This is a genomic window from Zooshikella sp. RANM57, assembly GCF_050749885.1.
Taxonomy (GTDB): Bacteria; Pseudomonadota; Gammaproteobacteria; order Pseudomonadales; family Zooshikellaceae; genus Zooshikella.
This window is the reverse complement of the sequence record NZ_JBOIUB010000004.1, coordinates 115343-346028: the sequence shown is the minus strand read 5'-3', so window position 1 is coordinate 346028 and position 230686 is coordinate 115343. Positions and strand designations below refer to the sequence as shown.

173 protein-coding genes and 3 tRNA genes (2 of these 176 cut by a window edge) are annotated in these 230686 nt (G+C 40.2%); 53 read left to right on the top strand and 123 right to left on the bottom strand.

Going from position 1 to position 230686, the window contains the following annotated elements; translation table 11 throughout:
• A protein-coding gene (locus ACQ96U_RS11175; RefSeq protein ID WP_431721331.1) for a phosphoheptose isomerase crosses the window boundary here: on the top strand, positions 1 to 52 show its 3' portion. It extends 533 nt beyond the left edge of the window; the window shows 52 of its 585 coding nt (coding positions 534–585); the start codon falls outside the window, past its left edge; its stop codon occupies positions 50 to 52.
• 20 nt (positions 53 to 72) lie between these two features.
• A complete protein-coding gene (locus ACQ96U_RS11170) occupies positions 73 to 651 on the top strand; it encodes a BON domain-containing protein (RefSeq protein ID WP_431721330.1) in 579 nt (192 codons plus the stop codon).
• Between the two features lie 50 nt (positions 652 to 701).
• On the opposite strand, the gene ACQ96U_RS11165 is transcribed toward ACQ96U_RS11170, so the two are convergent.
• The 7 genes from ACQ96U_RS11165 to rplM form a co-directional block, all read right to left on the bottom strand.
• On the bottom strand, positions 702 to 1115 hold the full coding sequence (locus tag ACQ96U_RS11165) for a ClpXP protease specificity-enhancing factor (protein ID WP_431721329.1): 414 nt from the start codon (positions 1113 to 1115) through the stop codon (positions 702 to 704).
• Between the two features lie 99 nt (positions 1116 to 1214).
• Complete coding sequence (locus ACQ96U_RS11160; RefSeq protein WP_431721328.1) at positions 1215 to 1844, bottom strand: glutathione S-transferase N-terminal domain-containing protein; 630 nt, start codon at positions 1842 to 1844, stop codon at positions 1215 to 1217.
• Between the two features lie 107 nt (positions 1845 to 1951).
• Entirely contained in the window at positions 1952 to 2707 is a 756-nt protein-coding gene (locus ACQ96U_RS11155; RefSeq protein ID WP_431721327.1) for a cytochrome c1, read from the bottom strand.
• The gene (locus ACQ96U_RS11150) at positions 2707 to 3918 is read right to left on the bottom strand and encodes a cytochrome b (protein WP_431721459.1); all 1212 of its coding nucleotides are present in this window, start codon (positions 3916 to 3918) and stop codon (positions 2707 to 2709) included. The genes ACQ96U_RS11155 and ACQ96U_RS11150 overlap by 1 nt, the downstream gene beginning before the upstream one ends.
• Positions 3919 to 3928: 10 nt before the next feature.
• Entirely contained in the window at positions 3929 to 4522 is a 594-nt protein-coding gene (petA, locus tag ACQ96U_RS11145; protein ID WP_431721326.1) for a ubiquinol-cytochrome c reductase iron-sulfur subunit, read from the bottom strand.
• Between the two features lie 251 nt (positions 4523 to 4773).
• Complete coding sequence (gene rpsI / locus ACQ96U_RS11140) at positions 4774 to 5166, bottom strand: 30S ribosomal protein S9 (RefSeq protein ID WP_431721325.1); 393 nt, start codon at positions 5164 to 5166, stop codon at positions 4774 to 4776.
• 14 nt (positions 5167 to 5180) lie between these two features.
• On the bottom strand, positions 5181 to 5609 hold the full coding sequence (gene rplM, locus ACQ96U_RS11135) for a 50S ribosomal protein L13 (RefSeq protein ID WP_431721324.1): 429 nt from the start codon (positions 5607 to 5609) through the stop codon (positions 5181 to 5183).
• A gap of 365 nt (positions 5610 to 5974) precedes the next feature.
• On the opposite strand from rplM, the gene ACQ96U_RS11130 reads away from it, so the two are divergent.
• Complete coding sequence (locus ACQ96U_RS11130) at positions 5975 to 7018, top strand: NADP(H)-dependent aldo-keto reductase (protein WP_431721323.1); 1044 nt, start codon at positions 5975 to 5977, stop codon at positions 7016 to 7018.
• A 13-nt stretch (positions 7019 to 7031) separates the two neighbouring features.
• On the opposite strand, the gene zapE is transcribed toward ACQ96U_RS11130, so the two are convergent.
• A complete protein-coding gene (gene zapE, locus ACQ96U_RS11125; protein WP_431721322.1) occupies positions 7032 to 8126 on the bottom strand; it encodes a cell division protein ZapE in 1095 nt (364 codons plus the stop codon).
• A 294-nt stretch (positions 8127 to 8420) separates the two neighbouring features.
• On the opposite strand from zapE, the gene ACQ96U_RS11120 reads away from it, so the two are divergent.
• Positions 8421 to 8894, top strand: coding sequence for a YhcB family protein (locus tag ACQ96U_RS11120; protein WP_431721321.1), 474 nt, complete (start codon positions 8421 to 8423; stop codon positions 8892 to 8894).
• On the opposite strand, the gene ACQ96U_RS11115 is transcribed toward ACQ96U_RS11120, so the two are convergent.
• The 5 genes from ACQ96U_RS11115 to ACQ96U_RS11095 all read right to left on the bottom strand — a co-directional run bounded on the left by ACQ96U_RS11115 (position 8887) and on the right by ACQ96U_RS11095 (position 14755).
• Positions 8887 to 10950 (bottom strand): flavohemoglobin expression-modulating QEGLA motif protein, encoded by a 2064-nt coding sequence (locus ACQ96U_RS11115; protein WP_431721320.1) that lies wholly within the window; start codon positions 10948 to 10950, stop codon positions 8887 to 8889. The genes ACQ96U_RS11120 and ACQ96U_RS11115 overlap by 8 nt on opposite strands.
• Positions 10934 to 11971 carry a glutathione synthase gene (gene gshB / locus ACQ96U_RS11110; protein WP_431721319.1) on the bottom strand — a complete coding sequence of 346 codons (1038 nt, stop codon included), beginning with the start codon at positions 11969 to 11971 and terminating at the stop codon, positions 10934 to 10936. The genes ACQ96U_RS11115 and gshB overlap by 17 nt, the downstream gene beginning before the upstream one ends.
• A gap of 345 nt (positions 11972 to 12316) precedes the next feature.
• The gene (locus ACQ96U_RS11105) at positions 12317 to 13099 is read right to left on the bottom strand and encodes a hypothetical protein (protein ID WP_431721318.1); all 783 of its coding nucleotides are present in this window, start codon (positions 13097 to 13099) and stop codon (positions 12317 to 12319) included.
• Between the two features lie 222 nt (positions 13100 to 13321).
• Positions 13322 to 14278 (bottom strand): thioredoxin-disulfide reductase, encoded by a 957-nt coding sequence (gene trxB / locus ACQ96U_RS11100; RefSeq protein WP_431721317.1) that lies wholly within the window; start codon positions 14276 to 14278, stop codon positions 13322 to 13324.
• A 279-nt stretch (positions 14279 to 14557) separates the two neighbouring features.
• On the bottom strand, positions 14558 to 14755 hold the full coding sequence (locus tag ACQ96U_RS11095) for a hypothetical protein (protein WP_431721316.1): 198 nt from the start codon (positions 14753 to 14755) through the stop codon (positions 14558 to 14560).
• Positions 14756 to 14846: 91 nt separating this feature from the next.
• Between ACQ96U_RS11095 and cysZ the strand changes: the two genes are divergently transcribed.
• Positions 14847 to 15593, top strand: a complete 747-nt coding sequence (gene cysZ, locus ACQ96U_RS11090) for a sulfate transporter CysZ (protein WP_431721315.1) — start codon at positions 14847 to 14849, stop codon at positions 15591 to 15593.
• Between the two features lie 78 nt (positions 15594 to 15671).
• Positions 15672 to 16847 (top strand): glycosyltransferase, encoded by a 1176-nt coding sequence (locus ACQ96U_RS11085; RefSeq protein ID WP_431721314.1) that lies wholly within the window; start codon positions 15672 to 15674, stop codon positions 16845 to 16847.
• Between the two features lie 8 nt (positions 16848 to 16855).
• Here the strand turns inward: ACQ96U_RS11085 and ACQ96U_RS11080 are convergent, their stop codons facing one another.
• The 3 genes from ACQ96U_RS11080 to ACQ96U_RS11070 form a co-directional block, all read right to left on the bottom strand.
• A complete protein-coding gene (locus ACQ96U_RS11080) occupies positions 16856 to 17458 on the bottom strand; it encodes a Yip1 family protein (protein ID WP_431721313.1) in 603 nt (200 codons plus the stop codon).
• Positions 17459 to 17783: 325 nt separating this feature from the next.
• Positions 17784 to 20279, bottom strand: coding sequence for an ABC transporter permease (locus ACQ96U_RS11075; protein ID WP_431721312.1), 2496 nt, complete (start codon positions 20277 to 20279; stop codon positions 17784 to 17786).
• A complete protein-coding gene (locus ACQ96U_RS11070) occupies positions 20276 to 20956 on the bottom strand; it encodes an ABC transporter ATP-binding protein (RefSeq protein ID WP_431721311.1) in 681 nt (226 codons plus the stop codon). Before ACQ96U_RS11070 ends, ACQ96U_RS11075 begins: the two co-directional genes overlap by 4 nt.
• Between ACQ96U_RS11070 and ACQ96U_RS11065 the strand changes: the two genes are divergently transcribed.
• The 4 genes from ACQ96U_RS11065 (at position 20955) to ACQ96U_RS11050 (ending at position 26863) form a co-directional block, all read left to right on the top strand.
• A complete protein-coding gene (locus ACQ96U_RS11065) occupies positions 20955 to 21632 on the top strand; it encodes an arylesterase (RefSeq protein ID WP_431721310.1) in 678 nt (225 codons plus the stop codon). The two genes, ACQ96U_RS11070 and ACQ96U_RS11065, sit on opposite strands and share 2 nt — an antisense overlap.
• Positions 21633 to 22204: 572 nt before the next feature.
• Positions 22205 to 23395 carry an acetate kinase gene (locus ACQ96U_RS11060; protein WP_431721309.1) on the top strand — a complete coding sequence of 397 codons (1191 nt, stop codon included), beginning with the start codon at positions 22205 to 22207 and terminating at the stop codon, positions 23393 to 23395.
• A gap of 109 nt (positions 23396 to 23504) precedes the next feature.
• Positions 23505 to 25637 carry a phosphate acetyltransferase gene (gene pta, locus ACQ96U_RS11055; protein WP_431721308.1) on the top strand — a complete coding sequence of 711 codons (2133 nt, stop codon included), beginning with the start codon at positions 23505 to 23507 and terminating at the stop codon, positions 25635 to 25637.
• A gap of 305 nt (positions 25638 to 25942) precedes the next feature.
• Positions 25943 to 26863 carry an acyltransferase gene (locus ACQ96U_RS11050; protein WP_431721307.1) on the top strand — a complete coding sequence of 307 codons (921 nt, stop codon included), beginning with the start codon at positions 25943 to 25945 and terminating at the stop codon, positions 26861 to 26863.
• A 54-nt stretch (positions 26864 to 26917) separates the two neighbouring features.
• Here the strand turns inward: ACQ96U_RS11050 and ACQ96U_RS11045 are convergent, their stop codons facing one another.
• From ACQ96U_RS11045 to ACQ96U_RS11035, 3 genes are all read right to left on the bottom strand, one after another.
• Entirely contained in the window at positions 26918 to 27514 is a 597-nt protein-coding gene (locus ACQ96U_RS11045) for an OmpA family protein (protein WP_431721306.1), read from the bottom strand.
• A 114-nt stretch (positions 27515 to 27628) separates the two neighbouring features.
• On the bottom strand, positions 27629 to 28813 hold the full coding sequence (locus ACQ96U_RS11040) for a hypothetical protein (RefSeq protein WP_431721305.1): 1185 nt from the start codon (positions 28811 to 28813) through the stop codon (positions 27629 to 27631).
• A gap of 44 nt (positions 28814 to 28857) precedes the next feature.
• Positions 28858 to 30504 (bottom strand): fatty acid--CoA ligase, encoded by a 1647-nt coding sequence (locus ACQ96U_RS11035; RefSeq protein WP_431721304.1) that lies wholly within the window; start codon positions 30502 to 30504, stop codon positions 28858 to 28860.
• Positions 30505 to 30923: 419 nt separating this feature from the next.
• On the opposite strand from ACQ96U_RS11035, the gene ACQ96U_RS11030 reads away from it, so the two are divergent.
• The gene (locus ACQ96U_RS11030) at positions 30924 to 32111 is read left to right on the top strand and encodes a thiolase family protein (protein WP_431721303.1); all 1188 of its coding nucleotides are present in this window, start codon (positions 30924 to 30926) and stop codon (positions 32109 to 32111) included.
• Between the two features lie 106 nt (positions 32112 to 32217).
• Positions 32218 to 32457, top strand: a complete 240-nt coding sequence (locus ACQ96U_RS11025) for a DUF3094 family protein (RefSeq protein ID WP_431721302.1) — start codon at positions 32218 to 32220, stop codon at positions 32455 to 32457.
• Positions 32458 to 32506: 49 nt separating this feature from the next.
• Here the strand turns inward: ACQ96U_RS11025 and ACQ96U_RS11020 are convergent.
• From ACQ96U_RS11020 to ACQ96U_RS11010, 3 genes are all read right to left on the bottom strand, one after another.
• Positions 32507 to 32582: transfer RNA gene (locus tag ACQ96U_RS11020), tRNA-Lys, on the bottom strand.
• Between the two features lie 5 nt (positions 32583 to 32587).
• A tRNA-Pro gene (locus ACQ96U_RS11015) sits at positions 32588 to 32664 on the bottom strand.
• A 5-nt stretch (positions 32665 to 32669) separates the two neighbouring features.
• Positions 32670 to 32745, bottom strand: a tRNA-Asn gene (locus ACQ96U_RS11010).
• Between the two features lie 415 nt (positions 32746 to 33160).
• On the opposite strand from ACQ96U_RS11010, the gene ACQ96U_RS11005 reads away from it, so the two are divergent.
• Together ACQ96U_RS11005 and ACQ96U_RS11000 are read left to right on the top strand one after the other, a co-directional pair.
• Positions 33161 to 35665: a DUF1631 domain-containing protein gene (locus tag ACQ96U_RS11005; RefSeq protein WP_431721301.1), complete on the top strand. Its 2505-nt coding sequence runs from the start codon at positions 33161 to 33163 to the stop codon at positions 35663 to 35665.
• A gap of 15 nt (positions 35666 to 35680) precedes the next feature.
• Positions 35681 to 36046 carry a PilZ domain-containing protein gene (locus ACQ96U_RS11000; RefSeq protein WP_431721300.1) on the top strand — a complete coding sequence of 122 codons (366 nt, stop codon included), beginning with the start codon at positions 35681 to 35683 and terminating at the stop codon, positions 36044 to 36046.
• Positions 36047 to 36081: 35 nt separating this feature from the next.
• On the opposite strand, the gene clpB is transcribed toward ACQ96U_RS11000, so the two are convergent.
• The 3 genes from clpB to rluD form a co-directional block, all read right to left on the bottom strand.
• Positions 36082 to 38655 (bottom strand): ATP-dependent chaperone ClpB, encoded by a 2574-nt coding sequence (gene clpB, locus ACQ96U_RS10995; protein WP_431721299.1) that lies wholly within the window; start codon positions 38653 to 38655, stop codon positions 36082 to 36084.
• Positions 38656 to 39000: 345 nt separating this feature from the next.
• Complete coding sequence (gene pgeF, locus ACQ96U_RS10990; protein ID WP_431721298.1) at positions 39001 to 39765, bottom strand: peptidoglycan editing factor PgeF; 765 nt, start codon at positions 39763 to 39765, stop codon at positions 39001 to 39003.
• Positions 39766 to 39797: 32 nt separating this feature from the next.
• On the bottom strand, positions 39798 to 40760 hold the full coding sequence (rluD, locus tag ACQ96U_RS10985; RefSeq protein WP_431721297.1) for a 23S rRNA pseudouridine(1911/1915/1917) synthase RluD: 963 nt from the start codon (positions 40758 to 40760) through the stop codon (positions 39798 to 39800).
• 371 nt (positions 40761 to 41131) lie between these two features.
• On the opposite strand from rluD, the gene ACQ96U_RS10980 reads away from it, so the two are divergent.
• A complete protein-coding gene (locus ACQ96U_RS10980) occupies positions 41132 to 42160 on the top strand; it encodes an outer membrane protein assembly factor BamD (RefSeq protein WP_431721296.1) in 1029 nt (342 codons plus the stop codon).
• Positions 42161 to 42263: 103 nt separating this feature from the next.
• Here the strand turns inward: ACQ96U_RS10980 and ACQ96U_RS10975 are convergent, their stop codons facing one another.
• Positions 42264 to 43874 carry an NAD+ synthase gene (locus ACQ96U_RS10975; protein ID WP_431721295.1) on the bottom strand — a complete coding sequence of 537 codons (1611 nt, stop codon included), beginning with the start codon at positions 43872 to 43874 and terminating at the stop codon, positions 42264 to 42266.
• Between the two features lie 245 nt (positions 43875 to 44119).
• Between ACQ96U_RS10975 and ACQ96U_RS10970 the strand changes: the two genes are divergently transcribed.
• The 3 genes from ACQ96U_RS10970 to ACQ96U_RS10960 all read left to right on the top strand — a co-directional run bounded on the left by ACQ96U_RS10970 (position 44120) and on the right by ACQ96U_RS10960 (position 48077).
• Positions 44120 to 45730 (top strand): sensor histidine kinase, encoded by a 1611-nt coding sequence (locus ACQ96U_RS10970; RefSeq protein ID WP_431721294.1) that lies wholly within the window; start codon positions 44120 to 44122, stop codon positions 45728 to 45730.
• Entirely contained in the window at positions 45723 to 47105 is a 1383-nt protein-coding gene (locus ACQ96U_RS10965) for a sigma-54-dependent transcriptional regulator (protein WP_431721293.1), read from the top strand. Before ACQ96U_RS10970 ends, ACQ96U_RS10965 begins: the two co-directional genes overlap by 8 nt.
• Positions 47106 to 47444: 339 nt before the next feature.
• Positions 47445 to 48077, top strand: a complete 633-nt coding sequence (locus ACQ96U_RS10960; protein ID WP_431721292.1) for a GspH/FimT family pseudopilin — start codon at positions 47445 to 47447, stop codon at positions 48075 to 48077.
• A 22-nt stretch (positions 48078 to 48099) separates the two neighbouring features.
• Here ACQ96U_RS10960 and ACQ96U_RS10955 read toward each other — a convergent pair whose 3' ends face one another.
• Positions 48100 to 48324 (bottom strand): DUF2835 domain-containing protein, encoded by a 225-nt coding sequence (locus ACQ96U_RS10955; protein WP_431721291.1) that lies wholly within the window; start codon positions 48322 to 48324, stop codon positions 48100 to 48102.
• A gap of 355 nt (positions 48325 to 48679) precedes the next feature.
• Here ACQ96U_RS10955 and ACQ96U_RS10950 point away from each other — a divergent pair, with 355 nt between their 5' ends.
• Positions 48680 to 49294, top strand: a complete 615-nt coding sequence (locus ACQ96U_RS10950) for a carbohydrate binding domain-containing protein (protein WP_431721290.1) — start codon at positions 48680 to 48682, stop codon at positions 49292 to 49294.
• A 53-nt stretch (positions 49295 to 49347) separates the two neighbouring features.
• Here the strand turns inward: ACQ96U_RS10950 and ACQ96U_RS10945 are convergent, their stop codons facing one another.
• Both ACQ96U_RS10945 and ACQ96U_RS10940 read right to left on the bottom strand, forming a co-directional pair.
• Positions 49348 to 50091 carry a substrate-binding periplasmic protein gene (locus ACQ96U_RS10945; protein ID WP_431721289.1) on the bottom strand — a complete coding sequence of 248 codons (744 nt, stop codon included), beginning with the start codon at positions 50089 to 50091 and terminating at the stop codon, positions 49348 to 49350.
• Positions 50092 to 50410: 319 nt separating this feature from the next.
• Positions 50411 to 50908: a hypothetical protein gene (locus tag ACQ96U_RS10940; protein ID WP_431721288.1), complete on the bottom strand. Its 498-nt coding sequence runs from the start codon at positions 50906 to 50908 to the stop codon at positions 50411 to 50413.
• A gap of 391 nt (positions 50909 to 51299) precedes the next feature.
• Here ACQ96U_RS10940 and ACQ96U_RS10935 point away from each other — a divergent pair, with 391 nt between their 5' ends.
• Together ACQ96U_RS10935 and ACQ96U_RS10930 are read left to right on the top strand one after the other, a co-directional pair.
• Complete coding sequence (locus ACQ96U_RS10935) at positions 51300 to 52475, top strand: efflux RND transporter periplasmic adaptor subunit (RefSeq protein ID WP_431721287.1); 1176 nt, start codon at positions 51300 to 51302, stop codon at positions 52473 to 52475.
• A gap of 14 nt (positions 52476 to 52489) precedes the next feature.
• Complete coding sequence (locus ACQ96U_RS10930) at positions 52490 to 55603, top strand: efflux RND transporter permease subunit (RefSeq protein WP_431721286.1); 3114 nt, start codon at positions 52490 to 52492, stop codon at positions 55601 to 55603.
• A 64-nt stretch (positions 55604 to 55667) separates the two neighbouring features.
• Here the strand turns inward: ACQ96U_RS10930 and ACQ96U_RS10925 are convergent, their stop codons facing one another.
• Together ACQ96U_RS10925 and ACQ96U_RS10920 are read right to left on the bottom strand one after the other, a co-directional pair.
• The gene (locus ACQ96U_RS10925) at positions 55668 to 55934 is read right to left on the bottom strand and encodes a hypothetical protein (protein WP_431721285.1); all 267 of its coding nucleotides are present in this window, start codon (positions 55932 to 55934) and stop codon (positions 55668 to 55670) included.
• Between the two features lie 173 nt (positions 55935 to 56107).
• Positions 56108 to 56986, bottom strand: a complete 879-nt coding sequence (locus ACQ96U_RS10920; protein WP_431721284.1) for a tetratricopeptide repeat protein — start codon at positions 56984 to 56986, stop codon at positions 56108 to 56110.
• Between the two features lie 684 nt (positions 56987 to 57670).
• On the opposite strand from ACQ96U_RS10920, the gene ACQ96U_RS10915 reads away from it, so the two are divergent.
• Positions 57671 to 58963 carry a hypothetical protein gene (locus ACQ96U_RS10915; protein WP_431721283.1) on the top strand — a complete coding sequence of 431 codons (1293 nt, stop codon included), beginning with the start codon at positions 57671 to 57673 and terminating at the stop codon, positions 58961 to 58963.
• Positions 58964 to 59105: 142 nt separating this feature from the next.
• Here ACQ96U_RS10915 and ACQ96U_RS10910 read toward each other — a convergent pair whose 3' ends face one another.
• The 5 genes from ACQ96U_RS10910 to pdsR form a co-directional block, all read right to left on the bottom strand.
• Positions 59106 to 59519 (bottom strand): hypothetical protein, encoded by a 414-nt coding sequence (locus ACQ96U_RS10910; RefSeq protein ID WP_431721282.1) that lies wholly within the window; start codon positions 59517 to 59519, stop codon positions 59106 to 59108.
• Positions 59520 to 59986: 467 nt separating this feature from the next.
• Entirely contained in the window at positions 59987 to 60430 is a 444-nt protein-coding gene (locus ACQ96U_RS10905; protein WP_431721281.1) for a TM2 domain-containing protein, read from the bottom strand.
• 293 nt (positions 60431 to 60723) lie between these two features.
• A complete protein-coding gene (locus tag ACQ96U_RS10900; protein WP_431721280.1) occupies positions 60724 to 61134 on the bottom strand; it encodes a hypothetical protein in 411 nt (136 codons plus the stop codon).
• Positions 61135 to 61198: 64 nt separating this feature from the next.
• The gene (locus tag ACQ96U_RS10895) at positions 61199 to 63301 is read right to left on the bottom strand and encodes an ATP-binding protein (RefSeq protein WP_431721279.1); all 2103 of its coding nucleotides are present in this window, start codon (positions 63299 to 63301) and stop codon (positions 61199 to 61201) included.
• 8 nt (positions 63302 to 63309) lie between these two features.
• Positions 63310 to 64011, bottom strand: a complete 702-nt coding sequence (gene pdsR / locus ACQ96U_RS10890) for a proteobacterial dedicated sortase system response regulator (RefSeq protein WP_431721278.1) — start codon at positions 64009 to 64011, stop codon at positions 63310 to 63312.
• 306 nt (positions 64012 to 64317) lie between these two features.
• Between pdsR and ACQ96U_RS10885 the strand changes: the two genes are divergently transcribed.
• From ACQ96U_RS10885 to ACQ96U_RS10875, 3 genes are all read left to right on the top strand, one after another.
• A complete protein-coding gene (locus ACQ96U_RS10885) occupies positions 64318 to 64767 on the top strand; it encodes a transposase (protein ID WP_215818327.1) in 450 nt (149 codons plus the stop codon).
• A gap of 449 nt (positions 64768 to 65216) precedes the next feature.
• Entirely contained in the window at positions 65217 to 66464 is a 1248-nt protein-coding gene (locus ACQ96U_RS10880) for an efflux RND transporter periplasmic adaptor subunit (RefSeq protein ID WP_431721277.1), read from the top strand.
• A 102-nt stretch (positions 66465 to 66566) separates the two neighbouring features.
• Entirely contained in the window at positions 66567 to 69701 is a 3135-nt protein-coding gene (locus ACQ96U_RS10875) for an efflux RND transporter permease subunit (protein ID WP_431721276.1), read from the top strand.
• Between the two features lie 191 nt (positions 69702 to 69892).
• Here the strand turns inward: ACQ96U_RS10875 and ACQ96U_RS10870 are convergent, their stop codons facing one another.
• The gene (locus tag ACQ96U_RS10870) at positions 69893 to 70294 is read right to left on the bottom strand and encodes a VanZ family protein (RefSeq protein ID WP_431721275.1); all 402 of its coding nucleotides are present in this window, start codon (positions 70292 to 70294) and stop codon (positions 69893 to 69895) included.
• Positions 70295 to 70503: 209 nt separating this feature from the next.
• Here ACQ96U_RS10870 and ACQ96U_RS10865 point away from each other — a divergent pair, with 209 nt between their 5' ends.
• The 6 genes from ACQ96U_RS10865 to ACQ96U_RS10840 all read left to right on the top strand — a co-directional run bounded on the left by ACQ96U_RS10865 (position 70504) and on the right by ACQ96U_RS10840 (position 78369).
• Positions 70504 to 72543: a marine proteobacterial sortase target protein gene (locus ACQ96U_RS10865; RefSeq protein ID WP_431721274.1), complete on the top strand. Its 2040-nt coding sequence runs from the start codon at positions 70504 to 70506 to the stop codon at positions 72541 to 72543.
• Positions 72533 to 73147, top strand: a complete 615-nt coding sequence (locus ACQ96U_RS10860; RefSeq protein WP_431721273.1) for a class GN sortase — start codon at positions 72533 to 72535, stop codon at positions 73145 to 73147. Before ACQ96U_RS10865 ends, ACQ96U_RS10860 begins: the two co-directional genes overlap by 11 nt.
• Before the next feature lie 59 nt (positions 73148 to 73206).
• On the top strand, positions 73207 to 73650 hold the full coding sequence (locus ACQ96U_RS10855) for a hypothetical protein (RefSeq protein ID WP_431721272.1): 444 nt from the start codon (positions 73207 to 73209) through the stop codon (positions 73648 to 73650).
• Between the two features lie 512 nt (positions 73651 to 74162).
• On the top strand, positions 74163 to 75623 hold the full coding sequence (rhlB, locus tag ACQ96U_RS10850; protein ID WP_431721271.1) for an ATP-dependent RNA helicase RhlB: 1461 nt from the start codon (positions 74163 to 74165) through the stop codon (positions 75621 to 75623).
• A gap of 594 nt (positions 75624 to 76217) precedes the next feature.
• Positions 76218 to 77618 (top strand): PhoH family protein, encoded by a 1401-nt coding sequence (locus tag ACQ96U_RS10845; RefSeq protein WP_431721270.1) that lies wholly within the window; start codon positions 76218 to 76220, stop codon positions 77616 to 77618.
• A gap of 340 nt (positions 77619 to 77958) precedes the next feature.
• Positions 77959 to 78369, top strand: coding sequence for a type IV pilin protein (locus ACQ96U_RS10840; RefSeq protein ID WP_431721269.1), 411 nt, complete (start codon positions 77959 to 77961; stop codon positions 78367 to 78369).
• 45 nt (positions 78370 to 78414) lie between these two features.
• Here the strand turns inward: ACQ96U_RS10840 and ACQ96U_RS10835 are convergent, their stop codons facing one another.
• The 19 genes from ACQ96U_RS10835 to murJ all read right to left on the bottom strand — a co-directional run bounded on the left by ACQ96U_RS10835 (position 78415) and on the right by murJ (position 103086).
• Positions 78415 to 83031: a hypothetical protein gene (locus tag ACQ96U_RS10835; RefSeq protein ID WP_431721268.1), complete on the bottom strand. Its 4617-nt coding sequence runs from the start codon at positions 83029 to 83031 to the stop codon at positions 78415 to 78417.
• A gap of 13 nt (positions 83032 to 83044) precedes the next feature.
• A complete protein-coding gene (locus ACQ96U_RS10830) occupies positions 83045 to 83614 on the bottom strand; it encodes a hypothetical protein (protein WP_431721267.1) in 570 nt (189 codons plus the stop codon).
• A gap of 14 nt (positions 83615 to 83628) precedes the next feature.
• Positions 83629 to 84450, bottom strand: coding sequence for a prepilin-type N-terminal cleavage/methylation domain-containing protein (locus tag ACQ96U_RS10825; protein ID WP_431721266.1), 822 nt, complete (start codon positions 84448 to 84450; stop codon positions 83629 to 83631).
• 11 nt (positions 84451 to 84461) lie between these two features.
• Positions 84462 to 84860, bottom strand: coding sequence for a type IV pilus modification protein PilV (gene pilV / locus ACQ96U_RS10820; RefSeq protein WP_431721265.1), 399 nt, complete (start codon positions 84858 to 84860; stop codon positions 84462 to 84464).
• 12 nt (positions 84861 to 84872) lie between these two features.
• Positions 84873 to 85304 carry a pilus assembly FimT family protein gene (locus ACQ96U_RS10815; RefSeq protein WP_431721264.1) on the bottom strand — a complete coding sequence of 144 codons (432 nt, stop codon included), beginning with the start codon at positions 85302 to 85304 and terminating at the stop codon, positions 84873 to 84875.
• Between the two features lie 469 nt (positions 85305 to 85773).
• A complete protein-coding gene (selD, locus tag ACQ96U_RS10810; RefSeq protein WP_431721263.1) occupies positions 85774 to 87969 on the bottom strand; it encodes a selenide, water dikinase SelD in 2196 nt (731 codons plus the stop codon).
• Positions 87966 to 89069, bottom strand: a complete 1104-nt coding sequence (mnmH, locus tag ACQ96U_RS10805) for a tRNA 2-selenouridine(34) synthase MnmH (protein ID WP_431721262.1) — start codon at positions 89067 to 89069, stop codon at positions 87966 to 87968. The genes selD and mnmH overlap by 4 nt, the downstream gene beginning before the upstream one ends.
• 76 nt (positions 89070 to 89145) lie before the next feature.
• Positions 89146 to 92307, bottom strand: coding sequence for a pilus assembly protein (locus ACQ96U_RS10800; RefSeq protein ID WP_431721261.1), 3162 nt, complete (start codon positions 92305 to 92307; stop codon positions 89146 to 89148).
• A 13-nt stretch (positions 92308 to 92320) separates the two neighbouring features.
• Positions 92321 to 92638 carry a hypothetical protein gene (locus tag ACQ96U_RS10795; RefSeq protein WP_431721260.1) on the bottom strand — a complete coding sequence of 106 codons (318 nt, stop codon included), beginning with the start codon at positions 92636 to 92638 and terminating at the stop codon, positions 92321 to 92323.
• Positions 92616 to 93074 (bottom strand): pilus assembly PilX family protein, encoded by a 459-nt coding sequence (locus ACQ96U_RS10790; RefSeq protein WP_431721259.1) that lies wholly within the window; start codon positions 93072 to 93074, stop codon positions 92616 to 92618. The genes ACQ96U_RS10795 and ACQ96U_RS10790 overlap by 23 nt, the downstream gene beginning before the upstream one ends.
• A 1-nt stretch (position 93075) precedes the next feature.
• Positions 93076 to 93858, bottom strand: coding sequence for a PilW family protein (locus ACQ96U_RS10785; protein WP_431721258.1), 783 nt, complete (start codon positions 93856 to 93858; stop codon positions 93076 to 93078).
• 3 nt (positions 93859 to 93861) lie between these two features.
• A complete protein-coding gene (pilV, locus tag ACQ96U_RS10780; RefSeq protein WP_431721257.1) occupies positions 93862 to 94455 on the bottom strand; it encodes a type IV pilus modification protein PilV in 594 nt (197 codons plus the stop codon).
• 13 nt (positions 94456 to 94468) lie between these two features.
• Positions 94469 to 94987, bottom strand: a complete 519-nt coding sequence (locus tag ACQ96U_RS10775; protein WP_431721256.1) for a GspH/FimT family pseudopilin — start codon at positions 94985 to 94987, stop codon at positions 94469 to 94471.
• A 541-nt stretch (positions 94988 to 95528) separates the two neighbouring features.
• Entirely contained in the window at positions 95529 to 96488 is a 960-nt protein-coding gene (gene ispH / locus ACQ96U_RS10770; RefSeq protein ID WP_431721255.1) for a 4-hydroxy-3-methylbut-2-enyl diphosphate reductase, read from the bottom strand.
• A gap of 2 nt (positions 96489 to 96490) precedes the next feature.
• Positions 96491 to 96997, bottom strand: coding sequence for an FKBP-type peptidyl-prolyl cis-trans isomerase (locus ACQ96U_RS10765; protein WP_431721254.1), 507 nt, complete (start codon positions 96995 to 96997; stop codon positions 96491 to 96493).
• A gap of 14 nt (positions 96998 to 97011) precedes the next feature.
• Positions 97012 to 97506 carry a signal peptidase II gene (lspA, locus tag ACQ96U_RS10760; RefSeq protein ID WP_431721253.1) on the bottom strand — a complete coding sequence of 165 codons (495 nt, stop codon included), beginning with the start codon at positions 97504 to 97506 and terminating at the stop codon, positions 97012 to 97014.
• A gap of 101 nt (positions 97507 to 97607) precedes the next feature.
• Positions 97608 to 100430 carry an isoleucine--tRNA ligase gene (ileS, locus tag ACQ96U_RS10755; protein ID WP_431721252.1) on the bottom strand — a complete coding sequence of 941 codons (2823 nt, stop codon included), beginning with the start codon at positions 100428 to 100430 and terminating at the stop codon, positions 97608 to 97610.
• 45 nt (positions 100431 to 100475) lie between these two features.
• Positions 100476 to 101411: a bifunctional riboflavin kinase/FAD synthetase gene (gene ribF, locus ACQ96U_RS10750; protein ID WP_431721251.1), complete on the bottom strand. Its 936-nt coding sequence runs from the start codon at positions 101409 to 101411 to the stop codon at positions 100476 to 100478.
• 94 nt (positions 101412 to 101505) lie between these two features.
• Positions 101506 to 103086 (bottom strand): murein biosynthesis integral membrane protein MurJ, encoded by a 1581-nt coding sequence (murJ, locus tag ACQ96U_RS10745; RefSeq protein ID WP_431721250.1) that lies wholly within the window; start codon positions 103084 to 103086, stop codon positions 101506 to 101508.
• 359 nt (positions 103087 to 103445) lie between these two features.
• On the opposite strand from murJ, the gene rpsT reads away from it, so the two are divergent.
• The gene (gene rpsT / locus ACQ96U_RS10740; protein WP_431721249.1) at positions 103446 to 103715 is read left to right on the top strand and encodes a 30S ribosomal protein S20; all 270 of its coding nucleotides are present in this window, start codon (positions 103446 to 103448) and stop codon (positions 103713 to 103715) included.
• Between the two features lie 97 nt (positions 103716 to 103812).
• On the opposite strand, the gene proB is transcribed toward rpsT, so the two are convergent.
• The 4 genes from proB to rplU all read right to left on the bottom strand — a co-directional run bounded on the left by proB (position 103813) and on the right by rplU (position 107165).
• The gene (proB, locus tag ACQ96U_RS10735; protein WP_431721248.1) at positions 103813 to 104955 is read right to left on the bottom strand and encodes a glutamate 5-kinase; all 1143 of its coding nucleotides are present in this window, start codon (positions 104953 to 104955) and stop codon (positions 103813 to 103815) included.
• A 142-nt stretch (positions 104956 to 105097) separates the two neighbouring features.
• Complete coding sequence (gene cgtA, locus ACQ96U_RS10730) at positions 105098 to 106294, bottom strand: Obg family GTPase CgtA (protein WP_431721247.1); 1197 nt, start codon at positions 106292 to 106294, stop codon at positions 105098 to 105100.
• Positions 106295 to 106571: 277 nt separating this feature from the next.
• Positions 106572 to 106829, bottom strand: coding sequence for a 50S ribosomal protein L27 (gene rpmA, locus ACQ96U_RS10725; protein WP_027707084.1), 258 nt, complete (start codon positions 106827 to 106829; stop codon positions 106572 to 106574).
• A 21-nt stretch (positions 106830 to 106850) separates the two neighbouring features.
• Positions 106851 to 107165 carry a 50S ribosomal protein L21 gene (rplU, locus tag ACQ96U_RS10720; RefSeq protein ID WP_431721246.1) on the bottom strand — a complete coding sequence of 105 codons (315 nt, stop codon included), beginning with the start codon at positions 107163 to 107165 and terminating at the stop codon, positions 106851 to 106853.
• 564 nt (positions 107166 to 107729) lie between these two features.
• Between rplU and ACQ96U_RS10715 the strand changes: the two genes are divergently transcribed.
• The 3 genes from ACQ96U_RS10715 (at position 107730) to ACQ96U_RS10705 (ending at position 110619) form a co-directional block, all read left to right on the top strand.
• Positions 107730 to 108710, top strand: coding sequence for a polyprenyl synthetase family protein (locus tag ACQ96U_RS10715; protein WP_431721245.1), 981 nt, complete (start codon positions 107730 to 107732; stop codon positions 108708 to 108710).
• A gap of 347 nt (positions 108711 to 109057) precedes the next feature.
• The gene (locus tag ACQ96U_RS10710; protein ID WP_431721244.1) at positions 109058 to 110140 is read left to right on the top strand and encodes a GIY-YIG nuclease family protein; all 1083 of its coding nucleotides are present in this window, start codon (positions 109058 to 109060) and stop codon (positions 110138 to 110140) included.
• A gap of 236 nt (positions 110141 to 110376) precedes the next feature.
• Positions 110377 to 110619, top strand: a complete 243-nt coding sequence (locus ACQ96U_RS10705; RefSeq protein ID WP_431721243.1) for a hypothetical protein — start codon at positions 110377 to 110379, stop codon at positions 110617 to 110619.
• Here the strand turns inward: ACQ96U_RS10705 and ACQ96U_RS10700 are convergent.
• The 3 genes from ACQ96U_RS10700 to gorA all read right to left on the bottom strand — a co-directional run bounded on the left by ACQ96U_RS10700 (position 110581) and on the right by gorA (position 116768).
• Positions 110581 to 111906, bottom strand: a complete 1326-nt coding sequence (locus ACQ96U_RS10700; protein WP_431721242.1) for a Na+/H+ antiporter family protein — start codon at positions 111904 to 111906, stop codon at positions 110581 to 110583. The genes ACQ96U_RS10705 and ACQ96U_RS10700 overlap by 39 nt on opposite strands.
• Before the next feature lie 465 nt (positions 111907 to 112371).
• Positions 112372 to 115125, bottom strand: a complete 2754-nt coding sequence (locus ACQ96U_RS10695; protein WP_431721241.1) for a response regulator — start codon at positions 115123 to 115125, stop codon at positions 112372 to 112374.
• Between the two features lie 275 nt (positions 115126 to 115400).
• A complete protein-coding gene (gorA, locus tag ACQ96U_RS10690) occupies positions 115401 to 116768 on the bottom strand; it encodes a glutathione-disulfide reductase (protein ID WP_431721240.1) in 1368 nt (455 codons plus the stop codon).
• A 137-nt stretch (positions 116769 to 116905) separates the two neighbouring features.
• Between gorA and ACQ96U_RS10685 the strand changes: the two genes are divergently transcribed.
• Entirely contained in the window at positions 116906 to 118042 is a 1137-nt protein-coding gene (locus ACQ96U_RS10685) for a methyltransferase (protein WP_431721239.1), read from the top strand.
• Between the two features lie 67 nt (positions 118043 to 118109).
• Here the strand turns inward: ACQ96U_RS10685 and ACQ96U_RS10680 are convergent, their stop codons facing one another.
• The 10 genes from ACQ96U_RS10680 to ACQ96U_RS10635 all read right to left on the bottom strand — a co-directional run bounded on the left by ACQ96U_RS10680 (position 118110) and on the right by ACQ96U_RS10635 (position 137535).
• A complete protein-coding gene (locus ACQ96U_RS10680; protein ID WP_431721238.1) occupies positions 118110 to 119642 on the bottom strand; it encodes a TolC family protein in 1533 nt (510 codons plus the stop codon).
• Between the two features lie 254 nt (positions 119643 to 119896).
• On the bottom strand, positions 119897 to 129352 hold the full coding sequence (locus ACQ96U_RS10675; RefSeq protein WP_431721237.1) for a DUF4347 domain-containing protein: 9456 nt from the start codon (positions 129350 to 129352) through the stop codon (positions 119897 to 119899).
• 549 nt (positions 129353 to 129901) lie between these two features.
• Positions 129902 to 130228: a DUF6916 family protein gene (locus ACQ96U_RS10670; protein ID WP_431721236.1), complete on the bottom strand. Its 327-nt coding sequence runs from the start codon at positions 130226 to 130228 to the stop codon at positions 129902 to 129904.
• A gap of 357 nt (positions 130229 to 130585) precedes the next feature.
• Complete coding sequence (locus tag ACQ96U_RS10665; protein ID WP_431721235.1) at positions 130586 to 131131, bottom strand: phage tail protein; 546 nt, start codon at positions 131129 to 131131, stop codon at positions 130586 to 130588.
• Positions 131132 to 131194: 63 nt separating this feature from the next.
• Positions 131195 to 131710, bottom strand: a complete 516-nt coding sequence (locus ACQ96U_RS10660; RefSeq protein WP_431721234.1) for a phage tail protein — start codon at positions 131708 to 131710, stop codon at positions 131195 to 131197.
• Between the two features lie 36 nt (positions 131711 to 131746).
• On the bottom strand, positions 131747 to 132250 hold the full coding sequence (locus ACQ96U_RS10655) for a phage tail protein (protein ID WP_431721233.1): 504 nt from the start codon (positions 132248 to 132250) through the stop codon (positions 131747 to 131749).
• Between the two features lie 68 nt (positions 132251 to 132318).
• The gene (locus tag ACQ96U_RS10650) at positions 132319 to 132837 is read right to left on the bottom strand and encodes a GNAT family N-acetyltransferase (protein ID WP_431721232.1); all 519 of its coding nucleotides are present in this window, start codon (positions 132835 to 132837) and stop codon (positions 132319 to 132321) included.
• Between the two features lie 286 nt (positions 132838 to 133123).
• Positions 133124 to 135253 carry an HlyD family efflux transporter periplasmic adaptor subunit gene (locus ACQ96U_RS10645; RefSeq protein WP_431721231.1) on the bottom strand — a complete coding sequence of 710 codons (2130 nt, stop codon included), beginning with the start codon at positions 135251 to 135253 and terminating at the stop codon, positions 133124 to 133126.
• Positions 135253 to 136686, bottom strand: a complete 1434-nt coding sequence (locus tag ACQ96U_RS10640; protein WP_431721230.1) for an efflux RND transporter periplasmic adaptor subunit — start codon at positions 136684 to 136686, stop codon at positions 135253 to 135255. The genes ACQ96U_RS10645 and ACQ96U_RS10640 overlap by 1 nt, the downstream gene beginning before the upstream one ends.
• Positions 136687 to 136752: 66 nt before the next feature.
• Complete coding sequence (locus ACQ96U_RS10635; RefSeq protein WP_431721229.1) at positions 136753 to 137535, bottom strand: efflux RND transporter periplasmic adaptor subunit; 783 nt, start codon at positions 137533 to 137535, stop codon at positions 136753 to 136755.
• A gap of 602 nt (positions 137536 to 138137) precedes the next feature.
• Between ACQ96U_RS10635 and gbpA the strand changes: the two genes are divergently transcribed.
• Positions 138138 to 139598: an N-acetylglucosamine-binding protein GbpA gene (gene gbpA, locus ACQ96U_RS10630; protein ID WP_431721228.1), complete on the top strand. Its 1461-nt coding sequence runs from the start codon at positions 138138 to 138140 to the stop codon at positions 139596 to 139598.
• 87 nt (positions 139599 to 139685) lie between these two features.
• On the opposite strand, the gene ACQ96U_RS10625 is transcribed toward gbpA, so the two are convergent.
• Complete coding sequence (locus ACQ96U_RS10625; RefSeq protein ID WP_431721227.1) at positions 139686 to 141761, bottom strand: leukocidin family pore-forming toxin; 2076 nt, start codon at positions 141759 to 141761, stop codon at positions 139686 to 139688.
• Between the two features lie 989 nt (positions 141762 to 142750).
• On the opposite strand from ACQ96U_RS10625, the gene ACQ96U_RS10620 reads away from it, so the two are divergent.
• A complete protein-coding gene (locus ACQ96U_RS10620) occupies positions 142751 to 143470 on the top strand; it encodes a hypothetical protein (RefSeq protein WP_431721226.1) in 720 nt (239 codons plus the stop codon).
• A 99-nt stretch (positions 143471 to 143569) separates the two neighbouring features.
• Here the strand turns inward: ACQ96U_RS10620 and ACQ96U_RS10615 are convergent, their stop codons facing one another.
• The 12 genes from ACQ96U_RS10615 to hutI all read right to left on the bottom strand — a co-directional run bounded on the left by ACQ96U_RS10615 (position 143570) and on the right by hutI (position 156671).
• Positions 143570 to 144556 carry an LPP20 family lipoprotein gene (locus ACQ96U_RS10615; protein ID WP_431721225.1) on the bottom strand — a complete coding sequence of 329 codons (987 nt, stop codon included), beginning with the start codon at positions 144554 to 144556 and terminating at the stop codon, positions 143570 to 143572.
• A gap of 48 nt (positions 144557 to 144604) precedes the next feature.
• Positions 144605 to 145912: a hypothetical protein gene (locus tag ACQ96U_RS10610; RefSeq protein WP_431721224.1), complete on the bottom strand. Its 1308-nt coding sequence runs from the start codon at positions 145910 to 145912 to the stop codon at positions 144605 to 144607.
• A gap of 123 nt (positions 145913 to 146035) precedes the next feature.
• Positions 146036 to 146638 (bottom strand): penicillin-binding protein activator LpoB, encoded by a 603-nt coding sequence (locus tag ACQ96U_RS10605; protein ID WP_431721223.1) that lies wholly within the window; start codon positions 146636 to 146638, stop codon positions 146036 to 146038.
• Positions 146638 to 147189 (bottom strand): LPP20 family lipoprotein, encoded by a 552-nt coding sequence (locus ACQ96U_RS10600; protein WP_431721222.1) that lies wholly within the window; start codon positions 147187 to 147189, stop codon positions 146638 to 146640. The genes ACQ96U_RS10605 and ACQ96U_RS10600 overlap by 1 nt, the downstream gene beginning before the upstream one ends.
• A 323-nt stretch (positions 147190 to 147512) precedes the next feature.
• The gene (locus tag ACQ96U_RS10595; RefSeq protein WP_431721221.1) at positions 147513 to 148064 is read right to left on the bottom strand and encodes a GNAT family N-acetyltransferase; all 552 of its coding nucleotides are present in this window, start codon (positions 148062 to 148064) and stop codon (positions 147513 to 147515) included.
• A gap of 70 nt (positions 148065 to 148134) precedes the next feature.
• Positions 148135 to 148383 (bottom strand): PAAR domain-containing protein, encoded by a 249-nt coding sequence (locus ACQ96U_RS10590; protein WP_431721220.1) that lies wholly within the window; start codon positions 148381 to 148383, stop codon positions 148135 to 148137.
• 74 nt (positions 148384 to 148457) lie between these two features.
• Complete coding sequence (locus ACQ96U_RS10585) at positions 148458 to 149042, bottom strand: hypothetical protein (protein WP_431721219.1); 585 nt, start codon at positions 149040 to 149042, stop codon at positions 148458 to 148460.
• Between the two features lie 83 nt (positions 149043 to 149125).
• Positions 149126 to 150679, bottom strand: coding sequence for a GNAT family N-acetyltransferase (locus ACQ96U_RS10580; RefSeq protein WP_431721218.1), 1554 nt, complete (start codon positions 150677 to 150679; stop codon positions 149126 to 149128).
• 160 nt (positions 150680 to 150839) lie between these two features.
• Positions 150840 to 152372: a histidine ammonia-lyase gene (gene hutH / locus ACQ96U_RS10575; protein ID WP_431721217.1), complete on the bottom strand. Its 1533-nt coding sequence runs from the start codon at positions 152370 to 152372 to the stop codon at positions 150840 to 150842.
• Between the two features lie 173 nt (positions 152373 to 152545).
• On the bottom strand, positions 152546 to 154213 hold the full coding sequence (gene hutU, locus ACQ96U_RS10570; protein ID WP_431721216.1) for a urocanate hydratase: 1668 nt from the start codon (positions 154211 to 154213) through the stop codon (positions 152546 to 152548).
• 63 nt (positions 154214 to 154276) lie between these two features.
• On the bottom strand, positions 154277 to 155347 hold the full coding sequence (hutG, locus tag ACQ96U_RS10565; protein ID WP_431721215.1) for a formimidoylglutamase: 1071 nt from the start codon (positions 155345 to 155347) through the stop codon (positions 154277 to 154279).
• An 85-nt stretch (positions 155348 to 155432) separates the two neighbouring features.
• Positions 155433 to 156671: an imidazolonepropionase gene (gene hutI, locus ACQ96U_RS10560; RefSeq protein ID WP_431721214.1), complete on the bottom strand. Its 1239-nt coding sequence runs from the start codon at positions 156669 to 156671 to the stop codon at positions 155433 to 155435.
• 143 nt (positions 156672 to 156814) lie between these two features.
• Between hutI and ACQ96U_RS10555 the strand changes: the two genes are divergently transcribed.
• Positions 156815 to 157024 (top strand): hypothetical protein, encoded by a 210-nt coding sequence (locus tag ACQ96U_RS10555; protein ID WP_431721213.1) that lies wholly within the window; start codon positions 156815 to 156817, stop codon positions 157022 to 157024.
• A gap of 51 nt (positions 157025 to 157075) precedes the next feature.
• On the opposite strand, the gene ACQ96U_RS10550 is transcribed toward ACQ96U_RS10555, so the two are convergent.
• Positions 157076 to 157729, bottom strand: coding sequence for a hypothetical protein (locus tag ACQ96U_RS10550; protein WP_431721212.1), 654 nt, complete (start codon positions 157727 to 157729; stop codon positions 157076 to 157078).
• A 231-nt stretch (positions 157730 to 157960) separates the two neighbouring features.
• The gene (gene manA / locus ACQ96U_RS10545; protein ID WP_431721211.1) at positions 157961 to 159148 is read right to left on the bottom strand and encodes a mannose-6-phosphate isomerase, class I; all 1188 of its coding nucleotides are present in this window, start codon (positions 159146 to 159148) and stop codon (positions 157961 to 157963) included.
• Between the two features lie 270 nt (positions 159149 to 159418).
• On the opposite strand from manA, the gene ACQ96U_RS10540 reads away from it, so the two are divergent.
• On the top strand, positions 159419 to 160279 hold the full coding sequence (locus ACQ96U_RS10540) for a helix-turn-helix domain-containing protein (RefSeq protein ID WP_431721210.1): 861 nt from the start codon (positions 159419 to 159421) through the stop codon (positions 160277 to 160279).
• Positions 160280 to 160335: 56 nt separating this feature from the next.
• On the opposite strand, the gene ACQ96U_RS10535 is transcribed toward ACQ96U_RS10540, so the two are convergent.
• From ACQ96U_RS10535 to ACQ96U_RS10515, 5 genes are all read right to left on the bottom strand, one after another.
• A complete protein-coding gene (locus ACQ96U_RS10535; protein WP_431721209.1) occupies positions 160336 to 160686 on the bottom strand; it encodes a fructose PTS transporter subunit IIB in 351 nt (116 codons plus the stop codon).
• Between the two features lie 96 nt (positions 160687 to 160782).
• Positions 160783 to 161628 carry a [formate-C-acetyltransferase]-activating enzyme gene (locus tag ACQ96U_RS10530; protein WP_431721208.1) on the bottom strand — a complete coding sequence of 282 codons (846 nt, stop codon included), beginning with the start codon at positions 161626 to 161628 and terminating at the stop codon, positions 160783 to 160785.
• 4 nt (positions 161629 to 161632) lie between these two features.
• Positions 161633 to 163933: a formate C-acetyltransferase gene (locus tag ACQ96U_RS10525; protein ID WP_431721207.1), complete on the bottom strand. Its 2301-nt coding sequence runs from the start codon at positions 163931 to 163933 to the stop codon at positions 161633 to 161635.
• Between the two features lie 235 nt (positions 163934 to 164168).
• Positions 164169 to 164492 carry a PTS fructose-like transporter subunit IIB gene (locus ACQ96U_RS10520; RefSeq protein WP_431721206.1) on the bottom strand — a complete coding sequence of 108 codons (324 nt, stop codon included), beginning with the start codon at positions 164490 to 164492 and terminating at the stop codon, positions 164169 to 164171.
• A gap of 93 nt (positions 164493 to 164585) precedes the next feature.
• Positions 164586 to 165656: a PTS fructose transporter subunit EIIC gene (locus ACQ96U_RS10515; RefSeq protein ID WP_431721205.1), complete on the bottom strand. Its 1071-nt coding sequence runs from the start codon at positions 165654 to 165656 to the stop codon at positions 164586 to 164588.
• 557 nt (positions 165657 to 166213) lie between these two features.
• Between ACQ96U_RS10515 and ptsP the strand changes: the two genes are divergently transcribed.
• Together ptsP and ACQ96U_RS10505 are read left to right on the top strand one after the other, a co-directional pair.
• On the top strand, positions 166214 to 168724 hold the full coding sequence (ptsP, locus tag ACQ96U_RS10510; protein WP_431721204.1) for a phosphoenolpyruvate--protein phosphotransferase: 2511 nt from the start codon (positions 166214 to 166216) through the stop codon (positions 168722 to 168724).
• Positions 168725 to 168902: 178 nt separating this feature from the next.
• The gene (locus tag ACQ96U_RS10505; protein WP_431721203.1) at positions 168903 to 169097 is read left to right on the top strand and encodes a cold-shock protein; all 195 of its coding nucleotides are present in this window, start codon (positions 168903 to 168905) and stop codon (positions 169095 to 169097) included.
• Positions 169098 to 169939: 842 nt separating this feature from the next.
• Here the strand turns inward: ACQ96U_RS10505 and ACQ96U_RS10500 are convergent.
• From ACQ96U_RS10500 to ACQ96U_RS10455, 10 genes are all read right to left on the bottom strand, one after another.
• Entirely contained in the window at positions 169940 to 170341 is a 402-nt protein-coding gene (locus tag ACQ96U_RS10500; RefSeq protein WP_431721202.1) for a low molecular weight protein tyrosine phosphatase family protein, read from the bottom strand.
• On the bottom strand, positions 170334 to 170549 hold the full coding sequence (locus tag ACQ96U_RS10495) for a hypothetical protein (RefSeq protein ID WP_431721201.1): 216 nt from the start codon (positions 170547 to 170549) through the stop codon (positions 170334 to 170336). Before ACQ96U_RS10495 ends, ACQ96U_RS10500 begins: the two co-directional genes overlap by 8 nt.
• Positions 170550 to 170695: 146 nt before the next feature.
• The gene (xdhC, locus tag ACQ96U_RS10490) at positions 170696 to 171553 is read right to left on the bottom strand and encodes a xanthine dehydrogenase accessory protein XdhC (RefSeq protein WP_431721200.1); all 858 of its coding nucleotides are present in this window, start codon (positions 171551 to 171553) and stop codon (positions 170696 to 170698) included.
• Complete coding sequence (gene xdhB / locus ACQ96U_RS10485; protein WP_431721199.1) at positions 171550 to 173913, bottom strand: xanthine dehydrogenase molybdopterin binding subunit; 2364 nt, start codon at positions 173911 to 173913, stop codon at positions 171550 to 171552. The genes xdhC and xdhB overlap by 4 nt, the downstream gene beginning before the upstream one ends.
• The gene (gene xdhA / locus ACQ96U_RS10480; protein WP_431721198.1) at positions 173906 to 175363 is read right to left on the bottom strand and encodes a xanthine dehydrogenase small subunit; all 1458 of its coding nucleotides are present in this window, start codon (positions 175361 to 175363) and stop codon (positions 173906 to 173908) included. The genes xdhB and xdhA overlap by 8 nt, the downstream gene beginning before the upstream one ends.
• Positions 175364 to 175366: 3 nt before the next feature.
• Entirely contained in the window at positions 175367 to 176350 is a 984-nt protein-coding gene (locus ACQ96U_RS10475; RefSeq protein ID WP_431721197.1) for a DMT family transporter, read from the bottom strand.
• Positions 176351 to 176354: 4 nt separating this feature from the next.
• Entirely contained in the window at positions 176355 to 177575 is a 1221-nt protein-coding gene (locus tag ACQ96U_RS10470) for a urate hydroxylase PuuD (protein ID WP_431721196.1), read from the bottom strand.
• A gap of 335 nt (positions 177576 to 177910) precedes the next feature.
• Positions 177911 to 179074 carry a quaternary amine ABC transporter ATP-binding protein gene (locus ACQ96U_RS10465; protein WP_431721195.1) on the bottom strand — a complete coding sequence of 388 codons (1164 nt, stop codon included), beginning with the start codon at positions 179072 to 179074 and terminating at the stop codon, positions 177911 to 177913.
• Positions 179071 to 179931 carry an ABC transporter permease gene (locus ACQ96U_RS10460; protein WP_431721194.1) on the bottom strand — a complete coding sequence of 287 codons (861 nt, stop codon included), beginning with the start codon at positions 179929 to 179931 and terminating at the stop codon, positions 179071 to 179073. Before ACQ96U_RS10460 ends, ACQ96U_RS10465 begins: the two co-directional genes overlap by 4 nt.
• A gap of 10 nt (positions 179932 to 179941) precedes the next feature.
• Positions 179942 to 180919: an ABC transporter substrate-binding protein gene (locus ACQ96U_RS10455; RefSeq protein WP_431721193.1), complete on the bottom strand. Its 978-nt coding sequence runs from the start codon at positions 180917 to 180919 to the stop codon at positions 179942 to 179944.
• Between the two features lie 1354 nt (positions 180920 to 182273).
• Between ACQ96U_RS10455 and ACQ96U_RS10450 the strand changes: the two genes are divergently transcribed.
• Positions 182274 to 183644, top strand: a complete 1371-nt coding sequence (locus ACQ96U_RS10450; RefSeq protein ID WP_431721192.1) for an SDR family NAD(P)-dependent oxidoreductase — start codon at positions 182274 to 182276, stop codon at positions 183642 to 183644.
• A gap of 81 nt (positions 183645 to 183725) precedes the next feature.
• Here the strand turns inward: ACQ96U_RS10450 and hutC are convergent, their stop codons facing one another.
• Positions 183726 to 184436, bottom strand: a complete 711-nt coding sequence (hutC, locus tag ACQ96U_RS10445) for a histidine utilization repressor (protein WP_431721191.1) — start codon at positions 184434 to 184436, stop codon at positions 183726 to 183728.
• 859 nt (positions 184437 to 185295) lie between these two features.
• Between hutC and ACQ96U_RS10440 the strand changes: the two genes are divergently transcribed.
• Together ACQ96U_RS10440 and trmA are read left to right on the top strand one after the other, a co-directional pair.
• Entirely contained in the window at positions 185296 to 186588 is a 1293-nt protein-coding gene (locus ACQ96U_RS10440) for an NCS2 family permease (protein WP_431721190.1), read from the top strand.
• 17 nt (positions 186589 to 186605) lie between these two features.
• A complete protein-coding gene (gene trmA / locus ACQ96U_RS10435; RefSeq protein ID WP_431721189.1) occupies positions 186606 to 187697 on the top strand; it encodes a tRNA (uridine(54)-C5)-methyltransferase TrmA in 1092 nt (363 codons plus the stop codon).
• Positions 187698 to 187740: 43 nt separating this feature from the next.
• On the opposite strand, the gene ACQ96U_RS10430 is transcribed toward trmA, so the two are convergent.
• The 3 genes from ACQ96U_RS10430 to ACQ96U_RS10420 form a co-directional block, all read right to left on the bottom strand.
• Positions 187741 to 188292 carry a DUF805 domain-containing protein gene (locus ACQ96U_RS10430; protein WP_431721188.1) on the bottom strand — a complete coding sequence of 184 codons (552 nt, stop codon included), beginning with the start codon at positions 188290 to 188292 and terminating at the stop codon, positions 187741 to 187743.
• Positions 188293 to 189175: 883 nt separating this feature from the next.
• Positions 189176 to 189304, bottom strand: a complete 129-nt coding sequence (locus tag ACQ96U_RS10425) for a hypothetical protein (RefSeq protein ID WP_431721187.1) — start codon at positions 189302 to 189304, stop codon at positions 189176 to 189178.
• Between the two features lie 517 nt (positions 189305 to 189821).
• Positions 189822 to 190016, bottom strand: coding sequence for a hypothetical protein (locus ACQ96U_RS10420; protein WP_431721186.1), 195 nt, complete (start codon positions 190014 to 190016; stop codon positions 189822 to 189824).
• A 74-nt stretch (positions 190017 to 190090) separates the two neighbouring features.
• Between ACQ96U_RS10420 and ACQ96U_RS10415 the strand changes: the two genes are divergently transcribed.
• Together ACQ96U_RS10415 and ACQ96U_RS10410 are read left to right on the top strand one after the other, a co-directional pair.
• Complete coding sequence (locus ACQ96U_RS10415) at positions 190091 to 190522, top strand: globin domain-containing protein (RefSeq protein WP_431721185.1); 432 nt, start codon at positions 190091 to 190093, stop codon at positions 190520 to 190522.
• A 118-nt stretch (positions 190523 to 190640) separates the two neighbouring features.
• On the top strand, positions 190641 to 193115 hold the full coding sequence (locus tag ACQ96U_RS10410) for a Lon protease family protein (protein ID WP_431721184.1): 2475 nt from the start codon (positions 190641 to 190643) through the stop codon (positions 193113 to 193115).
• Here the strand turns inward: ACQ96U_RS10410 and ACQ96U_RS10405 are convergent.
• From ACQ96U_RS10405 to ACQ96U_RS10395, 3 genes are read right to left on the bottom strand one after another with little or no spacing between them, the layout of a single operon-like run.
• Entirely contained in the window at positions 193069 to 195540 is a 2472-nt protein-coding gene (locus ACQ96U_RS10405; protein ID WP_431721183.1) for a xylulose 5-phosphate 3-epimerase, read from the bottom strand. The genes ACQ96U_RS10410 and ACQ96U_RS10405 overlap by 47 nt on opposite strands.
• Entirely contained in the window at positions 195533 to 196435 is a 903-nt protein-coding gene (locus ACQ96U_RS10400) for a ribose-phosphate diphosphokinase (protein ID WP_431721182.1), read from the bottom strand. The genes ACQ96U_RS10405 and ACQ96U_RS10400 overlap by 8 nt, the downstream gene beginning before the upstream one ends.
• Positions 196432 to 197946, bottom strand: coding sequence for a thymidine phosphorylase family protein (locus ACQ96U_RS10395; protein ID WP_431721181.1), 1515 nt, complete (start codon positions 197944 to 197946; stop codon positions 196432 to 196434). The genes ACQ96U_RS10400 and ACQ96U_RS10395 overlap by 4 nt, the downstream gene beginning before the upstream one ends.
• Positions 197947 to 198247: 301 nt before the next feature.
• Here ACQ96U_RS10395 and ACQ96U_RS10390 point away from each other — a divergent pair, with 301 nt between their 5' ends.
• Together ACQ96U_RS10390 and ACQ96U_RS10385 are read left to right on the top strand one after the other, a co-directional pair.
• Positions 198248 to 199612: an MBL fold metallo-hydrolase RNA specificity domain-containing protein gene (locus ACQ96U_RS10390; protein WP_431721180.1), complete on the top strand. Its 1365-nt coding sequence runs from the start codon at positions 198248 to 198250 to the stop codon at positions 199610 to 199612.
• Between the two features lie 361 nt (positions 199613 to 199973).
• Positions 199974 to 201749: a hydrogenase maturation protein gene (locus tag ACQ96U_RS10385; RefSeq protein WP_431721179.1), complete on the top strand. Its 1776-nt coding sequence runs from the start codon at positions 199974 to 199976 to the stop codon at positions 201747 to 201749.
• A gap of 49 nt (positions 201750 to 201798) precedes the next feature.
• Here the strand turns inward: ACQ96U_RS10385 and ACQ96U_RS10380 are convergent, their stop codons facing one another.
• From ACQ96U_RS10380 to ACQ96U_RS10370, 3 genes are all read right to left on the bottom strand, one after another.
• Positions 201799 to 202164, bottom strand: a complete 366-nt coding sequence (locus ACQ96U_RS10380; RefSeq protein ID WP_431721178.1) for a hypothetical protein — start codon at positions 202162 to 202164, stop codon at positions 201799 to 201801.
• Positions 202165 to 202484: 320 nt separating this feature from the next.
• Positions 202485 to 202793, bottom strand: coding sequence for a hypothetical protein (locus ACQ96U_RS10375; protein ID WP_431721177.1), 309 nt, complete (start codon positions 202791 to 202793; stop codon positions 202485 to 202487).
• A gap of 463 nt (positions 202794 to 203256) precedes the next feature.
• On the bottom strand, positions 203257 to 206592 hold the full coding sequence (locus ACQ96U_RS10370) for a S41 family peptidase (protein ID WP_431721176.1): 3336 nt from the start codon (positions 206590 to 206592) through the stop codon (positions 203257 to 203259).
• Between the two features lie 301 nt (positions 206593 to 206893).
• Between ACQ96U_RS10370 and ACQ96U_RS10365 the strand changes: the two genes are divergently transcribed.
• Positions 206894 to 207346 carry a hypothetical protein gene (locus ACQ96U_RS10365; RefSeq protein ID WP_431721175.1) on the top strand — a complete coding sequence of 151 codons (453 nt, stop codon included), beginning with the start codon at positions 206894 to 206896 and terminating at the stop codon, positions 207344 to 207346.
• Between the two features lie 51 nt (positions 207347 to 207397).
• Here ACQ96U_RS10365 and amrS read toward each other — a convergent pair whose 3' ends face one another.
• The gene (gene amrS, locus ACQ96U_RS10360; protein WP_431721174.1) at positions 207398 to 208498 is read right to left on the bottom strand and encodes an AmmeMemoRadiSam system radical SAM enzyme; all 1101 of its coding nucleotides are present in this window, start codon (positions 208496 to 208498) and stop codon (positions 207398 to 207400) included.
• Positions 208499 to 208676: 178 nt separating this feature from the next.
• On the opposite strand from amrS, the gene amrB reads away from it, so the two are divergent.
• From amrB to ACQ96U_RS10345, 3 genes are all read left to right on the top strand, one after another.
• The gene (gene amrB / locus ACQ96U_RS10355) at positions 208677 to 209465 is read left to right on the top strand and encodes an AmmeMemoRadiSam system protein B (protein WP_431721173.1); all 789 of its coding nucleotides are present in this window, start codon (positions 208677 to 208679) and stop codon (positions 209463 to 209465) included.
• Positions 209452 to 210042 carry an AmmeMemoRadiSam system protein A gene (gene amrA, locus ACQ96U_RS10350; protein ID WP_431721172.1) on the top strand — a complete coding sequence of 197 codons (591 nt, stop codon included), beginning with the start codon at positions 209452 to 209454 and terminating at the stop codon, positions 210040 to 210042. The genes amrB and amrA overlap by 14 nt, the downstream gene beginning before the upstream one ends.
• Positions 210043 to 210513: 471 nt before the next feature.
• Positions 210514 to 210861 carry a hypothetical protein gene (locus tag ACQ96U_RS10345; RefSeq protein WP_431721171.1) on the top strand — a complete coding sequence of 116 codons (348 nt, stop codon included), beginning with the start codon at positions 210514 to 210516 and terminating at the stop codon, positions 210859 to 210861.
• Positions 210862 to 210989: 128 nt separating this feature from the next.
• On the opposite strand, the gene ACQ96U_RS10340 is transcribed toward ACQ96U_RS10345, so the two are convergent.
• The 9 genes from ACQ96U_RS10340 to ACQ96U_RS10300 all read right to left on the bottom strand — a co-directional run.
• The gene (locus ACQ96U_RS10340; RefSeq protein ID WP_431721170.1) at positions 210990 to 212939 is read right to left on the bottom strand and encodes a ribonuclease R family protein; all 1950 of its coding nucleotides are present in this window, start codon (positions 212937 to 212939) and stop codon (positions 210990 to 210992) included.
• 109 nt (positions 212940 to 213048) lie between these two features.
• A complete protein-coding gene (locus ACQ96U_RS10335; RefSeq protein ID WP_431721169.1) occupies positions 213049 to 213963 on the bottom strand; it encodes an AAA family ATPase in 915 nt (304 codons plus the stop codon).
• A gap of 14 nt (positions 213964 to 213977) precedes the next feature.
• Positions 213978 to 216167, bottom strand: coding sequence for a hemopexin repeat-containing protein (locus ACQ96U_RS10330; protein WP_431721168.1), 2190 nt, complete (start codon positions 216165 to 216167; stop codon positions 213978 to 213980).
• A 462-nt stretch (positions 216168 to 216629) separates the two neighbouring features.
• Positions 216630 to 217154, bottom strand: a complete 525-nt coding sequence (locus ACQ96U_RS10325) for a hypothetical protein (protein WP_431721167.1) — start codon at positions 217152 to 217154, stop codon at positions 216630 to 216632.
• An 88-nt stretch (positions 217155 to 217242) separates the two neighbouring features.
• Positions 217243 to 217953, bottom strand: a complete 711-nt coding sequence (locus tag ACQ96U_RS10320) for a hypothetical protein (protein WP_431721166.1) — start codon at positions 217951 to 217953, stop codon at positions 217243 to 217245.
• A 95-nt stretch (positions 217954 to 218048) separates the two neighbouring features.
• Entirely contained in the window at positions 218049 to 220289 is a 2241-nt protein-coding gene (locus ACQ96U_RS10315) for a hypothetical protein (protein ID WP_431721165.1), read from the bottom strand.
• A gap of 29 nt (positions 220290 to 220318) precedes the next feature.
• Entirely contained in the window at positions 220319 to 221062 is a 744-nt protein-coding gene (locus ACQ96U_RS10310; protein WP_431721164.1) for a hypothetical protein, read from the bottom strand.
• Positions 221063 to 221142: 80 nt separating this feature from the next.
• Positions 221143 to 222171, bottom strand: a complete 1029-nt coding sequence (locus tag ACQ96U_RS10305; RefSeq protein ID WP_431721163.1) for a hypothetical protein — start codon at positions 222169 to 222171, stop codon at positions 221143 to 221145.
• Between the two features lie 56 nt (positions 222172 to 222227).
• Positions 222228 to 230686, bottom strand: the 3' portion of a protein-coding gene (locus ACQ96U_RS10300) for a thrombospondin type 3 repeat-containing protein (protein WP_431721162.1). It continues 454 nt past the right edge of the window; the window shows 8459 of its 8913 coding nt (coding positions 455–8913); its start codon lies beyond the right edge, outside the window — the gene reads right to left on this strand; it ends in the stop codon at positions 222228 to 222230.

The window sequence follows — 230686 nt, the reverse complement described above, 5'->3', positions numbered from 1 at the left end:
CATACACTGTTTATGTGATTTAATTGACGAGTTTTTGTTTGGCGGCATTTAACTTTGGTGGAGCTTAACGAAATGAAAAATCCTATCTTATGGTTCCTTTTAATCAATCTGATTACTTTCTCCTCGGCATGTACTCCAATCCTAAAAGCGACCAATGATGGTCCTATTCAGCAAGACAAAAGTACACGCACAATGGGTGATTGGGTCGATGACAACACCATTGAAACGGTTACCCAGGTCAATATAGCCAAAGCGGACCCGGCTCTGGAACAATCATCGCATATTGTCGTAACCAGCTACGAGGGTATTGTTTTATTAACAGGGCAAGTCGCGAATGAACGACTTCGTAGCCTCGCTGGTGATGTTGCTCGTAATGTAAAAAAAGTACGACGCGTCTACAATGAGCTAGAAATTGGCCCAGCTACCACATTCTTAATTCGCAGTAATGACAGTTGGCTAACCTCAAAAATCAAAACCAAAATGCTTGCTGAAAAGAACTTTCCTGCGGGCAAAATAAAAATCGTGACAGAAAACGGTATTGTTTACCTTATGGGAAAAGTCAGTCAGTCTGTCGCTCGCCATGCAGTAGACATCAGTCGTACAGCTTATGGTGTACAAAAAATAGTTAAGATTTTTGATTACACTGATTAAAAAAATAGCAAGCCTCTGCTTGCTATTTTGTCTTATCTCGTTAACAACCTTTACTTAACCACTTTCAAACTTGGCTTACCACTAGGACGGGTACCAGATTGTCCATCAGTACCAGGGGAGGTTGGTGTTGGTTCAGGGTCAGTAGGTGTTTGCTCAACCTCAAAGACCATGCCTTGTCCATTTTCCTTTGCGTAGATAGCCATTACTGCACCTGTTGGCACATAGACATGCATGGGGGATCCACCAAATCGCCCATTAAATTCAATTTGCTCATTACTCATCAACAAGTCCCGCACCGCTACAGGAGAAATATTGAGTACGATCTGATCATCCTTAATGTATTCTTGCGGTACCACCACACCAGCTTGTGCAGTATTAACTAATACATAAGGGGTACAGTTGTTGTCGACTATCCACTCATATAACGCTCTCATGATATATGGGCGGCTACTGCTCATTGACATCAATTGTCTCCTTTCTTTGGCGAGTATCTTATTTCACAGCAAATAAGAGGGCAAACTAGCCCTCTTATTGCATAGAGAAACACACGGCATATGCCCTGTTTAGATACGCATTTCCTTTTCGGCTTCTGATAGGCTTTCTTTAAATGATTCCCTTGCGAATAGCCGCTCAGAATACTCAACCAAAGGTCGAGCCTGTTTTGGTAGCTCGATACCCATTACTGGTAGCCGCCACAAAATTGGAGCAACACAACAGTCAACCAGCGTAAACTCTTCGCTCATGAAGAAAGGTTTCTCCATAAAAATTGGCGTGGTTGATACCAAGCTTTCCCTAAGTTCTTTACGTACCCTATTGGCTGTTGTCTCTTTGGTTTTGGCATCCAATAGTGTATCTACCTTCGTGGCCCAGTCCTTGGCAATTCGGTGCATCCACAAACGACTTTGTGCCCGAGCTACAGGGTAGACAGGCAACAGCGGTGGATGGGGGAAGCGCTCATCGAGATACTCCATCATCACATTGGCTTCATACAAAATTAGGTCTCGATCCAACAAAGTTGGCAGACTATTGTATGGATTAAGATCTGCGAGTTCAGCAGGCTTGTTTTCAGGATCAACATCCTGAATATCAACAGCAACACCTTTCTCAGCAAGAACGATTCTCACGCGATGACAATAATGATCCTTGGGATCGGAGTAAAAAGTCATTGAGGAACGTTTGGCGACTACGCCCATGTTTAACCCCACATTTTGACTGATCCAAAAAACAAACAATGCGCGTACCCTTAAGAGTACACGCTGTTAACCGTGGCTAAATAGCCATTGTATCAAGCAATTACTGCTTAATGTACGTCTTTCCAGAACTCTCGCTTCAGCAAGTATGCAAAAACAAAGAATACTGCCAGAAACAATAGCACATAGACGCCAACTCGTTTCCGCTCAAGCTGAACAGGCTCTCCTGCATAAGCCAAGAAAGTCACCAAATTTTGGGTCGCTTCTTTATACTCTTGCTCTGACATTGACCCTTCTTTACCCGTAATGGGTTTAAACCCACACAAGCGCTCACCGGTTAAAGTATCACGCTTAGACGGGTCAGTATCACCACAGGTATCTTCCTGGAGCCCCTGAAGCTCTGCTAGCACATGAGGCATTGCCACATCAGGAAAGACTTTGTTATTAACGCCCCAGGGACGCTTAGGATCAACATAAAAGGTATTAAGATAAGTGTATAACCAATCTGTACCTCGAACCCTAGCGACAAGCGTCAAATCAGGAGGTGCAGCACCAAACCAGCGTTTAGCCTCTTCATCACGCATGGCATTTTCCATTAGGCTACCAATTTTCGCGTCATCAAAGACTAGGTTTTCCATAAACAGCTCATGGGGAATATCCAAGTCATCCGCTACTCGCTCATAGCGTTGAAACTCAGTACTGTGACACCCCATACAGTAGTTTATATAAAGCTTGGCACCTTCTTGCAAAGCCGCTTTATCTTCCAAGTTGATATCAACATGGGTCAATGGATAACCACTGCCACCTGCGGCCATTACAGCAACAGGCATCCATGCTAATAACAACGCAATCAGTTGCTTTTTCATTAGCCTGTCACCCTCTCTGGAACTGGTTTAGTCTTCTCAACCCGCGTATACCATGGCATCAACAGAAAAAATAAAAAGTAGATAACCGTACATACTTGGGCCCAAAAAGTTCGAGTATCAGTGGCAGGCATAGCACCCAGATAACCAAGCCATAAAAAGCTGATTGCAAACAGCACAATGGCTACTTTGCTCATCCAACCTTTATAACGGATTGATTTTACTGGACTGCGATCTAACCAGGGCAAAACAAATAAAATGGCAATAGCTGCACCCATAGCGATAACGCCCATTAGTTTATCAGGAATTGCCCGTAAAATGGCATAAAAAGGCGTAAAATACCAAACAGGTGCAATATGATCAGGTGTTTTCAAACTATTTGCCTGTTCAAAATTAGGTTTTTCTAAGAAAAATCCACCCATTTCAGGGAAAAAGAACACGATAATACAAAAGACAAATAAGAAAACGACAACACCCACAATATCTTTTACGGTGTAGTAAGGATGAAAGGGAATACCATCTAAAGGTACGCCATTGGCGTCTTTTTTCTTCTTGATCTCAATACCATCAGGGTTATTAGAACCCACTTCATGAAGCGCTAAAATATGCAGAACGACGAGACCTACTAGTACTAAAGGTAAGGCGATTACATGTAATGCAAAGAAGCGGTTCAAAGTAATATCAGAGATTAAGTAATCACCTCTGATCCACTGCTGCAGATCAGCCCCAATGACAGGAATGGCTCCAAACAGAGAGATAATTACCTGAGCCCCCCAATACGACATTTGCCCCCAGGGTAATAAATACCCCATAAATGCCTCTGCCATTAAGAGCAAATAAATGGCCATACCAAAAATCCATACTAACTCACGAGGTGTGCGGTATGATCCATATAAAATACCACGAAACATGTGTAAATAAACAACAACAAAAAATGCAGAAGCTCCTGTTGAGTGTAAATAGCGGATCAACCACCCCCACTCAACATCGCGCATAATATATTCAACGGAAGCAAATGCCTCTGCAGCTGAGGGTTTATAACTCATGGTCAGCCAAATACCCGTCAGTAACTGGTTAACGAGTACAAGCAAGGCCAAAGAGCCAAAAAAGTACCAAAAGTTAAAGTTTTTCGGCGCGTAATATTTACTTAAATGTTCTTCCCACATCTTTGTGGCGGGAAAACGCGCATCGACCCAGGCCATGAATCTTTGCATTGTGCTCATGTTAAGCGTTCTCCTCATCAATCCCGATGACTAGGGTATTTTCATCCTCGAATGAGTAAGGGGGTACCTCTAAGTTCAAGGGTGCAGGCACACCTTTAAAAACCCTACCCGCCAAATCAAACTTGGAGCCATGACAGGGACAGTGAAAACCACCCAGCCATTTTTCATCAAAATCCATGGCCTTAACTTCAGGGTGATATTTTGGTGAGCAACCCAAATGCGTACACAAGCCAATCAATACTAAAAACTCAGGCTTTCGCGAACGATACTCATTTTTTGCGTAAGCCGGTTGTTGTGGCTCACTTGAGCCAGGATCAACAACACGCTTATCCATTTTCTTAATGTTGGCTAATATTTCTTCCGTACGCCGGACAACAAATACAGGTTTACCACGCCATTCAGCAACAATTTGCTGTCCTGGCTCTACCTTGGCGATGTTCACTTTAACTGGGGCTCCCGCAGCTTTAGCCTTAGCACTTGGGTTCCAGGATTTAACAAATGGGATGGCGACTCCCACTGTACCAACAGCCCCGACTACTGATGTAGCGCCCACAAGAAAGCGACGCCGGGTTTTATTCACGCCGTCATTCGTCATTAATTATTCTCCCCATCAGAGACATGACCCGTCGAATTTGCAGCTGAAGAATCAGAACAGATATAAAGCGTCAGACTTATAAAAATGATTAAAATTTTGCGAATGTTAAAGAAAATCCCTTCACCTAGCAACCTTAAGGGTATTTTGTAAGACTTAAGTAGTGGAAATGTTCAATGCTTAAACAAAAAAAATACCCGGTCAATGCCGGGTATTTTATTGTCACAAAGGACAGGGCGGTGCAAGTACGTAAATTAGCGCTTGGAGTACTGAGGACGCTTACGCGCTTTACGCAACCCGACTTTCTTACGCTCAACCTCACGCGCATCACGAGTTACATAACCCGCTTTACGCAAAGAAGGACGAAGATTATTGTCGTAATCCATCAAGGCACGAGTAATACCATGACGAATTGCACCAGCTTGACCAGCAGCACCACCACCAGCCACAGTGATTTTTATATCAAACTTGTCAGTCAATTCGACCAGCTCAAGAGGCTGACGAACGACCATGCGAGCAGTTTCACGACCAAAGTATTGGTCAAGCTCGCGACCATTAACAATAATTGCGCCAGAACCTGATTTCAGGAAGACACGAGCAGTCGAAGACTTACGACGACCTGTTCCATAGTATTGAGTAGCAGACATAGCCAGACCTTATCTTAAATTTCCAGAACCTGTGGTTGTTGCGCAGTATGAGGATGCTCAGTGCCAGCATACACTTTTAGCTTGCGATACATCGCACGACCAAGTGTATTCTTAGGCAGCATGCCTTTAACTGCGAATTCAATAACACGTTCAGGTGCTTTGTTGATCAGGCCATCAAAGTTGATGCTACGCAATCCACCTGGGAATCCAGTATGGCTGTGATACATTTTATCTTTGCTCTTGTTACCGGTTACCCGAACTTTTTCTGCATTGATAACAACAATGTAGTCACCAGTATCAACGTGAGGAGTATACTCTGGCTTATGCTTGCCGCGTAACCGACGAGCAAGTTCAGTAGCAAGACGACCTAGGGTCTTATCTGCTGCGTCTACAATATACCAGTCACGCTTAACTGTTTCTGGTTTAGCACTAAACGTTTTCATTAAACAATTGCCTCATTGACCGAAATAATTACCGGCAAAACCAAACACCCCTATCACCTTGGCATGAGATGTAAAGTGATGTTTGCGTTTAAGGGGCATTAGACGTTGGGAAACGAATGCGCAATTATACGCATCGGGGTAAAATTTAAAAGTCCTAAGCAGATTGAATGCCACTTTAACGACCGAAAACTGACAAAACTCCACAATATAAATAGGTCAGAATAGCCTGCAAAGCCATGCAGACTGAGTCTGTATACATTTCATCCAAGCAAAATCTGCAAACCTTTAACCGTTTCAGTCTTATGAGCACGCCTATTGTTGGCTACAACTCATTCCTTCACCCATAATCTGCAAGGACTTTTCTCATGGACTATAGACCATTAGCAAACACTTCGCTAAATGTGAGTCAACTGTGTCTAGGCACCATGACCTGGGGAGAGCAAAACAATAAAGCTGAAGCTTTTCAACAACTTGACTACGCAACCAGCCTTGGTGTTAATTTTATTGATACCGCAGAACTCTACCCAGTTCCCCCCAAAGCGAATACCTACACCACCACGGAGAAAATACTTGGTGAATGGTTGACCCTCCATAAACAGCGAAATGATCTGGTTATTGCAACTAAAGCGGCTGGTCCAGGTAACTGGGTCAATTATATTAATGAAACAGGGCCCACGCTGAAGCGCTCTGATATTATGCGCGCGGTAGAAGGCTCACTAAAACGTTTAAACACTGATTATATTGATCTTTACCAAATCCACTGGCCCGCTCGCAGCACAAACTTTTTTGGTCAACTGGGTTATCAGTTTGCTGAAGATAAACCTAATACTACCTCTATAGAGGAAACGCTTTCTTCCCTTAAAGAGCTAGTGACAAGTGGCAAGGTTCGATATATCGGTGTCTCTAATGAAACACCCTGGGGGCTTAGCCAATACTTACATCTAGCGGATATCCACGGCTGGCCCAACGTCGTCAGCATTCAAAATCCTTATAACTTGTTGAACAGAACCTATGAAGTTGGCCTGGCAGAGTTTGCTCAAAGAGAGCATGTCGGGTTACTTGCCTACTCGCCACTTGCATTTGGTGTCCTATCAGGAAAATATTTGTATGGCGCAAAACCGGCTGGAGCTCGTCTAACACTCTTTAGTCGATTCAGTCGATACACTAATCACTATGCACAAAAAGCTACAGAAGCTTATGTTCAACTAGCACAGGAATATGAACTCGACCCAGCGCAAATGGCACTGGCATTTGTCAGTAGCCGGCCATTTACAACAAGTACCATAATAGGTGCAACAACTATTGAGCAGTTAAAAGCTGACATTGCAAGTGAGAACATAACATTGCATGATGAAGTGCTTAATGCCATAGAACAAATACATCAACAGTATTCCAACCCCGCACCATAGACTCTTTCAATGCTTATGGTTGATGAGCACGCGCCAAATACTCATGAGACTGCATTTCTTGTAAGCGGCTGACAGTTCGCTTGAATGGAAAGCTTAGATTCTGACCTTGATAAAGCTCAGTGACCGCTACAGCTGCAGACATAACCACATTGACATTGCGATCATAAAACTCATCAATCAAGTTGATAAAACGTCGGGCTAAATCATCATCTTTTGCAGTGAGTTGAGGGATCTCTCCTAATAAAACAGTATGAAACTGCCGACTGATTTCAATATAGTCATTTTGACTACGTGGTCCATCACAAAGTTGAGTGAACGAAAACCAAGCAATACCATCACACAACTTTTTAAAGGGAATATCTCTGCCCAAAATTTCTATAGCTGAATCTTCGACTACATTCCCCTCGCCTAACGCAGATAAGCGCTTAAAGTTTGCAGTTAACTGCTGGCTGGCTTGATTATCCAAGGGATAGTGATAAATCTCTGCCTGTTCTAAAACTCTGAGCCGATAATCAACACCACTATCGACATTAACAATTTCTGTATGAGTCTTTAGCAGATCAATCGCAGGTAAAAATCGTTGCCGCTGCAAACCGTCTTTATATAAATCATCTGGAACAATATTAGATGTTGCAACAAGCGTTACCCCTCTAGCAAAAAGCTGCTTTAACAACCCTGCCAGAATCATGGCATCCGTTATGTCTGTAACAAAAAACTCATCAAGACAAATAATACGAAAGTCAGTGGATAATTTATCAGCCACCAGCTCCAATGGATTTTTTTCTCCTGGAATCGCTTTTAATTCTTGATGAACACGCATCATAAAGCGGTGAAAATGCGTACGCCATTTTTTTGGGGTTTTTAGACTTTCAAAAAAAGTATCTACCAGATAAGTTTTACCTCTTCCAACCCCCCCCCAGAAATAGAGACCTTTAATTGGTGCCTCAACTTTTTTTGAACGAAAAAAGAACCATGAACGCTTAGTTGATGATGCTGATTGAAGCGTTTCATATAAGCGCTGAAGATGTTTTACCGCATGTTCCTGTGCCGCATCGTATAAAAACTCCTCTCGTTGTAAATCCTGCTGGTAACGCTCGATAGGGCTCATGATAAATTCTCTTAGTTTTTTCTACTTCTAGGTAAATGGCACAACCAGTTATGCTCAAATACTGTCAGCGAATATTACGGAGGCTTGCGATATACCCCCCTTTATGTGTTTAATGTCGCTGTAAGATAGGAAACTTTAATGGCCAACTCCATAAATGGCAACTTAGTGAAAGTACGATGAAACCTGAGTTGGTCACTACCTTGTCATAATGCTTGAAACACAATTAACACTAAATCTGCACAAATCTTGCTTGAATAAATTTAATTTCAGTATCAAGTGAGAGGGGAAAACAACATGGAACTGACAGAGAATCTTTGGCTTGCCAGCTGTATTAGCTTTGTCATAGGCTCGATTATTGGTGCTTGGCTTTATCGAGCCTCAACTGGCGGTGGAGAGCGGAGCCAGCTAGAAGCAAAGCTGTCCGCCATGGAAAAGCAAATGCAAAAACACCAACAAGAGCTAGATGAGCACTTTAACCAAACGGCCCAGCTATTTAACCGAGTCACAGATGCTTACAAAGATTTACAAGCACATATGGCAAATAGTGCTGCTACACTGAGCCAAGATCCGACAGCATCTCACCAGCTTACAGATACATTATTAGCCAGCCAAACCTTATCTCCAGAACCTGAGGGCCGTGAAAAGAGTGACGATACTTTATTAACGCCTCCCAAAGACTACGCCCCTAAATCAGCACCTGATGAAAAAGGGACGTTATCTGAAGAGTTTGGATTACAACAGTCGATACAACCACAGCCAGCTAAATAGCTTGCCTGATCTCACTTGTTACCTTTGGCATCATCACTGCTGCTTGATGTCTGTTAACGTCAAAAGGCTGAATGGACTGCAATAGGTAGTCCATTACAGGGCCAGCCTCCACAGGAGCAGAGAGAAACTCAGGCAACCACTCGGGCTTTTTAGCCATACCTCGCTCTATCATTTCATTGATAATAGGTAAAAAGCGAAAACCTGTTTTACCAATAAATAAGTTACGAATAGGTTGCTTTTTATGGAGTTGCAATGCCTGGCAAAGGCCTTGTAAATACAAATAATCTTTAGTAAAGCCTCCTCCACGATGAACGCGCGTTGTTAAGCGAAAGGCATCATCTGACTTCATATGATGTTCTTCAGTCAAATACAGCCAGGTATGACGAAAATCTCGGTAAAGCAACATCTGCTCAACGGCCAGTACTCGAAGCGCAAGCATCTTCAAGCGTTTCAACGTCAGATTGCCTGACAAATGTTCACTTAAAATGGCCAGTCCTTCTTGTGTTAATGTGTTATCAGGAAGCCCTAGAGAAAACACTTTTAATGGCTGTAAGCCTGCGTTCAAGGTTGTCACCATATGAACACCCAGCTCATGGTGCGCTAACGCCTGTAACTCTGTAGCCGTTACCTTGGCATCTTTGCGAACCAATAAAGCCCGACGCCCATTACTCACCATCGCCGCAGCCACTAAACGAGAACTGGTTTCGACTTTACAATTTAAGCCCCAAGCAACTGCTTTCTCATGCAAAATGTCACGCATCTGCTCCGCATCAAAAGCAGAATTCTCCTCCTGCTCAGCAATTGCAGGGGCATAAAGCAAAAAGCGCGCATTATCAATATCCTGCTTGCCTGGTTCTCCGTAGTAACGCAAAGAGTTATAAATAAACCGTTCCGTACCTATGCTTACCAACAAATCAACCTTCATCGAAATGGTGTCAATAACCTCTCGATACAGTTGTTGAATACCTGCATCTCGAATTTCATCCACAGGTAAGCGATATAATTTTTCTCTAAGTAAATACGGGTCCATCGCCAGCTGACGATAAGTAAATTCAGGCTGATAGTTTGTTCTATGCGAAAAAAACCGCTTCATTTCATGAGCGATGTTAATCGGATTAACATAATGTAATGTGCTAACACCTTTGGCTAGCTGATACAGCGCTCGATCAACTCGCTTGATCGCAGGATCAACTAAACTTGCCAGCATATGCTTACGCTTAGCCTGTTTTTTCTGTGTAAAGCGCCGTGCAAAAAATGCAGCTGTATCAACTACAGTATGTTTCATCCCTTCACTTAAGCTTTGCAGCACTAACGGGTAAAGCTCTCCACTTTTTTCATCCATAAATACCTTTTTGATTTCAGTAGGAATCACCAGGGTATTTTCAAAACGGCTATTTACATGGGCAATCATATAACCTCGACCATAAAATACCCGATTAATTTCGACACTTGTCTTCAAATTAGGTAACTGCAAAGCTTGCAAACAATTTTGATAACGCTCTATGACTGGAGCCCAACGATCCATATCCACCTGCTCCAATCCCAAGTTAAATACTGGAGCATCATCTGGTTGTCGACCTTTGTTATATGAATGAATATCAAACACCAGACAGGCACCAAAACGTTGCTCCAGTGCCGCAATTAATACATCAAGTATGCGGTAAAACTGGCGGTGCTTTTCCGTACTTCGATGCCACTGCTTATCCGTCAATGGCGAACGCCAAACCTTTAACCCCCACGCACGTTTATAGACACACTGCGCTAATGGACGGTTTAAGTCGTATTCATACCGAGAGTCACATGCTACCAGTGTTATTGGCAAAGACCGAACAAGTTCTCCTGTATAAGGATCTTCCTCAAAATAACGTTGACCCTCATCCAGCAAACAGCGATTTATTAGCTCTGTGCGTAACTGACTACCATTATGAATGGCAGTACAAATAAAGGGAACATAGTCCTCTACTTTAATAAGAAAAGACCCCTCATCAATACTGCACTCAAAGGGTTCTCCCGCTTTAATCGCCTTGATAATGTCAGCTTCAGTACGCTTCTGCATCTTCTATTACCTTGCGAAACTCAGTCTTACGCTGCACTATCATTTCTTTGGCAGAAACCACATTCTCCACAAAGTCGATCACTTTTTTCTGTAATTTTGTTCTATTAAGACGGTTAATACGTGTAATTCCACCAGGACTCAACACATTTACCTCAATCAACTTGCCATGGATAACATCAAGTCCAACAAAGAATAATCCGTCACGTACCAGTTTAGGTCCTATTGCCTGACATAATGCTTTTTCTTCTTTCGTCAGAACATGTTTAATTTCAGTACCACCTGCATGTATATTTGAACGCACATCGTTTTCGGCAGGACGACGACGCATGGCTCCTATAGGCTCCCCATTCAGCATTAAAATACGCACATCACCGTTTTCAGCCCCCTCTACAAACTCCTGCAGAATGACATAATTGCTTTTATCACCACTGCCAATATAAAAATCCAGAAGGGAACGAAAACTTTGCCTTGCCCTTTTTTCAATGACAATAACGCCTTGACCACCAAAACCATTCAATGGTTTTAAGATCATTCGCTCTGCATCATTCTCCATCAGTACACGTTCCAAATACTCACGATTTTTTGAAACATGCGTAACAGGAATATACTTTTGAGCTTCTCCACTAAAAGAAGCTGTATACAGTTTATTATTAGCGATGCGCAGACCATCAATATCATTCATGATGAAAGTATCGTCACGAACTGAGTCCAAAAAGTTCAGTGCAACTGTATCCAGCGGTGGGTTGGCCCGCATAATAATTGCGTCAAAGCCTGCAAGTGGTAATTTTGACCGCTTAAAGTCCGCTGCTTTATAAAAATTTGGGATATTAGCCGTCAGTTTTGTCGTTTTCTTAAATACATTACAAAAAGCATGCGCCGTGTTATCACGAATCGTTAAACTATTGGGCGTCGTTAGGGCCACTGTATGACCACGACTTACGGTTTCGTGTATCATGCGCAGGGTAGTATCCGTCTCAGGAGAAATACGCTCCCAAGGATACATAAGAAAACAAATTTTCACTTATTATGCTCCAAAGGCCGGATTGGCACAGATTAAATGATAGCTACGCCAAACTGTGGAATAGATACAGGGAGTATCAGCAGTAGGAAGAGAAAATCAGCGCAACCAAGGTGCCTTTTTATACTGAATAGGGTAGAAAAACAATCTTTTTATCTTGTTAATGGGTAAAGATAATTGCACCTATCCATAACCGCTTAAAGCACCAATCATATACCAAAGTTCAACAATAAATTTTATCTATACTGATCCCTTCTTTATAGACTACTTTATACTGTGTGATAAACATGCAGTGCATAACATACCGTGTAAATTAACCTCTTAAATTACTGAAGCTAGCTCACATCACTAGGTCGCCAGTGACAAATTTAAACGCACACGATTAACCAACTCCACTGTAAAGGCTCCAAACATCCCAAACATAATGGCTAACAAACAGCCAATAATGATTAACACAACTTTACTTATACCTTTTGGCTTCAAACTTTGTGTAGCTGTTTCAATAATTACGCCAGGTTGTAATTCATTAAGCTGATTTTCTAGCGAAGAAACGGCCATGAGTAACTCCATTGTCTTAGCTGACTGTGAATTACCTTCAACCTGCTCCAGCATTTTCCTTCCAGACAATAGTTGTTGCTTCATACTCCTTGAAGCTTGATCAACCATCTCAGTTTGGGAAACGTGAATTTTGTCGACAATAACCTTATGGAACTCTTTTACTTTATCCGTTTCACTTAAGTGTGCGTCAGTCGATATCATGATTAAACCTGTGTCTTTTAGTACTTGAAAAGACACTTTAAAAGGTAAGTCGTTTAACTGATATTGTTCTGTAAACTTACGAGATACTTGGGGTAAATAAACTCTATTTGCTTTTTGAACAACCGCTTCAGGAGGCTCAATAAAGTCACTCCAGCTTCGTTTGGCTAATTGATAAATACTGACAAAGTTGTACGTATCAGGCTTAACAAAAGCCACTATTAATGTTGCAGTAATAATTGCAACAGCAATTCCACATAACCAACGCCAATGGATTACTAATACTTTAACAATATCGATCAAAGAAATTTCATCATCTACAGAGGAAATTGGTTGTAAAGTATGACTGTTTTTTAACGGTACTTGATTATCCATAGTTCTCTCGCAGTCCTTGCGATATTTAATACAAAACGATGTATGTTGCTCTTTTTTTATTATCAATATTTTTAAAATAGCACATAAAATCTTCTACTTTAGAAATCTAACAACCTTGTCAATAATTTATCATCACATGTCTTTTTTTATTTGAAGCAAATTATTCACAAAAAAAAGCCGGCGGTGCCGGCTAAGTCGTTCACATGTAAACTATTTAGTTTTTCAGTTTTTTAACTCATCTAAAAAGCGCTCAGCATCAAGTGCTGCCATACAGCCTGTTCCTGCAGAAGTGATCGCTTGGCGGTAAACATAATCCATCACATCTCCAGCCGCAAAAACACCTGGTACGCTAGCAGCTGTTGCATTACCATTAAGTCCACTATTGACCTTAATATAACCATCTTTCATATCTAACTGGTCAACAAACAAGTCTGTGTTCGGTGTATGGCCAATAGCGACAAAGACACCGGCAACAGCTATTTCCGAAAGCTCACCTGACTTAACATTTTTTACGCTGATACCTGTCACACCTTGCTCATCACCTAAAACCTCATGCAAGGTACTATCCAGCACTAACTTTATATTACCATTGTTAACCTTCTCAAATAGCTTTTGCTGCAAGATTTTTTCAGCACGGAATTCATCACGGCGGTGTACCAGCGTCACTGATTTAGCAATATTTGACAGGTACAGTGCTTCCTCAACGGCAGTATTACCGCCCCCAATGACAGCAACATCTTGTTGTTTATAGAAAAAGCCATCACAAGTAGCACAAGCTGATACACCTTTTCCTTTATAAGCTTCTTCACTCGGCAGTCCCAAATAACGAGCACTAGCACCAGTAGCAATAATCAGAGCATCGCAGGTATAAACACCACTATCGCCTTCTAGCCTAAATGGGCGTTGTGATAAGTCAGTCTTATTGATATGGTCAAAGATAACCTCTGTATTGAAGCGCTCTGCGTGTTCACGCATCCTTTCCATCAAAGCAGGACCTTGCAACCCTTCTACATCTCCAGGCCAGTTATCAACATCTGTCGTAGTGGTCAGCTGTCCTCCCATCTGCATGCCAGTAATCAGTACAGGATTAAGATTAGCTCTAGCGGCATAAACGGCTGCAGTGTATCCTGCAGGACCTGATCCTAATATCAACAAACGTGCATGCTTTGTATCGGCCATTACTTATCTCCAATTAATTCTTTGCAAAGCCTTATTAGTTCACTGCATTCACTGGATGTTATGCTGAACCTTACCGAGTTATAAGGTCAAGCAGGCGATAAATCCAGTCAACAAACGAATATGTCACACAAAGCCGTAATATTAACATCTTACATGCACTCTCTCGCCCACTTATTTAGTGAGACATAACTTTCACTGCGAGAGATATACAATCGACAATACTTTTCAGGCCATTATGATACGTTAACTACACAACGATTTAATAGTTGATAAAAACAATCACGCTAATAAAGAAAAACTATTTAGTATCAAAAGACTCTCATTAGTGACATGTTTGCTTAAAGAGTCAGGTGTTAGATGGACTTGATGAGCATACATATGTTCCAAGGTATACCCTTCACGAATCATTTTTAGGGTTTGTTGTCCGCGTTCTTCACCCCAGTCACTTATTAATATAAGCTCCTGGGGCTTCATCACTTGACGGCCGCCCCTAAAGACCCTTCGTTATGGGTATATACTGAGCGATTACAACGAAGATTAATCAGAACTCTCCAAAGCTATGGCTACTATGCAGCAATCCAATCATTCGACCCACTATTTTTTTGCAGGCTTACAACTTATTTTTAAACCTGGAATGCGTCGGTTTGTATTCATTCCCTTAACCCTCAATATCATCCTGTTCTCTGTGATGATTTATTACTCCATTGGTTTCATTAACACACAAATCAGCAACTTTACTGCCTGGTTACCCGAGTTTCTGAGTTTTCTCAGTTGGCTGATTTGGCCTATCGCCTTAATCCTAATGTGTTTACTGGTGTTTTTCTCTTTTTCCCTGGTAGCCAACTTTATTGCTGCTCCATTTAATGGATTTTTATCTGAAGCAGTTGAAAAGCATACCCGTCAACAATTAGGCCTGTCAGTATCAGAAACGCCTTTAGATTGGAAAGAACTTTCTTTGCTCATCCCAAGAACATTAAGTCGTGAACTACGCAAGCTAGGTTACATTGCTCCTCGTTGGCTATTACTAGTGATACTGACATTTGTTCCTGTCATTAACTTTATTGCACCTGTTGTATGGATAATATGGGGAGCATGGATGATGGCCGTTCAGTATGCCGACTTTCCTGCTGATAATAATAAAGTACCGTTTCCTGCTCTTATTGCTAAACTAAAGCAGCGAAAAAGTATGACATACAGCTTTGGTGGACTTGTATACCTGATGACACTTATCCCCTTTGTCAATTTACTCGTCATTCCTGCAGCTGTAGCGGGTGGAACAATTCTGTGGGTCAATGAAAAGCTCTACGAGCAATAATATTATCATCATATTTTTTTCATACAGCCGTCATAGTGAAGTTGCATAGTCTCTGATAATCTGACTAGTAGCTTCCCTATGACCCCCAAACCAAATACCATCGCTATCGTCACCAATACACCTGTGCCACTTGATCAAGCGCACAATACCATGCTGTGCCATTTGATTGATGGAATGCTTCATCTTGGTTTACAAGTACAGTTAATATGCCCTCATATCCGAAATAAAGATCACCGTTATCACCCAGCACTAACCTGCCTTGCACCCTCACACATACCAACAAGCACCAAATTACCACGGCTGTCGTCTATATCATGGCTTACTGACTACTGGATACAACACCCACCTGATGCCGTATATATTTCTTCACCCACGTTAATCGGGTGGCAAGTAGTTCGCTTAGCTAACAGGTTAAACATCCAAACTGTAACAGGCCTCTTTAATTACACAATGGCCTCCCCTTTTCATTGTGTTCAACACTTTATCAACCACTTAGTACTGCCATGGTTTAACGCCAAAAGCAAATATACTCTAGTCAACTCAATCCACCATGCCCAACAGTTTCAATCGCTACGCTTAAAGCGTTTAGCTATTCTTAGCCATGGTGTTGACAGTAAACGTTTTGCCCCATGTTACCGAAGTAATGAGCTCCGCGAACAATGGCAAGCAGACCGCCATGATTTAGTTTTTTTATATACAGGCCCTTTGGACCAACGCCATAATGTTGAACTCGCTTTACGCACCTTTCGGGTTATTAGAGAACACTTCCCCAGTAAAAAGCACAAAATGGTGTGTATTGGCGATGGCAAAAATGCAGAACATTTAAAGCACCGATTCCCAGGCATTTTCTATTTAAACCACGCTCCTACCAGTCAGTTACCTGAAATATATGCCTCAGCCGATATATTATTACAGCCCAATAAACAAGGACTACTCGGCAATAATGTAATAGAGGCAATGGCAAGTGGTGTCGTTGTGGTTGGATTTCAACGAGGTGCTGTAGCTCAGCATGTGCAAAACCATGTATCAGGACTATCCATTCCTTTAAACGGTGGCTGGGTTGACGATGAAACCTTTATTGACCGAGTGTTAGCACTATGTGATCGCCCAGACAAAATTGCCTCCATAAAACGTAATGCCCGCTATACGGCATTACGTCAGGACTGGCAGTATGTGACACAACAGTTTGTTCACTTGATGCTCTCTCCTGCACCACATACACCCAAAAAACAAATTCAACAACCATCTCATTAATGGTCGTATTAAAAACTATAAACGGGACCGATACCGATTCCCCAAAAAATTGCGGTCACTACTTTCATTGATACTAATAAAACAAGGCCGACACACACCACTGACGTAGAGAATAAAAAACCTCGCTCAGGCGGTATTTCCATTACCCGAGGGATTCCAATATACAACAAATAAGCCGTATACCCGATAGCTAATATAATTGCAGTCATTGTGATTGGAATAGATGGATAAATACCGACAATACCTACCAAATACAGTGGCGTACCAACATAAGCTGTAAAAATAATACACTTTAGTAAGCTAGGGTTAGTTCCGTAGGTTTTGGCCATCCAATGGATGAAGCCTCCCATTATAAACACAGCAAAAATAATCGCTAAATAAGACAGGAGGGACATAGTTAAGGCACTTGTGGCTGTCAGTTTGGCCGCATCCAGTTGACCTACAGACCACCCAGTCCATGTAGCGCCAATATAAGAACTAATGGCAGGTACAGCCGCCAGGATTAAAACATGAGATAAATAGCGGTTTTTATTGACCAGCGTTTCTTTGCGAATATCCACCCACTCTTCGCGGGGATGTGTAAAAAGCCCCCAAACATGATTAAGTACCATCGCCAAACTCTCCCTTACATTTGCTTAATCTATAGCACTAAAAACACGATCCATGTAGTTCAAAAAAATCATTCTTTTCTACAGTTTCCCCCGCTAAATACCAGTATTTACTGACAAGCGCTTGACAGCAATTCACTTCGACCAGTGAGGCTTACTTAATAAGCTTGTTACGGGTGGTATAGCGTTATTTTTTTAGTCCCGCTCTTATCATCTGTATTATTTTTTATAACGGTTTTTGTACCTGACTTGGAGCAATGATAGGCACTACACATGACAATTATCGAATAGCGCTTTATCACAATCATTAATCCCTTTAACAACAAAACTAACCACTATTTGTTAACAGTTTCATGGGCGAAACGGTGGTTACCTGGCGGGTTGTTAACCAGCCTATAGCTCCTATCAAACATGTTCCACTAATGGGTAATATAAACCAGTACACTACATGAAAACTAAACTCCAGATTAAATACCTGTTGATATAAAAACCAGGTAATTAACTCAAGTCCAACGACTGCAAGTACACCTGCCAATGCACCCAATAAAGCAAACTCAGCAATAATGGTTCGTCGGATGCGAACTGTTCCAGCACCTAGCGCTCTCAAAATGACGGCTTCTTGAAGCCGCTCATCGCGACTTGAGGCAATAGCCGCCGCCAATACAGCCAATGCAGCCGCGAGCACAAATCCAAGCACACACTCAATGGCTAAAGTAACTTGCGCCAAGATCTGTCGAACCTGTCGTATAACTAAATCAATATCCAATAGCGTCACACTGGGAAAACGCTTAATTAAATCAATAATAAAGTGCTCCTGCCCTGGAGGAAGATAAAAACTTAATAAATTAGTTGCCGCATATTCATCCAACACTTTTTTAGGAAATATAAAGTAAAAATTTGGCTTAAATGACTCCCAGGTTACTTCACGAATACTGGTCACTTTTACCGTAAATGTTTGCCCCGTGATATTGAACACCAATTGATCACCCAGTGTGATGCCCAGTTTTTTAGCCAATTGCGACTCTATCGATACCTCTGCGGCACTAGCCTCCTTGGACCACCACTGTCCTGCAACCAGTTTATTATCATCAGGCAACTCATCTGACCAAGTGAAATTAAGTTCTCGTCGAAGGGCATTATTATCTTGGGCATCTTTAGTCACAGCCTGCTTGATAGGCACTTCATTTAACGCTTGTAGCCTGCCACGAATGATCGGGTAGACCGCTGAACGGTTGATTTGCCCCTGCGTTAGTTGCTGCAAAAGCTCAGGAACCTGATCAGACATGATATTCAAAGCAAAATAATTCGGTGTTTCGACAGGTAGTTGTTTCTGCCAATCACTCAGCAGGTCCGTCCGCAATAAAAAGATTAATGCCATTACCATCAGTGTTAAACCAAGTGCAAGGACTTGCCCCACCACAAACCGAAGATGACGTAATAGACGACGACTTGCAAAACGCAACAAAAGAGGTAATTTCTGCTGTTGTAAGCGCTGTAGCAAAAGCCTGATCACCGCTAGCAGCAACATGCTTAATACAAACCCAGAACCTAACATACCCAGTAGCACCGCAACGGCTAAAACCCAGTCCTGAGTAATCCACCACATCAACAATCCCAATGTGATCAGAGCAACGCTGTACCACAACTGGCTGCAGATTGATGGTGGTAATAGATCTCTACGCAGTACACGTAGAGGAGGAACTTGCCTAAGCTGTAACATGCTAGGCAATGCAAAACCAAGCATGACGCCCAACCCAGCTAGCAAGCCAATACCCCATGGCTGCCAACCAACGGGTGGAAGAGAGGGGGGTAAAAGTTCCCCCAGAATTAAAATAACTCCTTGATGAATCGCTAGCCCTAAAATTGAGCCAATAAGCCACGCCCCACAAACTAAGAACACCAGCTGTAGCATGTGCAATTGCAACACGGCAGCCTGGGTGTAGCCCAAGGCTCGCATAATCGCAACGGCATCAAAGTGACGCTGTGCATAACGCTGCACACCAACCGCAATCGCCACTCCAGCCAGTGCTAATGCAATCAAACCTGCCAATCTCAAATAACGTTCTGCTCGTTCCAAGGCATTCCTTAAACCTGGTCGACTGGCTTTTACATCTAACAAGCGCTGACTGGCTTGTAACTGGGGTGTAAGTCGTTCTTTCAGTTGCTCGATATACTCGGGCAGGCCGCTAAATAAGTAAAAGTAAGCTACCCGGCTACCTGGCTGGATCACCTTGGTTGCAGGTAAAGACTTGAGATTAAAAAGGACCCGAGGTGAAAGCGTGTAAAAGTCACCACTTCTATCTGACTCATAAGTGAGCACTTGTGTCACTTTAAAGCTTGCATCACCAATCGTTAACGTATCGCCAAGCGTAATATTGAGTAACCCAAACAATCGAGGCTCTAGCCACACTTCACCCTCTGCGGGAATGGTTTGCGTCTTTTTACCGGGACCATAAACCTGTTGACCGATCCTTAACTCACCACGCAGAGGGTACCCCTCACTCACCGCCTTAACGGCAGCCAGCTGGAAATTATCATTAACGACAACAACACTTGGAAAGGTGACGGTCTCTGTTCGCTTTAGCGGCAAATCCTTTGCTAAAGCCAATAATGAGTCTTTCGCAGGATAGGCACTACGTAATACTAAGTCAGCCCCCAATAGCTCTGTTGCCTGCCGGCTCATTACTTTTTCCAAACGCCCTGTAATGCTGTTGATTGCAACCACTGTGGCAATAGCCACCAATAATGCAGCAATAATGACATTGAGTTCTCCTGAACGAATATCACGTAACAACAGGCGAAAACTTAGCTGCACTTGTTTCATAAGATTGTTACCAACTGTCCAGCATCAATATGAAGTTGCCGTTGACAAGCATTGGCTAATTGCATGTCATGGGTAACCAGAATAAGTGTCGTATTTTCTTCCTCGTTAAGCTGAAACAGTAACTCAATAATACGTTCACCCGTATGAGTGTCTAAATTACCTGTTGGCTCATCCGCAAATAAAATAGGAGGGCGACAGACAAAGGCGCGGGCAATAGCAACTCGTTGCTGCTCACCACCAGAAAGTTGTTTTGGATAATGTTGCAAACGGTGCGCTAGCCCTACTCGCGCCATGAGTGACTTGGCTTCAGCTTCTGGAGAGTCATGTCCTGCAAGCTCCAGTGGCAACATGACATTTTCGAGTGCCGTTAATGCAGGAATTAAGTGAAATGCCTGAAAGACAAAGCCAACTTTTTCGCCTCGCAGTTTGGCTCTTTCATCTTCGCCAAGGATACTAATGACCTTTCCATTTAACATGACCTCCCCTTCGCTAGGAGTATCCAAGCCCGCTAACAGCCCTAACAGGGTAGACTTCCCAGAACCAGAAGCACCTACCACAGCAACCGATTCCCCCTGCTTGATCTCAAAGCTAATCCCCTCCAATATAGTGAGCACTCCATCGGGAGTTGTGACATGTTTTCCGATATTTTTCGCCGCTACAGCACTGGGTATCGACATGGAAATCCTTCTTTCGTATTGGCAACAAACAGTTCGAGTTATTCTGATGATATTGACATTCAGCTTAACGCAAAATGTATTCGCGAAAACCCTTTTAGTCGTGGGTGATAGTCTGAGTGCTGGTTATGGTATTGATCCATCTGTTGGCTGGGTCAATCAGTTGGCTAAACGGCTCAAGGAGGAAAGTATCCCTTTATCCATCGTTAATATCAGCATAAGCGGGGAAACCTCTGCAGGTGCCTTGCGTCGTTTACCCACAGCACTCAATAAATACACTCCTTCTATTGTACTGATTGAACTTGGTGCAAACGATGGGCTACAAGGTCTTCCCTTAAAACTACTTGAGCAAAATCTTCGAAAAATGATCCAGCTATGTAAACAGCAAAATGCCTTACCTATACTATTTACAATGCATATTCCACCCAATTATGGCAAACGCTATACAGATGCTTTTAACGAGCTTTATACGACGATTAGTCAAGAAGAAAACATACCACTCATGCCTTTCTTCCTTAAAGGTGTTGCTGGCAATCCAGACTATATCCAAGCTGATGGCTTACATCCGAACCAAACCGCCCAGCCTCTTATTTTAAATAATGTATGGCCTGTTCTAGAACCTATCATTAAACAGCAGACGCTTACTGATAAGAATGAGCATTCAGCAGTGAAACCATAAAGCCATATCAAAGCAGTGTAACCTACGTATTCACCACCACCATCCTGCTTATACTGAGGATGTAGTAAAAGCAGTTTAGCTACATAACTCTGACAACCTTTTTTATATAACCCGCACTTAAAACCATACGAAATTACTGGCTAATTGTAGTAACTTTAACAAATTCGTATGTACGAAAAGCCTATAAAGCAAATGAATCATTTTCCAAAACATACAGCTATTTCAATCTATTCACCAACCTCCCACTCAGATCAATTAATACGTGTTTTTCCGTAGCTTTACGTATACCCTGCACTATTTTTCCGGTTACACTTCCCTGCATAATCGCTACAAGTCCATAATCACACGTCATTAAACCATTTTCAGCACTATACTGACTTGGGACAGAATGATACGGGTGATCAAACAGCAGCGTCTGACACCACGCTTTTAAGACAGCACACCGGTATATTTCCGGACTCGTGTGAATGATCGTCCCCTACAGCCCTCGGCCTCTGGCACCGCAGGCATAGACGACATAATTAGTGTGTAAGGCCTGTCAAACTCTAGCTTTAGCAGTTGTGAAGGTAACTATGAGTAAGCAAAATATTCTTGTCATTAATTCAGGCAGTTCCTCGATAAAGTTTGCAGTCATCAATCCCCAAAATGAACATGAATATGTTAGTGGTCTCGCAGAACGGTTAAGCCAACCTGAAGCACGCATTATTTGGAAGCAAGATGGTGAAAAAACCATTTATGACATGCCCAGTGCTGACCACGACATCGTCTTCCAGAAAATCTTACACTTACTGGAAGAGCAACAACTGACTGATACACTTGCAGCCATTGGTCATCGTGTTGTTCATGGTGGCGAACTCTTTAAATCATCTATCCTGATTAATGATGACGTAGTTCAAGCCATAGAAGACTGTATAGGTCTTGCCCCATTACATAACCCTGCACATTTACTGGGTATTCGCATTACTCAAAAGTATTTTCCTAACTTGCCTCAAGCTGCTGTATTTGACACTTCATTTCACCAAACAATGCCACCTAAGGCTTACCTTTATGCTATTCCTCACGCGCTTTATCGTGATCACCATGTACGCCGTTATGGTGCACATGGTACCAGTTACCGCTTTGTCACTGGAGATGCCTGTCAGCGCCTTAATATCCCAGTAAATGAAAGCAACATTTTGTGTGCTCACTTGGGGAATGGATGTAGTGCTGCAGCCATTTATCATGGTCAGTCTGTAGATACAACAATGGGCTTAACACCATTGGAAGGACTAGTCATGGGTACTCGCTGTGGAAATATTGATGCCAATATTTTCAACTTCCTGCATAAACAGCTTGGCTATGATATTGACCGTATTACCACACTGCTTAACAAAGAAAGTGGTTTATTAGGTCTTTCTGAACTAAGTAATGACTGTCGCACACTTGAAGAAGCTATGGAACAAGGCCACGAACAAGCAACGCTGGCAATCGATGTATTCAGCTATGTATTAGCTAAATCATTGAGTGGTCTTGCCAGTGCTTTGGATCGTATTGATGCGCTCATTTTCACTGGTGGCATTGGCGAAAACTCTCGAGTAATACGTGCTAAGGTTCTCCAACAGCTACGTATTTTCGGTTTTCAACTTGATGCTGATGCCAATGCTAACAATGGTAAAAACAACAACGGCATTATTACTACTGCTGATAGCCCTGTGGCTATGATCATCAATACCAACGAAGAACTCATGATTGCTCGTGACGCAGCTCAACTTGCAGGCTGTTAATTTGAAGATATAACCAAAAGTAAACCCATGATAGCCGCACGCTTGTCTTTGCTATGCTCCACATGGGTTTGCTGAGGTTATATACAGTTGCTGTAGAAGGATTAACTGTATGCATACTTTTTTTCTTGCACCCACAAATGCCGGAGTTGGACTGACATCAGTATCGATGGGGTTGGTTCGAGCCTTTGATAATGTCGGCCTTCGCGTTCATTTTTTTAAGCCCATTGGTCAGCTTCACATCTCTGACCGGGGTCCAGAGCGCTCAACACATATTATTCAGCAACATATGGGGCTTAACCCACCCACACCGATCTCTTTGAGTGAAGTGGAAGATATGTTGGGCGACAACCAAAAAGATAAATTGATGGATCGCATCATTGAGCTTTTTGACCAAAGCGCTAAAGATGCTGATGTAGTGGTCATAGAAGGTCTAGTTCCTACTCGAAGTGCTCCTTATGTAACTCATTTAAATCGGGAAATAGCCAAAGCGATTGGCGCTGAAGTCATTCTTGTTGGCTCATGTAATGAAAGCACCTTGGAAGAAACCGCAAATCGATTAGAGATCGCGGCTGAAAATTATGGCGGCATTGGTAACAGCAAACTATTAGGCTACATCCTTAACAAAGTGCCTAACACTGACTACAAGAAAATCTGCCCTGGTAAACCTATAGAGCTACGAAAACTTGCTGCCTTTAGCCGCAAAGATTTTGCACCTATTGGCGCAGTTCCTTGGGATGAAGCATTATCTTCCCCTCGCACCAAAGATATTGCCGAATTACTGGATACTAAGATTATCTACGAAGGTGATATTACGTCACGACGTGTTACTTCAAAAGTTCTATGCGCACGTACTGCTGCCAATATGAGTCACCATCTTAAACCAGGTAAGTTGATTATTACCCCTGGCGATCGGGATGATGTGATTTTAGCGTCAAGCATGGCGGCATCGAATGGTGTTCCCCTTGCAGGACTCATGCTCACTAATGGTATTGAACCTGATCCACGGATTTTTGAGCTGTGTAAAAAAGCGATTCAAGAGAGTGGATTACCTGTACTGCTGACTGGTTTAGACTCATTCAATACTGCAGCAGCACTGACACAAATGAACACGGAAGTACCGCTTGATGATTATGACCGTATGGAACAGGTCATGAATTTCGTCGCTGATCACCTAAATGCAGAGTGGCTGAAAGAACGTTGTGGTACCGCTATTGAAACGCGTATGTCTCCAGCAGCATTTCGTTATCAGCTCACAAAACGTGCGAATGAAGCGAAGAAAAGAGTTGTTTTGCCAGAAGGTAATGAACCCAGAACAATTCAAGCAGCTGCAATTTGCCATGACCGTGGTATTGCACAATGTATTCTTTTGGGTAACCGGGAAGAAATCTATCAGGTTGCGGCTAATCATGGTGTTGAGCTGCCTGAAACAGTGATTATTATGGATCCCGAAGCAGTCAGAGGGCGCTATATACAACCCATGGTTGAGCTACGTAAACATAAAGGCCTGAATGCACCTATGGCTGAGGCTCAACTGGAAGATAATGTTGTATTGGGCACAATGATGCTGGCCATGGATGAAGTCGATGGATTAGTTTCAGGTGCTGTACATACAACCGCGAATACCATTCGCCCAGCTTTCCAGCTAGTTAAAACCAAGCCTGATGCCAAGTTAGTATCTTCTGTTTTCTTCATGCTTCTACCTGATCAAGTCCTTGTGTATGGTGACTGTGCGGTAAACCCAGAACCTACCGCTGAAGACCTGGCCGACATTGCTATTCAAAGTGCTGAGTCAGCCAAAGTGTTTGGTATTGAGCCAAAAGTTGCGATGATCAGCTACAGCACAGGCTCTTCAGGGTCTGGTAGTGAAGTTGAAAAAGTAAGAAAAGCGACAGAGATAGCGCGTAATAAACGTCCTAACCTGTTGATTGATGGTCCCTTACAGTATGACGCTGCCGCCATCGAGAGTGTTGCCAGCAAGAAAGCCCCTAATAGCCCTGTGGCAGGTAAAGCAACCGTCTTTATCTTCCCCGATCTTAATACTGGGAATACCACTTATAAAGCTGTGCAACGTAGTGCAGATGTTATCAGTGTTGGCCCAATGCTTCAGGGGTTAAACAAACCTGTAAACGATTTATCTCGTGGCGCCCTGGTTGATGATATTGTCTTTACTATCGCTTTGACGGCTATTCAAGCTGAACAAGTCCAGCGTGAAGCCGCAGCGAGAAAAGCAGAAAACAATTAGACGGCTTACAGCGTATGCCTAATTAAGGCATACGCGTCTTAATACGCTCTCATCTTAATTTTTCTCACTTTAATCGCCCTCTCCTTATTCACTACATTAGCGCAAACAGAGTGAAATCCTACCCTAAACCTGTCAAACTCCGCGTTACTTATCGCCCTTATGTTGCATTTTTATTAAAATTCATCAATAAATAAAGCGTAGCTGTTTTTAGTGATAACGCTCCGTCATGGCTTTGGATCAAGCCAATAACAAACACTAAGAACTCATCGCGAAGGAAACCATAAGTAAAAAGAGACGAAAAACACATGCTGTATTTTTTACCATCGACAGTTCGGGGTTGCTTGGCAGGATTACTGCTGGTGCTTAATACGCTGACCTTATGTTGGCCATTATTTTTTATCACTCTACTAAAACTGATTGTGCCAATCCAACGCTGGAGAGCATGGTGTACCCAAATATCTATTCGAATTGCCGAACTATGGATGACACTGAACAGCGGTTGGATTCATCTCACCCAAAAACCCAAGTGGCATATTGAGGGGCTTGAGCAACTACAAAAGGATAGCTGGTATTTAGTGACAAGCAATCACCAATCTTGGGCGGATATTACAATATTACAACATACACTTAACCGTCGTATTCCTATGCTTAAGTTTTTTCTTAAACAAGAGTTGATATGGGTACCTTTTATTGGATTATGTTGGTGGGCTTTAGACTTTCCTTTTATGAAACGCTATAGCAAGGATTACCTAAACAAACACCCCGAAAAAAAAGGCAAAGACTTAGAAACAACTAGAAAAGCCTGCAAAAAATTCCGCAATACACCTGTTGCTATTTTTAATTTTTTAGAAGGTACTCGCTTTACACCACAGAAACATCGAGACCAACAATCACCTTATCAGTTTCTACTAAAACCCAAAGCGGGGGGGATTGGCTTTGTACTCGGCGCAATGGGTGATCAACTAAAAAGTATGCTCAATATTACGATTTATTACCCATCAAAGTACCGTTCATACTGGGACTTCTTATGTGGTAAGTTTCGCAATGTAGTCATCAAGATTGAACAAATTGAAATTCCTACCGAATTTAAAAATAAAGACTATACCAACGATCAAGAGTTTCGGGAGCAATTCCAGTTATGGGTCAGTGAGCTTTGGCAAAAGAAAGATCAGCTGCTGACGAATCTTCATCATCAATATCATCGAAACACACATACTAAGTATTAAAAGTCACACACTTGGGGTATGAATTTAGCTGCCATGTAGGCAGCTAAACAGTATTCAAGGCGAAGGAGGCTTAATATTAATTTCAACTCGTCGATTCATCATACGACCAGATAATGTATCATTACTGGCAACCGGATTGTCTGGCCCCATACCATAAAACGTCACACGAGATGTACTTATACCCCGCTGAGTTAGATGGTATGCTACTTCTCTTGCTCTTTCTCGAGATAGCCGTTGGTTAAATTGATAATCTCCCGTATTATCTGTATGCCCAATAATTTCAACCGTATTTTGGTTAAACTCCGCTAAAACGACCACGATTGCATCCAACACTTTACCAAATTCTTCTCGAATATGTGCTGAGTTAACTGCAAAACTGGCATCCTCGGGCATCACTAACATTAAATGGTCTAAATCACGTGTAACACTTACCTTTGTCTTACCTAATGCCTGACGAAAAGACTCTTCTTGACGATCAATATAGAAGGTAGAATTTGTAGAATAAGACTGATCGGTCTTATTCATAGTATTTTGATTGGTTAATGGTTCTTTAAACCAATCACCATCAACAAGCTTTTGACATCCAACAAGACCTATTCCCAAAAAAATAATGGTACCCCCTACTCGAACCAATCCCTGTAACTGCCTCATTATTTCCCCCACCTAATTAAATACTCTTGGTTTTCTATACCCTTCACAAGCCACTTTAAGATCATTAACTATCACTTTTTATTAGTTATATGTGTCTAATTGCAAAATTTATATTTAATTACTTTGGTGTTTCAATTCAGTATCAATAATATCTTTCAGTAAATTAGCACGCCCTTCGTACTCTTGCCCATTAATAACAGAATTCAACTTATAAACTAAACGCTCGAACTCATTTTCTATGTATATACTTTGTTGAAAGACATTTTGCAGCTGTTTATTAGTCTCAGCCCATACTTGATCTATTTTTTCTGGCGTTGTCGGATATGGTTTGTCAGGTGCTACATCACCCAGTTGTGATGAGAGGTTATCAAATAAGTCTGCAACCTCTCTTAGAGAAGCTTGATAGCCATCTTCCACTTTTTGAATAAAACGTTGCACTCTCGCAATGAAAATATTCATAAATGCACGCTCAGCCTGTAATGCTGCTCCCATGTCCAGTTGCAAAATTTTCTGTTCCACAATAGCAACGTGAACACTTAACCATTGTTTAAAAACGTCAACCTCCTTCCCAGAAAAGTCAGGTAATTTTTTTAGCAAGAGAGATACACGCTCACTGTTAAACACACAACGCTTACCAAATACATGCCACGCACCTTCCTTATGTAACTTATCCAATAAGTTTGTTTCAAATGCTTTGGTCATACCATGAGCTTCCATGGTTTTTTTTCCAAACTGGGCACGTAATTGAACACTCGCGGCAATGTCAAAACTCTCTAGCTGTGTGAGTATACATTGTCCTAACTGATCAAGGTTTTCACTACTAAAACAGTCTTGAACAAAGTCATAAGACACGCCTTGAGGTAAGTTATCGATACAGGTTAACTGTTGTCTTAATGAAAGTTTCAGCCGCTTTTTCAGCTGCTGATTCGCTATCGTATGATAAATTTCTTTGGTGAGCCTGGCATGAAGCTCAGTGTCCCCCATCGCAACATGAATAACATCATTACATCCCATTTCATAAGCGTGCATCCGAAATTCAAGGTCTTTTTCGTAAGCGACTAATACAATGGAAGTCCCCTCAGTTAAGCCATTTTCATATAAATGCTGACACATAGATAACGCAGTTGCCATCGACTCAATGGGGAAAATAACAATTAGCTTAACAGACTCATCGCTTGCGGCCGGTTGCATTTCTGCGATTGAGTTAAGCTTAATCACACGAAAAAAACGCCCTATTCTCCCCGCCCACTGTGTTGCTGGCGTCTCATCAAAAACAGCTACTTTGTACTCTAAGTGCATAGCACACTCCTTGTGCTATTGAGCCGAAGAATGAAAGACAACGTTTAGTGTACTTTTTCTGCACGTATTTTTTTCTTATCAATTTTTCCGACACTGGTTTTAGGGATACTATCAACAAACTCGATGACTTCTGGAATAGCCCATTTATGGATTTTTCCTTGTGCCACAAACTGCTGTAGATGTACTTGTATGTCTTTGTCCTGAATTTGTTTATCTTTTAATACCACTAAAGCACAAGGTCTTTCCCCCCACTCAGGGTGAGGCACCCCGATTACAGCCACCTCAGATACGCCTGGATGTTGGCTGATTAGGTTTTCCAAGGTAAGTGAAGAAATCCATTCACCACCTGTTTTTATAACATCTTTAATGCGGTCGGTAATTTGAATAAAGCCAAGAGTATCAATGGTCGCCACATCACCTGTATGAAGCCAACCATCACGCCATAATTCTTCACTGCCTTTTTCTTCTTTTAAATAGCCTTGAGTGAGCCAGGGTGCTCGACAAACAATTTCACCAACCTGTTGGCCGTCTTGAGCTAAATGCTTCCCTTCTTCATCAATAATCGCCAAGTCAACTAAAGGTGCGGCTATTCCTGTCTTAATTCGAAAATCGATTTGCTCATCCTCGGATAAATCTCTAAGTTTTTCATTCAGATAAGCCACAGATAGCAGTGGGCATGTTTCAGATAAACCATAAGCCCCTGTTAGAATAACGCCTTTTTCTCTGGCAGCAACCGCTAATCCTTTATTTAAAGCTGAACCACCAATTAAAATACGCCAACCTGATAAGTCTGCCTGTTTTGCAGCCTCTGAGCTTAATAACATATTGACGATAGTGGGCACACAATGAGAAAAACTAACTTTTTCTTTTTGCTGTAATTTAACCAGCAAATCAGGTTCATAACGCCCAGGATAAACCTGTTTAGCACCCATCATTGTTGCTGCATAAGGCACTCCCCATGCATGCACATGAAACATTGGCGTTATTGGCATGTAAGTGTCACCAGAGTTCATCAATGGCTGACCAGCTAAACCACCTAACGATAAAGAAATCACTAATGTATGCAACACTATTTGTCGATGGGTAAAATAAACTCCTTTAGGATTTCCTGTGGTACCTGTCGTGTAAAAAGTAGTAGCAACTGAGTTTTCATCAAAGTCAGGAAAGTCATACGTTGTTGCACTTTCAGCTATTAGCGCCTCATACTCTCCTTGGCAAGATAAATTGCTTGGCATATCATCAGATGGGTTATCCGTTAATAGCCAGTATCCTTCCACAGTATTTAATTGATCTTTGATTTGTGCCATTAGTGGTACAAAGTCAGAATGGACTAACACTAACTTATCATCAGCATGGTTCATTGTGTATAAAATTTGCTCTGGCGATAAGCGGATATTCACCGTATGGATAATCGCACCTAGCATAGGAATAGCCAGCATACACTCAAGATAACGATGCGAATCCCACTCTAAAACCGCAACAGTATCTCCAGGCTTTACACCCGCTTTCGTTAAAGCATTCGCTAAACGGCAGACACGCTCATAAAGTTCACCATAGGTATAACGAAAAAGGTCACGATAAACTATTTCCTGCTGAGGCTCATAACGTGGACCAGATAATAAAATCTGTTTAATTAATAAAGGATATTCATACGCACTGGCTGTAGGTTTAATAATTTTTGTTTTTAGCATGAATTGTCATCCTTAACGTGTCATATTAACGACTAAAACACGTCATCAAGTCTTCGACACTGTGATCATGAAATTGTAAAGCTTATTACTAAAGCATAAATGCACATAAACTGACCGTCGAGTTACCACCACAATCCACAGGTGGTAAAATATCATGTACATTAAGATACCTTTTATACCCTTAACAAACTAAATATACGACATTAATCCTTTGCACTGCTAAACGTAAAAAGAACCTTTAAGACAAAAAAATAATTAACTCCGCAAAGACTTATCAGTCAGTTATTACATGATATTTCCACGTCAAAAACAGTTAAAATCCTGCATTAAAACGTAATAGTCATTACCATACCCACCACAAAGGGTATTTCACCATAATAAATCTAATAACATATATTTAAATGTGAACAGGTAAGCTCATGCAAAATAAGGATGCTGTTGTTCTGGTTGATGGTGCCCGCACACCAATGGGTAGTTTTCAAGGTGTATTTAAATCAGTATCGGCTGTTGAGTTAGCGGCTATTGCTGTCAAAGAAGCTATTCAACGAAGTGCGTTATCTCCCAATGATATACAAGAAGTCATTATGGGCTGTGTGTTACCCGCAGGTCTGAAACAAGGCCCTGCGCGTCAAGCCAGTTTACAAGCGGGTATTCCTGCAAGTACAGGCTGCACAACCATCAATAAACTATGTGGCTCTGGTATGAAAGCCGTCATGTTAGCCCATGATTTAATTAAGGCGGGAACCAATACCATCATGCTTGCAGGTGGCATGGAAAGTATGAGCAATGCACCGTTCCTACTTGAAAAAGCCAGACAAGGCTATCGCATGGGACATCAGCAAGTGTTAGACCACATGTTCACTGATGGCCTTGAGGATGCTGAGACAGGTAAGCTCATGGGTTGGTTTGCACAACATACTGCAGATGAGCATGAAATGAGTCGAGAGGCTATGGATCAGTTTGCTATTGCTTCATTACAACGCGCCAATGATGCCATCCAGACCCATAAACTTGATGCTGAAATTGTTCCTGTCCCGGTACAAACACGCCATCAAACAACGCTTATCCAAACTGATGAACAACCCGGTCAAGCTAACATTGAGAAAATCCCATCGTTAAAACCTGCATTTTCCCAGCATGGTACCATCACGGCTGCGAACGCCAGCTCTATCTCCGATGGTGCATCAGCCCTTGTGTTAATGTCTGAATCAGAAGCCATCCATCGTGGACTCAAGCCCAAAGCCCGCATCATTGCCCATAGTACTCACTCTCAACACCCATCCACCTTTACCACAGCCCCCGTTGGCGCCATAAAAAAAGTGCTGGATAAAGCGCAGTGGCAAAAAGATGATGTTGATTTATTTGAAATTAATGAAGCTTTTGCCATGGTTACGATGATTGCCATGCAAGCCTTAGATCTTCCTCATGAAAAAGTAAATATTCATGGTGGTGCATGTGCTCAAGGCCACCCTGTTGGCTCAACCGGCTCTCGAATATTGATAACCCTCATGTATGCGCTTGAGCATTATAATCTTCAGCGTGGTATTGCCTCCCTGTGCATAGGTGGTGGTGAAGCAACGGCAGTGGCAATTGAACGCATTTCATAACATCAAACAACCAATAACTTGAAACCTGTATAAGGAAAACAGGTTTCAGGTTATTTTATAAATACCATATATGTGGACAATCAAACGAGTGAAGAGAAATAAGGATATGTCAGCAGCAAACCAAAATAAAATCGCTCATCACCACCAATCTCCCAGTCAAAAATCACTTTCTACTGAAGATCAGGCTCGCGTACTCCAATACTTAAATTCACCCAATAATCAGGTTGAGCGCGCGCCCTTTAAACCTCTCAAACTGCTTGGCTGGCTTATGCTAATCATTATTGGACTAGGCATAATCAGTCGTGAACTAGGAAATTACTTTCTAGATCAGCTATTCGGTGGCTAATACATAACGGAGGATAAATATTAAGGAAATAAGAAGAGATATTAAATGATGGTGGGTCGTGCAGGATTCGAACCTGCGACCAATTGGTTAAAAGCCAACTGCTCTACCGACTGAGCTAACGACCCAAAGATGGTCGGGGTAGAGAGATTCGAACTCCCGACATCCTGCTCCCAAAGCAGGCGCGCTACCAGACTGCGCTATACCCCGTAATTTGGCTCCCCGAGCTGGACTCGAACCAGCGACCCAATGATTAACAGTCATTTGCTCTACCAACTGAGCTATCAGGGACCTACTCAGCGCTGAGGTTTTTGCTGTCTCCCTCAACGTTGGTGGCGCGCATGATACCGTACTGGTAGAAACTGTCAACCCCTTTTATGGTAAAATTAGCGAACTCTTTTGTAGGTAGACATATTTTAAACGATTCCGTATAAACACGCTCCTAAGCAGTACCAGCCCCAAACAGCGCTGGTTATCTTTGCGTGAAGTAAAGCAACATATCATTCCACTCCCAATAATTGTTTGCCAACTATACTCAAGATAATGTGTTCAATAACTAAAGCTGATGAGTTGATTTGTTCCTTAAACAACTACCAAGCAGATTACACGTGATCTACTCTCATCAGAACAAAGTAAACCCTTTTTCTAGCAGGACTATACAGCCTGTTGTCCATGTTTTCGGGATTCCCAGAGCGCAAGGACAGATATGACAAAGCCTGAGAATAGCAAGATCGTCGATTTAACCTCAAAACAAAAAGGCCCTAGCAAACAGATAGAGCCTAGATTTGAAAAGCTACTGCAAAGTTGCCGTCAAATCGCAATGAATCATACAGCGGAAATGCTGACCAATCTGTTTAATAACGTTGATGATGCTTTCTTTACTGCTGCAGAACAGGCAGAAACTAACAGTATCCAAACAACCTTCTTTGATGCTATGCGAGAACTTCGCATGCAACGTGCATCAATTGAACGTGCTTTTCATCAACATTTAGCGCAACATTTTGAGCAACACCTGTATGGCTCGCTAAGTCAAAAAAACAATGAGCTTGAAGATATTACTGCAGACCAGTTAAACCTGGTCCAACAGGAAGAGTTTGAGCAAACTGTGTTACTGACAAGTATGGCCAGTAGAGCTGTTGCTAATAATAACGAAGCACTGTATAGCCTAAGCCAACGTTTTGCTTTACTTCTTAAAGCAGAGCGACTGCCCATAGAGCAAATCCCATTTGCACCTGTTAGCATTGCAGAGTGTTTTGCCAAAGCCATTAATGTCATAGAGCTTAATAAGCGTATAAAAAAAGCACTATTTGAGCTGTTTGAGTTATACGTAATGAGTGAGCTGGCTACTGTTTATGAAGCACTTAATGATCGGCTGATAGAAGCAGATATATTACCCAATATTCGCTATACCAAAGTTAAATCCTCTATTACTGCTCGTGGGCAGAGTTCTGATAAGCAACAAAATAGAAACACAACTGAGTCTCAACAGGCTTCCGAACAGACTTCAGCTACTACAACAACATCAACAGCAAATAAACAACAGTCTACGGCTGAAAGCCCCTCGACATCTGCAGATACCATGGCTGATCCCAGCCAGAGAACAACGATGCTTTTCAATGCTATTCATGACCTTTTGGCTGACTATCGTGAAATCTTTAGTGACCCATCTCACCCTGTTGATGGCTCCTCCACCCAACAGCCTCCAGCAGACAAAAGTGTGCCTGGTACTCAAACACCTTCAACAGACCGTCCTTTTAGAAGCATTCATCAGTTCAATGCCTCTGTGGATACGAATACCCCAAACTACACCACAGAAGATGTAGTCGATGCCCTTAATACGCTTCAAAATCATTCACAACGTCCACTCACTGAACCATTTCCAAAAGAGCAAGTGGTTAATGCGCTAAAAGAAGAACTTATTGCTACGTTAAGTCAAGGTCATGAACATGCTCAGCCTATCGCAGCCAATGATGCCGATATTATTGACCTGGTAGGTATGCTCTTTGACTTTATCCTTGATGAACAAACCCTTCCTGATAATGCTAAAGTGATTCTTAGCCACCTGCACACCCCTTACCTTAAGCTTGCCTTAATGGATAAAGCGCTATTTACCCAGCATACCCATCCAGCTCGGCGACTGCTCAACACAATGGCTCAGTCCGCGATAGACTGGGTAGAAAACAATGAAGATAGTCATGGGGTCATTGATAAAATTCAGTTTACTGTCCGTACAATCCTTAATGAGTTCAACACAGACATTGCGTTTTTCGAATTACTTTTTCAGGAATTTGACCAGTTTATTAAACAGTTGGAACGCCAAGCAGAAATCATTGAACGGCGAACCATTGAGGCAGAAAAAGGGCATGACCGACTGCAAGCCGCTAAGGAAGAAGCCAAACAGGTTCTTGAACAGGCCATTGCTACATTCAAATACAAAGTACCTCAACCTATTCATCACTTTTTATTCTCACTCTGGCATGAAGTATTAGTCTTTCATTATTTAAGAAAAGACGACAAACACAGTGAGTGGCAAAAAGCTCAAGATCTGGCACAAGAACTTTTATGGAGCATATCACCCAAGTTAACTCCTGGAGATAAAAACTTACTCCGACAGTCGCAACCTCATTTGATTAATGAGTTACGCCAGTTCATTCTGGCTTTAGGTGGACACCAAGAAAGCTACATCAAAGAAGCTATGCGTCCACTTGTCAGTTGCCAGCGTGCTGCACTGAATGCCATTGAAGAGGAAATGCTATCTCAATCCCACCCTTCAGTTGAGAAAGAACCTCAATCTGCTCAAGCAGCCATTCATGATGAAAAAACCGAAGTAATGGAGCAACCTTTAGTTGAGCCTCAAAAGACATCCGATGCCATTGCTGATCCAGAAGCGGTTGAAGCACTAGAACAGTCTTTATCACTCAAACAAAAGCTTAGCAAAATTGACTACGGAACCTGGTTTTCATTTAAGGTGAAGGATGATTGGATTAAATTAAAACTATCCTGGTATAGCAATACTACATTCCACTATATGTTTGTTGACAGCTCAGGCCATAAGACCATGGTCAAAACGTTAAGTGAACTTGTTGAAGACTTTCAGAACAGTAAAGCAGACTTTTATACACTCCCAACCAAAACCCCGCTAATGGACCGTGCACTTGAAAAGATCCACGCTTTTTTAAAGCGGTTTTCTCGTACTAAAAAGTCTAAATGAACAAAGGTTTAGGGTATGAATGATCGTCGTAAAGAACAACGTATTACCATTGCTCAGCCACTTGAGGTGTACGATGTTCACACAGAACATAAATTAGGCTCATTAGTCGACTTATCCTACAGCGGATTTATGCTGCTCACCACGCAACCAATATCACCTAACCGAATATTCCAATGCCGCATACATTTAACAGATGTACCTAAAGAAGAACGCGCACTTAATTTAGGAGTTGAATGTTTATGGGCAACACCTAGCAATGCCCCCACCCTGTTTTGGGCGGGGTTTCATATCATTGATATTGGCAATCAGGCACAAAGTGCTTTGGAGCAGTTTATTGATGCTCACAGCGAAGACTATCAAGCCAGTGAGTCCAGCACATAATACGAGGGACTCACTGACTTAGCTTGTTAATCCGCTTACTCCTGGCGAAAACTAATTTCATCATCAGCCAAATACGCAACAATCGTACTTCCTGGCGCAAATTGCCCACCCAATATGTATTGAGCTAATGGGTTCTCTAACCAGCGTTGTATAGCTCGCTTTAAAGGTCGAGCGCCATAAACTGGATCAAAACCAACCTCAACAAGCTTGTTCATCACTTCATCATTAACTTGAATGTTTAAATCCAAATCAGCAAGACGACGCTTCAAGAGTGCTATCTGTATGTCGGCAATACCTTTAATTTGCTCTGCCGCCAATGGATGGAACACCACCAGCTCATCAATACGGTTGACAAACTCAGGCCTGAAATGCGTCGCCACAATATCCATCAGTGTATTTTTAACTTTCTTAAAGTCATGTTCATCCATACGTTGCAGCACATCAGATCCTAAGTTGGAGGTCATGACAACAACCGTATTTTTGAAATCAACCGTTCGCCCATGGCTATCGGTTAAACGCCCATCTTCCAGTACCTGAAGTAAAATATTAAATACATCAGGATGCGCCTTTTCTACCTCATCCAACAGAATCAGAGAATAGGGTTTTCTTCGGACTGCTTCTGTAAGATAACCACCCTCTTCATAGCCCACATAACCTGGAGGAGCTCCCACCAGACGCGCCACAGAATGCTTTTCCATAAACTCAGACATATCTATGCGCACCATAGCTTCTTCTGTATCAAACAAAAACTCAGCTAAAGCTTTACATAATTCTGTCTTACCGACACCTGTTGGCCCAAGGAACATAAATGAACCATTAGGTCGATTAGGGTCAGCCAACCCTGCCCGTGAACGTCGTACTGCATTGGACACGGCCCTTACTGCTTCCTCCTGCCCAACTACACGATGATGCAAAGCAGACTCCATACGTAGCAACTTGTCGCGCTCACCTTCCAGCATTTTTGCTACAGGGATACCCGTCCACTTGGAAACTACTTCGGCAATTTCTTCTTCACTGACCTTATTACGGAGTAGTTTCATTGAACTCATTTCTGCTTGACCCGCCAGATCAAGCTTCTTCTCTAGTTCAGGAATCCGACCGTACTGTAATTCTGACATTCGGGTTAAATCCCCACTACGGCGTGCAGCTTCCAGCTCAGTCCGAGCCCGCTCCAGTTCCTCTTTAACCTTTTGCGAGCCTTGCAAAGCGGCTTTTTCAGCCTTCCAAACCTCTTCTAAATCAGCAAACTCTCGCTCAAGCTTATCAATATCACCTTCCAGCTTTTCCAATCGCTTGCGAGAAGCCTGATCTTCTTCTTTTTTCAATGCCTCTTGTTCAATTTTCAATTGAATTAAACGTCGCTCTAAACGGTCCATAGACTCAGGCTTTGAGTCCATCTCCATACGAATACGACTGCCAGCTTCATCAATCAGGTCTATGGCTTTATCTGGCAACTGGCGATCTGTGATGTAACGGTGAGATAACTTGGCTGCAGCAATAATTGCTGAGTCAGTAATATTGACCCCATGGTGTACTTCGTAGCGTTCCTTTAAACCACGCAAAATAGCAATGGTATCTTCTTCACTGGGCTCATCGACTAGCACTTTCTGAAAACGCCGCTCTAACGCAGCATCTTTCTCAATATACTGACGATACTCATCAAGCGTTGTAGCACCAACACAGTGTAACTCACCTCGAGCAAGCGCTGGCTTGAGCATGTTGCCAGCATCCATGGCACCTTCAGCTTTTCCTGCACCCACCATGGTATGCAACTCATCAATAAACAGAATAATGCGGCCTTCCTGCTTAGATAGTTCATTAAGCACCGCTTTTAAGCGTTCCTCAAAATCACCACGGAATTTCGCCCCCGCAATCAATGCCCCCATGTCTAAGGCTAAAATTCGCTTATCCTTTAAACCATCTGGCACTTCACCATTAATAATACGCTGTGCTAGACCTTCAACGATTGCCGTTTTACCAACCCCTGGCTCACCGATCAGTACTGGGTTATTTTTAGTCCTACGCTGTAAAACCTGAACTGTACGCCGAATTTCGTCATCTCGACCAATAACAGGATCAAGCTGGCTCTTCTCTGCTCGTGCTGTTAAATCAATGGTGTATTTATCCAAAGCCTGCCGGTGTTCTTCAGCATTAGGGTCATTAATGGCTTCTCCACCCCGAAGGTTGGTAATGGCATTTTGTAACGCTTGCTTACTGATACCTTGACGACGCAGGACCTCACCCAACCCGCCTTTATCTTCCATAGCGGCTAACAGTAAGGTTTCACTAGAAATAAACTGATCACCTTGTTGCTGTGCCTGCTTATCAGCCATATTTAGCAAACGTCCCAGCTCAGGTGACATTTGCACATTACCATCAGGCGTCTTCAAGGTAGGTAAGCGGCTTAGTGCCAGGTCTAAATCCTGGCGTAACTGTTGAAGGTTGAACCCTACCTGCATTAATAATGGTTTTACCGAGCCACCCTGTTGCTCAAGCAGGGCGACCATCAGGTGCAATGGCTCTATATAATTATGGTCCTTACCTACTGCTATAGACTGAGCATCAGCAATCGCTTCTTGTAGTTTTGCAGTCAGTCGGTCAATTCTCATCTTCGTTCACCCTGTCTTCAGCAAACTGTTGTTAAACCTGCCAAGCTACGGTGAGTATACTCTGAATGCCGTAATGCACTTGGCGTTGGAACTCTGACGGGAGAAGCTATCAACTGCTCAATACTGCCCTTCTTCTCCGGACAGAATTAACTTGTTTATTAATATGGAGGTCTGTGAAAGGGATTCAAGGTCAAAAAGTTGACTTCAGTGACTTCAGACGTGAATTTACGAACAGGAAAAGAATGCATAGCATACCGCTACTAACCACTCAGTATGCTCTACATTTAACTTGCTAATACTGCTAACTTGAAAAACAACGAAAGTGTTAAGGCAGATTAAGTCGGGTTAAGAAAACCAAATAACGCTTGCCATTCGGCCTGTTTTATTTTCTCGCCGATAAGAATAAAAATATTCTGGCTGGTTAAATGTGCACAAATTACCGCCATAGACAGCTTCAATACCCAAAGAATACAAACGTAGTCGCGCTAGCTCATACAAATCAGCATACCAGTGCCCCTTGCGCTCACTAGGCCGAAAGCAGTGATTCGCATCTTGATGTCCAACAAAAGCCTCCATGACCTCTTCTCCAACTTCGTATGCCTGTTGACTTATTGCAGGCCCAAGCCAGACCATGAGCTGCTCTGGTGCTTCTTCTAAAATATGAACTGTGTTTTCAATGACACCTTCAGCCATTCCTCGCCAGCCAGCATGAATCACTGCCACTTTACTACCACTCAGATCAGTGACAAAAACAGGCAAACAATCGGCAGTCAATACTGCACCCGCCAAGTTTGGCTCAGTGACAATGACTGCATCAGCAGTACGCTCTTTACCGTCATTACTGGCATTAACCACTTCAGCACCATGTTCTTGATTCAACCATTGGATCGATTGTGAAAGCCCCCAATCTTCCATCAGCAGCTTACGATTTTCAGCAACACGGTCTTCATTGTCTTCAACATGAAGAGCCAGGTTAAAGTAGCCATAAGGGGGTAAGCTGTTTCCTGATACGCGCGTGGTCACCAAAGCATGGACATTAGCGGGTGCAGGCCATTCCGCAAGCAAATAACGATGTTTGCACAGTTTTTCCGCCTTGGTTTCCACCTTCATTCCAATTCCTCTTCATGTGATAGGTGTTGCACTTAACCTTGCTCAAATGCACTGATCAATTGCTGAAAGTCAGCAGGACGATCAACCTGCCATTCACAATATTCCTCTCGACGAGGATGAATCAACCCCAAACGTCTGGCATGAAGCGCTTGCCGAGAAAACCCTTGCAAAACAGACTGTAAATGAGGCGAGGCCCCTTTTGGCAGACGCAATCGACCACCGTAAAGCGTGTCTCCCACTAAAGGATAGTGCAAATAGCTCATATGTACGCGAATCTGGTGGGTGCGCCCGGTTTCCAGTTTCACTTTTACTAACGTAGCTGACTCAAACCGCTGAATTACCCGATAATGGCTTACGGCTGGCTTACCTGTTTCCACTACCGCCATTTTCTTACGATCATGGAAATGACGACCTATAGGTTGTTCTACAGTGCCTCCTGCCGTCATCGTTCCATATACTAACGCTTCATATTCACGGCTCACCGTTCTGGCCTGGAGCTGCTCAACTAAATCACAATGGGCTGGTAAATTTTTAGCCACAACCATCAGACCCGTTGTGTCTTTATCTAAGCGATGAACAATTCCCGCTCGAGGAACAGTGGCAAGTTCAGGACAATGATGCAATAAAGCGTTCAACAGCGTTCCCTGAGCATGCCCAGCAGCAGGGTGAACGACAAGTCCTGCAGGTTTATTCAGCACAATGAGATCATCATCTTCAAAAACAATATCCAATGGAATCTCTTCTGCAACCCAACGCTCTTCAGCTTGTAACTCTGCTTGCACAGTTAACGTTTCACCACCAAGCAGCTTATCTTTAGGTTTAGCCTGCCGCTGATCTACCATCAGTTGCCCTGACTTAATCCAAGCCTGTAATCTTGATCTAGAATAATCACTGAAGCAGTGGGCTGCGACCTGATCAAGGCGCTGTCCACTCATGGTCATGGGTACTACTGCTTCTAATACTATCTGTTTATCTTGCTGTGTATGTTCAGTCATAAACCTGCTGTCATGTCGCAAAACCGTAATAGGTAGCTTTTATGCTTTGGATTCAATAGGTTGCTGTGGTTAAATAACACTATCGTGGGTCATTGAGCAAGAAATGCCTGACCGACAAGGCTAACCCCAGCGTCGCTGGCAGTAAGTCTATCATAGCCTTGTCAAACTTAGTGCATCGTCAAGAGGATCTACCAGCAAACAAGATTTTTAGAAAAAACTTGGACTGGTTCAAACCTCATTTCACTGATCCTGTTGAACACTTAAGCAGAAAATTACAAGATAAATGGTTCACTGATTGCTGTTAAAGCACGAATCAATTCACTTAACCTGTTGGCCTACACGTTAAGTACTAATAGGGATAAGCACACAACATGCGTATTGCTAAACACTTAATCATTCTCAGCTTAATTAGCTTGTTAGTAGCATGTGCCTCAGACTCGAAAAAAGAGGTTGATGAAAGCCTGACTGAGTCAGAGCTATATGAGCAGGCACAGGTGGCACTTGATACCAGTAATTACAACGATGCGATTGATAAGTTAAAAGCACTGGAAGCCCGTTTTCCCTTTGGCTCCTATGCAGAACAAGCTCAGCTGGATTTAATCTTCGCTTATTACAAAAACCAGGAGCAAGAATCCGCCATCGCAGCAGCTGATCGATTTATTCGTTTGCATCCCAATCATGAAAATGTTGACTATGCCTACTACCTGAAAGGGTTATCCTCATATACCGCCGATGTCGGTATAGTAGAACGCTATGTTGAGATTGATATGAGTAAGCGTGACCCAGGCCAGGCACGTGACTCGTTTAATGAGTTTGCTGAACTACTGCGCCGCTTTCCTGACAGCCGGTACGCCCCTGATGCTCGAAAACGGATGATATTTCTACGTAATCAATTAGCCGCTTATGAAGTCCATGTTGCCAACTATTATATGAAGCGCAAAGCCTATGTTGCTGCAGCTAACCGCGGTAAATATGTGGTTGAAAACCTACAGGAAACCCCTTCTGTGCCTGATGCGCTTGCCATTATGGTAGAAGCTTACCAGCACTTGGGCCTGTCAGCAGCTGCTGACAATGCGCTTGAAGCACTTCGCTTGAATGCACCTAAACACAAATCACTGGATGAAAATGGCAACTTCGTCAATTATAAGGTTTACCACGATGTTGACCCTTCAATATGGAATATTATGAGTTTTGGATTGCTTGATGCACCAGAAGATATCGAACCACCTTCTCGTCGTAAAAGTCGCGATCAGCTTGAGCTGGAAGCAGAAGTTGGTCATGAGCGCTCTTGGCTGAATGTCATTAGTTTTGGCTTGCTTGGAGATGAAGAAGAAGATACTGATAACCCCAAAACAGGCAAAACCGAAACGGCAGAAGATATCTTACAAAGAGATGAGTAATCTTATTCATGCTCACAATAGTCAAAAAAACGGGGCAAATGCCCCGTTTTTTTATATTTACTAACGTGTTAAAAACCGTATTAACCCAAGTAAACATCCAGTTTTATTCACCCAACTGCCACCCATTCGTTACTGGATAACGTCTATCTCGACCAAATCCACGACGAGTGATTCTTACCCCAATAGCAGCCTGACGTCGCTTATATTCATTAATATCAACCAAACGCAGCACACGATAAACGTCTTCTTTTAAAAAGCCCTTTGCCACAATTGCATCCGCACTTAAATCATGCTCAATATAATTGGCTAAAATCGCATCCAATACATCATAACTTGGCAAACTGTCTTCATCCACCTGCCCTGGTGCCAATTCTGCTGAAGGAGGACGAGTAATAACCCTTTCAGGAATAACAGGTGAGATGGTGTTGCGATAACGAGCCAACTCAAAAACTAATGTTTTTGGTACATCTTTGAGCACATCAAAACCACCTGCCATATCACCATACAATGTCGCGTAGCCAACAGCCATTTCACTTTTATTGCCTGTTGTCAGTACCAGATAACGCTTTTTATTTGAGAGAGCCATAAGCAAAACACCTCGGCAACGTGCCTGAAGATTTTCTTCAGTGGTATCACGTGCAGTGTCTTTAAACTCATCAGATAAAGTAGACATAAATGCATCAAACATAGCCTCAATCGGTAGCACCTTATAATCTACCTGCAATGCTTTTGCTTCGGCCTCAGCATCCTCCAAGCTCATAGAAGAGGTATAGTGATAAGGCATCATTACCGCAGAAACTCGCTCTTTACCCAATGCATCAACAGCAACGGCTAAGGTTAATGCAGAGTCAATGCCTCCTGATAAGCCTAAAATAACGCCTTTGAAGCCGTTTTTTTCCACATAATCTTTTACTCCTAACACCAAAGCCTGATAAATACTTTGCATTTTTTCGGGTGGATGAACTTGCACACCCGTGACTATCGACTTTGATGACAAGTCAAAAACCAACGGGTAAAGCCCTTCCTGATAGTAGTCGCCTCCCATGGCAATTACACCATCTGCATTCATTGCAAAAGAGCCACCATCAAACACCAACTCATCTTGCCCCCCCACTTGATTTACATAAATCATAGGGATTTGATTCTCAAGACACCGCTGCCTGGCAACGTGTTGGCGTTCAGCTACTTTATCCGTATGGTAGGGAGATGCATTTAAACAGAGTAACAGCTCGGCACCTGCTTGCTTAGCCGCTTTTGCTGGGCCTGGCTCCCAAATATCCTCACAAATACATAACCCTATTTTTATACCATTATGGTCATACACTGTGGTTTCATGGCCAGGAGCAAAGTAGCGCTTTTCATCAAATACTTGGTAGTTAGGTAGCAACTGTTTGGCATAGCGGGCTTTAATTTTTCCATCACCCATGACTAAGGCTTGGTTTTGCCCTGCGAAAGGCAAGCCGATGACGATATCAATACCACTCACTTCACTTAACTGAGTTAATGCCTGCTCAACCCTCAACTGCATACTGTCTCGTAAAAGCAAATCTTCTGGAGGGTAACCACACAAGCTTAACTCAGAAAAAACAATAATATCTGCCTGATATAATTGCTTTGCCTGCTCAACAGCCGCAATGATTTTTTTCGTATTACCCTGAATATCCCCAACTAAAAAATTCAGTTGAGCCATGACAATCGAAAGCTTCGCTGACATAAGAACCCTAGTGGTCAATTGAACAAATTGCGCTATTTTGGGGGAAACAATGCTCCCTGTAAAATAGCTTGGCCGATCCAGTCATCAAAGTTATTTTTGGTGTTGCGACTTACCATCTCTATTTATTGAGCTGCCACCTTGAGCAAACATTCATTTGCTACACTGAACTCAACAGGAAAACCTTATTATCAAAGGCGTACAACTGCCTACCTTGTTAATTCTTAATAAAGCAATATAACGTCCCAATGCCGGTCACCGTCTATAACAGCGAAATATCAAATCGACGTTTTCATGCCCTGAGGGTTTATAACCTTTATCGCACTATTTTGGGCCTTTTATTCTTAGCCGCAGCATTCAGTCCTATTGGTAAAGAACTGATCACACCTGATACTTCACTTTATTTCAAAGTATTTGCATTTATTTATCTCAGCATCAACATATTGATCATTGCTATCAGTAGCAAACCACCTAACACCATACAAATTTTTACGATTATCTGCCTGGATGTTGTTTTACTGAGCGTGCTGTTTTATTTAAGTCGAAAACAAGCCACTGGCCTGGGAAATTTGTTAATTGTGGCTGTTGCCGCTGGCAATATCTTATTAAAAGGCCGAACGGGCATTGCTATTGCGGCATTGGCCACCTTATGCATCATAGCCCTCAGCATTTATCAAACACTGGTTCCTGATGAACAAAGTAAATCTATTAATGCCGGCTTATTAGGTGCAATTATCTTTGCCACGGCTATTTTCGTGCAAAGTCTTTCTGACCGGATCCGCCGTAGTGAAGAAATTGCCAGACAGCGCAGCACTGAATACTATAATCTTCAAAAATTAAATCAGCTGATTATCCAACGTATGCGTACTGGGATTCTGGTTATTGATGACCATGAGCGTATTATTATGATGAATCAAGCCAGTCATTTTTTTTTAAACAACCCAGAACAAACACCTACACTATTACAAGCGGCCCCCGACTTACATGCTTGCTTTCAACATTGGAAAGCACACCCTGAATCGCCCCCCAAACCATTTCAAACAAGTCCAGATCGCCCAAAAGTCCAATCAAGCTTCACTCAAATATACGATAATGAATCGAGCAAAGTTATTATTTTTCTTGATGACCTAACGGCAATAAATCAACAAGCCCAACAGCTCAAGCTAGCGTCTTTAGGCAAACTAACGGCTGCAATAGCTCATGAAATTAGGAACCCATTAGGTGCTATTAGTCATGCGGCCCAATTACTCAACGAATCTGACCAATTAAGCAGTGCTGATCAACGACTGATTGAAATCATCCAAAATCACTCACGGCGCATGAACATCATCATTGAAAATGTATTACAGCTCACCCGCCGCAAAACCAGTAACCCACACTCCCTTATATTAAGTGACTGGGTTAAACAGTTTTTGACTGAAGAACCTTTTCCAGGTTTTAGCAACCCAGTCATTAGCTTCACCCCCTTTCCTGCACCTATTCAGATCATGGCGGACCCTGATCAGCTCACTCAAGTTGTCACGAACCTTTGCCAAAATGGTTTACGGTATAGCTTCAAGAAGAATCAACAAGCCACGCTACAATTACATACAGGGTTACGAGACGATAACGGGCTACCTTATCTTGAGATCATTGATAATGGACCAGGTATGAAACCAGAGGTAAGAAACCATTTATTTGAGCCTTTTTATACCACCGAGCCTAGAGGGACAGGACTAGGATTGTATATATCCAAAGAGTTATGCGAGGCTAACCAGGCATCTCTTGAGCTAGTGCGTTATGAATCAGGCTGTACCTTTAGGATCACATTTACGCATGGTCAACATGAAAGCATGCATTTAAACGATACTCATGAATAAGCCCAAAGTTTTAATTGTTGATGACGAGCCTGACATTCGGGAGTTGCTCGAAATCACTCTGGGTCGAATGCGACTGAACACCCTGGCTGTCGATGGAATAATAAGCGCAAAGTCTGCTCTAGCTGATGATACTTATAATCTATGTCTTACTGATATGAATTTGCCGGATGGTAATGGCATTGAACTGGTTAAACATATCAATCAATTCTACAGTGACATGCCAGTCGCCATGATCACAGCCTATGGCAGTATGGATACAGCGATTGAAGCATTAAAAGCAGGTGCATTTGACTTCGTCAGTAAGCCTATTGATTTACAAAGGCTCAGAGAGCTTATAAACAATGCCTTGCAACTTGTCACCCCCATTACAGATAGTACTGTTATCAAACAAACTCAATTATTGGGTCAGTCAGCCGTCATGGCCAAGCTGGGCAAGCAAATCCTCAAACTTGCTCGAAGCCAAGCGCCTGTTTACATCAGTGGTGAGTCAGGTACAGGCAAAGAAATGGTCGCTCGCTTAATCCATGAGCAAGGACCACGAGCCAATCATCCCTTTATCCCTGTTAACTGTGGCGCAATCCCTTCTGAACTTATGGAAAGCGAATTTTTTGGCCACAAAAAAGGCAGTTTTACAGGAGCTACCAGTGATAAAGAAGGCCTTTTTCAGTCTGCTGATGGAGGAACTCTGTTTTTAGATGAAGTAGCTGATCTCCCAGCCCCTATGCAAGTAAAACTGCTACGCGCCATTCAAGAAAAAGCTATTCGCCCAGTGGGTAGTCAACAAGAAATAAAAATAAATACACGCATTCTTAGTGCTACACATAAAGATCTTGTTGACATGGTTGCCAATGGCCAATTTAGACAAGACCTATTTTATCGCATTAATGTGATTGAGCTTAATGTCCCCCCACTTCGTGAACGGCAGGAAGATATTTTGTTGCTTGCTAATTTCTTTTTAAAACAGCTTGCAGAGCCATGCGAAATAGAGCCACCCCACCTTACACCTGAAGCTGAAAATGCCTTACTTGCTTATAGTTTCCCTGGAAATGTTCGAGAGTTAGAAAATATTTTAGAACGCGCTTTTACCCTTTGCGAAGCAGATGAAATATCGGTGAATGATTTAAAATTGAACGCCGAGAGTACAACCTCCTCAGTCAGTGTAACCTCTGACTCAGAACCACAAACTATTACAGCAGAGTCACCGATTCCACTAGATGGTAGCCAATCACTAGAAGACTATTTAGCAGAGCTGGAACGCAAAGCCATTGTTCAAGCACTAGAAGAGTCCAGATGGAACAAAACGGCTGCAGCTAAAAAGTTAGGAATCACTTTTCGAGCGCTTCGTTATCGTCTTAAAAAATTAGGCTTAGATTAAGCATTAATTTACGTAAAAACCGAAAGCATTTTTTTATTTATTAGTATCCATAAACCACATCAATCGATGAGCCATTCTATTCCTTAAACTAAAATGTGTACTGAAACAGCTTTGTTAAGGTATCAACAAAATAAACCTTGAATAATATTCAGTAGTGGGCCTCTCTCACGTTAAAACTGAGCTAAGTCAAGTGAGTCCAGAGATTATTTACAGATACAAAAAAGTTGCCGAAGAATTAACAGAATTTCTCGCCCCAAACAATATGATTATTTTTTATACACTTTTTACTTTTAGTCTGTAGGGAATTTAGTTCACACCGTATAGGACCAAGGAGGGAACATGCCATCATTTGCTACTCATCGTACTCTTACGCACGTCAAAAAAAAGTCTTCACTTCATAGCATTGGCGCTCATATTAATTCTCGAGGATTTACCCTAGTCGAATTATTGGTAACATGCAGCATTCTTATAATTCTTGTTGGTTATGGCATACCTGCTCTCAATCAATTTATACAAAGTTGCTCAACACGAACCAGTATCAACATCCTCCATAATGCTATTGTTACAGCACGCACTCAAGCCGTAGTACATAAAACAACTGTTACCCTCTGCCCTTCTGCTGATGGTATTTCCTGTCAAACTGAATGGCACCAACATATCATTGTTTTTAGCGATCCTAATAAAAATAAACAACTTGATGGTGAGGAAATTCTTTATCAAATACTCGATATAAACCGTAAAATCAAAATATCAAGTCGATTATCAGCAGGAAGAAGTTATCTACGCTTTAAACCTGACGGAATCATTTCAGGTACAGCAGGCACATTAACCGTTTGTCCCACTAACAACAATAACCGTCATGCTCGACAACTTATTGTCAGCTTTACAGGGCGAACACAGCATGCTGCAGACATTGATGGTGATGGCATCATTGAAACAAGAAAAGGCAAAGATATTCAGTGCTCTGGCTAACGCTACATAGTCCATATGTATGTTAACGAGAAATAGCGTTAACAGACTTAAAATGCCCATCACTATCAAACTCAATAACAAACTGTCCCTGTATTCCTGCATGAGTGAGAAAACGCTGTAAAATATTAGCAGGAAAACTAACTGATCGACCATCACCTGTGTGCGCTAACACTTGTTTTGCAGAACCTTTGTAATACCGCAAGTACTCTTCTGGTGAAATATTCAATGTTACTGTCACACTGGGCATAATGACAAATCACCTCTTCAACTTACAGTATACTTAGCGAATTAAGTCCATTGAGCTATAGATATAAGAAGACACTTATAATTGAATTAGATCACATAATAAACTATTAGACTACCTCACAGCTTTGCAAAACCCGCCTTGTGCCTTACATTCTAGATTAGCCTTTTTTACCCGATATTAAGACTTACAATGATATTTAAGCAAAGCTCAACGACATCAATCGCTCTAACGCTTAACACACGTATAAGCTGCTTTATCATTAAAAGCATAAATACATACTCTTTTATGTATTACGCATGAAACAAATAGACACAACTAAAAAACAATAAAAAAGTCTACCTATAAGGAGAAAGGTATGCTCAGCCCCAGCAAGGAGCAAAAAGCCACTTGTGTTTATCACCACCCATTGTTATGGGGAATAATCAGCTTCATTTGTCTTGTCCAACAAGTGAATGCCAACCACCTACAATCGTATTCAGAAAAACTTCACACGACGTATAATCACACCTACTACCCTCAGGAGACTTTACCAAGCCTACATTTTGATTTTGAGTATGGAACACAAAACTGGCAAGGAATGTTTGGTGCTCAAGTCGAGCAAACTTATACCCAGTCAGAACAAGGTGGCGTTTTACATGTTTTTAACCGCCATAAATGGTTTTCAGCCGCAAAACTTCCAGTCAACAGATTACTACTTGCTGGGCGCCAGTATCAATTAAGCTTTGAAATTAATATTCCAAATCAACAGCAATATAGTGATAATGTTTGTGTACACCTCTTTATTGACAGTGATGAAGGTCTAAAAATACAAGACATCTTTCTTGGTAAAGTACCCACTCAACAGTGGTGGCCTGTTACAGGCTCTATCACAGCGCCCACACAATTAAATATTAAAAATCTGGACATTATGATTTTTGGTCCTCATAGTGAACACTTTTTTATTGATAATATTCGGCTGTCACTACAATAAAAAGTTCGCTTTAAATAAAGATCACCTGATAAAGGATAGAATGATTCTAAACATCAATGTCGGAAAAACTCATCAACCCATCGTTGAATAATCCCTGACTCTCTTAATTCAACGATGACTGCATTCATTTTGGGTTTTAAGTAGCGGAATTTTGAACGTTTAGAAAAAGCAAAGTAGAACTTTTCTTCAACAACAGGGGGAGAAAGTATTTCAAAATCGTCTTCATAACCGTACACTTTAAGCTGAGCCGTTGCCGGATAAAGTCCATATAGAAAATAATCAATTCGATCATGTGCGAGCTTACGGAAGTTAGCTATAGATTCATGTTCCCACTCCATATAAAGATACTTTTGGATAAAGAGATCGAATGATTCACCAAAACTTTCCCCTAAATTGGTGGAACCTTTTTTACCAATCAGGTCTTTCCATTGCCGATAAGGAAATGTATTACCTTTCTTAACAAAAATTACAACGGGATCAGTCATAAACCACTCAGCATAATCCAAATATGCTTTTCTATGTTCATTCAAATATACCCCAGCAATAATATCAATCTTCCCTTTTTGAGCAGCCCAGTGCACTCGTTTCCATGGACCTGATGAGACCAGTTTATATGGAATACTAAGTTTATCAGCTATTGCTTTTGTCACTTTCGCAGCCACACCCGTAATTAAATCTCCCTCAGCCTGTGAAACAGGAGGATAGCTTGGATGACCTGATACCAATAAGTCACTGCCATAACTGCTACTAGATAAGAGTAATATCAGCCACAGAGTAATAAGCCAACTATTTGTCATTGTTATCTAATTTTTTAAACCTGACTTTTTTAGTGTAGATACGTCTTGCGCTAATTACCTTTATCACACATATCATCCTTGCGTTTTCTAACCTCTGTGTGAAGTAGTCATTACTCCAAAATATCCTTATCGGCTTATATTACCCTGATAATACTTTAGTGACTGCTCAGTGTAGCTAATGAATATGAAAAAAGAAAAGCATTATTTATATAATGCTTTTTCTTAAAGGAATGGAAGTCTGGGAAAGATTTGTAAAAAACACTCTACACTTTCATAATAAAGTAAATACTCAATTATAGCCGGCTGTCGCCTCTACTATTCAAGCCACCAATAACATCGAATGGCAATCTCGTAATGATTTCCATGACTGCATAAACACATTAACCGTCTTACCTTCAGATCCATTGTCAAAATGTTCTAACCAAAACTGAGCCAATTGATATGGATCTGCAGTCGCTGGTAATGCAACTCCCGACTGGAGATATAATTGCCAAGCAATTGCTGTTGCGTATGAAAGATTACTTAAAAGTTCTAATTCTGGTTGAATTAAAAACAGTTGCTGGGATGCCAAGCCTCGAACTTTACTGGCTAAATCAGGATGCTGAGCCAAATAGGCATCCCACAAATAACGATGACTTGCAGCTGAAATATGATAGACCCCTAACCCCTCATTACCATCATATCGATGTGTGGCAAGACTACTTTCTGCATAGGCGGTCGTCACCATTAAGCAGGCTGCCACAGGTGAATTTACATTCAAGTATGACAACGTAGCAGGAACCACTTTATGAAGGAGGTTGATCACTTGATTGTTCATCTCACACCTCCTGGCACATCTCTTTTAGCATTACATACTTCTTATATCGGCCACTAAATGAAAAAGCTTAAAAAAATCAACAAAACTTTATTTTTTATGTCAATAATTACACGTCTAAAGCTAACTATAATGTAATATTACTGAGCCTCTTAGATCACTATGCTCTTTCAATACTTTTTTCATCTCTATTAATTAAGATACTTAAGTTACATTTTTTGATTCATGTTAGTTGATCATAACTATTATTCAGTTATAACTATTACCTATATGCTAAATATCAAGGGACTTTCCGGCCACGACTTTAACGTACATTTAAAACCACAAAGATGACCAAACAAGTACGTACTTATTATTAATACCTGAAGTAAGCATTGATTTAAGGAGCACAGGGATGTCTGTCGCACGTTATAAAAAGAATCACCCCGTCAGGCTTATCAATACTGTCATAATGATTGCTATTCTAGGAATCAGCATAGTCAGTTGCGAAAAAGAAACAGCCGTTCAGGAGCCTCCTGCAGTCATTGTAACTACAGTTAAAGAAGACAAGATATTCCATACCATCGACTTAGTAGGTCGAACAGAAGCCAGCGAAGATGTAAATATTCGTTCCCGGGTTGAAGGAACGCTGCTAGAAAGGCATTTTAATGAAGGTGATGAAGTCACTAAAAACCAATTATTATTTACCTTAGACCCTGCGCCATACCAAGCTGTGGTTGACCAAAGCCAATCGGAAATTGAACGCTTACAAGCTATTTTAGATGAAGCAACAATCAATTTTGATCGAGGATCCCGGCTCGTAAAAAAGGGAACCATCAGCCAATCCCAAATGGATGAGCTTACCAGTAAAAAAATTCAAGCTGAATCCGCACTTAAGGGAGCTCAAGCTCAACTCGAAAAAGCAGCGCTAAACTTAAGTTACACAAAAATTACAGCCCCACTAACTGGTCGTATAGGTAAATCCCTTTTAAGCTTAGGCGACTTAGTCAGCCCAAATCAGGATACACTGGCAACTATCGTTAAGCTTAACCCCATCTATGTAAACTTTCAGGTAAATGAAAAAGCATTTGTGGATTTCCAAGAAGAAGCCAGAAAGCGAATTGCAGCAGGTCAGGAAAAACCATCTGTAATTCCCCAATTGCGACTATCGAATGACAAAATGTACCCACATGATGGTCAATTAGACTTTTTGGATAATCGGGTTGACCAAGCAACAGGTACTATAAAAATACGTGCCGTCTTTCCTAATGAAAATAAAACACTGCTTCCAGGCCAATATGTAACGCTCATTTTACGACAAAAAACGCCGCAGCAGGCTTTGCTGGTTCCACAAGCATCTGTTCAAGAAAATCAACAAGGTAAATTTGTGTTGGTTGTGAATAATGAAAAAGTTGTGGAAGCACGACCCGTTAAGCTTGGACAACGAATTAAAACCCGCTGGGAGGTCATCGATGGATTAAAACCTGGAGAAGTGATTATTACAGAAGGCATTCAAAAAGTTAAAGTTGGAGGAAAGGTCAAAACAACTGAACAACAAGTAGCACCTTTTAACGAAACTACTGCAAGCTAACGGAAAGCCGCACAATGATCAGTCAGTTTTTTATTTATCGCCCCAAGTTTGCATTTGTCATTTCTATTATCATTACACTTGCAGGATTACTTGCTATTCCAGTATTACCCGTTGCTCAATTTCCCCCAATTACCCCTCCCGTAATTGAAGTCACTGCCAATTTTCCTGGTGCCAGCGCAAAAGTTGTACAAGATACTGTTGCCAATCCTATTGAGTCTCAAGTCAATGGGGTTGAAGATATGATTTATATGTCGTCTAAAAGCGCCAATGATGGTAGTTATCGGCTTTCAGTTACCTTTGCTGTGGGCACAGATCCAAACATGGCCCAAATTAATGTACAAAACCGTGTAGCATTGGCTAATCCTCAACTTCCGGCTGAAGTCACACGACAAGGTGTAGCCGTTGATAAAAAATCATCTGACATGCTGTTAATTGTCAATTTGATTTCACCCAATAATTCCTATGACGGCCTCTTTTTATCAAACTACGCCAGTATCAATATTAAAGATACATTAGCAAGAGTAACAGGGGTTAGTGATGCTCAAATTTTAGGGGCTCAAGATTATGGTATGCGGATCTGGCTTGACCCTGCAAAAATGTCCACTTATGCAATTACCACACAGGACATCGACAATGCTATCAACGAACAAAATGTTCAGGTACCTGCAGGTCAAATTGGTGCAGCCCCATCATTACCTACTCAACAGTTTCAATACTCTTTACAAGCCAAAGGACGACTTTCATCTCCCGAAGAGTTTGAGCAAATCATACTCAAATCTCGAAATGATGGGTCATCTATCTATTTAAAAGATGTTGCTCGAATTGAACTTGGCTCAGCCTCTTATGGTTGGTTTGGTGAACTCAACAATAGCCCCAGTGTTATTCTTGCCGTCTACCAGCTACCTGATGCCAATGCATTGGACGTTGCAGAAAAAGTTAAAGAAGAAATGCAACGGCTGTCTAAACAGTTTCCCAATGACATTAGCTATGAAATTCTATACGACACAACACGTTTTATTGAAACCTCAATAGCCGAAGTCGTTGAAACCCTTATCGTTGCAGTTTTTCTAGTCATACTCGTGGTCTTTATCTTTCTTCAAGACTGGCGATCAACATTAATCCCTTCCATTGCCATTCCAGTATCCCTGATTGGTACTTTTGCCGTTCTATTAAGTATTGGTTTTTCAATAAACACCATTTCACTTTTTGCCCTAATTTTAGCCATTGGTGTCGTCGTTGATGATGCGATTGTTGTTATTGAAAATGTTCAGCGTTTAATGGAAGAAGAAAAACTATCGCCCGTTGACGCTACGGTAAAAGCAATGCAACAAGTGAGTGGTCCGATTATCGCCACAACATTAGTGTTACTCGCGGTTTTTACACCCGTTGCTCTCATGCCAGGTATTACAGGACAAATGTACGCTCAGTTTGCTATCACCATTTCGGTTTCTGTACTTATTTCGTCCATTAATGCGCTAACCCTAAGCCCAGCACTGTGTGCCACACTCCTTAAACCATCAGCAGCCCCTTCTTTTTTTATTTTAAGATGGTTTAATCAAGGGTTTGATAAGCTGACAGGGAAATATCAACGCGCCGTCACCATTTTGGTTCGAAAATTATTGATCGTTGGTTTACTTTTTTTAGCTTTAATTGCAGTTTTACTTGTATTTGCAAAACAGCTTCCTACAGGTTTTATTCCTGAAGAAGACCAAGGCTACTTTATGATTGATGTACAACTTCCTGATGGTGCATCTTTAAACAGAACCGCTGAAGTTATGCATCAAGTAACAGAGATGGTCAAAGCCGTACCAGGTGTTTCTGATGTAATGATCGTTGCTGGTTACAGCATACTCAATGGTGCTATGTCATCCAATGCAGGCTTAGCCATTGCTGTACTGAATCCATGGGATGAACGAGAAGAGCCTGAATTACATCAATCTGCGATTATTCGACAGGTGCAGGCTAAACTTTCCACTATTGCTCGAGCAAAAGCAACAGCATTCAGTACCCCAGCTATTCCTGGCCTTGGCACCACTGGTGGCTTTGAGTTTGTGTTAACCGATCAACTTGGTCGTGATCCAAGAGAAATAGCGCAGGTTATGGGCGGCTTACTGTTAGCCGCCAACTCAACCAATGAAATTGGAGTGGCATTTAGTACATTCCGTGCCAATGTTCCCCAAATGTTTATTGATGTTCAGCGTGAAAAGGTCAAAAACTTAGGTGTACCACTTTCTGATATTTTTGGTACGTTACAAACGCAACTCGGCTCACTGTATGTTAATGACTTCAATAAATTTGGCAAAACCTATAAAGTGCTATTACAAGCTGAACCTGAGTTTCGCAACGATGAAAATGATTTAAAGCGCTTCTATGTTCGTAGTGCTTCTGGTGAAATGGTTCCTTTGAGCACCCTCATTTCAGTCACACCGCTTTTAGGCCCTGATGTTATAAATCGTTATAACCTTTTTACCAGCGTTACTATTAACGGTCAGCCTGCTGTTGGTTATAGCTCAGGGCAAGCCGTCACCGCGATGGAACAAGCAGCCAAAGCAACTCTACCTAATGGTTACAGTTTTGAATGGACCGGGATGACGTTTCAAGAGCTAGCAGCGGGTAACCTGGCACCTTTACTGTTTTCTCTTGCTTTAATATTTGTGTATTTGTTTTTAGTTGCACAATACGAAAGCTGGCTTATTCCATGGGCAGTCATTCTTGCAGTTCCTATCGCTATTTTGGGCGCTTTCTTAAATGTATGGATTGCGCAATCAGACGTGAATTTATATACCCAAATTGGTTTAGTACTATTAATTGGTCTTGCCAGTAAAAATGCCATTCTGATTGTCGAATTTGCCAAAGAAAAACATGAAGTTGAAGGTTTATCCATACAGGATGCCGCAGTCACTGCAGCAACATTACGCTTCAGGGCTGTCCTCATGACAGCTTTTTCATTCATCCTCGGGGTTGTTCCACTTGTTATTGCCACGGGAGCAGGAGCAGCCAGCCGACACTCAATTGGTTACAGTGTCTTTGGGGGAATGTTGGCGGCTGGTGTTGTTGGTACTCTTTTGGTTCCCGTATTTTATGCCATCATACAGCACTTAAGAAAATGCTTAAAAAAACAAGGCTAAACAGGATGTTTATTAAAATAAACCAAACAAGCCAATATGATAATTCAGTTTTTCCATTTCACTTTCATACATATTTAGGCAGTACTTGAGTTACAATAATATACCCAATACCACAATAAATAGCCTGAATAAAACAAGCATCCGAGTATAAAGGAGATCGTTTTCTCACAATAAAACCTTGAATTATACCAATAATAGGAACGCTTGAAACAAAGATCCCAAGGAACTTTAAAACACGCATGGATGTTTTGTCCCCTTTCGTCTTAACGACTGTTAGCACACCAGCCAATATCAGTATTGACAGCATGAAGAGCTGTTGAATGAGTTCCATAAAATACCTCACTGGATAAACATAACAAACACCATAGTCTAGATCAAAGTTCTCTGCTGCCCAGGTTTAAACTTCAAAAAATGACGTTAAAAGCTGTTATAAATATAGTTACACAACACTCACTGACTATTTAGTCTAACAAAGTACGCATACTGAAAACACCCACTCAAATGCTAATGATGAGAAACTAATGCTAAAAAGCGCTCATTTTCAGATAACGATTTAAACGAAGGTTCTTCCTTCATCTCATCTGCATACGTACTTGATAACTCAAGTGCTTTGGTAAGATCATCCACTGCCTGATCATCTAATCCTAACGTTGCATGAGCACATGCACGCTGATAATAGGCATAAGGATATTCTGATGAAATTTCCAAGGCTTTATTACACAAACTCAAAGCCCACTGAGGTTCTTCAAGCTCTAACGCGGCATCAGCTTTATAGGTTAAAGCCTCAACATCTTCAGGGTTTAAACTTAATATCTGATCATATATTTTTATCTTAGATTGAGGCGTTGACTCTAAACCAGAACGCATCCATAACGAGTGAATATTGTTAGTGAGCGCTATTTCTTCCTGCGCTTGAATAATTTGATCCGTACGCTGTCGAAGTTTCTTCTCAAGCTCTGCAAGCCGTTTTTCATAGCCTTGTGAGATCAAACGTACCCTTGAGTCAACCAGCTCATCTACTTTACTTTTTACATCACGAAGAGAGCTCCAACCCGCAATGATCAGTATTGAAGTTGCCGCCGTGATAATGAAAAAAATGTTATTGACAGTATCAGTGGTATATCGAAGGGATCGATCTGCTGTTTGTAATTGCGTACTCGCTAAATCACGTGTGACATCATTTTTGAGTAAGAGGAGATCTTGACGTAACGATTTTAACTCATCCAGCACATATCGTTCCATGAGTGGGCGCTCTAAAATACTGGGTTTCTCTTGATTTTCAGGGGGAGACTTTTCAGCAGCTAAACTCTGCCCAACCTGCAACACCAGTGATAAGAAGATCATTGTGATAATCACTTTCACTGGTTTATGCAACAAAAGCATTACACTTTACTCCTCAACTAGACAGTACGACGAATAACACTTATTAGCGAGATATCCTGATCCATATTCAGCATTTCGCGTAATTATAAGATACCGTGGCTGATATGTATCTTAAATGCAACCATCTAAAAGTGTAACCAGTTTTACGTATTTTTCATAAAACCCGAAATGTCTCTTGTTGAGAAGTAGAGCTTTGCTTATCAACTTTTCACTCTTTGCCATAACCATTTTGCCATAACAATAAAGACTTCAACTCACTCATTTCACCCCTTAACGCTTTTACCTCCTGATGAAGGTCGTGGGTAATCACATAACAAGTACTTGAGACATGCTCAATCGTATCTTTATACAGTGATTAACCAATATTACCAAACCAACCTGGATACACCTCACCAAACCAATTCGCTGCTATCACTCGTCACTACTGATTCTTACCCATCAATATCGATATAGCTGTTAGCAATAAACTCAGAATAAAACCAATGTGCACTCAACTATTTCCGGAATAGTGCGTTATAGGGAAACAATACAAATATCAAGTACTAAAACAGTTTTTCAACAGCAGGCATTTGAGTCCAGGCTCATCTTTTTTTAAAATGTCCAATCTTTACAAATATACCTAGGGCATATGTTCTCTTGGAAAAGTATATTTTTCAGCGTTGAAGGTTTAATCCAGCTACTACCATGTCATCATTAGTTCAACAGTACTTACTGAAGTATACCGAAACAGAAACACAACAAATTTTACCCGTAATAGGAACAAGGCAGTTTAAAAGTGTACTGGTAGTACCCTGTTTTAATGAGTCCTTACCATCATTAGCGCGTCTTTTGCAACCACTGAATATTGAAGACAACTGGCTCATAGTACTTGTGGTTAACGCTCCCAGTAATGTGTCTTCTACCCAGTTGAATAGCAACCGTAAGCTTTTAAACCAACTCAATATTGATCATAAAACGAGTCAGAGTAGTTTAGTACCATTTAAACATCATTGGCTTTATGTCATTAACCGCTCAATGGAATCCAACCTTATTCCAGTAAAAGCGGGTGTTGGCCTCGCCAGAAAAATAGGCGCTGATATTGCCTGCCATCTGATACATCAAGGCATTGTTCATTTACCCTGGATTTTCTCAACAGATATGGATACGGTATTACCTGACAACTATTTAGGACAAGTCATAGAACATCCATTAGCATCAACTCACAGCAGTGCCTTTATTTATAATTACCAACACCAGGCAGATAGCCATAACTTAACGGTTAGTCAACAATTGTACGATATTCGACTTCGTTATTATGTATTAGGTTTACGCTGGGCAGGTTCACCTTACGCCTTTCATACAACAGGTAGCCTACTCTCTATTCATTACGAAGCCTATGCAAAAGTGAGAGGGTTTCCCTGCCGTAATGCAGGAGAAGACTTCTATTGCTTAAATAAATTAGCCAAGGTCGGTAAAATCATTTCACTCAAAGGCCAACCTATTATTATAGATGCACGCTTATCTGACCGCGTTCCGTTTGGAACAGGTCCTGCGTTACAGACTATTTCAACGCTGAACGAACCAACAAAAGACTATTTATACTATAACCCAGAATGTTTTAATGCCCTGAAAAAACTATTATCTATCTTTAAAACAGAAAACACAGTGACACCAGAATCACTAAAAAAACAGCTTAATCACTTGCCCCAGTACATCATTGAGGCGCTTGCTACTTTAAAATTTCACCAGTTTGAAAAACATATTATTCAGCAAAAACTAACAGAAAAAAAGCTAAAAGAACATTTTCACCATTGGTTTGATGGGTTTAAAACGCTTAAACTAATACATTACTTGCGAGACAATCACTTTCCATCATTAACATTAACTGAGCTACAACAATATTCACTATTTCATCAATTGACAGGCATCATAATCAATAATTTATTGACACCAGCAGAATTAGAAAAACAATTAGCATTAAAAGAACTACAAGAGTAACCTTACTCACTCATTTGCAGATAAAAACAATTCGTAATGAAGCTAGCAGGGCCAAGAGTATCGAACTGTTTGCCACAGGGATGCAGCAAACGCGTGGGCAAGGACCTTACCTTGCCCCTTACACAAAACTTTCTATAAAATATTACTCAACAATGGAAAGACAAGTGCCTCCATGCTTATCTGGCCGATTTGGCCCGACGTAGGTAGCATTGAGTCCACAACTCCTTGATGTTGTATAGGTAGACTTTAACTGATATCCCTGAGCCCAAATACAAGTACCACCATGTAGGTCTGGTCTATTCGGACCAACATATGCTCCCCCATTCTCACAACTCTTATCATTGGTATAGCTTGTATGTAATTTAAAAACACCCTCAGAAAACCCTAAACACACACCGCCATGTTCAGAGGGCATATTGGGTCCTGCATAGACAGCAAATGCGCCACAGTCTTTGGTAAGGGTATAATCATCCATAAAGTAAGCTGCATTCGCACTAGCAGTACCTGATAATAATGTAACTGCTGCAACAAAATTAAATATGGTTGTTTTCTTCATTAGTTGAACCTATCCTTAGTTCTTTCGAAAAATGAAACTTATAACACAAATGTACAACAAAGTTGCAAGCTCAATGCTATCTAACTAATTCCACCACTACAAGCTTATTTATCAGTTATCAAATACAGATGTCACCTACCTAAAACACACCAACAAAAGTACATTACTTGTCATCTATATGGTAGGGTTTGGTATTTGGGGGAGGAGATGAACACTAAGGACGCAGGCGGATAAGTATAATGGTAATATTAATGATTCTTTCAAGAAAAATTCTCATATAAATAAGTGAGTTATGATCTGTTTAGCCAGAACTCTATGTTATTCGTTGACAGCACGTTAGCTTCTTCAAGCTTGCTATAAAATATCCAAAGCTGACTCATAATATTATCACTCACAGTAATCGCAAAAAAGATAGCCTTAAAATTAAGGCTATCATTAATAAGTAGCTAAAATAAATGAAAAAAAAACTAAAACCATGGCTTTTTACCTATGATATACAATTGCTCAAACTCTTCATCCGATTTAGTTAAGTAAAGAACAAACTCAATAAATGCAATAATGCCAATAATCATTGAAGGGATACCCAAAAGAATCATCCCAAAAATAAATACCAGCAACATGATCACACCTTGCTTGGTATACCCTAGATAAAACTTATGCGCACCAAAGGCTCCAAGAAAAAAAGCAAACAATGCAGCAGCGATTTTCTTTGAAGAACCACTACTTGACGAGCTATCAGCATAAATTTCAATCGCTAACTCACCATTTACTGCAAAATCAACTTTCAATGTTGCACGTGGCTCAGATGCGGACTTCCAATCTTTGGCTTGAAAGTTATATCTCTTTCCATCATCACCAGAAATAATGCCTGTCTTAGTGCTAGCGTCAAAGTTAAGTATTTTACCTTTCATAAATCAGCTCTTAATATAGTGCTTTGATAAATAGGCTATTAAACACCCCAAAACTGTAAATACAATTTCTAAGCAACTGTTTAGCCTTCAGCGGTGTATCTTAACTAATGGGTAAAATCTAAAATCAAATATGAGTCAAAAATTTACATAAAGCCATCAATACGACGCATTAAGTAACCAAATATTTTTTTATATATTTAAGGAAGGGATAGATCAATGCAGCATACATAAGCGTAACCCTATAGAAACCAAGGTTATCAACTATAAGATAAGCAAATAAAGAAACTGACACTCTACATAATTTCTATCGCATAAACTCCATATTTTATTATTCCCTGCTTATAGCCCGGAAAACTATGTATCAGCTCAATTGCATCTTCTATAGAAACAAAAGTCGGTAATGTGTTTTTCATTCCTTCTGTGTTAATTAACTCTTTTACTGTCTGATAATGATCAATTCGAATAACACGTCGCTCTAATGATTCACCGGTCTGTTCATTAATAAAAAACAAAGTATGGTTGGGTTTAATTACCCCATAATCAAATGGTCGAACATCACTATTAGCGCGTATCTCAACAGACTTTTTACCTTGTTTTATCCACTCAAAAGGCATATCCATCAACCCTATTACATGAGTATTTCCTTCAGAGTACTCGATATTTACTGGTATGCCCTTAATATTAACCGTTAGACCTGATGACACAGCGCTCACCTCATTACATCTTAAATTTTTTATTAAAAACTAAACCAAGGTCTATACATAGGCCCTAGCATTGGGTATAGCGATTAATTTTTGGCAACACTACAGTAAAGATAACTCCAAGCTCTTCTTCTGCATTTTCAGCCATAATACGCCCCTGAAACCAGTCCACGATTAGCTTTGCGATATGTAAACCAAACCCTAAATGTTGCTTAGAGGATGTTTCTTTCCGCATAGAAACCAGCGAATCAAAAAGCTGATCCCGCATTGATTCCGGTAAAGAGGAGCCTTGATTAAATACGGTTAAATAATAATTTTCATTTTCCGGTTTAAGGGCAACGCGAATTAATCCTTGCGCTGGGGTAAAATCAACCGCATTATCAACCAACTTATCCAACAGTTGTACTATAAAATCAGCCTCTCCCCATAAAGGGTAAGATCCTGGCTGTATGTTTGCCTGCAAGCGATGTTTAGGATATACATCTTGATACGCTAGAACCATACCATTGACCACTTGATCAAGTGGGAAACATTCAGGTTCTGCCTGTGCTAGGCTTTGCTCTACACGTTTCGCTTCGCTCATCGCATCAATTAAATGCCGTAATCGGTCGGCCCCATCTTTAGCCCTTAATACATAATCTTTCGCACTATCAGATAGTGAGCTTTCCATCTCCAGATTTTCAAGTGAAGAACGCATAACCGCTAATGGCGTCCTTAGTTCATGAGCCAATTTACTCGATAAACTTTGTAAATAATGCATATAGTCCCACAGTCGCTGATGCAATACTTTAAAACTTCTGGACAAGTCCCCTATTTCATCTTTCTGCTTTGATGCAGGAAACACTTGTGCTAACTGTCCTTCTGCTGTTAACACCTGCTCAGCAAGACGACTCAATCGTCGTATACGACTTGATAACAGTATCGCATACCCCACTAACACCACGATAACGAGCGTAATTACCCAAAAAGTAACGCCTATCATACCTAGCCAGGCTTTATCCGTCAGCGAGACAATTTCATCAGAAGCATTCACAACAAATACTGCACCAATAACCTTGTCACTTTGTACAACAGGTGTTCCTGCAACGACTTTATTGGTATATCGCTTACTTCCCTGAAACCATTGCGAAGCTAAACTATTCTGCAAAACATGCTGCATAAATTCAGAATTCACCCGACCCGATTGCAAAGACCATTCTGGTAGAGGCGTTGACGAGGACAAAATCCAGTGTAATAAGGTCCTTTGCCAATAAGGGACTACCACGTGCTGCTGTGCGATGTCTTCATCTAATGCTGAATTTTTAGGTTTTGCTAAAGCAAGCACCCACCCTTGCGGAGTTACCAGCACCACTTCTTGCCCTAATGAAGCAAAGGGGGATAACAGCGCTTGTAAATGTGGCGCAGGCGTAACAAGTCGGTAAGGTATAGATTCTGGCTGGGTTAGAGCAGCAATTAGACTATCTTCACCAATCACTGTCTCACTAAAAAGCGCTCCTACTGTTTGTATCTGGTTAATAAAGTCATAGTCAACCATACCCACAGCGACACGATCTCCTACCTGCTGATGGGCAATACGTAACTCGATATTGATGCCTTGAGCAGTCTCTTGCCACTGTCCCTGAATATTAGGTTCAGGGACAAGGATAATTTGTTTTTCTTCAATAATAATTTGTTCAGCAATAACTTTACCTGGTGCCGGTGTACGCACTAAATAGGCCTGATGCTCGCTGCCACTTTGTACTCGAATTAACAAAGCATCAGATGCAAATATCGAGCGCTGCATAGGTGTCTGATAGATGACGCGATCATCCTGATACGTAATATGTAAGTAAAGTGCCTGGTCCCCTCCTGCCCCTAAGCGCATTACCATGGGTTCTTTTTTTAAGCTAAGAAAGTGATTAATCTGTGGATTAGAAAATGGCCAGTCTTCATGATAGCCATCAATCACCAGAGGCATGTTCAATGGGTGTGCATAAAGCACTTGCTCTCCCACCACATTGGGCCAAGTCACTGTGGTCAGTGTACTTGCAATCGCATTGGCCGTTGCTTGTACTGCTTGCTCCTGACCACTACGTAGCGCGATTTCTGTTTCTTTTACATACTGGCAACCTGCCCAAGGTAAAGCCAGAGTAATGAGACTGATAATAAATAATTGGATATGAAGTCGCATACAGGCTGCTATTTTTGTGGATGCCAGCGATAGCCAAACCCATATACTGTTTCAATAGATTGAAAATTAGTATCTAGCTTCGAAAACTTTTTACGAATACGCTTAATGTGCGAGGTAATCGTATTATCATCAAGCACGACATTTGCCGCATCCATCAGTTGCTGACGGTTTTTAACATGGCCCGGGTGTCTCGCCAATGCGTATACCAGCCAAAACTCAGTTAACGTTAAAGGCACTAACTGCGCTTGCCAGTTTGCGGTCATTCGATCAAGGTCCATCACCAAATCGCCACAGCATAGCTGTTGACCTTGCTCAGCAGGTGATTTTGACTGAAGTGCATCAACGCGACGAAATAACGCAACAATGCGAGCAACCATATGCTCTAAACTGATGTCTTTCGTCAGGTAATCATCAGCCCCCAATCTCAAACCAGAAATAGCATCCAACTCACTGTCTCGAGCCGTCAAAAAAATGATGGGTAACTGTGGTGCAATAGCCCGAAGCTCGCGACAAAGGTCAAAGCCTCCTTCAATTTCATCTTCCAAGCCAACATCAATGATAGCCAGCTCAGGAAGCTGCTTATTGAATGCCGCCATCGCCTCTCGGCGGTTACTATACATGCTGACATGATAACCATAACGTGTGAGTACTGCTCGATAGTTCTCACGAATGGCTGCTTCATCTTCTACGATGGCGATATAACGCTGCATCTAAGCCTCCACCAGAACAAACTGTCGCCAATTATGCGGCGCGTTAAGCTCAATGACAACTACTACAACTATCAAGAGTAAGTTATAAAGATTAACAACGAACGACTTATAGATAAGAGAGGAAAGGATTAACAGAAATTCAACAACAGAGTTCTCAGGCAAAACGAGTAGCGCTCATTATGTATGAGTTATAAATTACCCATCTAATTCAGCCGAAAAACCCTGATAGAGATCAATATACGTATATTGACGACTAATACAATGGACAAATCCGCAATACATTCATCATTGCAGAAGGGATTCATCATGGAAATTGATTTAGTATCGCTTGTCAAAGCTCAGGGGTTTGAACACTTTACAGATAAATTTGGCACAGAAAGTCAATGTCACGAGTTGTTATTTCAACTCCGCTGGCCTGAAGGTTTCCGTTGTCCAAGCTGTGGTTGTGCTAAGCATTGTACCCTTAAAACACGTCCACTCTACCAATGTAACCATTGTCACCGTCAGCAGTCTCTTATCAGTGGTACAATATTCCAGGGCACTAAACTCCCCCTTAAAGACTGGTTTAGAGCTGCTTATCTTCTTGCTCATCAAAAGAAACTGTCTGCATTATCACTCATGCATGAACTCAATGTCTCTTACGACACCGCTCGCAGAGTAAAACGAAAACTTCTTAAACAACATCAATCAACTACCGAAAAGTCCAAAACCACACATCGTGTCAACCAATTACCTATTATCACAACTCCTTTGTGATTTACTTAATCATTGCTCTGTGTGAGTTAGAAAACTCTTGCTCACACGAGTATATTTTTAGTAAAAATTTTTTTGGCAGATTTTATTCCTCTTTACGCTATTATTTTTTCTCTAAAAAACATTTAATTTAGAAAATAATTAAAAGGTTTGAGAGAAAATTTCCCTCCTTTGAAAGTACAACTACTTCAAAATGAAAAGAACAACACTCTTCACACAAAAAACAAATAATATTCACATAACGTAGGATCATTTTTTATACTAGCCTGTCTTAGTTTGAAGACTGTTATGCAGGTTGGAGTGAAGCGACTAAATCGGTTAGTGAAACTCTTATTAAGACTTTCTTAATAAAGTGAAATGTTCTTTGGCAGAGACTCTTGTTCTTGCTATGGTATTCGCCCTTATAAAATGACCCTGTCAGTTTGATTTGGCATCTAGGAGTACTTACATCCATGAGGTGGCTTAAGGTTATCACCCCCATTGGTTTATTAGCATTGGCATCTGCCGCTACCTGGCAGTTAAGTAATATGAAACCTGAACCCGCCAAATCTGAAAAACCTGTTACTCCACTTGTTGTAGAAACTAAACCATTAACTGAAGAGACTGTTCAGTTTCGTGTTACAAGTCAGGGTACTATCAACCCTCGCACCGAAACGACTCTGATATCACAAGTGGCAGGTACCGTTCTGGAAATTTCTCCTGCGTTCGTCAGTGGTGGCACCTTTAAAAAAGGTGACATACTGCTTCGTATTGATGCCATTGATTATCAGGTTGCTGTTGAACAGGCCAAAGCCCAGCTTGCCCAGGCCGAAGCCAAGTTAATGGAAGAACAAGGTAAAGCGGAAGCAGCGCGTACTGACTGGACTCAGCGCGGGCGTTCCTTGAAACAAGCTAATGACCTTGTGTTGCGCAAACCTTATGTACAAGAAGCCAAAGCAGCCGTACATGCAGCCAAAGCCGATCTACATAAAGCACAACAGTACCTTGCCCGAACCGAAATTCGTGCGCCTTATGATGGTATGACAAAAGCTCGCCAAGTGGATGTTGGTCAGTATGTAACAACAGGTACACAACTGGGCGACACTTTTGCAACGGATTATGCTGAAGTTCGCTTACCCGTTAAACGGAGCGACATGCCTTATCTCAACTTACCCGACTTTGGGCAAAGTGAGTTCAAAGGGCCAAAGGTAACACTCGTCTCAAACCACAACCCTGATCATCAGTGGCAAGCCGTTATTATTCGTCAAGAAGCTGTCGTCGATACGAAAACACGTATGCATTACTTAGTTGCCCGCATCAAAGACCCTTATTCACTTACGTCAGCAAAACCAAAAGCACAGGCACCACTCCCGATTGGCTCATTTGTCAAAGCCACCATTACGGGTATAACCGCAGAAAATGTCATTAAAATTCCACGTCATCTTTTGATTAACCGTCAACAACTACTGGTCATTGATAAAAACGACACTCTGCGTATACATCCAGTAAAACTTATTCGAGAACAACGTGCCAGCGCATTTATAAAAAATAATTTTACTGAGGGTGACAGACTATGCCTCACGGCTATTCCAAACCCTATTCCTGGCTTGCAAGTGAGTATCACTAAAACAGACCAGCAATCAACCGTTGCTATAAAATCGACACAGACATCAGCAAATAAAAAATCGGCAACAACCCCTGCACATTCCAGTGAAGGCTAAAGTGAACTGTCTGAAACACTGGGTATGCAAGGATCAACGCTGTGTGATTTATGTGCGTAAGCACGGGGTTTATAAGCAAGAGAAAGTTTTAGGCTAATAAATATGCAAACGACAAAGTCATCGTCGGGTATCATTGCTTGGTTTGCTGCCAATCCTGTTGCAGCAAATTTGCTTATGATGTTCTTACTCGCAGTGGGTATATCTTCAGCAATTAACATCAAAAAACAAATGTTTCCTGACTTTACCCTTGATAGCGTTGTTGTCTCTATCAGTTATCCAGGTGCATCACCGACAGAAGTATCCCAAAGTGTTACGTTAAGAGTGGAATCAGCCATCAGGGATATTGCAGGAATCAAAAAAGTAGAGTCCTTTGCTATAGAAGGCTATACCAACCTCACTCTAGAAGTTACTAATGGCTATAATGTTGATGACATTATGGATGAGGTCAGAACCGCTGTTGATGGCATTACGTCATTTCCTGAAGCAGTGGAAAAACCCCATATCAAAAAAAGTGAGCGAAAAACGCGGGTAATTTGGGCTTCACTCTATGGTGATGTTGACTATGCAACGTTACACCGCGTCGGGGAGGAAGTTCGTGATGAAGTACAAACTTTACCAGAAGTCAGCAAAGCAGAACTTTATGGAGTCCGTGAAGCAGAAATAGCCATTGAAGTTTCAGAGCAAGACTTGCAAGCCTACAATCTGACATTTGATGAAATAGCCAATGCGCTAAAACGCAGCTCAATTGATATCGCCAGTGGTGTTATCAAAGCGAAAAGTGGACGTATTCAATTACGAGCTGAAGGTCAGGCCAAAACAGTTGCAGAGTTTTCCCGAATTATCATCCGCGCAAACCAGGACGGTACCCAGCTGCTACTGGGAGATATTGCTAAAATAACCGATGGCTTTGCTGACACGGGTGACTTTTCTCGTTTCAATCAAAAATTATCCGTTGGCTTATATGTTGAAGCCGCAGGTGATGATGAAATTGCAACAGCCGATGCTGTAAAAAAATACATCGCAGAAAAACAGAAACAACTGCCGCCTTCTCTGCAAATTTCCCACTGGGGTGATGTATCTTTTTACCTTAAAGGCCGGCTCAACATGATGCTCGAAAATATGGGTATCGGTGCTTTACTGGTTTTTATCGTCTTAAGTATATTCCTAAGAATTCGTGTTGCCTTCTGGGTCGTGTTAGGCATTCCGATTAGCTTTCTTGGGGCTTTATGGTTAATGCCTCATGGACCATTCCCTGTATTTGTCAACATAGTCAGTCTTTTTGCCTTTATTTTGGTGCTCGGCATTATTGTTGATGATGCCATTATTATTGGAGAAAGCGCCTACACCCATATTGTTAAATATGGCCATAGCCATCAAAGTGTACTTGCAGGTGTTAAACGCGTAGTTGTCCCCGCCACCTTTGGTGTTCTGACCACCATGGCGGCATTTGGTCCTATTCTTAATGTTGGCGGGAATGCTGCACCCTTCTTTGAATCCATTGCGATGGTCGTTATTCTATGTCTGTTTTTTTCATTGGTTGAATCAAAACTCATTCTGCCTGCTCACCTCGTGAGCATGAAATATGAACCCAATAAAAAAACCTGGCTAACCAAATTGCAAGATCGTTTTGATGCCAAGTTACAATCTTTTATCCAACAAGGTTACTTACCCTTATTAGTGCGATCCTATAAACAGCGTTATACCACAATTGCTCTGTTTACTGGCTTACTCATGCTTACCATCGGTGTTTTGCAAAGTGGCATTGTACGTTTTGTATTTTTCCCTAATGTGCCATCAGACTTTATTCAAGTTAACCTGACCATGAATGACGGCACATCCGACACTAGCCGTAATCATACACTTAAGCTTATTGAACAAAAAATCGTTGATATTAATGAAGCCTACAAAAAGCAATATTCTGAAAATGATGGCTTTTTAAAGCACCTTCTCACATTTACCACAGAGGAAACAGGTGGTGAACTTGTTGTTGAGCTGACCAAATCTGAACAACGACAGTGGGATGCGAATACCATCAGTGATCGCTGGCGCAAAGCGGTGGGCACGCTACCAGGCGTCAAAAAACTGAGCTTTGATTCCAGCACTAATGCGGGTGGTGGTTCACCTATTTTCTTCCAGTTTTCTAGTCGGGATCAGGATGCGCTTATTCAAGCCACCGCTGAGTTTAAAAAACAGCTGACAACCTATGATGGTGTTTTTGATATTGAAAGTAGCTATAGTGCACCTCGCCCCGACTTTGTACTGTCTCTTATGCCTGAAGCTATTGCCTATCAACTTCGTCTGGCCGATATTGGCAACCAGCTGAGACAAGGTGTTCATGGTGATGAAATCCAGACCTTCCAACGGGGTACCAGCGAAGTAAAAGTAATGCTTCGTTATCCTAAAGATGAGCGTTCTGATTTAGGCGATTTAGCTAATTTTAAAGTACGGGTTGATGGTGAAAACACCATGCCACTCAATCAGGCTGTTAGTTGGCGACAAGAACCGGCTCCCAGTGAAATACGACGAATAAATAGTACCAATGTAGTAACGATCAGCGCTGATATTGATCCAAGTAAAGTAGAACCACAAGAAGTTATCAGCGATTTAGAGGATAACTTTATTCCATCACTGAAACGCCAGTTTCCATCGCTTAAAACCGACTTAGAGGGTGCTAGTTTAGAGCAGCAAAAAACCATCCAAAAAATGATTCAAGCGGCTATTTTTGGACTACTGCTTATTTATGCCCTAATAGCAATCCCCTTAAAATCTTATAGCCAACCGTTAATCATTATGGCCATTATTCCATTTGGTCTGATTGGCGCAGTGGCAGGTCATTGGTTCTTTAATGTACCCATTAGTATGATGTCGATTTATGGGCTCATCGCACTTGCTGGGGTCTTAGTTAACGACAGTTTAATCCTGATAGACTTTATCAATAGAGAAGTCAAAGAACGAGGAACAAGTGTTAGTGAAGCCATTCAAGCGTCGGGTAAGGAACGTTTTCGAGCAATTCTATTAACGTCTCTGACAACCTTTTTAGGGCTAGCGCCTATCATTTTGGAGAAAAGCCTTCAGGCTAAAATTGTTATTCCAATGGCAATAGCCCTAGGTTTCGGTATTCTCTTCGCTACAGTAATAACATTGTTCCTAATTCCATCACTTTATGGCGTTGTAGAAGATATTAGCCAGTTAAAGAAAAAAGTACGCATTTATTTCTCAAAAAAACAAACTGCTTAAAGAAAATATCTCCTCCCCTTTTGTAACACCTCGTTATTGAGGGTGTCGCAAAAGGTCAGGAGCGAAGCAAAGACCAGGCAAAAATCAGCGAAAAAGCGGAGTTTATAGCTAATAAATGAGCATTTTGAGCTGATTTTTAACGCAGTATTTGCAAGCGCAGTAGTTTTGCGACAGCCTCTATTAGGGGAGGATCATGGTAGGTATACACTTTCAGTCTGAAGCTGTTTTCTTCGATAAAAAATATAAGGTACCCATGAAAAAAGGGTTATGCCTATAATATCAGCCGTCAGATCAATCAAGTCAAACGTTCTTTGAGGAAAATAAAGCTGGGTTATTTCTTCCAGTACCGCAAAACTAAAAACAATCACCGCACCTAATAATATAGACTTCTCTCTTAGTTTTATTACCTTGTAGTTAAGTGCACTGTTTAACAACCAGGTTAATACCCCATATAAAAATACATGGCCTAATTTATCTCCATAAGGTACACCCGCCATCATTTTCATAAAAATGATTTGCTGGCCACTATCTGCACTAACAATGATCCAACAGATAAAACCAAAAAAAGCAATAACGGGAATGTATCTGAACATGAAAACAATCACCTATAGGGTCATTAACAAAATATTTTCTATTATTTAGATAAATGATGGGCTAAAAAGCAACTGATGTCTTTTAAAATGCCAAGTCTGTCATTTGTGCCATATTTCGCCACAATTGCTCCCCAAATCATCACATTCGACCAACAAAAATGGCGCTTTTACCTTGTTAAATAAACAATAACGAGGAAGGAGCATTCAGAATGAAAGACGATTTTGCAGCACTTAATCAATATCTAGGGTGGTTGGCCATTGGTTTGTGGCTATTTTGCTTTTTAAGCCTGTTAAGCTTTAGTACTGCTAAAGCCAGTAACATCAGTCATTACCACGAGATATACCAAAGTCCGGAGGAAGTCACTTCTGGCAGTTTACTTCTCAAAAATAAAAACGCTTACATCAATGCACTACGCTTGGACAATCATGTAAATATTGATGTAAACGGCATAATGGCTGCTGTTACCGTCACTCAACGCTTTAAAAACAGTAGTTCTGAGTGGGCTGAAGGTGTTTATGCTTTTCCTTTACCTGAAAATGCTGCAGTTTATGCTATGGAGATGACCATTGGTAGCCGTACGATCAAAGGCTTAATTAAACGCAAAGAAGAAGCAAAGCACATTTACACAACGGCAAAAGCTGCAGGTCAACAAGCCTCACTCTTATCACAGCATCGCCCCAATTTATTCACAACACAAGTTGCCAATATTGCGCCAGAGGAAACCATAGAAGTTAAAATTTCTTATATGCAATCAGTGCCGTACATTAGTAATCAATACCAGTTACGATTTCCAATGACTATCACCCCAAGATACCAAGGCTCTAAGACAAGCTACCTACCCTCCTCCCAGACAGCATCATTACCACAGTTACCACAACGCTCTGCGCATCAAACACCTTTAAAAGTAGATTTGACTATTAATATTAATGCAGGTTTACCATTAGTAAGTTTGAATAGCTCAACCCATAAACTCAAAATCAATAAAAATGACCATCAATATACAGTCCAACTGAAAAATGATGCTGTTATCTTTGACCGTGATTTAGAGTTAACATGGCAACCACAAACAGCCTTCCAACCTCAGGCGACTTTTTTCACTGAAGAGGTTAATAATGAAACCTACGGCCTGTTAATGATTGCGCCTCCCCAAATACAAAAAAATAAAACGCCTCTAAGTAAAGAACAAATTTTTATCATTGATACTTCTGGATCAATGGCTGGAAGCTCAATAGTACAAGCAAAAGCCGCCTTACAATTTGCATTACGACAATTAAACCCTAATGATCGGTTTAATATTATTGCGTTTGATTCAACAACCAGAACCCTTTTTGAACGCTCTCAGCGAGTATCCATGTTAAGTATGGCTGATGCGATTAAGTTTATTGATGACTTAACTGCAGATGGAGGAACAGAAATTCTGCCCGCTTTACAAGCCGCTGTTGCCTTGCCACTTACTGACGTCGAACTCAGCCAAATTATTTTTATTACCGATGGTAGCGTAGGAAACGAAGTAGAAATACTTCAATTTACACACCAAAATTTAGCGCCACGCCGTTTGTTCACCGTAGGTATAGGTTCAGCACCCAATAGCTATTTTATGCGAAAATCAGCCGAGTTTGGGCGAGGCACATTTACTTACATTTCTCATATAAATATGGTTGAACAACGAATCACATATTTATTTAATCAAATTCAAAACCCTATTGCCTCAGGAATCACTGTAACCTGGCCAGATGGACAACAACAAACAATCGCAGACTTATACCAGGGTCAGCCGTTAATTATCACAAAAAAACTAGAACCGCTTAAATCACCACTAACGATTAAAGCCAAAATGGGTAGGCAACCTTGGACACAAACAATTCCTAAAGAACAATTACACCAGCCAGCCAAAGGCATTGGTAAATTATGGGCAAGACAACAAATTGAAACGCTTCAGGATGAGTATATTCAAACAAATAACAGCGAACTACCGGAACAAATTACACAAATTGCGCTGACGCACCAACTTGCCTCACGTTATACCAGCTTTGTGGCTGTTGCAGAGCAAATTGTAAAACCGGCGGATCAACAAACTCAATCCACCCACATTCCTAATGCGCTTCCTCATGGCAATGCCTATCAAACAACAGGTTTTCCTCAAACAGCCACAACGGCACCATGGCATTTGCTAATGGCTTTTGTCACAGCATTACTTGGTTTACTTTGTTTAAGTTGGAATACTATAAGGAAACACCATGAAGTATAAGTATTTCAAGTACTTAGGTCTTATTCTCTTGTTAGGTTCTGGTTGGCATGCCCTACATGCTAGCTATATATATGGAAAAGCAACACTCGCTCAATTTCTTCTTGAGCAGGCCTGGCAAAACAGCAAACAAGGTAAGCACGTTCAAAAACCATGGCAGTGGGCAGATACATGGCCTGTAGCACAACTCTATTTGCCCCACCAAAAACCCATGATTGTCTTATCTGGCGCTACTGGGCGAGAGTTGGCATTTGCGCCAGGACATCTTTCCGCCTCAGCTTTACCTGGAAATCCTGGTACTGTGGTGATCAGTGGTCATCGTGATACTCACTTTAGCCCGTTGGCAGAACTAACTACAGGTGATGTATTAATACTTGAAGCTCGCCAGCAAAAATTTCATTATCAAGTCATAAAAACTAAAATTGCTGATACTCGTACCGAAAAATTAGTGCTTGATAATAGCTTTAATCAACTTATTTTAGTAACCTGCTATCCCTTTGATGCCATAGAGACAGGTGGACCATATCGTTATATAGTGCAAGCAATACAGAAAAAAACAAAACAGCAACTAAAAACATTAACAAACGCACAGCACTTTACCATTTAATCTCTATACTGCATTACATAAGGCAGGCAATTAAATTTTCTTTTGCAGCTTGACGACCCATGAAAACAACAACGCTTTACCGCCCAATTGGTCCAGAACAACTGGCACATCTGAAGCAACGGGACTTTGCTGCTTTTCCGGGTGAGGAGATGCAACAAAAGTTCTTCTACCCTTTGCTTCATGAATCATTCGCTCGCAGACTTGCTCTCGAGTGGTATCTTCCACAATTTGGTGCTGCCCATATTGTCAGCTTTGATATTAATTCTCATTATCTTGAGCAGTTTGAAGTGAAGCGTATTGGTGGTCCCGAACATACAGAATACAGAATTCCAGCTACACAGATTGATAGCTTAAATAAACAGTTACTAGGCAAAATTCAGTTACTGTCTTCTTATCAAGCAGGTGCTTTGAATAGTGCAGGCCAGGTGATTACACCTGCTCGCTCTAACTTTTTTCACCTTGCTGGCCAGCTAAGCAATAGTTCACTTCGCTGTCTAGCCTAGTGCCGACCTACACGTCAGTGCTTAGACACTAAAGCAGTTATGCTTTGATGCCTGAGCACTTGCACCGCTAACTTATCTTTTGCGAATAGATGCAAATTGAATCGTTATTCCTTCATGTTCAATAGTGACTACTATTTTGCTGTACACTTACGAGCCTACCTAAATATAGCTACAACAAGTCTATAAAGAAGCCATCAGGGCTAAGCTACTACTGCATGCTTCACAATAGCGACCTACACTCTATATTAAGCACCAGTAAAATCTAACGTACTTAACTAACACAAACATCAAGGAAAAAAGCACTTTTATTGGTATGTTTGATGTTGGAGAGAACCTAAAAAGTGATAGAAATGACTAGTTTACCCAACAATAAGCATTTACTTGCGAGGGAGGTTATACATAAGTCATTCTTGATGATTCACAAAGACTATACAAAAATAGCTTCCAGACTTTGCAATTTTATCCACTGAGGTAAACTAAGCAGGTCATTCAATGCAATGGAAAGGTGAATTTTGTTAAAACGCATCAAAAATATTCTAAAAAAACACGCTGACAGTGCTACTGAGAACACAACGAATCACACTAGCAAGCCCTATCAAAGTCAAACAGGTGATCACAAGAAAACAGTTCAAGATCAACAAAAATCGACTCGTCAACAGCCCAAAAAGCGTAAGCCCGATACTCGAACAGCTAAAGTTAAACGTCAGACTAATTGGGACTTAAGCCAATTCATCGTACCCCCAGAACCAGGTAAGACTCGCTTTCATGACTTTAACTTACCCTCTCCTCTTATGCATGCCATACAGGATCAGGGTTTTCAATACTGTACCCCCATTCAAGCCGAAGTTTTGGGGATAACTCTAGAAGGTTGTGATGCCATTGGGAAAGCACAAACGGGTACAGGTAAAACCGCCGCATTTTTAATATCTACAATTAAACAGTTGTTAGAAGTGCCACCACCTGAGCCACGCTATACAGGAGAGCCTCGTGCTCTAGTATTAGCGCCTACACGAGAACTGGCTTTACAAATTAGTAAAGATGCTGAAGCGCTAACTCAGTACACCCCATTAAATGTGATTAACTTAGTCGGCGGTATGGACTACGAGAAGCAGCTTCGTCAAATGAATTCTGACTACTGTGACATTGTTGTAGCCACACCAGGGCGCTTACTTGATTTCATACAGCGTAGAGATTTATTCCTTGATCTGATTGAGATCATGATAATAGACGAAGCTGATCGTATGCTTGACATGGGTTTTATCCCACAAGTCCGTCGTATTGTCCGAGCAACACCCCGTTGTGGTGATCGTCAGACGTTGCTATTTAGCGCAACATTTACCCAAGATATTTTAAACCTTTCGGACCAATGGACCTATAAACCGACTAAAGTCGAAATAGAACCTGAAACGGTGGCAACCAATACTGTTGAGCAAAAACTATATTTAGTCACGGATCAGGATAAGTTCACTGTCCTGTGTAATATCCTACGAGAGCAAGGTGAATGTCGTACCATTGTATTTGCCAACAGGAGAGATGAAACTCGCCACATTGCTGAAAAAATTAAAGAACAAGGCTTTAAAGTCGCATTATTATCAGGCGAAGTACATCAGCAGAAGCGCATTAAAACACTGGAAAATTTTAAACGTGGTATTATTAATGTGATGGTTGCAACGGATGTTGCGGGCCGAGGAATACATATCGATGACGTTAATCTCGTCATTAATTATGCACTTCCTGAAGATCCTGAAGATTATGTACACCGTATCGGTAGAACAGGTCGTGCAGGCAAGCATGGCATATCAATTAGCTTTGCCGGCGAAAATGATGCCTTTGCAATTCCAGCTATAGAAGAACTTTTGGGTAAAAAATTAGACTACCAGCAACCGCCAGAAAATGTTTTCAGACCTCTGGACATTACCCCCCAAAAGACCCAACGACGTCCTCGTAAGCACTACAAAAAACATCACCGTTAAAACGAAATTCTGCTAGCGACTGTAAAAAATATAATTAATCTAAAACTACAGTTGTTAGCACTACGTTTAGCACCCTTTCTCCGTTGTGAGTCATTTCTATAACTCACCATCATGTGTGTTTACCTTAAAATCTAACGAAGATGTTTTAATATGTTTTCGATAAATTAATCATATTTAATTTCTTCGTCTGTTTTCTTAACACTCAAGTATGTCGATTAAGTTACAAACCATGTACATTTTTTCCTTCTGAGAAACCTACTGTTTATAATGCATCATGTATCACAAACCCAAATAGGCTAAGCTTTCATAATAACTTATTATTTTCTTAACCTTGCCAGTCACGAATTCTTAGTTAATATTTATAGTAAGGATTGATTCTAGCAATCAGTTTATATCTTAGTTATTTTAACAATCCGAATCATTGCGCGACAAATTATTAAAGGGGGAAAATAAAACGCTTTAAATTGAATAGTTGTTCTTAATAGTTAGTGCGAATATCTTATACCCATAGCAAATGCTATACATCAAACAAGGTATAAACTGGTAGAAAGGATTGTTACTTTTATCATTAGCCCTAACAAGGTAACCATCACTATGGACAACCTGATTCAAGCAAGACCCGATTTGTCTCTGCCCATCAACTATGTCCTCGACACTAATGTTTTAATTCATGACCCCAATGCTTTATTAAATTTTGATGAACATCGCGTAATAATCCCAATGACAGTTCTGGAGGAACTGGATAAATTAAAAACCGGTAAACACACTATTGCTGCTGACTGTCGTCAGGCGATCCGCGCTATTGATACCATTCTAGGTTCTGCGTCTCCCCAAGAAATAGAGCAAGGCGTCCCTATTCGACGAGGGGATAGAAGCCCACCTAATGGTTCACTGACTATTCTCATGCCACAACACGCCAACAACGTCTCTTACCTCCCCAACCATATCAACGATAACACCATTATTAATACCCTTTACCAAATGCAGCAACATCGCCCTGATGATCGTATTGTCTTGGTTACAAAAGACATCAATATGCGTCTGAAGGCAAGAGGGTGTGGTATTGAGTCCGAGGATTACCATAACGATCAGCTTGTATCCGATATAGCTCAATTAAGTAAAGGCTATTACGAAATTGCAGGAAACTTTTGGGATAACATCGCTCAGGTAGAAACCATTCAGTTAGAAGGTAAAACCATTCATTACCTGCCCAGAGAAGGCATTCTACAAGATGTATACCCCAACATGTTTATTCTTGATGCCCAAGGCATCATTGGTCGTATTACTGAAGTCACAGATGAGCAAGTGACGCTCTTACACTTACATTATAATCAGCTCATTGAGCAGGAAGCTTGGGGACTTAAACCACTTGATATCTATCAGGCGATGGCCCTCAACTTATTACTTGATCCTGATGTACATCTGGTAAATCTAACGGGTGCTGCCGGCTCTGGCAAAACCATACTGGCATTAGCTGCAGCGATAGAGATGACAGTAGTAACAAAACGCTTCCGTCGTATAATCGCAACTCGAAGCGTTCAAGGTTTAGATGAGGATATAGGCTTTTTACCAGGTACTGAAGAAGAAAAAATGGAACCATGGTTGGGAGCCATTACAGACAACTTAGAAGCACTGCACTGTGATGATGAGTGCACAACAAGTAGTGTCGACTATATTATGGAAAAAGTCCCACTCCACTTTAAATCACTCAACTATATCCGTGGTAGAAGCTTCCAACAAAGCCTCATCATTATTGATGAGTCCCAAAACCTGACACCTCATCAAATCAAAACCATCATTACCCGAGCAGGCAACGCCAGTAAAGTGATATGTTTGGGCAACCTCGCTCAGATTGATACGCCCTACCTGTCAGCCACTAGCTCAGGCTTAACCTATTTAACAGAACGTTTTAAAGGCTTTAAGCATGGAGGGAATATACAGTTAAAAGCCGTACCACGATCACTCTTAGCTGAGTTTGCGGAGGCTAATTTATAACTCGTCTTCAAAAACAGCTTATTTCGTAAGTTTTGAAGTTGCATATCCCGCTCTCTTTGAGCGGGAAAATTGCTAATTCTTTTTTACTAATTTGAACGTCTTGCACACAAGCAGATTTCCATTCTTGGCTTGCGGAACTCGCTTCGCTCAAATAGTCCTCGCCAAAATGAAAACCCGCTTGTGTGACCAAACATCATCTAAATCTCGCCATCTGTCACAAAGCAATATCTGAATAAAACCATCCAAGGTATACCCACCCCAGATCAGTAAAATCAACCATCGCTTGATTACAACTGAAGTACTAATGGTTAGAGATAATAAGATAGGTAGAATCGTAGTTATGAAAAAAAATACAGCAGGTTTTTCGCTTATTGAGCTTATGATTGTAGTAGCAATAATTGCAATTTTAGCGGCAATCGCCATACCCAGTTACCGTGAATATATTCAACGAGGCAATAAGTCAGAAGCAAAATCTAAACTGATGGAGCTAATGCAAGTACAACAAAAATATTTCACACAAAACCTTCGATATGCAAATAAATTAGGATTAGAAGTAGATGATAGCTGTAGTCGAAGTAGTCTATGCTATCCAAGTAATTTCTTAAATGTCGATAATAAATACAGTATTGGGGTAAGAAATGGTGGTACGATCCTTTTTGCAAATCCTACTGACGGAAAAAACACCTTTGGCACAGGAAACGATGAAATTACGATAAATGTTAATGATGAAAAAAGCCCAAATTGGGATTAAAAAAAGCCCCTAAAAGGGGCTTTAATTTTAAGAGTATTCTCAGCGTTAACTGCCAGAAGGATCTGCAGACTTGCCACCAGCATCAGAATCAGCAGAACTACTAGCACTGTCATCATCCTCAAATACTCTAGAATAGCTTTCATTAGTTTCTAACCAGTTTTTCCAATAGACCATATTCATACTTACATCGATATCTTTACATTCTTCAACAGCGCCAGCTGCACCGAATAAGCAGTCTAATGGTTTTTTAATCGCTTTTCCCTCTGTAGGGGTAATTACTCCATCGCCGTCTAAGTCTACTGGATTCTTCCAATACTCATTATTTTTTCCTACAACATAATATGTTCTAAACAACTGGGGACTTTCATAAAAACCAACACCAAGCCGTATAGGGTCTTCTGTATTAGCAGTTTTTAGTCCATAACGATACTCCCAAGACTGACCAAGATCAGGCTCACATAAATTTGCACCAGCATTATCTCTTGTTGGTTTAAATCCTGTGAAGCGAACTTGATGATCTCTTATGGTTACAGGAGATAGAGACTTCCACCCAGCTTCAAACATCTTTTTCCAACCACCTGCAGCAAAAATTGCTTTTTCAACTTTTTCCGCATTATTTTTGTCTATTTTAAAACTATTTGCTTTATAAAGATTGTTGTATCGAGTCTCCACTTCAGCATACTGAGTTTCATACTTGCTTAGAACTTGAGAGAACGCTTCATCAACACGATCAAGCAATGTAGCTGATTTCAACTTGCTTGAGTCAAAATCAGCATAGTAGGTGCCATCAATGAAAGCTTGTGAAAATTCAGCAAAATCTATTTCTGATTGATTTGCATTCAATCTACTATTTGAGCTAAAAAACTGACTCCAAAATTCATTACGCACCTCAATTTCTTCCCTTACGTTTAGCAAAGTGCTTAAATTTGAAACGATACTATCATAATCTGACTTTTCTGCTGAATTGTCCTTGAAGTATTTATTTAAGCTCTCTTTTGTCACTTGTCCATCAGCAGATACACCAAGCTTGCTAACCAGTTCATCTGCTAATTTATTTGGCAAAACAGAATAAAGCTCTTCCTTTGCAAAACTTTCAGGCAGACTATCAACTGCTAGAGTCATATCAGAAAATATTTTTTTCCCTTTAAGTTTTTCTGCAACATCGCCTAATTGATCTGTAAGATCACCTAGGGTTGCACCATCTAATTTAATATCAGTTAATGAGTTAATAGAGTCTTTTATAGATTTTATATTTTTTCCCAATATAGACAATTTGTCTATTTTCTGTAATGAAGAAACAGTACTTTTAAGGTTGCTCAACTCAGATCGCTTCTTTTCGTAAAGCTCAAGCTGAAGTTGTGCCTTTTCAATATCATCTTCATATTGTGAAATCTTTTTAGTTAACTCTGCCTTCTTATCATCTAACTTAGCTACAAGATCTTTCTTTTCATCTTCATATTTTTTTATTTGCTCTTCACTTTCCTTGATAAACTTATCTCTTACAGCAGGATCAGTAGAGTCTTTTTTTGCAGCTTCTATTTCAGCTTCTAACCTTGTTTTTTCTTGATCTATAAACTTAATTTTTTCAGCATTACTTTTCTCCATATCAGTTATTTCTTTATTTATTAGTTGCTCATTAAACCCCTTCATTTTATTATTTTGTTCTATCGACTTTTTATACTTATTTTCTTCAATTAACAAAAGTTGCTCTTTGACATCAAACCAAGATAGTACATCTTTTTTAACAGAAGACTTTGCTTTATTGATAGATTTTATTTTAGCTTTTATCCCTTGCATTTCATTTTCAGCTTTATTTGCATCATCCAAAGCTTTTTGCTGTTCATCCGTTAATCCTACATTTTCACCAAATTGAGCAATATCCAATAAGTCAGCAAAACCCATGACTTTACTTGAGGCTTTATCAAAATCGATATCTTGGAATATGACAAAAATACCGTTCTGCATAGAACTATCTCGGGGATTTGCTCTATTCCCTGAACCAATAGCGACAGCATATTGTAAAATATTCTGAGGATTTTTAACGAGCGCTATCCTTGGTGATGAAAAGAAACGGGTTTGCCTATTTTGTGCACCCAAACCCGCAATTTTGGCTGCTTGTATATTTTCAACACTTCCTCCAGGGAGATGAATACGGAAAATATTTCCTCTTACATCTGCTGCAAATATTTCATCAACATTTCCATCACCATTTTGGTCAGCAACTGCAACACCTCCTGGAATACTATATTTCATTTCAAGGTAACGAAGCGTATTGTCATTTTTTTCACCAGCTTTACCTGTTACCTTTTTAATAAGTTCGCCGGTTTCTGCATTAACGATGAATATCGCATTGCCTGTGCTTTCTTTTGTGAAGTTCGTAGGGGATGTATAATCTTGATTATCATTTACTGGATCATATCCACCTGAAAAAATTAATACTTTAACTGGGTTACCAGCTGCATTAAGCTTCACTTTTGCCACAACAGGTTTTGACCATGTCTGCGCCAATTCAGAAAAGTCATCATGATAAGTTAATACTGTATTTACGTCTGTATCCGTTCCTTTTAAAACATAGTTATCTGCAACTATGCCTTCTACACTCTTATCTTTCTTTTCAATCGCTCTTCCATAACGCTCTTTAGCGCCAAGAGCACCACCACGAATAACCCATTTAACGCTAGGAGTCTCAATTTCTGTTACATTGAGAGCATAATAAGCAGTTCCACCACGTCGCATTCCAACATATAAGTTAGCGCTATTAATAGTTTTCACATATTTTCGCTGGTCATAGTTAGTAGATGCATCACAGTCATTATCTGTGTTTTTTACCTTACAAGCAAAATTATAATCATAGTCCGCAGTAATCGGACCATCAAAACCATATAGTTTTTCACCTTTATTATTTTCTACATACCCCCTTATATTTCTATAAAACTCTTCGGGGATAAAAGAAAATTTTTGCCGGCCACTATTTACATCAAACGCATGAATATAACCATCATTGCTACCAACAAACATGTATGCTTCACCATCACGTCCATTTCCATTGAAAGATGGAGTATCATTATAGGCGACCTGATACGTTATTACAGTTGGTGTACTATGGATAATATCACCCAGCCAATTAGATACCGCTCCATTCTTATCTCTTCCAACTAGGAAGTTTTTAACTTCATTGCATTTTGCATCATCGCCCAGACTAAACTTTTCACACTCAATATTATTTATATTAATTTCTGTGAATAATCTTTCTCTTGACTGCTCATCAAATGTATAAAAATTCCAATTCTGCCCGACCATGGCTGATCTAATACCGCCAGTGTTAACCTTTCCACCATCGTCAACATTTTGATTATTCCATAAATCCCGAGTTTCTTTTTTAACTTTACCAGTATTATCTAGAATATTTGTATTATTTCTATCCTCAAGAAAAAGCTTGACTTTGTACTTGCTAGACGCATCTTCAAACGTAGTTAGCTCGCTATCGTCAACCACTTTACCCACGTTATCAACAAACCGAGATGCTAATTGATATTTTTTTATATTTCCTTCCCACTTTCCACTTGTTGAAGGCTTAAACATTGCGTAAAAAGTATAGTTCTCATGACTTGCTTTTGAAAACTGGTTTACGGTAATTGATGGTGAGGAAACCGTTGAGGCATCATCAGATATATTATTAAAAATTTTATTCATTGCTGTTAGCAATTCATCTTCATTAGATGCATGATAAGGCTTTATAGAACCGCCTCGCCTAGCTGTTTCATTCAGCAGTGAATAAGCGTCACTACTAGGATCATTTAAATTAAATCCAATAACATGCGTTGTTACATTTTGTATTCCAGGAAATTTATCGTTATCATTTCTTAAGTCATCCTTATTAAGAATTTCAGCGATTCCTGCCAAACAATCATTAGAATAATAGTAATTACCCCAATAGTGTCTACACTCAAGACTTTTATCTTCCTCCCCCATTACTTCAATATATTTTTCACTGATATATTTTGCAGAAGAATCATCAGAAGTTGGATCCCCGTCGGTGAACAAAACAATATTATTAGCTTGGCAAATATGCTCTATTGGAGATTTATATTTGTCACCATTTCTCGAACCGGCAACACTTTCTCTTTTATAATCATTTCTATTTCGGTTCTCATAACTATCTTTACCATACAGCACATCTTTTCCTGAGAAGTATAAATATGCTTCATGCATTGTTTCCGCTAGTGGAGTATTTCCTTTAGACACAAACTTGTCAACTTCACTAATTAGTTTATTTTTATTTATTTCAATATTCTCAGTTGGAACAATAACCATTCCTCCCTGATCTAAAGAACTAAACCTCATCATTCCAACTCGGGTCTTTTTTTCTAATGCAAGCTTTTCTATCACATTTTTTGTTACATCCTGTAATACTTCCATACGATCTTTATATACCTCAACAACTCTTCTCCTTCCCCACCTATCTTTAACTACCTTTATCTCTCGACTATCCTCAACTCTTGTTCCCATAGAAGTAGAAGTATCTAAGACAAATAAAACATTCGATCTTTGTTTACTCGCATCTTCAACTGACTTATAAAGTTCTAAATCATCTCCATAAGATGCAAGTGAAATACTCAACGCAAGTAATTTTACTCCAAAAACTGCTATATAATTTTTCATTTTTTATAAACCATTAATCCAATCTTTTTATCACAAACCCTGCTTGCTGTTCTTCCTCACCATAAATCTCATCTTGTTGAGGATTGGTACTGGCAGCTAAGAATCCACTTATTCTTAAACTAAAAAGATGAAATGAGTCTGTGGAACCCTCTCCGATGTTGATTTGGTTTCCGAGATTTAATGCTGGCACTTTTTTTTCATACCTCAAGTAGTTTTGAAAGCAATTTGTATGTCCAGCACCAGAATCTTGACATAAATTGCCACCTAAACTCTCGCCTTTAATTTTAATAAAAGGCTTTCTTGGCTGGCTTCTATCAATTTTAAGCTCCCAATCACTTCTTGGGAACTTGCTCTCAACCCTTTGCATCGTAACAATGTCATTAGCTAATCTTTCCTTCTGAGCATACACTTCTGTCAATGTATTTTGTTCAGTGATTGTTTTATAGTAATTATATGCCGTTGCTTTCTCAGAGGTTTGAGAAAAGTAAAATGCAGACATACCTGCTGCACTTAGTAAGAACATAATTATCAAGGCAACTATTAATAATGCCCCTTCTTGTTTAGCAAGAGAATATTTCATCATTACAGTCGCCTAACTCAATAATTAATTGCTTGAACCGTGGTAGTATAAACCTTATTAACTTTTCTCTGGTATAAGTTTGGAATATTAAATCTATCACTATTATCACCAGCGTGATTACCAAATACATGGACACTATTTGATAGGTTTGAACCTCTATCTGACGAGGTAACTACCACACCCACTTTTATTCCCTTTATTTTTCCCCAGCGTGGATCATTTGCTCCACCTGTATCTATATTACTTGAGTTAATTATTTCTATATTATTTCCATTTTCAAAATAGTACTCCATTTTCAATCCAATTATATTTTTAACTAGTTCAATTTCCTCACCAATAGAGACGTATCTGCTTTTACTTCTATCAAAATAATAAGCTTGACATTTCAGAACATCTTCATCATTTATAACAAAAAAAGAAACCGCTATCCTAATTGGTTCATCAGCTCCAAAATCTTGAGCGCAGCTAAATTGCTTTTCATTTTGATAAATATAACTTACTGTCAAACTATCACTTATATTTTGATTTAAAATATTACATAGAGCTGGATCTAGATCTTTATCAGCACAGTCTGATTGATTATGTGGAAACCCAGAAAGTTGAGAAAGCTCAATCGGTACAGAATCATCATCAAAAGGCACATAATAAGCGTTACGAACTGCTTGACGAATATAACTTAATCCAAGCCGACCAGCCTCTTCATGTTGCATTTGACTTTCTGCACTTATTAAAGTCTGTTTTCCTAGACTAAATATTTTAGTTATTCCCATTAATAGCATTACACTTAGTGCTAATGCTATCATCAACTCAATTAGTGTAACCCCTCGTTGAGTTTTCATAATTATTTCCATTAGTTCAACAGTAATTTTATCTTTTGCTGATTAATATTAGGATTACTTGGATCTTTTTTACATGATGTGCAATCCCACACTATTTCTACTGAGCCAGGAGTACGTGTATCAATATCCTGTCCAGCCAACTTACTACCCAAACTATGATCAATTAAAATCTGACTTCTAATATCCATTAATGCAGATCGGCTATTATCTACCTGAATACCCATTCTATACCGTTCAACAAAATCATTAGCCGCCCATACTGCTGTTGTACGCTGAGATGCATCAAAAGTACTTTGCATAGATTTAGTCAGTAGTGCAGCCAACCCCAGCAAAGCAACACTGGTAATAACAATGGTAACTAATACCTCAATCATACTCATACCAGTTTGATTTTTAATTTTTGATTTCATAATCATCCCTAATTATCTTTTAATTATTTGACCAGAACGATTAATTGTAATAGTTCTTGAAGCAATACCTGCATGCGTTGAACTGATATTAATTTCAACATTACTCAGACTAGAGGGAGTTAAAAAACCATTTTTATCAAATCCCACCCCTCTACTTGGTGTCATTTGATACATTAGCTCACTTGGAAGCTTTACTTTTTTTATAATCCCATTATTAATAATATTTAATTCTTTGTTTCTTATTATGATTATATACTCTCTACGTCTTGTCATTGCTTCTGTTTTAAGCTCTTTTAGTGCGCTTAATACCCTATTGGTGCCTTCTGCAACCTTTTCTCGACGCATCATGTCCACCATCGATGGCATACCAATAGCCGCCAAAATTCCTAATATGGCTACTGTCACCATCAACTCTATTAACGTAAACCCTTTAATTTTGCTCATTATTTAACCACTGCAGTACAATAACTGATGATGCTTTATACAACAGGTTTTGGCTATGTGTGACGAATTCGTGACAGGTGGGAGGTTTGTATTGATAAAACGGGATACGACACTTCAATTGTTAAAATAAACAGTGGTAATCAATCTACAACGCTATAAAGATTAAATTCTGTAGGTCGAAATGGAGAGAACAAAGGCCGGGTAATGCTCGTCGAACTGTTTGCCGCAAGGAAGCGACAACCAAGCCTCTAGGGATGGATTCACGGCGTGTTCGAGGGGCGTTATGTAGACTTTGGATAAAGGTAAGCTCAGAATTTGCTTTTTAAATATGAGATTACCCTGATATCTCAGGCGAGCACCTAGAGATAAATTTACAACACGATTTGTATAAGCTGTCAGGTTTTAGTGCACATATATTCATATCCACCAGAATGTATGCCTTAAAAATAATTATTAAAAGATAAGCTGTCTATTTTTTTAGATAAACTGTTGTTGTCGTTTGTTCTTCCTTTGGAAGAATTTTCCCTACAATCGCTGCTTGTGGATAGTCTATTCGCAGCGCATTAAGGCAGTCATTAGCAACATCCTCACTAACAGCAACCAATAACCCACCTGAAGTTTGAGGGTCAAATAATAAAGGATAGTTAACCTCTTTTAGCCATTGATTCGCTTTATGTAAATAGTAATGGTTATTTTCATTGGCTGCATGGAGAGTGCTTTGCCAACCATGACGAAATAAATCTGTAGCCCCCTCTAAGACAGGTAACTGTGCCATATCCAGTTCAACACTGAGTTGCTCAGGTTTCAGCATTTCTAACAAATGTCCTAGCAACCCAAAGCCAGTGATATCAGTTACAGCATGAGGTTGGAATTTTTTAACTAAAGGCACAGCCGCGCGATTGCTGAGGAGCATCATTTCTAGCATCTTGTCAACCCAATCCCCCTTGGCTTGAGCTACTTTATTAGCAGCGAGTATTACTCCGGTACCAAGGGGTTTGGTAAGAATTAATACATCACCTGGCTTAGCTCCTGTTTTTTGCCAGATTTTACCCAGCCCTCGTCGTCCATTTACCGTGACGGCTACACTTAATTCTGCACCTTCTGCTGTATGCCCCCCAACCAACGAACAATCAGCTTCATCTAGCGCTGTCTGAATCCCATTCATCAATAAATATAAATCTTGCTTTAAGCAATTCGGTTGCTGATAAGGTAAGGTGATCGCTATCTGAACACTATGGGGCTTACCTCCCATTGCATAAATATCACTCAATGCATGTATTATTGCTATTCGGCAAAATAGCCAAGGGTCATCAATAAAAGCTCTTAATTGATCGACAGTCTGCAGCAAGTAATTTGCCTCTCGCCATGGAATTACTGCAGCATCTTCTACCTGATATTTAATACCTACAGCTTCTAGCGTTTCAGCAAGCATATCCTGACTGATTTTGGCCCCACATCCATCACAGCGCATCACAGGATTAACGCTTTTAACACAAAAGAACTCGCTCAAACTTGGCATTTCTGCAGAAGACAGTTGCTGAAACTTACCCATAAATCGACGATCTAAGAAATCCTTCCATCGCCATACCCAAGTCCCAGAGAAAGAAAATGGTACTCGTTCGCCAACAGCGTCTTTCTCTCCACAAGCTAACAGGCTTAAGAAATGCTTTTGGGGTTTAAATGGCTTTAGTGGTCTATCCGCCAATAATGCACGGATATTATGAAATAATACTGGAGCCATACGTACTGCATATACGCCCGCTTTTGGGTTTGCCTCGGGTGTTAAATGTGCAATATCTCCTGCAGCAAAAATGTTATCAAACTTCAGCGTCTGCAATGTATTTTTCACAAGGACAAAGCCTTGTTCTGACAAATCAAGTGAAGTGTTTTTTAACCAGTCGGCACCTTGACCATGAGTACACCAGAAGATTTTATCCAGAAGTACTTCTTCATTATTTTGGCTATAAACCCCGTGATCACAAACGTTACTTACCTTAAAGTCTTCATGAATATTGACATGAGCCTGAAACAACTTATGCTTCACATGCTGTCTGGTTTTAGGCAAGTAGTCAGGCAAGATATGCGAGCTTGCAGTGAAAAGATGTATGGTATAGTGAGCATTTACAGACTTTAGACTGTGCGAAATAGCTAAGGCCAGCTCTATACTCCCAGCACCTCCCCCAATAATACCAATAGTGTAGTGTGACTGCTTATCTTCTTTAACTAGCTGCTTTAAAGACTGCCATTGAGCATAAAACTCACTTATAGGCTTTACGGGTATAGTATACTCTGTTGCTCCAGGAATGATTAAATCGGGTGTTAAGCCAATATCTAAAGAAAGAGCATCATAATTAAGTTGAGGATAGTTTTCTAAAGATAGGTGCTGAGTATCAGGCTCTATATCTACCACCCGGTCCACAATAAAGCGCACTCCAGCCCACTGACATAACCTCCGCAAATCTATATGTGTTTGTTCAAAGGTATAATGCTCAGCAATAAGACCTGGTAACATACCTGAATAAGGGGTAAAGACCTGTGGTGATATTAAGGTCAAACGGGTATCAGGCAGAGGTTTCATTTTCCAACGTCGGATAAACAACACATGGCTATGTCCCCCACCAACTAATACTATGTCATTAGCATAAACGGTTTGAGGTATATTCAAACTAATCGCAATTCCTTTCCTGAGTGATCCGTGAAGAGTATATTATTCACCAGCCAATCACTCACCTCTTGAGCATTCCCTTTGAACAAAGGCTTTGTTTTATATTGTTGCTGATGGTAATAATACATAGGATCATAATACTCGGTTAGCATCATTTTTATGACACAACGAAGTAAAGATCCATCATTCATACACTGATACTTTGCCATACCCTCTTGAATCATTCGACTTAACATTGAATAACGCTTTCCACCCAAACGACGTTTTATTTTAGTTAAAGCAGACATTAAATGCTGTGCCGCTAATTCATGTGGATAGGGACGATTTTCAATATAATCCTGAAAAGCATTTTCGATGCGCTCTTCGATGGATGCTGTTAACTCAATATAAGGTGACTGACGCATAATACTTTGCAATGTTTTAGGTAAAGCACAGCGACCAATTAAATGGCTCTCATCTTCAACTAATATTGGATAACTATTTTTTTCTTTAAGTTGCATCAGCTTTATTGCCAGTACATTTTCAAAGCTAGCCTGTGAAGGTTGCTCCATATTTAAAGTCCCAAAGGCAGAACCTTTGTGCTTTGCCAAATCCTCTAAATCCAGATGAGCTGAAAATTGTTGTAAAAGTGATGTTTTGCCAACACAACTTAAACCTGATAGAACAATAAAAGATGGGTAACAGCTTTCTCTTTCCAAGCACGTTAACAAATAGCTTCTAATCGCTTTGTAACCACCGACAATCCGAGGATAATCAACACCTGTCTCAGCTAACCACTGCTGAGTTATCTTAGAACGCAATCCACCCCGAGCACAATACAAAGCACCATGTGGATTTTGCCGAATAAACTGCAACCAACTATCTATCCTTGCTTGTTTAATCTCTGGCGTTGCAAGCTGATAACCTAAGGTAATGGCTGCATTTTGACCTTTCTCTTTATAACAAGTACCTATCAGCTTGCGCTGCTCATTATCCAGCAAGGGAAGATTGACCGAAGAAGGAAGTTTCCCCTTTTCAAACTCAGCAGGGGAACGTACATCAAGAAAGGGGGTATCTTCTAATAATAAATTGCGCCACTGTGTTTCATCCAGTAAAAACAAAATAGCCACTCCATGCTAATGAAGTGGCTATTGTATTGGTTAGGTTTTAAATTGTCTTCTTTCTTACTACTGAGCATTAAGGGCCAGTTGTGCCTGTGCCTGTGCCTGTGCCTGTGCCTGTGCCTGTGCCTGTGCCTGTGCCTTCCAGATTTTCACGCCAGTAAGTTTTTTGCAAAGGATTACCACCCTCTATTTCTTCACAATATAAACCATTACAAACCACCTGACTATTTGTACCAGTTCCACCACTACTGGAGCCTCCACCACTAGGTGTAGTAGGTTCACCAATAATACCCGTCTGTGACAATGTTATTGACCTTGCTCCCTTCTTCACTGGGCCTGTCGTTGTCGCCACAGCAGCAGCATTTTCTAAGTTCAATAAATAGCGACGATTTTGTCCACTACTTGGTGAACAAGGGTTTGTTGCTGGTGTAACATTTGGCTGATACGATGTAAAGATAACTTTATTAGCAAATGTTTTTGACTTAGCTAAGACTTTTTCTCCATCAGCCTCCATATCAATAAACCAACCTTGTTTAGCTGCCAGTTCAGTTTTTGCTGTTTCTTTTTCGGTATCATCACCATCCTGTATCAAATTATTCGTTGCATCATATAAATCAGAGTTATAAATAATCCTTCTACTAACTGTACCTGTCGCAGGGTCAGTATCTGTTAAATAGCCATAACTTGTTGGTGCTTTAAACACATTCGGATCCCTGATCATAAAAAACCGATCATTGATGTCTTCATTTAATGGCTTAGCTCGGAAACCAGAACCAATACTTATTGCAAGGTAAGGTGTTTCACCTCTCGCACGAATCATGGAAATATCAGGTGCATTATAAAATTTGCGAGCATCATGTGTACCAGACCCACTGATTTTAGCAATCATCCCTCCAGTCGCAAAATCTGCCGCACCCGAATTATCCGGATCAATATCAAAACGCCAGATATGACCACCAACATCCGCAGCAAAGAAATAATCCGTTAATCCATCACCATTAATATCGATTAATGATGCTTTTGCAGGAAAACTATAATCCATGGTGGCAAGGTTAAGGTTAGCCCCTGCAGTTGATGTAAACCACAATAAGTTACCCGTTGTAGCATCCACCATATAAATAGCATTACCAATATCATCAGTTTCAATTAACGTATTATCATCCTGATCTGGATCATACCCTCCAGTAAAAATAAGTACTTGCTTAGCCGAACCATTAAATTTAACTTTTGTTAAAATAGGCTGAGCCCAAGTTTGACCTAATTTAGAGAAGTCACCTTTTGCGACAGTTGTTGTAGTTGACCCACTACTATCTACACCACCCTTTATTACCCATTTTAAAACAGGGGATGTTCGGTTAGTGATATCTATTGCATAAATATTTCTTCCACCACGGCGCATGCTCACATAAGCGTAAACAAACTCACTTGTATCTGCAGTTCCATTATTTGACTGCAAAACATCTCTATCACCATTAACATCGTTCATCCAAATAGTAATAGGTCCATCAAGGCCATAGGCCTTTGTTGGTCTATCACCTACCGCTACATTATCTTTATAGGTTTTCAAATTTGCTAATAATTCCTGTGGAATAAATGCCATTTCTTCAACGCCATTTTCAGCATTCACTCCATGGAAAAAGCCTTCATTCGTACCAAAAAATACAGTTTGATCTACAACCGTTGGTGTTACTGCATCATCAGCATAATAAGTGATAAGAACAGGTGAACTATGAATAGGATCGCCAATACGCTTATATTGCTCCGTAGTATTACTATCCTCATCAATATCTGGCTCATCAACTCCTGTAGCCCATTTTAAAATACTTGTTCTCTCATCATCCGACATAGATGCATTACCCAGCATCGCTTTTGTGATATCAGTGTTGCTTGTTAATAACTTATGGGCAGCCACATTAAGGTTTTGATTATTCGGCTCAACACTTCCTGTATACGTAAATAGCGTGCGAGATGACATGTTAGGTAACTTAGAAACCATGCCTCCTGCACCCACATCTCCACCATCAGCAGATGCACTCCAATAGCTCTGAGCTGTATTTAGAAAAAAGCCATCACTGACCGCATTCGTATTATTTCTATCCACAATCTGAGTGCCATCCAAGCGATAGCGTTTTAAGTTACCTACCCAGCGAGGTCCTTTTTCCGGCTTAAATAAAATAAAGTACAATTCATCACTGGTTTCTAAGCTGTTAAATGCGCTAACTGAAACTGAAGGAGAAACAAACGTAGCACCTTCTGCACGTACTGTAGCAAAAGCTTCCCTTAAAGCATTTTGCACTTCTTTGTAGTTATTCGCTAAATAAAATTTTCCTCCTGAGTGAGCAGCTGTTGATTTTAATAGCTTAACCTCGAAGCTTGTTGTACTCATACCAAAGCCACCAATAGTATGAGTTTTAATTTTTTGATCACCATCCAGTCCTGAAGGCATCATGTCAAAATTGCCCATATACCAGGCTAATTCATCAAGACAGTTATCACTTCCCTCTACGAATCTGCATGAACTTGAAAGTGTAAATGGTTTAGCATCTGTTGATAATGTTTTTGAGCTTATTAAACTTCGAATTGCTCCATCCGAGCTTCCATCAACAGATGGCTGTCCATCAGTAAAATAGACTATAGTATTTGATTGACATTGATTAGTCATAGGCGAAATGTAACGACTACCTCTGTAAGACGTACTTACATTTGTGCCAGGCCTTGTGCTATTGCCGTATACTACTTTCCCCCCCGTCATATACTGATGAGCCTCATAAAGCACTTCACTTAGCGGTGTACCGCCATTTGCGCTTTGATCATTAATTGCCTTAATTAACTTATTTTTCTGTGCGGTAGTAGATATATCCTGAATTTCAGCCAACATATACCCACCTTGATACCGGCTTGGAGCATCAAAACGCATAATACCAACATTAACATCATCAGTAGTCCATATAATTTCTGCTGCAGAATCCTGAACTATCTGGAATCTATTCAACCGATTATATCGGTCAGGCGTATGTGGATTTGTTCCATTACTAATAGTGAACCCAGATTTATAATCACTATCCACTGTGACACGAGATGTCATACTCCCCGAAGTATCAATAATAAAAAGAACATTGGATTTAACTGTACTGCTACCCGTGGTATCTGTCACATAAATATCTGTGTCATCTGCAATACTATAAGCACCAATAGTCATTAGTGATATGAGTAAGCTTAACTTCTTCAATTTCATTGAATAAACTCCTTTAATATATGACAACCCGGGTTACTTCCTTGGATTTTGAATCAATAAATAAGGCAGCAAATTTACCTTTAAATGTGTCTATCAAAGAAACATTGCTCGCTTTATTATTGCCGTAATGAATTATTACTTTTCCAACTAAAAATTGTTTTTCTCCACAATCTTCACAACTTTTCCCAACAATATATTGCTTTCCTTTTATTTCTTTTAAACCAACAATAAAGACTTCTTCAGATTCTTCTACCGCCATCATCTCTGCGTTTAAATTCAACGTAAAGAAAAACAGTAAAAATAGATATTTACTGAGTTTTTGCCATTGCATACTTCAACCCCAATGTTTGATTAGAATTTGCACCAATATTGGTAATATCGACATTCACATTCATTTCGAAGTTATACCCAACAAAGTCGGTCAAAGAGTACCCTGGAGGTGGTAAACCTTTATTAATATATTCAACCTCTGTCGAAACTGAAATCCCTCCTGTACTGTCATCCATTTTGCTTGTCAAATCTTCACTATGATCAGTAGCCTTAATCGCATTATTAAGCGATGTAGTACCACTTTCTTTGAGATCAACAAATTGCGAAGACAATTCTGCTATACCTGTCTGATAGGCTTCTATTTTTTTCTGGCTGTTTGCAGTCATACGTTCTTCCAGCGTTGTTGTTCTTGATGCTGAAAACGCAATAACGGTTAGTATTACCAAAATAATTAAACTAACAATTAACGCCGAACCTTCTTGTTTACTTCTGTCCATTTTAAATTTGATCCGAAAGCGAGTTATTTAAATTAACCGTTGTTGTATAAACATAACGGGCCTGCCGATCTGTAAAAGATAAACTTCCACTATCTAAAATAATATATTCTCTAGTCCTATTTTCTGCTGCTCCTGTAACGTTTCCTGCGCTTACCAAAAGTCCAATTCTTACCGCTCTAATTTTATTCCAGTCAGGTACATTATCTGCTGTTACATAGCGTGTAATAAATTTTTCGTTGGGTGCAATTCCATAAAGTACTTGCATATTTTCTATTCCATCGACTAAAGGTTGTGCTGATGTGGTAGTCCAAGCATCAGTCGTGACATTCCAACCTCGACAAAATAAACTACTAATATTTACCCCAGAAACTGTTTGCGTGCCTATTGAATAAACATTGATAACAATATCATCAGCACCAACAGAAGAACCTAAACAGTCGGTATTTTCTTCTGGATCTAACTGAACAGCGATAATATCAGACCCCGCCGTACCAGAAACATTTGTAGTACAAGCATCTGTATTAGGGCAATCAGCGCCAACCATAAAAAAATCGATTAATTCTCCCTTATCAGGATGTCTATACCCTGCCATCCTGATATCACGAGTTAACATATCCAATGCAAATCGCCCATTTTCCTGAGCTCGCGCTAAATCTCCCGTTAATCGATACGTTTGTGATGAGCCTAAAAAGACCTGTAATACTCCCGCTAACAGCAATAGTCCTAAAACAAGCGCAATCATTAATTCTATAAGTGATAAGCCAGATTGTTTTTTTAACAACATTTCTTAAAGCCTCACATTAATTGCTACAGCTGATTCAGTACTGGTTTCTCTATCAGGTGTACTCCAACTTAAATTTATTGAAATAAGTGACCCTGGAGAACAAGCTAATCCATCAGGTGAAGAACTGCTTGCATCAACATCTGTACAGCTAACAGTGGCTTCAACTTGTGATAGTGAGTCAATCATGTCTGTACGAGTGGCATTAGCATAGGAGTAACCACAAAATAGCTCCCAGGCATCAAAAGCAGCCATCTGTTCATCAGTACAATCTGAACTAGGTGTTACTACTGAACCTGCAGCTTTATCAAAGTAAGTACTGCACATGGGCGTGGGTTTTGTCGCAGTACTACATTTTGTATTTGGCGAGTATTTAGCAACTTCCGTAGTGTAGTTATTTGCCTGAGTACCATCAGGATTTGCCCGCATTCTTTCCACTAATTCATGTGCTAACCACATTACTTGAGAGCGTTGTGCTGACTGGTATGTATTTTTCATTGACACAGACTGTAAACCTGCTAATCCAAGCAAGCCAATACCAAGCACTAATACAGTTATTAATACTTCAATTAATGAAATTCCATGCTGTTTAACAAACATAATTAACTCCACTTTATAAACTACAAGCTGTCGCTCCTTGAACACGCACTTGACCCGACAAATTAATCGAAATTAAGTTACCTGAAGCTGCTCCACGACTGTCACAAACAGCGATTTGAATTTGGCTGGTAATTAAATTTAATCGTCCACTTCCAGTGAAACTAATATGTTGATTTACTGCACTATTGGTATCGATGGTAATATCGCCACTGGATGCTTCATAAAATTGTAGCTCGGTTAATCCTGTGGGGTCTTGGTATGTAGTAAGTGCATCATCGGTATTATCAATATATATAATCCACCCTTGATTCCAATTGGTATCATTTCTAGCCATACGAATTACTGCATTCCGTTTAATGGCCTCACTACGAGCCAGACTCAAACTTTCTACAATTCTATTTACTTCACTTTGAAGTCGATAATTACGAATAATACTCTCAAATGACGGAACGGCTATTGCGACCAAAATGGCTAAGATAACAATCGTTACCATTAACTCAATCAGCGTAAATCCATTATTTTTTTTGAACATATATTCTTACTTCTTTGCAGAACATCATTATTCACACAGTATAGATTGAAGCAGGAAATATGTAATAGAAAGGCTATTGACCGATAATCAATCAATTTTAAAGGATTGAACCAACAAAAAAACAAATTTGAATATAAATAAAAAACAATCAATAACAAAAAAGAATACTTGATTTTTTATTAAAAATCATAAAGTTAATTAAAATTCGAGCGATAAACGGAGCAAAAAAAACACTCAAAGGATCAATAAAATTAAATATCTCAAAAAGACAAGCGGTAATTTTTTTATTATTAGCGGCCAACTTGTTCCATATTTTTTAAAGAGAGTTATTTATTAATTTAATACAAATACCAAAAACAGTATTTACGTGAAGTAGAACAACAATTACAAGTAGATAATAACTAACAGTAAATAGATAGTTTTTTTGAATTTATTGAGCGAAAGCTATAGCTTTCACTCTTACTTATGGCGGGGCAAAAAAATGGTCGGTAAAAAACTGAAGGGTAAGGTAAATATTCAGGGTCTTAACGATGGAAAATAATTAATCATCAACCATTTTTACTCTAAGCTCTCTAGGCATTGAAAATACAACATTTTCCTCTCTGCCTAGTAGCTCATTGGGATTTCCTTTTGCACCCAGAACTTGCAGACGATCAATAACATTTTTTACAAGCACTTCAGGTGCAGATGCTCCAGCGGTAATACCCACCGTTGATTTATCTTTCAACCAATGTTCACTAATTTCATCGGCTGTATCAATAAGATACGCTTGAGCGCCCATACGCTCAGCCAGTTCTCTCAACCGATTAGAGTTAGAGCTATTAGGCGAGCCTACCACCAACACTAAATCACAATCCTTAGCCAGTGTTTTAACTGCATCTTGGCGATTTTGGGTGGCATAACAAATATCATCTTTACGGGGACCTTTAATGAATGGAAACCTCTCCCGCAATGCATCAATGACTTTTGCAGTATCATCCATCGATAGTGTGGTCTGCGTTACGTAAGCTAATTTTTCAGGATTATCGATCAGTAACTTCTCAACATCTCTTTCGTTTTCAACCAAATAGATACGGCCACCAAAACTGTGATCGAACTGGCCCATTGTTCCCTCAACTTCTGGATGACCATTATGACCAATCAATATGCACTCATAACCATCCCTACTATAACGAGCCACTTCCATATGAACTTTTGTCACTAATGGACAGGTCGCATCAAAAACTTTTAGCCCTCTTGCTTTTGCTTGTTGCTGAACAGCTTTTGATACACCATGAGCGCTAAAAATAACAATCATACCATTAGGTACTTCATCCAGCTCATCAACAAATACTGCACCACGAGCCCGTAAATCATCCACCACAAATTTGTTATGAACAACTTCATGACGTACGTAGATGGGTGGCTCAAATAGCTCCAATGCTCTATTAACAATGGCTATAGCTCGATCAACACCAGCACAAAAGCCACGAGGATTTGCTAATTTCACTGAAAAAGTCATCGCTAGTCACTCACCTGGTCTGGTTGTCGTACAGAAATTATCTGCACATCGAAAGTAAGGGTTTTACCTGCTAGCGGATGATTAAAATCAACCCACACCCATTGTTCGTCAAATGACTTTATTATTCCGGGTAATTCCGCTTTATTAGCATCAGCAAATGACACCATAAGCCCTTCAGTTAACGCCATCTCTTGACCAAACTGCTCGCGCTTTATTTTTTGGACATTATTTGGATTAGGTATGCCAAAACCTTGCTCAGGCTTTATTAAAAACGCTTGTCTAACACCCTCAGGTAATCCCAATAATACCTGTTCAAACCCAGGCAGTAAGTTGCCATCTCCCATCGTAAACGTTGCAGATTGTTTTTCAAATGTTGAATCAACCACTGAACCATCATCTAGCTTAAGGGCAAAGTGCAGCTCAACAACACTCCGAGCATGAATCCGGTTTACTCTAGTTTCTTCCTTAGCCGTAACATCTTCACTCATTTCACGACTCGACGTTGGCATCTACACACCTCCTTTCATTGACGAGAGGGTTTACGGAATAAATCAATAATCAAGATAAAAGCACCAATAGTAATGGCACTATCTGCAATATTAAACGCAGGAAACATATGGTTTTCCCAATGAACCAAAATAAAGTCTACTACGTGACCAAGTACCAAGCGATCATAAAGATTTCCAAGCGCTCCGCCTAAGAGAAGTGCAAAAGCCGCAGCCTGCCAGCGATCATTTTTGGGTAGCTGTTTAAGCCAAAAAATTAATAATGCACTCACTCCACACGCTATCAAACTAAAAAACCAACGTTGCCAACCTGAAGCTTCACTCAAAAAGCTAAACGCAGCACCCGTGTTATACGCTAAGGTAAACCCAAAAACAGGTAACACAGGAACAAACTCATGCATTTCAAGCTGACTCTGTACAAACGCTTTTGATGCTTGGTCCAAAATAATGACCAATACAGATAGCCACAGCCAGTGCAGCATACCTTTTTCTGGATTCAATGCTTGCTCCATTATTCGTCTAGTCCTAAGTCATCGTACTTAAGTAAAAAAGGGGCTCTCCCTTAGGAGAAAGCCCCATTTTATGCTGAAACAATAATGTCTCAATGCTGAGATCAACAATACTGGCGATGTTCACCACTGCCTGTGACGTTGTCTACACATCGACCACAAAGCTCAGGATGATCATGATGTTGACCCACATCTTCCCGCTGATGCCAGCAACGCACACATTTATTATGAGCTGAAGGCTTAACGGAAACAGATAAGCCATCAAACTCTGTGGCAACGGCATCAGCTGGTGCATTATCGATATCCAGAAGAGAGGCTGATGATGTAATCAGTGCAAAACGTAGTTCATCGCCTAGCTTACTTAATTCCATCTTAAGGTCTGGCGAGCAATACAACTCAACCTCAGCTGCTAAGCTACCACCAATCTTGCCTGCTACTCGTGCATTTTCAAGAGCTTTGTTTACAACTTGCTTCACGTCTTGGATTGTACGCCAATAGCTAGCACCCATTTTGCTACTTTCTGGTAGAGGTTGTAACCCTTCATACCAAGTTGAAAACAATACCGACTCTGCACGTTCACCTGGTAAAGCCTCCCAAATTTCCTCAGCAGTAAAACTGAGAATAGGTGCAACCCACCGTACAAAAGCCTCTACAATATGATACATCGCCGTTTGGCAACTACGCCGTGGCAAACTATCAGCTTGTGTGGTGTATTGACGATCTTTAATCACATCCAGATAAAAGCTACCTAAATCCAGACTACAGAAATGGTGAATCGCCTGATAAACCGCAATAAACTGATAGTTGTCATAGGCCGCTTTCACTTCTTGCTGAAGCTGCCAAGCACGATCAACAGCCCACCTATCTAACGCCAACAATTCATCAACAGGTAGTAAATCCTTTGTTGGATCAAAACCATTCAGGTTAGCCAATAAGAAACGTGCTGTATTACGAATACGACGATAAGCATCAGCGGTACGCTTTAAGATTTCATCAGAAACCGTCATTTCACCACTATAATCAGTGGCTGCCACCCATAGTCGAAGAATATCCGCACCAAGTGTGTTCATGACTTGTTGAGGCGCAACCACATTACCCAATGATTTGGACATTTTGCGCCCTTGCGCATCAACGGTAAAACCATGGGTCAATACTGCACGGTAAGGTGGCTCATTACGCGTGGCAATGGCTGTTTTCAAAGATGATTGAAACCAGCCACGGTGTTGGTCAGAACCTTCCAGATAAAGATCAGCAGGAAAACGAAGCTCTTCTCTATGCTCTAAAACAGCAGCATGGGTAACACCCGAGTCGAACCAAACATCCAACGTATCGGTCACTTTGGTGTATTGGTCTGCCTCGTCTCCTAACAATTCTCTGGAATCCAGATCAAACCAGGCATCCATACCCTGTTGTTCAACTTTAAGGGCAACTTGCTCAATTAAAGCTTCTGTATTGGGATGCAATTCCTGTGTTTCTTTATGCACAAACAAAGTAATTGGTACGCCCCAGGTCCGCTGCCGTGAAATGCACCAGTCGGGACTACTTTCCAGCATGACTTCCATGCGACTTTGTCCCCAGGCAGGGGTCCACTTCACTTGTTTTACTGCAGCTTTGGCCTTAGCTAACAGACCATTTTTATGCATACTAACAAACCACTGAGGTGTCGTACGATAAATTAAGGGGGTTTTAGTCCGCCAACAGTGAGGATAACTGTGCTGTAATTTACTCTGGCGCAGTAATGCTCCGTGAGCCTCAAGTTCAGCAACAATTTTTTCATCTACTTTATAAACATGCTCTCCTGCGAACTGCTCAGCCTTGTCACTGAAAATGCCATGATCATCCACCAGCTTGAGAGTCCCCAAACCATAACGTTGTCCCACCACAAAGTCATCAGGACCATGATCTGGTGCAGTGTGAACTGAACCTGTACCGCTATCAGTGGTGACATGATCAGCCATCATCAGCATAGAAACACGATCATAAAAAGGATGTTTAACGCGCAGTTTATCCAGAGCCTTGCCTTCTGCAGTGCCAACGACTTGGTAATCACTGACTTCATAGCGTGCCATGACTGATTCAACCATGGGTTCAGCCAACATAATCACTTCCTGACCCAAGCCAAAGTCTGCTTGTACCAATGCATACGTTAATTCAGGATTGAGTGAAATACCTTGGTTTGAAGGCAGTGTCCAAGGCGTAGTCGTCCAGATAACAACTGAAATATTACCTTCTGGCGCTTTTTTAAGATCAAATGCCGCCAAGAATGTTTCTACATTTTCAGGCGCAAAGCGAACATCAATTGAATAAGAGGTTTTATCCTGGTACTCAACCTCGGCTTCAGCCAATGCAGAACCACCCACTACGCTCCAATAAACTGGCTTCTCGCCTTTATGTAAATGACCATTTTTAGCTACACGACCTAGCGCGCGAATAATATTGGCCTCAAAGGTGTAATCCATTGTTAAGTAAGGATTATCCCAGTCGCCAAGCACACCAAGACGTTTAAAATCCTTGCGCTGACCTTCCACCTGTTTCATCGCATATTCACGGCACTTTTTACGGAAGGTTTTATGGTCGATTTTAGTACCTGCGCGACCCACTTTACCTTCTACCTTATGCTCAATCGGTAAGCCATGACAGTCCCAACCAGGTATATAGGGTGCATCATAACCAGACAGGGTTTTTGACTTAATAATAATATCTTTGAGTATCTTGTTGACTGAGTGACCAATGTGAATATCACCATTCGCATATGGAGGGCCATCATGCAAAATAAATTTATCCCGACCTTTGCTGACCTCACGAATTTTTTGATACAACCCTTCTTGGTACCAGCGCTTAAGCATCTGAGGCTCACGTTGCGCCAGATTCGCCTTCATAGGGAAGCTCGTTTTAGGTAGGTTCAGCGTCGATTTATAGTCAGTCATGATTGTTTATACCAAGTACTCAAGTTTGCTTTTACCTATTGATGATCATCGGTGGAACAATTGTTGGGCCATCACAATGTCCTTTTCGATTGCCTCGCGTAAGGCATTGATAGATGAGAACTTTTGTTCATCTCTCAGTTTGCTGACAAATTCTACCGCAAGTCGCTTACGATACAAGTCACCAGAAAAATCTAATAAATGCGTTTCCAGCATGGGCTGCTTACTGACCACTGTTGGTCGCCAGCCAATATTCGCTACACCATTTAAGGGTTGCGAACCATGCCCATGAACCTTAACTGCATACACACCCTGAAGTGGTAATTGGCAACGCTTTAGTGCGATATTAGCGGTAGGCACACCCAGTGTTCGTCCTAGTTGCTGTCCTCGTATTACGCGTCCTTGAATCGCATAAGGCCTTCCCAGAAGCTGAGTGGCAAGTTCAAAATCGGCTTCCTGTAAAGCTTGTCTAACCCAGGTGCTGCTAATACGCTTGTTCTGAAATAGCACACTATGCGTATTTGTTACGCTGACACCATGCTGTTCACCATACTCATTCAGTAGCTGAAAATCCCCTCTTCGATCACAGCCAAAGCGAAAATCATCACCCACAACAAGATACTTCACAGCCAACCCATTCAATAAAATGCGCTGTATGAACTCATCCGCTGTAAAGGCACGGAGTTGACGATTAAAATGTAAGCACAGTACTTTATCGACATTGTATCGTTTTAAGAGATCAAGCTTTTCCGTTAGCGAGCACAGCCGAGCAGGTGCATGTTCACCATCAAAAAACTCTCTAGGTTGCGGCTCAAATAACACCACAACAGAGGGTAACCCAAGCAGCTCAGCCTGTTCTTTTAACTGGCTTAAGATAGCCTGATGCCCTCGATGCACGCCATCAAAGTTACCAATGGTGACAACACTGCCATACTGCTGTTTGAGGTTATGTAAACCACGGATGAGTTCCATTGCCTTACCCACTTACACTCCAGGGCCAGCCATTATATAGCAGGGCCTCTGTGCTGAACACCGGGAATTACGATGCGAAACACTTAGACTTTTATTCTGCCGTGTTTTAATGCGCTAAATGACGAGGCCTAAACCCGCTAATAAATAAAGCAGCAACATAGGTTAGTACACCGACTGATACCAGCAAGGCAACCTGCAAAGCTCGATCAATCCACCCCCAGCTCAGCCAAAGGGATACATCCGCCATTAATTCATAAACCACAAATATCATCAGACTATTGGCTAACAGCATTCGCAAACTCAATAGCCGCCAACCAGGTTGCAATTTAAAGACACCTATACGATGTAATCCCCAATACAACATACCTGCATTTAATAAAGAAGAAAGCGAGGTTGCCAGCGCTAATCCTGCATGCTTAAGCGGAATGACCAGAATGACATTTAAAATCATACTGGCAAACATTGCTTTAATCGCTATACGAACAGGGGTTTTGGTGTCATGCCTAGAAAAGTAACCAGTCGCCAGTACTTTAATTAACATAAAGGCAACCAGCCCTAGAGTATAAGCGCGTAGGCTTTTAGCAGCATTAAAGACGTCACTGTCTTGCATTGCTCCGTAGTGGAATAATGTGGCAATGAGTGGCTCTGCCAGGACAAACAATGCTAAGGCAGAGGGAATTCCAACTAAACAGACTAACCTTAATGCCCAATCAATGGTGCGAGAAAAACTCTCTGAAGATTGCTCAGCATGTTTGCGAGATAAGCTAGGCAGAATAACAGTAGCAATAGCAATCCCAAAAATACCTTGGGGTAATTGGGTTAAGCGTTCAGAGTAATACAGCCAAGAAACACTGCCTGACTCAAGAAGCGAAGCCAAAACCGTATCAAACAAAACACTGAGTTGATAAACCGATGCGCCAAATAAAGCAGGAACCATCAATTTCATGATTCGCTGAACACCCTCATGGTGCCATCCCCAAAGCGGCCAAGAAAATAACTGCAGCCTGATAAGAAAGGGTAACTGAAAACACAGTTGAGCAATGCCCGCCAACATAACACCATAGGCTAAAGCCATCACAGGCTGGTCAAACCATGGCGTCATGAGCAAGGTAGATAAAATCAAAGCAACATTAAGTAACACAGGTGTAAAGGCAGGAATGGCAAAACGGTTGAAACTGTTTAGCACACTTCCACATAAAGCCGTCAGCGATATCAACATCAAATATGGAAATGTTATTTGCAGCATATCAGCTGTCAGTGCAAGCTTTTCTGGCATTTGCCGAAAACCAGGGGCAAAAATAATAATAATCAAAGGGGCTGCCAAAATGCCAATACTGGTAATGAGGAGCAAGCTCACTCCAAGCGTTCCCATGGTTCGCCGGACTAACTCCTGAACCTCATTAAATGAACGTTTTGTGTGATACTCAGTTAGAACAGGGACAAAGGCTTGTGAAAAAGCACCCTCAGCAAAAAGACGCCGAAAAAAATTTGGAATTTTGAATGCCACAAAAAAAGCATCTGCAGCTGCCGTAGAACCAAAATAGTTTGCAACAATATTATCTCGTGCAAGTCCCATTACCCTTGAGATAAATGTCATCACTCCGACAATGGCACTGGAGCGAAGCAAACCATATGATTTTGGAGGTTTTACAGATTTTGCCTGATGCGAAGGTTCAGTTTCACTCATTACATGGTATCCAAACAGATAGTATCTATACCCAAAATGAAGGGTATAAGCTAAAAAAGTGAATTATTATAACTTTTTCTTACACAACAAAAGTGATGTATCCACTTATCTTTAGATTTTCCCCTGATCAAACATTATTAACAGCCTACGCAACAAGGCCATAAGCTGTTCATTTCACTATTATCATTTGCGTTAACTTGCCCGCCTATCTATCTTGCTTAGTGAAGAGACCTCCTATCCCATCTTGAGTACCGTGATAAAAGCACGCGTTTTACTGGACAAATATTGACAATGACAGGCCAAATGGGCATAGTTGCGCGTCTAATTTTGTATGGTGATAGCATTCAAGGAGCAAGACGGTGGCAAATACCCCCTCTGCCAAAAAACGTGCACGTCAGAATGAGAAGCGCCGTAAGCATAACGCCAGCCTGCGCTCTCATGTACGTACAGTAATCAAGAAAGTCGTTGCTGCGGTTGAAGCCAAAGACGTCGAACAAGCTAAGGCTTCATTTACTGCGGCAGTACCTGTGATCGATCGAATGGCCGATAAAGGCATCATTCACAAAAATAAAGCAGCGCGTCATAAGAGTCGCTTGTCTGCTAAGATCAAGGCTTTAGCTGAAGCTTAAGGCTAGTTAGCCTGATAAAGCCGGCTGTCGCCGGTTTTTTTTTGCCTACGATTCCTGAGCATGTCTTGACGTTTTCAGGTATCACTTTTTACGTTTTCTACCCATCTCTTAATAGCACAAGATTATCCCGATGAATCAACTCGGGCTCATCCACATAACCTAAAATACCCTCTATCTGATGACTTGGCTTGCCAATAATCTGCTTTGCTTCATCAGCGCTATAGTTCACCAAGCCATTGGCTATAGGCTCACCTTGGATATCAACACAAGCTACCATTTCTCCTCGTTGAAAGCGCCCTTCAATAGCAGAAACACCAACAGGCAATAAACTTCTTCCTTCTTCCATCAAAACTCTTACAGCGCCAGCATCAATAACCAACCGCCCTCGCGTTTGAAGGTGTCCTGCCAGCCATTGCTTACGAGCAACTAATCGCTCTTGTTCAGGCGTGAGCAGTGTGCCAATTTCTTCTCCAGCAGCCACCCGAGTCAAAATATCAGATTGCGCACCTCCAACAATAACGGTCTGAGCCCCTGACCGTGCTGCCAACCTGGCCGCTCGAACTTTCGTCATCATTCCGCCACGACCTAAAGTGCCAGCACTACCAGCAGCCATTTTATCCAGCGCTTTACTAGACGCAGGTGCCGTACTTACAAGTTTGGCTGTCTTATGGGTTCTAGGGTCAGCATCATACAAACCTTGTTGATCCGTCAAAATAACCAAAAGGTCTGCCTCAACCAGGTTGGCAACCAAAGCACCTAAAGTGTCGTTGTCTCCAAAGCGTATTTCATCAGTGGCAACCGTATCATTTTCATTAATGATCGGAATAACACCTAACTCCAACATGGTTCGTAAAGCGCTTCGAGCATTTAAGTAACGCTGTCGATTGGATAAGTCGGCATGGGTAAGGAGCACTTGAGCTGGAGAAATATTATGCTGCCGAAAAAAACTTTCGTACGCCTGAATCAGCCCCATCTGGCCTACTGCTGCTGCAACTTGTAGCTCATGGATAGCTCTTGGCCGAGATGCCCAGCCCAATCTGACCATTCCTTGAGCAACAGAACCTGATGAAACCAGCACCACTTCGATGCCTTGTCTGCGAAGAGTAGCTATTTGCTCTACCCACTGCTGCATTGCTTCCGTTGCTAAGCCTTTACCATTTGCAGTCAGCAGAGCACTACCTATTTTGATAACCCAACGCTTTGCTTTGGTCAGTTTTTCTCTTTGATTATCTTGCTGCATGAAAGTTAACTACGTGAAAAACGTTAGCCCAATCTTGGCTAACAAACTGATGCCTCTCAGCCATTTGATTAGCCAAAAAATATAAGTGCTTATTTTATAAACAAATATAAAAACAGTCTTTTATTACCATAATATATATTAATTATGGGACATAAAAAACTTCAACATCACCATCATCATTATCGTCATCATCATCTTGATGTTTGGCGGCATGTTTACGTGCTTTTCGTTGCTCAGCCAAAATACGCATTTGTTCTCGAGCTTCTGCTTCCATTTGCGCTTTAAACTCTGCCTCTTCCGCAGCAGCATCAGGGTTAGAAGCTTCTTCTTCAGCCTTAGCTTCAATGTAATTCATAATATCCTGACAAAGCTGTTCTGTGCCTTTTCTGGCAAGCGCAGAAACAGTATACACAGGTCCTTGCCAGTTCAATGCATCAACAATATTTTGTTTTATTAATGCTAAATCATCTTCTGAAACTACATCCACTTTATTCAACACCAACCACCGCTCACGGGCAGCCAATGCAGGGCTGAACTTTTCTAACTCTTGAATAATGGCACTGGCTACCTGCACAGGATCACTGCCATCCATAGGGGCAATATCAACCAGATGCAGCAAAATTCGACAACGAGCCAAATGCTTCAAAAAGCGTATTCCAAGACCCGCCCCATCAGAAGCACCCTCTATTAACCCTGGAACATCAGCAATCACGAAGCCTCGATGTTGCTCGATCTTAACGACTCCAAGATTAGGTACCAGCGTTGTAAACGGATAATCTGCCACTTTAGGCTTAGCATGAGATACCGCACGTATAAATGTTGATTTGCCAGCATTTGGCATCCCTAATAAACCAACATCAGCAATAACCTTTAACTCCAAACGTAAATTCCGTTTTTCACCAGGCGTACCTTTTGTTATCCGCCGTGGCGCACGGTTGGTACTGGACTTAAAGTGAGTATTACCTAAACCGTGATGACCACCTTTAGCCACTAATAGCTTGTCACCCACATTAGTCAGGTCACCAATCACTTCTCGCGTATCTTCATCAATAATCGTGGTCCCAGCAGGAACCTTCAACACGATATCACCACCTTTTTTACCCGAGCAGTTTCGGCCACGACCATTCTCGCCTCGTTCTGCTCGATATTTAGGTTGGTAACGGTAATCAACCAACGTATTGAGGTCATTATCTGCAATTAAATAAACACTACCACCATTACCACCATCCCCTCCATCTGGGCCACCTCTCTCGACAAACTTTTCACGTCGAAAACTTAAGCATCCATCACCACCATTTCCAGCCTCAACATAAATGGAAGCTTCATCGACAAACTTCATGTTTTAATCACCTTTCACAGATCGAGCCCAAACAGGAGAGAATCATCCTACTCGCGCAAAAAAATATTGCCACCATGCTTTCTATACCTAAAGCGAAGGATTTTTAGGGGCGGCCGTCAAGTGAGGAAGCCCAGGAGCTTATATAAATAAGTGACTGGGGTGAAGAACAAAGACAACAAACCCTAAAATTGATTCGCGAAGGGTATATTTAAGTTTAGGTGTTGAAATAAAAAAGCCCCGACAAAGCGGGGCTTTTCATGAAAACTGAAAGGCGATTTTAAGCCGCTTCAATCCGTACATATTTACGGTTTTTAGGGCCTTTAACCTCGAAAACCACTCGGCCTTCAGCTTTAGCAAACAATGTGTGGTCTGTGCCCATACCTACGTTTTCACCTGCATGAAAACGTGTGCCACGTTGACGCACGATAATGCTGCCTGCTGGAACCAGTTGTCCACCAAAGCGCTTAACACCTAAGCGTTTACTCTGGGAATCGCGTCCGTTACGGGTACTACCCCCTGCCTTCTTGTGAGCCATGCTTCAGTCTCCTATCTTAGATTAGCCCGCATTAATGCCAGTAATTTTTACTTGGGTGTACCACTGACGGTGCCCCATTTGCTTGCGATGGTGCTTACGACGTCTGAACTTGACGATTTGCACTTTCTTACCGCGGCCATGCGCAACCACTTCAGCAGAAACCTTGGCCCCTTCAACTTGAGGTGCACCGATTTTGATTTCTTCACCGTTAGCAACCAACAGTACTTTGTCGAACTCGACTGCATCACCTGTTGCTACTTCCAGCTTTTCTAACTTTAGGGTATCCCCTTCAGCGACTTTGTACTGTTTGCCGCCACTTATGATTACCGCATACATGTATCTATCTCCGAAAATCCACAGCCGCCTTTTTGTTAAAGGCATCCAGTCAGATCTGGAATTTATAAAACCGAAAATACCTATGCGCAACACACATTAAGACTGGCGTTATGCATACTAAGATTGCTTCCCATAAACAGTTATAACATCATAATGACAAAGCGATAGTCTGCCTTAACTTGATGATACTGATAACGTTTATAACAAACAGAAGAAATCCAGGATTCTCGCGCGTGAGCGCGCAATTCTACGGAAATCCCTTGAGTCAAGCAAGTATTACCTGCTTTCATTTTAGCCTATATCTGTTTCCACCTGTTTATGGTCCAAAAGCACAACCTATACCTCTAAAATGTGACACTATCGAAAATACTCTTTTGATCCATTCCCAATCTATTTATGAGTTAACCCTAAACTTTGGGCAAACAAATGAGATAAAGTGTTTTGCAAGTAAAAATCATTCCCAGTGGGTATATCTGACATAACATCCGCGTTATCATTCTTGACAGAACGTTTCTACCCCCCTAGCATGCGGGCGGTTTTCTTTAATCGTGCACATAAAATCTCATGCCTGAATCCAAGCTTGTTCAAGATATCTACGCAGTCGTCGCTGATGACTTTGCTGCTGTTGATAAGTGCATCAACATCCAACTAACATCACAAGTTCCTCTAGTCACTAAAATCGCTGAATATATTGTTCAAGCTGGTGGTAAACGACTCAGACCTTTACTCGTACTCCTTGCATCTCGTGCCTGTGGTTACCAGGGAGATCAGCAAATTTCACTGGCAGCTATTATTGAGTTTCTCCATACAGCTACGCTTTTACATGATGATGTTGTAGATACTTCAGATCTAAGGCGAGGCAAATCTACAGCAAATGCCAAGTGGGGTAACGCCCCAAGTGTATTAGTTGGTGACTTTCTTTATTCCCGTGCATTTCAAATGATGGTGCAACTAGGGCATATGGATATTATGAATACTTTATCTTCAGCCACTAATATCATTGCTGAAGGTGAAGTAATGCAGCTTATGCGTATAAGGGACGCCAACACCTCAGAAGCAGACTATCTGCAAGTCATTCATGGTAAAACAGCCATGCTGTTTGAAGCTTCTACTCATACCGCAGCTCAGCTGGCAAAAAGTAACAAAGAAGTGTGCGAATCTCTTCGTCGTTTTGGCTGTCATCTCGGCATGGCATTTCAGCTAGTTGATGATGTGCTTGATTATCAGGGTGACACTGAGGCCATGGGTAAAAACATTGGTGATGATCTTGCTGAAGGCAAGCCTACCCTACCGCTGATTTATACTATTCAAACAGGATCACCTGAAGCAGCTAAACGTGTCAGACAAGCTATTCAAAAACCCGAACAGGTCGATATTAAAGAAATCATTGGTATCATCTCCCAAAGTGGAGCACTTGACTACACCCTAAAGAAAGCCACAGAGCAGCAACAGTTGGCTACAGATGCATTAGCCATTCTGCCACCTTCCACCTACAAGACAGCATTGCTTAACTTAGCCGAGTTTGCCATTAAACGAAGCTTTTAAGATCAGTATCATAATACTATTGCCGCCTATTATTCATGGCGGCAACAATCTGGTCACGAACCAGCAGCTAGGCACATTTTTTTAAAGCCATGTCACCTAAGATGCCTCTTTCTAGCGATTACTCAGTTAAAAAGATGCACTTTTCTAGTTAAGGCTTTGGTAAAACCAATCTCCTATTTTCGTGAAAAGTAAACATGACTGAACATCAGTTTCCGTATATTTATTCTGATCCTTTTGCTTTTTATCACTTTTTTTCAAAAGAGCACTGTCAACCCCTACCAACATAAAACTTCCTCTGTATAATTTCGCTCTTTTTTTGGGGTCTATTCAGTAACGAAGGTGTCACCTTGTTAATCTTCACGGTAACAAACAAGATCACTGGTCAGGTTTATGTTGGTACGACACGTAACCAACTTGAAGTACAATGGGCGAAAATTGTTGCCGCAGCCGAAATGGATCTTGATTTCCCTCTATATAAAGAGATTCTTCGGTACGGCACAGATGAGTTTAGTGTTGAAGAATGGGATTATGCGGAAAGTAGGGACGAGCTTGCTGAATTAGAGCAAGAGGCGATCAACACATACAGTGCACTGAGCTTAAAAGGCTATAAGTTAGGCTCATCGTCAAATACTATTTGTCGCCCTGTACGTAAAAAAGCACCAGCAAAAGCTAAACGAAGTAACCCTGACACGCCAAGCGCTAGTGATCAACAAGCAGCAACAGCAAAGCAGCAGCAAGCGCCTGTTCCTGCTAAACCACCATCACCATCAGCAGAAACAATGGCCAAAATAGAAGCCCATGAAGGACCTTCTATTTTACAGCGGCTTACAGCAAAGGCTAAATCTTATGATGCATACACTCATCATAATGGTCGAGGTACGGCTGAAGCTACTGCACCGCCATCTAAAAACAACACCGCTATGTGTAGCCCAGCACCATTACCAGAAGAGGTAGCACCTATAGCGCGTACGGTTGTTAAAGAAAAGAAGCCAGCAGTTCAGCCATTAACGACTTCTGCCCAGATTCAGACAAACCAAACTGTGGAGGAAGAACAACCATCTACAGTAGGGTCTATCCTTAAACAGCTGACTGAACAGGCCAAGGCTTATAACAACCAAACAAAAGCAGCTGGTGATCGTCAAGAAAACTCAGAAGAAATACAACCTTCTTCGTTAGTGGCTTTAGAGCAACATCAAGTTGAAGACGTTAGTCCACCTGAGCCAAAACCATTAACGGAAAAAGAGCTACAGATGGTTGCAGCTATTGAAACTCAGCGGGATTTAACTAAACAGAAAACACCTACAGAAATGGAAAGTGAAAAGCAATCTTTGTTAGCAATACTGGAAAATCTAAATGAGATGGCTGAACAGCTCAAAGCCCAGTATTTACGCCCTCAAAGCTGTTGGAACACATTAAAGCAAACAGCTTAATCCTTATAAAAATTTATTTTAAGTGCTTTTAGCCTACTTGGTTATAATTTAGCTGCTTACCTTCACTTAAAATTTATATACGTGCTAATGACTTTCCCAGAATTAGGTGTCCCCTATTCTGGGACTTCACTTTATCTTTTTCTCAAGCCAGCACTACATTTCTCTCATCTATCTCAGGCGAACTATTCTGTTAGTCGTTTAGTCAAAGGCTGTAGAAGGCGAAAAGAGTTCTTATTATGCCTAATCTTTCCAGCTCATCATTAAAGAAACTGCAACAAGCTGTCGCAGAAATGCAGCAGATGGAAGCGGCATTAGCCCTTAGTTATTACCAGTGCAGTGAAGTCATTAAGCAAATGCAACAGGTAAGAGAAGCTTTTGGAAATCCTTTTATGACAGCTTCCCTTCCACCAATTTCGATGTCTTCTCATGGCAAGACACGACTACAACATAATTGCGGCGACCCACCCAAAAACAAGTAATGGCAAGTTATAGTGAAGAAACGTAGGTACCACTGTATCCCATATATGATTATGTTGCCCATCCATATTCAGGCCAGCCGTTGGTCCTAACGTTGAGTCAGAAGTAGGTGAACCTGCATCACCAAGCGCAGCAGCTGTGCCTACTAACGCAACAATTGCCAATGGAGAAAACCCTAACTGCATTGCAAGAGGTACATAAATTGCGCTAATAATTGGAATCGTTGAGAATGACGAACCAATTCCCATAGTAATCAATAACCCTACAGCCAGCATTACCAGTGCCGCTAAGCTCTTGTTGCTACCAATGAGCGCTGCGGAATTGTTCACCAAATTAGCAATATCTCCTGTCTGCCTTAGTACTTCAGCAAAGCCAGCAGCAGCGATCATGATAAATCCCACCATTGACATCATCTTCATACCATCAACAAACACGCCATCAGACGCTTTCCAGTTGATAACGCCACTCAGGGAGAACACTAGAAAACCAATCATTGCCCCTAAGATCATTGAGTCAGTCAATAATTGAACAATAAATGCTGCAGCAATGGCGGCAATAGACATACCTAAGCTTTTTGCTGAGTAAGAAACAGAGATACTTTCAGCCTGTTGAATTTTTTCAAGATTGTACTCACGCTTGCCACGGTATGAGAAAAATACAGCAACTAATAACCCAACCAGCATTCCCAAAGCAGGAATAAGCATGGCTTGTGAAGCATTAATTCCTTCAGTGGCTAGACCATTATCAGCCAGGTTTGCCAGCAATATTTCGTTAAGAAAGATACCGCCAAACCCAATAGGCAAAAACATATAAGGGGTAATTAAACCAAAGGTCAGAACACAGGCAATTAAACGACGATCAAGATGCAGTTTCGCCATAACCATAAGCAGTGGTGGAATGAGCAAAGGAATAAAGGCAATGTGGATGGGAATAATATTTTGCGAGCTAATGGCAACCAACACGAGCACAGTAATTAACCCATACTTCAACTGTTTTACTTTTTGAGGTTGATCGCCATTCTTTCCTAACATTGCTACTGCTTTATCAGCAATCAAGTGCGGTAGACCCGACTTGGCAATCGCAACCGCAAATGCACCTAATAGCGCATAACTCAATGCGACTTGAGCACCTCCACCTAACCCTTTACTAAAGGCATTAATTGTCTCTTCTAAGCCAAGCCCTCCTATTAATCCCCCGGCAATAGCACCAATTATGAGCGAAATTACCACGTTAGTACGCAATAAGCTGAGCACTAACATGACCAAGACTGCAACCACCACTGAATTCATAGTTCGTTAACCACTTCATTTAGTCTGTTGTTTTTCAAAAGAACAAGATCATAACCGATCAGCTTTTGATCACCAAGGCCGCAAACCAGCTAAAAACCTGACTATTGATCTCTGAACAGGAAATGAAATGTGTATACAAAGTCTTTCCTCATTAGTGCTATACACGCTATTCGTAGTCCCGAACCTTATAAACCAACATAAAGTTAAACAGTTAGCACTTTACTTACTGCGATTATTTTTTTTCAAATAATTTCATTTTACGGGAAACTTTTAATCCACACCTTTGTCTTACTAATTACCATGATGCAACCGGATATGGAGTTATCTGGTTTTCATTGAGTCTCCCCGGATACAGGCAGCTTGTATGAAAATACAACTGTCTGTTTTTTTTGTTCTGCTAAACCCGCTATAGCCCCCTCCAGTAGTGTTACAGGTCCTCTTTAAATACATAATGTGCAATGAATGTTAGACCAGATCAGCCGTCTCAGAGGTACAAGCGTGCTCACGAACCTCATCAATAAGCTGTTGGAAATCAACTAACTTAACAGGTTTCGTCAAATAATGGTCCATACCGGCTTGAAAACACTTCTCTCGCTCTCCTTCCAAAGCATTTGCGGTTAAAGCAACAATATATATATGTGACTGCTCAGGCTCTAAAGAACGAATTTGCCGAGTAGCTTCATAGCCATCCATCACGGGCATATTGCAATCCATAACAATAAGATCAAACCCTTGGCTTTGCCACATATGAACCGCTTCTTGTCCGTTATTTGCGACACTCACCTTACATTGCAATTTACTCAACATTCTAGCGGCTACTTTTTGATTAACTGGATTATCTTCAGCCACTAGCACCTTAAGCTGTCCAGCATTTTCATCAGCCATTTGGTTCACATCAAACGCTTCAGGTAAATCCATATCAGGTTGAATATAACGGGTAATAAAGCCATGTGATTTATTCAACAAGGCATGATAGAGGGTCAGAAAGTCTTTATGTTTTGTTGGGTGTGATAAATAACCTTTAAAACCGACCACTTTAAACTGATTAGCTTCTCCGCAACGAGGGAATAAGCTATACCAAATCATCGCTAACTGACGTATAGCAGGATGAACCGCACGTATATGCTGTAATAACTTGGGATAACTTTCACTCATGAGTTCACTACTGATAAGTAAGCATTGATATTCCTGCAAGCTGTTTTTACCTACCCAATTCGCCAACTCTGTTAATGAAGATAAATGCACTAAATGCAAATTCACCTTTTTCGCTAAGCATGCAATGTAATTATAAATAATAGGACTTTCGCCTAACCAAATTCCTTTTAATAAACGTTGTGTACTATGTGCAGGCTTATTAATCAGTGGTTCTGTAATACACACTGTTGGTAAAGATAACGTTAATGTAAATCGGGCAGGATTATCCACTGTTGATTTTTCGAGTTTTCCCCACATTAATTCCGCTAACTGCCGAGCAATAGCCACACCTATAGAATCAGCACTTTCATTTTCCTGGGCCACTGATGTATAACGCTCATCAAATAGATCCCACGTTATTAATTGACCACTATCATGAATAATAAATTTAATCACCGCTTCATCAACACTCTTGTGCCCCTGCACATCCAAGGCAATATACCCCTGGTCAGTGTGTTGAATAGTATGACTAATGAGGTTAAGTAAAACTTGACGAATTCGAGCAACATCACCCTCTAATTGTTCGGGCAAATAACTAGCAATATCATAGAGCAAAACCACTTGCTTTTGCGCCGCGCGAAAGGCACTTAAAAAAACCACCTCTTCCACAAGTGAGCGTAATAAGAATGGTTTACGTTGAAGAGAAATTCGTCCTGCTTCAAGGGTCGTATAATCCAACATATTGTGAATCATCGCTAAGGTCGCATCTCCAGACTTCAACGCATAATCAATATATTCTTTCTGTTCCGGTGTTAACTTTGTTGCATCCAATAAACTCAACATGCCCAGAATGCCACTTAATGGGGTTTTTAGCTCATGTGTGACATTAGTGACAAACAAACTCTTTTGATAATTTGCCAGTTCTGCAGACTCTCTGGCTTTGACCAAGTCATACTCTACTTGCTGTCTTTGTTCTATTTCTTGTTTCAATACTTTATTCGTTGCTTCCTGCTCTGCTACTAATCGTTTACTGTTTTCAAGCAAAGTTGTCGTTTGTTGACTTTTTTCTATAAGAATACCCGCTGTAAACGCCAATTCTCCGAGCTCATCTTTACGGTACTTGCCTGGAATTTCAATATCAAACTCTCCAATTGATAATAATCTAAATGCGTTCGTAATTTTCTTAAGAGGGATAACAATTGTTAAAATAAGTAATATTGCAATAAATATGCTTAGCAAACAAACTACACTCACTACCAACCACTTATTTTTTACGATATTCTGAAACTCTTTATCAAAAACCTTACCAGACTGCTCGACTTGAAGAAATGCATGTCTTAATAAGTTTTGGTAGTGGTTTTCTAAATGAGATAGATCAGTGGTTAATTCTGGCCAAAGAGATGCCACACTAAGGTAGGCTTGGATTAATATCTCTAAATCATTCACTAATCCAGTTATTTGTAGTTTAGCTGGCTCCTTCTTCTGTCTTAATATTTCTAATTCCTGCTTATATTCTCCAGCAGTAACCAACCACTGATTATTTAAATTTTTATATTGATCGAATAGATTTGTAGACAACAACCATTGTTTTATATCTACAAGTACTTGGTTTTCTTCAGAACTTAATAACGGCTGGAGTGACTGGGTGATAAGACTATCAACATCAATTAATAACCTTGAATGGAATTGCTGAAAGTGAAGATTTTCAGTTCGCAATGTATCGACATGTTGAATTAACGAGCTAAAAAGTTCAGGTTGTTCATATGGTAAAGAAGATGGGCTTACCAGTTTAATTTTTTCCAGATCTGCGTAACCCTCCCTAACCTCCAAAACAAGACCTTTAAACTGTTCTATATTAATCAGTGTATTTTTGTTTTCTGTCTGTAAAAAAAACTTCAGCTTACTGATTTTTTCTCCAACATTCAGTAACTCTGTTATACTTAGTTCGCTTGCTCTAACCTCATAAAACAACTCATTCACACTACTTACACTGTTCAAGCCATTTGCCACCAACAAAATCATTGTTAGCAACAAACAAAAAAAGAGTGCAAATATTTTTCCTTTAATTGTCAAGCTATTTCGCATAAGGTCCATTTGCTTAATGTGTGCACCCTTATCAATGGGTAGATAACAATGATTCCCTGCAAAGTTTACGTAGCTGAGAAAAAAACATAAAACCTTAACGTCATTTACAAACTATTGAGTGAACTGAAAAATTTGTCCTCTTTATACTATAGTAGTCTACTTCAATCACTCTAAGGCCAATAAGTAATATAAAATTAACCTAAAAATAATTCATGACGGGTATAAAAGGGACTCAAAAGTCCCTTTTATATTAAGGGCATATCTAAAAATACTGTTTAGTTTTCAGCCACAGGCTCACGCATGGTGACAAACTCTTCTGCAGCAGTGGGATGTATACCTATTGTTCTATCAAACACGGCTTTTGTTGCACCCGCTTGAATCGCAACAGCCAGTCCCTGCATAATCTCTCCCGCTTCAGATCCCACCATATGGCAACCAATCACTTTATCAGTCACCTTATCCACAATAAGCTTCATCAGCGTTTTTTCCTCACTACCGCTGAGTGTATGCTTTAAATGGCGAAAACTGGTTCGATAAATATCCAGTTTGCTGTAACGATCCCTTGCCTGAGCTTCAGTTAACCCTACAGAAGCAATATTAGGATGAGAAAACACTGCAGAAGGCACCAGAGAATAATCAATAGGCTCATTACTCCCCTGGTACCAGTGACGTACCAAACTCATTGCTTCAGCCAGTGCCACAGGTGTTAGCTGCACGCGATTAATCACATCACCTAACGCGTATATTGAAGGTACGGATGTTTGAAAATGGTCATTGACAACAATTGCGCCATGTTGGTCTGTTTCAACCCCCACTTGCGCTAAGTTCAAACCCAACGTGTTTGGTACTCGACCGGTAGCGTATAGCACTAAATCAGTGTTTAACTCTCCTCCCGTTTTCAAGTGACATTGCAACGTGCCATCTTGCTGCTTATCTAAACGAGAAATATCTTCACTAAAGCGTAACTGAATACCTTTTTTATCAATCTCATCACGCATAAAATGACGTACATCGTCATCAAATCCTCGTAAAAAAAGCTCTCTTCGGTAAATTAATGTGGTTTCAACACCCAACCCATTAAAAATGCTCGCAAACTCCAGCGCTATATAACCTCCTCCTACAACGACTGCACGTTTTGGTAAGGCATCTAAATAAAAGGCACCGTTTGATGTAATCGCATGCTCATGACCGGGAAACTCAGGAACAAAAGACTGTCCTCCTGTCGCAATTAAAATTCGCTCAGCTGAGTAATGACCATCGCCCACTTCGACAGTATGATCATCGACAAATCGTGCATGTCCATTAATGATGGTTACACCAGCACTTTCCAGTAAGCGCTGGTATATACCATTCAGTCGTTGTATTTCCTTATCTTTATTTTGCCTTAATACTGACCAGTCAAAGTGAGTATCATCAATTGACCAACCAAAACCCCTGGCATCATGAAAGTCTTCAGCAAAATGTGCAGCATAAGAAAATAGCTTCTTGGGTACACAACCTACGTTGACACACGTCCCCCCCAAAAAAGTAGACTCAACAACGGCTACTTTTGCGCCCTGTGAAGCGGCCATACGACTGGCCCGAACCCCTCCTGAGCCTGCACCGATAACCAATAAGTCATAATCGTAATTCGAGTTCGCCATGAATAGCATCTCTTTAATTGCGCAGATAAAAACAAACTTCAGTATAATGCGGCCATTATAGGTCAGCCACTGAATGCAGCAACTCCCTACATGCATGAGCTGAATCTGTTCAAATATGTTTATTGACCGGCAACGTAATGAAAAACTTTAGTAATGCCATAACTGACTTAAAACTCGCGCGCTATCCACTAAGCGCCAAAGATACTTTGCAAGCCTGGGATGCTGCAGATGAGTACTTGATAGAATTTATCGCAAAATCCACAAATGACTGGCAGACGCCTATCATCCTGAATGATCAGTGGGGTGCTCTCTCGCTTGCACTTCACCAAAAACACCCCACCGTTATCAGCGACTCTTTTCTCAGCCACCACGGCATTATTCACAACGCTCAAATCAACCAGATAGACAATGCAGATATCTCACTGCTCACACCATTATCAGTCCTTTCTGGGAAATATGACCTTGTCATTCTCAAAGTCCCCAAAAACAATGCGCTATTGATTGAACAACTCACACATCTACATCCTTACCTTTCTCCCAATACTACATTTGTTGCTGGAGGAATGATAAAACACCTTCCATCAACACTTATCCAGACATTAGAACAATACGTTGGTCCAACCCAGGCATCTTTAGCGCAAAAAAAAGCACGTCTTTTTCACAGTGAAGTCAATATTAATTCAGTTATAAAAAAGTCTGCCCCCAGTGCTTATAAGTTTTCTTTTCTTAATCACACACTAACCGCTTATGGCTATGCTAATGTGTTTGCACGACAAAAATTAGATATTGGCACTCGGCTGCTTTTACAGCACTTACCCTCTTTGCCGCTAGAACAAGCCCAACATATTGTTGATTTAGGCTGTGGTAATGGTGCACTTGGGGTCTGTGCAGGCATAATGAATCCTAATGCCCAAATTACTTTTACTGATGAGTCATTTATGGCTGTAGATTCGGCTAAATTAACCTGGCAGCACACTTTTCCAAACAGAAAAAATGTGCAGTTTATTGTCAATGATTGCTTACAAGGGGTATCACAAGAAGCTAATGAAATTCTGTGTAATCCACCCTTCCACCAACAACACACTGTTGGTGATCAGATTGCACGAAGGATGTTTACCCAAGCAAAACAGAAATTAGCATTCGGCGGGGCTTTGACAGTCATCGGTAACCGGCATTTAAATTATCATGTAACCCTTAAGCGACTTTTTGGAAATTACACACTCATCGCCAGTGACCGAAAATTTGTGGTGCTTCGTACAATAAAATCCTCTTAAATAAAAAAAGGACCTGCGCCATGGTCCTTTTTTATCTTTTCTTTAAAATCAATTATTACAATCAGCCTTATTTAGTGGCCACTTTCATTGTCTTGGCTTCCACTAATACTTCTTGTAACTGTTTTGGTAATTGCTCTTGAAAATATCTTTTCATGGTTGATGTTAAAGCAGGTAAGTTATGACTGGCGACCACTTGTGGTAATGGATCAATACCTATTGAGTTCAGTATTAAACCAAATTGGCTTTGCATTTGTGCATATTGAAAATACTGATCTAAAGATGCAAGCAACATATCTGCTTTTGCCTGCGTAAGCTCCAACCGGGCGGTCATACCCGTATCACCCTGTGCACGGTACTGACGATAACGCTGGTTTTCAATATCTGTAGCCGCTAAAGATAATTCATAGTCTTTTCTTGCAATTAAATAGCTTCGTACCGCCAATTCCATTTGCGCTAGAATAGCTGAACTCAATGCTCGACGCTGTAAATTAACCAATTTATTACGAGAATCTTGTAATGCACTGACATCGGGTATTGTGGCAAGTTTTACTAAATCATAAGAAACCTGAACACCTGCTTCCGCCCAACTTTGATTTAATAAGAAGCTATTGTCATCATAGTAACCACCGAGGGTAAATGATAATCCAGGTAATAACTCCAGCTTAGCAATGGTCCCCTCTTTTTCGACTATACGTGCATTGTAGTCCATCTCTCTGAGTTCAGGACGGTAGCGCAAGGCCGCTAACTGCAAAGACGTTAACTGCTGTACATTAAAATTAAAGGGGCTTTCTTTTCTGGGCATTGGCATAACCCGATAATAAGTCCCTGGAGGAAGGTTCATTAACCGTGCTAAATCGGCCTTTGCCAGAGCTAACTCGTCACTTTTCTTGAGTAATCCACGATAAGTTTTTAATAAGTCCCGTCTGTATTCAAGGGTTTGTATGGGTCTCTGCAATCCATCAGTCTTCATCCGCCTAGCCGTATTTAGGGAATTTTCAATGTCACGGATGGCCGAATATAATTTCTGTTCAATCTCTTGTGCAGCTACCACACGCCAATAAGCTTGTCGGACCTCTTGAACAATATTCTGAACAACTTTACGCCGTTGTTCCTCTGCTATTAATACTTTATCAGCATGCTGTTGTTGCCTGAGATAACTCACACCAAAATCCAGCACATTCCAAACAATCTGTGCTTGAGCTGTCCACAGTTCTTTATCCTGAGAGGTTGATGTTTCCAAAGATTCAACACCTCTGCTCACGGAAAAACTATTCGAGGCATTCTCATTATCTCGATGTTTATAACCAGCAGAAGCCGCTAATCTTGGTAATAAATCGTATTTAGACAGGTCAAGTTCTCTATTTTTGACCACTTGGGAAAGCATTTTCAGTCGATGATCAATGTTATATTTAACCGCCCGCGCCATCGCCTCATAAAGGCTGACTTCTCCTGACACCGGTATTTGTTCTTTAAACATTTGATCAATGTCATTCATCACTCGCTGTGCTGTTTTTTCCGGATTTATGGGCTCTGGTGTCACTACACACCCCCCCAATATTAATAACCCAAAAAAAAGCATCCATCCGTGGATAGTTTTCATGGCGCAACTGTTACCCCGCAAATATAACCCCAATTAAATGTTATTTGACTTATACCCTTCATAGTGAGCATTTTTCTACATTAAAAAAATCACACCTTCTACTTCAAGCTACTCAGATACAAACACCGTAGGTAATAAGAACATTGATGCCTTATTACCTACTTACAAATATAGCTAACTCACTGCATTTTTTTAGATAAAAATAAACTTTATTTTTGTAATGATTCTCTAAGTCACTTTTTGTGATAATTTTTTTAATCCACTATCAGTTCGTTTTTCTGAGCATTTTCACCCTGTTCACTTGGCAGTGTTCCCACTAATGCATCCACTAAAGCTTGCTTTTTATTGGTATTATTCGCGAGCTGTAACTGCTCTGTAAAACTAGGCCTAAATGTTGAATTATTTGTATCACTACTGCTTGGAGAAGAATCACCCTGATTACTATCCTGAGTATCACTATTTCCAGAATCTCCTCTATCTGTAGGCTCTATACGAGTATCATCATCCCCATTATTACTATCATCAGGACTACCTACATCATTACTATCTGCAGGCCCTGTATCTTGATTAAATCCAGGGGGGCTACCAATATTACTGGGAGAGCCAAATGGTGTTGAACTATTAATGCCAAATCCCCGACCAATGGCTGTATAAAAATTATATGTTGGAGCAAATGCGACCGGTGGAGGCACCTGAGTATTTACTGCAATATTTGTGAGTGTCGTATTATAGGTGCGTTGATTAGCATCGATGACATTATTAACTGCGACAGCTTCTCTAGGTAATACAACATTTACAGTTGGAGGCTCAGGAGCCAGCGGATTTTCAAGCTCAAAAGCAGGTTCGCCTTCGCCAACAGGTTCATTACCTCTCCTTGGGGGGTCACTAGGACTATCCGCACCAATATTATTGCCATTTTGTTGAGAGTAGTTTAGAGAGGCGTCATCAATAACCGTTATTGTAAAGGGTCTCTCATAAGAACCACCTGCACCATCAATGGTTTTCACTCTAATAGTGTAAACACCACCGGATAAGTTGGCTGTATTGGCTGCCTTTATCACATTATTTTCAATCACAAATAAGCCATTGTGATCACCACCTACACCACTGACGAGCACATAAGTATGGGTATCTCCAATATCTGCATCCGTGGTAGATAGTGAACCGACAATACCTGTTGTTGACGATAATCTTAAATCAGCATTTGATAAGCCCATAGCAGTTGGCACATCATTTACTGAAGTCACACCTACTGTTGAAGAAACAGACAAATTCTTCGTATCACTACCACCATTAGCCGTACCACCATCATCGGTAATTTGTGTCAACGTCACTACACGAGGTGTCGTATTAGGTGACTGACTGTTATTTTGGTAGGTTATACCATCAACCAGTGTTTGTGTTTGTGCCGTTGTTAAACTACCTCCCGTTAATACAACAGTTGCGGTAGAACCTGAAAAACTCACGGCATAATTTAATCCATTAATGGTGGTGGCGCCGGAAACTCCATTCACGAGTAAAATTGAAGCACCATCAACATTGATTATTTCTTGAGAAATATTCGTGATGTTGGTGATCGTGAAGGTTAAACCTGTTATATGCTGACCAGCCTCAACCGTGCTAACACTGCTACCATTAAACACATTAACGGCACTACCATCCTCAACAAAGTTAGGGTTATTTGCATTAGCACTTAATGTGGGCGCATCATTATTGCCAACAACCGTCACGGTGGAAGCAATTGCCAGTGAGCCTGTATTATCACCACCATTTGCAGTACCACCACTGTCTTGGATACTGGTTAACGTCACAACGCGGTTACTGGTATCAGGTGTATTACTGTTATTTTGGTAGCTAATACTATCCACCAGTGATTGCGCTGAAGCAGCTGAAATACTGCCTCCAGAAAGAGTGACTGTTGCCGTATTACCCACGACAATAACCGTATAGTTAAAGCTATTTCCTACTGTAGTACCATTGGTTCCATGGGACAGTGCTATTGATGTACCGTCAATATTCAACACCTCACTGCCACCATTCGCGACATTAGTCACTGTCAGGGTAAACCCAGAAATATTCTGACCTGTTTCAATGGTAGAAATAGTGGTACCACTAAATAAGCTAGCCGCTGCCCCATCCTCAATAAAGGTTGGATTACTGGCATTGGCGGTTAATGTCGGTTCATCATTGACACCCACTACGGTTATAGTCGAAGCGACTGAAATTGAGGCCGTATCATCCCCGCCATTCGCCGTTCCACCACTGTCCTGAATACTGGTTAACGTGACAACGCGGTTACTGGTACTGGGCGTATTACTGTTGTTCTGATAACTCATGTTATCAATCAAGGTTTGCGTGGTAGCCGTGGACATGGTGCCACCGGTCAGTGCGACGGTTGCAGTGGTACCGACCACAGTGACGCTATAACTCAAACTGTTTCCTGCAGTACTGCCGCTGGTACCATGAGTCAGTATGATCGCCGTACCATCAATATTAATCACTTCATTAATGCCATTGGCCACATTGGACACGGTAAAAGTAAAGCCCTTGATGGTTTGCCCTGCTTCCACGGTACTGATACTGGTGCCATTAAACAGGCTGCCGGCCGCCCCGCCTTCGGTAAAGGTGGGGTTGCTACCATTGGCGGTTAAGGTGGGTTCATCATTGTTTTGCACTACGGTAACCGTTGAAGCAACGGCTAATGAACCAGTGTTATCACCCCCATTGGCGGTGCCACCACTGTCCTGAATACTGGTTAAGGTCACTACCCGGTTACTGGTGCTGGGCGTATTGCTATTGTTCTGATAACTCATGTTATCAATCATGGTCTCTGCCGCAGCCACTGTTAGATTGCCACCCGTCATTGACACTGTCGCGGTAGTACCTATGACGATCACACTGTAATTCAAGCCATTACCTACTGTACTGCCATTGGTGCCATGGGTAAGCACAATGGTAGTGCCATCGATATTAATCCGCTCGTTACTGCCATTGGTGACATTGGTGATGGTAAAGCTCAGTCCAGTAACGTTCTGGCCTGATTCCACCGTATTAATATTGGTACCGGTAAACAGGCTGGCAGCTGCTCCGCCCTCGGTAAAGGTTGGGTTGCTGGCATTGGCGGTTAAGGTAGGCTCGTCGTTCACACCGACGACTGTCACAGTCGAAGCCACAGAGATAGACGCGGTATCATCCCCACCATTCGCTGTACCACCACTGTCCTGAATACTGGTTAAGGTCACTACTCGGTTACTAGTACTGGGGGTATTGCTGTTGTTTTGATAACTCATGTTATCAATCAGGGTTTGCGTGGTGGCGGTAGACATGGTGCCACCGGTCAGTGCGACAGTGGCAGTGGTGCCCACTACCGAAACACTATAGCTCAAGCTATTCCCGGCGGTACTACCACTGGTGCCATGGGTCAGCACAATCGCCGTGCCGTCAATATTGATGACTTCATTAATACCGTTGGCCACATTGGAAACGGAAAAGGTAAAGCCTTTGATAGTTTGACCCGCTTCCACGGTACTGATACTGGTACCGTTAAACAGACTCCCGGCCGCCCCCCCTTCAGTGAAAGTGGGATTGCTACCATTGGAAGTTAAAGTGGGTTCATCGTTGTTTTGCACCACGGTAACCGTTGAGGCAACGGCTAACGAGCCAGTATTATCACCCCCATTAGCCGTACCACCGCTATCCTGAATACTGGTTAAGGTCACTACCCGATTACTAGTACTTGGCGTATTGCTGTTATTTTGATAACTCATGTTATCAATCATGGTTTCGGCCGCCGCGACTGACAGGTTACCCCCGGTCATAGTCACCGTAGCCGTAGTACCGATAACCATTACGCTGTAGTTCAATCCATTACCCGCCGTACTGCCATTGGTGCCATGGGTCAGCACAATGGTGGTGCCATCGATATTAATCCGCTCGTTACTGCCATTGGTGACATTGGTGATGGTAAAGCTGAGACCTGTAACATTCTGGCCTGATTCCACGGTATTAATATTGGTGCCAGTGAACAGGCTGGCGGCTGCTCCACCCTCGGTAAAGGTCGGGTTACTGGCATTGGCAGTTAAGGTAGGCTCGTCGTTCACACCGACTACAGTCACCGTCGAAGCCACCGAGATAGACGCGGTATCATCCCCGCCATTAGCGGTGCCACCACTGTCCTGAATACTGCTCAATGTAACAACACGGTTACTAGTACTGGGGGTATTGCTGTTGTTTTGATAACTCATGTTATCAATCAGGGTTTGCGTGGTAGCTGTAGACATGGTGCCACCGGTCAACGCTACGGTAGCTGTAGTACCCACCACCGTGACGCTATAACTCAAACTATTGCCGGCCGTACTGCCACTGGTGCCATGAGTGAGCACAATCGCCGTGCCATCAATATTAATTACTTCATTAATGCCATTCGCCACATTGGAAATGGTAAAAGAGAAACCCTTGATAGTTTGACCCGCTTCCACAGTGCTAATACTGGTGCCGTTAAACAGACTACCGGCCGCCCCACCCTCAGTAAACGTGGGGTTGCTACCATTGGAAGTTAACGTTGGCTCATCGTTGTTTTGTACCACAGTGACCGTAGAAGCAACCGCCAATGAACCCGTGTTATCACCGCCATTGGCCGTACCACCACTGTCTTGGATACTGGTTAACGTCACCACTCGATTGCTGGTGCTAGGGGAGTTACTGTTATTCTGATAACTCATGTTATCAATCATCGTTTCAGCGGCTGCGACTGATAGATTCCCCCCGGTCATGGTCACGGTGGCGGTAGTGCCGATCACCATCACACTGTAATTCAAGCTATTTCCTGCGGTGCTACCATTAGTGCCGTGGGTCAGCACAATGGTGGTGCCATCAATATTAATGCGCTCATTGCTACCATTGGTGACATTGGTAATGGTAAAGCTCAACCCAGTGATGTTTTGCCCTGATTCCACCGTATTGATATCCGTGCCCGTAAACAGGCTGGCGGCTGCTCCACCCTCAGTAAAAGTGGGGTTGCTGGCATTGGCGGTTAAAGTAGGCTCATCATTCACACCTACAACTGTCACGGTCGAAGCCACGGAGATAGACGCCGTATCATCCCCGCCATTGGCGGTACCGCCACTGTCCTGAATGCTGGTTAAAGTCACCACCCGGTTGCTGGTGCTGGGCGTATCACTGTTGTTCTGATAACTCATGTTATCAATCAGGGTTTGCGCGGTGGCGGTGGATAAGGTGCCGCCCGTAAATACGACAGTCGCGGTGGTGCCCACTACGCTGGTGGTATAGCTCAAGCTATTCCCCGCCGTAGTGCCACTGGTGCCATGAGCAAGGACAATCGCCGTACCATCAATATTGATCACTTCATTAATGCCATTGGCCACATTAGACACGGTAAAAGAGAAGCCCTTGATGGTTTGACCCGCTTCTACCGTGCTAATACTGGTGCCATTAAACAGGCTACCAGCCGCACCGCCCTCAGTGAAGGTGGGGTTGCTGCCATTGGCGGTTAGCGTCGGCTCATCATTGTTTTGTACAACAGTAACTGTGGATGCTACTGCCAGTGAACCAGTGTTATCACCCCCATTGGCGGTGCCACCACTGTCCTGAATACTGGTTAAGGTTACCACCCGGTTACTGGTGCTGGGCGAGTTACTGTTGTTCTGGTAACTCATGTTATCGATCATGGTTTCTGCCGCCGCGACTGACAGGTTACCCCCCGTCATGGTCACCGTAGCCGTGGTGCCAATCACCATCACACTGTAATTCAAACTATTTCCTGCCGTACTGCCATTGGTGCCATGGGTGAGCACAATGGTGGTGCCATCGATATTAATGCGCTCGTTACTGCCATTGGTGACGTTAGTGATGGTAAAGCTCAGCCCTGTGATGTTTTGCCCGGATTCCACGGTATTAATATTGGTACCGGTGAACAGGCTGGCCGCCGCGCCCCCTTCGGTAAAGGTTGGGTTGCTGGCATTGGCGGTTAAGGTCGGTTCATCATTCACACCGACAACTGTCACGGTCGAAGCCACGGAGATAGACGCGGTATCATCCCCGCCATTAGCGGTGCCACCACTGTCCTGAATACTGGTTAAGGTCACTACCCGATTACTGGTACTGGGCGTATTACTGTTGTTTTGATAACTCATGTTATCAATCAACGTTTGCGTGGTCGCGGTAGACATGGTGCCACCAGTCAACGCCACAGTCGCTGTAGTACCCACCACCGTGACGCTATAACTCAAACTGTTTCCTGCAGTACTGCCACTGGTACCATGAGTCAGTATAATCGCCGTACCATCAATATTAATCACTTCATTAATACCATTGGCCACATTGGATACGGTAAAGGTAAAGCCCTTGATGGTTTGACCTGCCTCCACGGTACTAATACTAGTGCCGTTAAACAGACTGCCAGCTGCACCACCCTCAGTAAACGTGGGGTTGCTGCCATTGGAGGTTAGGGTTGGCTCATCGTTGTTTTGTACGACAGTAACTGTGGATGCTACAGCCAGTGAACCGGTGTTATCACCACCATTGGCGGTACCGCCACTGTCTTGAATACTGGTTAAGGTCACCACCCGGTTGCTGGTGCTGGGGGAGTTACTGTTATTCTGGTAACTCATGTTATCAATCATGGTCTGGGCTGCAGCAGTAGACATGTTGCCACCGGTCATGGTCACAGTAGCAGTAGTACCGATCACCATCACACTGTAATTCAAGCTATTCCCTGCTGTGCTACCGTTAGTGCCGTGGGTGAGCACAATGGTGGTGCCATCAATATTGATTCGTTCATTACTACCATTGGTGACATTGGTGATGGTAAAGCTCAGTCCAGTGATGGTTTGACCCGCTTCTACAGTACTGATACTAGTGCCATTAAACAGGCTGGCGGCTGCTCCGCCTTCAGTAAAGGTTGGGTTACTGGCATTAGCTGTTAAGGTAGGCTCATCGTTGACACCTACTACCGTTACCGTCGAAGCAATCGCGACAGAAGCCGTATCATCGCCCCCATTGGCGGTACCGCCACTATCCTGAATACTGGTTAGTGTTACCACTCGGTTGCTGGTACTGGGCGTATTACTGTTATTTTGATAGCTCATATTGTCTATCATGTTTTGAGTGGCTGCAGTAGACAGCGTGCCCCCAGTCAAGGAAACCGTTGCTGTCGTGCCAATGACCATCACACTGTAATTCAAGCTATTCGTTGCAGTACTACCACTGGTGCCATGGGTGAGCACAATGGCGGTACCATCAATATTGATTATTTCACTGCTGCCGTTGGTAACGTTCGTGATGGTAAACGTCAGCCCTTTAATGGTTTGGCCAGCTTCGACGGTACTGATACTGGTACCACTATATAAGCTGGCAGCGGCTCCACCTTCGGTAAACGTGGGGTTGCTTCCAGTCGCAGTTAAGGTCGGCTCATCATTGTTTTGTACAACAGTGACCGTGGAAGCAATCGCTAATGAGCCTGTATTGTCACCCCCATTAGCCGTACCACCGCTATCCTGAACACTGGTTAAGGTCACCACGCGGTTGCTGGTGCTTGGCGAGTTACTGTTATTTTGGTAACTCATATTATCCACCATGGTTTGTGCAGCAGCCGCGGACAAGCTACCCCCTGTCAGCGATATAGTGGCCGTAGTGCCAATAACACTTACGGAATAATTCAAACTATTACTGGCTGTTGAACCATTGGTGCCATGGGTCAGCACTATCGTGGTGCCATCAATATTAATGCGCTCATTACTGCCATTAGTGACATTAGTGACAGTAAAGGTTAAACCACTGACCGTTTGCCCAGACTCGACCGTACTGATATTGCTACCACTGAATAAACTGGCAGCTGCACCACCTTCCGTAAAGGTTGGGTCACTGGCATTGGCGGTTAAGGTAGGCTCATCGTTTACTGCTGTCATAACCACAGTTCGGGTATCAGATCCGCTTGCCGCACTACTATCTGTGGCCGTAAAAGTAATGACTCTGTTATTAGTACCTGGATCATCAGTGGTTGAGTCATAACGAATAGACTGTAGCACTTCCTGTACATTGGCATTTGTGGCATCGGCATCGAAGGTAATGGTTAGCTTAGTGCCTCCGGTGACAATACCTCCACTAGCGCTAAGATCACCAATATCGACTCCATTAGCAAAAATATTAGTACCACTAATGGTGATTGCCGTACCATCGCCATCACTGTCCACAATGCTGATTCGGTCCCCTGCTTCAGCATTACTGGTAATTTGTGCTGACAGTGAACCGCCATTCCATTCCGCATCTCCATCTGCATCACTCACAGTCGCGGCACCATCAACCTGAGTTGCAGCCGTACCTTCGGTATAAGCTAGGTTTGTATCATTGACGGATATAGCTGGGGTTGCATTAGCTGGAATTTCAGCGCCTACTTTTAAATTATCGAGGAATATCCAGTTAGTGTTGGCAGCCACTTTAATTTCATCAACCGATCCCCAGTTTAATGTCCAGGTACCTGAACTGGTATCTGCTGCATTAAAGTTCTGAGACTCTACTTGGGAGCCATCTCTAAACCCATAAAAAGTCACACTGGCATTCGCTGGGTTACCCGCTGTATCAATGACATAATCAACACTGGTAAATTTAAAGTTGGAACTATCACTGGTATAAATTCGAGTTCCTGTTGTATTCACATCATTCGTTAAACTTAATGCTGATGGATAAATACCCGTTTCACCACCAAACCCATTAAAACGCCAACCATCATACGACAGATCATCTATAACAGTGCCATTTACAATAAGCACAGTATCCAGTAACCCTAAACCATCATAAGTGGTTGTTTGATCACTAGAAATAGGAAGCGCCATTAAATAGTCATAAGATGCAAGCATATCCGAATCAAAGGGAGAATCATTGGATACATCGCCAGTGGAGTATTCTAAATTCCAGTTACCGCCTAATGCGTCACCACCGGTATCATCCGTTGAAGCTGCAATGTCCGCATCCGTAAAGTCTGCAAGTGCCTGAACAAAGGCTTCACCCGCAGATCCTTTCCCTACGTCACAGCCATACAACAAAATATCACCCTGCTGTGTAAGTGCAGCGCCAATATCCGACAAATACTGGCTATAATTTGCAATATTATCTGCAGAAACAGTAACGTTCCCTAATTGCAGCTGACCATCATCACCATGTGAAACAACGTGAATGGCATCTAAATTACTGTACTCAGCCAACGCATTAGCCATTTGCTCCAAACCATTTTGCTGCTCCTGAATAATGACAACATCAACGGACTCATCTAACCCTTCCATTAAAGACTGATAGTCAGCAACACGACTATCAATAAAGATGACAACTTTATTTTCATCAGATTGCTCTTCAGCACTTTCCAAATCATCGTTATTCGTTGTTGCTGGCTGCGCAAGCGCTTGTGCTAATTCTTCCGAGGTGGTGTTTTCTGTATTGGTCTCTGTAGCGTTTTCATTTGAGTCTACAGTATCTGCCGTTGTTGCAGCTGCAGCACCATCAAATAAAAACCGCTTTTCCAGCGCAATTAAACAGGAAGCAGATGAAACACTATGTAGGGAAGGCGTTTGAGAAGGCGATGAGGAAAAATTAGAAGATTTTTTGCGTAAGATAGCGTTAGCGCTGTTACGTAAACCATGTTTTAAATATTTATGAATAAGAGAACGGTAAGACGAACGATGCTGACATTTAGGCTGCATGGTTTAGTGCTCCTGCAAATTTCGCTAATCGACTAGACAATCCAGTCTATTAAAATCTCATGCGTCAATTGTACAACACGCACAAGCGTGTAACTCTGCTCTATTTTAGTAGTGACATTGAGCTATCATCATATTGATAGGCTGCAATATAAAAATAGAACAAAAAAATAATTTATATATAAAAATAAACTACATCACGACATAAAACACTGCGAAACAACTTATATATAAAAATAATTTTTACAGTAGCATCCATGCAAAGATTTAAACTTACATTCAAACCTCTCCCAAATAGTGGCATTCAATACAAATATGCTTAACTAAATCAAATAGACTTCATACAGTACTTCATCATTTCATTCAGGCTGTAGTTTCCCCTCTCTAGCCTGACTACGTTAAATACTAGCCCAACACGATATTACAAACAATAACCAAAAAATACGTTTCACTTTACATATAGCTAACACTGATACTCAAAGAGGATATTTTTCATCAAATCTTAATATTTCCATGATCAAGAATGTATAACAAAAAAATAGGTACAAAACTTCACGTAAAAATTGCTTCATATAAATAAAATGCCTGCCCGCCCTGTTCTTCGGGGCATTCATGACCTATAGGTACCAAAAAAATACTCAATTCTCCCATTTTTTCATGGACCAAATGATACATTTTTTGCGGCAAAAGTATTTCATCAGCTGCTTTAAAAAGTAGTGAAAACTGATCTCTTCCACCTTTTTTAATTGCTCTGTACAGCTGTTTAACTTCAATAAGTTCTATAAAAAAGTCAACACCGACATCCTTAACAATAAATTTCTCTTTAATGTGTTTACTAAAATCATCATGTTTTAACTGGGCGAGTGAATCAACCTGCATAGTATTCTCAAGTCCCTTATTTATTATATGTTGTAACGTATACTTTTATAGACCATAACATCGATAGCTTTTTCAAATAATGATGGTTAATCAAGAAAATATACCCTTAACGAAGTGTTTTTAAAAGCAGTGGTCAAACTCGGTTGAAGAATACAGTCATAACTACCACATAAGCTGTATTCTCACCTTATACCACTCGCTCACCTTATACAAACCTCAACACCCTTAATAAGATCCTTAAAGTTTATAAGGAATTGCTGTACTTTTTTATGACATTATTTTCTCAGTAAAAAAGCCACCATAAAAATCATCACTTAAATCAACTCATTATAGCCCCCCTATAAAGAGTAATGGTGTTTAGCTTCGATTAGGGTAAATACCCATTAATGCCATACAAAAGTTTACTGCCAACAATGGCTGCCTGTTTTCGTGGGCTTGTCCTAGCCCTGTCTCAGTTAACGACGATGGTGATAATGGCATTAAATTTTCAGGATTATTATAGGTATCAATAGGATAAAAACGACCACCTCGCCCCGGAGTTCCTCCTCTGGCTAAATAGTCTGCTGCGGTTTCGGTTTCTACCGCATCAGCATCTTCCGCATACATCTGGTGAGTGTGTTTTGGCATGGTAGCCTGAGTTAAGATGACTTCTTCTGTTCCCCCTTTTTCAGCCAATAACCTGGGTGTTAACCCTGGACCATTACCAGAATGCATGGGTGCTCGACCCTGTAAATTAGGTATCCCCATTGTGGTGCGACCATCACCACCATAGGTAGTGCCAATTAATGAAAATAATGCCGTATTTTCGGCAATCGATAATAATCCACCATCACAATATGCCCAACCGCGAGGTGCATAATTACAACCCCATAGTTGAATTTGCGCTATAAATGGTTCAGCCATAACGAGAAGCTCCTACAAATAAAGTTAAGGTGACTCTAAAAATATTAATTTTTAGAGATTCCTTTAATTCCGTTGAGGGTATATACCTTGCAATGCGATAATAAAATTGACACATAAAAATGGCATAACATTATTGTGAGGTTGATCGCCTCCAGTATTTCCCACTTGGCTTGGCGACATAGCCACTAAATTCGCATGCGTTGATAAGTAAATCGGCTGACCATTTGCCAATACCCGACTTTGTGGCTCTATGCTATCTGCCATATTATTACTTGCCTGTACTTGGTGAGTATGAGCAGGCATTTGTGGAACTGTCAGAGTGACTTCTTCAACCCCCATCCGTTCACCAATAGTACGAGGCGTTAAACCTGGCCCAGTGCCTTGGTTTACAGGTAAGCGACCACGCATGTCTGGTAATGCAAAGGTGCTTCGACCATCACCACCATAACTATTTCCTAATAGCGAAAATAATGCACCATTTTCAGTCACGGGAATCAGGTTATTATCACAAAATGCCCAATGCACAGGAGCAAAGTTACCCGCAAAAATTCTGATTTCACCTATATAGGGCTCAGCCATTATTCTATTCCTCTGTAATTTATTCCTGATAGAGACTTAACTTCTTGGTGGAAATAATCCCGTCAGCGCAATGCAAAAATTAATTACTTGCGATGGCTGCATATTAAAATGAGCTTCACCACCACCAGTCGCCATTAAGGAATTACCCATCTCCACTAAATTGGTGGCTGGACCATAAATATTTCTACCACTCGGCTCCATTGCTAACACTTGATTGCTCGGTTCATTTGTCTCTGCAGGTTGACTATTCGCTTGCATTTGATGGTTATGACGAGGCAAGTTTTCGACGGTTAACATAACCGTTTCACTTCCACCTTTCTCACCTATTCGATAACCATTACCCATATGAATGGGAACACGACCTTGTAAATTCGGTAAACCAAATGTGGTACGGCCATCACCGCCGTAAGCAACACCTAATAGAGAAAAAAGACTAGGGTTACTCGCAATGGGTAAAACTTGTCCATCACACTTGGCCCAGGTTCTAGGCGCAAAGTCAAACCCGAACATATTTATTTGGCTAATATACGGTTCAGACATAAGTTCACTTCCTTTTTTGTTTTGTTTCAAAATACCCAAACGCTGGATATAATCCCTTCACAAATGTTTTAAGCTGTCATCTCCTTACCAGATGGATACCATGCCATTCGTTCATACGGTGGATAAAAGCCTTCAACTATAAACCCTAATTTCTTGTACAGCTTTTTAGCCGCCCAATTGCTTTGATGTACACTGAGAATCAGGGGTGAGCGACTTTTGCCTGCAGCTAATTGCAATGCTTTTAATACACTTTCTCCATATCCTTTATTTCTGGCTTCAGGAATAAAGGCAATATCTACGACATGTACAACTTCGTTTGAAAAATCAAGAGTAACTCGACCAATAGGTTGTTGTTGCTTTTCTATAATAAAATAGAAAGCGTGTGGAAACATTTCTCCATAGCCTACTGCTTGAGCATGGCACTGTTGCTCAATAAGCGTTTCCACAAAGTCTTCATTCCCATCGATTAATCGCAGGTCATCACGTGTTGATCGATATAATGTATTAATAAAGTATTTATCAGAAGAGGTCGCCGGACGAAGTGATATTCCTTTGGAGAACCCATTCAGATCCATTGAAGTAACCATTACTTCTCCAGAATTAGTATTTTTGTTTTTAATACCCCACAGACGCATACCCTTTGCTGCAGGTATACGTAAGTATAGTGCGAATATTTTTTTTGCCTATGACTTGGTATCAAAGAGAAGCTTTCTAAAAACAAATTTATAAAAAGAACAAAAAACCAGTGATGCTATACCTTCATCACTGTTGATTGGTTTATGTAGAGGAAAGGTTAAATACTGTATATGAGGTAAACTTTGGGTAGTAGCAATCCTTTAAGCATCCCTTTAAACACCCCTTTAAGCATCAAAATTAGAAACTTGTTTCCCTGATAAAAACTTGCAAAATATGATTAATAAATGATTCAACCATACTGTAAGAGTTTACCTCAACAGAAATCTGTCCCCTGATGACATGCTCTAACCTAGTCGGAAATAACTGTTTAGGTTTCAATTTGATGCGAAATAATGCTTCTTCATTAACAAGTGTGCCATTACTCTCGACTCTCACAGGAATATCCCCACCATAAATAGATGCAAGATAAGGGGTATCAAGTGAGTGACTATGTATCAAGCTAACTGATGTTACCTCACAGTCAATAGGGGCTAACTCAGGTATATCAGGATAAAACCTGGCTGAAGCACCATCGATGATTTTTTTAAGATCTCTCTCAGGGACATACGCCTCAATCATTCCACTTTGAGTATTCACTAATAATGCAATCTGCTGCTTTGAGTTAACCCAAGTACCTTTCACCAAACCATCTTTTAACTGTAGTATTTCCCCATCCATTGTCGCTTGTATTGATAATTTTTTTTGCTTTTCTGTTAATCCTTGCAGCTTACTCTCTACCTCTGCTAACTGTTGAGCAATCACCGAAGTGGCATCTAACATCTCAGGAGTAGAACCACTGCGTTTCAATACAAGCTGTAACATATTATGACGAGCTTCAGCACGTTTAATTTCATAATACAGATTGGGTGTTGATAAACGAAATAACTCATCGCCCGCTTTTACTTGTTGCCCATGTTTAATGGTTACTTGACTCATTTGCGCCTCAACGGGTGGATATATACGCTGGAACAACGTGGCAGCATATATACCTGGTAGCTCAACGGTAGAGAACCAGGGAAAGCACGCTAGAAGAAGTCCCGAAATAATAAGTAAGGGCAATATGATCTTTCGGCGCGTAGGTAATTGTGGTCTAAGTTTCCACCATACACTCATTTCATTGACAACCGGTTTAATTAACAAGACGCCAATCTCAACGATAAAAAGGATTATTCCTAACAGTTTAAACGCAATACTATAAAGCAGAATGGCGATACCTAAAAATATTAAAAATCGATAACACCAAGTGAAAATAGCATAGGCTATTAGAGTATAATGCCGGGCTTTAGGAAAAACCTCTGGTGGGTCTGCCTTAATGCCAAAAAGTAACTCTCGAAGCCACCACTTTGCTAATGCAAAAGATCGGGGTTGCAAATTGGGTGTATCCAGTATATCCACTAAAACATAATAACCATCAAAACGCATAAATGGGTTTAAATTAATCAATAAACTAAAAACCCAGGTAGTTGTTGCCACAATAAACATAACAGACTTTAAACCACCTTCAGGAAGGAAGCTCCACACAAATGTGGCAACCCCCGCAATAGCTAACTCTGTGGCAACCCCAGCAATACCGATTTTAATTCTTTGATTTCTTTTGCTTAGCTTCCAAGCTTCCGTAGCATCAGTATATAACACAGGCCATAGCACCATAAATGCAACCCCCATTGAAGGTACTTTTAGGCCGAAGTGTTTACAAGCATAAGCATGACCAAACTCATGAGCTACTTTAATACAGCTCAAGGTAATAAAAAATGTTAATGCGCCAGAAATACTATATAAATAACTAAAACTATGAATAAAGTAATCAAGTTGACGTAACACTAACAAGATGCCAAATAATGTCAGCCCCCCAAAAACGATAAGCATTCTTGTAGTAAAAAGATGACAAATATAAGGGTATGTTACTGTTAAAAAACGATCAGGCCTAATCAGTGGAATTCTAAAAAACAGATAGTTCCTAAGTAACCAGCTTTTCCAGCCCTTATTCATAGCAAAATAACGATCAATAAGCACTCGGTTAGCCTTTTTATCCAGAACTTTAAGTAGCTCATTTTTATACAAAAAAACAAGCAGTTTTTCTATATCTGCAAGCTCATAACATTTTTTGTTATTTTTATTACAGCACATTAATACTTCAGCTACCTGCCGATGATGCCAATGGCTGAGTAAAATAAATTCTCGCTCACCGATATAAAAAAAACGTTGGCTCACAGGATCATGCAAGGTCCATGATGGCTCACCCGTTTTGGTTCTGGGTCCAGGCAATAACTGTAGCTCCTGACGGAGTTCTGGCAAAAGGCTATTTAAATCGAGTTTATTGTCATCCATTACAAACCAAACCAACGCCTCGCTTCTGAAAGCGGCCGTCGAAAGATGTAATACACTAACGGAACATAGTCAGCATATAATTTTACTACACCTTTCAAGCCCAGCCTGGGTAATTGTTCATCAGACTGAAAACTGGCCTTTAGGCGATAAGCAAGTATATCCTGAGGTGACAGTTCAGCCTCGTAGCTGGTTTGTTCCAATTTAGCAGGAATTGAGTTCAAAGGGTCAACATTCAAAAACAACCTTAATGGCGCACCTGATTCTAAATTAATGGCATCGTCAACAGGCAACCAGATATCCAGCCATGTATCATGAATATCAGCAATCGTCATAATTTTTTCACCTACAACAACAGGCTTACCAATCCAGTCATTAGGATCACTAAAAACGACAACACCATTATGTTGAGCCACAATTCTAATTCGTTCCATTAAAGCCTGCTGATAATCAACTTCGGCTTTTTTCTCTGCAAGTGTTGCCTTTAAAACAGCTAATTCAGCTTTACTCCGCACATCTGCAAATGCTTGTTGACTCGCTCTCATATAGTTTGCCCGCGCAACATCATAAGCTTTTAGCGCCAAACTGTGCTGATTACGAATGACGGTGTCATCTAATGTAAAAAGAATATCTCCCTTAACAACATTCTGATTAGGTTGCACCATTATTTCTTTAACAACCCCTTCCAGGGGGGCTGTCACTAATATTGGCTGACGAGCTACCACCTGAGCAGAAGCCAAAACACTTAAGCGAACAGGAATAATACTCATCATTAACAGGGCTAAAATGATCCACTTTTTACGACCGGCTAAAATACGCTTGATCTGTTGTTGAAAAGAGTGCTTGGGGGTTAAAACTTGCCATGTATATGCGTAAGCCTCCATTAACCTTGTAAGTATAACCTTATCGTTTTGCTCCCATAATGCTCTTCTAATCAACCATACTCCACCCAACAATCGCTTCCGATTATCAAGCAAAGGACACCACAAAACGTGACCTGGGCACCAATGGCACCATTCACTCCTTAAATCATCACTTAACATACCTGGGTTAATATCAATAAACTCAGTCAATGAATGATGTTTTGCAACATGGTATATAACAGCATGAAGCCAGATAATAAAAGGAGATTCCTTATCAATAGTTGACTGTGATGAAACGGTTACTGCGGAAAATGAATAAACAGACTTTGTTTTATTTTTTTTACTGGAGTGAACCTGTTGACTTTTAAATACTACAGACTGGTCATAAGGAACTAGACGAATGGTTTCATTACTAATGGTGAAATATAAATCCACTTTTTTTTCTAACAGTCTCAATTCACTTTCTAAAGAAAGTAGTTCTAAAAGACGCTGGAACTTATGGTCATCCGTTGCCTCTTTGACTTGATTTAGCCGTTGAGCTTGTTTATTTAACTGAACTTTCGGAGTATCCATACTCTATCCTTGTAGCAGTCCATTTAACAAGTCACTCTCTCCTTATGCGATTAAATATAAAGAAAGCTAAAGTTCTCCTTTGGGAAAATAGGCTGTGCCACTCATGCCAGCAATAAGTTCTGGCGGCTGCTGATCAATTAATGCTTTAACCGCAACCGTCTGACTGGCAGAATCAACTTTAGGTATAATTTTTTTGATGACCGCCTGATAGTTCTTTCTTGTTTCATCAATGGTAAGCTGAAAACGTTTACCCACACTAAGCCAATTCAACCATCCAGAAGGAACAAATAAGTCTAATTTTAGAGGCTCGTTATCAATAATAGAAATAAGCGGTGTACCATAAGTAACATTTTCATGTTCGTTCACTACCTTTTCTACCACCCACCCATCAAATGGCGCATAAATGGTACAATGCTTAACCATAACCTGATTATAAGCATACATCGCTTCTGATTTATCAACTTCTGCGGCAGCAACAGCAAGATCCAAACGGCTACCAGCTGATAATTTATTTAACTTCTTTTGAATTTGATAGGTTTTTTTAGCGATTTCATACTGAGCTTTAGTTGACTTTAAATTGGCTAATGGCTCATCACAATCAAATGTCACTAACGTATCATCTTTTTTAAATGACTCTCCTTCTTTTACTTTGAACTCTGCAATACGACCATTCATTTGGCTGGATAACTTAGCCTCCTTGTTTGGGACAAGTAGCACTCTCACTTGTTGATCTGACTCAGTTATACTATTTACATCACTGGCCATACCTTCCTGTAAAAAAACTATTTGTAATAAAATTGTGACGAACAGCAAAATTCCATAGCCTTGTATGTCCATGCTTTCCTTCATTAACCCTACTTATTTAGGTTTAAGATACGCTCCACAGGTATATATAAGCATAGCGGCTTTTTGTGTGTTTTTTCACAGCATGTTAATACGTAGCCTATACCGCATAATACCTGCCGCCATTCATCTTGAATCATGTCACACTTGTCTTATAACTGAGTCAAAGTTATTTATTATAAACAACAAGTTGTTAAATATGATGACTTATTCAAAGAATATTATGAAAAATATAGTCATAATTATTTAATGTTTATTACATATATAAACTGATGTGTCGTAGAAAAATATATATCTATCATGAACTGATAGCATAAATGTCAAGTTATTCGCCTAGTCTTGTATTTATTAATCTGAAAAAATGAATCCAAATTCTTCTTTGCACTTGATGAGCTACTGTAATAACAACTTTTTTCGCAGTAAAACTTAAGTCTTCATCACAAACAAATGAAGCCCTGGAGATGTACCTTATTAAAAGGTATAAGTCATTAAGGGTATATATGTCCATGGGTTGATACGTCATACCCCTGCGGTAGAAGAAGTGACATTAATGACCCCCATGAGGCTTTCGCTTTGCTGTATTTTAGTGAACAAATGAGGCTTTCCTAATGCGTAAGCAACACACTCTTTTATCGCCACCATTGACTAAAATTGCATTAATTAGCACCCTGTTTATTGCTCAGGGCGTCATGGCTCACGGTTATGTTTCTTCACCTGAATCCAGGTCTTACAAATGTAAGCTTGGTCAAAATGTAAATTGTGGCCCAGTTCAATGGGAACCCCAAAGTGTAGAAGGCCCTGACCGTTATCCCGAATCTGGTCCTGCTGATGGAAAAATAGCGAGTGCAGGGCTAAGCCAGTTTTCCCAGCTAGATGAACAGACAGCCACTCGTTGGCATAAAAGCACTATTAAGCCAGGTCCAAATAAATTCTCCTGGCATTTCACAGCCAATCATGCGACACGAGATTGGCGATACTTTATTACCAAAAATGACTGGAATCCTAATCAAGCGTTGACTCGAAGTTCTTTTGAAGCAACACCTTTTTGCTCAATCGACGGCAATCAATCTCGCCCACCCGTTGATGTCACACATGACTGTAATGTGCCTGAACGTAATGGATACCATGTTGTTCTCGCAGTCTGGGATGTAGGGGATACGGTTAATAGTTTCTATCAAGCTATTGATGTTAATATTTCTGGCAAAGGAAGCCCTGATCCAGATGTACCGGATACACAATGGCAAGATATTGGTGATATTAATCCGACAATGAATCTTCAATCAGGAGATCAGGTTAAAGCTCGCTTTTTTAATAAAGAAGGAGAGCAAATCAACTTAACAACGTCTATCACCATAAACTCTGCCAAAGAAGGTCAAAAAAATAACTGGCCTCATTTGCTTGCCACTGAAATCAATAAGCAACATAAATCCCTTGCAGCTGGTCAACTTGGCAAGGATGGCAAAATAGTCCCCACAATGGGCCAGAATAATATTTACACACTTCAGACAAGTGATATCCGTCGTGCTGAAGTACAAATCGTTAAAGACCAAAAACCTGATCCAAACGTTAATGTTGGTGGATTAAAAGATAACTACGTTATTCAAAACAATGAAGCGAATGTTGACTTCACCCTAACCAGTGCAGAAAAACTTACTGTTGATTACCTTGTATTTGACAAAAATAATGCTCAAGTAGCCTTTGGTTCAACAGCTGTTAACAATAGTACTGAAAGTGTTGTCATTAACATAAAAAATGCTCGCCCTGGTGACTACACACTTGTCATTAAAACGAAAACATTTTCTTTAGTACAACAAACTTATCAGTTTAAACTGGTCAACGATTCTACAGACCCTGGCGATGATGGGCAAAATGGTGATTACGACTACTCTTTTCCTGAAGGAGTAAGCAATTATAAAGCAGGTACTACGGTGCTTCAGCCTAAAAATGGCAAAGTCTACCAATGTAAACCTTTTCCATACAGTGGCTATTGTAAACAATGGACCAGTACATCGAATAATTTTGAGCCAGGAGTTGGTTCTCACTGGAAGATGGCTTGGGACGAGCAATAAAGCATATAAATAAACTACAAGTCGTACAAAAATGGGGCATTAATGCCCCATTTTTGTTTCACGCTTTTTCTTACTTGTCATGAACTATTAATAATTTACTGTCATAACCCTTTCTGGCTCAATATTTCTGACATAGTTCTTCCAGTTTTGGTACTCACTAGAATCTTTATTAACCAATTTAACTTGTCCACCGACAATTGCCAGAGACTTATCACCTAACTCGCTTTTTAACGAGTCACCTTCCCAGCGCCATTTCTGGTTTGCAGCCGCTGAGCAACTTTTTACTGTCAGCGTTCCATCACTCTCAGCTGTTAAGCATCGATCAGCGGTTACCCGAGACTTATAACGCTGGTACTGATCAAGACCCCATAGCTGATTATTCGCATAATGACAGTCATACCCCACAACTGCGGCTCCTTCCTGAGTAGAATTACCCTGTACATCCAAGCAAACCCCATTGCTACTGGCATATTTATAGGCCTCAATTGAGACATTTATTTCTGGCTCAAATACAGGTGCCTCCCAATTTACTGTAAAGACTTTAGGTAATGTATACTTTGACCCCTTATAGGCCCAAGGAGTATATACTTGGGCCAAACCAGCATACTGAACTCGTCCACCCAACGCTGCCACAGTAATTCGATTATTAATCGTAAACCTTGATTGACCCCGCTTATCTGCTGAAACTCTAAAAGTAGCACTGAAACCAGGCTTATAATTTGCGTAAGATGCTGCGGTAAAAGAACTGTCTTTAAAGAACCAGTCACTACACCATAATGGACAAGTCCCATGAACTCTCCAGTTCTCACTATCCTCCTCAAACTTACGGTCCCAAACCCATTTTGCTCGGTCTTGACTGCCAGCTCTCGATTGGTTCTCTATAGTGTATTCATAGGCTTTATAGGAGACCCAACGCTGACTGTTGTAACTAAAGCTTCCTTTAGCATCCACACCAACAGTGGGACCTTTTTCCCCCACTTCAGCTTTACCTCCTGCTTCAACGCCAATGGTTATTCCTGTTACTTCACGAATTTCTGACTCTTTTGGCTTATTATTTGGCGTAGTGTGGTAAAGATGTACATCATTATCACTAGGAATCACTTCCACACCATAATCTATAGCAACAGGACCAAACCACGTAATACGATTGGTCCAACTCTCAAACCAAGTATGTTTATGAGTGGGTTTATCTACCAAATGCCATCCAGCGCCACCGCTGGCAGAACCTCCACCCGAGCTACCATCACCTGGGTTTAATGTGATACGAACATATTTCGCATTATCCGCATTATTATCGCCACCTCCGTTAAATGGCACAGAGCGGACAAAATCAATGTTATAAAATAATGAAACACTGGCTTTGCCATCACAGGCATCTTCAATCATGCTATTCCAGGTAGCATTATTCGTAAAACCATTCCCTTCAAATTCATCACCTACACGACACTTAAAGCCAACATGCCTAAACTCTAATGGAATGGTAACCTCAGGACGATAATTGGTTCCTTCACTGCTAGATGCTGCTACACTGCTATAAGCCAATGCACTCCTTTTTGTCCGTTTCGATCTTTTCTCACTACTAGACTTTGTCACATTGCCGACATTATCCCAGGTAGAAATAATATTTTTGACTTCTGTTATTAAATACTCTGTTTGTTCATTAGCGGAAAGCTCATTATTAACAGAAAGGGATTTATACTCAGCTTTCCCATTAGTTCTACGAACAGCAACAATAGGATCCGTCAAGCCAATACCAATGATCGCTGCAATTGTCTGTGATACAGTGCTATTATTGACAACAGCAGTATTATCAATAATCACTGTTTTACCCATACGATAGGCAGCTCTGGCTAGAGCAATTTCATCTTTGCTTAAATAGTTCGAGGTATTAACAATAACTAATTGAGTTTGTTTTAAGTCATCTAAACTATACGCCGAAACAGTTTGCCAACTTTCATTTTGTACAAAACTTGTTGTGAATTCACTGGGTGAAGATACTGTTGCTATTTGCTTTTGAGTGATTAGGTAACCCGGTAATTCGTTAAATTCTTCATTTGCTGTAACGGGAAGATAGTTAAAGAGGGAAACACCTATAATACCAACTCGCAGAGAAGTCCACAGCCTGCGCTGTATAGCGCAGACAAGCTGCTTCTTATTTAACATCACAGTCCCCTTAAAACTTAGTTATATTTTTGTTTCAATTTGATCCTAAAACAATTTACACCCTCTCCCTAATAGTAAATTATTTTTAAACTCACTTTTTAATTCCATATCGTTATACAGTAATATATTAATAAACTCATAACATTATGATTTAAAAGAAATATTTTTGTTACACAAAACTTTTTCTCAAACTAAGTCACATTTAGCATTTCGTTATTAGTTACAAAAAAACACGCCATGAGAACAGCACATTAATACTATTAAAAATTAGTTCAAAATATTTCACGCTTAATACAGACTAATTCCCTTATTACAACTAACGGGCATCTCTAATTACAAATTTTATATGCCAAGCAATTTAATTAACAGAAACTAAGTAGTAAATTAACAACATATTTCTTTTCAAACAATATTAACAAAGCATAATTTACTACTTTACCATACAAGCTAAAACACATAAGGACACATTTTCCCAAAGTCTCTATAACGTTCAAAGCGGGGTTGTCGAGATTGAACTAGCTAAAGAAATAGGTGTGAAATATTTAACAAAACAAATTCTTTGTTTTATTCAGGCAATGGATATATTCACTTATTTAGTCTCAATAAAAAAATTAAAGTTATAGTTTGGGGAACGTGAACATCACAAAAAATATTTATAGTGGTTACTTAGCGCATATAGAAATAAACACTGCATCTAAATTAAGTTATTTACTCTAACTTCGAAACAGTATTGAAACAAACGAAAGGATAGCAAATTTTTTTATTTTTTTTCAGCACACCTAAAATTTATTGCTATAGTTCTATCGTGTCATTCAATGTCATGGAGTCTATTGATAACCCCATCTATACCCGAAAAGGTATCTGAATCAATAGCACTTCTAAAGGTAAGTTTTACTTACTTTTAACTAATGACACTTATCTACTCCTATCTTACGCAAGGACACTGCGTGAGGATAACTTTTTTTCAAATTTAGGTTAACGAGGGAATCATGAGCATCAATTGGAATGAAGGACAACTTATTACACTAGGACAAGGTGAAACTGCCACTTGTAATGGAAATTTAAACAATGGTCAGCTTTACTGCTTGTTCTTCTATAATGCGGCAGGAAATGACGCAGATACTAATGTTTCTATCGTATGGTCAAACAGCCAGCCTCCTGTACAAGTACCCGTTCCAGGCACTACTGGTAACAAAGGTAAAGCAGCGCTTTGCTTCATTGATGGTAGCGAAACTAACACTGTTTCTGCTAACGTTTTGCAAGGCAGCCCTGGTGCCAAAATTCAAGCATTTATTGGTAGCGTTAAAATGCCAATAAATACTCAAGGCATCGAAAACAGACAGCTTCCACTGGATGGAGACCGTCATAGTTTTAATAAATTTACTCGGTACTATGCTGTTCCTGAAACTCATTGGTATGCTGCCCAACTTCAAAGCAATATTAATCAGTTTATTTCTGTTCAATTTGCAGAGCATCAAGCAGAAGTTAAAGTTGTTAATAGCGTAGTTGATCCCAACTTAGTTATTAAATATGCAGGCTCTTCACAAAGCTTAGTTAAAGTTGAAAAATCAGATTCACAATCAATTGCTTGGAACTTACAAGGTAATGGCCAACAACTAGTTTGGATCAATGCTGACAGTGTTCAAGATAGCCAAGGTGCTTCTATCACTGTTCAATCACTAAGCAATGTTTATGCTGAACAAAGATAATTAACTATAAAAAGTTAATTTAAAATTAGAGTCTATTACGTCAGTTATCTGCAGAGCATTGGATAACTGACGTTTTTAAATGTCCTAAATAAATTAATATTAAGATTCTGTTGTTAACATCGAGTAAAAATAAGCAGGTAGTTCTTTCACTAAATGATCACTCAAACGCTGCTCAATCAAATTCTCCTCTTGCGAAGAAACTTTAAAAGGCCAACGCTTTTTCGCTAAACTCGTTTCTCCATGATAAATAACCAGCTCAGCTGAACCTCTTAGCCAAAACCAACCTTGCCTATAAGAAATGGGAGCCCTATCAATATTCAACTTTATTTTATAGTCTGTATGATTTGTAATAGGAATACCGACCCCACTAATAACCGATGCTAATAAATCAAAGTCTTTTTTCCTATCAGCATCAATGGAAAATTGTAGTGTAGAAAGCCCCTGTTCTATCTGTTGTTTAATGGTTTCAGCAGTGATCTTGCTTGTGATACCTCTACCCATTAAAACACTTAACCGAGTATTTTCAATCTCTCTCTTTATTTGAAACTGTCTTGCTTTCTCCAACGAAGCTAACGCCACTATAGGGTTTTTAGCCTGTTTCTGCGCATACAGTATTGCATCATTTGTATTACAATCAGCAGCCAGGATTGACTTTCTAAGTCTTCTGGCAAGAGGTGATTTTTTTAGTACGGCCAGGCTATAATAACGCCCATCTTTTGACTTGTATCGTTCAACAACACGGACACCTTCAAGTACCTGTTTTGTTTCTGTATTAACTTGCCTCATAAATTTTTGTTCATTGAGAAAACGCTTTTCACTCTCACTTCCATCTAAACTGGCTTGCGAAAAGTCAGATGAGACATCAGCAACACTCACTTCAAAAAATTTTCCTAAATTCGCTAATGCTCTATCATCTGCTACATGCTGTGTATCTGCCTCGCCCACGGCAATCACAAACTGTTTTTCAGGATAAGCTTTTGGTTGTATGGTAATCCAATCAGGTTGTCTAGGTTGACTTACACAACCAGAGACAATAACTATATAGATAAAAATCGTAAATAAGCGAAAAATATCAGTTATTTTCACGATTAGAAGCCTTAAATAATTTATTTTTAGTCAAAAAACTTGTGTTTACTACATGTAGTGGCTATAAACTCGATTAGTTACTCCAGGCACAAAAAGAAGTACTTTTTGTCCTGCTTTAATATCTAACATAAACTCGTCCAGTTTTTCCCCTCTCACCATTGATTTACCAACTGGTTGATCATTGGTCGCTCCTTTTACTTCACTCAAAAACAATAGTGGATTCCAATAATTATTTTTTACTTTTGAAACCTGCCTCTTTGTTTGATTAGGAAACAACTGATAACGTCCAGGTGCTAATTTAACCCTAGCGACCTGTATTGAAGAAGGCAACATATTCCAACTTCTCACATCAGCGGCCTCTGTTAATACTGAGGCTAAATTCAGTAGTATGGAAAGTCCTTCAGCATTTTGCCCCTGGCTCACCTTTATCGCTAAATGCTTTGCCACCATCCGCGCTAATGCGGTTGAATAAATGACCTTTTTCTGAGCATCAAGATCTTCTCGTACAATTTTTTCCACATTTTCAATTGGTTCTGTTTTAAAAATATTATCGCCAGTGGTAAATACCAGTGGCATTATTGGCTTACTTTTATCGGGGTAATAAGGTAATGCTAACGTAACATTATGCTCTAGTTTTGGAACATACACAGTGATAAAGTTTTGTTTTTTAGCACTGACCACACCATCCCAAAATATAACAGTCACTTCACCTTTTTTGTGATCAGCTCGGGCTGTTTTTCGCCCAAACAAATTAACATATTTTTTATATTCATTCTTTAAGCCCAATAAATAACTGCACCGTAACAGGCTATTCTGCAATACATCAGGAATTTCCATGTCTCTTTTTTTCATAAAACGAGCTGCATTACGATAACTGATCATTGCATTATCAACTTCATTATGCAGCTCATAAACCAATCCAGCCAAGTATTCCATACTTGCCAAACGACCCGTTAACTCACTTGTTTCTGAAAACTTTTTGGCTTTTACTTGAGCTTGAAGAACTTCTACTCGTGCCTCATCCAATTGCCCTTTAAGTAAATAATTAGTTAACAGAATCTGATGTAAAAGCATTTGCTCACCAGGCGTAGCGGCATAACTTTTTAGCGTATCATTGACTGTCACAGCTCCAATATTTTCACTAATGCTAATAGCTTCTACTTGCTGAATGACACTCTTGGCTTCTTGTAAATCTTTAATGGAGCCATCGAAATCACCTGACAAACTTTTCAGAATACCAAAATTAAGAAGGAACTGTACTCGGTCACGCTCAGGAAATGCTATATTTTCTAAATCAGTTAAAACTTTTTCTGGGGGGCTGCTTTCCAAATCCGACGCAAGAGCATTTACTCTCATTGATGTTATCGAACATCCCTGTAATAACATGCATAACAATACCCCTAAAAGTAAGGGGTATTTGTATTTTATGATTCTCATCAGCAAACTTTCGAGGTATCTTTTAGTGTATGAGTGTATGGTTTAATAACGAAACTTGCTATTTTCAACAAACTTTTTAATTTTTTTCTGTCCCAACCATACCTTTCGATTATCAGCCATACTCACCAGTGTCAGATCCACTTGATAATACCGAACCTGTTTATTGTCATTTACATCAATAATGGTATTAATCTGCCCTTGCAACATAAAGTCAGCGCCACGTTCCTGACCAGCCGCATTGCGTGTATCCTCACTTGCATGTAAATCCTGATCCATACGTTCTTCACGAACTTCATTACGATCATTTCGAGAAGCCACAAACTCTACACGCCCTGAATTAACCAACTCACGCTCTAACTCAGCAACAAATGTTCGTACATTAATATGCTCATGACTTAAGTTACGCACACTCCCAACAATCACCGCTGGCGTTTTACCTCTGCGTGCTGAAAAATTACTCAACCAAGGTCTATTGAGTGCATCACCAATCATTTCTCTAGCAACAAGCTGTGAATCAGTATCATTCCAAGCACCACTAAGATCTATAGATTCGTCAGCCCCCATTCGCGTAACTTTTGTCACATTACACGCAGTTAACAGAAACCCTACTAAACCAATGGTTAATAACTTCATTACTTGTTTCACTACTTATTTCCCTTCATAAAGCGATCAAAATTCAGATTTGCATTCTTGATAAAGCGTCTTTTAAAGCGCTCACTTAATTTTTCTGCACGTTTAATCGACTTTTCCAACTTATCCAGATCTAACTGGGCTATTGCATAGATATCCTGTGTATTTTGATCTCGCCAGTGACCAATAATTTTGGCGCCCGTTAAAGCAAGCTGCGTTTGTGCATTTATTTCACGCTCAATGTTCGTATCAACATCCTCACCATCGCTACCTTGATAATCGGTATGTAATGTATCCATCGATACTGATAGGACTTTAGCAATTTCAGCCCTGGCACGGTTTTCAGCGGTTGATTTTTGCAATGAAAAATCCCCAATATTTGGAGCCATACCTACGCCATAAATAAAACGACCGTCTTCATTTGATACGGCTTGTGTTCCTTCATTGACCCATTCAGGTGCCCCTTCAATGCCTAAGTCGCTTTTGACTCTTATTTCACTGGAACAGCCTACCAAAAGTACTGCACTCAGTAACCATAAACTGATAAAGAAAAATGGCTTTTTCATTGCCCACCTAATCCTGGAGAAATTGATTAATTATTCCTTAAACCACCAGAAAGCAGCTTATTGCAAAGTGAATATAAAACGCAGTGGTCATTTCACCTACAGCGGTAGTTATATTAGAGAATGGATTATAACCATGAACCAGGCATGGGCAAGAGATTTGAACAAGATTTTTTTATAGCAATGTGGCTGTACATGATCAAAAATCAACCGATCATAATGCAACACTTCAATAATCAACTGGTTATAAAACACATACTTGTACTTTAGTTAATTCTTATTTTAAGCATAATTAAATTATTAAACTTCAAAATAAAACTACCATTTCAGAAGTTAATTGCATAGAGCATCATATATCTCTGACATGTATTTTCTGCACTATCGTCATTACTGATTACATTACTCTTAAGTAATTCATCCTGTATTCCAATATACACCAAACCCAGTTTACTCAGTAACCGAATACACGACATATTGTCAGATGTTGTGATCGCAACAACTCGCTTTAAGTTCAATGTTTGTTTAGCATAATCAAGAACTGCACGTGCTGATTCATAAGCATAACCCAATCCGCAGAACTCTGGTAAGAATCCATATCCTATATCAATATCATCTAAGTTATCTCTTTTAATTAATCCACATATCCCTAATGGAATGTGCTCATTTTTTGACTCAACAAGATACAATCCTACCCCTTCCTGAGCATACATCCTAATAGGCACTTCAATAAGATATTTTTTTGCATCTTCAACAGATTTAATATTCTTATCACCTACAAATGCTATAAATGGCTCTGTATTATATAACTTAAAAATAAATAATGAATCATCTACAGTTAAGTACCGAATTATTAATCTTTCCGTTTCAGCAACTACCATTTATTCCTCAGTACATTTTTAAGTTTATTTTAAGTGCTATATCTAGAAGATTATTAGCGATCTTCTTTTATTAAGCTGTGCTAATTTTCGGACTTCCAGGACCAATTATAATACTGCCATTACTTACCTGACTACCCACAATTGCGACAGGTCGACCATCAACTAATACAGATGCACTACCAGAAACAATTGTACTACCATCACTTAACTTGTCACCTACTCTAGCAACAGATAATCCTTGGTCTTTCATAAATGTACTTCCTTCAATAATAGTATTCCCTTTACCATCTTTATCTCCCACTCTAGCGACTTTGAGCATGTCACCACCACTTTTTTCAAAATTTATGGTTTTCCTCACCTTTAATTTACATCACTTCGTATAAAAATATTACATTACCCTTGGGGTCTTAAGTTTTTGAGAATAGTTAGTCCTTCATTGAAAACCTCCCCTTCTAGATCATTCGAAAGATAGGTCACGGTTGCAAGGATTGATTTTCCTACTGTGATAACGCAGCTTGTCACCTGTTTAAATTCTCCAGGTGGAGGCTGCTTACCCACCCATTTTTTATCTGTAAAAGACGAATATACACCTCTCATAGAATCGCCCTGTATTTTATGTATAGTGATTTTCCCCTCTACAGAACCAGATACATACTGCATAGATGTTTTATTTATTAAGGCAACCATTTTATCATCATTCATTTTGAATGGAGCGCCATCTTTCGATCCTATAAATGTGATTAAAATTTTATAATCACCATTAACAAGATTAATAGTTTTTGCCGGAAGTTCAGGTGGGGACATCATTTTGATTAACTGCCATCCTTCAGGCAGCATCACACTTACTGAGCGAGTATCATCTAACGCGACACTTTCATTAGAAAAGAGCAGTTCTGAATAGGAAAGCAATATAAAATAAACAATAAAAACAGTACGATAGCTAGCTATCGCATTGTTTAAAGATATTAAATTTTGCATAGTCTGGCTCACTTACTTCTACTATTGACTAAAAAACAGCTTAGTCTAACTACCTTAATAATTACCAAAAATGTGCAGTTTTTTTAATCACCCAACCAGTCGATTCGATACAAATCGCGCCGCCGATCCAAAAAGTTACGGACCGAACCTTCATTTTGTAATATCTGTAATTTTTTAAGATCAACATCTACAATTAATGTCATCTCAGTATTCGGTGTTGTTTCTGCCATAATGGCGTCATGAGGAAATGCAAAATCAGATGGCGAAAATACAGCGGTATGGCCATATTGAATATCAACACTATCCACTTTGGGTAAGTTACCAATACTTCCCGCAATCGCGACATAGCATTCATTTTCGATAGCACGTGCTTGTGCACATCGACGCACACGAAGGTAGCCATTTTTAGTATCGGTCCAAAAAGGCACAAGCAATATCTGCATATCTTGATCCGCGAGCAAGCGTGCTAATTCCGGAAATTCAACATCGTAACAAATTAAAACACCCACTCGCCCAAAGTCAGTATCAAATAAATGAAGGTCATTGCCTCCCTGCATTATCCAGTCTTTTTTTTCATGGGGAGTAGGATGCAGTTTATATTGTGCTTCATAAGTTCCATCTCGTTTACACATATAAGCAACATTATATAATTCATCATTTTCAATTAAGGGCATGGAACCAGCTATAACATTAATATTATAACTCACAGCCAATTTAGATATTTCTTCCCGAATTTGATCAGTAAACTCTGACAAAAATCTAATAGCTTCTACTGAATTTTTGTGGTGCTGCAATCCCATGAGTGGTGCATGAAAGAACTCAGGAAACAAGGCCACGTCGCAACGATAATCTGACAACGCATCAATAAAATATTCTACCTGCTGCAGTAAGTCTTCAACACTATGCAACTCCCGCATTTGCCACTGTACACAACCTATCCGTGCTGTATTTTTTTTAGCCCCAAATAATTTCCTGCGTCGTGGATTATAGTAAATATTAAACCACTCAAGCAGTGTTGCAAAACCTTTCGAATCTTCATCTTCAGGCAAATAATCAGTAAGAACTCTTTTAACTTCAAAGTCGTTCGACAATTGAAATGTTAAAATAGGATCATATATTTCTTTGCGCTTAACCGCTTCAATATATTCTTGTGGTGATAAATTTTTACCATGCTGTTTATAATGAGGAATTCGTCCACCGGCAATAATGGCACGAAGATTTAGACTACGACAAAGTTCTTTTCTTGCTTCATACAATCTCCGACCTAAACGCATATCTCTGTATTCAGGATCAACAAATACATCAACCCCATAAAGTACATCACCATTGGGGTCATGGGTTGTTAAATAAGCATTTCCTGTAATTTCATCGTAGGTATGCTCATCACCAAACTGGTCATAATCAACAATCACTGAAAAAGCAGCAGCAACAACAACGCCATTATCATCAATACAAATTTGACCTTCAGGAAAGGTTTTGAGCATTGTTTTATATTTGGATTGTGGCCATCCTCCTCCCATTTGAGGATACACCCGATCCATAATATTCTTAATATCAGCGTAATCATCTAGCTTTAAATTTCTAAGCTGTAATCTGTGATCAATATTTTCATCACCATTACCTGTTGAGTTACCCATGTCAAACCTCTGCAACCCTATTATTTTTTTCTTGCTTCACTTAAAAGGTTATTTGATTTTAATTAATTATAGTGACATTTAGGCTAACATGGACTGATGAATAAAAAGGAGGCATGAGCCCCCTCTTAAAACAATGCTTTATTCAAAAACATTCTATTTTTCACCTAATGCTCTGACTAGGTAACAATGGCTGTGTAATTAACGGATATAATACACCCTGTTGTATCAATTGACTGGCTATTTCAATATCCGGAGAAAAGTATCGGTCTTCCTCATAAAACTTCACTTTCTCTCGCAATATATTGTATGCCTGCTGTAATGGTGCTGATGTCAGTAACGGTTTTCTAAAATCCAGTCCCTGTACAACGCCCAACCATTCAATAGCAATGATACCAGCAGTATTGACAGCCATTGTTTTTAACCGGCGTGCGGCATATGTCGCCATTGAAACATGGTCTTCCTGATTAGCCGAAGTGGGTAAACTATCAACACTTGAAGGATGTGCCAGACTCTTGTTCTCACTGGCTAATGCAGCTGCTGTCACTTGTGCAATCATAAATCCAGAGTTCACGCCACTATTAGCAACCAAGAAAGGCGGCAACTGACTCATATGCTTATCTACCAGCAAAGCAATACGACGTTCAGACAAAGCCCCCACCTCAGCAATGGCTAATGCCAAATTATCCGCCGCCATGGCAATAGGTTCTGCATGAAAATTACCACCCGAAACAATATCGTCTGCAAACACCAACGGATTATCAGACACTGCATTGGCTTCAGTAATAATGATATCTGCTGCATTACGTATCTGTTGTAAACATGCCCCCATAACCTGAGGCTGGCAACGTAAGGAGTAAGGGTCTTGTACACGATCACAATTAACATGTGAGTCTTCGATTTGGCTTTTATCCAATAAGCTTCTAAACATTGAAGCGACATCTATCTGTGCCTGGTGCCCTCTCACTTGATGTATTTCTGCCATAAATGGTTTACGGCTGCCCAATGTGGCATCGACACAGGTTGCCCCCGTTACCATTGCTGCAGCAAAAACATCTTCTGTGGCAAATAATCCTGCCAATGCCAGTGCCGTTGAAGCTTGAGTGCCATTCAATAACGCTAAACCTTCTTTCGGGGCTAGGGTTAGCGGCTGCATATTGATGTGTTTTAATGCAACTGTCGCAGGCATTCGCTCACCTTTAAAAACAGCTTCACCCTCACCAATAAGTACGGCAGCCATATGTGCTAATGGTGCTAAATCACCTGAAGCGCCTACTGAACCTTGAGCAGGGATTAATGGATACACTTCTGCATTTAATAGATTACAAAGTGCCTGAATAACCTCAGAACGAACGCCAGAAAACCCACGCGCTAAACTGTTTATTTTCAGCAGCAACATCAACCGGACAACAGATTCATCTAGCGGATCACCTATCCCTGCTGCATGAGATAACACCAAACAACGCTGTAGTTTTTCTAATTCATCATCAGCAATGCGTGTACTCGCTAAAACCCCAAATCCTGTATTCACACCGTAAACAGTCTGTCCTTGAGCCAGCACTTGGGCAATCACATCAGCACTGGCAGAAATGGCTGACCATGCCTGATCATCTAAGGAAACCTGACATGGGCTTTGCCATACTTGCCTGAGTTGTGCCAAGGTTAATTGGCCGGGTTGCAACTTCATATGATCCATACTCGCTTTCTCCGGTCCTTTGCTAATAGGTCGTTGCAATCTATTTGGATTTACCCAGTTATTATTAAAAATTGCACGACCTTTTCAGTATTGTTTTAGAATGCTTAATTAATATCCCCACAGCAAAGGGTATACCCTTCATATTGGGTATATATAAGCATTTACATTATTTTTTATGCATCCAGCATTGGTAAATCCAACTGCTGTTCTTGGGCACACTTAACTGCGATGTCATAACCCGCATCAGCATGACGCATGACACCTGTAGCCGGATCATTACGTAATACACGCTGTAAACGGCGGTCAGCATCATCTGAACCATCACACACAATGACAAATCCGGCATGTTGACTGAATCCCATACCAACCCCACCACCATGGTGAATACTGACCCAGGTTGCACCACCTGCTGTATTTAGCATGGCATTTAATAAAGGCCAGTCGGATACAGCATCAGAGCCATCCATCATACCTTCTGTTTCTCGATTAGGACTGGCGACTGAGCCAGAGTCCAGATGATCACGCCCAATAACAACAGGTGCACTCAGCTCACCACTACGCACCATTTCGTTAAATGCTAAACCGAGTCTGGCCCGATCTTTTAACCCGACCCAACAAATACGTGCAGGTAAACCCTGGAATTGGATACGCTCTCGGGCCATGTCTAACCAGTTATGTAAGTGAGGGTTATCAGGAATAAGCGCTTTGACTTTGGCATCAGTTTTATAAATATCTTCGGGATCACCAGAAAGCGCAGCCCAGCGGAAAGGCCCTATGCCCTCACAAAACAAAGGTCTGATATAAGCAGGCACAAAACCAGGAAAATCAAAGGCATTGGTAACCCCTTCCTCCAATGCCATTTGCCGAATATTGTTACCGTAATCAAAGGTTTTGGCACCACGACTTTGTAATGTCAGCATGGCCTGAACCTGTTCAGCCATCGAGGCTTTAGCTGCTTTAATGACGGCCTGTGGATCACGCTCGCGCATCTCGTCGGCATGGGCTAATGACCAGCCTTTTGGCAGGTAACCATTCAGTGGATCATGGGCACTGGTTTGATCCGTAACTAAGTCAGGTAACACATTGCGTTCAACCAAAGCCGGAAATACGTCTGCTGCATTGCCCAGCAGACCGACTGATACCGCTTTACCCTGTACACAATGCTGTTCAATAAGCGCTAAAGCCTCATCCAAGCTGTAGACTTTGTGGTCCAAATAGCGGGTTTCCAGGCGTTTATCGATTCGGCTTTCATCGCATTCCACCGCTAAACAGCTAGCCCCTGCCATGGTTGCGGCCAGTGGCTGTGCACCCCCCATCCCCCCTAGACCTGCAGTAAGAATCCAACGGCCTGATAAATCACCCTTAAAATGCTGTTTGCCCGCAGCCACAAAAGTTTCATAAGTACCTTGCACAATGCCTTGAGAGCCAATATAGATCCATGAACCTGCCGTCATCTGGCCATACATCATTAACCCTTGTTTATCGAGGGCATTAAAATGATCCCAATTTGCCCAATGTGGCACTAGGTTTGAGTTAGCAATCAGTACACGTGGTGCATCCGTATGGGTTTTAAAAACACCCACCGGTTTGCCTGATTGCACTAATAAGGTTTCGTCATCCTCCAGTCGTTGTAACACTTCAACAATTTTGTCGTAGCAAGGCCAATCCCGAGCAGCACGACCAATCCCACCATACACCACTAACTCCTGGGGTTTCTCCGCCACTTCAGGATCTAAATTATTCATCAACATGCGTAATGGGGCTTCCGTCAGCCAGCTTTTAGCATGTAAATCCGTTCCTCGATAAGCACGAATCTTACGGCTTGAATCATGACGCTTCATAGTAATTAACCTCGCTTTAATCCTTATTATTTTTTAGATTTCTTATGGGTAATTTCTAAAAATTTATTGCAGTAAATTCGCCACCAGTCGAGCCGCTACTCTGGCGCTTATCTGGTCTCGATCATAGGTAGGATTTAACTCTGCAATATCGGCCAGCATCAGCTTATGGCTATAGTGCTGACGCAAATGGCTGATAATGTGCTCAACCACCAAGGGATGAACCCCCATAGCAGCGGGTGCACTGACCCCAGGAACCAATGCAGCAGGAAACACATCCATATCAATCGTCAGGTATAGCCAGTCGATCTCTGCCACAAAAACGTCAAGCCAGCTCAGCGTTTCAGGCAGTTGACTCTCGGAAAGCTGAGTATCAAACCGATACTGAACTTTCCATTGATCAGCTCGCTGGAATAACGCCTGGGTATTACTCCAACGACTAATGCCAAGACAACCATAGTGAAAAGGCCACTTATGCGCTTCACACCACTGTGCCGCTTGATAAAAAGGTGTACCAGATGAAGGCCCACTAGCACCTGGTTTTCTAATATCAAAATGCGGATCTATGTTGAGAATGCCAATTCGAGGTATCTGAGGCTGGCATAATGCCCACTGAGCCAGGCCCAGAAAGCTACCAAAGCCCACCTCATGGCCTCCACCTAAAACCATAGGGCTGCCACCCGCCTGAAAAATACCGGTAATAGCGTCTGCCAGTGTTTGTTGAGATTTAGCTAGATCAGCTTTGAGTGAACGATCCTCTTCAACACAAACCACATCACCACCATCCCAAACGGCAGCTTCAGACAATGTTCGAGTGCCTGCTTGTAATGATTGATCCTGATGTTTCACTACCCCATTGTGTTCGATGATATCGTCATGCCAAGGTAAGTTAGCAAGCGCTTTGCGAATAGCCTCAGGCCCAGCCGCTGCCCCCACACGTCCTTGATTACGACGCACGCCTTCCTCACAAACAAAGCCTAATAACACCTTACCTTGAGCAGGCCAGTCAGGTTTGGATAAACATTGCACTTGCTGATGCCAACGATAACCAGCTGTTCCTTCTTCAGTATCTTCTCGTCCTTGCCAAATAGTTACTGGCGTAGGCTTCCAGCATTTCAGCTCTATTTTTGATTCCATACTCCCCTCTACTTATTCTTTACTGCCTTTAAAAAGCATATTTATTTGGGGTTTTGCTATTTATCGATAGCCATAACGAAGGTTTTTAAGCTGACACTACTTGCCCACCTAAAATACGAGAACGTAATGGATAAGTACCCACCATATAGGCAAGCTCCGCAGGATGATCTATACCCCAGCAACAAAAATCTGCTTTCATACCCACCTTAATCATGCCGCACTCATTGGCGATTCCTAAGGCTTGGGCTGCATGTCGCGTAACACCTGCCAATGCTTCAGCAGGCGTTAGCCGAAACAGGGTACACGCCATGTTCAGCATGAGTCTTAACGACGCTAAGGGTGAAGTTCCAGGGTTAAAATCCGACGCAAGTGCGATAGGTACTTGATACTGGCGCAATAGCTCAACAGGGGGTAATTGCTTCTCACGCAAGAAATAAAACGCGCCCGGTAATAACACAGCGACTGTTCTTGCAGCTTGCATGGCTTTAACACCTTCCTCATCCAGGTACTCAAGATGATCTGCTGATAATGCCCCCAGTGAAGCAGCCATAGCAGCACCTTGCTGATTGGAGAGTTGTTCTGCATGGATTTTTACAGATAAACCAAACTGCTCAGCGGTTAACAGAACACGCTGACTTTGTTCTGTTGAAAATCCAACGGTTTCACAAAAAACATCGACAGCATCCACTAATCCTTGATTAACGGCTGCCGGGATGATGGTGTTACAAACAAAATCAATGTATGCATCTGCATCATGCTGATATTCAGGAGGAAGTGCGTGTGCTGCCAGTAAAGTGGTCTTAACACGAATGGGAAGCTCCTTGGCTAACTGGCGTGCAACACGAAGCTGTTTGAGCTCATCGGCTAAAGTCAGGCCATAACCTGATTTAATCTCAATGGTAGTAACTCCTTCTTGGAGCCAAGACTGTAGCCGCTGTTTGGCAAGCTCATATAATTCAGCCTCACATAATTCACGAGTAGCTTTTACTGTCGCCTGTATGCCACCACCTTGCTTAGCAATAGCTTGATAATCAACACCTTGCAAACGCTGTTCAAACTCATTAGCTCGATTACCCGCAAAGACAAGGTGAGTATGAGGATCAATGAGCCCTGGCGTCACCCATTGATGGTGTAAATCGGTACTAGGAATAGAAGCACTGAACTCAGACACTTCAGACATAGGCACAAGGGTATGGATAAGACCATCCTTCGTGCCCAAGGCATAGTTTTCAAGATATCCGTATTCCTTATCAACAGCTGGGTCCATGCTTGCTATACGCGCATTGAGCCAAATGTGATCACATTCCCTCAGGTTATTATGCATAGCCTGTTACTCGCTCAGAATGAATTGATTTTACTTATATTTATAGAGCACCTGTTTATAGAGTACTTGTTACATAAGTGGCGCCATTAATTGTATATACAATTAAAAGTAAGCGACTAAAATGTCAACCTTTAAAGTGATATTTGTATATACATTTATCATTTCATAACAAAGTAGAGAAATCATTTACCTGGCTACACAAAGCCAGCCCAATGCCTGCTGAACACGCCGTAAATCCATCCCTGGAGGCTCGACTGCCGCATCCATGCGGCAAACGGTTCTACAGCCATCAGCCAGACTTTGCTAAAGCCGCACCTATTGAGAGTAACGATCTAGACATTGAAAAAGTGTAAGAGTAGTTCTGTGAAGGGGATTTTAGAGGGGGCAAAGTAAAAACCAAAAAATTATTCTTGGATAGATATATCTCTTCCAATATTTGAGATATAAAAACCTGGCGTTGTATCCATGCTACCTTTCGTTTTAGGGACCTGGCCTAAAGCAAACATATAAATATCACCCCCATATGCTCTAAAGTATACCTCATTAAACATTGATCCATCCTGTTTACAAAGCAGCTGTTTTTTTTGCTTTTCACACCGAACAAATGTTTGCCTACTTTTATACTTTAAAATAAATCTATCTAAATCATAGCTCAGTGTATTCTTCTTACTGTTTTGCAAATACATAAACCTTTTCACTTGTTGGTCTGCACTTTTATCACCTGCAACAAATTGAAAAGCAGAAAAATAAGTCTCTTCATCTTTAATATCAAAATAAATGAGTGCATAAACATTATGATATTCTAACGCTTTACTGAACATCATATTACCTGCATGAATTTCACTAACATAATGGCCTGCTTGAGCTATTTTGGGCATCTCCCCATATTTGAAACTTTTGAGCTTAGAGCACAAATATTCTATCTGACTTGTACATTTACTTAAAACAAGCGTATTAATATAAAAATCAATTTTTTGTTCATCTGACATTTCTTCTGAGGCAGTTATATTCTGAGCTGTGATCATCAACAACAAAGTTAATAAATAATACTTATTCATAAATCCCTCCCTATCAATTCATTAAAATTAATGAATACACAACTAGCAACTATTGGAGAAATATGACAGTAACATAACAAAGTATCGATAATTCTAGTAGAACTGTCTACTGAATGAATGGCAACCAAGCCTCCAGGGACGGATTCACAGCGTATTCGAGGAGCGTTATGCTGACTTTGAACAAGGGTGCTTCAGAAAATAGCTTTTATAAATATACAATTATCCTATGGATTAGTTATAAGCTCTTGCAAGAGTGCCCTGCCCCTTGAAGGTATAAAAATGAGCATCATTACCCACAAATACAGACTCACCTGTGTTTAAGATAACTTCCTGGCTACTCTCACTTAATGTAACCTTACCATTAATACAAAAAATAATTTCAGGACTACGAACAAATTGAGTTTTTTTTGTAGTATCAGAAAAAATAATATCCAAACCAAAATCATCAACAGGAACGGGAAAACTTAATCTATCTTCTTTGTGAATAGGGTGTAGTTTAATCTGTCTTGGTTTTATAGGTTCAAAACGCGTATTAGCGATAAGTTCATTGAGATCAATATATTTTGGTGTTAGTCCTGCTCGTAAAACATTATCTGAGTTAGCCATTATTTCTAAACTGGTACCTTGCACATAGGCATGAGGGGTTTCTGTGTGCAAGAACATGGCTTCCCCAGGAGCCAGCTCCACAATATTTAAAAGTAGCGGCGCAAGTAGCCCAATATCCTCCTTATAGAACTCTTTAAACAAACGAATATATTCGAATGCTTTACGGGCTAACGCAGTATGGCTGGGTTGAGATAATCTATCATCTAACTCACACAAAACATGTCTTATTTTTGCTGGATCAAGGCTCATCAGTGATTTAAAAAATGAGCGTAGCCCATCTTTATTCCTCGATTTCTTAAACTGTGCCACTTCTGCAGTAAGCGATGGCAAATTTGCCTGCTGGAATAAAGACAGTATCTGTTTTATGGGGCGAAATCCATTCATCGCTTTATAAGGGGTTAAGGCATAGATTAATTCAGGCTTGTGATTTGCGTCCTTATAATTTCGATTGGCCGCGTGAGGGGGAATACCCGCCAGGTTTTCTTTAAGGAAGCCCATTTCTGCATTATGTTTGTTTGGATGAACCTGAATAGATAGCGGCGCATCGGCAGAGAGCACTTTAAATAGAAAAGGTAGGTTGCCAAATCGCTTAGCGGTATAGTCCCCAAGTAATTGCTCAGGGTTTTGTCTTAATACATCAGAGAGTAACTGACCAGTTTCTATGACTTTGGAGCAACCATTAGGGTGAACGCCCATCCAGATTTCAGCCTGAGGCTCTTGTTTGGGATTATTAATGCCAAATAAGTGGGAAATAGCATGTTTGCTACCCCAAGCATAATTTTGAATAACATTATCAAGCTTAAAGAGCGACATAGGGTCACCTCTGGCAATGCAACGGATGTTCAGTGCAAGCAGCATAGTTTTATTGCGAGTGTGACTGATATAGTAACTAAGTTGAGGAACGTGATAAGCAGGCAAATTGTTCGATTTACTGGATTTTTGTTAGTCTAGAGGCAAGATATGCTGTGATGCTAAGCACAGGCATAAAATAAGAATACGAAGTCATTTAGCCTCTACTGTAAAGCTTCAACCGTCAGTAATGAGACTATGCAGATAGAAGTAATCCTGTTTGGATATCATAAAATGCTAGATAAAAACGACATAATGACAGCGTTAAACCATTACGCTCACCATCCTGAAGCATTTGAAGATATATATATTGCCGGTAACTTGCCGTCACCTCCGGCCCTGGCTTATCAGGTCCATTTTCAACGAGTAGAAATAGTATTAGCAGGTGAGCTCAACATGGAAATGGGTAATTACCATGGTGTTGAAACGAACTTCACATTAAAAAAAGGGGATGTTGTGTATTTACCTGCTGAAAGTTGGAATAAACCCCACTGGCAAGGCCCTGTCGAAACCATGACCATCCTGGCAGGAAAACAAAGCTTTGGTTTAAGTTTACTACGTTGGAATGGAGAACCATTTGATGCTGCCGTGAAAGAGCGCGTTTTGCGTCGGGGACCACGAGTAGGTGCGTTTATACTTAATGCATTTGAAGAACTCAGTAAGTTAGTCGAATCAAAAAATACCCAGCGTTTGCTCATAAGCTCGCTATTGAGCCATATTATTGATCTTATTGAGCAACCTTTAGCGACACCATCAAAAAGTCATGCCTTATACGAAGCCGTCAGAGATTACTTGGAGCAGCACTATCAAGAACCCTTAACCCGAGAATCGGTCGCAGAGCACTTTTATATTTCACCCAACTACCTTTCCCAACTGTTTCAAAAAGAAGGGCAAGTTAAATTTAACGAGTATCTGACGCATATCCGTATTGAGCGAGCAAAATATTTACTGGTTAAATATGATATGAAAGTAAAAGAGGTAGCATATCGCTGTGGTTTTACAGACAGTAACTATTTTTGTCGTGTATTTCGCAATCAAACAGAACGCTCGCCGTCGGAGTACAGAGCACATTCTCTATGCTCTCATCAACGGTAATAAGCTATTAACTGGCCCTGAAAGGGTGGAGGAAATAAGGGCGTTAAGTGAAGTCTTTATAAAACAATTCTGGTCGCCGGTGGAATATTACGGGCGCGTTCAATAGCCGCCATAACGTCCTGGGTCTTGCACAAAAAGTGAGTGATACTACAACGAACAACTCTTAACTGGTCAAACCTTTCTATTCCGGCAATATTGATATCAGAAATAATCACTGCGACATTGGCCCGCTCAATATGCTCGGGAGAAAGCTCATGCTCACAACCAAGTGCACCTTGTGTTTCAACATTGATTTTATAGCCTGCTTTTTTACAGGTTTTTTCTAAGAGTTCTGCAGCCATATAAGTATGGGCTACACCACTGATGCAGGCAGTGACGCCAACAATTTCCATTTTAGTGCCTACCACAAATTAACACCTTTGTGAGTATAAATTTACTGGTGGGATGGTCAAGAGCCTGCAATAGCTTCTGATTATCGATGATAAGAATTTTGGGTTTCATCGTTAACCTCCAATCACCACATGATAGCCTTGAGCGGCGATATAACGACGTATGTTGTCTACTTCAGTTGGCGTAGGTGTAGGCATGTCTTGCAGAAGGTAGTGCATACCAAGAGATTGATATTTGTGTGCACCATACTGATGAAAAGGCAATAAATGGATAGTTGTCACAGCAAAAGGTGCTAAAAATGCGAGTACCTGATCGATATTAGATAAATTCAAAGTAAAGCCAGGAATGAGTGGTAATCGCGGAGTAACACAACTGCCGAGTGTTATCAGCTGATTGAAATTCCAAAGTACCTTATCCAGATCGATACCAATGACGGCTTTAGCATGAACCGGGTCCATGATTTTGAAGTCAAAGAACACCTCGTCACATAGCGCTGCGATCTGCAGTAAATGCGCTGTATTTCCTTGGCCAGAGGTTTCCACTGCCGTTTGGTAGCCTAATGCTTTGAGTTGTTTCAATAATGCAATCGCAAACGCTGATTGGCTGAGAACTTCACCGCCGGATAAAGTAATCCCCCCATTGGAGGCATAAAAAAACACATCGTCTTTGGCAATTTCAGCCAATAACGCTGCCACTGTCCAGGTTTTGCCAACTTGCTCCCACGCACCACTGGGACAAAGCTCATTGTCCATTAAGCAGGTTGTACATTGAATACACTTCGTCTTACTGCGTAGGTAAGTTGTTTCAAAAGCACGAGACTCAGGATTAGAACACCAAGGGCAGCGTAACGGACAGCCTTTAAAAAAAATGATCGTGCGAATACCTGCACCATCATGTAGCGAATAGCGCTGAATATTAAAAATATGTCCTGTGAGCGGCTTATCTGTTTTAATTAACATCGATTTACAGCTCATGTGCTGTTCTGCGAATAATGTCATCTTGAATGACTTTCGACAATTCAACGAAAAAGGCACTATAACCAGCAACACGGACCACTAAACCCGCATAATCTTGTGGGTGTTGTTGCGCTTTTAGCAATGTTTCAGCATTTAATACATTAAACTGAATATGTTGTATTTTCAGCTTAATGAAGGCACGAATAAAATCACAAAGTTTATTTAAACCTTGCTGACCTGCTAACGTGGTAGGGGTAAATTTCACATTCAATAGGCTACCATTGGATAATAAATAATTATCCAGTTTACTCACTGACTTTAGCACCGCTGTTGGACCACGCTGATCTTTACCGAGCATGGGTGATAAACCACCATCTGCGAGCTGTTCACCAGCGAGTCGACCATCAGCCGTTGCCCCGACAACGGCACCCAGCGGGATATGAGCAGACACAGTATAGGAGCCTGGTGTAAATTGACCACCCCGGGAATTCTGGTATTGTTCTAAGGTTTTACAAAATAGGCGAAGTAAACTCGCACCAAGGGAATCCACTTCATCCATATCATTGCCATATTTGGCGTACTTATTTTGTAAACGTGTACGTATCGAATGACCATCTGCGGTTTCAAAATTGCTATTTAATAACGCGATAAAATCATTAAATTGACTGCGCTGTTCCTCAAAAACGTAGTGTTTGAGGGCATACAGTGAGTCCGACAAATTGGCAATACCAATACCCTGTACTCCAGAAAAATTATATCGGCTGCCACCTTCAGTGACATCTTGTCCATGGCCAATACAATCATCAATAAAAGAAGACAGTAAGGGGACAGGTGCCCAGTCTCGGTGGCCAATATCACAAATGTTAGCGCCTTCAACCATCAGCTTAATGTAGTGACGAATAGCTTCACGGATTTCGGCTAGTAATGCATCAAAATGAATGCTTGGGTTATCCGCATGCCGCTGCAGGACAAGCTCCATAATTTTCACTAAGTTAAACATGGCAATATCATGCAAGCCATACGTTTTACCTGGAATTGAAAGCTCAACACAGCCAACGACGGCATAATCCCGCGCATCTTCTAAGCTAACACCACGGTTTAAAAAAGCCGGTACAATAACCTCATCGTTGAAAATTTGTGGGATACCTGTGCCCAGACGAATCGTTTCTGCCGTCTTAAGTAAAAAAGGCCGGTCAATAAACTCATTAACTCTGACGCCCAGATTTGGCTGTGGTAATTGCACGCTCTGGTATGCGTCTAAACAAAGAGTGGATAATGGATTGACAGCACTTTGTCCTGTTTCTGTTAAGCCTCCTAAAATAATGGTATAACCTGTAGGAAAACCCGCAAAAAACTCAGCACTGCTGGATGAGCGTAATAATACGACATCATTGGTTTTGACCCACAAGCTTTCCAATAATTCGCGTAAAAAACCTTCTGACTCACCCTGTGCTAATGATTGTTGATAAAAAGGCAGCATGTATTGATCAAAACGTCCAAGAGACAGAGAACTGGCATTCGACTCATACTGCAAAATAATATTCATGAACCAAAATAACTGACAGGCTTGATAAAAATTTTCAGGCTTTTCTGTTGCAATATACGAGGAAATAGTCGCTATGGTTTCTAGCTCATGTTGACGTTGCTTATTATCCGTTTGTTGAGCCATAGCGTCAGCCAGGCTAGCATAGCGACGAATATGACGAATGGACGCTTCTAGCAGTATTACAACTGAGCTATAAAATAAGTGGTCAGGGTTTTTATTGCATAGCACATGCATCTCATTGAGTAGTGAGCCTAAACCATGATTAAGCAAGCGCTCGAAATTAATGATAATATGTCCTTGGCCTTTATCGGTTTGATTAATACTAAATATTTTTTGCTCAATAGCCTCTTTCACAGACTCAGGTATTTGTGCATTAATAAAATCCTTCATGGACTGATTTGTCCAATAGGGTAGTAATCGTGCTCGGTAAAGTGCTTTGTCTTGCGCTGAAATATCAAATTGATCCTGTGGTCGACGAGCAAAAATATCTAATTCTTTTTCAATCCAGTAAGGATCCATTTCTGGAGAAACGATGCCTGCTCGTGGCTGTATTGTTCTGTTCCCAGCAATCAACTCATCTGCCCGTATACTGATCTGTACATTATCCAATATATGGGCCGTTGCTTTGGCTCGGCGAATGAGCGTAGATTCACCTTCGGTTTGCTGATAACTTTCGGTATACAGTAGCGCACGTTCTAATGAGATTTCACGCCTTGAAGCAAAAAGCACTGACTTCAAACGTGCGACTCTGGGTGTACTCATAGCAGGCTCCTACAAATACCGAGATAAATTATTTTGCTCGTGGTATTGGCAATCTATACCATGAATTCAACGAATAAGTGCACCTCTGAAAATAGTAATTTCTTTGTGAAAGCAAGGAAACAATTCATTTTTAAAGGTGCACTTAAATAATTCATTAGGATTAACTGAGTATCTTCCACATAAAAAAAATCAATCACCTAAAGGAGCTTTATTCCACTAAGTAGATTTTGTCCTGCTATGTGGATAAAGTTAAATGAGCTGCAATTTTATCCATAACGGCTGCCGAGCGTTTAACAGCATCACTAATACCAATATGAACAATGGTTTTTCCTTTAAAACGATCAGTATTTTTAATATCGATATCTTTCGTCAGGATCACCACATCAGCTTCAGCGATAGCTTCACGGGTCAATTCATTTTCAATACCGATTGAACCCTGGGTTTCGACACTGCACTGCCAACCTTTAGCTTTTGCGGCAGACTCAATAGCTTCTGCTGCCATATAGGTATGCGCCACACCTGAGGGACATGCGGTAACGGCTACGATACGGGTCATCATTATTTTCCTTATAAAATCATACTTCAGTTTGAGGATTTCAACGGATTGTTATTTATTTTGTTTATAGACTGAACTTGGGTTAAGCCGGAAAAATTAACCGATTTCAATTTCCAACTCAGGTTCGTCAGTATCGACTGTAGCCTCCTGAACAGGTCGACGGGCTTTAAGAAAGTTAACCATAAGCGCAGTCACAACAGAGCCAACCATAAGGGCTATCACAAAGCTTAAACGCCCTTCCACAACAGGAAGCACAATGAGTCCCCCCCATGCTGCATAGCTTTGGGTGCCCAAAATAGCTGCCGTGGCGGCACCTAAGGCACTGCCTGTCATAATGGAAGGTAAAACACGAATAGGGTCTGCTGCTGCAAAAGGAATGGCTCCTTCGGTAATCCCCATGGTCCCCATTAAAATGGAAGCACGACCTGCTTCTTGTTCACTGGGAGCATAAAGCTTTTTATTGAAAAAGGTGGCGAGCCCCATACCAATGGGAGGTACAGCAATAGCCACTGCAGTAAAGCCAACAACAGTGTTTATCCCCTCTCCAACACAAAGCACCATAAAAGCATAAGCGACTTTGTTAACGGGGCCGCCCATATCGAAAGCAATCATCAATCCCATGATCACCGCGAGAATAACAATACTCTCATTTTGCATACCTTTGAGGAAATCAGTCATGGCTGTAGTTCCAGCCCCAATAGGCTCGCCAATACCCCATACAATGGCGCCCGCCGTTATCAGGGTACCAATAATTGGGATAACAAAAATGGGCATGATGGAACGGGCAAAGGCAGGTACTTTAATTTTCTTGAGGTAAAACACCACAATACCACCCAGCAGACCAGCGAAAATAGCGCCAAAAAAGCCTGTGTTATACATGTCTGCACCTATATATGCAGCAATGGCTGATGGTGCAAGTGCAGAACGGTCTGCAATGGAATAACCAATGTATGCTGCCAGCATAGGTACCATTAACTTGAAGCCCGCAACGCCGATAAAAAATAGATCGTGTAACCAGGAGCCTTCTTTAGGTACCGCACCTTCACCAGATATCATGACTGACGCAGCAAGAAGAATACCGCCAGCGACAACAAACGGAATCATATGGGAGACCCCAGTCATTAAGTGTTGCCGTGTATCTTTCAAGATCGAGATTAAGTCTTTCATAGACCTCTCCTTGAGTAGGCAAAAAATAGTTTTTTTAATTATGTTTCATTAATTTTATAAGCACTGCTAAGCCGGCTTTATCCTTGAAAGCCACTGTCAGTGATGTAAGCGATAGACGACTTGTGCTTTATGCCGTTTGGGCTCTATTCACAAGCACCTTTCGGTTACAGCTTCCGTTCTCTGGCAGCCTATCAGGTCAATAAATCGTGCCGTTATTTTTCAGTTAAGCCAGCTGACTGTGCCTCTACTATAGAGAGCAAGGTGGTTTGCCAGTTAGAGGAAAAAAGTGCTTTTCACTGGATTTTTGTAAGATAAAAGCAAAAAATTGACCTTTCGCATTATTTTTATTCTCAGGGTAACCCCAGTCCTTAACACCTGGGTATTTATAACTGGGGTCTAACACAACTAAATACTGATATTTATCATAAGAAAACCACAATCATACAAAAGTCTAGTGTTTCGTATTATTTTCCAATAGCAGTAGACTATGGCTTTGCCTATCGTGAACATAAAATCACAAGCAGTATGCTTAAGTGTTAAAAAAGGATAAGTTGCTAATGAAATCCTTCACTTTTTCCTGTGAACTCGCTAATGGCGTACACGCCAGGCCCGCAAGCTATATAGAAGCATTATGTTCGCAATTTAACGCTGATATTACTTGGCAAAATAAGCGTACAGGTATTACCTGTAATGCTAAAAGCGTGTTAGCTTTAATTGGTACTGATACGCTATTGGGTGATGAGTGTGTGCTATGCATTGAGGGTCTTGATGAAGAACAAGCGCTGCAAAAAATAACACAGTTTATTCGTAATGAGTTTGTTCATTGTGATGCGCCATTAAGTTCAGCTCAAGCTGGTAGTTCTGAAACATTGCAGCCATTACCACGAAATTTAACCAATTTAAATGTGAATTATATCCGTGGTCTAGCAGTGAGTGAGGGGATTGGCCAGGGAAAGTTACTCACAATGGGTACCATTAATTTTGACCATCTAGGTGATTTGCCCACTGCGCTGTCTCATCATAAAGAACAGCGACAGCTAGATACTGGTCTCAAAACATTGATAGCATCACTTACTATTCAGTTTAATACGGCTGAATATGCAGAAAAAGAGGTACTCAAAGCTCATTTAGCCATTGCCAAAGATCCTGAATTTCAACAGCATTTATCCCAAAGTCTGGTCGTTGGAGGCCGTTGTGCTGACGCTATTATTGCTACCGTAAAACACTTTGCTGAAAGAATGAAGCATTCTGCTAGCCGTTATATGCGTGAGCGTGAATTGGATATTCGTGACGTTTGTTATCAGTTATTACAAAGCATTTATAGTCACCAACATTTTGCCAACCAAAGTCAATTAACGGAGCCAACGGTTGTATTGGCTGATGATTTAACCCCGAGTCAGTTTTTAGAGCTCGATAAATCAATGCTACAGGGAGTCATTTTATCTTGTGGCGGCAGTACCTCTCATACCGTTATTTTGGCACGATCCTTTGCGATTCCCACCATTGTAGGCATTGAAGCAGACCAACTGACCAGCTCTTTACGCCAATTAATCATTATTGACGGGAATTTAGGAGTAGTTATTACTGAACGGAACACGGCTATTGAGCGATATTACCAGCAAGAACAGTGGATAAAAGCAATCGTCAGCGAAAGGCAAGCAAAATTCCGTAATCAGCCAGCCTATACGGCAGATGGTAAACCATTGGAAGTGGCAGCAAATATTGCCCATTCAGTTGAAGCCAAACAAGCCTTTGTGAACGGAGCGGAATCTGTTGGATTATTTCGCACCGAAATGTTGTACATGGATAGAAATACTCCACCTGATGAAGATGAGTTATATAACATCCTATGCCAGGCTTGTGAAGCCGCTGATGGTAAAGCGATTATTGTACGAACTATCGATATTGGTGGTGATAAGCCCGTTGATTACTTAAATATTCCTGCCGAAAATAATCCATTTCTTGGTTATCGAGCCGTGAGGATTTACTCAGAGTTTATAGATTTATTTAAAACCCAGTTACGAGCTATTTTACGTGCTTCTGTGCATGGCAATCTAAAAATTATGATTCCAATGATTTCTGCATTCGAAGAAATTCTTTGGGTAAAAGATGTTTTAGCTGAAGTACGCCAAGGGTTACGGAAAGATGAAGTTGCTTTTGCAGAAAAAGTACCTTTAGGAATTATGCTGGAAGTGCCGTCTGTGGTTTTTATTTTAGATCAATGCTGTAAAGAGGTTGACTTCTTCTCTATTGGATCAAATGACTTAACCCAATATCTATTGGCCGTCGATCGTGATAACAGTAAGGTCGTGCAACATTATAATAGTTTAAATCCAGCTTTTTTACGCACCCTGGATTATGCGGTACGCCAAGTTCATCACTATGGTAAATGGATTGGTTTATGTGGTGAACTGGGCGCAAAAGGTTCAGTCTTGCCCTTATTAGTTGGTCTTGGGTTAGATGAGATCAGTATGAACTCACCCAGTATTCCGGCAACCAAAGAGCATATTGCTAAACTGAATAATAGTGAGTGCCGACAATTACTTAATCAAGCCAAGCAATGCCGTACCGTTCAAGAGGTAGAGCATATATTGGCTCAGTTCAGAATGGACCAAACAGAAGCACCGATGGTATCAAGGGATTGTATTATTTTGGATCAAGATTTACGAAGTAAAGAAGAGGTTATTAAAGCGCTTGCCGATAATTTATTTTTAACTGGACGTTGTCGCTACCCTAATAAACTCGCTGATGACCTTTGGGCACGAGAAGATGTTTTCTCAACTGGACTAGGTTTTGGATTCGCAATTCCTCATACGAAAAGTGAACATATAGAACAATCGGCGATTAGTGTATGTCGGCTGGATCGCCCTATTCAGTGGGGAGATGAGGAGGCTCAGTTTATTATTATGCTAACGCTAAATAAGCATGCGGCAGGGGATCAACATATGAAAATCTTTTCGAAATTAGCAAGAAAAATAATGCATGTACATTTTAGAGAGCAACTAATGAAAGCTACAGACAGTGAGCAAATTGAGTCATTATTAAAGCATGAATTAGAGCTGACTTAAGAGCACCTAAATGGTTTAGTTTGAAAATACTTCTACAATTAAAGTGGAAGTAGCAGCGATTCCTCGTACCCTTTGGTCAGATATTTGACTCTAAACTGCAATAATAGTAAAAATCATTTGCTTTATTGGCCATTAACCTCTATAAGACTTTCTGAATTCATTAAAACGCGAGATTAGAATGAGCACAGGTACTGTTAAGTTTTTTAGCGAAGCAAAAGGTTTTGGCTTTATCACTCCAAGCGAAGGTAAAGACCTGTTTTTCCACGTATCACAAATTCAAGGCCATGAGCCTCGTGATGGTGACAAAGTAGAGTTTGAGATTGGCCAGAGCCAGAAAGGACCTTGTGCTATCAATGTCCAAGTTGTGGACTAAAACAACGATTAGGTACCTATTGGATAGGTGGCACATCGCCAAAACCTACCGTTAGGTACTTCAACCCCTCAATCATCAGCATATCACCCATCCTGACCTTCCTGTAACCCATCCACCCTACCCTGTTATTGGTTGTACAGCAGCATTCGTTCCCTTGACAGGAAGATGCTTAAACATTGCTCATCAATGAGCAAGTGCTAAGAACAGGTTTTATGAGGACCTAAAGCTTTACATAACGCCCTTCAAACACGCCGTGAATCCATCCCTGGAGACTTGATTGTCCATCCTTGCGGCAAACAGTTCGACGTACGTTATCCAGCCTTTGTCAACCACAGGTACACATCGAAATACCACAGATGTTCATTTAATAATATTTAAAATACAGAAAAATGTGGGTTTACAGTGCTTGAATTAGTTTGTGAAACAGGTGTTGGGAGCATCGTGAGCAGTAGAGACCCAGGATGGTCTTCTGCTGCGGGAAGAACAAATTAATTTATGCACTGCATTGGCACAATCTAAATTCATCAAGAACTATTTTTACATACAATTGACCTCAACAAATATGATTAGCAATTTCATATAAAGACCTTAAATCGGTATAAAAATACATTGTAATATTTATCAAAAAAGCTGGTGGTAATGGATTAATTCTGACAAAACCAGGATTATCATCTCATTCAGGTACCCATTTTAATATCTACATCCTAGATAACTCTGAGCTAAAGACAATACCCTTCTGTCTTTTGATTTAAACCAGTGTGGTTATACAAAATAATCCTTATTACTCCCTCTATATTAAAAAGCCCCAGAAATATGGGGCTTATGAAGACAGCGCTAGATTTTTATCGAATTACTTGTAAAACTTCATTTTCTGAGGATGGAAAAGATTTTAGTTCAGCATCAATCTCTTGCTTACTTAACAAGTCGTTAACCCTTTCTTCAAGTTCAGCAATCAACTCAGGGTCCATATATTGATAATCATCGGGGATATCCAGCACATAAACTGGTTTATGCTCAAGCAAACGTGCAAAGGCAGCCTGAAGCCTGTTTTTATGTTTTTTCTCCATTACAAAAATAACATCAGCCCAGCGGATATCCACTGGGCTGACTGTTCTCTTCGCACGCGGGCTGGTACCTGCCGACCTGACCTTAAACAATGGATCGTTTTTCCAAATGGCTTCTGCCGTAGGACTCCGCCATTGATTACGACTACAAATAAATAATAGGTTGACAGGTTTAGTCATTGATCGAAAGTTCATTTTCAAGAAGTTGTCGAGTATTCAAGCGAGGATACGGAAACCCTAACTGCCTTGCCCTAGCAAGCTTTTCAGAACGAAGATATACCATTTTCCAGTTTTTTTCAGGCTTCCATAGGTCTTCAGAACCCATTCCTTTGTTATGATTAATGCGATTTTTAAACCTTCTCCAGGCTTTATCTCGAGTGTATAACATATTATTGCCTCTAACGTTTATCGGGTTCAGCAGCCGCGATAGTACGGAGAGGAGGTCGCTGATGTATTACCTACATCGAACCATAAGTATTGGGCGGTAAGTATACTATTTTTCAAAGTAGACTCAACCTTTAATATGAATTGACTTTACGAAGGATAGATTCTCTCTCTATCATGACAAAGTGGTTTAAGTTCTTTCCAACTTACAAATTGTTGTTTTTTTCGATCTGACTGATTTTTTTGGTAATGATTAATAACTTCTCCTGCGATAGAAACAGCAACCTCCATGGGGCGTTTTCCTGGTACCTCATTTAAACCGATTGGGCATCGAATACGACCAATGATTTCTTCACTAAAATTTTTATATTTTAGTCTCTGTTGAAAACGTTGCCACTTAGTTGTTGAGCCAATTAGACCTAAGTAACTGAAATTATTTTGCTTTAATATTGCTTCACAAATCAAAAAGTCTAACTGATGGTTATGTGTCATAACTAAATAATAGCTATTAGCCGGCATTTCACTCACCTCAGTCACAGGATTATCACTATTAATCACCATAACATTACTAGGAATTGATATTGGAAACATCATTTCTCTGGCATCAATCCAGTAAATTTTACAGGGTAACTCACTTAAAATAGTAACCAACGCTTTTCCTACATGACCAGCACCAAACAATACAGTATTAACGCGACTTTCTGTAATCTTTTCAAACAGTACAACTGTACTTCCTCCACAGCATTGACCGAGTGAAGGCCCCAAAGGAAAATATTCTATATATTGCTGTACATTTACATCATTAAGTAGTTTTCGAGCCACTGAGATTATTTGATACTCTAAGTTTCCTCCTCCCACTGAATCAAAAATATCATTTTGTGTTATCACCATTTTTGTACCTGCATTACGTGGAGTAGATCCACTAGTTGCAAGCATGGTCACCAGAATAAAATCTTTTTCTGCTGCATTCAGTTGCGTAATAGCTTCTATCCAGCTTATACCCATCATACACCTGCTTGACTTTCAGCACTTACCTGATCAATGGCCTGTAATACTCGCTCTGGTGTCGCAGGTGTATCAAGCTTAGGACTGATGGAATAATTTGATATGCTGGAAATAGCATCGCGAATAGCTGCCCAAACGGAAATAGCTAACATAAAAGGTGGCTCTCCTACTGCCTTTGAATGGTAAATTGTGTGCTCAGGGTTTGGTGTATCAGAAAATAACTGAATCCTAAAATCTACAGGTATATCACCTATTGTCGGAATTTTATAAGTAGCAGGACCTGTTGTGAGTAATTGCCCCTGATCATCCCATACTAATTCTTCAGTCGTTAGCCAACCCATACCTTGCACAAACCCACCTTCAATCTGGCCAGTGTCTATAACAGGATTAATAGATTTACCTACATCATGCAAAATATCCACTCTGAGTACTTTATATTCCCCTGTTAACCTATCCACAATAACCTCGGAAACAGCGGCTCCATTTGCAAAATAAAAAAATGGCCGACCTGTAGCTTTTTCCCTGTCATAGTGAATTTTAGGTGTACTGTAATACCCTGTTGCAGAAAGTGAAATTCGATTTACATACGCTAGCTGTATTAACTCGCTAAAGCTTATTGATCGTTCACCAAACTTGACATAATTGTCAATAAAGGTAATTTCATCTTTATCAACAGCAAAGTGTTGAGCAATAAAGTCAGTTAACCTTTTTTTAATCGTTTTTGCAGCATTTTGTGCTGCTTTACCATTAAGATCAGTGCCTGAAGAGGCTGCTGTAGCAGTTGTGTTTGGCACTTTATCTGTACGAGTTGCAGATATAAAAACATTACTCCTATCAACTTGAAATTCTTCAGCTACAATCTGAGCTACTTTAGTGAAAAGCCCCTGCCCCATTTCAGTACCACCGTGATTTAAGTGAATACTACCATCAGTATAAATATGAATTAATGCACCGGCCTGATTTAAATGTTTAACCGTAAAGGATATGCCAAATTTTACTGGCGTCAGTGATAAACCTTTTTTCAGCACTTTATTTACAGCATTAAATTCATGTACTTGTATCCGACGTTGTTGATAGTTTGCATTGTTTTCAAGATTGTTTACAAGTTTGGGAAGAATATTTTTCTCCACAATTTGATAATAGGGGGTAATACTTCTATTTGCAGGTTGAGGTGACTCATCATAAAAATTAATTTTTCGTATAGTTAATGGATCTTTCCCCAAATAACACGCAATATCATCAATGGCCGCTTCCATAGTTAACATCCCCTGAGGGCTACCAAAACCACGAAATGCTGTATTTGACGCTAAATGTGTTTTACAACGGTTACCAACAATTTTGACTTGATCAAGATAATAGGCGTTATCCACATGAAGCATAGCACAATCGACAACGGCATCAGATAAATCAGGAGAATAGCCACAGTTGGCATTAAGCGTAAATTCAGCACCTAAAATACGACCGTCATTATCAAAGCCAACACAGTAACTGTTTGCAAAGGGATGGCGTTTGCCAGTCATTACCATATCATCATGACGATTTAAACGAAGTTTAACGGGTTGCTGAGTTATTCTTGCTAAAATCGCGGCTAAACAAGCCCAGGGAGCAGCTTGAGTTTCCTTTCCTCCAAAACCTCCACCTAATCGTCGAACCTCAACCGTAACAAGACTGAATGGAATATTGAGAACTTCAGCTACTAACCTTTGGATTTCTGAAGGATGTTGACTTGACGTATACACAACAACACCAGCATCCTCAGTTGGAATTACATTAGCAATTTGGCCTTCTAAATAAAAATGCTCTTGCCCACCAATGGTTAAATTCCCTGCAATTTTATGCGGCGCATTATTAATCGCCAATGCGGCATTCCCACGTTGCATAACATGCGGAGGACGTATAAAGCTTTTTTGTTCTAAGGCTTGCTTAATCTCAAAAGTCGCAGGTAATGGCGCATAACTTATTTTTGCTAATTTTACAGCCTGACAAGCCTGTTGATAAGAGCACGCTGCTACCACAAATAAAGGCTGGCCATAATATTCGACAATATCTTTTGCTAATAGTTTATCACCCGGAAAAACAGGACCAATATCTAACTGACCAGGAACATCATTTGCCGTCACAACAGCAATGACACCATCTGCTTTATAAACTTCCGTTAAATTAATTTGTCTAATTTTTCCATGAGCAATTTGACTTGTACCTACAGCCGCATATAGCTGATTACTCATTTCTAATTGGTCATCAATATAAACGGCCTGTCCTGTAACATGCTTAAATGCACTCTCATGTTTTTCAGGCCAGCCTACTATAGCATTGATTGCTGCCGATGGCTGCTTGGCTTTAATATCAGGCAGTTTACGCATAATCTGTTACTCGGCTGAATGAGGCTGGATTATTTATTTCAAAAAAACACTTCCAAAGTAGATTTTTAGCTACTAGCATTCGATAGCTTGCTGACGCTCTAACATCAGTCAACGGGGCATAATCACAAGCTAACTGTTCTGCTGCAACTACAAGTGTTTCTTCTGACCAAACCTTATTACACAATGCATTCTCACAGCAATGTGCCCGTTTAGGTATAGCTGCCATACCACCAAAAGCAATATATATGTCTTTTATGAATTTGTTTTCAATCTTTAAATACAATGCAGCTAATACAGTAGATATATCATCATCAATTCGTTTAGATATTTTATATACTTTTAACTGGTACCCTGGCTTAACGTCGGGTATTTCTACTGATTGAATGAACTCACCAGATTGTAAATCCGTGACTTTATAATTAAGAAAAAAATCAGCTACAGGAATCTGTCGACTACTGCAAGCTTGACATAATGTTAATTGTGCATCTAACACCATTAATGCAGGCAACATATCACCTACTGGTGAAGCATTAGCTATATTGCCCACAATCGTTCCCTGATTACGAATCTGCTGAGAACCAAAACGCTCCAATAATTGAGCTAATTCAGGAGATTGTTTCTTTAATAATGGTAAACACTCCTGATAAGTAACAGCAGCCCTAATACTCAAAATGTTATCATGTTTTTTAATAAATTTAAGCGCATTGACATTTCCAATATAAATCACTGTTTTTAAAAACATATGATTCTGTTTTACTTGTAAAGCTAGATCCGTACCTCCCGCGAGAAGGTAAGCATCAGGATATTGCGTTAATAATTTTGTTAACTGTTCAATGGTTTTAGGAGCAAAATAATGATTTGTTCCGTTAGTCAAATGCAGCAAAGCGTTTGTATCAATTTCCTTCAACTTATTGATAACATACAATTCATATTCCGCATTTATTTCATACCTCATTGGTTTTCCAATATTTGCTGCAGCATCAACAATTGCTCGATAACCTGTACAGCGACATAAATTACCCGCTAACGCTGCAAAAATTTGTTTTTTAGTGGGCACAGAATAGTTTTTGGTAAGTGCATACAATGTCATCACAATGCCTGGTGTACAAAAACCACATTGTGATGCGTTAAAATCAATCATCGCTTGTTGTACAGGATGAAGTTGATTATTCTCTGTTAAGTTCTCAATTGTAATTAATTGTTTGCCATGAAGTGTTGCTAAAAAAGTAATACATGCGTTTACTGATTTATAATAAAGTTTTTCATGAACCAGCTCGCCAGTCACGACGGTGCAAGCACCACAATCACCTGAACCACAACCTTCCTTAGTACCACAATATTTAAGATAATTTCGCAAATATTCTAACACAGTCATATATGGCGAAATATTGGTAACAGTGTGTACTTTATCGCCCAATATAAACTGTATTGTTCTTGAAATATTATCCATTTTTTATTTAATTTTTGCCTCACTAAGTGGTTTTAGATCCGTATTCTGCACACTTCCTTTATTATTTGTTTTCATTCTTCTATTCGTTGTTCTCACCAATGTAATCCCCCCCATTGCAATCAATATTGCACCGACTACTGTGCCTAAAGAGGGAATTTCACCAAAACCGACAAAGCCAATAATCCCACCAAATAATATGCCACAATAATTTATTGGTGCTAAAAATGAAGCATCAGCACATCGGTAAGCCTGTACCGTACAAAGCTGTGCAGCTATTGCGATTGGTCCTAGCAAGCTAAAACAAGCTAACTCCCATGCCGATACTGGTTGCCAATTTACAATGGCTGGTAAACAAAGCCCAACGACTCCTAAGCCATTAACATAAAGAAGCATTGTCAAACTTCGTTCATGTGCAGCCATTAATTTTACAAAAATCATTTCTATGGCAACAAGAAATGCACCAACCAATGCTATTACGGCGAAAATGTTAAGCTGGAGGAAACTGGCAACACTTCCTGACTGGCTTCGCGCAATCAATAAAGCACCTACAGCACAACATACAATAGCAATCCATCGTAAAAAATTAATACGCTCACTTAAAAAAAACACCGCTAGTAACACAATAAACATATTCTGTGTTAGTCCTATAGCATTTACATCAGCTAGTGGCATTCCCATCGTTGCATAAAGAAGACAAGTGATCCCAACAATACATGCCACTGAACGAACCAAATTCATAGATAACCGAGACGTTTTGAAAGCTTCTTGTAAAGGTAGTCCTGCATGGAATGTAACCAAATAGACAACAGTCATAAATCCAGTTATATAGCGTAAAAACACTACTTGAAAAATTGATGCATTACCTTGTGCGAGTTTTCCTGCAGCTAAAAATAATGAAATAAACAATGTAGTAAGTAGCATCCAGCATGCTCCCATTAGCTCCGTCTTTCGCCACCACACTTCAGGTTTTGTTTTTAAAATTGCCATGTTACTAAAATAATAACTTTTCTTTGTTTACATTCGCCATTACCCATTGACCCAGGAGGACTCTTTCTTCATGAGTAATACCAGTGATATTTCCTGGTGGCATCGCACTCGATAGAACAGCTACCTTTTCAATCTCTGAAGCCCAGTGTTCCATATCATCCTTTGTCTCTAACACAACACCATTCGGCGGTAGGTTAATACCAACCCAAGCAGGGTTTCGAGCATGACACATACTGCAACGACTGAGTAAAATGGTTTCTGCAGACAGGCTAAATGGCTGTGTAGACCCAGCTATTGTTTGACTAGCCTGATGAGTCATTGCACCAAGGGCACTCAAAAAGATTACACTCAATGCTAAACTCACTGCGACAGCCCATGGCCATACAAGGCGCTTGCCTGTTTCATGAAAAGTATCAAAATAATGTCTTATTACAGCCCCAATCATGATAATTAGAGGGATAATACCCCATGAATAATGACCAGAGTGAGCAAGTGGAAAATGCATCGCTAACATCATAAAAACTACTGTTAATACCAAATAATTATTATGCCTAGCCCTCATTAAAAACCATTGTAATTTTGCAGGAGATGGGCGGCTATTTGTGGGATCTTTTAATAACTTATGAAGGGAAGGCAAAATATTGATAAAAAAGTATGAAGTGACATATAGGCCTAGTGTAGCCCCCATTTGCATAAATGTGCCACGCCCAGAAAAGAAATTGCTATAAAAAAAGCTAAGCCCTGTAAGAAACGTAAAATTTATAATAAGTATAACTTTTTCATTTCGTTTTAATGCTGTCCGATATAAACTCTCATGAAAAATTAAGGCGAGAAGAATTCCACAAATTGACAGACTGATTGCTTGCCAAGCAGGAAAAACAAGTACATTAACGTCTGTTAGGTACAGCTCGGCCTGGGAGTAGTAAATCAAAGACAAGAGTAAAAAGCCTGTGATAATAGTGACAATATTAGGCCATTTGTACCACACTAATAACTTTTCTGGTGGCATATCGTCTTGTTTTGACAAGTACTTAACCGTACGATAGATGCCAAAACCCCGTATTGACCAAGCTTCACCAACAGCATTAGGCTGCGTAGCACTGTGACGCAGCATTGCCCTATCTAACTCACGGGTATGGAAGAAAAAGCCTAACCAGACGATCCCTGCTATTGCGTGCATCCAACGCAGCGCATATGTAGACCATTCCCAGAAAAATACTTCCATGTATTTTACTCCAGAGGTAGCAGATAATAGTTTTTTAAAAATTGATTATTTACTCTTCAGACTCAACTTATCAATAACTGCTTAAGTTAAGTATGCGAAATAATACACTTACAGCCAGTTAACTTTTCATTTAAGCTATAATCTTTTTTTTGACAAAAATGTTTTAGTAGACAATAAAGCTCAGAATTCCATGTGCAATAATAACTACAACAGAGAGAACAAAAAAATCCTTAATTAATTCGCACAATGTATATTGTAAAAAATGGATATTCTCCAACTAAAAGTGGGAAGTTATAGCAGCTTATTTAAAATAACCCTGTGCAGCTGTTGTCAAATTATTGAATTAACTCGACAACTTTAGTTCTGGAAAGCCAGCCTTTAAACTCTTTTTTCTGATTAGTGACTGCAATAGGCTTTTTATTATCTAACAGTTGAGGAAACACTGACTGTAACTCAGCATCCTCTGAAATAGTTGCTACTTGATGGACATAGCCAACAATATCGTTACTACTTGTCTGCTTTGCTTTGATAATATCTAAGTGCGTTATAATTCCTTTTAATACCTTATTTTCCAGTACACAAGCATAATCAGCCCCATGGTGTCGAAGTTGTTCTAATGCACTTTCTGGTGAAGTATCCGTCGTTATTGTAACATTTGACGGCTTAAGCGCATGCCCTACGGTGAGTACCTTTCCTCGATTAACATCTTGCAAAAATGCTTTTACATAAGCATTTTCTGGGTTAAGCAAAATATCTTCTGGCGTTCCTTCTTGAATAAGCTCACCATCACGTAAAATAGCAACTCTATTACCTAAACGTAACGCTTCATCTAAATCATGGGTAATAAAAATAATGGTTTTATTAAGCTTTTCTTGCAATGCAATTAGCTGGTCCTGCATTTCTCGACGAATAAGTGGATCAAGGGCACTAAAGGCTTCATCCATTAACAAAATATCTGGATCAGTAGCTAATGCTCGCGCCAAACCAACCCGTTGCTGCATTCCACCCGATAACTGGGCAGGATATTGATTTTCAAACCCATTCAGTCCTACTTGATCCAGCCAATAGCACGCTTTTTTATGGCAAGTAGATTTACTGACGCCTTGAATACCCAAGCCATATGCAACATTTTCTACAATTGTTTTATGGGGCAATAATCCAAAACGCTGAAATACCATGGATACTTTATGTCTGCGAAAGTCTTCTAACTCACGTTTTGACATTGCCATAATATCTTTACCATCAACTTTTATTTGTCCTTCTGTTGGCTCAATCAATCGATTAAAATGTCGAATTAATGTCGATTTTCCTGAGCCCGAAAGCCCCATAATGACGTATATTTGACCCGCTTCAATATTTAAGTTTATATTGCGTAGAACTAGGGTATGACCACTTTTTTCAAGTAATTCCCGTTTAGTTACTCCAGCTTTAGCTTCACCCAGCCATTTTTCTGGCCGGGTTCCGAATAACTTATAGATATTGCGTACTTCTATTTTCATGCTGGCTGCTCCTGTTGCTGACGACGCTGACCAAACGCTTGAGTGATTCGGTCAAACAAAATCGCTAAAGCTACGATAGCCAGCCCAGCTAATAAACCACGACCAACTTCCAAACGGTTAATCCCCATCAATACTTCCTGACCTAATCCTTTTGCGCCAATCATAGAAGCAATCACTACCATCGCTAATGCCATCATGGTTGTTTGATTAATCCCCGCCATAATATTGGGCATAGCTAAAGGTAATTGAACACCCAACAACTGTTGCCTGGCGTTGGCGCCAAAAGCTTGTGACGCTTCCAGCACCTCTTTATCAACCAAACGTATGCCAAGATCAGTAAGCCTGATTAAAGGAGGTACAGCATAAATGACTGTAGCAATGATTGCAGGTATTTTTCCTAGTCCAAAAAACATAACCACAGGTATTAAATAAACAAAGCTAGGCATTGTTTGCATAATATCCAAAATAGGCAGTGCAACTTTGCGTAGCCATGATGAACGCGACATGATAATGCCTGTTGGAATACCCACCAAAATTGATAACCCTGTAGCTACAATCATCAGAGATAGTGTTTGCATTCCTTGATCCCAAAGCCCAATAGCTCCGATAAAACCCAGTAATGCAGGCATTGCAAGGGTTAACTGCCAACGACGGCTGCTAATCCAGGTGAGTAATGCAACGCTTAACAGCACTATCCACCAGGGACAATGCCGTAATCCTTGTTCAAGCCACACCAGCAAATCAATAAAAGGCTGTATGGCTTTATCAAGCATATCTCCATATGCACTTACTAAATTATCTATACCTGCATCAATCAGTTTGCGAAGCTTGCGAGCAGGAATGAGTTCAGGAAACATAAATCCTACCTCACAAAGCAGCTTTAATGTGTTTAGCAACATCATTAGGAACCCACTGAGACCACAAGGATTCATAATGAACCAAGAAATAATGTGCGACCTCTGGCGCTTCAGCTCCCTCCTCATCAGCCCAAGCTAACAATTTACTTACATCTTCTGTTGGAATTTTTACTTTGCTTAAAAAATTTACCAATTTAGGCGCAGCATCAAAGAACCCCGTATGAACACCCGACTTTATTTCTGCGATTGGATAACTTCCTGGATAAGGTGTTTGACACTCTGGATTGGTATTACAAATATGGCCTGATGTATCAGAAGGAGGCATTGATAATTTCACCATATCAAATTTTCCTAACAATGCAGTTGGCGTCCAGTAATAAAAAACAATTGGCTTACGACGTTTGTAATGAGAGGTGATTACCGCTTTCAAAGCTGCAGCGGTTCCAGGAGAAAAAGTATTAAAATCCTCAGTTAAATGGAAAGCTTTCATTAAATTTTGGTTGATAACTTCGCAAGACCAACCAATCGGGCAAGAATAAAATCGGCCTTTTCCTGGCGCTTCACGATCTTCAAATAAATGCTTATATTTTGGTAAATCACTGACAGACTTTAATTCAGGGTATTTTTTAGCCAGATAACGAGGGATATACCAACCTTCCACACCTCCAGAATACACATTTCCTAAGCTTTTTACCTGACCTTCTTTAACGTATTTATTCCATGCCTTGGAAATACTATTAATCCAGACCTCAGACATAATATCCACATCACCACGACCAATGGCTGCCAACATAGGTAAGGAACTACCCGTCTCAACAGATGTTGTACAACCATACCCTTTTTCAAGCATAAAACGCTCAATTTCTACCATTACCTGGTTTGAAAGCCAACTCATACCCGCAAAGCGAATTTCCCTATCAATTTCACACTCACTGGCAAAGCTGGTACTTGTTAGCGTTATCCATAAAAAAATGAATAATTTTTTCATTACAACAGACCTATTTATTTATTTTACTGACTTTTTTACCATCAATCAAAGGTAAAAATGCTCACAATATACTTATGGGCTAAACTTAATGTATTTTTTTTACAAAAAAAACTTCTAGTCCAATGTGGATCTAAACTCTAAAAAGATAGTATTTTAGTGAGCGAAAGGCAGCATTCTATGAAGGTCACAGAATATAAAAAGCAAATAAGATCTAAGCCACACGCTTTTAAAGCAAAACGTGTATACCAATCAGGCTGTACATATTTAAATGTAACGTTAAGAGTATTTTTTAACCACCTTCAATTTTTCTTCGTCTTTTATACACCTCACCAATGGAAAAATTGACCAATGTCATTACACACCATTTTTTTAGAGTTCAAAGTATATTTACTTGTTTAACCCTACAGGATAGAGCATTAGTTTATAACACAAACAGAATTTTAACGCCTGCATTATTCACAAAAACCAAATAATTTGCAAGTATTCACATATTTGTCTTCATATTAGACAATTAGATCAGCATATAGCCTAGCAATTTATTTGTATCAAATTATTTAGACATGTAACCTTTAACATATCTCTCCACACATTGAGAATGTCCTTTCATAGCGGTGCAAATGAGAATAATTATTATTAATTAATGCTATCTACATATTTTCTCATATTGTTAAAATCTGCTTTGGGAAAAGGAAATATTAAATAACAACAAAAACATAATAAAAGTAGTTTTAATTTTTCGATATACTTGTATTTTTACGAAATAAAAATCGAAGGTCTATATATAAGCCTAACAACATCTATATTTTTACACTTTTTATCATGACGAATTTATATGATAGAAGTTACACAACAGGTAGGAAGGCTATACTCTTTGCAAATTATTAAGCGTTTACAAAAAATACCCTACAAACGACATACCAGAAATGCAGAAGAAAGGACCTGGCTAGGCCAGGTCCCGGTTAGCTTGGGGCAATTAAGCACCAATTGACCTCACATCATTTATATTATGCTCAACTAATGACATTTTAGTTGCAGAATTATTACTATCCTCATTTTATTCATTTCTCATACTATTTTATACGCGCTACCAGCAATCTCCCCGATGAGCCAACTAACGTATTGCTAACACTTCCCTTTTTCCAATCATTCAAGTATGCTTTTTACCCATCGGGCAGCTTCAACTCCCTTCTTCCCACAAGAAAAGGCCCATAGGCCGTGAAGTATTATTTGGTATCTAGTTAACTCACCTAGCTACCACTATCTATCTTGTTAAATAACATAATGTGTACTTCAATCACATAATGAGTTTTAGAGTGGGACAATAAACTCATTGAAGTCAGATGGAAGTTATATTATGTCACACAACACAACTCCCAAAGCACTTACCATAGCGTATATTCAGTCGCCGAACAGATCAAAGGCTCAGACAGAAAGCCATATATCGCAGAAGCAGTGGCAACAACTGCATGATAGTTTATTACTAGAATCTACTGAGCGCTGTAAAGCTGAACCAAATTTTAGTGAGTATGGTGAAATAATGCCTGGCTGCCACTGGCTATCAGATGACCAGTGGAAAGAGCCGTTCATTAATGAAATGCAAACATTCTTAAAGTCAGCACCAAGAACCTTATTCAAACCACGGAAATGTTATGTATGTAAGGTTCATTTTTTTAATGTGCATCATTTTTACCACAGTATGTGCCCTGACTGCGCCTATGAAAACTATCGCCAACGGTCAGAAACCGCCGATCTGACTGGACGTATAGCATTAGTAACAGGAGGTCGAATTAAAATTGGTTATGAAATTACCCTAAAGCTTTTACGCGCAGGCTCAACAGTACTTGTCACCTCTCGCTTTAAATACGATGCAGCTTGTCGTTTTATCAACGAACCAGACTATGATATCTGGAAACATCGTTTGCATATTTACGGTTTAGATTTAAAGCATATTCCATCAGTAGAGGCATTTATAAATTATGTAGGCCATCACTATTCTGCACTCGATATCATTATCAATAATGCGGCACAAACAAATCGAAAACCACATGATTATTACATGGCTATGGCCAATAACGATATTCAGTGTATAGCAAAAACAGACCATAAATTGCTTGGTGCTTTTGTGGATAAGCAATTAAATAATGAAATACAAAAGTATCTACAAGATAAAAATAGCCCTTTAATTAAAGCTAGCACAACAGTTAAACTTGATGAATTTAATGAACCTATAGATGTTTCAAGCAACAATAGCTGGACAAAAACCATTGATAATGTTGACACGTTAGAGTTTTTGGAAACTCAAACGATCAACGTTACATCCCCATTTTTAATTAATTCACGACTAAAGCCATTACTGCTCAACTCAACGTTTAAGCAGAAATTTATCGTAAATGTTTCTGCGATGGAAGGACAGTTTAATCGAAAAGATAAAACACATCGCCACCCTCATACAAATATGGCTAAAGCAGCGCTGAACATGATGACGCGAACTGTCGCCAAAGATTATGTGAACGATAATATTTACATGACCAGTGTTGATACTGGCTGGGTAACCCAAGAAAATCCGTTTCCTATTAAAATAAAGAATCGAGCAAAAGGGGTCGTTCCCCCTCTCGATTGTGTAGATGGTGCCTCCCGTGTTCTATCCCCAGTATTTGATGCTGTAAACGGAAAGCCTGCTTTATATGGCTGTTTTTTGAAAGATTATCAGATTTGCAGCTGGTAATTAACAAGCATGCACACCACATTGCGTTGCGCATGCTTGAATATTTATTCAATTTGTAGAATATACGTTAACATGAGTATTTTACTCATTTACACTTTTAGATCTTAATTTATAACGACTACCTGGATGTAATAATTTAGCCCAGCTAATTAATAGTTTATCCGACCAGGTTCTCCGGTGTAAAAGCAAACAAGGCTCAGTGGGATCAATTTGTAATAACTTAGCCTCTTCCGCCGAAGGTAATACCGCTTCAACAGTATGTTCTATGTTCGTTAAAGGACATAGCAAACTAAGATATTCGTTAGGCGTCGTTTTTTCAAAATTCTGTTCTAAATAATGGGGAACACTTGTCGCATTAACATAACGATATTCCCACTGAATAGGAACACCATCTTCGAAATGTACAATCTCAGAATGGAAAACAGGCGTATCAAGTGGAACGCCTAACTGCACAGCGACGGCTTCATCTGCCATAACTTCAGTTAAACTAAGCACTTGAGCATGATACTGATGCCCCCGCTCTTGTACTTCAACAGCAATATTTCGTACTGTCACCAAAGGAGATTCATGCTTTAAGTCTGTAACAAAAGTACCTACCCCTGCATACCGTACTAATATGCCTTCAGTGACCAACTCTCTAATAGCACGATTAACCGTCATCCTGCTTACATTAAAGGCAGCCATAAGTTCATATTCCGTTGGCACTTTTCCACCACGAGGGTAGCGTCCTTCACGAATGCCCTGATAAATCGATTGTTTTATTTTCTGATACTGAGGGATATCACCTTTCATTACATCATTCACACAGTTATTTTGTTACTCACCAAGCAATCGAGGATGCCTTATAGCTTGTACACCCTATATACTGCTGCACTTTCTTCAATTATTATCATTTCAACACTTAGGAGTATACCCGTAGAACAGGGTATACACGTTCATTACTTTCAGGCTAATCACATTACAACATGCTTTTATAAAGAATATAACGACTGATGTAAGATGTACGACAAAATTTCGATCTTAAAAGATTAGCTGTGGACAACATTAAACTGAAAATAATGGGTCTTTTGCTTTTAACGTATCTGTGTATGCCTTGTGGATAACTTATTTGAAAGATCATTGCCATAATGAAGTTAATACGTCAAGATTGTGACATTACCCTGATAAATATGTATAAGTGCGTATTTTCATAATACTTTTTTGTTAAACAACTGACCTCGAAGTCGGTTAAACCTGTCACACTATTCCACAGAAGCTGTGGATAACCTTGTGAATTATCGTTGGTTAACCTTACCAACAACGGTATTCATCAACCGCTCTACAAATCGTATATTTTTTAACCAACCATAAATACAGCCCCCAGAACAAGGTAACCTTCTCTGAACGCTTCTGTGTTTTCCAGATTACTTTTCCTTCATCTTATTGTTAGTCAAAACGCTGACTTTAATGCTATTTCCTCCAATCTCTGTATCTCAAGCACAGACAAATGGAGAAAAATTATTCAACCGACCGATTTTCAGGTACTATTCGCGCCGCAAGATCATGATGGATTTGGCACAGAGCGTTAATGTTCAAAGCAGAGTTATGCATTCGAGGGGGGCTGTTTGGCACCCAGTTAGCCATTTAGATCGTGAAGTACCGGGGTTTTACCATGTTAGAGGCTTTATTTCGCCTGAAAGAACATCACACCACTGTTCGTCGTGAGTTTGTGGCAGGTTGTACCACCTTCCTGACCATGGCTTACATCATCTTTGTTAATCCCAATATGCTAGCCAGCGCAGGCATGGATCAAGGCGCCGTATTTGTTGCAACTTGTATCGCTGCTGCATTGGGTTGCTTTATTATGGGATTTTTTGCGAACTACCCAATCGCGCTTGCACCTGGTATGGGTTTAAATGCATTTTTCACCTACACTGTTGTTGGACAACTAGGCTATAGCTGGCAAGTTGCGCTAGGTGCTGTGTTTCTCTCTGGTTGCTTCTTCTTTATACTCAGTGCTTTTAAAATCCGCGAATGGATTATCCACAGCATTCCTCATTCACTCCGTGTTGGTATTGCTGCCGGTATTGGACTGTTCCTTGGTTTTATCGCTTTAAAAAATGCAGGTTTCATTGCTGATAACCCTGCAACGCTTGTTACTTTGGGTAATGTACATGCGCCTTCTGTATTGCTTGCAGCAATGGGCTTTATCATGATTATTGCCCTCAGCCACCGGCAAGTACCTGGTGCCGTGATGTTGAGTATTCTAACAATAACATTATTGAGCATTGTTATTGGTGAAACTGAATACCAAGGACTTGTAGCCCTTCCACCCAGCATTATGCCAACACTTTTAGCATTAAACATTCGTGAAGCACTGGATGTTGGCCTGTTAAGCATCATCTTTGCATTTGTCTTTGTGGATTTATTTGATACGTCAGGCACACTCATTGCTGTTGCTCAAAAGGGTGAGCTACTTGACGAAAAAGGCAGGCTGCCACGTTTGGGAAATGCACTCATGGCAGACTCAACGGCCACAATGGCTGGCGCCATGTTAGGTACATCGACTACGACCAGTTATATAGAAAGTATTGCTGGTATTAGTGCGGGAGGTAGAACAGGCCTTACTGCTGTTGTAGTTGGCGTTTTATTTTTGGCCAGCTTATTCCTATCACCTTTGGTGAATACTGTCCCAGCCTATGCCACTGCACCTGCGCTGTTTTTTGTAGCCGTATTAATGACTGGAGGTCTTGCGAATATTGACTGGCAAGATATCACTGAAGCAGCACCTGTTACCATCGCCGCACTGACGATGCCTTTAACTTTTTCCATCTCTAATGGGATTGCGCTGGGCTTTATTGCTTATGCGGTTGTCAAATTATGTAGTGGTCATTGGCGCAGTATGAATCCAGCCATGCTTGTGTTATCTGGATTGTTTGTTGTTAAGCTGGTTTTGTTTAATTAATCGTGGATTTAGTCGTTATGCCAGAGGCAGTATCTCTCGATCAACGTTATCAGGATCAGTTGCAAAATAAAGTCGAATACCTTCGCTCACTATTTGCAACATTCACTGTACCTGAAATTGAGGTGTTTCCTTCAAAACCCACCCAATATCGAATGCGAGCAGAATTCCGCATCTGGCATGACAACAACCGTTGTTTTTACGCCATGTTTAAACCAGGGAATAAAAATGAACCTTATGAGGTCTCAACATTCCCTGCAGGATCACCCTGTATACAAACATTGATGCCCCAATTACTAACTGAAATCAACAGTTCAGAAATACTACGACGTAAACTATTTCAAGTTGAATTTCTTACTAGCCAGACAGGTGAAAGCTGTATTACGTTGATTTACCACCGGCAGCTTGATCAACACTGGCAAGATGAAGCCAAACAATTAAGTCAAAAGCTGAATAGCCATATTATTGGCCGAGCCCGAAAACAAAAGCTTTGTATAGGTACAGACAGTATTGAGGAAAAGCTGACGGTTAATGGGCATCACTACTATTATCAGCAAGTCGAAAATTCATTCACACAACCTAACGCCTTTATGTGTGAAAAAATGCTTGAGTGGGCTCAGGCTTCCGCTACCCAATGCTCTGGAGACTTAGTGGAACTTTATTGTGGTAATGGCAACTTTACGATTGCATTAGCCCATTTATTTCCCAAAGTATTAGCCACAGAAATATCCAAAGTATCAGTAAGATCTGCTTTACACAACTTAGAACGCAATCAGATCAATAACGTTGTTATAGCACGCATGTCCAGTGAGGAATTTACACAAGCAATGAATCGTGAACGCGCGTTTCGTCGTTTAAAGGACATTAATCTTGATGACTACCAGTTAGATACGATTTTTGTTGATCCTCCTCGTGCAGGCTTGGATGCAGAAACCGAAAAACTTGTACAACGGTTTAAGCATATTATTTATGTTTCATGCAACCCTGCAACATTACATCATAATTTAACGACATTAACACAAACCCACCAAATACAACGACTGGCTTTATTTGACCAATTCCCTTTCACCGATCATATTGAAACCGGTGTACTGTTAACCAGAAAGACATAAAAAAACCGGCATTGCCGGTTTTTTATAAATTCCAAATTTATATCTAGCTTTGTAATTGCTGAACTCTTTCAACATAATTCTTATAAACAGGAATTGCTATTGCCGCTGAAAGCCCAATAATCAACAGAGGAAGAATAAGTCCAACTATAACTACTAAAATTGAGTTTTTCTCTGGTTTTTCTCCAAAACGATTTTTGTCTTTATTTCCAGGAACAACTAAGAGAACTAAGCCAAAAATAAAGTTGATCAGTGGAATAAAGCCAAATATTGACCACCACCCAGAACAGTTCATATCATGAAGCCTGCGTCTCATTGGTACAACCATAACCCAAACAGTAATGATCACAGCTAAGGCTATAACAGCACCTACTAATAAGGGTATATCTCCAAACCACCCCATAGCCAGAGGAGCAAATAAAGCACTCACTAGCGCAAATACAATGGACAATATCAGCTGATACAACATTGAATATGCTAGATATCTTATTCGGCCTATTCGCCCATTATTAGAAAAAATCTTTGGAGAGTAAGTCCCTACTTCTTCAACCGCGGCATCCATAGTTGAAGGTGTTTTATATGGCGTTTCCAACTGCATGTTACTTCCTAAACACAACGTCAATAATACACTATTCGCTGTATAAGATATGAGACAAACGATAACGTTACAGTATTTTTGCTTATCGTAAAGTTATCTTATTTTATTTTTCTTACACAACCTATCTTCCCAGTAAAGCCAAAGTGAATATCCCAGCCATGGATATACACTTTCTATATAATAATCCGCTGAACGGATCGTTATTATAAAGTCATCGATTATATACACTGTTCTTTAAGTAAACAATTAGCTTTTAGTCTATATCTAACAAACACAAACAAAACCATAGTACACAAACATGAACCGTGATCATACAAGTAATCTATTCAAAAATATTTAATTACAAGGTAAAAGCTAACGGGAAAATGTATCCATTGAATCTTGATAGACTTCTCTGACAAGCTGTATTACTTATGGATTAAAATCAATAAAAAATAAAACAGTAGCAAACCAAATTATCAAAAATAACTTTTTATTTCCTAAACAAACATTTATTAACTTGCAAAGTTTTAAATCAAACGTAAATAAAATGCTCATTATAATCTTTTTATACCTTTCACTAAGACTACCCCACTTTTTAACAGCTCAGCATTAAAAAAATAGCCTTAAGGGTATACTATTTGATGGATTAAGCAGGGAAGGATTCACCGCGTGTTCGAAGGGCGTTATATAGATATTGGACAAAGATCCTTTAATAAATGGCTTTTATAAAGGTAAAATTGTATGCAATTATCCTAGGAATAACATTGATCGGTATAAGAAATGTATGAAGAATATATTTCACTAATAACATATAGCCTTACACTACTTTAACAAGTATAAGACAAGTCTTGTGAAGGCCATAGACTGCCTTCACCGCCGAGTTATTTTATCTCTGGAGTCCTTAATGATCAGGACGTTTAACTCGACTATCCGCTAATGCGACCAATGCTCCAACCAACAATCCAGCAACCACAATTACAACCATCCCACCAATGGCTAGTGTTCCACCTACAACAACGGCATCTGTCATTTTAACCTCCACTTTTTTCAACACTCTAAGTGCATAAAGGCTTATTATTTTTGATATACATCAATGACCATGTAGACTGGCAAAAACCACACAGCGTACTTCGAATGAACAGTAAAAACTAACCATTTCAAAGTAATTCACCAATAGTAAAGCTTCCTCCCTTCACATGAGTAGTTACTTTATATACATAGTAGTCCAACTTATTCAGCTTTACGTCTTTCTTTAACCTACACTCAAATCATCCAATTACCCTAGAGGTAAATAAAAAATGAACTAGGTTGTAGATAAGTTCCTGCTTGTCATGCACCTAAGGTGAAAGGTAAAGCCAGTGATGGTCATTGATGCTTGTTCAATCGTTTTTTCAGCTAATAACGACTTTAGGGCACCTCTAAAAATGCACTTTATTTATGACTATAGGATCTTAAGTTGTAATAAGCCATGAGAAGGCCATCTTGTCCTTCGTTTATCATTATGGCCTCTGTTGCTTACTCAGATATAAATTAGCGGATTAGTAATATTACGATGACCTGTCATTCCATTGATTTCTGTTTTCTGTATTGTCAAAATTGGTCATACTAGGGCCTGTTAACACTATTTGAATCATGGCTGGATCATCATGTTTTTGGTGAAAGGTAAATAATGTTGTTGCACTCTCTTTTAGACGTTCCTGTATTTCTGTAACAGGTGCAACACTAACTGACTTTTTGTTCATTCATCGCTTACCGAAAAATCCATGCCATGTTTAATACTATTCCCTTTGGACTCAGCTACAGTCAAACAGAAACTATGTCGGAATATGAACGCATTTTTGATGAAAGTTATGAGCGAGTACGAAAAATCCAACGAAACAAACAAACCTTTTTTGAAGTATTTTATCAACGTTTCATGGCAACTTCGCCTGATATAGCTGCACGTTTCGTCAATACTGAAATGTCTCATCAGCGGCGTATGTTAGAAAAGTCTTTTTACAAACTACTTACCTTTTATGCCACTAATAATGCGGCAGACTACTTAGAAAAGATTGCCGAACAGCATGACCACGAGCATTTGAATATTAAGCCAGTTTGGTATGACTTATGGCTTGAAGCACTCATGACTACATTACGTGAGTTTGATCCTGATTATAATGATGAAATAGAACTTGCTTGGCGTTTAGTTCTATCTCCAGGCATAACATTTATGAAATACCGCTATAGTCACAAGTTCACCGCGACGTAATTCTTACACTGAATACTCATTCACTAACGACATCTATTTTCCCAGCTTATTAAGTTGCATTAATGCTTCAGTGAGTTTTACACTAAAAATATGTCTTCGCTAATAATCTGCTGATGCTATGGCAAATAAAAAAAGTCCCGATCGGTTTAAACTGCCTGCCAGTGCTATACACACCTTTATTACGGATAAAGATTTTCCCTTTGCTAACACTTCAAAAATTAAGCCATTTTTGGGAATTCTTGGTCAAGATCGAGCCATCGCCGCGCTGCATTTTGGTGTAGGCATACCACACACAGGGTATAATTTATTTGTCATGGGTGAATCAGGGACAGGCCGTAGTTCTTATGTCCTTGAGTTTTTACAACGAGAGGCCAAGCGAAAACCCGCGCCTCCAGACCATATCTACGTCAACAATTTCAATGAGTTGCGTAACCCCATCGCACTAGAGCTTCCCTCTGGAGAAGGGCAAGTTTTAAAAAAAGATATTGATCAACTCATCGATAACTTATTAGCGACCTTCCCCGCTGTTTTTGAGCACCCAAGTTATCAGCAGCAAAAAAGCAATATTGAATTAGAGTTTAACCAACGTTATGACAAAGCGATTGACTCTGTTGAACGGGCAGCCCACAAGCAAAGTATTGCACTTTATCGCGATGCCACCACAATAAGTTTTACCCCGATGCACGATGGTAAAACATTAGATGAAGTGGAATTTGCCCAGCTTCCAGAAACTGAGCGCGAACAGTTTCATCAAACCATAGGTCAACTCGAAGAATTACTTAATGAATCACTGCTTAGCTTGCCTCAGTGGAAGCGAGAGTCAAACGATAAGCTACGAAAGCTTAATCGCCAAACAATCAATCGTGCACTTGCCCCATTAATCAGACCTCTCAAAGAAAAATATCGAAAAATACCAGGTATTACACTCTATCTTGAACAAATGCAGGAGCAACTGCACACCATTATTGTTGAACAACTTGCCGATGAAGAAACACCTCGTACTGACGCAGAGAAAAAAGCAGCACTAAACGAACTACTGTCTCCTAATTTACTTGTCACCCATAACCCTGAGGCGGGAGCCCCCGTTATTCACGAATCCCATCCCAGTTATAAAAACCTGTTCGGTCGAATTGAATATATTAATGACCAAGGCACCATGATTACCAACTATCAACAGATCTGCCCTGGTTCATTACATAAAGCAAATGGCGGCTATCTTATTATTGAGGCCGACAAACTGCTCACTGAACCTTTTGTTTGGGAGGCTCTCAAACGCGGACTTAAAGATAAGCAACTACGAATGGAGTCAGCTTATGCCGACTTGGGAGTAATCAACACCATTACCCTGACTCCCACAGTGATCCCTCTAAATATAAAAGTTATTTTGGTCGGTACTCGAGAAATATATTATTTACTTGAAGAGCTGGATGCTGAATTTCGAAAAATGTTTCGAGTGCTTGTTGATTTTGATGAAAGAATTCCCCTTAATAGCGAATCTTTGGAAGCCTTCGCTGCATTAATGCAGACATTTATAAATCGTGAAGGATACCGACCTTTATCTTCAGCAGCCGTTGCCCGACTGGCTAACCACAGCGCCAGGCTCATCAGCAGCAAACACCACTTATCCGCTCGCTTTCGGGATATCTTTGATCTGTTGTGTGAAGCAGAGTATATCCGCTCTCTTACCGATGAACCGTTAATTGAAGAAAACCATATTGAGCAGGCATTAACTGCACAGGAACATCGCACCAATCGAATTAGTTTACGTATTCGCGAACAAATGCTGGATGACACTATTATCATCAATACTGAAGGGAAATCCGTTGGTAAAGTTAATGGTCTAACAGTATTAGACACAGGAAATACCAGTTTTGGTACCCCCGCAAGAATCACCGCAACCGTATTTCCTGGCTCACAAGGTGTTGTTGATATAGAAAGGGAGGTTAATTTAGGCCAGTCCATTCACTCTAAAGGTGTCATGATATTAGCGGGTTATTTAGGGTATATGTATGCTCGCCACTTTCCTTTAGCTATTTCAGCCAATATTGCCATTGAACAGTCTTATGGCTTTATTGATGGCGACAGCGCCTCACTTGCAGAGCTTTGCTGCTTGATTTCAGCACTAACCCGTATTCCACTCCATCAATGCTTTGCCCTAACCGGTTCTGTCAGCCAATATGGCGATGTACAGGCGGTGGGTGGTGTCAATGAAAAAATCGAAGGTTTTTTCGATTTGTGTAATGTCCGAGGCCTAAACCATCAACAAGGCGTCATTATTCCTCGAAGTAATGTAAAAAACCTGGTGTTAAAAAAGTCAGTCGTAAATGCAGTAGAAGATAATAAATTCCATATTTATGCAGTGGAAACCGTTAACCAGGCATTAGAAATATTAACAGGAAGAGATGTAGGTCAACAGGATAGCCGGGGGGCTTTTCCTGCCAATACCGTTAATGGAATTGCCATTGCCAAACTCCATGAAATGGCACTCGCAGCAACGGTCAACGGAAATGATACCCCTTTAAAAAACAAGCAAAAAAAAATCATTCCTAGCCCTCCTGTAATGGGGAATGATCATGAATCGCAGGATGAGTAATCAATTTTGGTTTACCTCTTCCCTGAACAGCAAGCACCTCGTCAGCCGATAGTAAGTCATGCACATTTAAATCCATCATACCAATCAGCGTAAAAAGAATATGGGCCCAGCTGGTTTTATTCGCAAATAACATGTCGGGTGTATGGAGTGTTCCCCCATGATTAATATAACCCAATGCACGCGTCTTCTCAGGTCCCAGATCTAATGGGCGTAATACAGCTAGCCAAGGCTCAGGGTGACCATGTACGACAAATAGCCTATATTCAGCCAAAGCACCAAAAATACGCTGAATATGTTCTGTTGAGAGGCAATGTTTAGCTTCCCAACGATCACGACTTTCTCGTAAACGTCCTGGCTCAAAAATATACACAACACTATGCTCTATGCTTGCTTTTATGAGTCGTACTGATGCTTTCATCACTTCAGCTAACTGAAAGCTACCAATAGCGACCAGCTGCAAGGATTCATCTGCATTCCCCTTAAGACAAATGGCGCCATCAGTCACCAACTGACAAGCTTGGTTCATGGATAAATATTGAGGCTGAAGCGTTTTTGCCATCACCATAACCCAAAGTTGGCCATGGCTTTGAAACAACTGCTCTAATGTGGCTAATGCACAGTTCCAGTCAAGAGGAAATACAACACGTGCAATATCTGCGGGTTCATTAATTAACGCATCAACAAAGGTCGGGTCCTGATGAGAGTGCTCATGCTCACCATTTTCCCACACCAATGAGGTGAGTAACAAAGGCAGTGATAACTCATGAACAGGTATGTCCGCTTGCTTTTTACGCCGATTAAACGTCAACATTTGTCGTAAAATACCCAACATTTTAGTGGCAAATGCTTCATAGCTGACGACAAGGTTTAATCCTTTAGCATTCGCTAAAGCCGCACTCACCACAGCCTCTTCATTCAGTGCAGTAATCACTGAACCATTAACCGCCTCGGGCTGGCCAGGGTGAGGATCACACACGCGGTGATGAAGAAAATCGAGTGTTTGATAAAGATGGTTCGCCTGTAACTGATCGGGGTTACCGACTCTCACACGAAGCTGTGGATTTATTTTGGCTAACTGAGCAAAACTTAAGTCAAATGCGGCCACAGAAGACTTCTCTGACTCAAGTTTTTGCAGCCAGAAAAGCTCAGGCATAACCACTTTAATAGGCGAGTGCAACTCATTACAGTTAGCTTCTCGTGGTCGTTCTGTTAATTCATGATTATTTAACAAGGCAATAGATTGTGTAAGCTCAACAAAAGGCACCCATAAACGCCGAGCACTGGTATTAAACTCACTGACACCTTCTGCATCTTTTGCTGGGTTATGCTCTAAGGGTGAAGTGTGTGCTCTGGATGTACCAGCCCCCGCAAATCCAAAGCCTTTCACTGTCACGGCAATGGTATAGGGCAAGCGGACAGGATAACGTCCTTTCCCTTCTAACAGTGCCTCACCTTGAGTGCCTAAGCGCTGCTCCATTTCATACAGCGCCCAGGCAAAAGCCCCTGGATCTGTACCATCAATAACAAGTGGATCATAATGCTGGTGCTGTAAATACTGCTCAAGCCAGTTGTATTCTCCAGACAATGCAGTGGTTGTGCATTGGTCAATCCGGCGGCCATTAGCAATCATAACAGGCATCACTAAACCCGTATCTTCCGCCCGCCACCAACGTGGTGCCCAGTCACTGCCACGCTGCTCTTCAAACGCACCATCACTTAAAAAAGCAACCAGTCGTTCCCCAGGCAATGGCTGATGCATATACTGCAACCCTGTCACCCCCAGGTAACCGCCTTCACTCATCCCTCCTGCCGTATGTACACTGACACGACTGCTTAACGGTAATTTTTGCATACCCTCAGGGGTTAACTCACTTGCATAAAAATCTGCCGCTAGTTTACTCAAGCCTTCTTCCGTCATCTGATAACGTTCAGCCTGCGCAGGTTTAAGATTCCCCAATAACACATTGACCGCGTCAATGGCAGCAACACAGTGTCCCTGCTCCATTACCCAACTGCGAGTGATACCACTGAGGGCATTAATTGCCATGTATCCAACATAGGCTGGCACCATATTGAGTGCGCCACCCAAAAAACCTTTCGGTTGAGGCTTAAAGTCAAAACTACGCAGGTCACGACCATCAAGAAATACCCGACGAGTATAAGACATGTGCACCACAAGCCACATTGCCGCACTGGCAACACGATCTGCAGCACCTAACAGTTTATAGGCATGTGATTTATCACTGATTAATCCTTCCACAGCGAGCATATCAATCAACTCATATACTCTGACCTGGGTTTCTGCTTGATGCTTAATCACACCATAACCTGCAGCCCAGTGTGCAAATTCTGGCGCCTTTTGCCGATAAAGCTCTGCTTTATGTTCCAGTTGAATGCGTTGAATATCCTGGTGGGTATCAGTCATTATCCTTGCTCAACTGTAGGGCAATTGCATTGACTAGCAGTGGATAAATATCTATGTGATTTGATTCATGGATAATCGTATTACAAGTGACTATTTGTGCAACCAAATCACTCTGAAGCAATGCTTCAGCACCTGGGGCAAAAACACCATGAACGCCCATACATATGGCTTTTCTCATTCCCTGGTCGCTTAGCTGCTGGATGGCAGACAACATCGTATGGCCGGTAGAAATAATGTCATCAATCAACACGGGAGTATAATCAGTATAGTCAGCCACTTGAGGGGCAGATACCTGAACATCTCGATCCCCAAAACGCTCTTTACTTAACACCTGCCAAGGTAACTGAAACGTGGTGGCTACTGAGCGAACCCACTGTTCACTTTCACTATCGGGACCAATCAATAAAGGATTTTCCACTTGCTGATCGATCCATTCCGCTAAACACTCAGCACTATGCACAATTCTCGTCTCGAGGGAATATATTTCACTTAATGACTGATAACGGTGTAAGTGAGGATCAACAGTAATGAGCCAGTCTGCATACTGGCTCAGTAAATGCGCAAATGTTTTTGAGGTGATGGCTTCACCAGGTTTAAAACGGTCATCCTGACGCATATAAGGTAAGTAAGGCAGCACAACACCCACGCTTAATGCACCTAAATCCTTGAGGGTACTGAGTAAAAACAGAAGCGGCAGTAACTTACTATCAGGTTGAAATAGATCAGCCAACACAATAACGTGCTGTCCATTACACTCGGTCAGTACACGAACATAGCTTTCCCCATCAGGAAACTGATGTAAGGCTAACTCTCCAGGGCTACAACCAGAAAGCTCTAAGCAGTCCTGAAAAAGTGCATCAGGTGCCAAGAAGTTATAAATAATGGCTGCTGTCATAAATACTCCTCTTCTATACGTACTGCTTCTGGATGTAGTTGCAGAAAATCGAGCGCATACGCTAACTCACCCGGCGCATCCGCGTGTAGAGTAAACAAAGGCTGTCCGAGTTCAACCGAGTCACCTAAACGGACATGCATTTCTACACCAGCCGCTTTCACTTCAGGAGCACCAGCCAAACGCGCAAGGCGTGCAATGAAACGGTTATCTATATAAGAAATAATGCCCTGATGAGAAGCAGTAATCGTATGTTGCTGAGAGGCTAACTCTGGCTCAGTAAAACCACCCTGAGATTCACAAATAGCCATGAACTGGTCTAAGGCTTTACCTGACAATAATGTTTTTTGGGCTAGCTTAAATCCTTCTCCTGGCTGAGCTTTATTGGCTAACTCTAATAATGCCCCCGCTAATACCAGTGATCGCTCAGCAAGATCGGTGGGTGCTTCTGGTTCACAGCGTAAAACGGCTAACACATCTCTTGCTTCCAAAACAGGGCCAATACCACGTCCAACGGGTTGTGTGCCATCTGAGGTAATCGCATGTACTTTTATTCCCAGAGCCTCCCCAGTCGCTACCATTAATTTCTGTAGGTGTGCTGCCGCTTCTTGTGTTCTTACCTTGGCAGTAGGACCAATAGGAATATCTATTAACACCTGAGTAGCACCAGCGGCTATTTTTTTGGAAAGTACCGAAGCGACTAACTGACCTTCACTATCTATATCAAGCGCTCGCTCTACCCGAATGACGACATCATCAGTGGGACTTAAATTCACTGACCCACCCCAGGCCAGACATGCCCCATGTTGCTCAACTACTTCACGCATATGTTCAAAACTAAGTGTCACAGGCGTCATTACTTCCATTGTGTCAGCAGTACCCGCTGGCGAAGTAATGGCTCGCGATGAGGTTTTAGGAATAATCAACCCACAAGCACTGGCAATTGCAACCACAATAGGTGTCGTACGATATCCAGGTAAACCACCTACACAATGTTTATCGAAAATTTCTTGTTTATGCCACTGAAAACGCTTGCCTGTAGCCACCATTGCTTTAGTAATAGAAATGACTTCATTAACATTTAATCCTTGTCCTGCGCATGCGGTAATATAAGCTGCAAGCTGGATATCAGAATATCGGCCTTCGCGAATATCTTGCACAATACTGTAAGCAGATTCATCATTTAACGATTTACCAAACAATTTACCACGCACAAATGCGGTTGACTCAACAGGTTTTGCATGTCCAAACGTAGCGACTTCACCTTCCTGTGCATGTAATAAACGCCACGCTATTTCAGACAATCCTGCCTGCTGATGAGAAATTATCTCACTATCAACAATATTCAATGTAGCAATGATTGTATGATGATCCGTCATAACTTTTATTCGTGTTTGTGCATTAAACCCTTCCGCACGACAAACATGACAGTCACGCCGCATATAAACCACGGGCTCTTGATGGGTGTCTATTCCTAATCGATGTAAATGCAAAAAATCATTAGTACTGTCCATAATTACATTCCCCTTAACCTAACTCCGTTTTCCATGGCCTTACTCAAGTTTCTACTTTCTCATCGTTTTATATGGATTCTACTGTTTTATTTAAAGAAAAGGGCTTAACCAGTGACTATTCCCCAAACGAAGGGTTAAATAACGCGTAAAGGATATACTCAAATTTTGTACATAAAAATATAAAGTCTAGTTTAGTTAGCGTAAATACTAAAAGCACTGGAAATAAATAACACATAGGGTATAGACTGAAAACAATTCACAAAAGATAAACAAAACTGCATTAAGCATTTGAGGCAACCTTGTGAAATTAACATTTTTAGGTGCTACGAATACGGTTACAGGAAGTAAATATTTACTTGAGCATAATCAACAAACCTACCTTATCGACTGTGGTTTATACCAAGGGGTTAAATATCTACGTGAACGCAACTGGATAGTCCCGCCAATACCTGTTTCAAAATTAAATGCAGTTATTCTGACACATGCCCACATTGATCATTCAGGCTACTTACCTGCTTTAGTTAAAAACGGTTTTACCGGGCCCATTTTTTGCACAGAAGGAACCCATGAATTATGTAAAATTCTTCTTCCTGATGCAGGTTTTCTACAAGAAGAAGATGCTCGTTTTGCCAATAAGTACAGTTTTTCCAAACATAAGCCCGCACTGCCTCTTTATACTGAAAAAGATGCAGAACATAGTTTAAAACAGTTTCGTTCTTGCGCTTATCATTCGCCTCTTACACTGCCTGGTGACTTACAATTAAGTTTTAGTCCTATGGGTCACATATTAGGGGCAAGTGCAGTGCAATTACGATCAATGACCACCAACACAACCCTCACGTTTACAGGTGACATTGGTCGGTATCAGGACTTAATGATGTATGATCCTGAGCCTATTGATTCAACTGACTATTTAGTTACAGAATCCACTTATGGTGATCGGCTTCATGCGCTTGACGACTCACTCACTGTTTTACAACAAATTATCACCACGACAACTAACCGCGGTGGGATCGTACTTATCCCCGCATTTGCTGTTGGCCGTGCGCAACTCATTCTTCATCTCATCGCAGAGCTCATTGAAAAAAACCGAATCAATAAAGTCCCTGTTTTTTTAAATAGTCCTATGGCAATTTCTGCAACAGAAATTTATCAACGTTTTCATCATGAGCTAAAGCTTACCGCAAAAGACTGCAATCGAATTGATCAATACACGCATTATGTGAAAACAGTGGCTGAATCAATAGATCTTAATACACGTCAATTTCCGTGTATTATTATTTCAGCCAGTGGCATGGCGAGTGGCGGGCGAGTCTTGCACCATCTAAAAGCAGCTTGTGGAAATTACCGCAACAGTATTGTATTTGTTGGTTTTCAAGCACCAGGCACACGAGGTGAAGCTATGGTGAATGGCGTAGATCAAATTAAAATTCATGGTAATTACTATCCCATCAAAGCAGAAATACACCACCTGGATAACTTTTCGGCTCATGGTGACTATCATGACATTCTAACGTGGCTCAAAAAGATAAAGAGTCCCCCTAAATGTACATTTGTTACGCATGGCGAGCCTACTGCCGCCGATAGTTTACGACTAAAAATCAAAGATCAACTCGGCTGGTCATGTTGTGTACCCAGCTATCTGGACAGTATTGACCTGCAATGATTTTCCTCAATAACTAACAATTAAACCTATAATAACAGGACCTGCTAAGTTATGTTTTAATCTGAAATCACCTACAACGGGGTATTTTATCTTTGCCTTTTCTTGAGAAAAGGAGTCGCTTTAAAGTACGTCAAATATCTTTTAAACATGAAATTTAGTTACAAATAGTTTTTCATTGCCCTACATCATATTTATATTTCACTCGATACCTATAATTTCTGCTTTTTTAGTATACATACTCATACTGCAGGCTATATCTATTACATACTATTTTGCATTTCCATCTACGCTACTATCTATGTTATACCGTCTATAAATAAGCTCCACATGATGAGCAAGGATTAAATGGAATTAATAAACCATGCGTATTTTACTATTTGCCAGTGCATTTAATGGACTTACCCAACGTATTTTTGAAGAACTACTCACATCAGGCCATGATGTTAGTTTAGAACTTGCCTTAAGTAGGCGACACATGCTGGATGCTGTTAAGCTTTTTAAGCCTGAATTAATCATCTGTCCTTTTTTAAAACAACGAATTCCTGATGTCATCTGGCAAAATTACTTGTGTTGGATAATACATCCAGGTATTCCTGGTGACCGAGGCCCCTCCTCTCTAGACTGGGCAATTGTCGAACAACAACCACGGTGGGGCGTTACCCTCATTGAAGCTAATGCAGAGTTTGATGCTGGTGCTATTTGGGGTTATGAATTTTTTCCAGCACGAAAAACCTATAAGGCCTCACTCTACCGTCGTGAAGTTACCACATCAGCCAGCCACTTAATTCATAACGCCCTTGTAAGCTATCAACAACTTGGTTCCGCACCAGAAAAGTATAATTTACCCTCCGTTAAACAGGGTGAATGGCACCCTCTCATGCGGCAACCACATCGCCACTTAAACTGGCTGGTTGATGATACTGATACTTTGCTCCGTAAGTTATATGCAGCCGATAGTTGCCCAGGGGTATTAGATGACATTCAGGGACAACTCTTTTACCTTTATGGCGCCCATGTCGAGCGCACGTTGAAAGGTGAAACCCCAGGAGAAATTATTGCCACACGCCATGGTGCTATTTGCCGTGCAACAAGAGATGGCGCTTTATGGATAACACATTTGAAACCGGTATCACATGATAATCAATCGTTCTATAAACTACCTGCAACGCAATGGCTTGATCAACAACTTCCCCCAGTACCAGATATACCTCAAGCCATACTCCCAGCCCCAAATCCAAACACCTGGCAAGACATTAGTTACTCTGAGCTGGATGATATTGGCTATTTAACATTTGATTTTCACAACGGCGCTTTTTCAACAGCACAATGTTTACGTTTATTAAAGGCATATAAAGCAGCATGCCAGCGACCAACACAAGTACTTGTTCTAAAAGGCGGTACAGACTTTTGGAGTAATGGTATCCACCTTAATAGCATTGAAGCAGCCCAAAATCCGGCCATCGAAGCATGGAACAATATTAAAGCCATCAATCAAGTCACTGCAGCAATCATCAGTACAACAGATAAACTAACCGTAGCCGCCCTTAATGGTAATGCAGGTGCTGGTGGCGCCGTCATGGCTTTCGCCTGTGATTATGTTGTAGCCAGACAAGGCATCATTACCACACCTTACTATAAACCCATGGGGCTTTTTGGCTCAGAGTATTGGACGTATGTTTTACCGAAGCGGGTTGGAGAAGAATGTGCCCATCATTTAACCGAAGCATGCTTACCTGTTGGCACACAACGTGGGTTTGCATTAGGTTTATTTGATGCCGTTCTTGCAGAACGCAGTGATTTATATTGGCAACAACTTCACGACTTTTGCCTGAAGCTTTCAGAAACAAAGTACTGGCAGCATGAGCTTTTACAAAAGCAGCATCGTAGGCAATCAGATGAAAACCTTAAACCGCTTGCGGTTTATGAAGCAGAAGAACTAAACCAGATGTGGCAGTGTTTTAATAGCCAAACATTTCACAATGCACGACGTGCCTTTGTCTATAAAGAGGAGCCTCAACAAACTCCGTTATACTTAGCACCTCATCGCCAACAACATCAAGAGAGGAACCAAGAATCGATTCAAAACATGACCGTCCAATCTACTGAGCTGGAAAATAAAAAAGAAGCCGTTGTTTAGGGTTTATTTTTAATGACTTGATGCCAGGGAAATTCTAACACGTACTTTTTTAGCTATTTGCAAAAAGTGCTGCAATAAACGGTGCACACAGCATAAGGAAGCCGAGCAGTGACCAGCAGCCTACAGGTAGGCTAGTTTGTTCTTTAAGTGTTAAATAATGACCCATACCTGGCAATACCATAAACATCAAACCAAACCCAGGTATGCCTATATTGATAGCTCTTTGAGCAGGATAATCTAACGGTACACCTGAACCTAAATACATCAGTATTAGTAATACCAAACAAGCAGCAACAGCAATCTGCCTGTTATTCGCCAGAGCATCTTTGAGGAGAGCATGATCAATCAACCAAAGCACAGTGAAACAACAAAGCAATGGTGTAAATAAAAATGCCACGGAAACCAAAAACAACATAACTGTTACCCAGCACCAGTAAATTTCATAATAATTTTATAGGACTCAACTTATCTAAATATACTTTCTGCTCAGAACAGGGTAACAGTATTATAAATTGACAGGAAAATATCTTCTCAAAGGCAGGGAGAAAGAGAATCAAGCAATATCAAAATGAGTATTAATAGATATTTATAGGGTCGATTACTCATATCAATTTTGCAGGCAACACACCACTTCTCATATTTATAAGCACAATTTCGCGCTCTACAGTAGCTATGTTGCTCTGCAAACTAAGCATCCAGAACAGTATATGCCAAGGATAATTACCTTTTTATTGATTAGTGTCGGCTATTTAGCCAATGCATAACCTGACGGGTTTTGGCATCTGCTTGCTTAGGGTTGCCTTTACACTGGTCAAGAGCAATATACTTTAATGACTCAACATCACGAGAAGCTACTTCCTTGTCAACCAACACTCTGGAAAGTAATGCATATGTCTCTTGCATCATAAACACTTTTGCTTGAGGTACGTCACATACCAATATCTGCTTACGTTGTTGTTGAACACACTCACACCATTCATCCAATACAGAGAGAATTTCAGTGGGGACGGTGACTGACTGTGATGTAATTCCGCTAATATCCATGCTTAATACCCGTTTCAATTTCCTATGATCTAAATATGAAAGCCTTTATTTATACAGCAAAGTGCAAGTTAAAAAATGCTATATACCTTTTTCTCTAGATATATACTTCGCTGCAATTAAAATAAAAAAGTTAACTGGGTTTCATTTTTATTTAGTACCAGTTATGTATGGGTAAATAATAAGCAATTTATTTCAATAGCGGTATAGTGTCTTTTAATTTGTTTGAAGTACCCTAATTAATCATTGAGAACTGAAATCAAAAACGCTTATTTTATAGATGTAATTCTCTATATTTTTTTGAAGTTCAACGACCAACCATTGAGTAAATATAGGAATATTAAGATGTGAAAAAATAGTTTGGCAGGATAGTGAAGAGAGCAGCCAACCCTCTTCACCAAATAAAAAGAAACAATTAACAAACAACTAAAGAATCAATTCTCATTTTATGTGTGTATAAATACCACTACTGCTTAGTAGACTTCAGTAATACATCCACTGCTTTTAACAGCTGCTGATCAACCCCTTTCACAAGCTGATCTGGGTCATTAGCCATAGGGAAATCAGGACGTAATTCCTGGTTTTCCAACAACTGTCCGTCAATGCCTCTCACGCCAACCTGTGGTATACCAAAAATAATGTCTTCCGTATAAAGCGTTTTCCACCACACGGCGGTTCCTGTTCCAGGTACAGGTCTCCCCACCAACTGACCAAGGCCCAATTCTTTATAAACATAAGGGAAAATATGTGCATCTGAGTAATTTGCTTCGTTCATCACAACAATTGAAGGCTTCTGCCAACGACGATGTGCATCAGAGCCTACTACACGACCACGAGGAACAAACTCTAAATAGCGCTGCCCCGAAAATAACATGGCCAAGTCATCATGTAGCCAGCCGCCCAAATTATAACGAGTATCAATCACCATCGCTTTCCGTGACTGCTGTCTTCCTAAAATTTCAGCATACGTATCACGAAAGCTTGCATCATTCATACGCTGGATATGGATATAGCCTATTTGACCTGATGAGTGTTTTTCAACTTGTTCACGTTGTCGTTGCACCCAGCGCTGATAAGCTAAATACTCTTCATCACCAAGCGTCATTGGTCTAATGACTCGTTGTCGCGTCTTAGGTAATGGCTTAGTTCTTCGGTTATATTTTTTATCATTTGCTTTAGGTCGCCACTCAATCAAAACCCGCTTTCCAACTTGTTGGTTCAACAAAGCATATGGGTTTTGATCTGCCGTTAGTGTTCGGCCATTAATAGCAACGATTAAATCACCAACTTGAATCGGCTGGTCAGCCAATACAAAGGGGTTATTGGGTAAGACATCAGTTATGCGTAAACCTTGGGCTGAATCATCCCATGCCCAGTACACACCAAGTGACCCCGTTTGCTCCCCTCGCTGAGGGCTATGATAGCTACTGCCCGTATGAGATGCATTTAGCTCTCCCAGCATTTCACTGACAAGCTCACTAAAGTCATGACCATTATTTATACTCACCAGTTTTGACTGATAGGCTTGGTAATAAAAATCCCAGTCAACCCCATGCATATCTTTGCGGTAAAACTTGGTTTTCATTAACCGCCAAATATGTTCAAGCAAATACTGATACTCGGCATCAGGCTTGGTCGTAATATCAACCACTGTATCTATAGGCGTAGGTCGTCCGTTGATTAAGTCTATTTGAACTAGTTGACCATCTAATAACCCAATAGCCTGCTCTTCATTGGGTAACACCGTAAATACAACGTTGTGTGCATTTAAATCAATAAATTTATAGGTGCTTTCATTTTCAAACTCATGCACCCATAAATCAAAGCCATCTTCAAAACGGCTTAAGTAATACAACTTGGACCCATCATTAGTTAAATAGCCACCCGCGAGCTCAGAAGAGTGCAATGTCAAACGGCGAATTCTGGTATCCAGTCCTTCTCTTTCAACATGAATACGTTCTAACTGCGGCTCTTCTTCATTATTTTTTCCTTTTTGCTGTTCAGCCGACTTTTCATTCTCTTCTTCAGCTTCAGACTCCTGTAATGCCAACTCGCGGTCTTCATCCGATTTCGCAAACGCATTCAATGTCTTCTGATTTAAAAAGACGCCCATCATATCCATGTCAGCCCCCCAGCTACCATGGTTACGACGACCATACTTTGCCGTCAGCCAAATCACGGCATTTCCATGCATGGCCCACATTGGATCAGTATCTGCGTAGCCTGAAAGGCTTAAATTAATCGGCGGCTGTTTACCATCGGCTTTAATTAAACCAACCTCTTTCATCCAGCGTGCATCATCATAATGATACGCAAGCCACTGACTATCAGGAGACCACTGAAACCACATATCTCCATCTTCATAAGAGTATGAATAATGGGGAGCCAATAGCGTCCGTAATTTTTTGGTTTGTAAATTGTAGAGTTTTACTTCATTACGATTACTTAGCAGTGCCAGGTATTTGCCATCAGGTGAAAATGCTGGCTGCATTAAATCATCTTTTGTATCCAACACTGCTTTCTCTTGTAAAACGGTGCTGCTAAAAAAGAATGCTTCACTCGTCTGCTGTTTGGTGACCTGATATATATTCCAACTACCTTGACGCTCACTGGCATAAACCAGTGTTTTGCCATCAGGTGAAAAACTTAAACCTTGTTCTTCTTCTGGCGTGTCAGTAATACGTTTTATCGTAGGATAATCGAGTGAAGTCACATAAACATCACCTCGCATAATAAAGGCCACTTCTCGGCCATTCGGCGATGGCACATACTCTGTCACATGATGAACACCAGGCTGAGACTTACTGTTACCTCGATCACTCCTAAACTGTACATCAATCGCTTTAGGTGATTTCTCTCCTTTAGCTAAACGAAAAAGTTGTCCATGCCATGTGTAAACAAGGTTACCTGCATTATCCTGTGATAAAAAACGTACTGGATGTGTTTTATGAAAGGTGACTTGCTGAGGTGCAGAATCATTAAATGTTTTTCGCCAGACATTAAACGAACCACTCGACTCACTGAGATAAAGCATCCCTTGCTGATCAACATCCCATAGTGGCGTAATATCACTGCCATCAAACTGTGTCAGTTGTTGTTGAGTTTCACTCGTTTTCAGCCAAATATCCCGTGTTGCTGCCGAACGTTGATGTTTACGCCATGGGTTTTCAGCACTCTTTTTATCCACATACAACATTCGCTGCCCAGTGTTATCCATCCGAGCTTCGAGCGCAGGTACCGTCAATAATTGTTTAGGCATTCCTCCATCAACACTTACTTGATAAAGCTCTGGAAACCTTGTACTGGGATACTGCGCACTTTCCGGATTATCTAGTCGAGCAGAATTAAATAAAACAGCTTTTCCATTACGGATAAAATCAGTAGGAATATCATCTGCGCTATGAAAAGTAAGTCTTTTAGCCCCCCCCCCATTCACAGCCATAACATAAATATCAAAATTACCTGTGCGATCAGAAGCAAAGGCTAACGTCTGACTGTCTTCTGACCAAATTGGATGAAATTCATAACTATCAGTCACCGTCAGAGGCTGGGCAATACCACCTTCAACCCCAACAATATAAATATCACCATAGGCACTAAAAGCAATGGTCTTACCATTTGGAGATACTTGGGCATACCGAATCCACTGCGTGTTATTTGCGTTTTTTAGCGCATCCTGCTGTATTGACGTTTTTTGAACTGAGCTCTGTTCAGATGGGCTAACAGCTCCACTGGCCATAACCACATTAAGTTGTCCAACGCACACACTGCTTATGAATGCCAGCCAGCTCCACAGCCTCATCAACGACTCCTCTTAATAAAAACACGACGAGATACTGTCTTAACGTCATGCTTTAAACTGCTAGATGATCTTTCCTGCTCTTTTTCAGGTGCAAGCACCCTAGCGAAAATCCCCCACTACAGCAACAAGCAAGCGATGTTTTGCACTATAGTTACAAGAGACATTGAATAATGTTCAAGGCCCTAAGCAATATGACAATGATTTGACTTATAACGGGAAAAACTTCACGAAGACCTATTAAATTATTACCCAATAGCGTCAACGCTAAATAGATTCAGGGATTGATGTGGAGTTAACAACTATGCGGTTCAAACAGCTAAAAGATGTACTTGATTATCTTATAAATGCCCATAAACAAATGGGTAACTATTACACCCAACTGAGTGATAACGTTTTACAGCAGCGAGTAAAACTGATTCTCGACTATCTGGCTGAGCACGAAAATCACATCAGTAATGAACTGTTGCAATACGAGAAAGACGCTCCCTACGGCGTACTCAATGCTTGGTTTCAAGATATTCAGGACGACCCTTTACTGCTTACACTGGAGCAACCCCCTTCTCCAGATTTAAGTGAAGAGCAGGTTATGCGTATTGCGCTTGAACTTGATGACCGCCTCATCAGCCTTTATGAACAATTAGCCAATCATTGCAAGTCAACTGCTGCCAAAGAGGCCCTTGAGAATTTATTAATGCAAGAAAAACAACGCAAAAAACGCTTTGTATTATCAATGCTGCGCATGCATGACCTTTAATCATTTAATCAACCTTGCCTGTAATATTACTTCTTACGAAGATTTACAGGCTTAGCTTGCTTTTAAGCGAACAGGCTGACGCATAGCACCCCAGCACCCAGGCTGAGCTTCAAACCGACCAGGAAGTAACGTACTACAGCGTAAGCAATGACCCGTAGTATCAAGCCGCCACTCACCCAGTTGATACCAGTCACGCTCTATCAAACACTCACCACACTGGTGACAATATGTGCTACTACCTTGTAAATCGTGAACATTCCCAGTGTAGGCATAACGAATACCATTTTGCATTGCAATCGCTCTTGCGCGAGTGAGGGTCGCAGCGGGTGTTCTAGGTTTATCCTGCATTTTCCAGTCTGGATGAAATGCAGTGAAGTGCATGGGTACATCAGGGCCTAAATGCTCAATTACCCACTGCGTCATTTCTTGCAGCTCAACGTCACTATCATTTTCATCAGGAATCAATAATGTGGTGATTTCAAACCACACATCCGTCTCATGGTAAAGATATTCCAATGTCTCCAGTACGGGAGCCAACGCACCCCCACAGATTTTTTTATAAAATCGCTCGGTAAAACCCTTTAAGTCCACATTCGCAGCATCCATCGCAGCAAAAAAAGGCTCACGAGGCTCAGAACAAATATATCCTGCTGTTACCGCAACCGAATTTATCCCTTCTTCGCGACAAGCTGCAGCGACATCGAGCGCATACTCCATGAAGATCACAGGATCATTGTAGGTATAAGCAATACTGCGACACCCTAGACGCTTAGCAGCCTGAGCCAACTGCTGTGGAGAAGCACTATCCGCTAACGTATCCATTTCGCGGGATTTGCTCATATCCCAGTTCTGGCAAAACTTACAGGCCAGATTACAACCCGCTGTACCAAAGGATAAAACAGGCGTACCGGGTAAAAAGTGATTAAGTGGCTTTTTCTCAATAGGGTCTACACAAAAACCACTAGAACGTCCATAACTGACCAGTTTAATCTGGTGGTCTTCACAGGCTCTGACAAAGCATAATCCTCGCTGCCCTTCTCTCACACGGCAATGACGGGGACAAAGGTCACACTGAATACGTCCATCTTCCAGTTCATGCCAATATTGAGTAGTAACCGTTTCCTGAGTTACTGATGATGATGACTCGGCCATCACTCACCTCCTTTGGATTTAATCCAAACGCAAACTAGCGAGGCTATAATGCTGACTATAATTATAAGTATATACTCGTAGCACTATATGGTTTGGTTACGTTATCAGTCAGAACTTATTAAACCTAACCTAATCATGATGGTGGGGAACGAGCTTACCGCCAGCTGAGGAGGGTGCCATGTCTATCCGAGAGCCTGCTGTGGCGGGAATGTTTTACCCTGCTCAAGCAGAACATTTACAGCGAAGTATTCATGAAATGCTGGCTGAAGTGGCAGCGTGTAAGGCTGAGTCATCTCCCCCAAAAATGATTATTGTCCCTCATGCAGGTTACATTTATTCAGGGCCTATTGCGGCATCAGCTTACCAACGGTTAAAGCCATTTGCTGGTACTTATCAACGTGTCATTTTATTAGGACCTTCACACCGGTTTGCTTTTCAAGGGCTAGCACTATCTGAAAGTGAAGCCTTTAAAACACCATTAGGTGTCATTCCTATTGATCTAACAGCCGTTGAGGCCATATCAGGCTGTGCAGGGGTTATTTCTACAGACCAGGCTCATCGGTATGAACACTCCCTTGAAGTCCAACTGCCCTTTTTACAGCTTATGCTGGAGCATTTTACATTAGTCCCAATAGTGGTTGGTTTAGCCAGTGCTGATCAGGTTGCCAATGTCATCAATAAGTTATGGGGTGGACCTGAAACACTCTTTGTGATTAGTTCTGATCTCAGCCATTACCATGACTATATGACGGCTAAACAACTTGATACAGAAACTACGCACAAGATTCTTAAACTTAGCCATAATCTTAATGGTGAACAGGCATGTGGCTGCTTTCCCCTTAATGGCGCACTATTATGTGCTGCACAACACCACTTAACAGCAACCTCCGTTGATTTGCGTAACTCTGGTGATACTGCAGGTTCAACAGATGCTGTTGTAGGATACGGTGCTTATGTCCTCCATTAGCCCCAGCCATCAAGAGTTACTACTTGATCTTGCTTTTCAGAGCATTGAGTATGGTCTGCAACATCACCATGAAATACCTGTTGATGAAGCGCAGTATCCTGAACCCCTTCAAGCTATTCGCAGCGCTTTTGTGACTTTATTGCGAAAACACCAGCTTCGTGGCTGTATTGGTTCGTTAACCCCTTCTCGACCTTTAGTCATTGAAATTGCTCATAACGCTTATGCCAGTGCTTTTCATGATTTTCGCTTTGTGAATATCAGTTCCGCAGAACTGCCTCTACTCACCATTGAGATTTCAGTACTATCTCCACAGAAACCCATGCAATTTATCTCTGAAGATGACCTGCTACGACAACTAAAGCCTATGATTGATGGTTTGACTATCGAAGATAATGGCCGCCGGGCAACTTTTTTACCTCAGGTTTGGCAACAATTACCTGACCGGCAACATTTTTTACAGCATTTGAAAGAAAAAGCAGGACTACCTTTTGACTATTGGTCTGACACGCTCAAAGCCTATCACTACACAGTGGAACACTTCGCTGCCCCTCCTAAAAACTCAGTAATATCAACATAATCCTGCAATACAAGCGTGCCATAAATTTAGAGATACACAGTTGCAAGCGCTTGTGAAAGGGTTTTCTTAACATTGTCTGACAACATGCTCAATATGTTAGTCATTGTCATAACCTTTCTAGCCATGTAAATCAGGCTGAACAGGCATGATTTATGCTGTTATTTATTAAGGTAGGGAAGTCAGAGCAAGGGTAGATTTAAGCTAAACCACCTCGTGATAAACAAGCCTATGTGAATCAATCACGGCCAATGAAAATGTTTATCTCAAGTTGGCTAGTTATGCATAAAAGGCGGGTTTTCTTCTTACCCTATATGCCAGGTCGTATAATGAAAAGAATTATGCAGTTTTTCACATTGAATTTCACTACAGATGTCACATAAAATCGAGCGCCTTAGATAAATTGTTTTACAACGAAAAACATTGATTGATATGCTCGCCCAAAAAGGTGATTGTCGCGCAGAGGAGCCCGTTATGAATATCTGCCGGGAAATACTGCCAGGTTGTCATTCTGATAACCGAGCCTTTGTAAGAGAAATAGTATTTCAAACCGTCAAACACTTTTACAGCCAAGAATTCAGTAAGCTAACGCTAACTGAAGAGTTTGACTTAAGTGACTACAACACACCTCCAAGTGCCTTATTTGACGCATTGGAGGCAATATTCTGCCCGTGTGAAACCCTTGAAACTCCCTGGCCAATGACGCTGGAAAATATCATTGATAACATTATGCCGTACTGGAATGGGGAGCTTCCTACATCAATAAAAATCAAGAAAGGACGGCCTACCTTAAGTAAGAAGGCCCTTGAACTTTACAGTTAATAATTATCTCTACTTTGGATATATTAAGAAGCAAATCACACTAAGCACTGATTATCCAAAAAAGAAGCCAGCAATAAGCTGGCTTTTTTGTTCTACACAACACTTAATGCTGCATTGTGCATAATTAACTAAGAGACAAGCGTCAATTTTAAGTTTCGACGTTTCATATCCACAGCCGATACTTTAACCTCTATTGACTGATCCAACTTAAACTGCTGCTCTCCATTACTTGTCTGCTGATACAATGGGTCATAAGCAAATTTTGGCTCTTTACGACGCAGGTCAACAAATCCATCTATTCCGAAGTCATCCAACCGCGCCAGTACTCCAAATGGATTAACCTGCACCACAGTTGCAGTAAATGTTTGCTCTACTTTGTCTTCCATAAACTGGCATTTTAACCATTGCTCTACTTCATTAGCCGAAAAGCGCGCTTTTTGCTGTCCTGCTTGTAACTCATCCAGCAAACTCACAGCAACCTCAGGTACAGACTGCTCTTCAAGTAAAGCTATAATGATGCGATGCAGTACCAGATCGTTATACTTACGAATAGGTGAAGTAAATGTGGTATAACGCTCAAACCCCATTCCACTGTGAAAACCTGGTTCTAGCGAAAACAAACTACGCTCCAACTGTCGGCTAACAATGGTACGTAAAGGCACATCAACTGACTTATCATTCAAGCTATGAATTAGCTGACGATAACCCTCAGGCTTACTTAAAACCTCTGTGTCAAAGTCAGGCAATAACTCAGCGACTAACTTTTTGACATCCTCCAAGCGGTCACTTCGAACACCACTGTGAGAAATATAAATAGCCTTAGCGGTTTTTTCAGCAAGAAACTCTGCAGCAGCGCAGTTAGCTGCGATCATACACGCTTCAACAAGCCGGTTTGCAGTGCTTCTATGCTGACGATGAATAGCCGCAATCTTACCTTGATCATCCAACTCAAAATAATAATCAGGACGATTTTCAAAGCACACAGCATGCTGTTCACGGTAAGCGTTCAGCGCGCCTTGCACTTGTTGCAAGCAATCAATTACTGGTAACAGTTCTGAATTCTCAGTGGCGACACTATTCTCTTCAACACCGTCTAAGTAATCACTCACCGCATCGTAAGACAATTTAGCTTGAGAGCGTACTTTAGCCTGATAAAGCTCACTGGAAACAACTTCACCCTGCTCGCTTACTTTCATCTCACAGACTATAGCCAGTCGCGTCTCATTTGGAACCAATGAGCACCAGTTATGAGAGAGAGACTCAGGCAGCATTGGGATTGTTTGTTTGGGTAAATAAACAGACGTACTGCGCTTGCGAGCTTCAACATCTAATGCAGACTCTGGCTTGATCCAAAATGCGGGGTCAGCGATTGCCACACTTAGCAACCAGCCTCCTTCAGCCAGTGCTTCAGCATACAGCGCATCGTCCATATCCTGAGTGGACTCAGCATCAATCGTCAGCCAGGACAAATCCGTCATGTCCTTACGATCAGCACTGTTGATCGATGTTTCAGCTTGAGTTTCTATCGCTTCTACTTCAGCTTGCACAGCCTCAGGCCAAGCTAAATCAAGTCCATGCTTGTCAATAATATAGTTATGTTCAATATAAGGCTGATCAGGGTGACCAATAATGCTGATGACTTCAGCCTTAGGCTTTCCTGATTTAATGGGGTGTTGAGTGATTCGGCAGCGGACAAAATCCCCTGCTTTTGCACCTGATAGCTTATGGGGAGGAATAAATATCCAACGGGACAAACGGCCTACATCAGGCTCAACAAAAACGGCTTTACCACGACCAATAATTTGCCCAGTAAACTCACTTAGCGTTGAATCAATTAGCTCTTCAACCTCAGCAAAGTCTTGTCCTTTGCTATCAACACAAAGTGTCACTTTTATGCGGTCATGAGGAAACACTTTCTGCATTTCTTCCTGGGGAAGAAATATCTGGCGGCCATCGTCCAAAATTACCTGACCAGACTTTGCGCCAGAGTCTTTGACTGTAGCGTTGAAAATTTCTTTTTGGGATTTTAATTGCTGCTTGAGCTGCTTGAGCTGTTGCAGAGCATCATTATTTAACATAAACAGGCTGCCATTTTACTGGAAATCAAACCATCACTGACCCAAAGCTAAGGGCATAAATGAGAACGGATTCTACTCAATGCAGCACTGTTTATAAACCTTTTCCCTATCAAGATGTGCGTTTAACGTTAACCAACTTAGATATTTCTGTCATAAGCGTTGTGTAACGGGACTCCCCCAGCCCTTCTAAAACTAAGACTTTACTGCTCACTTGCCGCGCGTAATCGAGGCATTGGTTAAAAAAATGCTCTCTATCAGCTTGTTTTGGCTGACAGCGCTGAGGGTCTGGTTGCCAGGGCAAATCGGGGCTCAACACACAGCACAACGTGTAATGTTGCCTAAGCGCATACTGCCATAACCATTTAGGGTACTGTCCATAAAGAATCTGACTCCACAAACAGGTTGCAGCACAGTTAGTATCCACAATGTGTAACTCAGAGGGCTGTAACGAAAGCAACAACTTTTCCAACGCATACTGAACCAAACCTGACACTGCCACCTGCTCATAGTCCAGTTCTATATGACCCAGCATATTGTAGTAATCACGAATATATTCAGGCACGATAGTGAGCCTCATTTGACAGCCAATTGTACTTTCCAAGTAATCAACCAGCGTCGATTTACCCGAAGATTCAGGACCCAGCACTAAAATACGCGGTAACACCGATTTTGGCTGGGGAGTTATTAATGCCTGTTGATGAGATTCAGCACAAAATGGAAAAGTAGGAATGCGTTGTCGCAAAAAAGGAATCGCAACAGAGCGATGGGTATTAGCCCATTGCACATGCTCAGGGGTCAAACAAACAAGCCCCACAGTACGATCTTGAGGCCAGTGTTCAGCTTCACCACTATTTTTGATCCACACAACCTGATCAGCTAATTCATGCCCCAACAGCCACAAAAAGTGGCACTGGGCCGGTAAGAGTGAAAACTCATCAGGCAGCAATACAACGTCAAGATAACCTCTGATGAGCAAAGGTGAATTACTCTGTGATGTTACTGTTTTATGCTTACTGCTATTCATTCTTAAATAGTAAACTAATTCCGTAGAATCAAACTAAGATTATCCACATACTGCTGCTGACCATTAAAATTGATATGTACATCAATACTCTCAACCTTATTGGGTAACGTAGTATGTGTTAGAAAACGGCGAGTATTGCTCTGGTATGAGTCCATAGTAAGCTCCACATTAAGCTTTGATTGATACCACTGCTCCATACCTGACCATGAAAGGTCACTCACTGCTTGAGGAAAGCCGTCATCTGTCTTATTTAAAACATGGTCAAACCTTAGATAATAACCACCTTTAAACAAGTACGATTTTATACCATTACGTCTTACTGCCGCATCAATCCGATCAGGCCAGACTTGTAAGCCAGACCATGTCCAGTCGGAAATAAACATGGGGTAGCCATCAGTCGCTCGATCTGATGTCATATTAAAACGAATATATTCATCACCTTTAAAAAAATATGTAATGCCATTTCCCCAGTTAATAACAGCATCAATATTGTTAGCGCCTCCTGAGAACTTGTCCAATCCTGACCAATGATCTTTTATTTTCAATGGATAACCGCTATCAGCCTGATCTTTTTTTAAATCATAACGAATATATTCATCACCTTTAAAAAAATAGACTTTTCCATTTCCCCAGTTCACCGCCGCATCAATATTCCTTGCCCCCCCCTTAAATTGGTCTAGCCCTGGCCAGTTACTGGCAATATCGGCAGGATAGCCTTCATCCACTTGATCCTTATTAAAGTCAAACCGATAATATTCATTACCTCGAAAAAAATACGCATACTGATCATTTTTTCTTAATGCCGCAAAGCCTTTAGCGTCATTAAAAAAAAGTTTGATATTTAAGTTTTTATCTGCTTGTTTTCCCCACATATCTGCGGCTACCGCTAAATTTAGCCGCTTACTTTGCTTTAAATTCAGCCCTTGTAAATCGATATGCTGTGCTAATGTCGTAGGTTCTTTGGTTAATGATGTAAAAAGATAGGCATTTTGCCTTTGTTCTTCTTTTTGTACCGACATCAAAGGAACTTGGTTAACGACAGTATAACCACGCGTTACTGCTTTTCCTCCTTTTAACCAACCAGCAACCTGGTTATCATAATTAGCCAGATAAAATGGCTGGACACTACCACGATCATATTCTGCATCGCCATTTTTTAGCGTATTTTTATTTAACTCTACGGGACGCACAGGAAAAGCCTCTAACAAAGAATGCCCATCCAATGAACCTGGCGCATAATCAATACCCAAGTGATCCAAAATGGTGGGTACAATATCAACAGGCGATGGCGGTATATTCATCCCTTTACGTAAATGATGCACCGCATGACCACTGGCTAATAACCATGCTTTCCGGTGCTCAGGTCGATTTTTACCATGTTGACCGTCGATGGTTCCCCCATGGTCAGGCACCGCCAAAATCAACCAATCCTCGTCTGCAAATTTGGGTCGCTGTTGAATTCGCGTTAATAACTCACCTATTTGTCTGTCTACTTTTTCAATAGATTGACGGTATTCAGGCTTATCTGCACTAAACCCATGATTATGCCCTTTTACATCTACCATTGAAAAATATACAAATAAAACATCAATATCAGTCGTACTTAAAATGTCTTTTGCTTTATTAACCGTTTCAGTATCCTGATGTTCTTGGTAATACCAATATAAATCTTCATCTGCCGCTGTTGGCATGTTATAACGGATACCAGTCCAAGAAGTTAACCTTGCAGTGTGTAACATTGGCTTAGCCGCTTCAATATGGGTAAAAAGATCAGGAATAGACTGCAATTTTGACCCAGAAAAACTATTATCATAAATGCCATGTCGATCTCGCCATACCCCATAGAGTACTGTCGCCCAACAGGGGCCACTCCATGTGGTATCCTCCGCTAACATGGGGCTAATAAAACCATCTGCAATTAATTTATCCAACATTGGTGTATTAACACGAGGAATGGCTGACGGCTTTAAGCCATCGATGCCTAATAATAATACCTTAGGTATTTTTGATTTATTATCACCTAAAATACTTTCTACACCATACACCTTTCCTACGAATAGTATTAGCAAACTTAAAGATGCAAATTGACTAATACAGCGCCTGACTTTTTTAATAACAGTAAAATAATTAAATAAACTCATTGATCCCCCATCAATATCAACTATACCCTTTTTAGAGGGCATACCTTTGTGTGAACCCATCATGAGTTTCTATAATGACAAAGAGATAAACAGGGGATGACTATTAAAATAAAGTTCTATAACTGGAAGATGGTTTTTGTAAGAACTCTTTAATAAAAATAATTAGTTTTATATTCAACAATAAAATTAAGACAATACCATATAATTTAGTCTTTTAAAATATTTATAAATAGCTTTATCCAAAGTCTGCATAACATCCGTGAATCCACTACTTGAAACTTGGTTACCATATTCTTGCGGCAAGCTTTTACCTAATCTTTGACCTTTCAGACCGTATATCGAATTATCATTATAGTTAAGTAAGGAGTAATTGGAAGGTTAAGAAAAATAGGTTTATGGAGCAGCTGCTGTGGTTGTAGAGACTTTCAGTGAAATAAGAACAAATTAATACAAGTATAGCGTTAGCACAACCACTAAAATAAACCTCGCCAAAATAGCGAGATTTATTTCAAATATTCAGCTTTTTTATTCAATAGTTTCAGGTAATATCTCAGGCAACAATCTAGCAACTCCAAAATTACCTTTATATCTTTCCTTTAAATCCTTTTCAACACCTTTCAACAAACCTGAAAAGCTATTGTATCCAAATAAACTTTCAACTTTTAGTCTATTAGGCCAACCACATCGAATATTTTCACTTTCGTCGAATTTCTCTAACAATTTAATAGCAGGACCATTTAACAAAAAGTGATCTTGCTCAAGAATACTTTCTATTGATATCGTTCCTTCATCAATATATGTAATTTTATACAAACTTGAAGTACTTTGGAAAGAATCAAATACTTCATTATTAACTACTAACTTATTTTCTGGATTAACACAAATATTTAGCTTATCAGTATATACTACATCTCCAACTTCTAAGCTATTATACTGTTTTATAGCCTGAAGTCTTAAAAATGTGTAATCCACACCATCGTCATTTACAACAAACTGAGCTGATACCGTAGTTGAAACTGCAAATAACAGGCTCGCTAACTTCTTAATCACTAAATACATCTCCTTGATTTAGACTACTGGACTTAGCCATTTATGTTAATAAATTATACTTTTTTTTCGTTAAAGCATCAATAATTTTCTACTTTACCACCATAGGTGATATCTTAGGAACTTCAAAATACTCAATGTCGTATATCAATGTTTCAAGATACATTTCAGTATTTAGTAGCTCATGTCGTCTATCTATTCGAGTACTTTCTGACAAGCCTCTTAAGTGATCATCAACTGAAAAACTGGCGGTTCCAACAAGTCGATTTAAGATCCTAGCGAAGGGTTTCATTTCAATCTTGAACTGTTGTTTTCCTAATTTTGGTAAATATGCATATCTCACTCTATGAAAGTGATTTTCAATCTCAGAAAATGAATTACGATCGTGAACTTTAACATCAGACCAGGAAATCATTCGAAACTCAACATTCTGACCACTTTTATATTTGCCTATATCAGCTAATACTTTTTTACTTTCCTTCTTATATACAGGATGCTCAACAGTGATAGTAAAAGTTGATATATTTTGAGTATTTTTTGGTAAGGGTATGTCTAACAGTTGATTTGACTTTAAGATTTCTTCAAAGTAAGCCATTTTTTCTTCAGAATTCTTACTAGAGTAACTGACTTGAATACTAACTAAAAATGGATGGCTATAACCATCATTAGTCATTATCTTAAAGCTAGGTAAACCTTCTTCAAAATTAACTTGTTTTACATAGTAAGAGTAATAGAAAATCGCTATTATTATTGCAATGATAAAAAACAATGTAAAATTAATTTTATTCTTTAAAAAAATCAATACTAACCCTCCAGAAATGTAGACTCATCATTGCCAGGAAATAACTTATTGTTAGTATCCCCTCGACAAACAAGGAGATACCAATTAAAGATAAGCTAATCTAATATAACCTCTGGTGGAGTACTATCAAACAGCAACACATGGCTTGTATCTCCCTGACCATAGGTATAAGCAAAGTCCCCTGGTTTCATATCCTTAAAGTTAATATCTACACTGACTTCAGTATGCCATGGATAGGAGCCTTCACCATCCCAACCTTGCTGTCCTTCCTTAAAGTCTTCACGTGCTTTATCAGCATTACGACGCTGACGGCGTGCAGGTGTAGAAGGGTCATCATCAAGTTCTGCTCCCGTACTTCCATGGTGATTATTCAAATCTTGCGCCGTTACCTTAAGGGGTATACGACCATCAACCTTCCCAAGTACACCAGGCTTTATACTCACCATCCAACGGCGTTGTTGCATCCAACGATTATTAACATTCTTCGCGCTACCAGTGCTCTCATCGATAGGATCTACAGTATAATCATCGTTTATTTTTAACGTCTTTATATTGTCAAACCCTATACTAAAACCGCTATTTTTTTCTCTTGGGTCTTTAATCGGTTCATTAAACTCCAACATAACATTTATTGCTTTATCAGGGTTTATAAACGCTACTACGGGTTGTTTAGGATCGAGTTTTAAAATTCTCTCTTTCACATAAACCATCTTTAAAGGCACATCCTGATTGAACATAGCCTCAGCTTTTAATGTCAACAAACGTTTATCATACTTATCTTCCCAAAGTCCCGCATAAACTGTTTTCTCTTGTTGTTTGACAGTGACTTTTTTAAGATAAGGTGGTGTATTAGCAATATCATACCAAAAACGACTATAACTAGCAGAATACCAAACACCAAAAGGCAACAGATTTTCTGAATATAATTCAGCCAAGCTTAAGTTTTTATCATTTTTTATTACTGGGTTGCCTGGGCCATAAGGCTTTGTGAATTCTTTTCTTATACCATAAGGTCGTACCAGGTTAGCTTCATTAAAATCCTTTCCAAGTCCTGTTCCCCGCATAATTTGCTCAATATAAAAATACCCCTTTGGTCCTCCATACTCACTGGCTTCCCACCATGTAGAATCCCAATCTTCTCTAAAGTCGCGATAAAAATAACTTCCTACACCATCAATTGACCAACGAGCCCCATCCATCCACTTCCATTCCCATGTTAAACGACAGCTATTTGTTTGCTCACAATTTGGGCTATTAAACATTTCTGCAAGCTCGCCATTTGCTGCATTAGAATGTCCAAAAATTACAGGGTAATATAATTGTGCCTGGTATAAGGCCATATTGTATACCCCTCGCGCCAGACTATTAGCAAACAAATCCTGTTGCTCACTTAACACCAATGACGGATTTTTAATTGGTTTAGGCCAAACTCGATCAAAGGATTTTACTGGTGACAAATGATCATGACGTTGTTTAATAATTTTTGGATTAAACAATTTTTGAATATTAAACATTGGTTTTTTTGATGAACTAGTATCATTTGTTCGCCAAATTTGGGTAGGAATAAAATGAGCCTCATTATCGTCTCTTTCTTCGTGAAGAACACCACCAACCATAAAATCAGTCAAGTGGGGATCATTTGCTGTATGGGCTATAGAATTCATATCTTCTACATGGTGTAAAGAATGACCAAATAACCAAAACCCTAACTCTTTACTCTGATCATATCCCTCAAACCCTTCTGGATCAGTCTTTTCATCTACATAACCAAACGCCTCGATCGCTTGATCAAAATAGCGCACACCTACCTGCTTACTGGGAACTAACTCTCCAATCATTGCTAACGCAGTATCATCATCCGGCGTAAATAATAATGCAGGTGGAAAAGCAGCAATAGGAGAACCTATCTTACTTTTATTTCTCAATCCTTGAGTACCAAAGGTCATAGGAATACCACTGTAAGCGTGATAAAAATGCGAAAAAACACGGTTAACAGGATCATCCTCTTGTACCACCCCATCAATCACATTCTTTACAGGATTCCTAAAAACAGCAAACCCATTCTCGTCATCGGCTTTTGACCGTTTTTCATCAAATTTTGGATCAGTCCCCCAGTACTTTTTTATTGATTCATTTACACCATTTTTAAAGCTTTCTTCTTCATAGTAAAGTTCAGCATAATTCAACTTTGACTTATCTTCCAATTGAATCGTTTCAATCGCACTATCAGATATAAGTGTGTGAGTTGTATTTGTATTATGTGCACTACAACAATAACTAATCATTGTAAAAAACAACAACAAAAGACATTGAACAAATAATTTATAATAACTCATATATTTCACCAAGCATATAGCAGCACAAGCTATAAATGTTTAACCTTAATTTGATTTACAATAGAACGTTTATAGGATTCAGCAAAACGTGCATCAGTAATACTCATAGGAAGACTGGCATCATTCCATATTTTTTCTATACCAGGTATATACTTTTGAAGTATCATTTGCCCAGGAGTAAAATTTTCTAGATATTCTCTATTAATTCTTATAAAATGCGTATATAAATAGTCTGCATAATGTTCCTGCCATGATATTTTTCTTGCCTCGATTAAAGATACGTTATCTACTTTCATCACAGCATCATAATAATCATCGGGATTTTCATAAAAGTGTTGCTTATATATTGCTTTCACAGAATCATCAACTGTATATAACTTAACTGGATCGAAATTAAATGGAATAAAATGATTATTACTGGGTATTTCGATGCCATAACTAGATGTTGATAATAATGGATGATAGACCGATAATGTCAAAACTGGAGGTCGGTCAGGCCAAAACCGCCCAACCCAACCGCGTGGGAAATGAATCTTTTGACCCGTCTTAACAATACGCTTCTCTGAATAGCTTCCACCAACACCATGATCGGTAGCATGGTAGTAGCCTAAGTAAATAACTACATCTTCAACAGGTTCATCTGTTTCCAGCACTATTTCAAATGGACCATAGCTTCCTAACTGCCAAATGGATAAACCAATAATCAATGGCAAACCAAAGAAAAAGAACAACAATAAACACGTTTGTTTAGATGATTTTTTTTTATTTAACATGGTATTCGTTTACTGTTCAACCCATATTAAAGGGGATAAACATTTTCCCCACAAAACACTTAAAACCAATTTAATATTTATTAAATTGTTGCTATATCACCATTACTTTTTATTTTATAACCCAACATTCTCATTTCAGCGGCATATTTATATGGAACGGTCCAATTATTATTCTGATCTTTAGTTACAACCTGATTTCTCTCAAGCAAATCTAATCTCTTATTCTTCAGCAAATACTCAAGCGCCAACAAACGCAACTCAAAAGCTGATGATGATAATAAAACACTTACTTGATTATTTTTATCATCTTTTGTTTTTGCATATTTAAAATCGTTATATTTTTTTGCTAAACTTACAAAATTCTGACTTAATGCTTTATACTTTACGGATTTTACAAATTCATCCGGTGATACTATTTCAGCTAAAGCGAGTAAGACATAGTAATCACCCACATCCCTTAATGGCTTTGCAAGCCACGATTTAATATGAGGCATAATCAGATCTTTTAAACCAAGCTTTGCACCAAGAAAAATAGCCATATCTTTAATATCAGTACTAGTATTATTTGCTAGATATTTTGTTACAATGCTAGATAACTCAGGATTTAAATTCATAATTAATGGAACAAAAGCACTACGTTGATGAATAATAGAAACGCCTTCTGTATTCAATACTTTTTTTGCATAAAGATATATTTCCTCACTAGGGCCAATCTGAGCTAATGACGAAAATATTTGTTGATGCACCATATGTTCTGGCAAAGAAATTTTATCAGCATCTATCAATGGTTTAATGCTTTTTTGATCACCAATCAAACCAAGCACCATCACTAATTGAATTTTCTTAGCTGCAATTTTATAAAATGCTTCTGACTGGTAATCAGATATTTTATTTTCCTCAGCCGATACTTCTGCAAGTGCCTTGTGTATTTTTTTTAGAGTAGATTGATCAGCTTGAAGTAAAATTTGAATTGCCTGTCTTGCTTGACTTGATTGAAAAGCTCCTAAACTACTCAATGCATTATCAAACTCATCGTCACTTGGCGAGGCATAAATAATACATGATATAAACAATAAAAAAGTAAAAGCCGATTTAGTTATTAAATTCATGATAACTTTCCTTTGTTAAAGGGGCATGCTGTGCCCCTTTAGATTGATACATACTTTTAGTTAACTTGTAGTGATATTAATAGTTCTTTAACAACCAAATTCTCTCCAGAGCCATTTTTAAGAATAAATTTAAATGGAATCATATAAGTACCAGCCTCTGTATTTTGCGGAATATTTATGAATAAATCACCTTCAATTCCGTTCGCTAATAAGTATAAATTCTGAACAGACCATCGGCTAATAAATACAGGTGAATTACCATCAAAATTTAAAGTGAAGTTAGCTACTTGTCTTAATAATTCTCCATCAATATCTAGCTTCAATGCACCTGAACCTTGACCATTAGTCACTGACATTTCTATTACAGGTATAGATGGCTTTTGAGCTATTACATTTATAACTTTGGTATCACTACCATAATCATTCGTTGCCTTAATCTGGATTGAATTATTTCCTTCTTTCAGCTCTATAGGTACACTGAAACCAATACCCTGAATTTGAGCTTTGACTCCATTCACAACAACCTCTGCTTTTGGGTCTGAAACTGTCCCTAAAACAGTGAAGCGTAACCCCTTAATTATTTGTCCTTCCTCAAGATTACTTAGTTTCAATACTGGCGCTTCGTCAATTACAGACAACTCAGGAATAATGATATTGAAAGTAACTTCATGTGAAAACAGCACATTGCCAGAGCTCCCTTTAATGTCAATTATTACTGGTACTTCATAAGTACCCGGTAATGCATTTGCCCGTGTGTTAAATGACATATCTAAGGTAAGTACTCCATTTCGTATCATAGCATTGTCAGCACTGAAGCCACTTATAAAGTTAGGAGATTTACTAACACGATAAGAGTAAAACGCCATTTGGCTAAGTAAAGGGTGTTTAATGGTGAGCGAAGTTTTTGCTGTACTATTAATTGGTACTTCAACTGAAACCCGATCATTAGTTGAACCACTACCACCATTGTCATCAGCTTCTTTAGCAGTAACACGAACTTCAATTTCGGTACTGCCATACTGGTTTGTTGCAATTATCTTTATAACATTATTTCCTAGCGTCAAAGGTACCGTTACTTTAAACTGCCGCTCTTCAACAGTAGCGGTTACTCCGTTAACGGTAACAGTTGCATTCGGGTCAGAAATTTCCCCTCTAATTGTATATTCAAGACCATTAATTACCTGCTCATTAACTATATTACTTAACGTAATTTTTGGAGATTCTTCTGGTACAGGAATCACTACATTAATAACAACATCACGTGTAAATAATGTATTTCCTTCGCTGTCAGTAAAGGTTAGGGTTACAGGTATCTCTTGAGTCCCTGATAAAGCTGATGCTTTCAATTCTAAAGTAATACCAATTTTTAAAGCATTAGCATTAAGTCGCTCCATAGACATACTTAAATTTGAAAAATCATAACTTGGCCAATTAACTCTAGGAGAGACTTGTCTTAACTGTTCAAGAACTGCTTTCGGCTCATAAAAAGTCATCCAGGCTGTTCCTTTGCTTCCTGCAGCAAGCCTAAGATCAAATTTGGTTTGCTCCTCAAGTGATACTATGACATTTCTTTCTAATGATGTTCTACCACTATAATTATCTGCTTCAACAGTAATTGTATTAGAACCAGGATCAAGTTTAATCAAAGCAGTATAATGCCCACTAGCATTCACTTTAGCATCAACACCATTGACTCTCACTTGTGCAGAAATATCTGATACTGTACCACTAACATTCAAACTAAGATCACTTAGAAGTTGTCCATCATTAATATTATCTATAGTTAATGCTGGTTTTTCTTCTAGGAACTTAACTATAAGATTAAAACTAGATTCAGCATTACTATTTTTTGCTTTAATTGTGAATTTATTAATACCTTTAATCACAGGTAAATCATAGTCAAACTTATAATCCACCAAGCTTTCATTTGAATAATGATCATTGTCAAAATGTTCAACATTCAAACTGGTTTCATTAATCATCAATGAATCAACTTGAATATTTCCATCGAAAACTCCATTTAAATGAAACTTATCATGGTTTTCATATTTTTTATATCTAACGATATCAACTTGTTTTTCTCCCGAATCATTAGTGTAAATAACGAAGCCTTGATCATCAAACAATTGCTTTAAAATAGGCTCAACAGCTTGATCTCTGATCAACAAAACAGTTTTATTTACAGTATTACCAGTATGGCTAGTTACAGAAATGAGTATTTTATTTTCACCATCGTGTAAGCTAATTCGACGTACAAAACGTCTATCTAAACGCATACTACTATGATTGGGGCCGTTAATGACGGTTGTTTCCTCATTATTAATAGTCACTACAGGGTTGGCATCATTTAAAGTTTGTACAAAAAGAGTTACATGATCATTTCTAACAATGTGCCCACTTTCATGAGAAATAGTAAACTCAGGTATAATAGGCTCATCAGTAACATTAGCTTTAAGAACTACAGGATATTCTAATAATAGTTCATCATTTTTATTAAATAGCTTAATTATTAATGGAATGATATGCTGCTCAATTTCGGTTTCCCAACCAGACCTAATTTTTACTCTATGATAAACTTTTCCATTTTTTGCAATTAATTTATCATCATTAGAGACATTAAAGTTATGATTGGATGAATATCCATTATCTATCTGAACCACATTAGATAACTGATCCATACTTATAGGTAATGGTATATCAATAAATTTAGTCTCCCCTAAATTTATTGATAGTGGAACCCTACTATTCTCAGGCACATCAAATACAAATGATCGTTCCGTTGACCCAGTATAGTTTGTTGACTTGAAAGTAATGGTATTCTTTCCTGCCTCGAGCAATGGCACATTAAAAGATGATTCATACTGTATATTTTCTTTAAAAACTTTATTATTTACAAAGATATCAAGTTTGGCATTTTTATCACCTTGATTAACGTTAAAGCGAACAGTTTCAGTTCTAATACTATCACCATTATTAACATTATCTTCAAGCTCAACTTTCAAATCAGGTGCTTTCTCAAGTACAATAATTGAAGGCGTTAAAGTTGTTTTCCCTCCTGGGTTATTGGCAACAATTTCAATTTTATTAACTCCTCCTAAAAGTTCAATCTTAGCTTCAAACACTAAGCTGTTATTATTTTTTTTGATTGATGCCTTAATACCATTTACAAGAATTGTATCTACAGGAATAGATGAATCAATTTTCCCACGAATAGTAAAAAGTTCATTCTCTGAACTACGATATATTTCAATACCATCAATACCACCAGATAAATGTATTTTAGGCTTAACCCACGGCATCTTATTCAATTTAAATTCTTTAGTAGATTCGTGGCCAGTATGACTAACGGCTCGAACAGAAATTATATTCGCACCATTTTTTAAATTTACAGCTGCATGATGCTCCAGAATAAACTTACCTGAGTCATTAATATTTTTATTTCTATCGAGATAGGTTCTTCTAGCTAGTGTACCATTTACCCATATTTGTGCTAATCCATCATTCTCAATACCAATAGCTAAATCTTCAGTTTCTCTATATACGACTTGATCATTTTTATGAGAAATTAACCTTATATCAGGGATAATCTCCCCTTCAGGATCAAGCTGATAGAAAAGATCGTACTTTTCTTCATGAGTAGCACTCGAAAAGAGAACATAATGTCCATTACTGGAGATCAGTCTTGTATTACCAGGCCGCCATAAACCAGCATCAGCCAACTTACTATACTTTAATTCAAAACTGGCAATCACATGCTTATAAAGCATATAAGGATTATTTGCTTCGAAGTCATACTCATCATTTAAAACACTTACCAGTTCGCTATACCTTGTATCTAAATCAGCATCAATTAATTTTGCCCCTTTACCAAATCCCGAATATCCATACAATTGAAAATCAAATTTTTTGGTTTCCCCTGGTTTAAATGCAATAATTTTCGGCTCATGTATTACATTTATTTTTTTCAAATACTTACTACCATCTTTATCTGACACTTCAATGATAATTGTATTATTTGTAGCATAGTTCAACTGTACATTATGAATAGAAAAATCATTACCATAAATTTTTGCCTTTTGCCCATTAACTAATACTTGTTCAATATTAGCACCATAAACAAAACCAAACATATTAATGGTTCTTTTAAATACTTTCTGGTTATCCGATATTGAATCTATAAATATTTCTGTTTTCTTATCAATATTTTTCACATCCCAAGTAGCGCTTATATTTTTTGAGTATAATATTTCACCCTTACCATTAACAAAGTCTATATCAATATTATCCTTATAAAATCCAGGGGCAAGTCCACTTGCTATATATTTGCTTGAAAATCTTCTTGCAATTTTTCTTCCTGAGTTTTCAACTAAATACTTTAGCCTTATTTTACCGTAACCAACTTTATCAATTTTGTTGGATAATTTTACTTTACCCATGAATGGGTATCTAAAAGCTCCCGCTGGAGTTAATTTATTAGATTTTTTATAATCCCAGCTTTTTATTTTTGGTATTATTTCATCTGGAACTTCTACGAAAAGATCAACGTTAGCAACTCCAACTTTTGGAATCGTAAATTTATATGGTTTAAATATTACATTCTTGAAAAACAACAATTCCTTACCACTAGATTCTTTAGCAGTAAACGATAATTGATTATCACCTTCTTCTAAAGTGAGATAACCATTAAAATTATTATCAATGACATTTATTTTTTTACCATTCACATAAATTTCTTCGAGCTTAGAAGAACTAGAGCCTAAAATAGTTAATTTTTCATATCTAACCTCATCCAATTCATTGAAAGAGTCAATTGAGATTACAAACGGTGCTTTTATTATACGGAAAGTATTACCACCAACAAGACCTGAATAGTTTGTGGTAATTTTAAAATCATTATTCCCATCATTTAATTCTGATTTATAATTAAAATACCCTAACCCATCTTCACCTTGAACCACATCAATTTTTTCTCCATTTATAAATATTTTTGAATTGGGATGTGATACTTTTCCTGACAGGCTGACTTTATCATCACTAACAACTTGTTTATTTTTATGTGATATAATATCAACATTTACTGGAGAGTTTGTTTTTCGGTAAACCACTAATTCTTTTACATCTTCAACTGTATTATTAAGCACAGTAAGGTCTATATAATTCCTTCCTGGAGTTAATTTAACATCTTTAGAAAAGTAGTTATTCCCATTAGCGTATATAAGGTCAATATCTTCATCGTTGACCTTTAGTTTTCCAACTGACCCAAAAACCCTTCCAGAAAGTAGAAAGTTTTCAGAGTCATATATTTTCCCAAAATACTTTGGATCAATATCCAAAATTGGCTTTTTATCGACAACTGCAAGTTTTAACCAAATGCTTTCCTCATGTAAATTATCGTTATCTTTATTTACAAAATTTAATTTAACAAAACCATCTGACACTCCAGTATATTTTTTATCTTTTAAAGTTAGCCCAAAAGATATCTTAATCCTACCTTTGTTTAAAAATTTTGTTATATTAGTCTTACCCACTGTAATTTCATCAACTATAGAACTCCTTGTTTTCCAAGAGCTCATTTCATTTATAACATTATTATCAAGTGGCAAATCAAAATCAACTACTCTTTTTCTTCCTGAATAAATTGTCACGTAGACAGGTTTAACATTAATAAATATGTCATGTTTTACAAAACCACCTTTTGGGCTCTTCCCTGTAACTCTTATTCGATTACTCCCTTCCTTAAGCTCCACTAATTTACTAAAAACACCATTATTAATCGTAATAGGTTTATCATTTATTTTTACAACTGTATCCTGAATATCAACTGATCCATGTAATGTTGTCCACTTACTATTAAGCTCCATTCCATCATAATGTGAAGTAATATTTATTTGAGGTGGAATAGCATACTTAATTTTTAAATGTCTTTGATAAATTTGGTTACCGCTATCAAGAATTTTTACTATAATTTCATTATCACCTTCCTTGAGGCCCTTCAATTTTGTATAAAACTCAACTCCTCCAGGAATTAAAACTTTATTAGCGACAATACCATTTATTGTTATAAAAGCATCATCATCCTTTACTAGCCCTTTTAATAAGGGCTCATCAGTAGAAACAACCTGATTATCATCAAAATTTACACTAAAATTTGTTTTATTATTATTTAGGATTTCATTAGGTAAACTTTTAATCTGCTGTTTTAAGTTTATAATATATCCATCTACTTTATTGATATTAAAGTCATCTCCTACCAAGACACCTTCATCGTATCCTGCAAATACAAAACGTTGAGCCTCGCTATTAAAATATCGAATCATCGATACTACATCACTCCCTCCCAGCAATTCTAGCAGTTTAAATGCTGAAATTGATTCCTTGACACAACCAAACCCCAATAAATTGACGCCAATCTTTAACTCTGAATTAACGCATGCAATATTACTTTCCCATCTGTGTATCCGTTGTTTTTTTACTGTGACTATAAAAGCAGAACCAGAGTTAATAGTGAAATTATTTCCATTTTTATTATTATCAACGTCATAGAAAGCTACTTTTTTATCCTCTTCATTATCAGCAGTTTGCTCTATTTTTTCAATATACTCACTTCCACCTAACAATGAAAGAAGTTCATATGAAGTTGATGAATTAGTAAGTGGATAGTGTATTAATTGTTTTCCAGTTTTAAGCTGAACTTCTAATGCATGAGGATTTCTATTCTCTTTTATTTCTTGTAAATTAGGGACTCCATCCAGATCAAAATCTTCATCGCTATCATTGATACCATTATCATTTGTATCTGCAGCATATGGATTACTCCCAATTTGTTCTTCTTGATGATTTTTTAATCCATCATCATCTATATCATCATCACAAGCATCACCAAATGAATCCCCATCTATATTATTTTGATCTTCGTTGTGAGTTTCAGGACAATTATCAAAATTATTTTTTACACCATCTCCATCAATATCGTCTTTAGTTTTATCACACAATAATCCAATACCATCACCATCAATATCTTCCTGCTCAGGATTTGGTATGAATCTACAGTTATCCAAATTTTCAGGTGAGTTTCCATTTTGAATCAAACGACTTAACTTTTGAGGTGTGCTATTCAGTTTATAATTTTCGAATGAAGATCCATCTTTTGATATAAACAATAGTCCTCCATTAGCTGGTAGTTTTTTATATGGAGGAATCTTTAATTTTAATTTCTCAGCAGTAGATGTTTCTAATTCAATTTCGGATTCTTCTTCAAAATTTATACAATTACATATATATGCATCAGCTTGTATAGCTAAAATCCCTTCAACAGATTTTTCTTCTAAAATTAATTCTTTTTTCTCATATTCCCGAGTCATGAGATTGTAAGAACCTAAAATCACACTTTTTTTGCTAGCGGGTATGTATTTAATAAAATATATAAATGCTCTCTGTGAATTTATAATAGGCAGGCTTACTTTATTAATTGATTTTATGTTCACAATTATTCGTGCAAATTCATTTGCACTTTTTATTGGTTTGAAATCATTAACGCCGTCGTTATCATCATCTGGATCACAAATATCACCATATTCATCTCCATCATTATTTTCTTGTAAAGGATTAATATTGTTAGGACAATTATCAATTACATCTCCAATACCATCGTTATCTGAATCAACTTGGTCAATATTCGGTGTAAATGGTGCATTATCATAACTATCTGCAACGCCATCATTATCGTCATCCATATCACAAGCATCACCATTTTCATCATCGTCGTGATTTTCTTGATCAGGATTCACTTGTTTTGGACAATTATCTACATCATTTTCAATTCCATCACCATCATCATCAAAAAGTGGGCGTTTATTTATATCTTTCGGATCTGTCCCAAAATCAATTTCAACACCATCATTAACACTATCACCATCCGTATCTACATTCAATGGATCTGTGTAATAAATAAGCTGTTCATCACCATCACTAATTCCATCACCATCCGTATCATTTTCTGAGGCTAAAGTCCCTATAGATATTTCCTGTTTATCGTCTAAGCCGTCTTTATCAGAATCTTTTTCTTTTGGATTTAAACCATAAATATATTCATCTTTATTATTTACACCATCATTATCAAAGTCTTTTTTTGCATCATTTATATTTGGATTTAACCCGTATAATTTTTCAAAGTGATCAGGCATACCATCTTTATCAGTATCAACCCAATCACTCAATTCAATTGCAGATTTGAATTTATATAGCTCACCAATTTCATCTTTTTCTGACCAATTTATTAACTTGAAATCACTATCATTATTTCCCTCTTTTCCTGCCAGGGATTTCATAATAAGCATTTCATTTTCTTTCAACTGTCTATTTGTTCTTTTTGAAAGATCATACAAATTATTCAAATTAATTAACGCAATACCTTCAGGCGAGTTATCACCAGATAAACCTGTAACAAAGCTTCCATCTTCATTCCTAACAAGTACTATTCCATATTTTGACTCATCATCATGATTCAGACTTATTG

Excerpts from the sequence above, each read along its gene's own strand:
- ACQ96U_RS10450 (WP_431721192.1), top strand. The coding sequence starts at position 182,274 with ATGTCACACAACACAACTCCCAAAGCACTTACCATAGCGTATATTCAG.
- ACQ96U_RS11000 (WP_431721300.1), top strand. The coding sequence starts at position 35,681 with ATGAATGATCGTCGTAAAGAACAACGTATTACCATTGCTCAGCCACTT.
- ACQ96U_RS11105 (WP_431721318.1), bottom strand. The coding sequence starts at position 13,099 with ATGGATAATCAAGTACCGTTAAAAAACAGTCATACTTTACAACCAATT.
- ACQ96U_RS10845 (WP_431721270.1), top strand. The coding sequence starts at position 76,218 with ATGGACAACCTGATTCAAGCAAGACCCGATTTGTCTCTGCCCATCAAC.
- ACQ96U_RS10925 (WP_431721285.1), bottom strand. The coding sequence starts at position 55,934 with ATGGAACTCATTCAACAGCTCTTCATGCTGTCAATACTGATATTGGCT.
- ACQ96U_RS10375 (WP_431721177.1), bottom strand. The coding sequence starts at position 202,793 with ATGGATATTAGCGGAATTACATCACAGTCAGTCACCGTCCCCACTGAA.
- ACQ96U_RS10935 (WP_431721287.1), top strand. The coding sequence starts at position 51,300 with ATGTCTGTCGCACGTTATAAAAAGAATCACCCCGTCAGGCTTATCAAT.
- ACQ96U_RS10860 (WP_431721273.1), top strand. The coding sequence starts at position 72,533 with ATGAAGTATAAGTATTTCAAGTACTTAGGTCTTATTCTCTTGTTAGGT.
- ACQ96U_RS10415 (WP_431721185.1), top strand. The coding sequence starts at position 190,091 with ATGTCGGAATATGAACGCATTTTTGATGAAAGTTATGAGCGAGTACGA.
- ACQ96U_RS11150 (WP_431721459.1), bottom strand. The coding sequence starts at position 3,918 with ATGCAAAGATTCATGGCCTGGGTCGATGCGCGTTTTCCCGCCACAAAG.
- proB (WP_431721248.1), bottom strand. The coding sequence starts at position 104,955 with ATGCAGCAAGATAATCAAAGAGAAAAACTGACCAAAGCAAAGCGTTGG.
- ACQ96U_RS10310 (WP_431721164.1), bottom strand. The coding sequence starts at position 221,062 with ATGTTAAATAAAAAAAAATCATCTAAACAAACGTGTTTATTGTTGTTC.
- ACQ96U_RS10580 (WP_431721218.1), bottom strand. The coding sequence starts at position 150,679 with ATGGGTAACTCAACAGGTAATGGTGATGAAAATATTGATCACAGATTA.
- pta (WP_431721308.1), top strand. The coding sequence starts at position 23,505 with ATGCATACTTTTTTTCTTGCACCCACAAATGCCGGAGTTGGACTGACA.
- ACQ96U_RS11080 (WP_431721313.1), bottom strand. The coding sequence starts at position 17,458 with ATGGTACTTAATCATGTTTGGGGGCTTTTTACACATCCCCGCGAAGAG.
- ACQ96U_RS10395 (WP_431721181.1), bottom strand. The coding sequence starts at position 197,946 with ATGGACAGTACTAATGATTTTTTGCATTTACATCGATTAGGAATAGAC.
- trxB (WP_431721317.1), bottom strand. The coding sequence starts at position 14,278 with ATGGCCGATACAAAGCATGCACGTTTGTTGATATTAGGATCAGGTCCT.
- ACQ96U_RS10670 (WP_431721236.1), bottom strand. The coding sequence starts at position 130,228 with ATGCAGGTTGATTCACTCGCCCAGTTAAAACATGATGATTTTAGTAAA.
- ACQ96U_RS10550 (WP_431721212.1), bottom strand. The coding sequence starts at position 157,729 with ATGAATAAGTATTATTTATTAACTTTGTTGTTGATGATCACAGCTCAG.
- ACQ96U_RS10540 (WP_431721210.1), top strand. The coding sequence starts at position 159,419 with ATGCTAGATAAAAACGACATAATGACAGCGTTAAACCATTACGCTCAC.
- ACQ96U_RS10835 (WP_431721268.1), bottom strand. The coding sequence starts at position 83,031 with ATGAAAAATTATATAGCAGTTTTTGGAGTAAAATTACTTGCGTTGAGT.
- ACQ96U_RS10475 (WP_431721197.1), bottom strand. The coding sequence starts at position 176,350 with ATGGCAATTTTAAAAACAAAACCTGAAGTGTGGTGGCGAAAGACGGAG.
- ACQ96U_RS10370 (WP_431721176.1), bottom strand. The coding sequence starts at position 206,592 with ATGAGGCTGTGGAGCTGGCTGGCATTCATAAGCAGTGTGTGCGTTGGA.
- ACQ96U_RS10440 (WP_431721190.1), top strand. The coding sequence starts at position 185,296 with ATGTTAGAGGCTTTATTTCGCCTGAAAGAACATCACACCACTGTTCGT.
- ACQ96U_RS10960 (WP_431721292.1), top strand. The coding sequence starts at position 47,445 with ATGCCATCATTTGCTACTCATCGTACTCTTACGCACGTCAAAAAAAAG.
- ACQ96U_RS10305 (WP_431721163.1), bottom strand. The coding sequence starts at position 222,171 with ATGAATTTAATAACTAAATCGGCTTTTACTTTTTTATTGTTTATATCA.
- cgtA (WP_431721247.1), bottom strand. The coding sequence starts at position 106,294 with ATGAAGTTTGTCGATGAAGCTTCCATTTATGTTGAGGCTGGAAATGGT.
- ACQ96U_RS10590 (WP_431721220.1), bottom strand. The coding sequence starts at position 148,383 with ATGCTCAAAGTCGCTAGAGTGGGAGATAAAGATGGTAAAGGGAATACT.
- ACQ96U_RS11050 (WP_431721307.1), top strand. The coding sequence starts at position 25,943 with ATGCTGTATTTTTTACCATCGACAGTTCGGGGTTGCTTGGCAGGATTA.
- ACQ96U_RS10880 (WP_431721277.1), top strand. The coding sequence starts at position 65,217 with ATGAGGTGGCTTAAGGTTATCACCCCCATTGGTTTATTAGCATTGGCA.
- ACQ96U_RS10685 (WP_431721239.1), top strand. The coding sequence starts at position 116,906 with ATGAAAAACTTTAGTAATGCCATAACTGACTTAAAACTCGCGCGCTAT.
- ACQ96U_RS10975 (WP_431721295.1), bottom strand. The coding sequence starts at position 43,874 with ATGTCAGCGAAGCTTTCGATTGTCATGGCTCAACTGAATTTTTTAGTT.
- ACQ96U_RS10430 (WP_431721188.1), bottom strand. The coding sequence starts at position 188,292 with ATGCAGTTGGAAACGCCATATAAAACACCTTCAACTATGGATGCCGCG.
- amrB (WP_431721173.1), top strand. The coding sequence starts at position 208,677 with ATGTCTATCCGAGAGCCTGCTGTGGCGGGAATGTTTTACCCTGCTCAA.
- ACQ96U_RS11060 (WP_431721309.1), top strand. The coding sequence starts at position 22,205 with ATGAGTAAGCAAAATATTCTTGTCATTAATTCAGGCAGTTCCTCGATA.
- ACQ96U_RS10705 (WP_431721243.1), top strand. The coding sequence starts at position 110,377 with ATGCCTAATCTTTCCAGCTCATCATTAAAGAAACTGCAACAAGCTGTC.
- trmA (WP_431721189.1), top strand. The coding sequence starts at position 186,606 with ATGCCAGAGGCAGTATCTCTCGATCAACGTTATCAGGATCAGTTGCAA.
- ACQ96U_RS10345 (WP_431721171.1), top strand. The coding sequence starts at position 210,514 with ATGAATATCTGCCGGGAAATACTGCCAGGTTGTCATTCTGATAACCGA.
- ACQ96U_RS10700 (WP_431721242.1), bottom strand. The coding sequence starts at position 111,906 with ATGAATTCAGTGGTGGTTGCAGTCTTGGTCATGTTAGTGCTCAGCTTA.
- xdhA (WP_431721198.1), bottom strand. The coding sequence starts at position 175,363 with ATGGATAATATTTCAAGAACAATACAGTTTATATTGGGCGATAAAGTA.
- ACQ96U_RS11005 (WP_431721301.1), top strand. The coding sequence starts at position 33,161 with ATGACAAAGCCTGAGAATAGCAAGATCGTCGATTTAACCTCAAAACAA.
- ACQ96U_RS10595 (WP_431721221.1), bottom strand. The coding sequence starts at position 148,064 with ATGGTAGTTGCTGAAACGGAAAGATTAATAATTCGGTACTTAACTGTA.
- ACQ96U_RS10620 (WP_431721226.1), top strand. The coding sequence starts at position 142,751 with ATGAGCATCAATTGGAATGAAGGACAACTTATTACACTAGGACAAGGT.
- ispH (WP_431721255.1), bottom strand. The coding sequence starts at position 96,488 with ATGACTTTTTCAGTGAAATTAGCAAATCCTCGTGGCTTTTGTGCTGGT.
- hutU (WP_431721216.1), bottom strand. The coding sequence starts at position 154,213 with ATGAAGCGTCATGATTCAAGCCGTAAGATTCGTGCTTATCGAGGAACG.
- rluD (WP_431721297.1), bottom strand. The coding sequence starts at position 40,760 with ATGACTGAACATACACAGCAAGATAAACAGATAGTATTAGAAGCAGTA.
- hutH (WP_431721217.1), bottom strand. The coding sequence starts at position 152,372 with ATGGATCATATGAAGTTGCAACCCGGCCAATTAACCTTGGCACAACTC.
- ACQ96U_RS11120 (WP_431721321.1), top strand. The coding sequence starts at position 8,421 with ATGGAACTGACAGAGAATCTTTGGCTTGCCAGCTGTATTAGCTTTGTC.
- ACQ96U_RS10920 (WP_431721284.1), bottom strand. The coding sequence starts at position 56,986 with ATGCTTTTGTTGCATAAACCAGTGAAAGTGATTATCACAATGATCTTC.
- ACQ96U_RS10520 (WP_431721206.1), bottom strand. The coding sequence starts at position 164,492 with ATGATGACCCGTATCGTAGCCGTTACCGCATGTCCCTCAGGTGTGGCG.
- ACQ96U_RS10875 (WP_431721276.1), top strand. The coding sequence starts at position 66,567 with ATGCAAACGACAAAGTCATCGTCGGGTATCATTGCTTGGTTTGCTGCC.
- ACQ96U_RS10830 (WP_431721267.1), bottom strand. The coding sequence starts at position 83,614 with ATGATGAAATATTCTCTTGCTAAACAAGAAGGGGCATTATTAATAGTT.
- ACQ96U_RS11025 (WP_431721302.1), top strand. The coding sequence starts at position 32,218 with ATGTCAGCAGCAAACCAAAATAAAATCGCTCATCACCACCAATCTCCC.
- ACQ96U_RS11030 (WP_431721303.1), top strand. The coding sequence starts at position 30,924 with ATGCAAAATAAGGATGCTGTTGTTCTGGTTGATGGTGCCCGCACACCA.
- manA (WP_431721211.1), bottom strand. The coding sequence starts at position 159,148 with ATGTCGCTCTTTAAGCTTGATAATGTTATTCAAAATTATGCTTGGGGT.
- ACQ96U_RS10425 (WP_431721187.1), bottom strand. The coding sequence starts at position 189,304 with ATGACAGATGCCGTTGTTGTAGGTGGAACACTAGCCATTGGTGGGATG.
- ACQ96U_RS10765 (WP_431721254.1), bottom strand. The coding sequence starts at position 96,997 with ATGCCAACGTCGAGTCGTGAAATGAGTGAAGATGTTACGGCTAAGGAA.
- ACQ96U_RS11115 (WP_431721320.1), bottom strand. The coding sequence starts at position 10,950 with ATGCAGAAGCGTACTGAAGCTGACATTATCAAGGCGATTAAAGCGGGA.
- pilV (WP_431721257.1), bottom strand. The coding sequence starts at position 94,455 with ATGTTTGTTAAACAGCATGGAATTTCATTAATTGAAGTATTAATAACT.
- ACQ96U_RS10940 (WP_431721288.1), bottom strand. The coding sequence starts at position 50,908 with ATGAACAATCAAGTGATCAACCTCCTTCATAAAGTGGTTCCTGCTACG.
- ACQ96U_RS10515 (WP_431721205.1), bottom strand. The coding sequence starts at position 165,656 with ATGAAAGACTTAATCTCGATCTTGAAAGATACACGGCAACACTTAATG.
- ACQ96U_RS10930 (WP_431721286.1), top strand. The coding sequence starts at position 52,490 with ATGATCAGTCAGTTTTTTATTTATCGCCCCAAGTTTGCATTTGTCATT.
- ACQ96U_RS10795 (WP_431721260.1), bottom strand. The coding sequence starts at position 92,638 with ATGCAATGGCAAAAACTCAGTAAATATCTATTTTTACTGTTTTTCTTT.
- ACQ96U_RS11075 (WP_431721312.1), bottom strand. The coding sequence starts at position 20,279 with ATGAAACAAGTGCAGCTAAGTTTTCGCCTGTTGTTACGTGATATTCGT.
- ACQ96U_RS11160 (WP_431721328.1), bottom strand. The coding sequence starts at position 1,844 with ATGGGCGTAGTCGCCAAACGTTCCTCAATGACTTTTTACTCCGATCCC.
- ACQ96U_RS11045 (WP_431721306.1), bottom strand. The coding sequence starts at position 27,514 with ATGAGGCAGTTACAGGGATTGGTTCGAGTAGGGGGTACCATTATTTTT.
- ACQ96U_RS10660 (WP_431721234.1), bottom strand. The coding sequence starts at position 131,710 with ATGGCTGAGCCCTATATAGGTGAAATCAGAATTTTTGCGGGTAACTTT.
- ACQ96U_RS10455 (WP_431721193.1), bottom strand. The coding sequence starts at position 180,919 with ATGAAAAAATTATTCATTTTTTTATGGATAACGCTAACAAGTACCAGC.
- ACQ96U_RS10385 (WP_431721179.1), top strand. The coding sequence starts at position 199,974 with ATGCGTATTTTACTATTTGCCAGTGCATTTAATGGACTTACCCAACGT.
- ACQ96U_RS10315 (WP_431721165.1), bottom strand. The coding sequence starts at position 220,289 with ATGAGTTATTATAAATTATTTGTTCAATGTCTTTTGTTGTTGTTTTTT.
- gbpA (WP_431721228.1), top strand. The coding sequence starts at position 138,138 with ATGCGTAAGCAACACACTCTTTTATCGCCACCATTGACTAAAATTGCA.
- ptsP (WP_431721204.1), top strand. The coding sequence starts at position 166,214 with ATGAAATCCTTCACTTTTTCCTGTGAACTCGCTAATGGCGTACACGCC.
- ACQ96U_RS10625 (WP_431721227.1), bottom strand. The coding sequence starts at position 141,761 with ATGTTAAATAAGAAGCAGCTTGTCTGCGCTATACAGCGCAGGCTGTGG.
- ACQ96U_RS10655 (WP_431721233.1), bottom strand. The coding sequence starts at position 132,250 with ATGTCTGAACCGTATATTAGCCAAATAAATATGTTCGGGTTTGACTTT.
- ACQ96U_RS11170 (WP_431721330.1), top strand. The coding sequence starts at position 73 with ATGAAAAATCCTATCTTATGGTTCCTTTTAATCAATCTGATTACTTTC.
- ACQ96U_RS10885 (WP_215818327.1), top strand. The coding sequence starts at position 64,318 with ATGGAAATTGATTTAGTATCGCTTGTCAAAGCTCAGGGGTTTGAACAC.
- ACQ96U_RS10585 (WP_431721219.1), bottom strand. The coding sequence starts at position 149,042 with ATGCAAAATTTAATATCTTTAAACAATGCGATAGCTAGCTATCGTACT.
- ileS (WP_431721252.1), bottom strand. The coding sequence starts at position 100,430 with ATGACTGACTATAAATCGACGCTGAACCTACCTAAAACGAGCTTCCCT.
- rpsI (WP_431721325.1), bottom strand. The coding sequence starts at position 5,166 with ATGTCTGCTACTCAATACTATGGAACAGGTCGTCGTAAGTCTTCGACT.
- rpmA (WP_027707084.1), bottom strand. The coding sequence starts at position 106,829 with ATGGCTCACAAGAAGGCAGGGGGTAGTACCCGTAACGGACGCGATTCC.
- ACQ96U_RS10980 (WP_431721296.1), top strand. The coding sequence starts at position 41,132 with ATGCGTATTGCTAAACACTTAATCATTCTCAGCTTAATTAGCTTGTTA.
- hutI (WP_431721214.1), bottom strand. The coding sequence starts at position 156,671 with ATGCATAATAACCTGAGGGAATGTGATCACATTTGGCTCAATGCGCGT.
- ACQ96U_RS10855 (WP_431721272.1), top strand. The coding sequence starts at position 73,207 with ATGAAAACAACAACGCTTTACCGCCCAATTGGTCCAGAACAACTGGCA.
- ACQ96U_RS10715 (WP_431721245.1), top strand. The coding sequence starts at position 107,730 with ATGCCTGAATCCAAGCTTGTTCAAGATATCTACGCAGTCGTCGCTGAT.
- ACQ96U_RS10330 (WP_431721168.1), bottom strand. The coding sequence starts at position 216,167 with ATGATGGGTTCACACAAAGGTATGCCCTCTAAAAAGGGTATAGTTGAT.
- ACQ96U_RS10645 (WP_431721231.1), bottom strand. The coding sequence starts at position 135,253 with ATGGATGACAATAAACTCGATTTAAATAGCCTTTTGCCAGAACTCCGT.
- ACQ96U_RS10340 (WP_431721170.1), bottom strand. The coding sequence starts at position 212,939 with ATGTTAAATAATGATGCTCTGCAACAGCTCAAGCAGCTCAAGCAGCAA.
- clpB (WP_431721299.1), bottom strand. The coding sequence starts at position 38,655 with ATGAGAATTGACCGACTGACTGCAAAACTACAAGAAGCGATTGCTGAT.
- ACQ96U_RS10405 (WP_431721183.1), bottom strand. The coding sequence starts at position 195,540 with ATGACTGATACCCACCAGGATATTCAACGCATTCAACTGGAACATAAA.
- amrA (WP_431721172.1), top strand. The coding sequence starts at position 209,452 with ATGTCCTCCATTAGCCCCAGCCATCAAGAGTTACTACTTGATCTTGCT.
- ACQ96U_RS10410 (WP_431721184.1), top strand. The coding sequence starts at position 190,641 with ATGGCAAATAAAAAAAGTCCCGATCGGTTTAAACTGCCTGCCAGTGCT.
- murJ (WP_431721250.1), bottom strand. The coding sequence starts at position 103,086 with ATGAGTGAAACTGAACCTTCGCATCAGGCAAAATCTGTAAAACCTCCA.
- ACQ96U_RS10870 (WP_431721275.1), bottom strand. The coding sequence starts at position 70,294 with ATGTTCAGATACATTCCCGTTATTGCTTTTTTTGGTTTTATCTGTTGG.
- ACQ96U_RS10915 (WP_431721283.1), top strand. The coding sequence starts at position 57,671 with ATGTCATCATTAGTTCAACAGTACTTACTGAAGTATACCGAAACAGAA.
- amrS (WP_431721174.1), bottom strand. The coding sequence starts at position 208,498 with ATGGCCGAGTCATCATCATCAGTAACTCAGGAAACGGTTACTACTCAA.
- ACQ96U_RS10610 (WP_431721224.1), bottom strand. The coding sequence starts at position 145,912 with ATGAGAGTAAATGCTCTTGCGTCGGATTTGGAAAGCAGCCCCCCAGAA.
- ACQ96U_RS10675 (WP_431721237.1), bottom strand. The coding sequence starts at position 129,352 with ATGCAGCCTAAATGTCAGCATCGTTCGTCTTACCGTTCTCTTATTCAT.
- gorA (WP_431721240.1), bottom strand. The coding sequence starts at position 116,768 with ATGGCGAACTCGAATTACGATTATGACTTATTGGTTATCGGTGCAGGC.
- ACQ96U_RS11065 (WP_431721310.1), top strand. The coding sequence starts at position 20,955 with ATGGAAATCCTTCTTTCGTATTGGCAACAAACAGTTCGAGTTATTCTG.
- ACQ96U_RS11130 (WP_431721323.1), top strand. The coding sequence starts at position 5,975 with ATGGACTATAGACCATTAGCAAACACTTCGCTAAATGTGAGTCAACTG.
- ACQ96U_RS10695 (WP_431721241.1), bottom strand. The coding sequence starts at position 115,125 with ATGCGAAATAGCTTGACAATTAAAGGAAAAATATTTGCACTCTTTTTT.
- pgeF (WP_431721298.1), bottom strand. The coding sequence starts at position 39,765 with ATGAAGGTGGAAACCAAGGCGGAAAAACTGTGCAAACATCGTTATTTG.
- ACQ96U_RS11155 (WP_431721327.1), bottom strand. The coding sequence starts at position 2,707 with ATGAAAAAGCAACTGATTGCGTTGTTATTAGCATGGATGCCTGTTGCT.
- ACQ96U_RS10950 (WP_431721290.1), top strand. The coding sequence starts at position 48,680 with ATGCTCAGCCCCAGCAAGGAGCAAAAAGCCACTTGTGTTTATCACCAC.
- ACQ96U_RS10865 (WP_431721274.1), top strand. The coding sequence starts at position 70,504 with ATGAAAGACGATTTTGCAGCACTTAATCAATATCTAGGGTGGTTGGCC.
- ACQ96U_RS10970 (WP_431721294.1), top strand. The coding sequence starts at position 44,120 with ATGCCGGTCACCGTCTATAACAGCGAAATATCAAATCGACGTTTTCAT.
- ACQ96U_RS10800 (WP_431721261.1), bottom strand. The coding sequence starts at position 92,307 with ATGAAATTGAAGAAGTTAAGCTTACTCATATCACTAATGACTATTGGT.
- pdsR (WP_431721278.1), bottom strand. The coding sequence starts at position 64,011 with ATGCAGCGTTATATCGCCATCGTAGAAGATGAAGCAGCCATTCGTGAG.
- hutG (WP_431721215.1), bottom strand. The coding sequence starts at position 155,347 with ATGGAATCAAAAATAGAGCTGAAATGCTGGAAGCCTACGCCAGTAACT.
- ACQ96U_RS10785 (WP_431721258.1), bottom strand. The coding sequence starts at position 93,858 with ATGTTGTTAAAAAAACAATCTGGCTTATCACTTATAGAATTAATGATT.
- ACQ96U_RS10815 (WP_431721264.1), bottom strand. The coding sequence starts at position 85,304 with ATGAGCAAAATTAAAGGGTTTACGTTAATAGAGTTGATGGTGACAGTA.
- rplU (WP_431721246.1), bottom strand. The coding sequence starts at position 107,165 with ATGTATGCGGTAATCATAAGTGGCGGCAAACAGTACAAAGTCGCTGAA.
- petA (WP_431721326.1), bottom strand. The coding sequence starts at position 4,522 with ATGACGAATGACGGCGTGAATAAAACCCGGCGTCGCTTTCTTGTGGGC.
- ACQ96U_RS10895 (WP_431721279.1), bottom strand. The coding sequence starts at position 63,301 with ATGCGACTTCATATCCAATTATTTATTATCAGTCTCATTACTCTGGCT.
- ACQ96U_RS10635 (WP_431721229.1), bottom strand. The coding sequence starts at position 137,535 with ATGAAGGAAAGCATGGACATACAAGGCTATGGAATTTTGCTGTTCGTC.
- ACQ96U_RS10365 (WP_431721175.1), top strand. The coding sequence starts at position 206,894 with ATGCGGTTCAAACAGCTAAAAGATGTACTTGATTATCTTATAAATGCC.
- ACQ96U_RS11165 (WP_431721329.1), bottom strand. The coding sequence starts at position 1,115 with ATGTCAATGAGCAGTAGCCGCCCATATATCATGAGAGCGTTATATGAG.
- ACQ96U_RS10840 (WP_431721269.1), top strand. The coding sequence starts at position 77,959 with ATGAAAAAAAATACAGCAGGTTTTTCGCTTATTGAGCTTATGATTGTA.
- ACQ96U_RS10470 (WP_431721196.1), bottom strand. The coding sequence starts at position 177,575 with ATGGAAGTATTTTTCTGGGAATGGTCTACATATGCGCTGCGTTGGATG.
- ACQ96U_RS10600 (WP_431721222.1), bottom strand. The coding sequence starts at position 147,189 with ATGAAAAAGCCATTTTTCTTTATCAGTTTATGGTTACTGAGTGCAGTA.
- xdhB (WP_431721199.1), bottom strand. The coding sequence starts at position 173,913 with ATGCGTAAACTGCCTGATATTAAAGCCAAGCAGCCATCGGCAGCAATC.
- ACQ96U_RS10420 (WP_431721186.1), bottom strand. The coding sequence starts at position 190,016 with ATGAACAAAAAGTCAGTTAGTGTTGCACCTGTTACAGAAATACAGGAA.
- ACQ96U_RS10680 (WP_431721238.1), bottom strand. The coding sequence starts at position 119,642 with ATGAAAACTATCCACGGATGGATGCTTTTTTTTGGGTTATTAATATTG.
- ACQ96U_RS10955 (WP_431721291.1), bottom strand. The coding sequence starts at position 48,324 with ATGCCCAGTGTGACAGTAACATTGAATATTTCACCAGAAGAGTACTTG.
- zapE (WP_431721322.1), bottom strand. The coding sequence starts at position 8,126 with ATGAGCCCTATCGAGCGTTACCAGCAGGATTTACAACGAGAGGAGTTT.
- cysZ (WP_431721315.1), top strand. The coding sequence starts at position 14,847 with ATGCAGCAATCCAATCATTCGACCCACTATTTTTTTGCAGGCTTACAA.
- ACQ96U_RS10465 (WP_431721195.1), bottom strand. The coding sequence starts at position 179,074 with ATGAAAATAGAAGTACGCAATATCTATAAGTTATTCGGAACCCGGCCA.
- ACQ96U_RS10335 (WP_431721169.1), bottom strand. The coding sequence starts at position 213,963 with ATGAATAGCAGTAAGCATAAAACAGTAACATCACAGAGTAATTCACCT.
- ACQ96U_RS11040 (WP_431721305.1), bottom strand. The coding sequence starts at position 28,813 with ATGCACTTAGAGTACAAAGTAGCTGTTTTTGATGAGACGCCAGCAACA.
- lspA (WP_431721253.1), bottom strand. The coding sequence starts at position 97,506 with ATGGAGCAAGCATTGAATCCAGAAAAAGGTATGCTGCACTGGCTGTGG.
- ACQ96U_RS10400 (WP_431721182.1), bottom strand. The coding sequence starts at position 196,435 with ATGACAGCAGCCATTATTTATAACTTCTTGGCACCTGATGCACTTTTT.
- ACQ96U_RS10775 (WP_431721256.1), bottom strand. The coding sequence starts at position 94,987 with ATGTTCAAAAAAAATAATGGATTTACGCTGATTGAGTTAATGGTAACG.
- ACQ96U_RS10525 (WP_431721207.1), bottom strand. The coding sequence starts at position 163,933 with ATGAGTACACCCAGAGTCGCACGTTTGAAGTCAGTGCTTTTTGCTTCA.
- pilV (WP_431721265.1), bottom strand. The coding sequence starts at position 84,860 with ATGAAATCAAAAATTAAAAATCAAACTGGTATGAGTATGATTGAGGTA.
- ACQ96U_RS10650 (WP_431721232.1), bottom strand. The coding sequence starts at position 132,837 with ATGGTTACTTCAATGGATCTGAATGGGTTCTCCAAAGGAATATCACTT.
- ACQ96U_RS10965 (WP_431721293.1), top strand. The coding sequence starts at position 45,723 with ATGAATAAGCCCAAAGTTTTAATTGTTGATGACGAGCCTGACATTCGG.
- ACQ96U_RS10460 (WP_431721194.1), bottom strand. The coding sequence starts at position 179,931 with ATGTTTCCTGAACTCATTCCTGCTCGCAAGCTTCGCAAACTGATTGAT.
- ACQ96U_RS10790 (WP_431721259.1), bottom strand. The coding sequence starts at position 93,074 with ATGGACAGAAGTAAACAAGAAGGTTCGGCGTTAATTGTTAGTTTAATT.
- ACQ96U_RS10905 (WP_431721281.1), bottom strand. The coding sequence starts at position 60,430 with ATGAAAGGTAAAATACTTAACTTTGACGCTAGCACTAAGACAGGCATT.
- ACQ96U_RS10640 (WP_431721230.1), bottom strand. The coding sequence starts at position 136,686 with ATGGATACTCCGAAAGTTCAGTTAAATAAACAAGCTCAACGGCTAAAT.
- xdhC (WP_431721200.1), bottom strand. The coding sequence starts at position 171,553 with ATGATGGGTATAAGCTGGATAGAAGCTATTACGCAACTGAATGCAGCA.
- ACQ96U_RS10505 (WP_431721203.1), top strand. The coding sequence starts at position 168,903 with ATGAGCACAGGTACTGTTAAGTTTTTTAGCGAAGCAAAAGGTTTTGGC.
- ACQ96U_RS10910 (WP_431721282.1), bottom strand. The coding sequence starts at position 59,519 with ATGAAGAAAACAACCATATTTAATTTTGTTGCAGCAGTTACATTATTA.
- hutC (WP_431721191.1), bottom strand. The coding sequence starts at position 184,436 with ATGAAAGGTGATATCCCTCAGTATCAGAAAATAAAACAATCGATTTAT.
- ACQ96U_RS10945 (WP_431721289.1), bottom strand. The coding sequence starts at position 50,091 with ATGACAAATAGTTGGCTTATTACTCTGTGGCTGATATTACTCTTATCT.
- ACQ96U_RS10500 (WP_431721202.1), bottom strand. The coding sequence starts at position 170,341 with ATGACTAAACCTGTCAACCTATTATTTATTTGTAGTCGTAATCAATGG.
- ACQ96U_RS10530 (WP_431721208.1), bottom strand. The coding sequence starts at position 161,628 with ATGTTAATTAAAACAGATAAGCCGCTCACAGGACATATTTTTAATATT.
- ACQ96U_RS11070 (WP_431721311.1), bottom strand. The coding sequence starts at position 20,956 with ATGTCGATACCCAGTGCTGTAGCGGCGAAAAATATCGGAAAACATGTC.
- ACQ96U_RS11085 (WP_431721314.1), top strand. The coding sequence starts at position 15,672 with ATGACCCCCAAACCAAATACCATCGCTATCGTCACCAATACACCTGTG.
- ACQ96U_RS10825 (WP_431721266.1), bottom strand. The coding sequence starts at position 84,450 with ATGAAAACTCAACGAGGGGTTACACTAATTGAGTTGATGATAGCATTA.
- rplM (WP_431721324.1), bottom strand. The coding sequence starts at position 5,609 with ATGAAAACGTTTAGTGCTAAACCAGAAACAGTTAAGCGTGACTGGTAT.
- ACQ96U_RS10495 (WP_431721201.1), bottom strand. The coding sequence starts at position 170,549 with ATGTTATACACTCGAGATAAAGCCTGGAGAAGGTTTAAAAATCGCATT.
- ACQ96U_RS11035 (WP_431721304.1), bottom strand. The coding sequence starts at position 30,504 with ATGCTAAAAACAAAAATTATTAAACCTACAGCCAGTGCGTATGAATAT.
- ACQ96U_RS10665 (WP_431721235.1), bottom strand. The coding sequence starts at position 131,131 with ATGGCTGAACCATTTATAGCGCAAATTCAACTATGGGGTTGTAATTAT.
- ACQ96U_RS10380 (WP_431721178.1), bottom strand. The coding sequence starts at position 202,164 with ATGTTGTTTTTGGTTTCCGTGGCATTTTTATTTACACCATTGCTTTGT.